Below are 230,686 nucleotides of genomic sequence, written 5' to 3'. Positions count from 1 at the left end.
GCCCTCATTGGCATAACGCAGCCTCCAGTTTTTCCCGTTCAGCTGTGGCGAAATGATCTCGGCCAGCAGGCAGCCCAAACCTACCACCAATGCAAATTGGCCGAAGTACAGGCCCATCAGTAACGTTTCGTGAATCGTTCCATCCCAGCGGTCAAGGATGTATTCTCCGATTACAAATCCGATAATCCCGCTGATTAAGCTGAATAAAGTTAATAGTCCGTTCCATTTACGCATAAAAAATAATCTCCCTCCCAAACCCTCCCAAGGGAGGGCCCCAAAGGGCGCTGCCCTCTGGACTCCCTTACTGTGTGCGAAACTTATGTGTTCTCGGGGCGCTTTCCATCCCTTCGGGACACGCTTGGCTTTGGTGTGTGCTGATGTGCATGACTATGTGTTCTCGGGGCGCTTTGGCCCCTTCGGGACAAGCTCGACTTTTTGGTGTGGTGCTCGTGTGCGTGACTATGTGTTCTCGGGGCGCTTTCGTCCCTTTGGGACACGCTTGGTTTATGGTGTGGTGCTTGTGTGTGTGACTATGTGTTCTCGGGGCGCTTTCGTCCCTTCGGGACAAGCTCAACTTTTGGTGTGGTGCTGCTGGCGAGCTTGACTTATGTGCTCTCGGGGCGCTTTCGTCTCTTCGGGACAAGCTTTGCTTTTGGTGTGGTGCTGGTTTGCAGATGAGTCTATCATACCAAAAGTTGGTGGTTCTTTGAACGTGCGTTTTGTATTTTGTACATGCTATAGGAATTGCCGTCAAACATTGTCCATACTATGGAACACAAAACCATTCTGCAAATACGTATCGTAATAACGTTTGCCATTTCGGTAATACATCAAGTCCTCGATCCGGAAGCCGCCCATAATATTGAGCTTTTCAATTCCGCTGTGCTTCATTTCCTGAACACAACCCAGCTTATAAGCACGGCTGCCCTGATCGATAGCAAATGCATAGCGAATAAATTCACTTTCATAATCACCAAAAAAATATTTTTCGATATGACGGTGTTTATGTGTTGAATGATAAACATCAACGCGTATTGCAGCCTCATTTTCGAGTGTGCTGTATAAATCACGGAACAGGTCTTCTTTGGAGAGCACCTCTCGGTTATCATAGCTGGCAGCTACGTTAGCCCGCTCCAAGAGCTCATCTTCGAAAGTTTTTTGAAACAAAGGCTGCACAAATACTTCCCGGCGCGCCATCCCAATCAACCGCTCCAGCAGATGGTCCTCCCCCTGAACCAGCAGCTGCGAAACGTTGCCCATTTGCCGCTCCTCAAAATAAAACTGCGCACCACGGCGGTTCTCCAACTCCGTTACAATCTGCTCTACCCCATGTCTGTAATACTCATTAATGTTGCGGCTTAGATAGTCACTGGTCATTGAAATACTACCACGGCTTGCATCCTGTAACGTTTTCTCCATTTGATGCAGCCGCGCTACAAAAGGTTTCGCCCGCTCATGTAGGTTCTCAAGCTCATGCAGGTATAGCTTCAATAGCTTCAGCTTCATCTCCTGCAGCAGCAAATCCAGCTTCATCCCATAGATCAATTCGAGCAAAGGACGACTGAGGCTTTTGACTGAGGTTTTGTTCGTAATCCGGCCCCAGAACGACACTTTGGCAAAAGGCTGATCCTCCATACGATCCGCATACAGCTGCTCCAGCTCTTCTTGTCCTTGCTCCAGCAGCTTGGCAGCCTCCTTCACGTATTCCTGAAGCTCATGGATCAAATTGCTGCTCATACCATCCGCAGAAAACAGATAGGCAGCGTAAAATCCGTACAACGGGTGATCAATGATCCGGTTATCCAGTTTTTTCTTCAGCCCTCCGCCAAAATCCCGGTCTACAAAAGCTTTATCCAGCACTCGGACAATGTTGGTATCAAAAAAGAATTGTGCGTTCCCTCCATACAAAGCCGACTCTGCCTGACGAAGCGTCATCGACTGCAGATCAGACAAGGAAACATTATCGTGCAAAAGACCAAACATTCCGGCTACGGCTCGCTCACGATCCGGCAATAACGAGCGAATATCGTGATCCCACCGCTGCGGCTCCAGATCAAGCAGCTCCTGAACAAATCCTGTGCCCAGTTCCGCATTCTCCTTCATCCGCTCCAGCAGGTGTCTGTACATATGATAAAGAACGGTCAGCGCTATTGCCGGATTCGGCCGCTTCACCTTGGAAAAACCAGCAGACGCATAAACTCGTCCGTCTCCATCCGGCGGGGTCGCATTTTGCTTAAAATGCTGATTATTGTACGCACCATGCTTCGGGTCCAGCTCGTTCATGGTTTTGCGGTTTTTCAACAGGTTGAGGTTGCAAATCGTTTCATAGCTGCCCTGCATCCCATGATCAGCGAATATTCCCCGTTCATCCTTATCGCTCAACAAATAGACCACATCGAACAGTGGCGATGGCGAGTGAACAACAGGCAGACGAACACCTTCACCCGTCACCTGCAGCATCCCGTCAAACTGGTAATCCCTGCTCTGATACACATCCAGCTCTCGCAAAAAACTGACTCCCAACGAGGCCTGCAGCGCAAACTGCTCCCCTACCGCTTTTTCTTCAAGCAAGCCATACAGATCAATGGCGACGGAACGGAATTGCTCTCCGAAGATGGTTTGCATCAAAACGGAAATTTCCGGAAGCAGTACATTGGACGGATCGTCCAGACAGGTCACTACGGCAATGTTCAAGCGCTGCAGATGGGTGTACATCCGTCCAAACTCAGAGATTCGGCTATTCATCCTGCGTAAAGTGACGTTCAACTCGAGCAGCTTCGTTTCATCAGCATAAAATTGCTCATGAATCGAAGGACGGAGGCTGCGCTTGTCCTCTGACGAGGTCGGTAAGCTCCAGCCATATACGTTATCCCGCGCCGCGTGAGCCTTCGTGCCTATATGCAGATAAACAACACCTGCGGAGTTATTCCACTTCGTGCTGTTTAAGGCATGAACTGCCTCCAAGGCCTCTACGGACTGATCACCCAGAAATACAAAAACAATTGGATGGTTGATGCTGCGCAGCTCATCATCATCGATACCTGTGTGATCCATTTCCGCGGAATATGCATTCGCGAATGAGAGCAGCTTTTCGCGTAAATTCACTGTACAACATCCTCCTTTTACCTTTTACATAACCCTATCCATAGGGGAAGCTACCCTCCCAAACCCTCCCTATAGGGAGGGCCCCAAAGGGCGCTGCCCTCTGGATTCCCTTTGCCGTATGCTTACGGTTTGTTTCTCGGGCCGCTTATTTTCCCTGCGGGACACGCTTACTTGAGATGGTATGGGAGAATTTGGTAGTGCTAAGGTCAGCTCTGAAGCCCCTGAGCTTAAAGGACCTGGACGCTTAACCCCTGCCCTGCGGGCGGGGTTACAGTCGCCCTTCTACCCTCGCACTAAAGAAGGCTGTTGAGGGGTTGATCAGGTGAATATGGATTCATGGAGGTTATGGAGGGAAAGGGAATGGTATGGAAAGTGTAACGGCCGCCTTTGAAGTTCGAGTTGTAACCTAAAAAAATATAATAAAAACAACTTGAACTTCAACAGCGGTGGAATACCTTCGCTTTCTCGGAATAACCGCACAATGAATCCATATTCACCGATCCCTGACCTACCCTCTCCCCCACTATCCCCACAAAGACTTATCTTAAACTTTTCAAGATATCGTTCACTCTGCTCGACACCTGCTTATAGAACTGGTACATCGCTTCGCCGTTAGCCAGCTCGGCGCGTTCGTAGTCGAGCTCATTTTTCGACTCCTGATACGATTCGGCCATCTGACGCAAGGTTTCGACCAGCAGCTTGATATCATCCGATGCAGTCAGGCTTTGGCTGCGTCGGGACGCTTTGCGCTGCAGCAGATTTTGCCGTTTCTCGTCCAGTTCGCGAAGCTTGCTGTAAATTTCGAAATCAACAAATTTATTAACCTTCATTAAATTAACGAACGGCTCCCATGGATCTTCGTCAGCGTCGTGATCATAGACGTACAACGCACCTTTTTTAGTAATGGTCGAGGTGTAGATGGCTTCAATGAAATTGGTGATCAGCTTTTCCTCGTCCTTATGGGCGTTCAGCAGCTTTTCGAACTCGGCAATTTTCCCGGAAATCCGGTCGTACTTGCTCAGCTCATCCTTAACCAGCTTCAGCAGCTCAGGAGAACGGATCAGGTTTTCCTTGGCCATATCCGAATTTACACTGCCAAAAATATCCTTCGTCCGTTCAACTTCAAGACCGTTTTCAAGCAGCTGCTTCAAATCGCCTACGCAGCGCTGCAGCTCTCCCAGATTCGGTCTGGATGCTGCAAGCTGTAAGGAGTAAGCCTCCAAATAACGGTTCAGGTCAAAAGGCTGCGTAAACATACATTCGTAACGGTTAATCGTCCCGCTGTCGACTCCTTTTTGACGGATAACATGGAGTGTCAGCGCGCGCTCGAAGGAAAACCGCACCTCGGCATTGTAGCTTTTCACTCGTCCATTCTGATATGTGTCACCCCATGATTTTTCCGGAATCGGTGATGGCAGGTAAGTCCAATTGACCTTATCCGTCTGCACCAAATGGCGGCCGACGCCCTCCGGCTCAAGAATGGTACGCTCATAACTTTCCTCGTATACCTTCATAGGCGTATAAAGGAACAACGGAATCCCATTTTGGGTGTTCAACCAGAATATGCGGTTTTTCACCTGACTTTCCTTGATCGTAAAGCGTGAATTGGCAATCGCGTTATCCTGAAAATTACGAATACCTTTGAAAATACTTGGTGCTTTGAAAGGTACTGAAACAAAACCCCACGAAGGGAAATTAAAATGCCCTGAGCTATTGCTCAAATGAAACACCGGCTTCGCTTCTTCATAAAGGCGGCTCGCAATTCGCTGCTCCACAAGCTTCTCAATCGAATCCTCATGTCCATACTTGATGATCAAATAATCTTCCATCGATTTGGTGATCAAATCGCCAAAGTGATCAGTCAAAAACTCGGATATCGAGCTGATTACGTCCACTTCCTGCTCTTTGATCCACTGGTTTGATTTGGCCAGCAGCTCGCTCGTAAAGTCACGGATCAATTCATTGACGTTCTTCTCATTCGTCACTTCACCAACAAGCGAGGCAATATCCGGGATGCTAACAACGTTCCAATAATAGGTACGGTTCCCCTTGTGATCGACTGCTTCTTCACCGTTGGTCAGAATCCGGCCGTTCTTTTCGAATATTTTATTCAGCTCATTCAACAGCTCGGAAAACACCTGATAAATCCGCGAATTTTCATCATTGATCAATTTATATAAATCCTCATAAAACTCGACCATCTGCTCCATCCGCTCGCGGTCTGCGTGCAGCAGATATTCCTGGATTTTGGACTCGATAAAAGCATCTTTCTTCTTGTCCTTGGAGATGAACGCGCTGCGGGCCTCGGTCATTTTCTGAACCGACTGCTCTTCTGCAGATTCTACATCACGCGGGATACGGTAGATGCTTTCACGCAGTGCTTCTATATAGGAGGAGATCAGCTTAAGCAGACAAAAGCCCTTGTCCTGCAAAATAATCCTCGACACGTAAAACGGTCCCTGCTCGGGATTGCCGAAAATTTTCGTCATCTGCTCGGTGAAATTTTCCTTGATCTGACCGGGCAGCTGCTTGCGGCTCTTGATATATTCCTCACGGGCACGCGACAGGAAGCTTTGCTCCAGCTCTGTATCGATATTGACGACCTGCTGCTTGATGACGTTGTTATAGCTTAACCGCTCGCTGTTCTGATAACCGGGAATCGGCTCGGGAACACGCTTGTCGAACTCGCGATGCACAGAGTCAGGATCGATACCCAGCTTGTGCGCCAGCTTTTCCACTTCTTCCTGTGTGGGTCCGGCGTCGAACATCTTTTCCATGCGCTGGAACACCTTGTAGGCCAAGTAAGTCGTCATTTCCTCAATTGGCAGCACCGCAGAGGACGCACCCAAAATATTGTACTGATAGTTGGCGGCATACGTTTTCGGCATCTGGTTAATATTCGTGCGGATGTTGCTGATATAATCATGGATCGCGAATTCCTCGCCGGAGCTTTTGTCCTCGCTGGCCATAAAGTTGGTGATATTCTCCGCCGTTACATTCATACAGTAGTCATAGGCATTTTCCAGCAGCTTGCCTTCGAGATTCGTAGCAGATATGAGATGTGCCAAATTAAATGGAGGCATCGGCGAATTAACGTTCAGGATGCTCGCATATTGCTGCTTGAACCGCTCAGTACGCTCATCGACATTCATCCAGTAGTCGAGTTCCTTCATCGCCGCATAGCCGTTCTTTTTAATATATTCGCGTGAATGCTCAGTCAGGCTTTTGTTCGCCAAATTAACGTCAGGCGTGAACAAGTAACCAAGTATATTGACCTTATCTACCCCTGCGGAACCGTAATCGCGCTCCATGATACCCCGTACGATATAGGCGATATCGAGGAAGCAGCCGCTACCTGTACCTCCGGCGAGGCCCGTCAGCACGAATACCATCAGCTTTTTGTTCGTGCCGACAGATAACGATTTGATTTTCCGTTCGATCGTTTGCACAACCTGTACGATCTTCGTAAACAGCAGCAGACGTCCGGCCTGTCTGACACCTGATGCACCATTAATGCCATCTGTAATTGTCAGCTCGGGTGACAGCCATTCGCGAATGTAAGGCTCAAGAATGCTGCGGTTTTGCAGGACGCTGCCGATTTCGGCATTGGAGAGCAGCACGAACTCGGTTAGCGGATCCAGACCAATGCCTTTATATTTTTTGTTGCGGTCATGCTCATTCGTTTCCAGTGCGAGAAATTCGACGTTGGCCGGCTTCTCCTTTTTCTTCTTCGTGAATGGATCCTCAGGAAGCTTGAATCTGCGGTTGATCTGGTATTTCAGACGCAGCAGCGCGTCAATTCCTGTACCGCCAAGCCCAATAACGAGCATCGGATTGTCTATCGTATCGACACGAATTTTGTCGCTGATAATGCCTCCGCCCAATGACACATCCAGCTGTTGAATATGCTCTCTGACAACTGCTTTCATATTGATGGCCTCCTATATGATGCCTTGTCCAAATCGTGAATGTTCAGGTTAAGGAAGCATGTCTTCGACACCTGTCGAAGGCTAGTCTCCCTGCTGCGACATATTGTCGCATCCTGTTTCATCGTTTGCACATGGATTTTATTTGATAAATTCAACCGTGATCGATTTATTAATATTTTGCAATAAAATTTTGATACGATCGTTATTTTTAAGCTCCTTGCCGTTTACTGCGTCGAATAAACGACCGCCCTTTTCGATAACACAACCCGATTGGTTGTACAGAACGACCGTGTCGCCAGGGCCCGGCTTAAACACGATCTGCTTCGTTTCGGCAAATTCCGGCGCCAGCTGCAGCAATTGGTGAAGCTCCACTTTGCCTTTGAAGGCATTCAGCTTGCGGTACTGCGGGGTTGTTCGCTCTCCGGTGTCCTCATCCTTGATTTCAACGACCATTTGTCCGTAAAAGCCTTTATTCGCCTTTTTCCATCGGGATAATGCGAACAATGCGGCTGCGATCAATACGAGCAAAATCCCCACAATCCATGCTATAGGGCCAACCAGAGCCGAAGTACTTCCCGCAGTCGCCTCATTGCTGCCAGTGGTTGGGGGTGGTACAGGTGTGCTAGCTCCGGCTTTTTTGGCGGAAACGGTCACTGGCTGTGATTCGCGAACGAAGCTCGCATCCTCTGCCTTGACTTTGATTTCATAGTCATGCGCCTCAGGGATCTTGAAGGTTCCTTCTATACCTTGTACCGAAGCCGTTAGTGGTGTTTCCGACGTTTTTTTCGTATCAAGATCGGTTATGACCAGAGCGGCCTTGAGATTTTTGTATAAATCGGCATCCGTTATCTTGGCACCATTCGACTCCAAAAATGCTTTAATCGGCACTGTGTCTCCAGGCTTATAAGAATTAGACGACAAAACCTCCATCGACACCTGCACATCGTAGTTATAAATTAAATTAATGTCGATTTTTTCTTTCGGTACGCCTTTAATTTGCAGCTTCCAATCGCCTTGCACCGGACTTATCAGCTTAATTAGCGTATAAGCGGAGGAAGCAGTATAAATAACTTTGTCGGAAGGGATCGTTTGCTGTTGGCCCGCAGGGTTGATCAGCTTCGCTTCTACCGGCTTGGACGACATCATTGAAATGTTCGCTTCCAGCACGCTCGCATTGGGAATGTTAATTGTCACATCCTGGAATTGACCGTTCGCCGTAATGCCTGTGAGCGGTACAACCTTGAGCTTGAGGTGGCTCGCATAAATTTCACTTAATATTTGCGGCAGCTTGTCGGCCGTCGAGGTAATGAACAGCTTGCCGCCAGTTTCTGTCGAAATCCGCTCCAAAACATCCTTGTTCAAGGTGCCGTCTGCATTCAAGCCAATCGTGTAGATCGGAATGCCTTTGTCCTTGGCTTTCTTCACGGCCTCATTCAGCACCTGATCGGACTGCTGCTGGCTCTTACCGGCATTCAGTGAATTATTGCCATCGGTCATCAGAACGATCAACGGAACATGTCCGGGCTCGCTGCCGCCGGATTCAAGGATTTTTACGGCTTCATTGACTCCAACAGCTATATCGGTATAAGGCCCTCTCGTCAGCTGATCGATGAACGTTTTCAAGCTCTGTTTGTCGGCTGCACTGCCTATCTTCAGCAGCGCCTTTTCCCGTAAAATTTGATCCGTATACGCCACCACACCGATCTTGTCGCCTTGGACAGATGCCATATCAATGAACATTTTCATAGCTTCATTGCTTACCTTGTTCACATCGCTTTCGTTCATGGAGGTACTGACATCCACCGAAAGCACAGCATCGATCTTCGTGTCGCTGCCCGCTGCCAGCGTATAGAGCGGGAAAGCCAGCACCAACGCAAGCATGGCGGCAGCGATCCTTATAAGTGTTCTATTATTCTTCACGTTGTTAATCCTCCAAAACATTCATATACAAATAGACTATCTACTCACCATCTTAATCTTTTAGAGCATAAAATTCCACTGTCCCATTTCTTATGATATTCTTAAGGTTACTTACAGCCCACATATCGAAGAGGAAATGAGCGCAGTCGGACAAGTCCAAATACGCCGAGCGTTTCAACCTGAGCCTTGTGGTCGATACAATGGAGGTGCATTGGATGCTAACCTATACCTTGCTGGCGCTAGCCGTTATTTTCATTCTGTTCAGGTGGACCCAGTTTCATAAAAGCAAACAAAATGAGCTTTCCCTGGACCGCATTGATGCCGATTTCAAAAGTCAATTAAACCAGGGTGATGCTCATGAAAAATAAAATCGCTGCCCATTTTCGACCCAGTCGTCGAACCAGCCATACCTATGAACGTTTGAAGCAATGCAAAGGTTGCGGCAGCTACTCTTCATTGTGGGAAGATACATGTCTGTATTGCGGGGCAGATGGAAAATTCACTCCGTTATTGCCTTTACTGCAGACGATTATGAAACGCCATGCCCAAAGAGACGTATTGATTGTCGGTACAGGAGCCCTTGCAGCTATAGTGCTGAGCAAAAATTTGACGGAAATGCTGATTTCGCTGCTGGCAGGAATAGCGCTTATTGTGCTGTATCTCCTGCTGCGCAAAAAATATACGCCCTATCTGGAGAAAAGCTTGCTCAACGAGCTGCTGCAGAGTGAAAATCGTACGATTCGCGAAGGATTGCTGCTGGATACCGAGGATGCGGCTGCCGATTTGAAGGCCGAGGATTATAAACAAGCTTATGAAAAGCTGCGGGAAATTGGTTATTTATTTACCGGCAATCAAGTGAAAATTCTCAAGATCATCTGTCTGAATCATTTTAATCTGCGTAAGGATATGGACCTCGAGCTCAGCACGCTGCTGCCCGAAGCCTTCGATATTGATTTTGTGCTGTATTTGTTTGAGGTGAGCAAGGTGAACCCTGAGCTGGTCAAACGGGATGCTATTGATTATACCATTCGCTACCGTACAGAAATCGAAGCCCTGCCGGGTGGACATATTGCGCTCGCGCTCGTATTTACAGCCGCGCTGCGGGTAAAGGCTTATGTGCTCCAGTACCAGGATCAAATCGCCGATTTTATCGAGGAGCTGCCGCGTGAACGTTTGATTCGACTGTGTCATTTGGTCGCTGAAGGCCCGGATGATTTTCCACAGCTGTACTCAAAGCTAACAACTCTTCTGAAGCAAAAGTACGAGTCCGATCCTGAGCTCCAGGGAATCATTTAAAAGTATAGTGAATAAACATCGGAGCGACCGTGGTGTTCTGGAGATAGCGTAGCGTAATATTCACCACACTAAAATCATCAAGAAAGGAGGATTGCCCATTGGCATCTTTCATGTACAAACGTTCGAAACGAACTCGCAATGCAGCTGCTATTGTACTGGCGGCAGTGTTGTGCCTGACCGGATACAAAGGCTATATCAGCTGGCAAAAGACAGATCTGTACGCCAAAGGTGTGGAACTGCAAGCTGCAGGAAACGAGCTTGAGGCTCAGCGAGCCTACTCCAAAGCCCAACAAATTCGCATCATTGACTATAAGGAGAAGGAAACCGCCGCGGCGCTGGCTTCCTTGAATCCCGCTACTGCACTTAAGAGCTGGTTCACTTCCCTTTCCACGGACCTGAAGGCGGCCGAAAACGTGAACGATATCACCCTGCTGCTGAAAACCTACAACACGTATCAGACTAAGGCCTCAGAGATCGCGGTGCTGGACGAAGCCTCGCAAAAACGTTTTGCCGAAATGTCGGCCTCCGAGCAAATGGAGGAACGTTTTAACAATGCGTTCGCATACGCCAAGCAGCTGCTGGTCAAAAGTTTGGAGAGCGATATCAGCAAGAAGACTTTTAATGGAGACAACAATATCGCTTATTTGCTGCAGCTGCCTGCCGCTTACTATAAGGATGAAAATACTAAAAAGCTGGAGCTGAATAAGCTGCTAGAGCGCTACGATCAAGCCCGATTGGATACCAGCAGCAAAACCAAATCAATCGGAGAGGTGTTAAAGGAGGTTGCGGGTATCCGCAAATTCTATGACACTAACCACGTTGAGGCCGCCTGGCTGCAGCCGAAGCTCGAGAGCTATGCGCAAGCGACGTTGTCCAAGCTGGAAAAAAATGATTTAAAAGGCTTTATTGCAGCCGCCCTGCTATTCCAGACGTCCAGTGAGCTGGGAGGTCCTTCATCTAAAATAAATACCTACATTCAAACGACGATCCGCAAGCAATTCGAGCGCGCTGAACAGCTCGCTACCACCCAAAAGTTCGCAGATGCCGTAGCTTTATATAAGGTGTTGAACGAATACAAGGACACGAATAAGGAAGTGAGTGAGCTCGATCAGCGCTGGCTCGAAGCCGATCCGCAGCAATTGCTGCGCAAGGCGGCAGGCACTGAGCTTACCTTTACCAATGTAATCAGTAACAAGGGGCAGGCTGGAGCCAAGCTGACCGCTGTAGGTGTGCTCGATAATAAAACCCTTGTGCTGGCCCGCCTGCTTGCCGATCAGAAGATCGAAATGTCACGAACCGCTATCGATCAAGGCATCACAGTAAAATCGATTCAGTGGTCAGACCAGATTGGCAAAAAAAAGGAGATCTCTTCTTTGCTGATCGAAGCCGCCTCCAAAACCCGCAAGGTTCGTTATCTTGCCTATGAGGTCAATACACCTGAGCTTTTTAAAGTTCTCGATGTTGAAGCTGATAAAATAGATTACGATCCCACGGGAGCAATTATTATGGATAACCCGACAGGTGATGGTGCCGGACAGAAGGCTGTTTACGAGTATCGTAATGGCCGCTATGCCTTTGTCAAAACGATGGCCGATACGAAGCTGGGTGGAGCTCCACTGGATATTCCATTGACGGAGATGATAAGCCACAAGAACGAAAAAATCCGTTTTCAGGGCACGATCACCTCGGTTGATGATAACCATGCAATGATTCAGCTTAATAACGGCTATGTGCTGTTGACCGGCAATGTTCGCTTCAAGAAGGGGCCCACGACGATTACTGGCATTTACACAGGCAGTGAGGAAGTGAAGAAGACACCAGCTCCCGTGACCGAATACAGGGTAACCGTGTTGGAGTTAGCCCCTTAGAGGAGCTTGGAAAAACAAACATCCCAAACCACATGAAGGTGGAATGGGATATTTGTTTTTCCATTAGGGCTTTTAAATCTCCATAATGATCGGTAGAATGACGGGTCGCCTTCCCGTCTGCTCATATAAAAAGCGTCCTAGCACGGCCTTCACATTGACTTTAAGCGAATTCCATTGATTCATATGTTGCGCCTGCAATTGGTTTATTGTGTTTTTGACAATAGCACTGGCTTCCTCCATCAAATCCTCAGACTCACGAACATAGACGAAGCCGCGGGAAATGATATCGGGCCCGGATAAAATTTTACCGTCCATTTTGCTAAGTGTAACCACGACAACAAGGATTCCATCCTCCGATAGATGCTTGCGGTCGCGCAATACGATATTTCCCACATCACCGATGCCCCAGCCATCTACAAGGGTATTGCCTGATGGTATTTTTCGAGTTTGGCGGGCCACTTGATTCTCAATGTCCACGACTTCACCGTTATCAATGATAAAGATGTTGTCCTTGTCGACCCCAACCGATTCAGCCAGCCATTTATGCTGATGAAGCATGCGGAATTCGCCGTGAATGGGTATAAAATATTGGGGTTTCATCAAAGTCAGCATTAATTTGAGCTCTTCCTGGCTGGCATGGCCAGATACATGCATCCCCGTTACCGTTCCAGAGCCATAGATCACTTTAGCTCCGATACGAAATAAATTATCTACGATTCGTGCAACATTTCGTTCATTTCCAGGTATGGGTGTTGCGGCTATTATGACAGTGTCTCCGGCTACAATTTCGGCATGTCGATAGTTGGAGCTGGCCAACCGGGATAAAGCAGCCATAGGTTCGCCCTGGCTTCCGGTACACAGGATTGCAATTCGATCAGAAGCCAGTTTATTAATATCTGCCGCTTCGATCAGCATGCCTTCAGGAATATTGATATACCCGAGCTCCGAAGCAATATTGACTACATTGATCATACTTCGACCGAGCAAGGCCAGCTTTCGATTCGTTACCAATGCCGCATCTACCACTTGCTGCAGCCGATGGACGTTGGATGCGAAGGTGGAGAGAAACACTTTTTGCGTAGCCCTTTTGAAGGCTTCTTCGATGTGCTCACCTACAATACGTTCAGACGGAGTAAATCCGGGACGTTCCGCATTGGTGCTTTCGGATAATAAAGCTAATACGCCATTTTTTCCGATTTGTGCCATCTGATGGAAGTCCGGATACTGCTCATTGACTGGCGTCAAATCGAATTTAAAATCTCCTGTATGTACAACTGTGCCTTCAGGTGTATGAAATACTACGCCCAGACAATCAGGAATACTGTGATTGGTTTTAAAAAAGGTTGCAGACATGGAACCCAACTCAACACTGGAATCAGAATGGATTTGTATCAGGTTAGCTTCAGCAAGCAGTCCAGCCTCTTTTAATTTACCCTGAATTAACCCAAGCGTTAGTCGTGTTGCATAAATCGGCATATTCAATTGCTTCAATATATAGGGGACGCCACCTATATGATCTTCGTGTCCATGTGTAATAATCAAAGCCCGAACTTTATCTCTGTTTTCCAACAAATAGGAAATATCTGGAATGATTAAGTCTATCCCTAATAAGCTTTCATCGGGAAACTTGGAGCCGCAGTCGATGACTACGATATCATCTTCGAATTGAATGAGATACATATTTTTGCCAATTTCATTAACGCCACCCAAGGCTGCAATAGCTAGTTTATTACCTACAGTATCCATTTAAGATCCCCCTAACCATAACTTCTTTCACTCAGTGTGCGTAGAGCCGGATTTTTTATACACCAACAACAAAATGAACAGACGCCCCATGGGCCGCCTGTTCTCAATATAGATGTTTATGGACTTGTTGGGGTGGTCCTCGGATGATCCCAGTCCAGCGGAATCCTGACTTCCATCGGCTTCGGCGGCTCCTTAACGTATTCTTCGATCATATTGACAAAGCGGGTTAGGGACCCTGACTCCAGTTTTGGGAACTGCACGCTGTAGGCGTACTTGTCCCTCGCTACACGAACAGCACGCTTGCTTGGCCATATCCTTTTGCCGGCGGAATCCTCCAGCATGAGGGTTGGAAGTTGGTTCACCGCATCACTCGATTCATAATCTACTATCGTTGTATCATTCAGAAACTGAACACCTGTGATCTTAATGGTTCCCCCGTTATTTCCATCGAGGACGATCGGAACTGTGCCTGTATAATCTGCAAGTACGTCTCTGTTAGACCAATCGCCTGGCTCCATTTGAATACCATTAATCATCATCGTTACGAACGGCGGCTTCGGATTAATCTCAGACAGGGGACCAAAGTTCATACGAGCCTCTCCATTACCACCCTGCCCGCCAGCAGAATCAAATTGGGTTTCCAGATCATCTTTGATCCAATAAAACAGTTTGTGATCCAAATCATCGTTTTTGACGACTAATTGTGTAGATACCGGCGTGAAAATAATTTCATCCACAGTAAAATGCTTATCCTGATAGGTGCCTGAAATCTGGGGCCGAAATTTGGAAGTCAAAAGCTCTGTTTTCTCAGTCGATAACGGGATCGTGACGTTCCAATTACCCTGAATGCTGCCAATTCGCTCAACGAGCATCGTCAATTTCGGATGCTCAGGCAGCACTGAGGTATTAATCAATGTCGTTCCCACAAAGGTATGATCTCCTGTAATCGTGAACACGTGGGTCGACATCATCGTAGGTTGAGCATCCTCTATCTTAAGCTTGTAATACACAGCAGCATCGTCAGAGGTCAAGCTTTTCTTGCCTTTAAGGAATTCCACCTCATAATTAACCACAATTTGAACACCGTCATAAAAAGCATTGGCTATCGTCAAACGGATGTCTTTATCTATGATTGCAATATTAGTCTGGGTGCTCAGGTTTTGTTGTTCAATTTGCTCAAGTCCGTTGTCAAAGCTGGCACCTGAGCTCTTATACAGCAGCTCTATAAATTTCGACTTTTGAAGAGCGGCACCTACTGATGGAGAGAGAAGCCACGCTCCGGCAACGATAACCGTACATAAAATCAAGGCGTTGGCAACCAAAAGCCATTTTCTGCGTACATGCTTGAATCCAGGCTGATGACCCTTCGGATCATGGGGAGCGTACTTCTGGTATCGTTGCCACAAAGTCTCAAAAGAGTCGGATAGTCGAAGATGGCTCATGCGGTTCTGAACAGCATCGGCTACTTCAGGCGGTAGATCCATGCCAAGGTTCTGTCTAGATTGGGAATCCAGTGTCATTTCACATTCTCCTTTACCCCGATGAAAAGATGATGTTCCTTGCTGTCCGTTCGCAATTGTTTCAAAGCGGCATGAAGCCTGGATTTGCAAGTCCCTTCCTGGATTCCTAGCACAGCCGCGGTTTCTCGCAGAGACAGTCCGGTATAATAGTGCATAATGATGACCTCTCGTCTTTTCCCGGATAATAAATTAACAGCCATCCACAATTCCTGTTCCCGTTCATTCTGCATGATGAGATCTTCTAGCGATTCAGATGCTGCCGTCTCCGGTACTTGTCCCATCCAGGTAAGCCATCGCTGCTTTCGCAGTGTACCTCTGATCAGATTCAACGTGATTCTGAATAACCACGGTCGCAAAGGTTTCGATAGATCGTACAAATGATATTTGTGAAAGGCACGAAGGAATGCTTCCTGCGCGATATCATCGGCTAGTGCCCTTGATTTCGTCATCATAAGTGCAATTCCATATACATATGGGACATGCTCCTCATACATCTTTTTCGCTTGCTCTTCAGTTATGGGTAATCCCCTCAAAGACTTTTCCTCCCTTCCCTTACACTCGTAGTAAATATGCTATCAACCGTCAAGAAGTTCGATTCAATATCTCTATAACAGGGATTATTTATATAAATTATATTTATTACTTGATCGAGAAGCCTTTTCATGTTCTCTTCAGATTTAATAATCTACTTTAATGGTAAATCATTACGTTCCACATTAGAAACTTTTTCCAAAACCCTCACGTCTAATTATAAAATAGCCTATAAAGGAGAACCCTCATGTCCTTCCTCAATCGTCTTATTAAATGTGTTGTTAGCCTCGTGCTTTTGTTTGTATCAATTATCCATGCAACTGATCAAGCATCAGCAGCTCCCAAACAAGTGAAAGTACATATGCCTGCGTTTAACGTTGAGCTCAATGGAGTCCTGATTGATAACGAGCACCAGAAGTATCCTTTGCTGGTTTATAACGATGTCACTTATTTTCCTATGACCTGGGATTACAGCCGTGCCTTAAGCTTGTCCGTTAACTGGGATCAGGAAAGCGGATTGAGTATATTGCGAAACAACCAGTTCCGGCAAAAGCCACAGCAAAGTCTGGGATTTAACAATGATCCGAGCCATGATTACACGGCAACAGTTGCTGACTATCCGATCAACGTCAACTGGAAAAATATCGATAATGCTAATGAGCCATATCCGATTCTGCAGTTCCGCGATATCACTTATTTCCCTATGACCTGGCGCTTTACCCATGATGAATTTGAATGGGATACGAGCTGGGATAATAAAGCAGGGTTCAAATTAGCGACCATTCAGCATAAAGTGCTTTACCATCTGTTTTATGATGAGGGTGATTTCCTCTATGCGTACGGCAACCAAAATGATATATATCAAATAAATAAATCGCTGGAAGAGACACCGGTCCGACTTGCTAAGGATGCCGCTGATAAGATCGCTAAGCATGAAAAGGACCGCTTTCAACCTTATCAGGCTGCCAATTTTGAAAACATAAACGAAAAAGTTGAATTGAAAGACCAGACGATTATATATAAACAGCTCGAATTGCTGTCATTTTCGTCCAGTACGGAGGATAAACAGAAGGATAAGACAAAATCGAACGTAATGCCTATTGCCTTGCGCAACAAGGTCCATTCGTTTGAAAGTATAGTTCTACCTGTAAACAATGACATCAGTTTTGTGCATCTCACTGTTTATTACGCGGATCGGGATATTTACACCCCACAAGACAGCTTTACGTTCATTGTAAAAGACGGACGAGCGGTACCGGTTCCCGAATTCAATCAAAGACCGAATTATGTGATACCCAATAAGGACGGTTCCAGTTGGTTCATTAGCCAAGCTCCCTCCTCCATGTCTGCTCGTACTGCCAGACTTCGCGGCCAGGTTCTGCATGTTTCTTCTGACGGTACAACGACATCCATGAACAATCAGACTCAGGCCGATAACCTTGATCTACTGTATGTTGATCAGGGCGCTTTAATAGTTAGAGCTTACAGCGACTTATTACCGCCCCAACAAATCAAGGAAACGGACGGCATCTATACGTTAGATGGAAATAAACCTGCAGCCAAGCTGTACCCTTATTTGCCTGGTGATTATTATGTTGACGCAAGCCGTAGCCTATATCTGATGGACGGGATGACAAACCGCCTTACCAACATAACGACGAATTCGTCCAAATATTGGTGGGATTATGAATTGATGACTCAATTATATTAACAATGAAAACAACCACATGTCGCTGAAGCGAGGTGTGGTTGTTTATTTTTATTTGTGTGCCTTTCCACGGTACTGTAATTTTGCCTTAAAATCATGACAACCATTCTCGTTGTAATAGAGAGTAACAGCGTTGATCAACGTATTCTCCATGAAAGGAAGCATATCCACGTAAAATACCATCCTCGTTAAAACCAAGCTTTTTTAATAAAAGCATCGATGGTTCAGCATCCAGGTTGGTAAATGCTTCTATCCGATTGAATTCCATCGTTTCAAAACCAAAAGCAATGACGCTTTTTAAAACTTCCGTCATGTAACCTTGCCGCCAATACTTTTTGCCCAAATCATAACCAATTTCTCCACGGGAACCTCGATGGGTTTCCCAACCGTTGTATCCACAAGTACCTACCAGGGTATTATTCTCTTTTAATATAATTCCCCATCTGAAGGCTTTATTTTGATGAAACAAGTTGTTCATAAATGTTATTAAACCTTCTGCCTGCTGAATACTGGTGAATGGATCCTCCCCCATATCTTTTGTAACATCACCATCCGAAAATATTTCAAATACGGTAGGTGCATCTTCAAGCGTCATTTGACGCAATACAAAGCGTTCAGTCTCCAATAACGGGAACGTCTCCAAATTCAATTGAAATCACAACCTTTCTTTATAACAGGTAAAGGAATCGTCTTAAAAGCGTCATACCTTCTTGAAACCAGTTTATTGTAATCGAAGGGTGAGAACAACGGATTTATTATTTATATCTAAACGTTCTGAAGGCTTTTCTTATTGTATTTAATTGAAAACTCAATTTATTGGAACATATTGACACAACTATTGAATGAGTGTACTATTGTGGTAGTACACTAGTTTTGTATCTTTTGCATTTTTAGGGGGAACTGCAGTTGAAGGTTTGGTGGAGTTTGTTCAAGAAGGAGTTGGCCTTCGGTACAAGATGGTCAGGGCCTATATGGATTTATTTAAGCGTTGTATTAATTTTGGGGGGCTTATCCGTCTTTTTCTCATATCGCTTTCAATCTGGATTGTTTAGTAATTTATGGCTGTTTATTATGTATCTCCATTTTTTTGCTCCCGCCGCATATATGTTGATAAGCTTGAGAAAGGAACGTAAGCTGGACCCCTTTTGGTTGCAATTGCCATTACCTGGCTGGAAGCTGTTAGCGGCGAAGTATGCAGCTGCATTAGTTGAATTCATTTCTGGCTTATTGGTTTCAACCGCTTTTTTCTTATGGGTGCAAGCTGTTGAAAAATCTGGAGTTGTATGGTTAAGCGGGGAAGAGAATCGAATTGAAATTAATGTTGAAGCTCAGAAAATATTGGGCGTATTCAATAGTTTTAATATTTCCCTTGTTATGGAGTTTATCTCCATATCCTTTGCGCTGGCGATTACATTAGTACTGCTGTATCTTACTGCTTCTGCGTTAAGAAACCGATTTGGACGCTGGAACTGGCCTCTGGCTGTATTGTTCCTTCTAGCCGTTTCAACCTTGGAATATTTCTTTGAGCAAACTGCCGTATATCGTTATCTTTTCCACTGGGGTAATCCGTCTGTCGACGGGGCAGGAAGCTTATTCAACTCTTTTGGTGAACAACTGTGGGTATGGTTGAATATGGCGGTATGTTTGTACTTATCGGCATGGCTCTTGGATCGCAAAGTGGAGGTGTAGGGTATGGTTGAACAATTTTCGAACACACAACCGATTTATTTGCAACTGGTGCAGCGTATATGCCGACAAATTGTTCGACGGGAGGTACAACCTGGTGAGAAATTACCCTCTGTACGTGATCTGGCGGTCATATATGGAGTAAATCCAAATACCGTACAACGAGTGAATATGGAGTTAGAACGGATGAAAATTGTTGAAAGTCGAAGGGGACAGGGTATCTACGTGACAGAAGACAGCTCAAGGCTAGCTTTGTTGAGAGAGCAGCTGAAGGAAGAGCAAATTACTCGTTTTGCAGATGAGATGAGGCAATTGGGCTATTCCGAAAAGGAAATAATTGCTGGGGTAAAGGCATTTTTGGAAAGTAAAAACAAGTAGACTTACTAAGTGGAGGAGGGGTTCAGATGGGCATAGAAACTGCGAAGTCAGAGCCTATTATCATTTTTGATCAAGTGGAGAAAAGGTTCTTCGGTAAAATAGCTATAGATAAGGTGAGCTTTACCATTCCAAGAGGTGAAATAATTGGGGTTATAGGGAGAAACGGCAGCGGTAAATCCACCGTTCTTAAATTAATGGCCGGATTGCAAAAACCGAGTGCGGGTCGTGTGCTGCTGAATGGCCGCGCCCCGGAGCGACTAAGCTCTAGAGAGGTTGCTTTTTTGCCGGAGGCTGATGTGTATTATCCGTTCCATACTGTGAAAAAAGCACTGCAATTCTACGATGAGATGTTTGAAGATTTTGATGGGGATAAGGCGTTAGAGGTGGTTCAAACCTTTCAATTGGATATAGAGCAGAAAGCCTCTCAATTATCGAAAGGACAACGCGCCCGATTGAAATTAGCATTGACTCTAGCACGACAGGTGCCTTTAATAGTGATGGATGAGCCGTTATCAGGCCTGGACCCCTTGGTACGAGAGGATATTATCCGCAGCGTTATAGCATTAATCGATCCACAGAAACAGACTTTGGTTATGACTACTCATGAGGTAGATGAGATTGAATCCTTGTTGGATAGAGTAATGCTGATTAACGATGGAAGACTAGTTGGTTATGAAGAGGTCAGTCGAATTCATGGTGAATATAACGTTGGATTAGTTGAATGGATGAAGAGAAAAGTATAAGAGGAACTTATAGCTATAATTAATTTTATATATATATATAGCTCATTTCAATGGGGAGGAAGCATCAATGGGACGAAAGGGATGGGCCTGGTTAATTGTAGGCGTATTATTTGTAAGCTTGGTAGTAATTCTTATTACGAAGTCTGACTCGCTAATGAGTGGGAATGTAATGGGAGGTAAGCAAAAGTGGAATGAAGAAACCGTTCAAGGTAAAGGCAATGATAAAGTAGTCCAGCTGTTTGTAGAAGGTGCTATTACTGAAAAAAGCGGGAGCTTCTCAAGCGGTTTAAATGCAGGCAGCTACATTACCCAGCTGGAGCAGGCTCGCAAGGATAAAGATGTAAAAGCTGTTGTGATCCGGGTAAACAGTCCGGGGGGAGAGGTAGTAGCTTCAGACGAGATTCATTCCAAAATTGTGGAGCTGAAGGAAAGCGGGAAGCCGGTTATTGTGAGTATGGGCTCGATGGCTGCTTCAGGAGGTTATTATATCTCGGCTCCAGCAGATTATATATTTGCTAATCCTGCAACTTTAACAGGCAGTTTGGGCGTTATTTTCTCTATAGCCAATTATGAGAAAGCAGCTGAGTGGCTTGGTTACAAGGAAAATACAATCACAAGTGGCGCATACAAAGATATCGCAAGTCCACTTCGGGAGATGAAACCAGAAGAGAGAGAAATATTTCAAAAGCTGGTAGATGAGAGTTATCAACAGTTCGTTACAGTTATTGAAAAAGGGCGTAAGCTGCCGCGAGAGACGGTACTGAAGCTTGCAGACGGACGTATCTATTCAGGGCAACAAGCTAAAGCCTTAGGTCTGATCGACGCATTCGGAACTATGGAGGTAGCTACTGCCTATGCATCAGAAAAAACAGGAATTGCCAATCCAAAGGTGGTCCGTTATGTAAAGGAGCCCTCTTTATCGGATTTATTCGGCGGTGCGATGAATCAATCGGCATCTCCTGCGGCGCAGGTGTTGCAAGAAGTACTACCAGAAGTATCCATAGGTCCTCGACTTATGTACCTTTTTAAATATTAATTTCTTAGAGGGAGTGAAGAGGGATGGAAAGCGAAACAAGATCAGAACCATTATATTCAGGGGGGAAAACTTCTTATTCAGAAACCATTGGCACTGAAAGAAGATACGCAGGGTTCTGGATTCGATGCGGGGCTACTCTGTTGGATGGAGTTTGTTTACAAACCGTATTCATTATTGTTCATTTATTACTTGGCTACAGTTTACTGGAGCCACCGTCTGCTGTTTCTTTGATCGAGTCGTTACTAGCCGGCGTTTATTATATTGTAATGACTGTGATCTGGGGACAAACCTTAGGCAAGATGGCTACAGGCATCAAAGTCATTCGTAATGATGGAACTCCAAATACTTGGGGAATCATTATTTTAAGAGAGACTATCGGTAAATTTGTATCCAGTATTATTCTATGTGTCGGTTATATGATGGCAGGCTGGGATGGTAAAAAACGTGCACTTCATGATAGGATGTTTGCAACTCGTGTAGTGAAGGTAAATAAATAATTTTATATAGTTGGAAATGAGAAGAGCCTTGGCCGCTGAGTAAAATGGCGGAAAGGCTCTTTTTGGATATAGGTCGCGTCTCCATCCTATGTATAAAAGTCCGTTGAACAAGTTGATGCAAAAGCGGGCGGATCACGCCTCAGAGATTATGCTATTCTAAATCTCTTCCTGCGATTCGTACATTTTAATCAAAAATGCAGTCCCCTGCCCAAGTTCACTTGTGACTTCTATCGAGCCTTGATGCCGATCGATAATTTTTTTGACGGTAGCCATCCCAATTCCGTTGCCTTCATAACCTTTGGCATTATCGAGCCTTTTGAAGGCGGTGAAGATGTGGGGAATATCCTCGCTTCTCATCCCGATACCGTTATCCTCAATCAGCACCGTAAAAGCGCCATCCTCTTCATTGTCTACCAGCGAGATCTGGATAATCGGCGTGACTTCAGTGCGATGGTATTTAATGCCATTACCTATAATATTTTGAAATAACTGATACATTTGTGTCGCATCCGCTTGAATGATCGGCAATGTATGGCTGACAATGATCTGACCCTTGTTCTGTTCAATGGTACTGCTTAAATCCGTGATCACATGGTTGATAACCTCATTAAGATCCACTTCGGTATAAGAGGAGGCATTGGCATTTAATTGTGCGTAAGACAGCAAATCCGTGATCAGATGGTTCATCCTCTCTGCCGTCACCGAAATTTTCGAAATATATCCCTGTCCCTTCATACTCAATTCCGAGCTGTGTCGGGCGAGTAGAAGCTCACTGAGACCCGTAATCACATTCAATGGATTTTTGAGATCGTGGGAAACGACCTGAGCAAATTCCATCAAGCTCTCATTGCTTCGCTTCAGTTCGGTTTGCATCGATTCCAGCTCGATCTTCCTCAGGTTCAATTCCAGGAATACCCGTACTTTGCTTAACAAAATATCCGGATTTACCGGCTTGAACAAATAATCGACGGCGCCACTCTCGTAGCCTTTGAATACACTTTGGTCCTCCGTATCGCTGGCCGTTACAAAAATGATCGGAATCTGGCTCGTCTCGTCGTTACTGCGCAGCAGCTCTGCGAGCTCGAATCCATCCATCTCCGGCATATTGACATCCAATAAAATAAGCGCAAAATCATGCCTGAGCGTAAACGATAACGCTTCATTGCCTGATTCAACGATGAATATCTCACAATCCAGCACGCGTAATATTTTTTGCATCGCAATTAAATTTTCCTTGCGGTCATCGACTACCAATATTTTTAATGTTTGGCTTTTATCATTTCGACTGTTCATAGGCTCCTCCTCATTGTATTCATTATGAATCATCGGTTGGAAGGCTGCAGCTCCAGCAGGTATTTCCCAATTTCGTCCAAGGCTAAAATATGATCGACCTTGACCACACTCATTGCCGCGAGCGGCATAATATTGTACTCCGCTGTTGCCGGGTCCTGTATGATGGCCTGACCTCCGTTCATCTTAATGTTACGCAGCCCCTCACTGCCATCGCGATTAGCTCCCGTTAGAACGATGCCGAGACACTTCTCTTGAAAAACAAATGCAGCACTATCAAATAGCACATCAATCGATGGACGGGAATAATTCACCTTGGGGTCCATCGAAAGACTAAACATGCGTTCATCCTCAATCAGCAGGTGATAGCCGGGTGGGGCCACATAAACATAACCGGGACGGATCGCTTCTTTATCTGCCGCTTCTTTGACACAGATGCTGACCTGTTCATTCAAATAATCGACAAGAAAGCTGTCGCTGCCCTCTAGCAGATGCTGAACAATGATGACGGGGAGGTGATAATCCGCCGGGAGATAAGCCAGTATGGTTACCAAAGCCTTAAGTCCCCCTGCAGATACACCAACAACGACTGCTTCCAATTGATTCATAACCTTGTGACTTCCTTTCCAGGTGTCTGATCAAGCTACTTAGGTAATTGCTTTCGAAAAATTCTCCACTTGCATGAAAGCGTCTCAAAATCTGAATGAATATCTGAAAATTCGATCGATTCCTTGCTGCCGATACACAAAAATCCGCGAGAAACGAGACTGCTGTTAAAAAGACGAAAGACCTGATTTTGCAGCTGCTTATCAAAATAGATCAGCACATTACGGCAAACGATCAAATGCATCTCGCCAAAGGCTTGATCCGTAGCCAAATTGTGCTGGGAGAACACAATATTCCTTTTTAAATCCTCGTTGATTTTACCCATCTGATATTTGGCATGGTAGTAATCTGAAAAGGAGGACTTGCCTCCGCTTTTTTGATAATTTGAAGTAAACTTACGAATGTTCTCCAGAGAATAAATGCCTTCCTGGGCAATGTGCAGTGACTCCTGATTAATATCGGTTGCGTAGATCTGAACACGATCATAGAAGCCTTCTTCTTCAAGCAAGATCGCCATCGAATATACCTCTTCACCAGTCGCACATCCGGCATGCCAGATTTTCACGAAAGGATACGTCATGAGCAGCGGGATAACCTGCTTGCGCAGCTCCGCAAAAAACTCCGGGTCCCTGAACATTTCGGTAACGGTCACCGATAAATCCAACAGCAGTTGGTTGGTAAAAGCTTCATCATACAGCACCTTTGGAATCATATCGGAAATGTACGTCAGGCCATTTTTTTGTTTGATATAGTGCAATCTTCTCATCAAGGAGGAACGGGCATAATTGCGAAAATCATACCCGTGCCGCAGAAAGATCGCATCCAGGAGAAGATCGATCTCGATCTTTTCCGATATTTTGTCGCTCATTGTTATTGAAAGAGCCATACTCTGATTAATGACAATAATTTGTCGGTATCCACAGGCTTGGTCATATAATCGTTGGCTCCCCTTTCTATACATTTTTCCCGATCACCCGTCATCGCCTTGGCGGTCAGCGCAATGATGGGAAGCGATTGAAACTTCGGTATTTCACGTATTCGGCTGATCGCTTCATAGCCGTCCATCACGGGCATCATAATATCCATAATGACGAGCTCTATGCCATTCTCGCTGTCCAGCTTGTCCAAAGCCAGCTTACCGTTATCGGCCATGATCACTTCCAGCCCGTGTTTCTTCAAAATCTTGGACAAGGCAAATGTGTTCCGAAGATCATCATCCACAAGCAGCACTTTACGCCCTTTCAGCGTCTCATCGGAGTCACGCACCATCCGAATCATTTCCTTCTGCTCTGGAGGCAGTAGCTTATGGATGCTATGCAGGAATAACGATACCTCGTCCAATAAACGGTCTGAAGAATTAACGCCTTTAATGACAATGCTGTCCGTAAAGCGATTCAGCTCCTTAAATTCCTCCTGGCTGAGCTCTTTACCCGTGTTGATAATGATTGGAGGCACCGGGTTCTCCATATCCTTGACCAGTTCCTGCAGCATCTCAAATCCCGTCATATCCGGCAGCGTCAGGTCCAGAATCACACAATCAAAAGTCTCAGCCCGCATCCGCTCCAGACCTTCCTTGCCGGTATACACACTATGAATTTCGACCTTCTTATGTTTCAACAGCTCACGGATTGCCTTTTGATTGTTGTAATCATCTTCAACGACCAGCACCTGCTGGATACGTTCGTGCAGCACATTTTCAATTTTGGCAAATACGGTATCAAAGTCGTCCGAATCCAAAGGCTTGGACAGAAAACCGATGGCTCCACGCTGCAAGGAATCCGAGTTTTTATCTCTTCCCGAAATAATGTGAACCGGAATATGGCGGGTTTCATTGTGATATTTCAAATGGTCCAATACCTTTAGTCCATCCATATCGGGAAGGCCTAGATCGAGCAAAATCGCACTTGGGATATACTGTTTGGCAATTTGCAGGGCACTGAAGCCATCACCTGCTGCCAAACATTTGAAACCTTTTTTTCGTGACATATCCATCATGATTTTCGCAAACTGACGATCATCCTCAACGATCAAAATCGTTTTTTCCTGAACCGGAATTTGCAGCAGCTCGCGGTCATCAGGCAAAAACACTTTGATTTGCGGTACAAAATCATCCTCAAGTGCACTGGCTGCCTGCGTCTCACTGCTTGGTAGCTCGGACTCTGGTACCGCACTTCGGATCGCAGGTTGGCTGCGTGCTTCCAAAACCTCCACACTTGGTATAACCGCCCCACTCAGTGGCAGGTACAAGGTGAAGGTGCTTCCCTTACCTTCCTTACTCTGCATATGAATCTCGCCGCCCAGCAGCTTGGCGAGTTCTCTGGATATCGTTAACCCGAGACCTGTTCCCCCATATTTGCGGCTCGTTGTACCATCGGCCTGCTGGAACGCCTCGAATATCGCTTTTTGCTTATTGGCAGGAATTCCGATTCCGGTATCTGTGACCGATAAGGCAAGAACTCCGTTGGCGGACAGATCGCTGTTGTGATAGGAAGCCTGAGTGTCTGCCAGTGCGATCCTTAGCGTAACCGAACCGGAAGAAGTGAATTTGAGCGCATTGGACAGCAGGTTTTTCAAAATTTGCTCGGCTCGCTGCCCGTCCGTAATGATTTTATTCGGAACGTTGTTCTCACGAATCAGCTCAAACTGCAGACCTCTTTCTTTGGCAACAGGATTAAATTGAATCTGCAGCGATTGAAGCACCGTATCGATCGTGACTTCTTCTTGCTGAACGTCTAATTTGCCTGCTTCCACCTTGGACAAATCCAGAATATCATTAATCAGCCTTAGCAGATCCAGACCTCCGCTGTGAATAATCTTAGCTGACTCAATCTGGTCATCGGACAAATTGTTCTCATCGTTGGCAGCTAACGATTTGGCCAAAATGAGCAAGCTGTTCAGCGGCGTGCGCAGCTCATGCGACATATTGGCGAGGAATTCGGATTTATATTTGCTCGCCAGCTCCAGCTCTTTTGCCTTTTCTTCCAATTCCTGCTTGGATAATTGAATGAATTGATTTTGCTTCTCAATTCCGGCTTTCTGCAGCTCCAGGTAATTCGATTTCTCTTCCAATTCCTCGTTAATCGCCTGCAGTTCTTCGCTTTGGATCCTCATCTTGTCCTCGGATTGCTTGAGCATCCGGGTCTGCTCCTCCAGCTCTTCATTCGCAGTTCGCAATTCCTCCTGCTGGGTTTGAAGCTCTTCGGTCAGCAGCTGGGATTCATGCAGCAATTGCTCGGTACGCTGACGGCTGTTCACACTATGAATCACAACTCCCAGTGATGCAGCCAACTGCTCCAGCAGGTCATGCTCAATGGCGGTGAAAGCTCTGAATGAGGCAAGCTCGATTACCGCGAGCACTTCATCCTCGAAGAGGATAGGAAGCACCATAATTTGCAGTGGCTTATGCTCCCCAAGTCCCGAGTTAATCTGGATATAATCAGCGGGCACATCCGTTAGCAATATCGGTTTTTTTTCAAGAATGCTTTGGCCCACTAACCCTTCTCCCGACTGGATCCGGTTCGATATGCTTTTTCTTTCTTTATGCGCATAGCTGCCGAGCAGTACATATTCGCCGTAATACGGGTCGTTTTTATTCGTTTCTTTCACATAAAATACACCCTGACCCGCCTTGACCAGCTTTGATATTTCCGAAATAAGCTCATTGACCAGCTGCTGCAGACTAATCACACCTTGGGCCATACCTGTAATGTGGGCTAGCTGTGTTTTGAGCCAGAATTGCTGTTCATTTTGCTCAGTCGTATGCTTTAAAGAAGCAAGCATCCTGATCAAGGCTACGCTCAGTTGATCGCGGTCTGAACGCGGAACAATCGTTTGCTCATATTCGCCCAAAGAAATCCGATCTGCCTGCGTAATAACCTCACGATAACTAAGTACCATCTGGTTAAAAGCATTCATGAGTTCGCCGAATTCATCTTTGGAGTCTACATGAAGATGTACATCCGTCTCACCCAGTAATATCAGCTCCGTCGAATTCTTGAGAGTGCGAATTTGCCCAACCATCATTCTTGAAATCACGACAATGACCAGAACGGAGACAACAATAATAATAATATTTAAAATAATGGCATTAATTAATGATTTTGTCGTATTTTTTCGAATCGTATCCATCGTTTGCAGCAATTCTTTGGAAAGTCCGTCTTCGACCTGCTTGAGCAGATCAATACGATCCGTGGAAACTGCGTACCATCTCTCAGGATCGATACCAAGCGTCTTACCAGGCTCAAGCTTCAGGATCTGTTGAATATACCGATTGGCTTCGTCAATGGAAGGACCTTTGATCGTGTTCTGATACAAGCTGCGTGCATCAGCGGTCGCAGACGTCGCGGACACCGTATAATAAAGCTTCTGCTCGTTCTCCAGTAGATTGATCTGGGTCACATCACTGAGCTCAAGGCTTCTTTCTGTAAGGGCGCTGTAGATCACCGCCCTCTCCTTGCTGACCGCAGACTTGCTGCGGGAGAATTGAATATAGGAGGACAGCATATTGGAAATTTGTTTGTTCGAGCCTGATTGATTCATATTTTCCATCATTGTAAAAAAACTGCCGACAACATCTATGTAATAGGCCTGCGCCTCGGTATCCTTGATTTTATCCTGATCGATCTGGGTGCGAAGAGCCGTAATTTTATCAAGCTTCGCTACCGTATCCGAGAAGTCCTTATAAAACTTTTCCCCCAGGATATCCGAATCCGTCGCGCGCAGCTGCTGCTGGATCGCGATGATTTTCTCATCCGTCGGCTTGCGCTGTGCTATCAGCATATTGAGGCGGTTAACGGTTTTATCCCCGTAGTATCCGGTGACGAGACCACGTTCCTTCTGAAATTCATGAATTAAATCATTCATGGAAACCTCGGCCGTAACCAACACCTGAAGCTTGTTAATCTCAGACAATTCATTCACTTTTTCATAAATCGTATTGACAGAGAAGTACAACAGCCCAAGCATGGGAAGTACGATCATGAAGAGCAACTTGCTATTTATTCGTGCATTCTTAATCCATTGCATGCGGTTCGTCCTCTCTTATTGGCGATCTGATGTCCACCACTAATAACTACTGAATATTATATTATTGATAGGTAACATAATCCATCCTTTTTCGACAGGTCGATGAAATTAACCAAATTAGGTCACACCATTGGATTAACATCGATTCGATCGATTTCACCAAGAAATCGCTATTATTGTAATAAGCGGTCATATATAATAAAATAAAGTAACCTAACGTTGATTAGGAGAGCTACATGTTAGTTACCTTTATAAGGGGTGGATGTCCGATGACGGCAAGTAAAATAAAAACAGCCGCTCTGCGCTTGTTTGCGCAAAACGGCTATGATGCAGCACCCTTATCCGAGATTGCCAAAGAGGTAGGAATCAAGACACCTTCCCTGTATGCTCATTTCCCCAGCAAAGATGATTTGTTCCGGGCTGTATTCGAAGATGTGCTGAGCGAGCAGCAGCAGCGTATTAAAGCCCTTATTAACGAAATTCGTGACGACTCGGTCCACGATCAGTTGTTTGGTATCTGGCAGGATACATGCCGGACGTATTTGTTAAGTGAAATCAACATGACCTTTATAAAAAGAGCTATGCTCTTTCCGCCCATCACTTTACAGGAGGAGCTGAGAGCCCGGTTTACTGCATCCGAGAACACGCTGTCGACGGCGTTGACCCATATTTTTGCAGAAGGCATGCGGCAAGGCATCATTCGCAGCGAGCAAATCACAGATTTGATTGCCTCCTATTATTGCATGCTGGATGGTGCTTTTATTCAGCAATTTTACTATTTGCCTGATCACTTTGAGCAGCGGATGCATAGCGTCTGGCGGATGTACTGGCAGGGTATTTCAACCATTCAGCCTTAAACTCGTGAGCTGCCAGGCTCGGATTGATGCTAGCTTAATGCTGCCTTTTCGAACTGGGTCCGATACAGTCGCGCATACAAGCCGTCCTGATCCAGCAGCTCGGTATGGCGCCCCGACTCCAGCACACGTCCAGCCTCAAGCACGATGATCCGATCCGCCGCCAAAATCGTTGACAGCCGGTGGGCAATCACGAGCGTCGTGCGTCCGTGCATTAAGGAATCCAGCGCCGTCTGTACATAAGCCTCTGATTCGGAGTCCAGATGCGAGGTAGCTTCATCCAGCACAAGAATGCGCGGATTCTTGAGAATCGCTCTGGCAATAGCCAGACGCTGCCTTTCTCCACCTGACAGCCGATGACCACGTTCTCCAACCATCGTATCATAGCCATTTGGCATTGCCGCAATCGTCTCATGAATATAAGCTTGCCGACAGGCCTTCTCCAATTCTTCATCTGTTGCGTCAAGCTTGGCAAACAACAAATTATCACGAACCGACGCATGGAACAGGAATGATTCCTGTGTAACGAAGGCCACCTGCTCGCGCAGCGATGACAATGTGACGGACGCAGCATTATGACCATCAATCGTCACAATCCCTTCAGTCGGATCGTACAATCTGGCCAGCATGCCGATCAGTGTCGACTTTCCGGCACCACTTGGCCCTACTATAGCTACAACCTCGCCCGGAAGCGCTGTAAAGGTAACCTCCTGCAATGCATATTGACCTGGCTGATAGGCATACGAAACATGGTGAAACCCAACCTGCCCCTGTACGGAAGACAGCGCCTTCGCCCCAGTCAAATCTTTAACATCAGGCTCCATATCCTCGTATTCGAATATCCGCTGAAAAACGCCAAGTGCCGTCTGAACCTCCACCTGAAGATTCAACAGCGTGCCAATCGGACCGTACAATCGTCCCAAATAAGCAGCAAAAGCTACGATACCGCCTATCGTCATCGATCCCTCGACCACATTCCAACCACCGTACAAATATATCAATGCCGTGCCGAGCGGTCCCAATACACCGAGCACCATCCCATACCACCGACCGACCAGATTGAGCTTCAGCTCCAAATCCATAACCCGCTGGTTCAGCACGTCAAAATCCTGCTCCTGCTTGCGTTCCTGCTGGAAAATCCTTGTTAATAATGCACCGGATACACCAAAAATTTCCCCAAGCTGGGATGACATCTCGCCGCGTACCCGCTGCGTTTCGCCCCGCAGCCGCTTGCGAATCTGAGATACCTTACGAACAGGCAATATAAATAAGGGTAAAATAACCGTAGCCAATATCGCCAGGCGCCAATCCAATACGAATAAAATAACGATCGTCGTGATCACAATAACACCCTGTGTGACAGCTGATACAACGAGGGTTGTCACTACATTTTGCACCGCTAGCACATCGCCAGTTAGCCGCTGAATAATCTCCCCTGACTTGGCGTCCGTGAAGAAGCTCATGGACTGCCGTTGTAAATTGGCAAACAACGAGCGTCTTAAATCGCGCATCACGCCCTGACCGACTTTGGTGTTCTGGTGATTTTGCCATACACTGAGTAAGCCGCTGCTCACAGGCAGCAGCACCATCAATCCGATCAATTCGATCAGTTTCCTTTTGTCACCCTGTGGGATCGCTGTATCTATAATTTCCTTCATCACGAGCGGCGGTATAAGTCCAATTAATGCGGCACCTAATGCCAGTAAAATAATAATGACCAGTTGCACACGGTATCCGCGAAACAAGCCGTAAATCCGCCGCAGCGATACTTCCTTCAAGGTGGCTTTACCTCTGCTTTGTAAGGTTTGCTTGCTTCCACCTTCCCAGCCGCCTCCACCTTCTCTCATGCTCATCCTAATTCTCCCTCCGCTGTTAACCCTGCAGCCGACTCCAATGGAAATACGTCCATGATGCTGGCTGTGATTTCCTTGGCCATTGTCATAATCCGATACAACGAGGTACCCTGCAAGATCGCATATTGATTCCCTTCATTATGATTAACAATAGCGGCAATTGAATAATTTCCTACAGGCGGCAGCATCCGCCCCACCGACTTGCCAGGCTCCATCGGCTGATTGGACACCTGATAGCTGGTTATGGAAGAAGACTGCCCGAGACAGGCATCGATAGCGATAAATGATTTACCGGATTTCATCAGCGGCAGGCTGGTCAGTCGATGAATCATATTGCTTGCATCCAGCGGGAATTCCAAGGTACCCAGCACCTGGGTATAGCCCGCCTCCTCCAGCATCGTGCCTACCAGCGGACCGAGCGAATCCCCAGTCGAACGGTCAGTACCGATGCATAGAAACACCAGATCCTCCGTCCTTACCCCGCTCCTCCGTATGGAAAGCATAAATTCGCCAAGCTCGGGTCCCTTGATTCTTTTACGTATGATCGGGAATGCCTCTTTCATCAGACTCCTCCTAGCGGTTGCTCTTATACAATCATGAATGTATTTATTGTAGCACAAAAATTATGAGATGGCTCTGATCCATTTGTTCAATGCGGGCTGCCAATGCTATAATGCTAAAAAAAGCGCTTCGTGGGAGGGATCATCCATGTTCATTTTCAAGCTGCTGGTCATCCTGACGCTCGGTTACTGGATCATGATGCTTGGTGATACGCTGTGGGCACGCAAGCTGATGCGGCAGCTGCCTGCAAGTCCCAAGCCGGGAGGCTCCGCTTCCACGGGATCCTTCGCATCCGCAGGCCTGGCGCAGCCACGCGGTACTACAGCGAAAGAGCTCCCACTCGTATCTGTCATCATAGCTGCCAAGGAAGAAGAGGCCTCGATCACCGAAACCGTTAAGCATTTGCTTAATCAAACGTATCCTAGGTTCGAAATCATAGCGGTTAATGACCGTTCGCAAGACGGCACTGGTCACAAGCTGGAGGAGCTGCGCAAATGGTCACAAGGCAAACGGCAGGTAGAGGTACCGTTGACCATCATCCATGTTACAACACTCCCCGCTGGCTGGCTTGGCAAAAACCACGCGCTGTATCAAGGCTTCCTGCAGGCGCGCGGACAAGTTATTTTATTTACTGATGCGGATGTGCTGTTTCAGCCGCACGCTCTTGCCGATGCGGTGCACTATATGAAGGAAACCGATGCTGACCATCTGACATTGACACCCAAGATCGTTGTTAACAGCTTTTGGCTGAGCGCGTTCGTGCAATATTTCTTCTTTGCCTTATCTTTATATATCCGACCTTGGCGCGCCAACATCGACAGTCAGCACAAGCATGGGATGGGCGTAGGTGCTTTCAATATGATTACCCGGCAGGCGTATGATAGGATCGGCACCCACCAGGCGTTCGCATTTCGCCCTGACGATGATTTGCAGCTTGGCATGCGGGTTAAGCAAGCAGGTCTGCGCCAGCGGTTGGCCTCAGGTCGGACGCAGTTAGCGGTGGAATGGTACAAGAGTCTGCGTGAGGCTGTGCAAGGCCTGGAGAAAAATATTTTTTCCGGTTTTCAATATCGCGTGCTGCCTGCTGCCGCTGGCGTGATTGGACAATTGCTGTTGTTTTTCTTCCCTTTTGTCGCGATCTTCGTGCTGGACGGCTGGGTGTTCTGGAGTTATGTACTTTCCATTGTACTGATGTTATCCGTTTACAGCCTGCTGATTCAATCGTTGATTGGCAAGATCGGCAAGGAGCTGCTCGTGTTCCCCGCTACCGTATGTTTGCTCAGCTATGTCGTCACACGTTCCGTATGGCTAACGCTGCGTCAGGGCGGTATTCATTGGCGAGGTACCTTTTATGTGCTGGAGCAATTGAAAAAAATGAAGCGTTGAGCCGCTTCACACGTCGATATCGGCCTTCACTTCACAAAATTTTAACACTAGAAACAATTATGATATTATAAAATATAAACAGAGGCGTACACGATAGTCATCAACTACCTGTTACTACGCTAACTCATCATAAAGGAGAGAACTAATTATGACGACACTTTCCCACCGACGCTTCACTTATGCCACTGGAGCTACACTCCTCACGTTCGTTCTCATCATTACCTACCAATGTATTCAATCCCTGTAATGTTAAACAAATAATTGGAGATGAATCGTCGATACCAGCAGTCTGGACGATTCATCTTCCCATCATAGTGGAGCTGCTCTGGCTTCATCTTCAAGGATATGGCGCAGCTGCCGTATCCTTTTTACTTGGCTCAGACTTATGAGTTGCCGAACCAGGCTCTTGGATATTCGGGACATTAATGGTACATTTAATGACAGCATATCGACGATATAATGAAAGAGGGCACACGCTTTGACATCAATGGACAATAAACAGGCCGCAAGCCTGATTGAGAAATGGATTCCCTATTATGAGATGGACGAGCCTGAGGCCTGGGAGCGGGATGAATACCCTTCTGTGAAAAACGCCTGCAAATCGATGCGATTGGCCATTCAGGTGCTCAGAGGCAAGCCTGCTGCAGGAGATGCACAGCTTAAAGAAGCTACCAAGCAGCTGGAGCAGTTTCTGGAGGAGCACTATCTTGATGACCCCGATGAATGGGAAAAAGAAAACGTCGCTTTTGTCCAACAGGTGCTGGAAGCGATTCAGTATACGATCGTGTTCCTAAAAAAATAGGGCAATTCTGGTGAATAAGTTCCGCTGCACGACCGAAGTATTCTTCCGATTGCTGTCGTTTCCAGATTTATTTTATAAGACAATTTGCGGTAAAATTCCGGAAACAAAGGCACCGCTCCGCTATCTACAGAACACCACGGTCGCTCCGCTCTTTATTCAACAGAATTCCTAAGGGAATTGCTAACCTAAACAGCCGTTGCACCTGCTGCTCACCGATCATCGATCTGGCTTATCTTACTTGTACTTGTTCTTATCACTTATTTGTATGCAGCCTGTTGAGACTTCCTCAGCAGGCCTTCTTGTTATTTCCGGCTTAAGAAATTGTTAAGATATACCCTGCCATTTAATTAAGAACTACCGATTATAATGAGGCTATACACAGGATAGTCAGGAGGAGGAAGCCCATATCGCAGCTCCCAAAACAATACTTATTGTCGACGATGAGAAGGAAATTATCGATCTGTTGGAAATTTATTTAAAGAACGAAGGCTATCTATTGCTGCGCGCATCCGATGGAGAAGCCGCACTACATATTTTGCAAAAAGAAGAGGTGGATTTGATCGTGCTCGACATTATGATGCCCCGAATGAACGGGATAGAGGCTTGTCTCAAAATCCGTGAACAGCAAAACATGCCCATTATTATGCTCTCTGCCAAAGGAGAGGATATGGACAAAATTATTGGACTCAGCAGCGGCGCTGACGACTATCTCGCGAAACCCTTCAACCCACTGGAGCTGATCGCCCGTATCAAATCACAGCTGCGCCGCTACACTCGGCTCAATATCCCTCTTGTAAACAAAGAGCATGAAATCGAGGTCGATGAGCTGCTTATCAACACACAAACTCACGAAGTGAAGTTGGATGGACGGAGCATTAAGCTGACGCCTCGTGAATTTGCCATATTGGAACTGCTCGCCCGCCATCGCGGCATCGTGTGGAGTATCGAAAAAATTTATGAAGCGGTCTGGCAGGAAGCCTATTTTGATTCCGACAACACGGTCATGGTCCATATCCGCAAAATTCGCGAGAAAATGGAAACCAATCCGCGCAAGCCCAAATATATTAAAACCATCTGGGGGGTTGGCTACAAAGTTGAGTAAATATTCGGATATCCATCCTCAGTCTCGTTTGAACCGCTTTCCCTTTACCTGGTTCCCGTTTAATCTGCTGCGCGGCTTGATCCTGTTCGCTATGGACCTGTTTCGTATGCTGAGTGGACAAGTCGGTCGCAGCCTGCGCCTGCAGTTGATGGTCACCTTTGCCTTCTGTCTGGCTGCTTCGCTGATCTTCTACTCCTTAAGCTCTGCCATATTCGGCGGCATCAAGCAGGAGCCTGTGATTGACTATGAATCCGGGGTGCAGCGTATCGATAATGCTGCCGAGAATATGGCTCACATATTAAGCGATGACTACCACCACTACAATGAGACCGAGAAACAAAGTCCCGAAGCACAGGCCCTGATTGAAAAGCAGCGCGAACAGGAATTTACGGAGCAGGTACAGCGTGAAAGTTCAAGTAATCGTTATAAAATTATGGTTACCGACCTGTCCGGTACGGTCATATATAAAAGCCCGAACACGGCTGAAACCAGCATCGATATTCATAAAACGATCCGCAGCTCGATGGACACTCGCAGACAGCAAAATTTGACGCGGCGGCAGGAGGCTTCAAGCCTGTATCCGGTCACTTATAAGACGAAACCCGCCTATCTGTATGTGAGCGGCATTCCTGAGCCGAATATCAGCTACAAACGAGGAGAAAGTCCTTTTCCCATGGTTGGTGCGTTTATCCTATTTATCGTGCTCTTCTACTTTGTGACCCAGAAAAAAATGCGTTACATTGAGGAGCTCGCCGGAGGGCTCATTACAATTGCAACGGGCAATCTGAACTCCCGGGTGCCGGAGCGAAGTGACGATGAGCTGGGCTCGCTTGCCAAAAATATGAACCTGATGGCTGAGAAGCTGCAGCTGAAAATCGAAGAGGAGCGCCGGGCTGAGCGTTTGAAAAACGAGCTCGTGACGAACGTCTCTCATGACCTGCGCACACCGCTTACGCTTATTATCGGTTATCTCCGACTGTTAAATGACCGTAATTATGAGACGGAGCAGCAAGCTCGGACTTACCTCAGCATCGCTTACAATAAATCGGAGAAGCTCAATTCCCTCATTAACGATCTATTTATGTATACGAAGCTGACCCATCAGGATATCCCGTTAAATAAAGAAGGCATCGCGCTCAATGATCTGCTGGAGCAGCTGCTGGAGGAATTCGTGACACCAGCCGAGGAGCAGCAGGTTATCCTCTCGCGCCATATCCCCAAGGAAAAATTATTCGTCAGCATCGATGTCGATCAGATGATCCGTGTATTCGAAAATCTGCTGGGCAACGCGCTGAAGTATAGTCCCAAGCCCGGGGTCATCACGGTCAGTATGATCAAGGAGCAGCGCTACGGCATCGTTCGGATTGGCAACAAAGCCGACGAACTGACCGAGCAGGAGCTGGAGCAGCTATTCGAACGATTTTTCAGGGTCGATGCCTCGCGCTCCTCGGACACAGGGGGCTCCGGTTTGGGGCTGGCTATAGCCAAAAGCATCGTCGAAGCGCACGATGGTTCCATAGGTGTCGAGCAAAAGGATGGCGAGCTAATCTTTTATATTCGATTAAGGCTGGCTTAAAGCTAACAGAAATCTGGTTACAAAATGCGTTGTATTCATGCAGGGGCTTCCTTAAATGAGGAGTCCCTGTATTTGATTTTTCTCGGAAAGCTGGCGTACTTGCAGCTGGACTTTTTCTTATGCAAAAAAATATTTATTCCCATGACACTTTTGAGCGGCAGCTTCGTTATTTGTTATGGAGAGGGGGAATCGGCGTGCAGGATAAGTTTTTAGAGATGTATGATCACTATTTTGATGATGTATATCGCTTTGTTTTGTTTAAGACGGGTAACCGATGGGACACAGATGATCTGGTAAGTGAGATTTTCCGAAAATCTTTTGAAAAATTTAATACCGTTACACATCCCCATATCAAACCCTGGCTTATGACCATAGCCCGAAATACAGTAATCGATTTTTATCGCAAACGAAAAGAGATTCCCTATGGCCAGGACCCCGAAGTCGCTGGTTATTCACAGACCAAAGCCCTTTTAGATGAAACCGAGCTCCGCCATGATTGCCTGAAGCAATCGATCCTGACGCTATCCCCTGATGAGCAGGAGATCATCAACATGAAGTACATAGCGGGACTGAAATATAAAGAAATCAGTTCGATAATGAGTAAAACCGAACAATGGCTCAAAACCAAGTCGCATCGGATCAAACAAAAAATGGAAGCGTTGATAACGATATGTATGGAGGGTTAGTATGCAGCAATCGCGATCTCAGTTTGATGAAATGATGGATGATATCAGAATGAGCCTGCTCGTTAATCAGGAGCTGAAACAGGAGCTCAGGCAAGCTTTTGTAATCAAGCGAAAGCATAGGGCTTATTCTCGAGCATGGACGTGGGCAGGGGCCGTAGCTGCCGTGTTGTGTATTCTACTGCTCAGTACCGTGCTGCTGCCGGAAAAAGCGGTCCTGCGAACAGAGGCTGCTTCACTTCATATTGCAGATCAGTTTTCCTTAATGGAACAGCTCGGAGCAGAAAATAGTGCGGGCATGGCCGAAAGTAACGGAATACTGTATTTTCCTCTACCGGGAAAAGGGCTTTACGCCTATGGCAATGGACAATTTCATAAGCTCATTGATGGCAATATCAATTATGTCCGAGTATCCCCTGACAGTCGGCAATTGGTGTACACAGAGGATGGTAATGCATTTATTTACGATCTGACAACGCACAAAGGCCAACAGCTGCTGCAAGGCGTAACAGCACACAATCAGGTTGAAACGCCTGCATGGTCGCCTGACGGTAAGCGCATCGCCTTAGTAAATAAAAAGACAGTCCCAAGCGGTCTCAGTGAAATCTGGGAACTCGATTTGGAAAAGGGAACACAGCGAAATCTCGGGGAAGGAACGAGTCCCTCATATGCAGCGGGTCAACATACGTTGTTTGCGGAGAGGAACAATCAGATTGTGCGTATTAATCTTGCAAATGGCGAGGAAACGGTGCTCGATAGCGGAAAGTATCCCAGTGTATCGCAGAATGGAGCTTACGTGGCTTATGTTAAATTGCAAGGTGAGCCTGTTATGGAGGATGTATGGATTGCAGATACGAATTTTAAAACGAAGAAACAGGTGACCGACAATCGTCTTTCTGATGCATGGGATCAACTAACAGGGACAATGGTGGAAGGAAAGCAGCAGGCGCTTAATACCTTTGAACAGCCAACCTGGAGTCAGGATTCGCAAAGCTTGTTTGTGTACAAGGTCTTTCATAGCAATACAATATGGAAAAAGCTAATGCGATTCAATATTACCCAGACCCAACCAACTCCTGAAGACGTCGTTTCCAAGTCCATACAAGCGCTGATTTATCGGGATGAAAACTATGCCCACAGTTTTTTCAATTATGATCCGGGTTATCTCAAGGGAACGAATCCGCGTCAGGTTGGCTACAGGATCACAAGCAGCGGACAGGAAAATGGACAACGATTTGTCGATGCAGAAACCTATTTATCCTATACCGCGGACCCTTATTATCAAATCATAAAAACGCATTATACATTAGCCGATGGACCCCGCGGTTTCAAAATCGCTGCGATGGACGAAAAGGAAAATATCGAGGTCAGTGAGGCAGCCGGGGCTGTAACCCTTACTCATAACGGAAGCAAGCAATCCTTGTTTGCTATAAGTGAGATACCCAATGATGAGCCATGGATACATGATTCTCTGAGCAATATAGCCTATAATGAAGCAGCACAAATGATTTGGTTCACCCTCAAGCAGACTTACAATAAAGATTGGCGGACGCAGGTAATGGGCTTTAATATGAGTACACGACAATTTATTCGTATGGATACGATCCCAGATGTACGATCTGAAAATCTAATTGTAGACCCAGATTCCAAATACATCGCTGTAGACATCATACGGAGGGACAACGAGTATCACACCGATAGCTTCGTCTATAACCTGCAAACCAAAGAAAAAACGGTACTCTCTGAAATCATTCAAGGTACTCAGCCCAGTCAAGTTCATACCCGTTTTTGGAACCATGGAAAGCTGACCTTCTTTGCCAATATCGATGGACGGGATGTATTCTTCAGATTCATTCCCGAGCTGCACAAGCTGGATACTGACAACACGGACTAAAGGAATTAACATCGCCAAACGTGCGAAACATTTGTACACAAGCAAACAGCCTCCAATAATCTTGGAGGCTGTTTTACCGATAAGTAATGGTATCAATATTCTACTTCATTGGCATTCTCATCGCGAATTTGCTTTGTATCTTCGACCATAAACCCTGTTCGTTCATGTGCGTCTGTGTCTTCATAGATGGTTTGGGGATTTCCATCTGTTTCAATCTCGATTTTTTGATTGGGCATATGCCTATCCCTCCTTAAGGTCTCAGGGATATTTTTTCCAATACAGCAAATTATATGCGGACCGTAAGTTACGTACTAAGATCATCGCTAACAATCTCAGCATTAACAAATGATCCCTAAGTTGCTCAGAAAAGCTTGATGAGGATTCTTTTAAATGCAAATATTGCGGTCATATGACCGTTCCATCACCAACACAAGATTATTCCTATCGTCGTCACGCTTAATCTGACAATATTTCTTCAGTACACAACCTGCTTCAATGCTTACTCACCTGTCCGGCCCTCATATGTAGACTTACTGATCGTATTTTTGTCGCTATTTACAGGCGGCTTCGGACTTACAGTCGTACCGCTCGTTGGCTTGCTGCTTTGTGGACTTGTGCTGGTACCACCACTGCCAGTCTTCCCTGTGCCTGCACTCGTACCTGTCCCCTTACCTGATCCCACTGCTCCCTGCGTGCCGGTTCGTTCTTCATTAGTTCTTCCAGGTAATGCCTCACCAGCTCCTGTACTTGTTCCCACGCCCGCACTTTCAGTGTTCTTCCCAAAATCGATAATAGACTCCGAATCCACATCTGACTCCGGCATTACGCCTCCATTCAGCTGCAGCTTCAGTGCAAAACGTGCTTTATTGATCACCTCATCCGACACTACGATATACGGACTGACCCACTCTCCGTCCAATGGGATGTACTCCACCTTTTCAGGTGAAATATCATAATAAGTGCTTAATAAATCACGGAGCTGCGAAGCTGGCACATCCGTTCGAATGTGATCACCCAGCGTGCCAATAATGGAACCCAGCTTGGTGACGCCATCCACACTTTTTAGAGAAGTGAGCAGCTCGTTCAGCACCTGCTGTTGACGTTGATTCCGCTCCAGATCGCTCGATTCCTCTGTATTACGGTTGGACTTGCGGTATCTGACAAAGTCGAGCACCTGCTTGCCATTCAGCAAAGCCGTCCCTTTTTTCAAATTAATATCGGTTCCATCCTCATCATCCACATAACGCATATTCATATCGACGTCAATCGTCAATCCACCCATCAAATCAACTACCTTACGGAAGCCGTCAAAATCAACCGTCACCGCATAATCGATCGGGATGCCCAACAAGTCACTGAAGATTTGCTTCGTATTGGCAAACGCCGTTTCCTTGTCCTTCAGCATAAAATGAGGATAATAATAGTTCGCTTTACGTGCTTCCAGACCCTCCGGGTCCAGCTGAAGATCGCGCGGCAGCGATACGAGGGTCGCCGACTTTTTATCCGGATTCAACGTGACCACCATAATCACATCCGAATTCAGGCTGGCGGATTCAGGTCGGTAGTCAATTCCCATCAGCAGCAGGGTAAGCGGCTTGACCTTGGCTGACTCCTTGATCGGCACGACGACAGGTACAGCTGCGCTCATTTTATCTAATGCTTTTTCCGCCTGACTATAAATAGAATACGTATATAGGCCCGTAACACCCGCTAGCAAAATCACACACAGACAAGCTATAATCCATATTTTCTTTTTCATATGTAAGCTCCGTTCCAATCAGTATACCGGATATCATCATATATATCCTTAAACATATATACCCTTAATTACTGAAAAAGGTTGCATTTTAAGACCATTTTGTTCATTTTATTTGGTTAGCTATTGAAAACCGCAAGCAGCATCCCGCCGCCAATTGACAAAATCACCATGCACCATGATGGCAGCTTCCAGAATAACAGAGCTCCGAACAGAGCAAGTACCATCACAAAGTCACCGGGTGTTCGCACTGTACTCACCCATACCGGATCGTAGAGAGCAGCAAGCAGAATTCCGACAACAGCCGCGTTAATAGCGGTTAGCGCACCTCGGGTTTGAGGCTGTTTTCGCAGCTTGTTCCAGAAGGGCAAAGCCCCTAGCACCAGCAAAAAGGCGGGAAGGAAAATGGCTATCGTCGCAACAACCGCACCGAGCCAGCCGTGGATCATAAAGCCCAAATAGGAAGCGAACGTAAACAAAGGACCTGGGACTGCTTGCGATGCTCCATAACCCGCCAGAAACTGTTCCTTACTCAACCAGCCCGTAGGCATTATCTCCTGCTCCAGCAATGGCAGCACTACATGACCGCCTCCAAAGACAAGTGCACCTGTACGGTAAAAGCTATCGATCATCGCCACCCATATGTTAGGGGTCAAACTTCGCAGCATGGGGAGCAGGAATAACAAGGCGACGAATGCAATCAACGAGCCGATAGCAAGCCTCCGATACGCAGGAGATACAGCCTGCACAGGCTTTTCCATTACCGTGCTGCTCTGCTTGTAGATCATAAGACCAAGTACACCTGCCGCTATAATGACAATTAACTGAGTATAGGTAGATGGAAAAAGTAGTGCTATTGCAGTTGTCAGTATGGCTATCGTTGCTCTTCCGCGGTCCGGCGCCAGACTTTTACCCATTCCCCATACGGCCTGCGCCACAATGGCTACAGCCGCCAGCTTAAGTCCATGGAGCCAGCCTGTACTCGACGCATCCCAGCCCTGAGACCAATAGGCAAAGAGGGCGAGCACCACGGCTGAAGGCAGTGTAAACCCGATCCATGCCATAATAGCCCCTATGACCCCGCCGCGCATAAAGCCGATCCCGATGCCAACCTTGCTGCTTGCCGGACCAGGAAGAAATTGACATAGAGCGACCAAATCGGCATAGCTCTCCTCATCAATCCACTGCTTGCGTTTCACGTATTTCTCATGAAAATAACCAAGATGCGCCGCGGGGCCTCCGAACGAGGTTAACCCTAATTGAAAAGAGACTGCCAATATATGAAGCCATGACACGCGTTTCATCTTTACACTCCACCCAACAACTTTTTTGATTCCAGCTTAACATAAAAAAGAAGCTGTGCTCTGGTCTTTTTTGACTCAAGCACAGCCTATTCTGTTAAAGTTGTGTTAATATAATCGGTCCTTCACTCGTAATCGCAATCGTGTGTTCGTACTGAGCAGATAGACCGCCATCCAACGTTCTCGCAGTCCATCCATCGGGATCAGTCTTCGATTGGTAAGCAAACTCATTAATCATCGGTTCAATCGTAATGACCATACCCTCCGTAAATCGAATCCCTTTGCCCTGATGTCCATAATGAGGAACCTGTGGTTCTTCATGCATGGATTGCCCGATCCCGTGACCGACAAAATCACGCACAACCGAGAAGCCCTCGGCTTCTGCATAGGATTGGATGGCATATCCCACATCACCCATACGGTTGCCGATTCTTGCTTGCTCAATACCTCGCATCAGGCTTTCCTTGGTTACTCTCAGCAGCTTATCCGCTGTTGCGGATACATTGCCTACCTTGTAGCTCCATGCCGAATCGGCTAACCATCCATCGAGATTAACGACCATATCGATGGTGACGATATCGCCATCACGGAGCGGCTCTTTTTTGGGAAATCCGTGGCAAATGACATCATTAACGGATGCGCAGGTAGCGTACTCGTATCCGTGAAAGCCTTTTTGCTCAGGTGTGGCGCCATTCTCCTGAAGGAACTTCTCGACAAACTGATCGATTTCCCAAGATGTCACTCCCGGCTTGATTCGTTTGGCTATCTCCTGATGGCAGCGTGCAAGTATAAGTCCGGCTTCTCTCATTTGAGCTATTTCCTGCTTGCTTTTTATTATTATCATAGCTTCACCTCATCAAGTACAATTCTCGGTGCCCCCTTGTGAGCGGCCCCTTTAGGCATAAAACATCTTCCATACGTATGCAGCAAGTAGTCATAATGTTAACATATAATTTCGGCTGCGACAAAGATTGTCAAACAGCCCGAGAACACCACCAAATTGACGGTGTTCTCGGGCGGATACATAATGAGATGCGGCAGCTGAGGATCAACCGCCGCCCTCCCTGATCAGATTGACAACGTTCTTCTATGCGGATTAACGCATCTGCTTGGGCTGTTCTGAATTCCCAAGGACTACATCCAGACTTTGCTCGGCTTGCGTCAGCTGCTCCTGAACCTGCTTAAGCACCTGCTGGTTAGGCTCAATTTCCTGCATATGGATCTGGCTTTGTGCCTGCTGCACAGTACGCATTGCCGTCTCCAACTGATCGATAGAGCTAGCCAGCTTCTGCGGATTGGAATCAATCTGTGCGTGGCGTACCGCCATTTCTGCATCCTTGGCAACCTGAATTGCCTTCTCCGCATTGTCGATTACATGCCGCAGGGGCATCTGGTGCTGATTGACTTCAGTCATTATGGGCACATCCTTTCAGTGGTTACTTCTCCCATAAGATGCGCCAAAATCGCTGTATTCATTCCTTGGCTTTTGTCAGCATTGGCATTCCTTGCACTTACTTCAGATCCAAGGTAGCGCGATACAGCCCCTGATCCCAGCCAACCTTCGCTCCGAGCGTCTCCCCGACAAAGCGAAGCGGAATATAAATATGTCCGTCCACAATAGTCGGCGCCTGATCGAGCTGGATAGACTTGCCATTCACTGTCGCTTCAGGCACATCCGGCCGGAGCACGAGCTCGATGGAGCCACGTTTGGACGTCAACACCCGTTCTTGCTCATTCCAATGGAAGTCCGCACCAATCCGTTCAAAAATGCCGCGAAACGGTACCATCGTCACATCCTTCTTAATGAAGCCACGAAATTCATGCACGAAGCTTCCGTTCACGGACACCTGAACCTGTGGGTCCTCATAACGCTTCACGATCAGAGCATTACTCAGCAATCTTCCAGGTGTACGCTTCATAGCCCCTTCGACATACAAGCCAGAGCTGGCGCCGCCATCCATGTTCATTGCCTCTCTCAAACCAAGCTGGACAAGTGCCTGTGCCATATCTGCAACCGTCGCCGCTGAGAGTGTCCCCATCAGCAGATGGCCATTCCCGTCTATACCGACAAAGCTGCGAGTATTGGCTGTACTTGTAATTCTCGGATCATCGAAGCCATCTCTCGCATAATCGATATCAACCTGTCCATCGGTCACCAGCTTTGGTCCCACACCCATAGCCGTGTCCCACGATTGTGGCAAGCTTTCCGTGACTCCGCTGTTCCCATCCACGATGAGCGCCTCGACCTCCACCTCATCACCCTCGTGAAGATGCGGCAACAGGTTCTTGTCATTATTGCTGGAATGCCCTACGAAGATCACATAACCCTGCTCAGGAACGTCGGCTGATTGCTCGGTCATCTTCGTAATCCGCCCGTTTTCGATGATAACCTTCATCCCGCCCGTCCGATCAATCCTTTCGGCAAAATGGCGGGTATACGCGACCACCTGATCCAAATCTTCATCACCATAATAAGTGTTCGTTCCCCATGGCGATACGGTATATACACTTTTGTTATGCTTGACTTTGAATGTAAGAGCGGTCTCCAGTCGATGAATCAACGCTGACTTATCTGTGCGGATACCGAGCGATACATTGTCACCCGACCGTACAAAGCTGCCGGACTCCACAAGTAAGCCATTCGGATGCCTTAAACTCTCGTCCTGCTCATACGCATCGAAAAAGGTTCCGTTAATGGCCGCCACAGCGCCACTGTGATCAATCATGGCTGAGAAGCTTTCCACATGACCAATCCCCTCTGCCGCTGTTGCCGGCATCACACGAAGATGCGGGTCCGACAGATCGATTGTCGTCCATTGTATCGTAAAGCTTTTACCGTTTGCCTGAACAACGGTTGATTGCAGCGGTAAAGAACCGCTAGCCGCGGCTGTTGGATCTGGAGCTATCCAGCCCAACATAAGAACAGCGATCGCTGCCGCGGCAGCTTGCTTGCCCCAGAGCTTCTTCATATGATCAACTCCGTTCGCCCGCCGGTTGGATACGCTCATAGATGACATAATCGTGCTTGTACACATTTTTTTCATCTGTGACTCCGGCTTCTCTGGCGACTTCTCGCCACTCGGCTTCATTGATCTCAGGGAAGTACGTATCGACTTCAAAGCGATGAGCAATTTCTGTGATATACATTCGGTCCACATGCGGCATGAATAACTTGAATACCTCAACACCGCCGATGACGAACAGCTCCTTGCCTTCCCAGCTTCCGCCGTGTCCAAAGCGCTCCAACGCTTCTTCGACCGAATGGACAATATCACAGCCCTCTGCAGTGTAGTCCTCGTCTCTGGTCAAAATCACGTTGTGCCGCTTGGGCAAAGGCTTATTGCCAATCGATTCGAACGTTTTGCGTCCCATTAGAATCGTATGCTCCAGAGTCGTTCTTTTGAAATAAGCAAAATCCGCCGGTAAATACCATGGCATCCGGTTATCCTTGCCAAAACCTCTTGCTTCATCCATTGCGAAAATATAGGATATGGTCATGATGATCCCCCTTGTTCGATTGGCAGCTAAGCTTAAACTGCGATAATGGCCTTGATCCCCGGATGTGCCTGATAGCTGACAAATTCAAAATCCTCAAACGTATAGTCGAAGATCGAATCGGGTTTTCTTTTGATATGAAGTGTTGGCAGCGGGAACGGCTCTCGAGTTAACTGCAGCTCAACCTGCTCCAAATGGTTCAAGTAAATATGTGTATCGCCGCCCGTCCAGATTAAATCCCCGACTTCCAGATCACACTGCTGCGCAATCATATGGGTTAGCAGTGCGTACGACGCCAAATTAAAGGGGAGCCCCAAAAACGTGTCGATCGATCTCATCTGAAACATGCACGACAGCTTGCCGTTCGTTACATAAAACTGAAAAGCATAATGGCAGGGCGGCAAAGCCATACCATCGACTTCTGCAGGATTCCATGCGCTCACCAAATGTCTACGCGAATCCGGATTGCTTTTAATTTGCCCAATCACATTCGTAATCTGATCAACAACTTGTCCATTAGGACCAAGCCATGTTCTCCACTGAGCACCATAGACCCGACCGAGATTTCCTTCTTCGTCAGCCCATTCGTCCCAAATCCTCACACCATTGTCACGTAAATACTTGATATTCGTATTGCCGCTTAAAAACCACAACAGTTCATGAACAATGGATTTGATATGAAGCTTCTTTGTCGTTAAGAGCGGGAAACCTTCTTGAAGATTAATTCGCATCTGTCTTCCAAAAACGGAAATCGTCCCTGTACCCGTACGATCCCCCTTCTGTGCACCGTTATCTAAAACATCCCTAAGAAGATCTAAATAAGCTTTCATGATTCACCTCGTATGATTGATTGCTTGCACCTTACTACTTCCTCTTATTATATTCATTATTTCTAAAATTGAAAATCCAACGCTGATTAATAAAGAAAAAGAGCTTCCCTGTGTAAGTACTTCTACTCAGGAATAGCCCCGTGATAAGTTGGTTATTGGGTAAATTTACTATCGATTAAATTGGCCGTTTCCAGCATCCGCTGAATAATTGCCGCCGTTTCCGCTCTTGTCATTTCGTTTTTCGGCATCAATCCGGTTTCGGAGCCTCTGACTAATTGACCCTTCACGGCTGCAGCAACCGCTCGTTTGGACCATTCGCCAATCGCTGCGTTGTCCGCAAATCTGGATAGTATGGTTTCTGTCTCTGCAGCACTTACGCTATCTTCAAGTCCAACGAGCCTCATTGCGCGAGCGATCATAGTCAGTGCTTCTTCACGTGTGATCGTTTTTGTCGGACCGAATGTCCCATCTGCGTATCCATCGATGATTCCGTACTCATGCGCTTTGGTTACCGCACCCACATACCAATCTGTGGACAATAGATCCGTAAAAGCAGTGATTTTTCCGTTCTCGGGTAAACCGAGTCCCCGTATGATAATTGCCGCAAACTCGGCGCGGGAAATGGCTGCATCCGGTCTGTAGTGGATTCCATCTATTCCACTCACGATCAGGCTCGACGCCAAGTTGTTCACTGCCTCTTTCGCCCAATGTCCTTCGAGGTCCGTAATCGTCATCGGATGCCAAATAAGCGAATAGGTACTATTGGTCAGGCTGCTAATAACCGCAACACGGTTCCCGTCGCGAGCCCCAACACGTGTTGGCACGTGACGGAGCGTTCCGTCTGCTTCCAATACCACGGCAGTTGAGATTTCTCTCGCACTCACACTATCCGGCAGTGGAATTTCCCGCTCCACATAGGAACTAAACGTGCCCACTTCGATCGATTTACCGTTATACAAGGCCGTGACCATAAAGTCGATAGGTGGAACAACAACGGTAAATCGCCCTTGATTTGCCGTGTTATTGATGAGTCGGACCTTGTCGTTATCGCTCCTGGCTATATCCACATGGATCTCAATAGCAGCTAGCGATACTTGCTCTCCCAACTTCTTCGATAATTGATCGATTTGGATTTCCATTGCCGGCAGCTTATAATTCCCATTGGGCGTTTGGACTTCCAGTAGAGCCTGCTTCTTCTCCAAAGCTTTCACCAGGTCCCCGGTTAGTACTGCAGCAACCTTGTCGACTATTTGTGTCACTGAAATAACGACAACAGGCTGTTCTCCCTCTTTGTCAAGCTGCGCTCTTAATTTATCCGAATCCACTTTCACAGTCATTACGGTTTGCCCGTTTTCCTTTGTGATCGAGAATTTCGCCATCCGGTCCTGAAGCTGACCACTCACAGTCACCCCCAAACCCGTTTGCGTTTCCTGCATGCTCTGCTCCATTCCATCAGATGGGGTGCTGGATGAACTATCGGACGAATCGCCTGATGATCCACCGTCGGACGAGTCTCCTGGCGAACCTCCAGCCGATGAACCCGCCCGAAATACCGTCACCGTGTACTTCTTTGTCGTGCTATCCTGCGCGGTTACAACCAGTTCGATCCGGTTGCTGCCCACGCTCATTGGTAACGGATCACTTGACTGTCCACTTGTCAGGCTAACCTTATCAAGTACAAGTGCATTGGCGTTGTCGTACACATTTGCCGTCATACTGGCATGACTTTCGTAAACCGCCGCGGCCACAGTAACCGACGACATGTTATTCGTCAAACTCGCTGTATATTCCGTCGTACCTCTTGTTAGCACCGGACTGACTGCTATCTGATTCGTACCTGCATATATATTCAAAGCGATTAAAGTCGCATCACTGCTGGGTGTGGTTGTGTCCGGTCCTACCTCTGTAGTAAAGCTCCAAGCTGCTGCATCGTCAACACCTGCAAAGCGATTACCCGTTATGTCTTTGAACGCACCTTCGTCGATTTGCACGTAATATGCGGTATTAAAGGATAAATTCGCTGTTGGATGGACCGTAACCGTATACCCCGATACGTTAACCTTCGATGTATCGGTTGCTGCAATCGTCTCAACGAGACTATTGTCCAGCACCTTCTTGATCATGATGTTTCTGCCAGCAACCGCCGTTACGTTCTCGCTGAAGGCCAATACGAAACTCGCATCAACCCTCACCCCGACTGCATGATTATTGGGTGCATAGTTGATTACCGTGGGTACGGTCGTATCCGCTGCTTCCGTCCACATAGCGTATAGTATGACATTGGACGTACCCATGCCAAATGTCGCATTAGCAACATAACCCATTCCTCTTCCATCCGCTTGTGTATTCCACCCTGCGAAGATGTACCCCGGTCTGCTTAAGTTTCCCGTGTTGCCATATACGATAACCGTTACTCCCTGCTCATAAGCTTTGCTGTCGGTCAGAACGCTTCCTCCTGTTCCACCGTTGGCACTATAGGACACGGTGTAGGTGTTAATCGGAATGGCCGTCCACTGCGCATACAGCGTAACATTGGATGTACCCATGCCGAATGTCGCGTCAGCAACATAACCTGTTCCACTTCCATCCGCCCGTGTGTTCCACCCTGCGAAGGTGTATCCCGGCCTGCTCAGGTTCCCCGTGTTGCCATATACGGCTACCGTCACTCCTTGCGCATAAGCTTTGCTGTCAGTCGGTACGTTTCCTCCTGTGCCGCCGTTGGCGCTATAGGTCACGGTGTAGGTTGAATTTGTAGTGACCGTCTGCATCGTATAGGCGCTCTTATAACCTACGAGATCTTTGACAATGATGTTGAAGTAGTAGGTCGTGCCGGGCTGCAATCCCGTTACATCCAATCTTCCTATATCCTCAGTATAGGTACCTAGTGCCGTTCCTTTTCTTTCCATATCGCTTACCGTTTGGATGTTGCTGCTCACAGAGCGGTATACCATATATTGCAGAGCATTCTGCTCACTCATGTTATCCGCTGCTTTCGTCCAATTCAAAGCAGCACTCGTGGAAGTCAAGGAGGATGCAGTGATCACTCCGCTGCTTAGGGTTGGAGCTGTCGCATCCATCACTGCCTTATTTTGCACGGGCGACAAGCGAGTCGTTGAAGTATTGTCACCCAGTTCGCCACTGCCGTTAAAGCCCCATGACCAGACCGTACCATCGCTTTTCATCGCGTAGCTGTGAAAGCCCCCTCCGGCAACCGCCTTCATCTTGCTTAGACCGGGCACCTTCACGGGTGAATTACGTTGGGTTGTCGTCCCATCTCCCAGTTGGCCATAGTTATTATACCCCCAGGTCCACACGCTTCCGTCGGTTGTTATGGCGAGACTATGAAAACCACCTCCGGCTATGGTCGTCACGTTGCTTAGACCGGCTATTTGCACTGGAATCGTTCGATTCGTTCTCGTCCCATCGCCTACTGCACCATAAGTATTCTGTCCCCAGACCCAAACCTTCCCATCGGCATCCAGGGCGAGGCTATGATTACCTCCTGCAGCGATTGCCGTCACATGGCTGAGACCTGGTACCTGAATAGGTGAAATCTGCTGAGCTGTCGTACCTATTCCCAATTGGCCCTCACCATTCCATCCCCACGCCCAAACCGTACCGTCATCCTTAAGCGCAAGACTGAAATATCCCCCTGCTGCGATAGCCGTTACATGGTTTATACCGTTTACCTGCACAGGGCTTGTCCGTTGGCTTGTCGTCCCATCACCAAGTTGGCCATTATCATTCTTCCCCCAGGCCCATACCTGACCATCCCCATCCAGAGCAAGAGTGTGATAAGCAACGCCTCCAGAGATCGCCTTAATATGACTTAAACCAGACACCTGTACAGGAATGGTTCGATCTGTTGTCGTGCCATCGCCCAACTGACCGTTGCCGTTTGAACCCCAAGCCACCACGCTCTCGTCGTTTAACACCGCGAAGCTGCTTCGTACCCCTCCGGAAATCGACTTCACGCCGCCTGAGATCGTTGCTTTCCTTGGAACGGCTCGACTCACAGTCTCCCCGTTACCCAGTTGTCCGATGTCGCCCCTTCCCCAGGACCATACTGTCCCATCACTAATCAGCCCTACACTGTGGTAATACCCTGCTGCTATTTGCGGAACGACCGTACCATCTGCATGCGCCACATTCCCTGGGAACAATGGAAACCCGCCCAAAATGAGTATCCAGCAAAGTAAGAACTTCCCTAATTGCTTCATTCTTCTCTCCTCCATATGTCTGCATCCAACCGCCAACCTTTGAATTCCAACTTGGCCCTGGTTCGTGTCTGTTCATTCTCCGAAAAACCTTACACCACAGACCATGTTAGCAAATAGAAATGAGTCCTACTATTAACTAAAGTTAACTCTCGATGCTTTTTCATCTCATAAAATACAGCGATCCCTCCCAGCTACTTCATTCTCTGGAAACAAAAAACCGATCGTACCCAGGGATACTGCCTGGATCTCGATCGGTTATTTATCTGTGACTTGAACTATTTCTTTGTCGTAAGTTCTAAATTTGTGGCATTTCCTTGCCGCCCAGTATTGTATAGTGGATAATTCGTCTTCGCTCAACTACCGGGCAGTTATATTCAATAAGTATGTATTATGGTAAAATAAAGGAAATTTTCAGGTGTGAAGAGGTTTCATTTATTAAAAGAGGACCTATCGAATTATAAGCAGTGGATTCTTTCAGGTTCAGTATGTGGTTGGGGAGATGAATTAAAGTCATATTTTGATTTTAATTTAGTTATTTTTATTTATACCTAGTACGCTAATATATATTGGACGATGAATAAAGAAACTAGGGGGAGAACTTATTATGGGCAATTTTGCAGATGTACTGATAGTTGAAGGCAAAAAGAAGAATAGTGTTTTAGTTGTGGGGTTAGATCCTGATATAAAGTTTTTTCCTGATTTTTTACTGGAAAATGTAAATTCTTCATCTAACGAAAGCATAACTAATGCCATATATGAGTTTAATAAAATTATTATTGATGCTGTTGCTAATCAAGTAGTAGCTGTTAAACCCCAGCTCGCCTATTACGAGGTATATGGCAGCTACGGCATTAGGGCTTTGGAAAAAACAATTACCTATGCACGTTCAAAAGAATTAATCGTCATTAACGATGCAAAAAGAGGGGATATTGGTTCAACCTCTGCAGCTTATGCTCGTGCTTTCTTAGGAAATGGAACGATTTCGGGTGATATGGTCACAGTTAATCCCTTTTTAGGCAGTGACGGATATATGCCTTTTATAGAAGCAGCAAAAGAGAATAATAAGGGGTTGTTTTTATTATTGAAGACATCTAACCCCTCGTCATATGAAATACAAGACCTTAAATTGGAGAATGGAGAATTGCTGTACTTCAAAATGGCTAAAGAAATTGAAAAGTTGGCGTGCGAGACAATAGGAATCAACAAGTATTCATTTATTGGAGCAGTTGTTGGAGCTACATATCCAGAGGAAGCAAAGAAGATACGAAATATGTTACCTCATTCGATATTCCTTGTTCCTGGGTTTGGGATACAAGGGGGAAAAGCAGAGGATACAAGTGTATTTTTTGATGAAAATGGTAATGGTGCAGTTATATCGTCCTCTAGGGGTATCATTTATTCTTATATGAACGATAAAGATGATTGGAGAAAAACAACTGAAACTGAAATGCACAGATACATAACAGAGGCAGCTACAAAAGCAAAAGAACAAATTAATGAGATTAGGTTTACCAAAGTTACGTAGTTTGTTTGTTATTACGCTAAACGAGAAACGAGAAAGCAATAAACAATTAAGCAGTCTTCGCTCATCTAACCAGCAGGTCAATGGAAAAAGTTGGGTAACTTAGGCAGGCGAAAAAATAATTGCGTTTAGGATTAATAATTTTATTACTGTGCCCCACCCCGGCAACAAATCAAGTCTCATACTTCAATCAAAATTGCGATACAGAATAGTAGGTCATCAGGTGGTCGTGATATTCCCCTGTATGACGTTAATTGGTGGGCATTGCTACGGTTTCAGACCCCTCACAATGTCAACCACATGTTGCTTTTGAAACAGCTATGAAATTTGGAGATTCAGGACAGGCAGGTTTTGGATTGCATTTCGAAAATGTTAATAGCTGAAATTGATAGAGAAGGTCAATCAATTGAAACGGGATCTGCGACTACTGCGAATCCCTTTTTCATTGCGATTTTGGAAGCATTTCTTTGCCGCGGGTTCTTTGAAGCATTTCCTTGCAGTTGTGGAAAAATGATGCTTCAAGCCGCATTATCATCCTATTCGTTAACGTTAACGGTCAAAAACACGAATCCATTTAAATCGGTTGACCTTGACAATGGCCACAAAGCACTTCAATATCTGATCACACTTCAGGAACATAAACGTTACCACTGGAGACAAGTTAAAGACAAATGCACAAAGTGCCGAAGCCGGAAGCACAACCAGCCACATGAAAATAAAGTCATTATACAGCACGAATTTGGTGTCTCCACCACTTCTCACAATACCCGTCAAGGATGGCATCTGATAGGCGGTTCCAATTACGGTGATCGACAGCACTGTCATAAATTGCAGAGCAAGAGCTTTGGCATCATAAGAAATAGCATACAAATTAATCACATAATCCTTGGTCACAAACAATATGAAGCCCGTACCCAAACCGATAATAACATAGAGGATTTGCAAGGTTTTGCTGTAAGCTTTCACTTTATCCAGCTGCCCTTCGCCGATTGTCTTGCCGATCAGTATGGCTGAAGCGCTGGCCGAAGCAAAGATGACTACCGATATCAGCTGGAAAATGGTCGTAGCGATGCTGTTGGCTGCAATAGCCGGACCTCCCATATGTCCCAAAATAGCTGTTTGCATAGCCATCGCACCTGCCCATAATGCATTCGAAAGCAATATCGGTGATCCGATTTTGATATATTGCTTGAATAAAACCGGGTCGATAGAAAAGAAATCCTTCAGCTTCAATAAAATTTTGGTATCGATTCGCTTGATATACACGCAAACGACTACAGTTTCAATAATTCGCGCAATTAATGTTGCGATCGCAGAGCCGCTCACTCCCAGAGCAGGAAACCCAAAATGACCGTAGATCAACACATAATTCAAGCACACATTAATAATTAACGTAGATAACGATACCATTAACCCGATCTTGACCGTCTCTACACTCCTCAAGGAGCTAAGTAGAATATTCGTTATTGCGAAAAACACGTAGGAAAAGCAAATAATTTTGAGATACGCCATCCCTTCAGAAATAACACTCTGATCATTAGTAAAAAGCGACAAACAGCCTTGGGGAAAGAAAAAGACGATGGCCAGCATAACCACGCTCAAAAGAACTGCAAGGCGCATTCCGATACTGATCACCTTTTTGATTGATCCTATATCCTTGGCACCCCAATAACGTGATGCCATAATCACCATGCCCTCGCCCGCTCCCATCACCAGCATCTGCAGCAAAAACTGAATCTGATTGGCAAGCGCTACACCCGAAAGCGACGATTCACTGTAGCCGCCCAGCATCAGGTTATCCGATAGGTTAACCCCCAGGGTGATGATGTTTTGTAATCCGATCATTAGCGTTAACAGCACAAATCTTTTGTAAAAAAACGTTTCACGTACAAATAAACTCATTCCAGTTACCTTCTTTATTATTATATATATTGATTATTGCTTAACGAGACTATCATACATTATGTTCAAGAACAATAACGCAATTAATTTCATTTTCATTGATCATAGTTAAAAAGGTTAAGCAGAAATAGCCTCTGCTCAACCCTTTGTCCTACTTTACAACATTTTCAATTCGTAAGCTGTTTCTTTCGCCTTCACTCGGATACCTGAGCAGGATCGCGGTCAGTCCTTGCCCAGACGTTGAACCCAGCTCTCCAGCTGATCTGCTTCCTCCTGGCTTAATGCACCACGCTGAAGCGTATCGAGGTTAGTCGCAACCCATTCGCTCTTACGCATGGATACGATCACGAGATCAACAAGCTCGCTATGCGCTGCCCAGCGAAGAAGAATATCGGCCGCCTTTAATTTTTCCTCACCGATCTCATCAAGTTTCCAGCCGCGAACAAATGGCGACATGGCAATAACCTCGAGCCCCATCGTTTTTGCTTTGCAGAATGTATCCTCAGCATCGCGACGGAATGCATTATAGGGAGCGAGCACGCAAGAAATCGGAGAATCACTTTTTACATACGCGAGGTCCTTCAATCGCAGCATACCCAACGCAGCCCGCTTGATTGTACCCTCTGCTATCCAACGACTTGCCAGCTCCAGCTCCATGTTCAGCTTCACTTCATCATCATGTGTATGAATGACTAATGTATCGATATAATCGGTGCCGAGCTCCTCCAGCATGATATCGATATGATGTTCCTCGTAAGGCGTTGGACCCACCAGATCGTTCTCCTTGCCGAGCTGCTGAAAGAAATTCCAGGCTTGAATATGCGCTTCATTACGGCGTCCGAGCTGCTTCAATACTTTCCCAAGAGCGACACGCTCCTGATAATAGGTCGTATCGATAACATCAATACCATTATCAAGGCAAGCTGCAACGATGCTGCATTGCTCCTCGAAAGATGCCACAGGATCATTGCCCAATGCCTCGATAAATGAATGTCCGCCAAGCCCTAGCTTCGGTTTGTCGTTCATGCTCGTGCTCCTTTTCAAATTCAGCTATATAAAAGATATTTATTTAAACGCCAGCGCCCGCATCGGAGCACCGGAGCCCTGCTTTACTTTTAGTGGAGCAATAACTACATAAGACTCTCCGATGATTTGCTCAAGCTTGGTCAAATTTTCAACAATATTGACGCCATTGCCTAAAAGTATATAGTGAGCTGGCGCATTCTGTGAAACCTTTCCATCAATGGCAATCGCATCGCAACCAACAACCTTGATTCCACGATCCACCAGCAGCTGCGCAGCTTCACCGCTAATACCTGGCCACGCTTTACTGAACTGCAGACTAACCGTCCGTGGTACCCAATACTTATCCCAACCAAAGCGAAAAAACACAATATCCCCCGCTTGAATACGTTCATTGTCCTGTTCCCATTGTTCAATCTCCGCCGCCGACACCAGATCATTTTCTGTATAATGAGAGAAATCAAGCGTCAGCGCTCTCCCGTAAAATTGCGTGACCGGCGTTTCATCCATATACTGATGAGCCGGATGACCCTCCTGAATAAAATGCGCGGTAGCATCCATATGCGTTCCGCAGTGTTCATTCATGATCAATTGGTAAGCTAGTGCAATACTTCCCGTCTCGAACGAATCCCACAGCGTGTGAAAGTAGCGTGAATGCGAGAGAACAACAGGCATATCTTCCTCATATGTATGGGACAGGTCAATCACCTGCATGGACGACAACAGCGCGGATAGCTGCTTCACTTTGGACATGGATGTACCTCCAATTCAATCTATTCTTTATATCTTTTCTATGTATCCCACTTATTCCCTATATTATAGAAGATCATGAATTTAAGCGATACCCAAATCGAGCACTTCCGACTTTCGAGTGTATATTTTAAATCCGCACCTTGCAGCCCTCTTTCAAGCTGCGAATCGCGCCGTGCAGCATAGCCAGGCTTTTGATATTATCTGTGCACACCGTAGAAGGAATATGACCCTTGTTCAATGCGTCAAACATGTCATCCAGACATCCTGCATGCTGCTCCTGACCTGCCCATGTCAGCTCTGGTGTGATGCGTTTGTGTTTATTCTCGTGAACGATTTCCTCCGTCGGTATCACAACCTCCGCATAAGGCGCAGTACGTCCGTCCCAAATCACCGTACCCTTGGAGCCGACGACACGCCAGCTGGATTGCCATGAGGTTGGAGCTCCTTCCGCACTGTAGCACCCACGATACGAATAGCAGGACCCGTCCTCATACTCGAAGGTGCAGATCGCTGCCGCAGCGCCAGTGAACCAGGAACCGGCGGGATTAAACGTTGTACAGTGAACAGCTACCGGATCTTTACCTGTTATAAAACGCGACTGATCGAAGGTGTGAATCGCCATATCGAGCAGTAACGGATTGTCCATCGTTTCACGGTAGCCACCATTGTGCAGCCCCAGGAAAAAATCCGAGGTCACGAAGCCAATTGGACCCACCGTACCGGATTGTACAAGATCGCGGAATGCCATCATTTCCTTCAGGTAACGCCGGTTTTGCATAATCGCGTAGGTCCGACCTGAATCGGCCGCCGCCTTGACCATAATTGCGGCTTCTTCCATGGAGGACGCCATCGGCTTCTCACCGAAAACATTACAGCCTTCCTCGAAAGCAGCTGTTGTTATGGCACAATGCGCTTCGGGGATCGTAAGATCAAACACGAGATTAGCCTCATTTTTCCTTATCGCTTCCCGCACATCTGTATACACAGGACATTCCAGCTTATACTTTGCTTTTGCCGCCTCGGCATGGTCCAGGTGCATATCGACGAGTGCGACGATTGAGGAATCGTCTCGCTTCAACGTGTATGCAATCCAGGCCTTGGATATATTGCCGCAGCCGACAACCACAATACGATGTTTCGACATCCTTTGTTCCTCCCCGGGTTTTATTCAGAGCTTCCCACATCTATATTATTATAGAAGCAGGACATCATCAGATCGTCACAATATACAACCGTTTCCTCATAAAATCCGCTGTGCGCGGGGAGTCGTCGCTACCGGTTAGAAGACAAAAAGAAATAGACGGCCCCATGATGGCAACCGTCTAGTATATAAGCTTTTACATGATATGTCTGCTTAAGTGTGTCCTATCTCTTACAGCAGCCGAATCGTGAAAATCCGGTCCAGCGGTGTTATTACATTCACATGAACATATTGACAGCCAGCTGGATGATCGTCATTGCGAATATCGGGCAGCCAGTGCTCGTAAGCACCCGATGAAATTTCAAGTGCACTTCCTGCAGTCATATACGTAAATGATCCGCTTTTCAGCATAAATCTTCCTTGACCTCGATCTTCAATATCGCTGCCCTCGATGCTGCCTTCCTCTCCAAGAATAAAGGTTAGCTGCATCATCACATCCTCTCGCTCATCGGAGCGAATATGGATTTTCCATTCCGAAGCACCTTGTGTGATGTCTACCGTTAAGGTCTGCTGCTGCATATGCGTGACCGGTCGCTGTTGATGCGGCAGTAAATACCAGGGACTCAGGTGCTCACGATTCGGAAGATCGGGTAATAGAGACTTCGGTATCGGTCCGTAGTAACCCTTTTCCAAGGTTTGGCTTAATTTGTAAGCGTCTGCCGTCTCACTTAACTCGTCAAATTTGACGACTCCAGGTGAAAATGAGGTTGATAGCTTAACACCAAGCAATCGCGCTTTTCCATGACGAAGCGAAAAGAAAGCCGGGGCTTTCGCCATCATCGTCACACTATCTTCAAGCTCCCTGATCCGGATAACCGGAGCACCAAACGCCATATGCATGCTGCTGTGCTCGAGCTGTACATCATTTCCTGCCGCCTTTGCCATATTCAGATGTTCACATAAGGGATGAGACGCATTAAGGATTTTTTTATAAGATACCGGTAATTCCGCTCTAGCCAGCCCTTCCAGATCGGAAGGAAATAACAGAACACCTGTCATCGGATGGTTATTGACGCCTTCTTTGTATCTGGTCAATAGCGATGCCGCGTAATCGGACATAGCCGCAAAAAGCGGATCACGGTCATAATCTGCCATCAAACGGTAGATCAAGAAATAATTGGACATATCGTACACTTGGCCCAGATCCTGCCGACCGGAATATTCCGTAACCACTTCGCCGTCCGGGTGTATCAAATAAACCATCATACGCAAATTTCGCCGGACGTATGCTAATAAGTCTGGACGGTTCAAGACGCGGGCAGTATGATACAGGGAAATATCGCTCACGACATTGTATATACCGTTACTGCGCTCGGTCCATTCCCCATCCTCCGTAATATCCATGCCTTCTGCCAACCATTCTTCCGCACGAGCGATTAACTCGGGTATTGTGAATATTTCGTACAGCTGGGCAAGCGCCGCTGTCATCACCCAACGATGATTAGGTGTATGACAGCCCCCGGTGAGCAGCGCTGGCATGGTGCGCTCAAGAAATAGCTGTATGGGGGTTAACGCAGCCATCGCCTCAGGCCATTCCTGCCTTTGCAGGAGACGATAAATCTGGGTAACCCCGCCCACGACAAATGCTGTATCCGGTGGGGAATTAAAGTTCGTGGAGCCGAGACTTATCGTGCCATCGGCATGCTGACGGTTCAGCATAAATACGGCAGCTCGGCTGAGCGCGCGAAGCAGCCCCGCATCACGAAAATACCGTGAGTCCGGATTGACAAGCGCTGCAGTCCATGCTGCCATCACCGCAGGGGTACCGAGATGGTTAGCCTTTGGAATACCGCTACTTAGATCCATGATCCCGCCATAATATTTGGAATTGGCATCGGTAACCTGCCTGTTAAGCGAAATTCCCGTCCAATCATCATTCAATTGAAAAAGCTTCGTCACTATAGGATCCATATCAATTAACCCTTTGGCTAAGAGCTGCAATTTTGTGAGTGATGAGATTATGGCTTTCATGGATTTCGTCAGGCTGACATATCGCCTTGAGCTCATAGACCTTCACTTGTGCCAGATCGATCACTTCCAGGAAGTGGTCAAAGAAATGCAAATCCTTGCTGTGCACATACGGGCAATAGTGATCGGACAGCTCCAGCGTTTCATGGATATGGACACCATAGATATAGCGCTTAACCTCTTGCAAATCCTGAAGATTATCGTACAGGCCCATCCGGTCCATCATCATCGCGTGTCCAATATCGTACCATAGGGAAACTGGACTTCCCTTGAGATTATCGCATATCGTTTTGGCCTCCAGCAGTGTTGGCATTTGATAACAACGGGCACGCGTTTCGATACCGATAGCCACATTCCATCCTCGCATGGCGGCATGGTTGCTCACTTCCTCCAAGCTGTCTTGGATCCGTCTCAAATAGTGTGTGCTCATGCGTTCGCGTTGGTCGAGCATTTCATTCCACAGCTTTTGGTATTCAGGTGAATCCTTACCATAATCCCGATACAACTTTTTTAATTCCGAATCGATGTTATAGGCAAAAGGTACTTCTCCCGGATGCACCACGACAGCTTTTGCACCATAACGAACTGCATATTCCATAGAACGAATCAACAGCTCTACAGAGCGTTTCCGCTTGACTTCATCATCGTATCCGAGCAGCACAGAATCTGTATCGTAATCTTTGTCATTAATAAATGGAAAGACGTTATGGACGCTGGAAATGCCGATCTTTGCTTTTTCAATCATCGGCTCTATCGTGGTCAGCAGCTCTTCAGTTACGTTATAATTAAGCTCCACATTTCGGAAGCCAAGCTCCTTGATTTCCTCAATCATTTCCCTACCTACGGTATGTCTCTTAATATTCCAGCACGTAGAAAAAGAATATTCCCCTTTATTCAGCATTCGATGACCTCCACTAGTTTTTTACTCAGTAAGGTGACTGAGCGGACATACAGTACCCGATCGAGCCGATATGATGGAAGCTTCCATTAAACGGGTCAAATCAAGCGCAATTTGTATATTGTCCGTTGCTGTCGTACCCTCCCGAATATGCATTACCCATTGTTCGAATGCGGAAGGGGACTCAGCCGGCATATCTGTTACGGCCTGCCACTCGCTGCCCGCATTTCCCTCAAACCTTGAGCCTCGAACAAACAGCTTATTGTCGCTTCTTGAATACGTAATGCTTCCTTCGGTTCCTTGCACCTCGATGACAAATTGAGAATAACTATTAACAAATCCGGCTTCAACAATGGCTAGTGTTCCATTTGGATAATGTAAGATGGATACCGCATGATCCTCCACCTCTTTTCCAGTGATGTACCCGAAGCTTGCGCTAACGCCTGACGGGACACCCAGGAACCAACGGGCCAAGTACATCGGATGGCAGCCAAGGTCGATTAAGGCCCCACCGCCAGACTGCTCCAGATTGAAAAAATGCGCAGGCAGTGCTCCATTAGGAGCTTGTTCGGTTGGCAGCGCACCGTTATGAGCAAGACGCATCCGTATAGAAGTAATGGTCCCTATCGAACCCTCCTGTAAAATGGCTTGAATCTTCTGAGCAAATGCCATATTCAACCGAGGCAGGGAAACCATAAGCTTAACATCGGCGGCAGCTACAGCAGCCAGGATTTCGTGGCATTCCTTTATAGTCGCAGCCAATACTTTTTCCGTGAAAATATGCTTGCCTGCCTGAGCTGCTGCTAGGATCACCTCCGTGTGTTTGGTCGTCGGGGTAACCACAATAACAGCATCAATATCAGACTGAGCCAAAAGCTCATGCAGATTTTCATAAAAGCGGACTCCAAGCTCCTCAGCCTTGCTCCTGCCCCGGGAATGAATCTCATCCCAAACAGCTACGATTTCCGTATCCGGGTGTTCAACAGCCTGACGCACATAATCCTTGGCATGTACGTGCCAGAAGCTTAACATCGCTAATTTCAGCATACCCGATGGCCTCTTTTCAGTTAGACTAGTCAAAATAGACAGCGCGCCCTGTTCGGTTGGATTCATAGATAGCTTCCAGTATCTCAGATACTACACACGCTTGCTCTGGAGTTACAATTAACTCCTTATCATCGATAATCGCTTCGATCCACATACGTATTTCTTTATCCGACATGCTTTCCTTCTTGCCATCATAGAAGTCGGCACCCTTGGCCTCAAACTGAAGCTGATTCACATACAATCGACCATACTTTTCACCGTTGATACGCAAGCCATCCTGCATATCGGCCCCGCCTTCGGTACCGCAAAGCGTGCATTTGGCTTCCTTCGTATCGAGTGTGTTTAACGCCCAGCTCGATTCGACCATAATGGTTGCGCCGTTCTTCATAATGACCATCGCAAACGCCGAATCCTCCACCTTGAACTTGTCCGGGTCCCAGGAGCCCCAGGAATTAGCTGCATTATGCTTGTGGGAAAGCTTATGGTAAGTGACGCCGAGCACCACCTTAGGTTCGTAATTGTTCATTAACCACATTGTCAAATCAAGCGCATGTGTTCCGATATCAATGAGCGGACCCCCACCCTGCTTGTCTTCATCTAGAAATACGCCCCAGGTCGGAACCCCGCGCCTGCGAACCGCATGGGCCTTAGCCATATAAATGTCTCCCAGCTCTCCTTCCTCAACAACCTTCTTTAAATATTGGCTATCCGCACGAAAGCGATTATTGTAACCGATAGTCAGCTTTTTGCCCGTGCGCTTGGCGGCTTCCGCCATTCGTCTTGCATCCGCAGCCGTTTTGGCCATCGGCTTTTCACACATGACATGCTTGCCGGCTTCCAGAGCCGCAATAGAAATTTCGGCATGACTATCATTCGGCGTGCAGATATGAACAACATCAATGGATGGATTCGCCAGCAGCTCGCGATAGTCTTCAAATACCTTTGCCCCCGGATTGCCATACTTATCTGCGGCCTGCTCGGCCCTTTCCACAATAAGATCACAAAAGGCAACTATTTCTACTTGATCTATTTTACTCAGGCTGGGCAAATGCTTACCATTGGCAATACCGCCGCAACCGATGATGGCTACTTGTAGTTTGTTCATTACATTAATCCTCCTCATGATATAGACAACCGATAAGAAGAAGCCGGGCACTCAAGCGAGCACGGCATGTACAGCCAGCCCGCTATTTCATGTCCAGCTCCTGGTGACCCGACTATCTCGCTAATTTACTTCACTTGCTCCATTTGCTGTTTCACAATTTCATTAACATCCTTAGCCATGAACGCTTTGTCTTTATTTTCGGAATACCACTTGTTCATGAATTCCTCAAGCTTTTTACCATCCGCTTTATCCCAGGCAGCCTGTGAATCCTTAATCGCCTGTTCAGGGCTATATTTGCTTCCACTAATAATAGCTTTGACAAAAAGATCGCCTTTTTCTTTAAGAATAGTTGTATTGATCAAGTTGAGATCAGCAGAATACACGGGCATATGATCGCCTAAGGTTATACCTGGGTATTCTCTTTTGGAATCGAAGTACATCTTCTGGATGTCTCTATACATGTCCATACCTGCTTTTTGCTCAGGTACTTCAGGGTTAAAGCCACTCAAGACGAACGTGCATTTATCAACACCTGAGGAGAAGAACATCGTATAGTCACCAGCGTAACCGACTTCATTTTTCGACTTAGCCGGGTCAATAGCTTGAGGACATCCATTTGCAGCCTTTTTCCAGTGGGTGCCTTCATCTCCATTAATGATTTTTAATGCGTTCTCCGGCTTCATCATAAAGTTCAGATATTGTCCAACCGCCTCGGGGTTTTTCGCCTTCGCGTTAATCACGGTTGTCATTTGAATCGGGTTATCGATAGCGCCTGTGAACGTCCCCATTGGTGATTTTGGATAAGCAAGTGGTGCCACTTCCGCTCCGGGTACGTTTTTCTTCAGCGTCGCATAATCATTCATGACAAAATCATACCAACCGCCTGTAAACTTGACGTAAATGCCGATCTTGCCATTCAAAAAGTCCTGCTTCGCCTTGGCCCCGTCTTTATCATTGATATAATCCTTATCGATAAGCCCTTCATCGTAAAGACGCTTCTTGAATGTAAGGGAAGCCAGCTCTTTATCCCAGGCACGGACAACTTTCCCATCCTTGATGTCCCAAGCCAACAAAGTGCTGGATGAGCTCTCCCCGAATATTTCATTAATTGCTTGCTCTGAATATGTGCTCATGTTCAATCCATATGTATCCTTCTTGCCATTACCATCCGGATCTTGATCGGCAAATGCCTTGGCAACGGTCAATAATTCATCTGTTGTGGTTGGCATCGCCAGATTCAGTTTTTTCAGCCAATCGGTACGAATCAATAAAATATGTGCAGGCGTAGCTTCTTTTACCTTGCCAATCTCGTATATCTTGCCATCCGGCTTGGTTCCCGCTTTTTTCAACTGTGGATATTGGGTCAGCAGCTTCTGGTATTCTGGCATAGACGGTAAAATATTATCAATAGGCATCAGCTGCTTTTGATCATACAGGCTGCCACGAAACGGCGTATTATACTCGTTAATAATATCCGGGGCAGAACCGGACGCGAACAGTACGTTTAATTTTTTCGTTGAATCGCTTCTCAGCACGGGAACGAACTTCACATTGGCTGGCCCGTTTTGGTTAATCCATTTGGTCCAGCGATTATCCTCATAATTCCCCTCCGAAGCAGGTACGGCTCCACGATCATACATCGTAACCGTAATATCTCCGCGTTTGGCTGGCGCTGCCGGAGCTGGCGTTGTCGTCGCTGCCGCCGGTTTATTCCCTGCTGCCCCATCTGTGCTGTTGGCTTGTGCCCCTTCTTTATTATCGCTGCTGCAGCCAGCCAGTGCTGTGCCTAATGCTACGACTCCCAGGGTCATTCCCATCCATAGCTTTCTGTTCATACAAACGCCTCCTGAAATTATATTGGTTAGTTTTGTTAAACTGGACAACCCTCGTAATCAACCCTTAACGGAACCGAGCATAACGCCTTTCACAAAATATTTTTGCAAAAATGGGTACACCACCAGCATCGGAACTACCAGCACGACGACGCCTACCGATTTGACCATTTCGGTCGCAACCATCTGCTGCTCATCGGAATTAAGGGAAGGGGAATTCAACAGATCGTTTTTTTGCAGCATCGCTTGAACGACAACCGTCAGATTTTGCAATTGGCTTTTGTTAATGTACATCAATACGCTCATGAACGTGTTCCAATAATTGATTCCATAGAAGAGAGCCAGTGTGGCCAGCATCGGAAGCGACAATGGCAGTATGATTCGGATCAGCAGCGATACATCGTTGCATCCGTCAATACGAGCAGATTCTTCCACCTCATGGGGGATATTTTCAAAATAGCTTCGCATGAGCAGCATATTGTACGTACTGATGAATCCGGTAAGCCAGATCGCCCAGTAGGAATCAATTAAGGACATGTTCTTAACAACAAGATAGGTAGGAATTAATCCTCCAGAGAACAGCATCGTAAATACCATGGCAAGGATGAAATAGCGACGTCCTATCAAATAACCTCTCGACAGGGGATAAGCAGCCAGTACCGTACCCAGCATACTTAGCGTGACGCCGACAACCGTAATAATAATACTATTTTTGAATGCTGTAAAAGCTGGGCTCGTAATGAAAAAAATCTTGTAAGCCGTAAACTGCATACCTACCGGCCAGAAAAAAACATGTCCCGATTCCACCGATGAACGATCACTTAACGATAAGGCTATGATATGGATAAAGGGCAGCAGGCAGGTTAAGGCAATTGCCGCGAGCAGTACATAGTTGACGGCATAAAAAATGGTTTCTCCTTTGGTTGCTTTCATGCAGTACTCCCTTCTAAAATAAAGCCTGGTCAAATTTGCGAGCAATATGGTTGGCGATCAACACAAGCGTACAGCCAATAATCGACTCGAACAGCCCCATGGCGGTCGTCAAGCTAAACTGCGAGCTACCCAAACCAATTTTATAAATATAAGTGCTAATGACCTCGGACACGTCGGCAACCGCTGCGTTCTGCAGGTTGTACACTTGATCAAAGCCAACCTCCATCAGCCGGCCCATAGCAAGAATAAGCAGCAAAATGATGGTTGGGCGAATGCCAGGTAATGTAATATGCCATATTTGCCGCCACTTAGAGGCACCATCCATGCCAGCGGATTCGTACAGGGAAGGATCAATGGTCGTCAGGGCAGCCAAGTAAATAATGGTGCTGAACCCCATCTCCTTCCAAATGCCGGAGCCTACAAATATCGCAATCCAGGAATTAGATTCATACAAAAAGGTGATCGGTTCTATCGACAACAGCTTGAGCACCTTATTGATCGAGCCGTAGTCAGTGGCAAATAACGAAAGTACGATACCGGATACAATGATCCATGAGAAAAAATGCGGTAAATAAATGATCGTTTGCACCCATTTTTTAAACCAGGTTTTTCTGACCTCATTAAGCAGGATCGCCAGAAATATAGGTACGGGAAATCCGATGACCAAATTCAAAAAGCTGAGCCAAAAGGTGTTCCATATAATTTGGAGCGTATTGGAGCTGGAGAACAGGATATTGAAATTTTTCATGCCTACCCATGGACTATGCAGGATGCCATCTGCAAAATTGTAATTTTTGAAAGCGATAACAAGACCGCCCATAGGCCAATATTTGAATAAAATATAAAAGGCAAACACAGGAACCAGCATAATAAACAATGGGATATTTTGCTTCAATCTTCTTCTTCGGTGCAGGGACGAGGCCTTGCGAAGAGCCATTGTTGAATTCCGGGAGTCTCCTTGGGTACTTCCTCTCACGTATGTTTCACTCCTTCATTCATTCATTTCTTATAACCTAATCATAAGAGATTTAACAAAAAAAACCCTTGAAAAATTATAGAAGAATCTATAATTTCATTGGGTATCTGTTTATATTTGTTTAAAACCCATCATTCGGGTACCCGATAATTCCGATATTCTTTAGGTGTCATTTGATACTGCTGCTTGAACACATTCGTAAAATAGTTCGGTTCATCGAATCCAACTGCACAAGCGATCTCAAAAATTTTCATATCGGTGTTACGCAGCAGCAGAGCTGCCTTGTCCATACGGGTTCGTGTGACAAACCGGGTAAAGCTCTCACCTACCGTTTTCTTGAACAATACACTGAAGTAGCTTGCATTGAGGTGCACATAAGCTGCTACATCTGTCAGTCTGCAAGCTTCATTATAATATTCTTCAATATATTTGACGGCTTTCTCGATCAAATTGTCATTTTTAAGTGCCTGCCAGTTATTAAACAGCAGTAAAAAGTTCTTCACTTGCTCGCTCGCCCACAGGGTGACCTCTTCTGGAGTCCAGTTGGCCTCCGGCATGTCACTGGGGATTTTGGGCAGCAGGCTGTTTTCATCAGGATCAAATTGTTTCTGTATCGTACCAAGCAAAGCAATCGAAAGCGATAATGCCCCTATCTTCATCTCTTCCGGTGATTTGCTGGACAGCTCCTTAACCAGTCGATCCAACAGCTGCTGAAGACTATCCTCCTGGCCCATCAATATCGCAGACATCAGTTGAACTTCCAATTCCTTGACTCGGGCCTGGTTGGATGACAGTGTTGTACCATAACCTCCTATGCCCTCGCCTGCAGCGTGCGGGTCTGTTGATTCGTAATCCAACCCTTTGAACCTATTGTATAAGCCAGCCAAATGTTTGGCAGTAGGTGCGGCTCCCATCGAAATCATCTCAATCCGAATTTTTAAATATTGTAACGATGCATCCCGAATCGCTGCTTTCAAGCTCTCTTCCAACATACCCGATTCGGCGATCAGAACAAAGCGGTTGTGCTCAACGAGCAGTAGTCTTGCGTGAATTGCTGCTTCTTTCACCAGCTCCTCGACAATGTTGGAGAAAGCAAACTGAAGCAGACTCATGTCATGTTTCCCGTAATGATGAATGGCCGTGTCCTCATAAATCCACTGCAGCAGCCACAATTCCTGGCCCCTCAGAATTTCGTCCAGACTGCTGGATATAGCCATCGAATAAGGCAAGTCTAATAAAGCCGCACGCAGCTCCTGATCCTGCTGCTGTTTGTGCTGCACATGCTGCTTCTCCAGCAGCGCTACCTTTTCATAAAACCGTTCATACGCTTTGTTCATCACCTGATGCACATCTTGCTCTGTACATGGCTTGATCAAGAGATCCAGCGCTCCATGGCGTACGGCCGCCTGTGCATACTCAAAATTTTTGTAGCCGGTCAAAATGACCACCAGCATATCCGGGTAGCTGCGGCGTAAATGCCCGACGAACTCAATGCCATCCATAATCGGCATGCGAATATCGGTAAGCACCAGATCCGGCTTGACTTGTTCCAGCAGCTCCAGAGCAGCCTGCCCATTCCCGGCTTCACCGACAACCTGCCATCCCAGCTGCCCCTCCTCAAACATCTTGGTCAGTCCCTTGCGAAAATTAGGCTGATCCTCCACAATCAGCACTTTACCTTTCAGCATGCTCCTGTTCTCCCTTCTGAATGTTGATGTTGGGCAATATAAGCCGCATCGTGGTCCCGCTTCCGAGTCCGCTAACAATCTCCAGGCGATAAGGCGGACCGTGTATGAGCTCGATTCTTCTTACGACACTTCTCACCCCAAGGCTCTCCCGCCCGTCCGAGCGTTGTGGCAAGGAAGTACCTTCCCGTCTAAGCAGCAAAGAAATGACCGATTCCTCCATACCGCAGCCATTATCCGTCACTTCGATCTCCAGAAAACCACCAAGGCTGCGTGCTTTGATCAAGAGGATTTTATGTGATACTTTATTACGGAATCCGTGGACAAATACATTTTCGACAAGCGGTTGAATCAGAAAACGCATAATTTCACATTCGAGGATTTGTTCATCTGCTTGGATAATGGTTTCCAAATCCGCTTCAAACAGCTCCGCCTGCAGCTTGACATAATTACGGATCTGCTGCAAATCCTCTCTCACGGTAGTTAAGGTTTTGACGGGCATTAAAGAATACTTTAACATTTCCGATATCGCTGCGATCAAGGACGCCGTCTCTTTCTCGTTCTGCAAATACAGCTTCCAGTAGATCTCGTTAAACATATTATGCAAAAAGTGTGGATTCAACTGTGCCTGCAGCGCTTTAAGCTCAGCATCTCTCTCACTTAACTGGGTCATATACACTTCCTTGATCAACCGCTCCACATGCTCCGCCATATTATTAAAGCTCTCCGCGATATAAGCCAGCTCGTCTTTCGTTCGAATCTGGATTCGCGCCTCAAAATCCCCGGACCGTACCTTGCGCAGCCCTTGTAACAAATCTTTAAGGGGTCTCAGCAAATTTCCCGTGGACAGCACAATTAAACCGCTTGTGAGCAGGATGCTGATCAAACCGGAATATACAATTCTTTGGAAAATGTCGCGGTTCTTTTTCTGAATTTCTGTCAATGAAGTGCCACTCACCAGCTTGAATGAAGTCGTTTTCGATTCTCCTTGAACAAACATATCATTATGGATAACTTCAGTTTCATTAAGGCTTCTCAGCTGCTGAAGTCTTGCCTCCGAGTCCTGCGGTGAGTTGCTGTAAAGCAGCTCCTTATTCGGATTGAACAAGTGGACATCACCTGTTCCTTCCTTCGTCAATTCTTTGAGCGCACTGGAAAAGAAAGATTCGTCTATCGTAATTACCAGCACACCGTACGTATTTAAGTTGCTATTTTTCATCAATCGGGACGTAATAATCGTTTTCCTAAGCCCACTCGGCTCTATCGAGCTTGGCAAGGCCATATTCATCCATATCAGATCTCCATAGGTATCATCAAGCTTTGAGCGAATGACTCTAAACACATCTTGATCTAGAGTGTTGATCGCTGAGGTGGTGTACTTAAAGTACGTAGAGTTTCCGTCCAGATCATACAGATACATTCCAGTAATATAAGGCGCATCGGTTTTAATCTGAAAAATCTGATCCTCAATTTGCTTTTTATCATAATATACGCTGAATGCATCAGAGCCCTCATTGGAGTTGATTTGTCTAATCATCTTTTCAATTTGCGGATTAAACACAACCGTTTGCGAAATTCGCATAATCTCCTGTACTTTAAGATCCATCTTGGCCAGCGCTTCTTGATTCGTGCTCGAAAACTGTTTGCTGATTTCCTCCTCAAACAGCCTCATATTATACTGGTACGTCAAATAACCGGTTACGCCAAAAGCCAGCAAGATAATGACAGATAAGTTGAGAATCAGCTTTACTCTGAAACTTCTGTTGATCCCTAATAATGATCGAATCCAGATCGGCATCGTAAGTACTCCTGTTATTCAAATAGTAAACCGAATTTCGGCTCTACACCAAAGCCAGTGCTTGACGAACTGATCTAAGGTTGAAAATGGAAAAACACCTGCTAATCCTGTATTGTTGGAAGTCCTACCAACTAACAAAAAGGAAATAACAGATGCAGAACCAGTATATCAAGGAAATGCTCGACTTACCAGAGCTGCAGATTAACCAGATTCTGTCGATAGGCGTAGATGAAATTCATATCGAGACCACACCCGTAGCCCACAAACAAAGCTGCCCGCTAATCGTCCTGCCGCTGAACACACCCCATCACGAAATCGGGCATCCAGTACGTATATTTCCGAATACTGCCTTCCTGGATTCCAGGGTAATACATTGCTCATGTTAACAAAAAATGCCCCATAAGTTGGAGGAATGAGCTGGTTTAATTTTCTCTTGTCCCAAGGTGACTTGTCACAATAATGATACAGATCATCTATAACCGCCATATCTCCCTACCCAAGCTTTACTATTAACAAAAATTACCTGTTTGCAATTTGGTCTATTATAGGCTCCCTCTCTTGGAATTGGCAATGAAAAATTAATCTTCATTTGTAATGAGAAGTTAATGGCAGGTATCAATAGTCAAAAGAGCGCTTATTGCCTTTGATGGCAATAAGCGCTCTTTTGACTACTTGTAAGCCTAGCACAAGCGGGTCTTCACTTACTGACCGTTACACGTATCGTATCGCTTGAGGTTACTCCTGAAGCATTTACAAGCTCGGCGCGGTACTCATATGTGCCTATGCTTCTGTTAGCTATAGCTTTCATCGTAGACTGGGCGTTTGGCGATCGATCCGTCAGTGCTTGCGTATCAATAAGCACGCCGTTCTCAAACAAACGATATTGGGTACCGTTAGTACCCCACCACAAGTCCATTTTTACGTTGAAGCTACCCGATCCTCCCCAATTATCATGGGACAAATTCGGTTTCCCTGGATTCGCGTTCGTTACAGTCACAACCATCACATCGCTTCTCGTTGTGCCGAATGCATTGGACAGTTCCGCAACATATCGATACGTACCGTTCTTCTTGCCGTTAATTGCAGTAGTATAAGCCTGGGCTAGCGGTGTATCATCTTTGAGCATTCGCGTATCAATCACTACATCGTTCTCATAAAGCTTATAGGAGTTCCCGTTATCTCCGTACCACATATTCATCGTAACATTATAATTGCCCACATGAAGTCCTGTATGGTAACCATTGTTGTTCGAAAGAGTGGGTTTTCCTGGTCCAGCTTTACTTTTCGGAGGCGATTCTCCAGACGAATTGGGAGTGATATCCCCAGCTTGAAGATGATGATAACTGAAATGACTGATACGGCCACTTAATCCATTTTTTTCGTAGACTCCAATATAATGACCCGGTACCAAATTACGAATTTCGCTTGGCACTCCACTCTCCAATGCAATTGCATCCGCTGGCACACTTCCACTTAGCGTACCGGGTATGGGGATGGCGGTTGGGGATACCTGCAGAAATAACTGGTATACCGATCCAGTCACACTGGACGACGTATATACAGCTGCTGTAACACTCGTCGATCCCGGAACGCTTCCCGGCACTACGACCAAGGGGGCTAATAAGGGAGGCGCTGGCGTATCCTGCGGGGTAACCCCATTCGTATTTCCTTTAAAATAAGCCCAATTGGCCTGAATCCCCTCCAGCAGTGCAATTCCATTCGAGCTTACTTTCAGGCTTCCAGCCTGAGTCCCAATTGAAATCTTGGTTCCCTGAATTACGTTTCCTGAGAATCCATATAATTGACTGCTTTTCATGATCCCTTCTGTCAATACTCTCCCCGACGCCCCCGGTTTAATTCGCTCCAGCGCGATGCCTACAAAGCTTTCAGGAGCATCAGCGGCATTCATGAGCCGCAGGGTAGTATTGTCGGTATCAAATCGCACAGCCGCAAATCGGGGAATCCCAACTTGGGTATAATTGTTTAAAATTAATTGCTTATCCGATACCTGCGGATAATATTCACTACCAGTAACATTATATTCCACGGCTCTGCCTGAAACGCCCAAAGCTTCATTAATTTTGCCCAATACATAGGAGTTGGGCTGATTCGTATAATTTTCATTAAAAATGATCGTTTTAGTGGTTCCATTTTCAAAGGTCACTTGCAGTGTTTTATGAATGGCGCTAACATCACCGAGTCTTCTTCCCAACGTGTTATTGACGTCAATGTTGGAACTCAAGCCCACCTTGATACCCGATATATCCCAGTATCCGTATAGATAGCCATCCAGGCCACCGCCTCCGTCCCGGGTTTCATACGTCCCCAGAATATCCGGCACGGCATCTCCGCTAACCCTTACAGAGGATTGGCTGCCTGTGGAGCTGCTGAACAAGGCCAGCGCCCTTCCCCTATGGCCATCCTCGTAACCGATCGGTGTGCTGTTCGTAAAAGTAACGTTATAATCCGCATGGTTCGCATATTGGTTCTCCGGTTTTTGCGTAATCCAAGGCGAATCATTCTGAACCATATAAGTCCCTATAATTTCAGTGTTATTGAAGATGACCTCATCGTTCGTTCCACTGCCCAAGGATTGGATAACAATAGGCTGCAGGGTCTCCGTGGAAACGATTCGACTGTTGTTGATCACATTGATTTGGGGTTTGGTGAAATCCTCGCGATTATGCACATACCAACCGTCAGCTTTCGAAACAAAAGAACTGCCATAAACAGTCTCCCTTACACCGCTCGCGGAACCATAACCCCAAGCATGTGAACCCACCCCGCTGATCCCGCCCCATACCTTGGTCGGGTCCAAATCTGTCGGTGGAGTAACACCCGGATGAGCCGCCACCCAGCTATTGCGATAATTAACAGCTTCGAGATTGCCATAATGCTCGATATGGGAATTTTTCACGATATGAACCGCATCCTTATTATTGCCGCTGTCCTCACTATGAACCGGATACCTCATATTTCTGGCGGTAATCGTGAGGTTCTCCAGATTGGCCGTGCCCTTCAGCCATATGGTTGATTGGTTGGTGATCTCAAGGTTAGTGGCTGATGGACTATTCTCTCCTTTTAGGATGACCGTTTCCCGGTCAGTTCCCCGAAGGGTCGTATAAGGCTTAACCACCCAGTTTTTCTCCGTATATACACCTGGATAGATCAGAATGATATATTGCTTTTCGGGACTGCTATCCTGAATGCTATCGTTAGCCAGCTTAGGAGAGATGAAATCGCCGGTTCCATCAGGCTTTACTGTCAATGCAACGGTTTCCACATACCCTTCTGTGACTGTAACCGCAGATGAAGCCGTTTTGCCGCCATCCACTGTTGTAACCGTGATAGTAGCCGTTCCCTCTTTTTTTCCATAAACGGCTCCATTCACATCCACAATAGCTACCAGCGGGTTGTCTGAGCTCCATGTGACTGCCCTTTCTACCGCATTTTGAGGCTCTATGGTGGCCATCAATCGCCTTGTCTTGCCTACGTCGATCTCCATAGTTGTATTGTTCAGGCTGACACCAGATACACGAGCTGGGATGGGGTCATTGGAATAGGTCACAGGCCGGATTTCTACGTCATCCAGATAATAGGCATCGGCTAGCGCAGGAGAATCCGTATATAGATACATCGTCAAATTGGAAACAACACCGACTTCATTCATCTTAAAATAGCCCTGTACCTGCTTCCAATTGGTAGCATCCATCGCAGGTCCTATTACCATAACCACCTGCTTGGTAACACCATCTAATTGGTACTGCAAACATATACGAAGCTTCTCTCCAAGAGTTGAGCCTGGCGCCAGCTTCCCCCATGCGGAATAGTAATATTCCTTCCCGTTTTCCACGCCGGGAAAATAGATTTTTGCATACGGATATTCTTTGGTGATTTTGACCGACTGATGACCGGAATGATATTCTGATGTGCTTAATTCCGTACTGATCCTTGATCCGGTATAGGGCAGTATGCTCATTTCCATCCCTGGATCAACTAACACATTATCTCCCAGAATTTTGGGCAGAGAGCTGAAAATATACAAAGTTTCTTCCTGTGCTTTCAACACCGAATGAAAGCCGAACAATGCGTCTAACGCATCGATTGAAACCAGCAAATCACTTTCCGTCCATATAGGCACATGCTCCAGGTTAACGGGTGTATTTCCTTTATAGGCTGTGCTTTGTCCGTATACGACCCGAATGACACTGTTATCCTTTACAGCGAGGATAGAGCCTTCATGATCCCATTCATAAGGTATGTTCGTTTTCTTAAGAATCTCGACCAGAGGCACCCTAACGCTGCCATCGACGATTTCCAAAGGTGTTAAGGTTGTTGCCGGCTTTCCGTCAAGCATCATCTTTATGCCCTCTATGGGAACCGCCACCAGGCCAATCCGGTCAATACTGAAATCACCTGTGGTTGTAATCGGGTCAACACGGATCGCCTTTATAGTTCCCGTCCAGTTACCAATGCTCCACATCGGTACATAGTAGTCCGAATAGTTGCTGTCATAATTATTGACGTAAAAATCGACGGCCATGGCTTCTTTCCAGACTTGATCCTTTTCGGTGATAAAATAAACCTTGCCTGCCATATCAGCAGTACTGTTTTTCATACGGATATGCAGATATGGATTCTCTTCCGCAGAAATCCCCAGTGAATCGGGTGAAAGTATGCCGGGATCATTACCCGTTGATGTACCCGAATAATAACCTCCCGCAATGCTTACAGGGTTGACCTGTTTAGCTATCGTCCAGCCCTCGCTGTCTCCAGCCGTATTGAAATCCCATAATTTGCTGTACTGGATACTGCCATTATTAGTTAGGGGCGGAGGTTCAACCGCTTTGGAAGGGAGGACGGTTCTGCCTTCCGGGTATAAGCCCCGGGCTCTATCCTTTTGCTCGGGTGTAGGCACAACATTCGTGTGCATACCTCCCGCTGTAAATACTTCCCGGATTGCATCCAGATATCCAAATCCGTTTAACCCGGCTGGCAGAATAAAGTGACCCTCCCCGTATTCATTCCAATTATCGAGCAATATGATTTTGCGGCCCGGGCTTTCTTCCGGTAAAGAGGGTATAAAGCTGTCTTTTACCCATTGTGCCGTTGATTGAAATTCCTGGGGTGTTGCATAATACCCCCGCGCTCCGCCCCAAGCGCTATCATCCCTGCCCATGCTGATAACGGGGATCACATCCATTATCCCTACATCCCTTTGCTGCTCCAACTTAGACTTCTGGAGGGCTTCTCTCCCGGCAAGCGCGCCCCAGGAGTAGGCAAACACAGCATCCATACCCGCATTCTGCATATCGCTCATCATGGCAGAATCCGCACCTGAACTGGATATCAGAATAATCACATCATCAAAGCCAGCGTCTTTGCAGGCTTGCCTTAAATAGTCCATTTCCACCCTAAATGACTCTGCCGTGCCGCCCAGACTATTTTTCAAAGGGGTATAGCCATATATACCAATAACCGGCTTGTTGTCGACGACCAGATATCTCGGGTCTTTGAAATAATATTCCATCCAGTAGGGCACCAGGTTATTCCTGAAATCGTCGCTTCCGCTTACCTTGGAGGCAGCAGCCTCCCACATGATCATAAAATCCGTCTGGTTACTATATTTACCATTAAAGTAGCCATCATGAAGCGCCGCTCCCAGACGTGGGTCCTTAATCGGCTTGCCTTCCGATCCCGTTGGCCTGTACCAGCAATACATCTGGAAGTCGACTCCATGCTCTACCATCCACTTCGTTTCCCAGTCCGCTACCTCCGGGTTTCCTTCGTCATAAAAGCCAAGCACCGGAACTCTTTCTGGGTAAGGCTGGATCCGTTCCCATCCCAAATGCTGCCCTTCTCTCCACAAGGAGCAGGCCTGGGCACCAACTAAGGCATCCCCTTCCTTGGCCACCGGCACAGGGGCAGTTACATAATCCGCAGGCTCCTCAGCCTCTTGGTACAAAAGAATATCATCCAAGGACATACTTCCGTGATTGGAGGCGGCAATGGCAAAGCTGACAAGATCAACACTGCTCGCCAGTACATCCAATTGTTCTACCTTCAGCTTGCCGTTCAAATAAAGATCCGCTTTATTTGTAAGCGTATTCATTTTAAGCTTTACATGGTACCAGAGGTTGGGTATATAATCATAAAAATTTATATATTGGCCAGCAGCGTTTTTATAGGAGAATTTTCCGTCTTGTGTCAGCCATTGGAAGGCTGTTGATTCTCCACCTTTTAGTTCCATGGAGAAGCCATCCAATTGCGTTGGCATCAAAACCTTATACTCAATAACCAGGCGTCCTTCTTGGGAAGGAACAGATCGCCCTATTTGCATAGCTCCATTCGCGTTGGCTGCATCCATTTTTAAGCTAAACACATCCGGAGCTTTTGAATTATTCATTTTTTCAACGGCAATCGCACCCCCATTAGGCTGTGTGCTCCAGTCCTGTGGCAGCGGTCCTTCCACGGTAGAAAGGAACCTTTCATTAATGACATAGCCTTTATGAATCTTGACCGGTGAAAAATACATTTCGCCCGTAGTCACATCGCCTGTAATCACAAGAAAGTTGTCAATCGACTCTACACTATGGGTAAAGCCTTTTTCCGTTGCCTTTAACAGGCCGTTGACATAAACCTGCACGTTGTTGGCTTCGAGGTCAGCAATTACTTTAACCCCATATTCCACATCGGCGGTAAGCGTCTGGAGGTCATACCAGGTCACTCCAGTTGCCAGACTCAGCTTGCCATTCTTTACCTCAAGGCTAACCCCTTCCACTTCTCCACTACGAAGCTGCCACTTTACTTCATTTACAATAGCAGGCATTCTAAATCTGTATTCCAAGGTGAGCTTGCCAGAATGCTGCGGACGAATTTTTTTAGTCATGGATACGGGAAGTACATTACTGATATCGCTAATTTTAAACCAGCTGTTATAGCCGTAGGAAATCGCCCCTCCCGCCTTTCTTGTATCCCATCCACTAGCCACGACATCATTGGGATCATATCCAGTAGTCATGACAGAAAAATCCTCATCCAATAGGTACTCCGCTTTGGGCGAAGCTACCATTTCTGCATGAGCGGTAGAAGCTCCCCATTGATTTACCATCCAAATAGACAAGATACATAGAGCCACAAGAATCCCTGACAAGCTGATCTTATTTCCCATACAAATCTCCCCTTTCATTATTGAAATCCGCTAAAGCAGCGTTCATAAAGAATAAGAGCAACTGATGGGCTATGAATTTACGTGCCGTATCTTCATAACCCAACTCGCCTAAGAATTTTTTGCGCATCCTCTTCTTTCAGAAGAGTTTGAACTAGGTTTGTAAACGTGGTAGACTTGTATACTGCTATATTTTGGTTAATCAACTGTCGTGTAAGCCTACTTTACATACTGCTTGTATATTTCTGCTGTTGTGTAAATTTTATCTTTATTCTTGGCGTACCAGTCTTTGTACCATGCCTCGATTTTGTCTCCGCTGCCTTTGCTCCAGGCTATTTTAGCATCGTTTATCGCCTGATCCACGGAATAAGAAGCACCGCTTACAATTGCTTTGTTGAAAATATCGTTGATCGATTGCGTTAATGAAGCCGATAAAGCCGATAAATCTTGTGGAAGGGCCGGATTATAACCCGAAGCTGTGAATCCGTTGAAAGGACGCTCTGGATTTAAATAAGCAGGCTTCGCTTGCTGAAGGAGTAGATCCAGATATTCCTTCTGCAGCGGAATTTTCACATCGTATACTTTTTCCAGTTGCGCGCATTTGGCAATCAAACCTATCCCTATGTTGGCCTGAATTCGGAAATCTCCGTTATAGTCCACCTCAGCTTTTGATTTGGCCGGATCAATCTGCTTCGGACAACCATCCTCTCCCATCTTCCAATGTTCATTTTCGACACCATATGTCAAAGACAATTGCGTCGAATCCTTGGTAAGAAAGTCCATATAGTCCATAACAGCCTGAGGATTCTTGGCTTTCGCATTTACCGCCGCTACCATCTGAATCGGTTCCCAGCCCCAGCTGTATGAACCGTATGCTGTCGTTGGAAATGGAATAAATTTAATTTTGGCATTTGGATTATTTTTACGTAACGTTTCGAAATTTTTGTATCCCACACTGATTGCGTTGATATTATTAATACCGTAAATACCAAGCTTGCCGTTGACAAAATCCTGAAGCGCCTTTTCCCCTTTATCTGTCAGGAAGTCTTTATCTACCGTTCCTGCATCGAACAGCTGCTTCTTCAATTGCAGAGCAGCTTTGGAATTATCCCACTGCCGAACGAGCTCTCCATTATTTAGGAGCATGCCGTCTGGGATTTCACCACTATTGTACATACGATCGATTACTCCCCCGCCGATGAAGCTTAGATGGTAACCGAATGTATCCTTCTTCCCGTTGCCGTCCGGATCCCGTTCAGTAAACGCCTTAGAAACAGCCAATAGCTCTTCAGGGGTTGTCGGAGACCTCAAACCCAGATTTTCCAACCAATCCTCCCGAATCACCAGTCCCACATTCAGCGTAGGACCAACCACACGGCCAAAATAATACATCTTGCCATCTTCATTCATAGCCAATTTCTTGACGCCTGGATTTTGCTCAAGAAATTTTTTATATTCCACACTTTTGCTGACCATATCATCTATTGGCATAAACTGCTTTTGCGCAAGAAACTGATTTTTAATTTTTGCATCAAATTCAAAGATTAAATCAGGAGCCGATCCCGAGGCAAACAAAGTATTCAGCTTCGGCAGCGATTCCCAGCGTGGAATCGGGACAAACCCTACATTTGCCGGTCCGTTAGTATTGATCCATTTGCTCCAGCGGTTGTCGTCTATGGTGCCTTCGGCGGCTGGTACAGTCCCCCGGTCATAGACGGAAACCGATATTTTCGATTTCGGCTTCTTTGTCGCCGGTTCAGTCGACTGTCCGGATGCGCTCGCGTCTGGAGAAGCTGTATCACTTGCTGTGTTATCCTTACTGTTGGAGCAACCGTTCATAATTACAAAAACCAATGCCAATGCCAAAACGATCCTTATTTTTGTACTATATTCGGCTTTTATCCCATTCATATTTAACCCTCCTGATTATGTTTCGTTCATTTCTCCGAGCATTGATACCCTTGCCTATTCCTACTCCATTCCATACACTCTAATCGATTGACATCACCCTAGCAATCCATAACAGCCTCTATCCCTTAACTGCTCCAACTAAGGCACCTTTTACAAAATATTTCTGCAAGAATGGATACACGATCATTAGGGGTAGCAGCAAAATCACAACTGCTCCTGCTTTGATCGCTTCTGGTGTCATAGAAACCGAGTCTTCCGCTTGAAATGTATTGATTTGCTGAAGCAGCTGCTGACTTGCCACCATATTCTGCACAAGTACAGTAAGGTTGTATTTCTTAGCATCATTGATGTACAGGAGCACTGTTAGAAACTGGTTCCAATACCCTACAGAATAGAACAAAGTCAACGTGGCAAGGACTGGTAAGGAGAGCGGGAGAAAAATCTGCAGCAGCATTCTGTATTCTCCGCATCCGTCCATTCGTGCGGCATCTTCTAGTTCAGAGGGAATATTGAGGAAGAATGTTCGCATAATCATCATATTGAATGCGCTAACCAAGGACGGCAGCCAGATCGCAGCGTAAGAGTTAATCAACCCCAATTCTTTGATGACCATAAAGCTTGGGATCAATCCACCGCCGAACAACATCGTGAACACAATCACCAATGTAAAGAAACGTCTGCCATAGAATGTATTTCTAGACAATGGATAAGCAGCCAATATTGTAAATAACATACTCAGGGCAACACCAACCACTGTTATGATGATACTATTTTTCAAAGCGTGAATAATTCTTGTTCCTTCGATAAGCTGCCTATAGGCTTCGATGTTCCAACCGATCGGCCAAATCGACACCTTTCCCGAGATAATGGCAGAACTATCACTCAATGAGACTGCCAAAATATTGATTAAGGGCACCAATGCACTAATCCCGAATAAAGCCAAAAAAACGTAATTAACGGTGAAAAAAACGTGTTCTCCCTTGCTGGTTTTCACTCTGAAGTCCCTCCTACCATAAGCTCTGGTTATAACGTTTCGCGATTTGATTGGCAGTCAGCACCAGAATTAATCCGATACATGATTCAAATAAGCCCAGTGCAGTTGTCAGACTGAATTGTGAATTCTGTACACCAATCCGATATATGTAAGTGCTAATGACGTCCGATAGAGTCGCGACAGGCGTTCGCAATACATACACTTGATCAAATCCAACCTCCATTACACGCCCCAAGGAAATAATCAGAATAAGAATCATGGTCGAAGCCAGTCCAGGAATCGTAATATGCCAAATTTGCTTCCATTTATTAGCACCGTCCAGGTTGGCCGCTTCATATAAGCTGGTATCGATGCTTGTTATTGCTGCCAGATAGATGATCGCTGAAAACCCGGTTTCTTTCCATAACGCCGATCCGATAAATATCGACCACCAGGAGAAATTGTGATAAAGAAACGCATAGGTCTCTCCGGTTAACCGTTCAATTACATGATTAACAATGCCTGTTTCCTGATTAAATATCGTGAAAACAAACCCGCTGATAATGACCCATGAAAAAAAATGAGGTAAATAAATCAATGTTTGGATCGATCGTTTGAACCACATCCTGCGTACTTCGTTTAAGAGAATAGCCAAAATAACTGGCAATGGAAAGCCAAATAAAATGCCCGTTAAACTTAACACAAAGGTATTCTTCACAATTCGAACCGTTTCGGGATTCGAGAAAATATAATGAAAGTGCTTAAGTCCTACCCATGGGCTGTCGAGAAAACCTTGATACAGGTTGTAATCCTTGAAAGCAATAATCAGTCCTAGCATAGGTATATATTTGAAAATAACAAAAAACAATAACACAGGGGTAAACATGATAAACAGTGGGAAATTTTCCTTCAATCGCTTTTTATTGATGGTTACCATTTGATGCTACCCTCCTTTCTTCAATCGCTTTTTATTGATGGTTACCATTTGATGCTTACCCTCCATTCATCTATGGTGTCTGTTATAAACCTAAGTGTAGGGATATTCATATTACGCCTGCAATAGACAAGAATCTGTTGTTAAACAATTTTCTGTATAAGCTGGGATATGCGATTTGCCTTCATTATAATTGCCGCGTGAGGATGCTTGCTCAATAATAGACACGATTCAGTAACAGTCATAATTCCGTCCAGTTGTCGAAACAATTCGTTTATCTGGTTGGGTATACAATTTTGACCACAAAAAAAGCCTCAAACATATGAAAGATTCATACGCAAAGGCTTTATGAACATAACAGTGAAAGAATCTCACTTTACTGATTCACTGCGGAATACAACTGGCGTTTTCCCGGTAAGTCTCTTGAATACCCTGTTAAAAGAGACACTATGCTGATAACCGACCTTTCCGGCAATATCCTGTACAGACATGGTAGTATCACTCAGCAGTTGTTTGGCATGCTCCATCCTTACGAAGGCCAAATAATCAACAAAGTTTTCCCCGAATTCTTCTTTAAATAGTTGACTTACATATTTCGAATTGATTTGGAATTTATCGCTTAAGTGATTTAAGGAAAGATCCGGATCAAAGTAGTTGGCTTCAATATAGCTCCTTACCTCGGCAAGCAGGCTCCTATTGTTCCTGCCTTCACGTATACGCTCCAGATGTTCTGATGTTTCAGTCAGAATCAGACTCGCCTTACCACGGAATTCCCGTAAAGTATCAAACCGCTGCAATAACTCATTGATAGGCAGCAGTCCTTTATTTCGCCATATTTCACCATAGTCCTCCGAAAGCTCCATGAGCTCCCGATTCATTTGATAAATCAGATAATTTAGTATACTCTCTACATCTTCTCTGGATAGCAGTGTTCTCTCCAATTCATCAAAGAATGCCTCAAGCTCCTCCCCCCACGATGGATTGCCCAAGCGAAATTGCTGTGACAGCGTCCGTACAGGCTGGAGATGGCGGAACATATCCCCTTTCGGAGACATTTCGATATCGTTGTAAGCAATGATTCGATTGCTGCCCAAACCAGATTTATAGCCAAGCGCTTGCTTTGCGTCGTCGTATGAACGATAAATCAATGCGGCTTCCTTGATTAAACTGCCTACACCAATCGTAACGGTAAACGTCAGGTTGCTCTGCACCCATTCACGTACTTCCTCCAGCATACTTGCAAGCCGCTCGGAATTCTCCCCCTGCTCATCCTGATACTGATAAAGCACCCCTACGATATGATGCTCCATCCATTCATGCCAAACGATCACACCGTTATTTTGTGCCACTTCCGCAATCACACTGCACAGAATAAATTTTAATAAGTATTGATCCTTCTGGTTGTAGCTCATCTTAAAATCAGTAAATTTATCCATTTCATATAATACGACTTCAAAACCGCTATACTTCACAGGACGATCAAACTTGATCATTTCGTCCGTCCATCGCTCAGGTGTGATCTCTCGCGAACCTTCCAAAGCCTCTTGAAAAAATACTTTCTTGCGGAATACGATATTCTCTTCATGTCTTTGTTGAAATTTATTCGATTCCTCTATTAAATTCTCTACCGCATTCTCAATAAAACTGAGCTGATTTCCTCCTGTATGCGTAGCCAATTTCTGGCTAATCTTGAAGGAGAGCGACTGAATTTGATTAATCATAAGCTCGACCGGACGATAATTGCGACGGGTGATATAAACAATCCAGATGACTCCAAATACAACTATACTCAGACCCATAGTAAGCCATATATAAGAAAAATTAGAAATAAAATAATACACTTTACCCGCCTCGACACCGCTGCGGAGATGCCAATTGGTTATCGGCGAGTGAATATCGGATAAATACATTTCTGTTGGCTTCTGCATGGCTCGCTCTAACTCGGAACCATTTCTTGACAGAATTACATTGCCCTCACCATCCACAAGCTCCGCGTAGCTGATCCCCGAATCAAATAAATCCTGGAGTATCTTCTGTACATCCGTTATTTTGACATTGGTGACAATCTTGCCTTCTTCCCCGGAAAATAAAATCACGCTACGAACAAGGGTTATTACAGATATCGGCTCCGTCTGCGAGGAGAACTCCACATATTGTCTACTTCCGCTCCATGATTGAAGCGACACATCTCCGGTCAGTTGGGCTTGTAGAAATTCCTTATCCCCAAATTCGCTGAGCGGAATAAAACGGTTCTTGCTTAAAATGGCTTGATCCGAGTAACGGTAAAGATAAATCGAATCGATAATGGCATGCTTTAAGACTAGATTTTTCAATTCAAGTGAAGCTTCATAGGTTTGGAATAACGGGTTAATTCCTTGCTGTGGTGTAAAAAAATCACGAATACTGCTGTGGTCTGCTATAATTTCATTGATAATACTTTGATCAATAGCCGAAAGTGATTGGTCAATAAGCTTCATTACTTGTGTGGAATAAATTCGATTAGCTTCCTCGGCTTCCTTCTTTAAAACCTCACTCACACCCAGAAAAAGAAATAAAATGAGCAAAGTAACAACAATCAAAAAAACCGGTACATAAGAAATCAATATCCGTGAAAACCAATGATTCCTAATAGGTTCACCTCATTTTTTAAAACAACCTTATTATAGGTTAATTATAGCGACAGGATATTAGTTCAACAATAGACTTGTTTCTGTGATAGACATAATTCCGTTCAGTTAGTAGCACGGTTATAAAGGTCGGTTATGCGGAACAGTAAAAAAACTTCTCATGTCACTTGCGATTTTTTATAGAAATGCTCCATTAGATAGCATTCTATCACATAAATTGAATACGATTGTACATAAAAATGCACTCCTCCTAAAGATGTGACTTCATCCTTGGAAGAGTGCATGAATGGTTCTGGACAATGTCCAGTCTTAAGCTTATTCGGAAAAAACACTCATTTTGGACCCAGTGCTTTTAATAGAAGTTATATGTTGAGACTCTAACGAAAGAACGACGTCCAGCTTCGCGATATGCTCCAGAGCAATAACCAGATTCTCCTGCTTTTGAATTTTCAAGCTGAACAGGATTTGCATGGAGGGCACTGCTAATGGATCGTCCGGCGTACTTTCGTTCGGTATCATTTTCAAATTAACGATGGCAAGATCGTAATCCCCCAAGATCGTCGCAATCTTGCCGAGCGAGCCTGGATTGTCGATGATATGAATACCCACCTCGTGGTATCTTCGATTGCGAAGCAAATGTTTTTCCCATTTATTCAGCAAAAACAAGCTGATCAATACAAGAAACGTACACAGCAAGGCACCCATATAAAAACCGGCGCCCACACTCAAACCGATTGCAGCAACAACCCACACCGATGCGGCTGTTGTCAGTCCTTTGATCATATTTCCATTACGAAGGATCGCCCCGGCACCCAGAAAACCAATACCGCTAATGACTTGTGCCGCCAAACGAGCGGGATCCATTCTCACATTGTATTCATTGGCAAACTGAGAAAAACCGTAGCTGGATAAAAGCATGATGGTAGCGGACCCCAGACAAACCAAGATATGCGTGCGAAAGCCCGCTGCATGATTACTCCATTCTCTTTCAATACCGATTAAACCACCCAGGACTACTGCCAATATCATTCGAACGACTAGTTCCCAATGACTTATTTCCCAAACACTCATCAAATCCAGTCTCCTCTCTTGGTGAAATGGTTAACGCCACATAGCTAAAAAAGCCTGTGTCCAGTTAATATTTGGATCAGGCTTTTTCGTAATTAAGAGTGATTTTAACATTGTCTACATAATAAGGGCAACGTTTTTGGGGGCCTGTCACAGATTATTAGGTTATTGCGATTCCCTGCCTTGGTATAGCGCACCCAATCGGCCAGGATAGTCTGTAATAATCCCGGAAACCCCGATTTGAGTCAATCTTAGCAGATCACTTTCTGCGTTCGCTGTATAAGGATATACATAAAGTCCACTCTCTGTGGCTTTCTGTACATCCTCTGCATCCAACAGTTGATAATAAGGGTGGAGCGAATATACATCCACATCAAAGCTGCGTGCGTAAGCAGTCGGGTCCAATAAATTGGATTGATACAGCAATCCGATTTTGGCTTTGGGCTCCAACAGCTTAATCCGCCTCACACACTTATGGTCGAAGGATGAAATAACAACGTTATTCAGGCGACTTCTTTGCTTCAGTAAGTCTAACAGTTTATGCTCGATTTGACCTTCGTATGCATACTTAATTTCCACATTGATCATGATCCAATCGGGCACAAGGTCCATAACCTCATTCAAGGTCGGAATGGTCTCTCCCTTATATTCGTCTCCAAACCAGGAGCCCGCGTCCAAGGTTTTGATTTCTGACAGCTTCTTCTCCATAATACGGCCTTTGCCGTTGGTCGTCCTATCTAAGGTCAGGTCGTGGCATACTACGATTTCACCATCAGCGGTCAAATGAATATCCAGTTCGATTCCTTCACATCCTTGATCCAAACCAAGCTGGAAGGCACCCAGAGTATTCTCCGGGGCCATCCCTTTTGCTCCTCTATGTGCAATAATCATAGGTTTATTGTTCGACATACTTTACCCTTTCTGGTAGGGGCCGCAGCCCCCTTTCGTTTTATTTTACCGTTTTGTTGTATTGTTGAATTTTCGAACTGATCTCTTTGGAGGCTCCATCCAAAGCTTCCTTAGGTGACTTCTTGTTGTTCAGCACCTCTTCGATCGCACCTTCGACGATTTGTCTGGCTTCAGGGAATACACCGATGACTGCGCCTTGTGTAGCCGTGTTCAGCTTGGTTTGGTGCAGCTGATCAATAGCGGTCTGGAATTGCGGGAACTTTTTCAGGTTTTCTTTAACCGTATCGTCATCATAAGCCTTTTTAGTGATTGGGAAGTACCCGGTGTTGATATGCCAGTAGGCTTGCTCTTTAGGTGATGTCAGGAATTTAATGAAATCCCAGGTCGCCTTTTGCTCATCATCCGGTCTATTATTCATCATCCATAAGCTCGCTCCACCGACAACGACGCCGCCTTCTTTGGCATCCGCAGGTTTAGGCAGGTATCCGGTTCCGACCTCGAATTTACCGGCCGCACTGTCTACAAGCCCTTTAAGTGCTGCTGTGGATTCCAGAATCATACCCACTTGCCCAGCCGAAAATGCTTTTTTGGAATCATCTGTTTTACGTCCCAGGTTGTTGGCGGCTTTCGTATCGACAAGGTCCTTCCACCAGGTCAATGTCTTCACCCCTGCATCCGAGTTCACCAGCGATTCTGTAGCCGGCGAAGTTCTGCCATTCCCGTTGTTTACATATTCGGCTCCCTGGTTAGCGAAGAACTGCTCGATAAACCAGCCATAAATCGCAAAGTTGGCACCGGTAGCTTTACCGGATTTCGTAATAGCATCGGCCGCTGTTTTCAACTCCTCGTATGTCTTTGGAGGTTTGGCGGGATCAAGACCAGCTGCTTTGAACAAATCTTTATTGTAGTACAGGATAGGATTAGACGTATTGAAAGGCATCGAATACAGCTTGCCACCCAACGTGTAGTAACCAGCAATATTCGGCTCCAGCTGCGAAATGTCCCATTTATCGGCATCAATGAAATTTTGCATCGGCGTAATCGCCTTGGAATCGATCATAAAGCGGCTTCCGATTTCATACATCTGGACAACGGAAGGGCCCTCATTCGTGCCCATCGAAGCTTTCAGCTTACTGAGCAGGTCGTCGTAGCTGCCCTGATACACAGCCTCTACCTGGACTTTATTCTGGGATGAGTTGTAATCGGTCACCAACTGCTCAACAACCTTCGTATTCGATCCGCCCATAGCATGCCAGAATACGACTTTTTTCGGAGCACTACTGGCCTTGCTTTCGCCTGCCTTGGGTGCTTCTGTTGCTTTTTTAGCACCGTCGCCTTCACCCATATTTACGTTACATCCAGCTAGAAAAATCATAATGGAAGCCATTAGTAAGCCCGTAAACCCTTTTTTTCTCATCGTTTTTCCCTCTCCTCAATCAAAATGATTACATATATGATAGGCCTGATGGTAACAGCCGGATCATTAAAGTCTGGATCATCCTTTTACGGCTCCTGCGGTAATTCCGCCTACCAGCTGCTTAACGCCCATACCCAGTAAAAGAAAAGAAGGTAAAAGCACCAAGGTAACACCTGCCAAGATAAGGTTCCACGACATAACCTCAGCATGCTGGAGCATACCGACACCGATTTGCACCGTTCTCATGGAAGGTCGATTCGTAATTAGCAGTGGCCATAAGTAGTGGTTCCAATGCGTCAGAAAAACATAAACCCCAAGGGTTGAAAGAGCCGGTCTCGAAAGCGGAAGAACAATCGAGAAAAAGTTTCTAATGTGTCCGCACCCGTCGATTTTTGATGCATCGAACAGCTCGTTTGGCAGCTGCAGAAAAAATTGGCGAAGTAGAAATACACCGAATGCTCCCGCCATAAAAGGCACAATCAAACCTTGATAGCTGTCCATCCAACCCCAGCTTTTAATCGTCAGGTAATTCGGAATAATCGTGACTTCCCAAGGAATCATCATAGTAGCGAGAAAGATCGCAAACAACGCGTTTTTCCCTTTGAACTTCATGAAGGAAAAGGCATAGGCGGCTAAGCTTGATGTAATGACCTGGCTCACCATGATTGCCGATGACACGATAAAGCTGTTCAAAATGAAACGGATAATGGGAAAGCTTTCGATTGCCTGCTTGAAATTCCCTAAATACAATTGGGATGGGAATAAGGGCGGCGGGAAGTTGGAAACTTCCTTCTCCGTCATGAAGGACGATAATACGCTAAATAACAGCGGATACAAAACCGCGAGAGCCATCAAAAGCAGCAGCAGGTACTGAATAACCGGTGTGATTCTCTTTGCAATCATTGATAATGCACCTTCTTCTCCAAAACTTTAAACTGGAACAAGGTCAAGGCCAGTATGATCAGGAACAAAATCAAAGCCTGTGCGCTCCCTATCCCAAAACGGAAATTAACGAACGCGTCCTGATAAATCGAATACACCACAACATTGGTTGAATTCATAGGGCCGCCTTTAGTTAAAATGTGAATTTGCCCAAATGTCTGGAAAGCACCAATTACTGATACAATTAGGGCAAAAAAGATCGTAGGCGTCAGTAATGGCAAAACAATTTGGAGAAATGTCCGTACAGGTCCGGAGCCGTCAATTTTGGCACTCTCATATATTTCCTCAGGAACACCTTGAAGCCCGCTGGATAATACGATAAACAAGAAGCCCATGTTCATCCATATCGTCATGAGGGAAATCGATACCAGTGCCCAGGAAGGGTCGGTTAACCACGGAATGGGACCGATATGAATAAAGCTTAAAAAGTAATTGAGCATACCAGCAGTTGGGTGGAACAACAAAAACCAGATAATTGAACCGGTACCTACAGAAATAACAATAGGCAGTGAAAAAATAAACTGGAATACCTTCATCCCACGCAATTTGTTATGCGTGATCGCTGCCAAAAAAAGGGACCAAATGATTGAAGTAGGTACTGTTAACAAAATGAACAGTAAACTTACTTTCAAATTCGAATAAAATTGACCTGAGGTTAACAAATCCGCGAAATTATCCAGTCCGACGAACTCAACGACCCTTCCACGAGGATCTGTAATGGTCATACTAAGGTATACAGATTTCAGCATAGGGTAAAATAAAAAGGTTATAAACAGAATCAGGGAAGGGGCCAAAAACAAATAGGCTAACAGGTTTTCTCCTAACTTTTTCTTTCTAAGTAATGCACTATCCGCCTTAATTAAAACGCTTTCATTGGATGACAATTTGCATACCCCTTTCTTAGAAAAGTTACGTTTATCAGTTGTGGGATCGTTCCCATCTCACTCACAGATGGTACCCTCTGCCGAGTTGAAGCTCCCTTCCTTGAGCCCCGATACTCAGATGTTCGCTGACACGGTCACTCAGCTTTTCTGGGTAACGCGGGTACACATTTAGAGAATAAAAAAACACATAAAATGCTTTGTTATAAAACAAGCAGTTTATGTGTATCTCCTATTCTCCTACACAACTATTAACTTGTTTTTATCATACACGGTAGTAGTCAATTTTGTCAATAAAACGTTTACAATTTCTTAATATTAAATTTTTAAACACTTTTATAGTACCCAAATTGGCCGTTTTTATTGACCAATGTCTATTTATTTCATAGAAAGAATGAGCGTTGGTTCATGCTTCCTACCGCATCGTCTGGTTTCCCGATACCCGTAGTGTGTCATTCATAATCAACTGTCAAACCAGTGCGATGTTCCTGTTTCTCATGTATAATAAGAGCCGTAGACAGACAAAGGAGTGGATCCACGATGTACAAAATGCTGGCAATCGATATCGACGATACGCTGATCAACGACCGCAAGGAAATAACCGAAGGAACCAAGGGGGCTTTGGAAAAAGCTTTGGCGCAGGGCGTTACCGTGACATTGGCAACCGGCCGGATGTATGCATCCGCCAAACAAATGGCTGCCCAGCTGGGCTTGAATGTTCCGCTCATCACCTACCAAGGCTCGTTGGTGAAAAATTCCGAGGATGGCGCAACGATTTATGAACGTACAGTTCCCACTGACGCGGCACATCATATTTTTGCATATTGCGAGCGCAATGGGCTTCATCTGCAAACATATTTAGAGGATATTTTGTATGTACAAGCAGATAATGATAAAAGCAGAGATTATGCTGCACTATCGAAGATCCCTTATACGGTCTATCCTGAGTTCCACGAGCTGGCGGATAAGCCATCAACCAAGCTGTTAATTATCGATGATCCCGGACGATTGGATGAAGTAGCGGTAGAGCTTCGCAATGAAATCGGTCATCTCGTACATATTACGAAATCAAAGCCTCACTTCCTTGAAATCGTGAATCGTGAAGGTACAAAGGGGCATGCGATCCGCTTTTTGGCTGAACGGTTTGGTTATGAGATGTCAGAAGTTATGGCGATTGGCGACAGCTGGAACGATCATGAAATGCTGGAAGCCGCTGGTTTTGGTGTGGCGATGGGTAATGCCGTGGAATCGCTTAAAGAAATTGCCGATTATGTGACCTTGTCGAACAATGAGGATGGAGTTAAGCATGTCGTGGAGAAGTTTGTTCTGCAAACAACTTAATAGCTCTAACCGGCAGGCAGGTTACAATGCCGTTTTAATGAAGAGAATCATAACGAAAAGACGGACTCCCGAAGGAATCCGTCTTTTTTTGGGGTGATCTATGGGTTAGCATGGGAGCAGTTGGCGGCTTCTCCCACATCATATCATACGTCAATTTATCTATCTTGGAACGACTTGTTCCTCCCGTACAAACGCACATTTTTCATGAGTCCAATCCATTAGCCTTTTGCCTTCATAACATACATTAGGTGAAATGGAAGGGGGTTGGAACTATGGGATATGTAGGTGGAGTTGGCGCTTCTTGTGGCAGTTGTGGAGGTTACGGTTTGGGAACTACCACAGGTGTTATTCTGGTTCTGTACATTCTGCTTGTTATTATTTTGAGAACATTCTAATATGAGTTAGACAATAAAAAGACAGTGACCGAAAAGGGAGCACGCTCCCTTTATCGATTACTGTCTTTCACACTCTTATTTGGCAAAAATATGATTTCCGATGGTTACGGTCTGGGGTCGAGACCAGATCCACTTGCTCGTAGCGGTTATCGGATTGAAATAATAAAGTGACTGATTCGTAGGATCCCAGCCACGCAAAGCATCCTGCGCCGCCAAATATGCGGTTGCATCAGGGGTCAGCGTATATTGTCCGTCATCGACAGCCGTGAATGCCCCCGGTTGAAATACAACATCATGAATATTATTGGGGAACTGACCGGATTGTATCCGGTTCATGATCACGGCTCCGACAGCAACCTGACCCTCGTAAGGTTCACCACGAGCCTCGCTATAAATAACTTTGGCCATAATATCCAACTCGGCCTGATTTAACGAATAGTTTTTTAGCGATTTCCACGTTTGATCGCCGACAACTCCGTCAGAAGTTAATCCATAATCTTTTTGAAACTGGCGAACGGTTGCTAAGGTTTGTGAACCAAATTGTCCATCCAGTACATGTTGATCATAACCTATTGTTCTTAAACGGAATTGCAGATCCCATACATCTCCGTTTGATATTCCCTTTGTTAGTAGAGCCGCCGCTTGAGCCTGGTCCGTATGCACAGTACCCAGACTCATAAGAAGCAGCGCGATCCCCACAACAAATGCTTTCACTCGCTTCATCCGTTGTTATCTCCCTTCGCTTAGGCAAAAGGGGTTACATGCTTAATTCGCAATAAATTCCTGAACCCACTCGCCATTATAATAAGACACACCAATTTTTGTATAATTAGGATTCATAATATTTTGTCGATGTCCTTCACTGTTCATCCAAGAAGTCATGACTTCCTGCGGAGTCTTTTGACCCATAGCAATGTTTTCACCGGCATACGTATACTTGATCCCATACTGGTTCATCATATCAAATGGAGAACCGTAGGTCGGAGAATTATGATCAAAATAATGATTATTGTACATATCCTTCGCTTTATCCAGTGCCATAGCTGATAATGCATTATCGCTAGTCAGCGGATTCAGCCCTGCCTTCGCGCGCTCCTGATTCACCAGGTTAACTACTTGACTGGCAAAGGTTGATTCAGTTGTCCCTTGCTGAACCGCAGAGTCTGTACCTGAACCTGTTTCCACACCTGTTCCAGTTCCTGTATTTGTACCTGCACCAGTATCTGTATCTACATTTGTGTCTGTATCTACATTAGTACCTGTGTCTGCGTTTGCTCCAGTATCTACATTTGTGTCTGTATCTACGTTTGTACCTGCGCCAGTTCCTGAACCGAAGCCCATTCCTTGGCCTAATCCTTGACCTGTGCCTATGCCAGGAAGATTCAATACCATACCAGGCCAAATGTTATTGCCATTGGTAATCTGTGGATTGGCTTTAAGCAGATCACTTAAATTAATTCCTTGCTGCTTGGCGACCACCGACATCGTATCGTTACCTGTAGTTACCGTGCATGGAGCAGCTGAAACAGCCGTGGCTCCAACCATCGTACCCAGAGCGAGTAAACCAGTTAATACAGATTTCTTCAAAACCATTTCGAACATCCTCTCTTTTTGCGGCCTATGAGGTTAGCTGACGGGTTCGGATCAAAGAGTAAGGACCCTGCCATGAATATGGCTTCACCCCAAATAATAGGTTCCCCCATGCCTCTATTAGAAGCTTCGGCCTGAATTTTGTCTCTTAAAAAAACAAGATGAGCAGCTTGGAAACTCGCTGTCTTTTTAAGAGAGTTTCATCTTAACATGGGAAAACCCGAAGTACACTGATCAAAGTTTTCCAATCTATTGGATATCCGCTGTACAGTTGGATGAGTTCCGAAGAAATTGGCGATGTTTCATTCATCATTATGGATCAAGGAATCCTCAATAAAAGGGCAGGTCGAATGCTATCATTCGTCTGTCCTTTTCATACGTGCGAAATTTAGCATGAAGGACAAACGATCATACATACGATAAAAGATGTAAGTATGGATGTAGATTTTAACCTGACCCTTCAGGAGGATGATATGAAAAATTCTGAATCGTCCGTCCCCTTAAAACCATATCTTCATACCAAGGTGTTGGCGATAGGCTGCGGTCCTTTTTTGGTATCTTTGGCTGACGCATTGCTTGAATCAGGATGGCTCCGTTTCCACATACTAATTACTGAATCCGTACCTACTGATCGTGAACAGCTGAAGGAATTGGTCGAGCATGCTCGTTTAACAGATCCTATGGCAGTCATAGAAGAACTTTGTCTGGATAGCAGCGGGAGAACTGAATGGCACGAGACAGTCGCACCCTTTCATTCGATTTTGTACGTCTCGCAGGAAACTCATATCGAAGAACTTCGGAACTTGAATGCGGTTTGCCAAGTACATCAGAAACTGCTGCTGCCGGCATTCTGTATACAGCAAGTAGGACTGGTTGGGCCGCTCGTCCATCCGGACATGGAGGGCTGCTGGGAGTCTGCGTGGCGTCGGCTCCACCAAGCTGCTCTTGGCAGCACCCACCTCTCGTCTGACTTCTCGTCCACGGCAGGAACCATGCTGGCGAACGTCATGGTGTTTGAGTGGCTAAAAGCGTTGTCGGGAGCGACTGAATTTTCATCGCAGCAGGCTTTCTTTTTACTTAATCTAAATACGCTGGAAGGCGATTGGCATTCATTTGTACCCCATCCGCTCGTTACTGGAGTCCTTACAGCCCCTGATCGTACAGCCTATATACAAGAATTCGAAATTCCCGATGTGCTGACTGAGGAGGAAAGAGAGCCCTATGGATGGTTTTCCTATTTCAGCAGACTAACCTCATCCGCAGCAGGAATTTTCCATACTTGGGAAGAAGGGGATTTGGGGCAGCTGCCGTTGGCACAGTGCCGTGTTCAGGTTGCTGATCCTCTCTCGGAAGGACCTGCCAAGCTGCTACCCGATGTAATTCGCTCAGGTCTGACTCATGAAGAGGCACGACGGGATGCAGGACTAGCCGGGATTGAAGCATATGTAAAGCAATTGTCTACTTTACTCACTCCAGAACTGCCTCCATACCCGTATGCTCATGAAAATGGGGCTGCAATTCAGCCGTTTGTTGGTATCGGAGCGGGTGAAACGGTCGCAGAAGGAGTGTGCCGCGGGCTGCTGATTTGCTTAACTGACACATTGACCAAATCGTTGATCAACCGGAAACCTCTTATCCGTCAAGTGCTGCCAGATAACGTCGAAGACGAACGCTGTAAATACTATTTGCAGGCATTGACCCTTATACAGGGAGCGCCGACGATCGGTCTCGGTATGGAATTGTACGGCTTTCCTGTTGTATGGGTCGGTATAAACGGCCTTTGGTATGGTCATGTAGGCTTGAATACGACATCGGCCTTAAGAAGCGTGCTGCATCAAGCTCTGCTGTTCGCAACAAACACACAACTGATACTCCCGCCGTCAGGAATCGTAGCAGCCTCTGTGATACTGGAAACAAAAGAACCTTCCCACCTGATCATTCCTTCCACACAAGAGAGAACATCATCTGAAATCTTGGCTGCTGCCTTGCAAATTCTGACGCGCAATAGCAAGCGACTCCATGTAATGGATATGGCCAATGAGCCTTTTTTGAAAGAAGGGCTTGTAGGGGTTTGGGGCGTTCTGGTGAGAGAGGAGGATTCCCGATGAAATCTGTCATCGCGATTGTCGGAGAGGGAAGGCTTGCGGACCGCGTGTACCGGAGAATGTCTCATTCCTATTCAATCGTCCTCCTGAATGATTTCAAGGAGAGGGTACCGGAAGCGGCACAATTGGTTGTTGTTCTGCAGAATGAAGCCAGTTCCTTCTTGATTAACGAAATTGAACAATTGTTGCAGCCGACAGGCATCCCCTGGATCAATGTCTGTGTTCTTGGTGATGAAGGCGTGATCGGACCCTTAGTACGACCCGGCTCACCGGGATGCTCGTTATGTGCGGACACGCGTTATCAGATGGCAGGACGCAATTTGGAAATGTCCGAGCAGCAGCTGAAAAAATTAATTTACGGGGACGGCCCCGATAAATCCAGCATCTCGCTTGGTGGCTTGTTGCACATATCCTGCCTAATTGAAGCAGAAGTACTGAGAGTGCTGCAGGGTAAGCTGGCTCTCACGGAAGGGCGAATCTATCTCGTTAACTTGATAACTTTGAAAAGCTCCCTACACTCTTTTTTACCCGACCCCCTATGTCCCGTGTGCGGTCAATTACCCGATGATACTGCTACGATAGCCCAGATTAAGCTCCAGCCAAGTCCTAAGAGCAGTCCCGATAGCTTTCGCTGTCGTTCGGTTAACGAACTGAACGATGTATTGATCAAAGATTATTTCGATTCCCGAACCGGACTTTTTAATGTATATCAGCCAGATCTTGCTTCACCCTTTGCCGCTGTCCATGCCAACCTTCTCTTGTTTGCAGGAGACGAGGTGACAGCAGGCCGCACTCATTCCTATGTGACCAGCACGCTGACCGCGATATTGGAAGGGTTGGAGCGATATTGCAGTCAGGCACCGCGCGGTAAACGAACCGTAATTCGTGACACCTATCACAATCTCGCAGAGCAAGCGCTCAATCCGGTTGATGTAGGTGTGTATACAGATGAGCAGTATACGCAGGAGGATTTTCCATTCCAACCGTTTCATCCGAACCATCCCATCGATTGGGTCTGGGGCTATTCGTTTATGCAGGAACGTTCGATTCTCGTTCCAGAGCTGCTGGCGTATTATAGTGTGACTTATGGTGAAGGCTATGTGAATGAAGCCTCCAACGGATGTGCGCTTGGCAGCAGTATGGAGGAGGCTATTTTGTATGGTATTCTGGAGGTTGTGGAGCGCGATTCGTTCCTGATGACCTGGTATGCACAGCTTCCGGTACCACGTCTTGATCCCTATTCCACTGATAGCAAGGAATTGCGCTTAATGGTCGACCGTTTGCAGGCGGTTGCAGGGTACGAGGTTCAGTTGTTCAACATTACGATGGAGAACGGAATTCCGTCTGTGTGGGCATTAGCGAAGAACACCAGGCCAACAGGAGCGAATCTCGTATGTGCAGCTGGCGCTCATCTGGATCCGATAAGAGCCGCGATAAGCGCTATTCATGAACTCGCTGGCATGATCGGGTCGCTTAGCACGAAGCTTGAAGCCGACCGCGAAACCTACCTGCATATGCTCGAAGATTCCTCCCAGGTTCGCCAAATGGAGGACCACTCCTTATTATACAGCCTGCCGCAGGCGGAATCGCGCCTGAGATTTTTACTCGATAACCCTCAGCCCTTACAAACGTTCGCTGAAGCGTTTAAGCAGGTAACGATCCCACACACAGATTTGACAGAGGATTTAAAGGACATTCTTATGGTGTTCAAAAGATTGAAGCTGGATGTTATTGTCGTCAATCAGACAACACCCGAAACATTACGCAACGATTTGCATGGTGTGAAAGTGATCATTCCGGGCATGCTGCCGATGACATTCGGACATAACCTTACCCGCTTATCAGGACTAGAGAGAGTACTGCGTATACCAGCAGAACTTGGGTATTTGAAGCAGCCTCTTACATTGGAGCAGCTTAATCCATATCCGCATCCATTTCCATAAATTTGTAAATGCTTCTACAAGAAAAAGCCGCTCATCTTTGATGCGGCTTATTAACTATTTATGTGATTAATTTGTATTTATTTCTTTCCTGCGTGCTCGGACATCGGCAAATCTGTCGGGGAATACACGCCGATATTGTTCGTTCCTGCCTTGAAGGCCCAATATAACTCGGTAACCCCTACACCTACAGCAAATATGAACAGCACGAGTACAACTGAATACGTAATCTCCATCATATAATTGTCCCGAACATGCTGAACCTTGTCTTTCCAACCCAGCTCACGAAAAACAACCGGCTGCAGCGGCGCGTACCCGATTAAAAAGCGGTACGCTTCATTTATTTTAGCAAAAATAGGCTCCCCAGGGGATGGCTGCTCATCTGCATCCAGGTATTTGTACCTCTTCATCAGAAAAAAATATCGGTCCTCAATTTCCTTCTCAATTGCGTCCTCGGTAAGGCCAAGTACCGCGCATGCCTGTCTGCGATCCTGCATAATTTTCCCTCCTTTTGATTTAAAGGTTCTGCAATCAGAAGGGAAATTATGCAAGGGAATATGTAAAAATTTACTGTACAGAAAAAATCACCTGCATGCATCATGTCAGGTGATCCTCTATACATATCTGATTAACGATACCAAGGGGTTACCGTTATATTATCAATATGAACACGGGGCGGGAGATTGACCAAATACACAACAATGCTCGCGATATCGTCGGTCTTTAGCATCGTGGATCGCTCTTCCTGTGTGATCGGCTCGGTTTTATGATTCCAGATCGTACTGTCCACGGCTCCGGGGCTAATGGAAGTCACCCTGACTCCGGTACGTCTATTTTCTTCGATGATCGTTTCGGTTAAAGCTCGTGCGCCATATTTGGATGCCACATACAGCCCATTCCCGGAGCCGCTTCGAAATGATGCCGTTGATAAAATATTAATAACGTATCCCATATCCTGTGACTTCATCACAGGGATGACTTCACGACACATCAGGTAAGTACCTGTTAAATTAATATCGATCATCCGGTTCCATTCTGTAACATCCGTATCCTGAAGATTCTGTTTCTCACGCATACTGATCCCGGCCGAATTAATGAGGATATCGATACGCCCATAGGTCGATATGACCTGCTGAACGGCATGGTGTACCTCCGCTTCGCTCCTCACATCCGCTTGAATTCCAGTCACCTGATCCCGATACTGGGGGTCAACTGAATCCAGAGCCTGCTTCAAGTTATTGGCATCCCGGGAGACCGCAGCAACAAAAACCCCTTCGCGTAGCAGAGCGTGCATAATAGCCAGCCCTATTCCTTGACTCCCACCCGTAACCAAAGCTACTTTATCGTGAAACATAGACGTTTCTCCTTTGCTTCATCCTTAGTCACAGTACAGCCTGAACCGAGCTTCTGAGCAGCTCAATCATACTATCGTGAAGCAGCCCCTCTTTGTTATGCGCCGGAGTTATGCAGCAAACCTTTCCTTGACCTGACGTATGCTGCCAGCCCGCAATCGAGCTGCCATCGATGGATTCCGATCTCAGAAAAACGCTCGTATTGGCTTCATCACAGCTAACGAAGTAGTGCTCATCCATAATTTCGAATGAAATTTCCTTCGAGGTCCCCTGAGAGTTGTCTGAAGGAACCTTACCGTGATATTTAACCATTTGATTTTTGGACGGATGGGAAATAAAATAACCGCGCAGCATGTTCACAAATGCCGAATCGGGCGGATAAGAGGCTAGACCCGAATGCCAGTTGAGGAAGCCTCCTCCCTCTTCCACATAACGGACAATAGCTGCCGATATTGGCTCCGTTAACCAATGCTGGACGATTTCATCCTTGGGATTAACCCTGTCTTCCTTGAAGAGAATCACTGCCGCCGGTTTTGTCTGCAGCCGCTCCGTCAGTTCCTCAGCCGATATGTACTCCAAAGTATAGGAGCCGCTGTCCGTAAGAGTCTTTATTGCCAGGTTCAGAGCTTCCCTGATCGGTTCCTCGGCATGGTAGTAATCTCCAACGATTGCATAAATAAGCTTCATTTACTGTTTCCCTCCATCCTTGCCACAAGATAAATGTTAGATCGGCATCGGTTCGCCTTTAAAATTAATGAAATAGTGTTCAGGAGCAATCTCCTTTTTCATTTCTACAATATCGAGTATGCCCATAGCGCTTTCCAACGGATCTCCAGGAGCCTTCTCTCCGCCCATATCTGTTTTGATCCAGCCCGGATGCAGCGCATACACGCGGATCTCTTTGGCTTTCACATACTTCTTCAACTGCTTGGAAAACATATTGATCGCGGCTTTGGAGAGCGCATACGGATAATCTCCACCATAAGCATTGGACAAGCTTCCCGCTTCAGAGGATATGTTCAGGATGATCCGTTGGCCTCCGTCCGGCATCAAGGGCAGCAAATGTTTGACTACCCGCATCGGCCCGTACAAATTGACCTCAAAGCTTTGTGCAACATCATCCAGCGAAAGGGTTTCAAGTGTTCCCCCTCTGCCAAGCAGGATTGCAGCGCTGTTGATGATTACATCTACAGCTTGATTGTCTGCTCGCAGCGTTTCTGCTAACCGGGCAACCGTATCTTCACGGCTGACATCCAGCTCTACAGCCTTGATTTGGCCGGGGTAACGGTTGATCAGCTCAAGCAGCTGACCATCAGGACTTGCAGCGCGAATACCAGCGATAACATTGTGGCCCCGCTGCGCCGCAATCGTCGACAGATGAAAGCCGAGACCGCGGTTTGCACCAGTAATGATTATATTCATGCTGGCTCACCGCCTGCCTGCGGCATAACGGGTGTATTCAGTGGTTTGCCCAGCTCCTGCAGACCCAGGGTTACTCCCAGCTTGGCGATTGTATCAAAATAGCTGTATCGACCACTTCCGTATTCACCTTTATGCGTCAGCGGATAGCCCTTACTTTCTACAAAATCAATATGCTGTTCAAAGCCAGGAACGGTGAATGTTATAAAATGAACCCCTTGGCCTTGCAGCTGTTTGAACTCGTTCCAAGGACCCGGCTCATCATACGCTTCCAACAGCTCCACAGTCACGGGTCCCATTTGCAAGTTGGCCAGCTTCACCTGTCCGCGGATGAACTTACCTCGATACCACGTATATCCGCTTTCCGTGTGCTGAGGCACACGATCCGGATCAGGAACCCGAATCTTTGGCATCTCGATTCCGAATAGCTCTGCATAATGCCTGGCTGCCTCTTCGATGTCGTCTACAACAATTCCGATTTTCATCAGATTATGATTCTCTATATGCTCCATATACCCGTAACCTCCTGTTTATATGATGTATACTGGCTAGTTTTTCTTGTCATTTTCCAGCAGCTCAATAATGATCTTGAGCGGCTCCAGAGAATCGATATAGGCATATCTTCCGCCTGTATATTCGCCTTTTTGTACGAGAGGCATTTGGTTGCGATCCAGCTTTGTGACGATCTCCTTCATGCCCTCGATCCTGAATGCGATATGATGTGGACCTTCTCCATGCTCATCCAAATATTCACGCCAAGTGCTTGGATGCTCATCTGGTTCAATCAGCTCCAGCTGCAGCGAGCCCATTTTGAAAAATGCCAGCTTGGCTCTCGCTTCCGAGCGTTCTCCCCGATATTCCGTTTCAGCTACATCTACAGCTCCGGTTATTGCCCAGCCCGGATTTTCCACTCCAAAAAAGTCGGCATACGCCTGCGAGGTCTTCTCAATGTCATGAACCAATATTCCGATTTGTGCAATGACGTTCGTGCCGAGCAAGTTTTTTTCCATTATGGTTAGCTCCTTTAAGGGTAGGATTAAAAGTATGGTGAATCAGAGTCGCTGCGCGGTCAAGGTGTTCCTTCGATTGCTGTTGTTCCCCTATTTTCAGATTGTATAAACCATTTAGCGGTAAAAAGCGGGGAACAAAGGCACCGCTGCGCTATCTCCGGAACACCCTGACCACTCCGCTCAGTATTCACCCTACTTTTTTGAGTGTAGTAATTTAGGGCACTCTGAATACGTCTTTGGTATTCATCGTACTTTTACATAGTGATCAGGACTCTGTAAGACGGATTAATTGGGGAAATATTTATCCTTACAGATGTAAGGTAAATTCCTAACCTTTGACCGAACCAAGCAGCATTCCTTTGTTAAAATACTTTTGCAGGAAAGGATATACGACCAGCAGCGGGGCCGCTGTGAACACAACCGCAGCCATTCGTACAGCCGGGCTGAATTCCAGACCTTCCACGGACGCGCCCATATTTTCACTCGGTTGAATCAGCATTTGTCGGAGGAACACTTGTATAGGCAATCTATCCGATTGGTTAATATATAAGAGGGCGCTGAAGTACGAATTCCAATAATCAACCGTATAAAATAAGGTAAAGGTTGCGATCACCGGCATCGAGAGTGGAATCACAATTCTCCACAGCATACCGAATTCCGAGCAGCCGTCGATTCGCGCCGACTCCTCAATTTCCATCGGGAAATTTTGGAACGAACTGCGAATCACAATCAGATTAAAGGGTGCAATCGCTCCAGTTAAGAATAAAGCCCAATAGCTGTCAAGTAAGCCCAAGCCTCTTACAAGCAGATAGAGCGGGATCATGCCTCCACTGAACAGCATCGTGAACAGAACGAGGAAATTAAGAATTCTGCGTCCCTTCAACCAGGTTTTGGATAATCCGTACGCCATTAAAGTCGTAAGCACCATGCTAATGGTCGTTCCTGTAGCTGTGATCACAACCGAATTTTGAAAAGACTTGAGAAAATTGCGGTTTTCCATCAAATAGGCATAAGCGTTAGTCGTCCAAACCTTCGGTATCAGAAAAAAACCTCGTGTTAAAATTTCCTGCTTCGTGGCAAAGGAAGCCAGCAGCACATACAGGAATGGAACCACAGCTATCAATACAACGAGAACCAGCAAAGAAAAAACGACAGTTTGGTATACAGGAGCCCTACCTCTGAAATCATGTGCTTTCATCTCAATAGACCCCTTCCTCTCCGACTTTCTTCGCTATCCGATTAGCACCAATAATAAGACACAGCCCGATTACCGATTTGAACAGCCCAACTGCTGTTGTATAGCTAAAGTCTCCCTGCACGATACCGGTACGATAGACAAAGGTATCGAATACATCCGATACTTGCAGGTTCGTTGGATTTTGCATCAGGAGGATGTGTTCAAAGCCGGTATCCATTAAATAGCCGACCCTCAGGATGAATAGAATAATGATGGTAGTTCTTAATCCAGGTAACGTGATATGCCACATTTGCCGCCAACGGCTCGCCCCGTCAACAACGGCTGCTTCATATAAGGTGGGATCGATGGAAGCAAGTGCGGCGAAGAAAATAACCGCACTCCAACCAGCCTCTTTCCATATGCTTTGAAATACATACACATAGCGGAAATATCCACGATCCGTAAGCAGCTGGATCGGGTCGAAGCCCCATTCCATCAATAGCTTGTTGACACCGCCCTCTTGTACTGAGAACAGCAGAATCGTAATACTGACGACGATAACCCACGATAAAAAATGAGGGATGTACACGACTGTCTGCACAATTTTGCGAAACCATGCCTGCCTGACCTCATTTAGCAATAAAGCGAGCAGGATCGGAGCCGGGAAGAACAGGAATAAATTCATCCCACTCAGAATCAGGGTGTTTTTGAGCAGCAGCGTAAAGTCCTGCTCCCCAAACAGCTTGCGAAAGTTCTCAAGGCCTACCCAATCACTGTTAAGAAATCCGTCGAAGGGATCAAACGACTGGAATGCAATCAGGACCCCACCCATGGGGATGTATTTAAAAATGATAAAGTACAACAATCCCGGGAAAATCATCAGATAGAGGGGAATCCCCCGTTTCCAGGCACGGTAGCTCCTTTTGTTCTTAGCCAATGAAAGGGTGCCTTCCAGCTTGCTCTCCGTACTTATCGCTTTCATACATCATTGTCCTTTCCTTAGCATGATGTCAGCTTGATCCTCTTCGGGACAGGCATGCACATTGCTTATTTCGTCAATTTATACTGTTCGTTCATTTCAGATATAATATTGTCTCCGCCATTTTTCTTCCATGCATCTACGGCTGCTTCGATAGCATCCACAGGTTTTTCACCCATAATGATCGCTACCATCTCGCTCATCAGCTTCTGGTCAAGCGTAGCTCCCGATTTGGTAGACGTTTCCGAGAATAACCCTGCTCCTTTGTCGAGCACCGCATACTTCTTATTCACGTCGAACAGAGCAAGCACTTTTTTCGGCTTTTCCTGATCCTCCCATGGTCTAACAGTGTTAAGCGGATCAAGCTTATGGAAGAACCAGAAGTTAATCAACATCGGACGATCTGTTTCGAATGCCGGAAGCACCTCGTATTTCTCACCGGTTTTCTTGTAGTGAATACCTTCTACTCCGTAAGTGATCAGTGAATGTCCTTCAGGTGTGACCATATAATCCATTAACGCCATAATGCGTTCCTGCTTCTTCTGATCGATCTTGGCATTAATAACAACCTTATTGGTTGTGGCATAAGTCGTATTCCCTTGAAGTCCTGTAGGACCCTTCGGCGGTACTAGCTGAACTGCCTGAGCGGTAGGCACCAGCTTTTGCAAATTCGGAAGGCCTGTATCATAAATATTGGTGGCAGGAACATCCGTAAATCCAACCTTATTGGCCTCAAATTTGAAATCCGGATCTTGTCCTTTATTGATAGCAAAATCCTTATCGAGAATTCCATCCTTATACATTCTGCTCATGAAGCCCAGGAAATCTTTCAATTCCTTCGTTTGTGCCTGCCATGGAACAATAGCACCGTTCACTTCTTTCCAGCTATTAGCGAGTCCAAAGGCAAACCGGATCGGATCGGCAGCACGACTGAAGCTTCTGTTATTCTGGATCGCAATGGAGTAACCTATCGTATCGTCTTTGCCGTTACCGTCCGGATCGTTCTTGGCAAAAGCCTTGGCAACCTCATACAGCTCATCGGTCGTTGTCGGAGCTTTTAAATTAAGCTTGGTCAACCAATCCTGACGAATGAATAAGGTTTCCCGGGATTCTGGAGTCCAGTTCGGTAAGGCATAGATTTTACCTTTGGGATTACCGATAGCATACGTTTCCATCGGTATTTCCTTCGTTAGATTCGGATAGTTTTTGAGGATCGGCGCAATGTCGAGAAATACGCCTTTATCGCGCCATTTCAAAAACTCAGCGCTGTTGATTCTGAATACGTCCGGGAACGAATTGGACGCCGCCATAACACCTAATTTTTCTACATAGTTGTCGGATGGAACCCATTGGATTTTCAAATCAATGTTCAGCTTTTTATTTAATTCATCGATGACCGGATGTTTGTCTGACCAAGCGCCGCCTTCATAGGCGATTGACATCATGTTAATGCTGATTTTCTCACTAAATGCGTTAGCCGGCTTGCTATCTGCGGGTTTGTCTACGGCTGCATTCCCACTTGGAGCCCCTTGCGAGCACCCTGTAACGATGCTGGCAGACAGTGTAATTGCGGCGGATATTTTCATCCATTTAACCATTCTACGTTCCCCCTCAGGCAATATGAATCTTACATAACCAACATACTGCATGTTGAAAGCGAATACATTATCTGATCCTATGATTTCCGATTCAATCTTACTTACTCGAGGTGAATCGGTATTCGAATCGATACGACAGCACCTCGTCCTGGGAACGAGCTCAGCTTGATGCCATATTTATTGCCATACTGCAGCACCAGCCTCGCGTGAACATTGGCTAACCCAAGAGAATCCTGCTGCGTGTAATTTTGCTCAACGGTGGTCGAAATCATTTCCAACTGCTCGGTAATTCTTTGTAATTCCGCGTCCGCTATTCCGGGTCCGTTGTCCGCAACCTCGATGATCAGATCGCGCCCTTCATCGTACGCACTAACTATGACGACACCTTCCCCGCCTCTCGGCTCAATCGCATATTTCACGGCATTTTCCACAATGGGCTGAAGAATGAACTTCACAACGCGGCAGCGGATAAACTTTTCATTAATAAAATAGCGGCTCTGGAAATGCTTCGGAAAACGGACATGAATAATATCCAAATATTTGCGAAGCTGCCCCAGCTCCTCCTCCAGATATACTTCCATATCCGTGAATTGAGCTGTATAGCGGTACACATCAGCCAGATTGCGGGCCATTCTCTCGATCACCGGTACCTTCTCCAGATAGGCCATACTCGTAATGATGCCTAACGTATTGTAGAGCAGATGCGGATTGATTTGATTTTGCAGCGCCTTGATCAAGGTTTCCTTTTGCTTCAGCAGCGCCTGCATTTCCTTCAGCTGCAGATTCGAATTGGTTACAATCAGCTCATCCAGCCGTTTGACCATAATATTAAAGCTGTGGAACAACTGCTGCAGCTCATCCTGGCCGGGTACTGATTCCGTTTGCACACTCAGATCCCCCTTGGCTACCTGTCTCATCAAGCCTCTTAAGGTAAGGATCGGATCGACAAAACGATTGGACAATAATGGAACCACCAGGATGACGAGGCAAGTAATAATAGCGAGCACCAGCAGCATCGAAATTCTTGCCGAGCTTAAGCCTACCGCCACTTCTGCAAAAGGGACTAAGGATACGATCCGCCAGCCGGTTACAGGTGAAAGTGAGCTGCCAATCAAATAATCGTCTCCATGAAACCGTTGAATCGCGGTCTCTCCCTTGTCCGGAATCTTCAGGCCTGCAAGCTCAGTCTGTCTCTTTTGAAGCCCGTTCAATTCCTCATTCGGATGGTACACAATAGAATCATCACCCGCCAAAATAAAAAATATCCCCGACTTTGCCAGCTGCGAGCTTTTGAATGCACGATCTATCTCCTGCAAAGAGATGTCTACTGCCAAAGTCCCGATCAGTTCTATCGTTTCCTTATCATAGATCGGCAGCAGTACGGACATGACCGGTCGCCCATAAGCTCCTTCATATTTGGCTGTATGAGTTGGAAGAATAATAATATTCGGGGATACCGGCCTGCCATACCAAGGCTCGTCTTCAAAACGATCCAGCTTGCCAAAATACTGTGCCATCGACACGATCTGATTCGACTTGGAAATAATGAACATGCCCTGAATCTCCGAATAATTCAGAGCCAGATATCTCCTCAGCTCCTTCTCCACATTCTGCTTATCGAGATTGGTATAGCTTTTGCTGATCAGCCATTCCTGAATAGTATCATTCTGGATCAAGTACTGTGTGGACTGCTGAAGCTGCTGATAATAGTAATCGAGATGATAATTCAAACGTGCTGTCGCCTCATTGGATATATTAAAAAATTCTTTTTCAACCGCTTTGCTGTAATAATAATTGGACAGCAGTCCCAGCAGCAGAACCGATAATACACTGACACTGAGAAAGGCGAGCACCATCTTCATTTTGATCGAAAATTTCCGCAGCATCACGAAGGCTCTCATAGGCCCATTCTCTTTCTGTATTCCACTGGGGTAATCGTAACAATTTGTTTGAAAATTCGGTTAAAATAGGGCAGCGAGGAATAACCGACCATATCAGCGATTTCATATATTTTCAAGTCAGGCTCCTGCAGCAGCTCCTTGGCTTTACGAATCCGAATCAGGTTCAAATAGTTTAAACAGGTCTGGCCTGTCGTTTTTTTGAACAGCATACTAAAATGAGAAATGCTCATATGTGACATCTCTGCCAGGCGCGCCAGAGCAAAATTCTCAAAATAATGAACATCCATATATTCGCATACCCGTTTAATCGATGCATTACCGCTTTGATCCGCATATTGGGGATAGATCAGTATCCATGCTTGTATGAGGTCTGTAAAGTGCTTACGAATCGCCTGCTCATCCTCAGTTGCTAAGGACATATGCGTCTGCTGCGTGCCAAATGCTTGCAGCAGCTCGTTCAATTTGGACGATAAAATAGCGAATACGCTCTTGCGATAGCTTGGGGTCGTCAGCTTGAGCTTGAAGATGGCTGTTAACAAATTGTTCAGCTCGGATTGTACGGTGTGCCGGCTCATTTCTGGCAAATGCTCGACAAACTTTTGGATATTAAGTACACCTTCATGGATTTCGGACATGCCCTCCAGCCGTTGGATGGATCGCTTCAGAGCACCGTGCAGTTCCTCCTCATCAAGCGGCTTCAATAAATATTCGGTAACTCCATAACGCATGACTTTCTTGGCATACTGAAAATTATCGTAACCGCTTACAACAATCGTAACGATAGGTAAATGAGCCTGATCGATTTTTTCACATAACCAAAGACCGTTTTTGTGAGGCATCATAATATCTGTGATTACGATACTCGGCCAATGCTCCTGAATAAAGCTCCAGGCCTCATCTCCGTTCCCCACTTCGCCTGCAACATTAAATTGAGGTGCAAGTCGCTCGACCATTTCTGCAACTGCATCACGAATCCATATTTCGTCTTCAGCTATCAGCACCTGAAACATATAACAAAACCTCCTGAGAGCGTTCAAAAGAACGCTGGTATCGTGAGCATTCATCATTCAACGTCACATCGCAACCAACTGGTATTTCTCAACGCCGCTGTGTACAACATGCTGTAATACCCATATCCTACTACCGGAATTGTGACTTGTCGATACATTACATATAGGTAACTGACTTGGGTAAATTAGGTTGAAGATGTACCAATTGGGGTGAAAATAACACAAAAAGCCGTATCCCACACAGCCATCGGCCAAGCAGAATACGGCTTTTTACGACAATAAGCACTATGATATATTTCAATGAGGCTTATATCCAGCCCATACGTTCTTTGAGTGAATCGATTTGTGCGATATGATGCCGCCCATGCCAAGCGTATCTTTGAGCTGCGATATCCAGCGTCATGATACCATGAGTCGGACTTATAAAAGTACGCTGAAATTGTTCCGGTGATAATGAACGAAGCAAGACAACAAATCGCTGATGAAGCGACTCCAGCAGTATCAATGACGTTTCTATTGGCGCTTCTTGATAGTCGCTTAACTCAGCCCATAATTCCTCACGATAAGAACCTGCAACAGGGGCTTCCTCTGTTAAAGCTCTTTTAAAACGAATAAAAGCATTCATATCGTTATCGGCCACATGATGCACGACCTGTTGGGTATTCCAGCCGCCAGGCCGATAAGGTACCAGCAGCTGCTCAGCATTGAGGTTCTGCACCGTCAGTCGAAGCGCTGTGGGAATATGAGCGATGTCCTCCATCCATATGGCACGGTGCTCTGAGGTTGGATGCATCTCCGGTTTAAATGTACCCAAGGGATAAGACCATAAGTCCATACTGTCACCTCTACAATCTATTGATTATGGATCTCATCTTCATTACAGAAATGGTTTCCTACTATTTACACAGTGTACAACTTTTCAGTCACCGAATGCTAGCTACGCGTTTAGGCTGCCCATAAGGAAATAGACGATCCCATAAAGGCAACCGTCTATTTTGGGAGTAATCTATGGGATTGTATGGGAGCCGTTGGCGTTGTCTCCCACACCATAGCTTATGTAAATCTATCAACCATGGAACGACTTGTTACTCCCTACCAAACACACATTTTCCATGAGTCCAATCCGCAAGCCGCTAACCAACATAACATACAGAAGGTTAAATGGAAGGGGGTTGGAACTATGGGATATGGCGCTGGTCTTGGTGTAGGTTGCGGTAGTTGTGCTGGCTTTGGTTTGGGAACTACTACAGGTGTTATTCTTGTTCTCTTCATTCTGCTTGTTATTATTTCGAGAACATTCATCTAACATGAACCTGTAAAATGATATCACTCATCAAGACAGCAACCGTAAAAGGATTTGATTCCTTTATCGGTTGCTGTCTTGATGAGTGATTGGGAACATGATCAATCGTGCTTTCTATCTTCTTAAATATCGTTCAAAAAAAGCATCACTGTCAGCTTCTGCAAGCTGCACAGCGATGCTTCATGGGATGAATCATCAGTGATATTGATATTCAACAACGTATAGAATTAACGTGGTTTAGGCATGAGCCATGCATGATCAGGATCATTATGAAACTTCCAAATCCGGTTGGGTCCAGCCATTACATTCAAGTAATAAACCTCATAGCCCGGAGGCGCAGAAACCGGATGATAGCCTTTAGGCACCAGTACCGTCTGCCCGTCTTGAACAACAAGAGTCTCATCTAGCGAACGGTCGTCTGTATAGACACGCTGGATCGCAAAGCCCTGCTCCGGCTGGACATGGAAATAATAGGTTTCCTCCAGCAGTGACTCATCAGGAAGTGCATCCCGGTCATGCTTATGTGGTGGATAGCTCGACCAATGACCACCTGGCGTAAATACCTCCACGACTAACAAGCTATCGGCCGGCTCCTGCTCTGGCAAAATATTATGAATCTGCCGCTCCATGCTGCCAGAGCCACGGGTTTCTGCGCCTACTTGATCAGGTCCGATTAAACGCGCCGTATGATTGCCATGTCCTGGTGCTGAGCATATCGCCAATTCTACCGCAGTCAATGCACGAACCTCGTAATGATCAGCGTTGGGCACATATACGGAATAAGGTCGTGTCTTTTCAAATACACTCATCCGCTGCCCAATTCCCTGCCATGCCTCATTATGGGTAGCTACATCCGCTTTTCCACTGAGCAGTACCAGGCATACCTCCTGATCTCCGGTTTCGCGTTTCACAACCTGACCCTCCGACAGCTTCAGCACTTCAAAACCAACATATTCCCAACCGGCCGATTGAGGTGTAACCGTTAAAACGGTCCCTTCAGCGTTAGGCGCCTGCTCCGGCTTAACTATCAATTTGGACATGGTGGATCCCTCCTTCAAGTTTTCGTTAGAAAACTACTTCGTAAGCGTTACTAAGCTTCCGTAGGAAGCTGACTTCGTAAGCATAAACTTCAAGTTTTCGTTAGAAAACTACTTCGTAAGCGTTACTAAGCATCATATCAATTTATTCCGATCTCAACGGCTGAATAAGCAGATTTAGCGCTTCACTTACCTTTACGGGACGGCCCAATTGACTGGACAGCTTGGCAGCTAATGCAATTCGCTCCGCCTGCAGGCCATCATTGCCTTCAACCGGCAGCGGCTTGTCGTTGACGATACAATCAATGAACATTTGTGTCTCTTCCACATAAGCGGCGTTATAGCGTTCCAGGAAAAAATGCAGCGGTTTGTCGCGTGTAATACCATCCACCGTACTGATTTCTACTGTAGTGGGATGGTCGTTGGAGGCCGCTGTGCTGCCTTTGGATCCAAATACCTCAACCCGCTGATCATACCCGTATACGGCTTGGCGGCTGTTGTCGATAACGCCGAGTGCTCCATTCGCAAAACGAAGTGTAACAATAGCCGTATCCACATCGCCATGCTCGGCAAACACAGGATTGATTAACACGTTACCTATCGCATGTACTTCCTCAACCTCACTACCCGACAGAAAACGGGCCATATCAAAGTCATGAATCATCATATCCATGAAAATCCCGCCAGACACCTTAATATAGTCCGGATGCGGCGGATTCGGATCGCGCGAAGTAATTTTCACGATATGCGGCTCACCGATCAAACCTCCCTGCACATGCTCACGAACACGCTTGAAATTGTGGTCGAAACGGCGATTAAAGCCGATTTGCAGCTTCACTCCAGCTTTGCGTACAGCTTCGAGCGCTTCCTCCGTTTGTCGAATGTCCATACTCACCGGTTTTTCGCAAAAAATATGCTTGCCAGCCTCGGCTGCCTGCTTAATCAGCGGTACATGCGTATCGGTCGAGGAGCAAATAAATATCGCGTCAATCTCCGGATTAGCAATGACCTCATTGCTATCGGTAGTGACAATAGCGATTCCTCTCTCGCTAGCCCAAGCTTGCAGCTCGGGGCCAGCGAACAAGTCGCTTACAGCTACAATTTCCGTTTCTGGCAGCCTCAGCAAATTATCGGCATGAATTTTGCCAATACGCCCTGCGCCAATGATCCCGATTCTGATTTTCTTCATGATGCACTCCCTCCCGCTTTACCTGAACTTCCGAATAAACGAATCTTTTCTTGTACCTTTGCCTGAATGGCTGCTTTCGCCGGTATCAGGTAATTACGCGGATCATAAGCAGCTGGATTGTCGTTCAGGAAGCTGCGAATCGCCTCTGTGCAGGCCATTTGGTTATCCGTATTCACATTGATTTTACTCGTTCCAAGTGCAATGGCCTGACGAATTTCCTCATCCGGTAAACCGCTTCCCCCATGTAGTACGAGAGGCAATCCGGTCAGCTTTTGTATTTGCCCCATTCGTTCAAAGCCAAGCTTCGGCTGGCCGCGATAAGGACCATGCACAGAGCCAAGTGCTGGCGCCAAACAATCAATTCCCGTAGCGCGAACAAGCTCCACGCAATCCTCAGGTACGGCATACATCCCATCGGCATCATCAACCACAAGATCGTCCTCGCGGCCGGTAATCCGTCCAAGCTCCGCTTCTACCGTAGCACCAAGTGCATGTGCTGCCTGCGTAACCCGCTGAGTAACATCGATATTGTGCTCGAGCGTATGATGTGAGGCATCAATCATGACTGAGGTAAAGCCTGCATGAAGCGCCCGGATGCAAAGATCATAGGTGGAACCGTGATCCAGATGAAGCGCTACAGGAACGGTGATATCATAATGCTCGATCAGCGCTTTGACCATACCTGCAATGCAGGGAAGACCGCCCATATAAGGAATATAAGCCTCGCTGACACCCAGAATAACAGGTGCACGCTCCGCTTGAGCTGCCTGCAGAATGGACTGAGTAAACTCCAAATTATTTAAATTAAACTGCCCCACCGCATATTGTCCTTCCAATGCCTGCAGCAGCATCGTTTTCATGGAAACCAATGTCATATGAATCAACTCCTTCGGTAAAGCTTGCTTCAACTTTTGCTGTCAAACATCTGTGCCATAATAGTTATTATACCGACTTGACGAGGCGAACAGGCTTCTACGCGAGGTTCCACCTGTTCACACCGCTTATCGGATAGCTGTTACCAACGGGCAGTAACCATTTTCTTGCGTGTATAAAACTCCACTCCATCTGTACCGTTGGCGTGAAGATCGCCATAAAACGAATTTTTCCAACCCGAGAACGGGAAGAAAGCCATCGGTGCAGGCACACCCAGATTGATGCCCAGCATACCGGATTCGATCGTTTCACGGAACTGTCTAGCATTGCTGCCGCTTTTCGTAAACAGGCAGGCGCCATTGCCCAGCTCTGAGCGATTAGCCAATTCTACAGCTTCCGCAAGCGTAGCGACTCTGACAATAGACAATACAGGAGCAAAAATTTCATCCTCCCAAATTTTCATCTCGCTCGTCACCTGATCAAAAATCGTCGGCCCGACAAAATAGCCTTTGCCGCTTGCAGCCTCGTCCTTACGGCCATCACGAATGAGCAGCGCGCCTTCATTTTCGCCAGTTTCAATATAGGATAAGGTACGCTCCTTATGAGGTCCGCGAATCACGGGACCGAGGAACACACCGTCGTTCATCCCATTGCCAATCGTAAGCTGATTAGCAGCCTCGACGAGCTTATTCACCAATGTATCACCAATCTCACCGACGGCTACGACGACAGAGCAGGCCATGCAGCGCTCTCCCGCCGAACCAAAAGCAGCATTAATAATTTCTTTAACCGAACCATCCAGATCTGCGTCAGGCATCACAATCGAGTGATTTTTTGCGCCAGCCAACGCTTGTACGCGTTTGCCATGGGCAGAGGCAGTTTTGTACACGTACTCGGCTACCGGCTGTGAGCCTACGAACGAGATCGCGCGAATATCCTTATGCGTCAGCACCCCATTAACTACATCACGTGCGCCGTGAACAATATTGAATACACCATCAGGCAAGCCAGCTTCCTTAAACAGCTCTGCCAATCGATTCGCAAGCAGCGGCGTACGCTCGGATGGCTTCAGGATGAACGTATTACCGCAAGCGATCGCAAGTGGAAACATCCAGCAGGGAACCATCATCGGAAAGTTAAACGGCGTAATTCCGCCAACGACACCTACAGGATAGCGGTACATACCCGATTCCAGGTTGGAGGCAATATCCGGAAGCTGCTTACCCATCATCAGGTTCGGAGCACCGGCTGCAAACTCCACGCATTCAATACCACGCTGTACCTCGCCATAAGCCTCGTTGTAGCTTTTACCGTTTTCCTCTGTGACGAGAGCAGCCAGCTCCTCCCAATGCTCGACCAGCAGCTGCTGGTATTTGAACAGAACGCGTGCCCGGCGAGGAACCGGTGTGCGGCTCCACGTTTTAAAAGCTTCTTTTGCCGTTTGTACCGCTAGGTCCACATCCTCCAAAGTAGAAAGTGGAACATATGCCAATATTTCTTCTGTTGCCGGATTGTAGACGGGCTCGCTTTGTGTGGAAACGGACTCGACCCATGCGCCGCCGATCCAGTTTTTTAAAGTTTGTGCCATGTTAGTTGTTCTCCCCTCTGATATTAAAGCTTAAGATGCCGTAATTTCGCCGCGGTTGCAACGTTCGATATAATCATGCACAGCTTCGGCCGAAGGCATCGCATCCGAGCAGCTGTGGCTGGAAATAACGATACACGCAGCCGCGCTGCCGAATTCCATGCTTTTTTCGAGTGTCCATCCTTGCATAACGCCATATAAAAAGCCTGCCGCATAAGAGTCGCCGGCACCGAACGTTTTGACTACCTTGGCTGGAAAGCTCTGTGCACGGTGTCCTTCGCCGTCCTTCGTATACGCAATCGAACCGTCCTTACCGTGCTTGATGATCACGATCTTGGCTGAGTAATCAAACCATTTGGATGCAGTCACATTATCGCTATGCTCCGGATTGGCCTCAAATCGCTCCATCATATCAAACTCTTCACGAGTACCAAGAATAATGTCGCATTTCTCTGCTGCCAAATTGTAATAAGCGGCTGTTTCTTCAGGCGACACCCATGTGTAAGGGCGATAATCCAGATCGAATACGATGACCGCACCGTGTTTTTTGGCATACTGCAGCGCCTGGAATACAGCCTCTCGCGATGGACTTTGAGCAAGTGCCGTTCCTGAGATCAGCAGCACCTTCGCCTGTGCGATGATATCTTCCTGAACCTCTTCGGCAGTCAACCGCAAATCAGCTGCATTATCGCGATACATCAAAATGCTGCATTCTGTCGGGCTTTTGATTTCTGTAAAAGCAAGCCCCGTCACCGCACCCGTATGGTCCGTCACAACGTTCGTGGTGTCAATATGATTCTTCTGCAAGTAATCCGCAATAAACCGTCCCATTTGATCATCGGCAATTTTTCCGATAAATGCGGTTTTTAACCCGAATCGCGACATCCCAATCGTAATGTTAGCCGGAGAGCCCCCCACATACTTGGTGAAAGTCATTGTTTCTTCCATTGGTCGATTAATTTCGTTAGCATTCAAATCGATACACAGCCGCCCGATTGCTGTAAAATCCAGTGATTTTCCGGTTGGAAACGTAACATAGGTCATAGCTTGATTACCTTCTTTCCTGGTTATTGTTTTCAGCACTAGCTTTCTTATTGGCTTGATTCTAATTCTTTTTATGCTTACTGGCTTTTGGCTTATTATCATTTTTTTATGATCAAGGACTCCATATGCTCCAATGCTTTTTTGGCATACTCATATGCGGGATGTATTGCCGGGTCCTGCTCACCTTCAAGCATCGCCCATCCATCGTAACCACGTGTCAGCAGCTCATTTAAAATCGGTCCAAATTCAAGACATCCGTCACCCGGAACGGTAAACACGCCTTTACGAATACACGTAACAAAATCGACTTGTTCGGCACGCGCCTCATCCAGCACCTCCTGGCGAATATCCTTGAAATGAATATACGCAATACGGTCATAGTGCTTGAGCAGAACCTGCAGGGGATCAGCGCCTCCGTAATAAGCATGACCCGTATCATAGAGCAGATATACCCTAGTAGGATCGGTCAGCTCCAGCAATCGATCGATTTCTTCCGGACTTTCCACTGCGGTTCCGCCGTGATGATGATAGGTCAGCTTTAAACCATACTCCTGAGCAATGGCGCCAGCTGCATTCAAGCCTTCGGCGAGGCTCTGCCAGCCTGCTTCATCCAGCCGCAGCACCTCTTTTTCGTTCGGTGTTCGGCGTGGGTCAAAGTGCAATGAGCCTCCAACCTCGCAGGTGCTGATCACTGTACTGCCCATTCCATGCAAAAATTCCACATGCTTACGGTAAGCGGCCAATTCCGCTTCCCGGTATGCCGGATCAGAAAACAGCACCGATTTCCACTGTGACACGAGCTGAATGCCCCGCTTGGACAGCTCCTCCTGCAAAATCCCCGGATCTGTCGGGTACTTGCGACCCATTTCCGTTCCTGTCAGACCCAGACCCTGAATATCATCCAGAATTTGCTCATAGGTCGTATCGTCACCGTGCTCCTTAACGTCCTCGCCTACCCAATTGATCGGATGGATGCCCAGCTTAAATGGCAGTTCCAGCATGCACAAACTCTCCTTTTATGAATCCGATTAGATGACCATGCATTCCATAAACTTTTAATATTAAATCAGCTTCACCGCCTGAATACGGGATTTCATTTCCTGATGTGCGGCAAGCACTTTATCACTGACCGAAACCTCGGGCACGCCCACATTCCACCACGATTCGTAACCATCCGTATTCGTTCCAGCGACAACCGGAATTTCAATCAATGTCGTAATCGTCTCTTCCTTGGCTTGCAGCAGCGCGGCTTGCAGCTCCTCGGCAGTATTCGCTTTGTACGCTTTTGCTCCCAAGGCACGCGCATGTGCAGCAAAATCGATCGGCATCACATTACCGGTTAAACGACCTGTAGTCTCGGAGCGATAACGGAATTCATTACCGAAGCCGTCGCTTCCATGACCTCTTTGCAAATTATGAATACACTGGAAGCCGTGGTTATCGAACAGCAAAATCGTAATTTTGCGACCTTCCTGCAGGCTAGTAACGAGCTCGGAATGCATCATCAAATAGCTGCCGTCTCCCACAACTGCGTACACCTCACGCTCCGGCTCGGCAAGTGCAGCTCCAAAAGCACCAGCAATCTCATACCCCATGCACGAAAATCCGTATTCCATATGGTAAGTTTTTGGCTCCAGCGTTCTCCACAGCCGATGTAAATCTCCGGGAAGACTGCCCGCCGCACACACAATAACCGACGAGGCATCCAACGTCTCATTAATGACTCCAAGTGCACGAGTTTGGGATAATCCGTCTTCATGCTGGGCTGCATACAATCGATCAACCTCGCTGTCCCAGCGCTCCTTCAAGTCCGCAATTTCAGAAGTGCCATAGCCATTCTCATAATGCACGTCAGCGAGTTTTTCCTGAAGCGCTTTCAACGACTCTCGTGCATCCCCTGTAACTGACGCTCCACCGAGCTTTGCCGAATCGAATCCATTGATGTTGATATTGATAAACTGTACATCAGGATGCGCAAATGCTGATTTGGACGCCGTTGTAAAATCCGAATAGCGAGTTCCTACACCAATGATCAGATCCGCATCCTTGGCAAGCAGATTTGCGGCAAGTGCTCCTGTTACCCCGATCGCTCCAACATTCAAAGGATGATTCCACGGCAGCGAGCTTTTCCCAGCTTGTGTCTCTGCAACCGGAATACCGAAGGCTTCAGCAAATGCAGCCAGCTCCTTTGTAGCGGACGCATACAGCACACCCCCACCTGCAACGATCAACGGTCTCTTTTTGCCCTTCATAAGCTCCAAAGCTCTATTCAATGAATCTGAGGCCGGTGGACGACGGTCAATAAAGTGTACCTTTTTTTCAAAAAACGAAAGTGGATAATCATAAGCTTCTGCCTGGACATCCTGAGGTAGAGCCAGTGTGACTGCACCTGTTTCTGCAGGATCGGTGAGCACGCGAACAGCCTGAACCGCTGCTGTCAACAATTGCTCGGGTCTCACGATACGATCCCAATACTTGCTGACTGTCTTGAATGCATCCGTAGCGGATATGGTATAATCTCCCTGTACCTCAAGCTGTTGAAGCACCGGATCCGGTTGTCTGGTTGCAAAATTATCTCCTGGCAGCAGCAGCACAGGTATGCGATTGACTGTTGCCGTTGCCGCAGCAGTAACCATGTTCAGAGCCCCGGGACCAATCGAGCTCGTGCAAGCAAATATTTGTTTGCGATTCATTTGCTTGGCATAGGCAGCGGCGGCGTGGACCATCCCCTGTTCATTTTTCCCTTGAATAAAGACAAGGTCGCCTGCACTCCGCTCCAGCGCTTCTCCAAGACCCGTCACATTGCCGTGACCAAAAATACCCATAACTCCTTTAAAAAGCTTGGTTTCTTCACCATCCTGCGAAATGTATTGCTTATCCAAAAAACGAAGCAGGGCTTGAGCCATAGTAAGTCGAATCGTACTCATTCACGTGTCTCCCTTCCATCGATTCATTCAATTAACAGTGATTGGGTTCGCCAATAGTAATGGCAATTTGTAGTGATCTGATGTTCATAGCAGCATACATTAGTATTATTTATGAATAACAAGGTTGATTAAGCGCTTAACCTGTAAAAATCTTACGCTTGAACCTGATTAGGTTAAGCGCTTAATTCGATCTTACTATAGATTGCTAGCCTCGACAATACCTTTTACAAAAATAAATGATACAGATCAATACGTTACTTAAACGCAAGTCGAAATGCTTCATACTGCTCATACGGAGAGTATACCTCTCCACCGTGACAAACGCTGAGTACCTTAGGCTTAAGCTGCTCGATAATGGAACTGCTCTCTATCGCTTGCTGCATATCACCTGTGAACATCGCCATTGGCTTTTTGAGCTTGCCTCTGTTCGCAGTAAACAGATCTCCCGCCAGCAATACGTTATCTTCTTGATGATAATAAGCAACATGACCCGGAGAGTGCCCAGGTGTCAGATAGGGTGTGAGTCCTCCTATGATGTCCAAAGCATGCATATCACCTGAACGTGCTTCTTGTCCGGTACCTGAATCTGAAGCTTGCTCAGCATGGAAAGATGCATTACTCTCGCTAGAATCAGCGAGTGGTTGGACCAAGCCGATGTCTACAGATGCCTCTGCTTTGGATCGGCGCGGGTAGGGAAGCTTGCCCTCCATATAAGGAATTTCCTCGGCATGAGCAAATACAGGAACATGAAGCTGCTGTCGGATCTTTTTGATACTGCCAACGTGGTCGGAATGACCATGGGTTAATAAAATTCGCTCCAGTGGCGCATCCATCTGCTGCATTTGCTTAAGCAGGCCGCCGGCCATTAAGGAAATGCCTGTATCAACCAGCGAAAGTCCCTGTTCCGACTTCACGATCCATACTGTGATCGGGATGACTAACCATATTTTGCACGCCCAAATATGCTCGGAAATCCGTACGATTTTCATAGCTATTTTTCCTCCTGCTTTTTCGACTTTTTGTCCTTACGCTTTTTATCCTGTTTTTTGTCCTGCTTTTCTTGTTTCTCCTGTTTTTCTTGCTTCTCCAATTTTTCCCGCTTACCCTGCTTCTTATCCTGCTGCGTTTCCGGCTTCACGGCTGTCACCAACTGACTACTGTCCCTCTTGTGCAGCATACCAGCTAGCAGAACCTCAATTGCTTTATCCATAATGGGTAAAATCCGCTTGAGCAGCGGTTCCAGCGGTTCTTCACTGTTCATATAAGTGAAAACCATTCCGTACAACATGAAAAAATAAATACGTGATTGATCGATTCGTTCCTGTTCATTAGCCGCTGGTATGAAGTGCTCAATGCCTTCAGTTAAATAGCCGAATATCCGATTGCGCAGCTTGTTTACGTCCCCCTCAGGATCCTTCTCATCCACCCTCACGGACTTCACTCCAAGAATAACGGCCACCATGCTTTTGTGTGACAGGCAAAACCGTAAAAACTGACGGCTCTTCTCCTTCAGCTTCTCAGCCTCTGACCATTCCTCATGCGCCTGTATCGATAATAGGAGCGTCTCAAGAGTTTGCAGCGGCGGTATCGCAAGCTGCTCCAGAAGTACTTCCTTATCCTTAAAATATAAATAAATGGTTGTATGGGAGCAGCCCGCATCCTTCGCAATTTCCCGCATAGTGACTGCATCATAGCCTCTTGCTGTAAACAGTTTTGCTGCTGATTCGGCAATATTGCGCTTCGTTTCCTCCGCTCTCTCGCCCTGCTTACGAATGCTTTTATCGCTACTTTCCATATCTACTCATCACCTTTCTACATGTGTAACCATTGGTTATTAACTATATAGTAACCAATGGTTACTAAAAAATCAAGCTATTTATATAACCGAATATTTACTCATCTTTCGAACATTTTCCCTATACAAAATTGGGCAATTACCTTCAAGCGATACTCACGCTGCTCAGGTATTAAATGGAAACTTTTTTGACATAAATAAAGAAATAGCTTCGTTTTTAACGTTTTTCCATGTCTGAGCTGCCCATACTGCTTCTCACCGCACGCAATCGACCTGAAGATATAGAGTTCGGTTTCATTGCAGGTACCAACGATTACGTTACTAAACCAATGGATACGATGGAACTGATGTCCAGAGTGAGAGCTTTAACAGCATTAAAAAAGTCCGTGCGTGATCAGCTGCGCATTGAAGCGGCGTATCTACAGGCACAAATCCAGCCGCATTTCTTATTGAACACGTTAAACTCCATAGCGGCTTTAAGCGATATTGATACTAACCGCATGCGCGCACTACTAGAAACGTTTGGAAATTATTTACGTGCTAGCTTTAATTCACATAATCTGGATCGACTCGTTCCGCTCACCCATGAACTGGATCTCGTTCGTTCTTATTTATATATCGAAAAGGAACGTTTTGAAGAAAGGCTGCAAATTGTGTGGGAGGTGGATAAAAATCTATCCTTGCTTATCCCTCCCCTCTCTATTCAGCCATTGATTGAAAACGCAGTCCGACACGGTGCATTAATGCGCTCCCAAGGCGGAACGGTGCGGCTCCAAATTATCGAGCATGTCAAGCACGTGGAAATATCGATCATCGATAACGGCGTGGGAATGGATGAGAAGACGCGGCTGCAAATACTCGACAGCTCCTCCAACCTTAGGGCTGGAATCGGTGTGCGTAATACAGACTGACGTTTGAAGCAAATATATGGCAAAGGACTGCACATTCAGAGTGAGCCTGGTCAAGGAACTACGGTTACCTTCTTAGCTAATAAAATAAGTTTGTCCTGAACTCAAAAAGTCCTCTTCCAACAGATGGAAGGGGACTGAATAGCTGCCGATCTTATTGAGATTTAAACTTCATGGTTCCGTAGCTGCGAAAAAACACGGTCGCACCAACTACAACTGCCACCGCACAAACGAGCAGCAAGTTACTGTAAAGGTATCCGCCCACCTCGTGCATCAACGGATTAAGCGGGAAATTCATCAGCTTTTTGTCCAACACTCTGGCCACTGCCGCTGCCCCTACAGCTCCCGATATAAATCCGACCAGGTTAAATAAACCCATACCGACACCGGTTTGCTCCATATCAAGCGTCAAAGACACGCTATTGGCCAGCGCCGTCTGAATAAATGAAAACCCAATGTACGTTAATACCATAGCGCCCGATATAAACCAGACATTCATTCCCAATAACGACGATAGCATAATCAGGCTGCAAGCCAGTAAGGTGACTCCAATCGCTATGACGAAGTTATTACCCCTTTTATCCGCCAATCCCCCACCGATCGGACCAAATACAACAGCACTGATCGCACCAGGGAACAAAATCCAGCCGATAGCGCTCGTATTCAATCCTTTAAGATCACTTAGCAGAAGTGGCATCACAAACATAATGCTCATCACGGTACAGTTAAGAATGAAGCTAACAATCAACCCGCTGCGAAATAAGCGGTTGGCAAGCAGCGATGGCTCGATGAACGGATGATCCACCCTTCGGATGTGCACGATGAACCCAACCATTAAAGCTGCACCGATAATAAAGTAATACCACGTAGGATCTGTACAAAATAAGACGAGCGAAGCGATACTAAGACCAATCATAGCCGCACCGGGAATATCCACCTTTCCGCCGTGCAACTCGTCATCCGGCAATACCTTACGAAAAAAGGGAATTGAAATCAACGTAAACAGCGGAATCAAAAACAAAAAGGACCAATGGTACGCTGCAGAGATAAACCCGCCTAGCACCGGACCGATCCCAATCGCAAAAGCTACGGTGGAATTCAAAATTCCGAATACTTTGCCCCGATCAGCAGACGAAAAATATTTGGCGACCACAACCATGATTAGTGCCGGAATTGCAGATGCGCCTGCTCCCTGTATCGCCCTTGCCACAATGACCGCCGGATACCAAGCCTGACACACGATCCCCACAATCGACCCAATATTGTACACGATAATACCGATCACGATGAGCTTCTTAAGACTGTAGACGTCAGAAAGCTTGCCATAGATGACCGAACCAATTCCGAAAAAAATAATAAAGATCGTTACAACCCAGCTAACCCCCGAAGGCGTCAAATGGTACTGTGCAGCAATACTTGGTGTGGAAACATTAAAAACCGTTTCATTGAGGACACCGAAAAAAATAATAAAAATAATCCATGGTGCCGTTTTGCGCAAATCCAGCGCTACGCCTGAAGATGCTGGCGAATGTGATGAAGCTTCCAGCATAGTAACACTCCTTTTCTCTCTATGCCTTATATATAGGGCTGCTTCCAACTTATCACATCAGATCTATAGGCAGCTATGGAAAACTTTATTTCAATCAAATTTGGCAGCAGCAAGTAGAAGAGCGTTCAGGACAAGTAACACATGGGCGTTTGTAGCATATGTTGTGATGAGAGCCAACATAAGGAGCTGCTGAAGATGAGTCGAAAGCAAATAGTTTCAAAAAAATCGAAAAAAAAGATAAGTATTAACAAAATTCCTGTAACGGCGCAGACATCCGGCACCGGTAGCAGTTCGCTTGATTCCAAAGGAATTGGAACAGGCAGCTTTCCACAAGGAACTGGTGGAGGATTGTCCACTCGCTCATTACAAGGGCCTGGCACCGGTTTTCCTGGTTCACCATTTCCCGGTGGTGGCGGTGGCGGATTTGCTCCGTCTTTTCCAGGCGGCGGTGGTGGTGGCTTTCCTCCGTCTTTTCCCGGTGGTGGCGGTGGTGGCTTTCCTCCATCTTTTCCAGGCGGCGGTGGTGGCGGCTTTCCTCCCGGTACACCTCAAGGAGGCCCTGGCGCAACTGGCGGACCACAATCCCCACCTCCTTCCTTCATCCCTCAGCAATCAGGCGTGTCTGCACTAGCGGTTGACCCCGGCAGTATCCGCAGATGTATCAATCGGTATGTGTACATTTGGCAAAGAAACGGTGACGCCTACTGGATGTTCCTTACTCACGTCGGCCGTAATTCCATAGCTGGTTACCGGTGGTACGGTTTTGGACCTGCAGGCTTCTGGTTGTATTTTGGTTTGGATATTCAACGTATTGAGCAGTTTAACTGCTTCTGATCCTGTCAGGAGGCTTCTAATCAGGGAATGGTTCCCCTTGCGGTAGGTTCATTATTTTAAGCTAAAATTCAGCTAATCTTCAGGCTGTTGTCATCATATTTTCACTTTCAGATGAGATGATAACGGCTCAAGATAACAACCAAATATTAGGAGCTGAATTTGAAATCATGGACAATCGCTTAACCATTCCCCTGATTCAAGCCGCTCGGGGTATTGCTGTTGTACTGGTGATGCTGTTTCACACCTCTCAGTTGGCACAGAAATATTTTCATATTAACTTTTTGGCGGTTAGTGGCATGGATCGTTCCGGAGGCTATGCTTATTTTTTTGTGCTGACTGGTTTTTTGATGTTTACTCTCTATCATCGGCATTTCGGAAAAGCACACATGTGGGGCACCTTTATGCTCAAAAGGCTGCTGCGTATTTATCCGCTTTACTGGCTGGTCAATGCCGCAGTCATTCCGATCTATTTTCTCGTTCCTGCGTTTGGTAATGGCTATGAAACCAAGCCCTTGGAGATTATTACCTCCTTGTTACTACTGCCTTACAGTCAAGTACCTATTCTTGGCGTCGCCTGGTCGCTCATCTATGTTGTGTTTTTTTATTTGATCTTTTCACTGCTGTTCGTTCTGAATAAAAAAACGATCCTTGCCCTATTTTCACTGTGGCTGCTGATCGTCGGCTTCATCAATTGTGGTTGGATACATATGAAGGATAACGCATGGCTGCATTTTCTGTTTGATGGGATGCATCTGCAATTTGTGCTGGGGATGCTGATTGCGTGGACCATTCGCCGATTTAACCTTGGCAAGGGAGGCTACTCACTTGCAGCAGGATTGATGGTTTTCCCTGTTGTCTGGGTGCTGCGTTATATCGACCCGACCTTCGCTTATCCGAATGTTCTGTACACCATTGGATCGTCACTCGTTCTACTTGGCATCGGATCTATGCGTTCAGTGGCTCCCCCATGGCTGGGATTCGCTCAATTTCTTGGTAATGCTTCCTATTCGATTTTGCTAACCAGTCTTGGGTTCCTGTCTGTCTCGCTGAAGCTCGCCAAAGCAGCTCACCTTGACGTATGGTGTGGTCCTACCATCACGACTGTGCTCTGCTTTACGATAGCGTTATTATTATGCTGTATTTTTTATTGGTATGTGGAAAGACCGCTCGTTCAGCGTCTTAAATCGATGACAGCTGCACCTGTCTATTCCGCTTCGACGACTCGTTAATATTTATACATTTTACATATATTGGATAATTTATACATACTACATATCATTAATCCATTTCATAGATCGATCCGGATTTACTGGCGAACAGCTCTGCATACACCTTCTCAGCATACGCATCGGTCATCCCCGATATATAATCAGCTACCATACGCGGCCAGCTCCATTTATGCTTATGCTGCTCATAGCTTTGGGTCCAATCCGGGGGAATAATCATTCTTCCGGTTTCATACACCTTGAAGCTGCCCCATAGTCGTTGAAGCATAATTTCGCTGCGCTTTTGCAAACGCTGAACCCGAAAATCCTTGATTAATGTAACCCACGCCAGCTTTTTTAAGATTTCCATCGTTCGCAGCAGATCCAGATCCTCCTGCCCGTCACGCACGAAAGTGACTCTTTTCCAGCCTTTTGCAGGATCATCAATAATCCCTACCTTTTGGGCAAACATGCTCACCCATCTTGCTTTCATTTCACGCCGCGTGCGCGAGGATTCATATTTGCATTCGGAATAAATCATTTCCCATTGTGTCAAATAGTCAGCCAACACCTGCTTGACCATGGCATGCATATCAACCTGATCCCATCCAACCGCTCCATTGCCTTCATCATCGAGGATTTCTTGGATTAGATTTTCAAGCAGTCGGGTATCTGCAAAAAATGTCGGGTTCATCAATATTTTACCGGCCCGAATCCCATCTTCGATATCATGGGTGGAGTAGGCGATATCGTCGCACAGGTCCATCAGCTGCGCCTCTAATGTTGCGCACCCCTTTGGCATCGCCCATGCCTCGCGCAAGTAGTTGATCGCTTCCCACTCCATCGCGTATACGCCTTTAAGTCTGCCCTCCTCTTCCAAAGAGTAAGGGTACTTGTTAATACCGAGCAGCACAGCCGCTGACAAATCCAAACCGCTGCCGCTGCCTGCCCGTTTTTCCAGGAACATCAGAATACGAAAGTTTTGGGCGTTCCCCTCATAAGCGAGACCATGCTCCTCAGCCAGCAGCCGATCCAATACTTCCTCTCCCTTGTGACCAAAGGGCGGGTGCCCCAAATCATGAGCAAGCGCCGCGCATTCCACAACAGCCGGGTCCAGCATCAATCCGGGATGCTCGCGCGCAGCGAGAAAAGGATACTCCTTTTGCATCCGTCTGGCTACTTCACGTGCAATCTGCGAAACCTCGAGTGAATGGGTCAGCCGTGTCCGATAATAATCTCCGGAGCCCGCTCCAAACACTTGCGACTTGCCCTGTAAGCGCCTAAATGCAGGCGATTGTATCAAGCGTGCGTAGTCTTTCTCGTATTCGTCCCGCTCTTCGCTTGAATGTGTATGTTCTGTATCATAAATTCTCATTTTGCGTAAATCCATATCATCGCTTCACTCCTGTCTGTACACAAACGACGTTCCTTAAGGGAACGCCGCCTGAATTCATAGCTATCCAAATCATACCTTAGTTTATGCAAAATGTCATCTGTGTGTCAGCTTAGCTCTTGAAAGTATCGATTTTGGTTTGCAATTCCTCAGCCATGTAAGACAATGCCTGTGCCGAGGCTGTTATTTCCTCCATAGAAGCCATCTGCTGCTGCGCGGCGGCAGAAATTTGCTCTGTGTTTTCCGCTGTTGCATCCGTAATTTCGGAGACGATCTTCATCACAGCTCCGAGCTCCTCTGTCCCCTTGGTCACACTCTCCGAAGATTCAGCGGCTACCTGCATTTGATCCGAAACATCAGTAATTTTATGCTTAATATCCGTAAACAGCTCACCCATCCGACTGACTACTTGCTTGCCTTCATATACCTCTTTCGCAGCAAATTCCATGGACCTCAAAGCTTGAACCGATTGACCTTGGATCTCTCCGACCCATACATTAATCTGCTCCGAGGATAACGAGGTTTGGCTCGCCAGCTTCTTCACCTCTGCAGCAACAACGGCAAATCCCTTTCCATGCTCGCCTGCTCTTGCCGCTTCAATCGAAGCATTCAAGGAAAGCAGATTGATCTGGTTGGCAATCTCGGTGATTTGCGAAATCACGTGGTAAATCTCCTGAGAACGGTATGCCTGCTCACGGACTATGGTCTCCATCTCGCCAACCTTGTCTCCTATGACGTTCATTTGCTGAATGACCGATCCCAACACCATAGAACCTTCATCCGACCAGTTCCGAGCCTCTGAAGCACTCAAAGAAGAACGGCGAACAAGCTCGGAAATTCTGGTCAATTCATTAATCATGGTGCCAGTGACTCTGGCACTATCAGAAATACGTGCAACCAGAGTCACTGTACCATTTGCCATTTCCTGAGCAGAGGAAGCGATCTGCTCCGTAGCCTTATTATTTTGCTCAGAGCTGGCACTCAATTGTTGGGATGAGGCCGCTAATGAAGCCGAGGTTTCCCCAATATCGACAATCATCGTTTTCAGGCAACCGACCATTTTGTTGAAGCTATCCCCAAGTTTCCCAATCTCACATTTGGAATCGACAAGCACATTATTCCGTAAATCCCCCTCACTTAAAGAGATCGCGGTGCCCATCAAGCTTTTCATCGGACGATTAATAGAACGAATAATTCCATATACGAGCAAACTGCCGAACAATAGTGAGGCCAGAACTACTATCGTGGTAATGCCAAAAATTTTCGCAGCTTTTTCTTCCGTTTCCTGCGCATCCATAGTGCCGATTACTTTCCAACCGGCCGAGGTCACAGTACCGTAAGAAGACTCTTTAGACTCACCTTTCAGTATATATTCTACTCTTCCTGACTCATCCTTATAAAATAACGGGTAATGATCCCCTTGTGCTTCCTCACCTGACTTATGATCGCGATGCATCAGAAAACGCTGCGTTCTATCCAATACATAAATATAGCCTTTACTCCCTACTTTGACCTGATTGATAGACTCGGCCAGCTTCGCAAGACTCAAGTTAACTCCTATGACTCCTTTTTTGTCGGGCAAGGTTCTCGCAATGGTCACTACGGTATTACCGGTTGTTGCCGACACATAGGGATTCGATATGACCACCTTACTGGAGTCTTTCAAGGTGTCTTTATACCAGTCCCGCTCTCTCGGATCATATTTTTGGTCACCCGGATCCGGAGATTTCATCCACGCACCATTTTCGTTCCCAAGAGTCAGCAGCTCCAGCTCGGGATGATTTGATGTAAAAGCGTCAATCAGCTCTCGTGTATGTGTATCTTTCTGATCAATGGAGATGCTTGCCAGCAGCCTGGCCAATCCATCGACATTGCTCATCTCCATCCGTACATATTGATCCAAGGAACTGCTCATCATCGCCACATTCTGGTCTGCAGTAAGTCGCAGCTCCTTTTTCAGTTGGTCCTTAGCTGTCATGTAGGCAGCCGCTCCAATCAGCAAGGATGGAATTAATAAAATCATAGCGAACGAGAGAATTAATTTCCTTGTCAAGCTCATATTTTTATAGAATTTCATCGTATAGCACGTCCTGTTCTTCATAGTTATGTAAACATACCCTCTATATAAAAATCTAGCCTGATATGATAAGTAATCTTGGTTAGCAGGTCCTCATCCGTGTGCCCAATCAACCTACCCTGTAATTATGACACAACAATATTAAACCGATTTTAGTAAGGTACGATTTCCATGTTAATTTTCCTAACAATTTCATAATAAGATACGACCGGTATGTACCCAACCGGACAAATCAAAAAGGACCGCTGTCACGATAGACAACGGTCCCAGTTTTCTTACCTATAAATGAAATTACTTTTTTTAATCAAGTTTTCCTGTTTCAGTAATCTTCATAGTCTCGCTACTGTTAGAGCACGCTAAAAATTGTCTTCAGGAAAAGCTTTTCCCTATCGTCTCCCCTCCAACAAAATCGCCCTTCAATCGAATATGCTCATAAGGCTGCTGCGGGTTCGCAATGCGCCAAAGCATTCGGTCGGCAGCACGATACCCCGTTTCCCTGATCAGCAGCGCAGGTCGGTCGACAAGTGGTAGATGATCAATCGGCTCGTTCAAAAACCCGACTAGGGAGCAGTTCTCCGGTACCTTCGTCCAAGTCTGCAACCTATAGTAAACTGGCGCTACCTCTTCATCAATTCCGCAGATCACAGCTGTAGGCTTATAGATTTCGTATTTGACTGCAAAATCATCCAGCCATGGTTGTCCGGCATCTCTGCGCGCAACCGCATGCTCCTCTTCCTTTACGTGCACTCCGATTTCCTTCATTGCTTCCTGGAATGCCTGCCAACGCAAGATAAAGCCGCGCTGCAGATGAATATCTCCCACATACAGAATTCGTCGATGCCCTGCACGGACTAACGTTCGAACTGCGATATACATCGCTTCGTACACATCCCAAACCACACTGTCTACCTTGGTCTCGGGTGGTGGGTAATTAAGCAAAATCCGCGGCAGCTGAAGCTCCAGCAGGCTTTGCTCCATGAATCCCGGCACAATCCGCGGTGCGATAAAGATACCATCGGCGTAGCCTACATTATGCAGCTCAAGCCAATGACGGAATTGCTCGGGTGAGGTGGGCTCGGGAAGCAGCAGCGTGTCGATTCGATGGCCGTACTCAGCAAACCGCTCGTTCAGTCCTTGCAGCAGCAGCCTCAGGAAACCAAGTGACCGCTCACTCTGCACAAGAATAAACCGTCGTGTATACAGAGGAAACGGTGCAATTCTCTCCTGCTCCAGCTGACGCAGCTGCTCCTTTGTACGATATCCAAGAGCGGCGGCAGTTTGGATGACAAGCCCTCGGGTCTCCTCCGACATCCCCGGATGTCCGCGCAGCGCCTTAGAGACGGTTTGTATCGTCAATCCAAGCTCCTGTGCAATGTGCAGTAATGTGATGCTTTTTTTTCTTGCCATTCACCTTCACCCGATCTTTATATAAAATTTGATAAATCGAAAATGATTTAAACGATTGCAATCATTTTTTAAACTAAATTTAAACTCAACTTAAAGTTCTTGTTTCTTTATAATAAGCCCTAGATGAACGATATGAAAACCATTCTACACAAACGGGAGCGATAACCAGCATGGCGAATACCATTCAGAATAACCAGATCGAGGCAGATATTGTTGTATGTGGAGGGGGACCAGCCGGGGTTTGCGCAGCAATTGCAGCGGGACGAAGCGGTAAAAGAACCATTTTGATCGAGCGGTACGGTTTTATTGGAGGCATGTCTACAGCGGCGCTCGTCTATCCGTGGATGACGTTCCATACGGTGGAGGGCAAGCAGGTGATCAAGGGCATCGGACAGGAAATCATTGATCGTTTGATGGCGCAAAATGCTTCACCCGGGCACCTCCGCGACACAGTCGGGTTCGTCAACACCATTACCCCTTACCACCCGGAGGTTTACAAAATTTTGGCTGTTGACATGCTTCAGGACGCCGGGGTAAAGCTGCTGCTGCACAGCTTTGTCGACCACGTACAAGTGAACGGAGATCGAATCGAAGCGGTTCATATCACGACCAAGTCCGGCAAAATAGAAATAAGTGCACAGGTGTTTATCGATACGACAGGAGATGCGGATGTCGCTCACTTATCAGGGGCACCCTGCCTGACGGGTCGGGACGAAGACGGCAAAACACAGCCGATGACGATGAAATTCCGCATGCGCGGTGTCGATTTGCCCAAGGTGAAGCAGTATATGCTGGATCATCCTGATGAATTTTATAAAAAAACACCGTTCAGCGAGCTCGCTGAGCTGCCTTTATCCGGTGTATTGGGTTTTTTCAAACATTGGAAGGAAGCCGATTTGCCGATCAATCGTGATCAGGTGCTGTTTTTTACAGGTCCTAATGACGATGAGGTACTGGTCAATACAACGAGGGTGCAGGGATTAAACGGAACGAATGTCGAGGATTTGACCGAGGCCGAAACACTCGGCCGCAAACAGGTGATGATGGTAGCCGATTTCATGCAGCAAAACCTGCCTGGCTTTGAGCGCGCCTCCATCTCTCAAGTGGGGGCACAGATCGGCGTGCGGGAATCGAGACGAATCGATGGCCAATACGCTTTACAAGCGGAGGACGTTGTTGGGGGACGCAGGTTTGAGGATGTCATCGCCCGCAGCGGCTATCCGATTGATATCCACGACCCCTCCAATAAAAGTGTGACAGCCGCTTGGGTACAAGGAGATGGGGCTTACGATATCCCCTACCGCTGCCTGCTGTCCAAGAAAATCACCAATCTGCTGACCGCCGGACGCTGCATCTCCACAACTCACGAAGCTCTGGCGACAACGCGTTTAACACCCAGCTGCATGGCTACTGGGCAAGCAGCGGGAACTGCGGCGGGCTTAGCTGTAGAGTATGGAGTAAGTCCACAGCATATTAATGTACAGGAGCTCCAGAATAGATTGAGAGCGGCCAATGTGGTATTAGACTAGCACAATCAGGACATGCTCGAGGATCATCGACAGTCGATTATCTATATGATGCAAATAAACACGAGGCAGCCCTTACGGACTGCTTCGTGTTTATTTATTGATTATACTTACATTTCTCAACCTTAATTAAATACTACGCCTCCCGATTTGGCATCAAACACCGATATCCGAGATCGTTGAGCATCAAATATGGATGTCACAGCTGGCTGTAAAGCAAATATCGAGGTTGACCTCGATTGAAAGGAAAACACAGATGTCGATGCGGCTTGGTCTGCAAAAACCGAAGCCGGCTTGGTTCCATTTGCAGGAGCATTTGCAGGTGCTGGTGTTGGTACGGGTGCAGATGACTCACTCCCTGCTTGTGTCGCTGCGCGTACCGGACTGGATGCAGTGTCCTCTGCTTCCATCACAGCTTCATTCTCCTCATCAGCCACACTTACACCATGAGCCTCTGCCAACGGCTGCAGCCCTCCGTTAAACCCTCTGCCAATAGCACGCAGCTTCCACCAGCCTTGATGGCGATACAATTCCATTAAAACCAGCGATGTTTCATCGCCCGCCTCTTTGATTTCATACACGATGTCTGCTTGAGAGGTGTGGCCTGTCACCTTGCAGCCGTTGACACCCTTAAAGGTTCCCGGTCCATCCAATGTTGCGGCGAAAACGCATTTATCAATTTCAGTCGCCAAAAGCTTGTCCAGATTAATTGAAAAAACGACCGCCTTAGCCTCTGTCGCCTTATATTCCACAAGCTGATGCGGATCGGCAGGCTGGTTATAAAATATAAAGAAATCATCCGAAGGTACTTTGCCATTGCCACCTATCATAAAACAGCTCATATCCAGCCCAGCCGGAGCGCTTTCCCAAGAAACCGTGACTTCAAGTATAGGTTCCTTGACCAACGTCGTGTTGGCCCCTGTAAGCAAATTCGTTATGGGATTAGCCATTGGATCTACCCTCCATCTTGGTTCCAAATTACACATTTAACCTCATATCTATCATACTACAATACCATGATCACACTCTACTTTCCTATACCAGACGTTCCACTTGGTAATGATTGCAAAAGATATGAATAACATTAAATAATTTCTAATCTGAACCGTACACTTTCCTAACAATTTACGTTTAAAATGATCCTATACACCAGCTGCCTATGTTAATATGTAGTCAGACAAATCATCTATGTATGAAGGGGACTTCTATTATGCAATGGTACAAAAACTTAAAACTTTCGTTGAAGCTTTCCTTGACACTCGGCTTTTCTCTTCTCATCGTTTTTGCTTGTTTAATCGCCTTGAATCTGAAGCAGCTGTATACCATCAGTCTGGACAAAGGCATGTTAAGCGCTCACCAGGCGGGACAAGACTTTTCCATCTCCCTGGAGGAGGAATTGGTCAGTATCAGCTCGGTTCTCAAGGGCTTATCCGTAGTCGCTCTGGATGCTAACACACAAAAGAAGCAATCCCGTGAGGACATCATCCGAATTTTAGGCAAGGAATTGGAAAAGCAGCCTTCCATTCTCGCTCTTTACACGCTGTGGGAGCCCAATGCTTTTGATGGTAATGATAAAGCTAATGTAAATAAAGCACCTTATGACGATACAACAGGTCGTTTCATCCCCTATATTGTTAGAAGCAACGATAAACAAGTGATAGAACCACTGAAGGACTACGAGAAGGAAGGCGCTGGGGATTATTATTTATTAGCAAAACGCAGCAAGCAGATCACTATTATCGAGCCTTACGCCTATCAGGTTGACGGCAAGCAGGTATTGATGACTTCTGTTATATATCCTATTCTCGATGCCAAAGGAGATTTTATTGGAATATTAGGTGCGGATATCGCATTGGATACGCTGCAAAAGCAGATCGAGAAAGAAAAACCATTAGGTGGCTACATCACCGTAATATCAGGCAAAGGCATGTATATTGCTCATGGTGGAAAGTCTGACTTGGTTGCCAAAAATTATGTAGATAATCCAGATAAGCAGCAAGTATGGGACCAACTACAGAACGGGAAAACCCAGACGTTTTCCAACAACGTAAACGGTGTAGCCTCCATTCGCGACTTTGATTCAATTACCGTTCAGGGCAGCAAGGACAAGTGGTACATAGAAACCGTTGTTCCTCTAACTGCCGTACTTCAGGCCTATTACGACAGCCTTTACATATCCATAGGGATTGCAGTCGCTTCCTTATTATTACTTGGGCTGCTCTTGGCCTTGATTGTATGGAAGGTCATTGTGAATCCACTGAACAGTGTGATCAGAATATTGAAAAACTTGGCAGAGGGCGATTTCACCCATACGGTTCCTGTCAACAGCAAAGACGAATTTGGCGTCATGGCTGAGCATTTTAATGTCATGATCCAGAAGCTTCGCCAACTCCTTCAGCTGGTCAGTGATTTATCCATGTCAGCTGGAGCTACTTCACAGGAACTGGCAGCCAGTGCTGAAGAGACGACACGCGCTACCGAAACGATTGTTGAAGCGATCCAGGAGGTAGCCATGGGCTCCGAGACGCAAGAGCAGCAGGCCTACGATTCTTCCAGAGCTATGGATGAAATGACCCAGGGCATGAATCGAATTGCCAATTCGACCGTCAACGTTGCGGAGGCAGCCAAAGGAATTATGGATCAAACGGAAAAAGGAAACCACAGCATTCATGAAGCGGTTCAGCAAATGGAAGTCATCCGTTCCTCTGTTGACCAATCCGAGGCCTCTATTATCCGTCTGAATGCCAAATCAGAAGAGATCGGTAGTATTATCGGAGTCATCACCAACATCAGCACACAAACCAATTTACTTGCACTGAATGCATCAATTGAGGCTGCACGTGTTGGCGAACAGGGAAAAGGTTTTGCCGTCGTTGCCGCCGAGGTCCGCAAGCTGGCCGAGCAGACCAAGCTCGCTGCGGAAAATGTAGCTCAACTCATTCATGATGTGACTCAGGAAACGAGCCTGGCTATGAGCGCCATGGGTCAAAGCACGCTTGAGGTCGTCAAAGGTGTAGCATCCGTGTCGGAAAGCGGACAGTTATTTGAAGCGATCACCAAGGAAATGAGCGGTGTCAATCAACAAATTGATGAGGTTTCGGCCGCGGTACAGCAAATATCTGCAAGCTCCGAGCAGGTGGCGTCATCAATCGATCGCTCTGCCCGAATTGCCAAGGACTCCTCGGCAAATTCGCAAAGCATCGCAGCCTCCTCTGAGGAGCAGCTGGCGTCAATGGAGGAAATCTCCTCGTCCTCCGAAGCGTTAAGCGCGATGGTACAAGAGCTCCTGGATCAATTATCCAAATTCAAAGTGTAGCCTTCGCTTTGCTCTATGCCTTCTCATATTCAGCTTCTTCATAAGCTGTTTGAATTGTATTTACAAGCCATTTCCTTCGAGGAAATGGCTTGTTTTTATTTCAATTGACAAATAAATACAAGCGTGATAAATTATTCATCAATTATTCCAATAAGAATACTATGTTTTAATTTATTATACATGACTTAGATAAGTACCGCACACGATCAGTTTTTTTATTATTTATAGGAGGTTGATTCCATGACACTGCTCAGTAAGAGCCTACACTTTATCCATTCTTTTAAAGCCTTGGAAAAAGCAGATTCAGTCCAGCCAAACCATCCTGTAGAACAATTTAAAAAGCTCTACCAAACTAGCGGCACCTTATCGGATTCTACAGATTCACTTCTTCATTTTGTAAAGAATACGATAGAAAATATGGAAACCGTCTCGTTGTCCATCCATGAAATTGTTAACGCTGCTGCACTTCAGTCCGAAGAAACCGAGAAAAGTCTGGTCCATTCCGAAGCGTTGGGTGAGGTTCTGAACACAGCCGTCCAACAGATCCAGCACGTGGAGACCGCTACGGTCCAATCGCTGCATGCAGCGGAAGCCGGCAAGTCCACGGTTGATTTACTGGCCCAGCAATCGATACATAATAAGGAAATCTCGAATAAATTACATACGACCATGAAAGATCTGGAGCATAAGACAGAAGCTATTTCCAAAGCGATGGAATCTATTTTTCAAGTCTCGCAAAGCATTCAAATGCTTTCTCTGAATGCTTCTATTGAAGCGGCCCACGCTGGCGAGCAAGGTAAAGGCTTTGCAGTGGTTGCCCAGGAGGTGAGAAAGCTGGCCGTCGAAAGTGCGGTCAACGGACGGACTATTACCGGATTGCTTCAGGGTATGCAGCAGCAAGTGAGAGCCTTCAGCGAAATTGTAGACGAGACACGTAAATCCTCGCAAAATGTCTCTCAAGCGGTTGTAGAAACGAAGCAGCAGTTCGATTCGATCCATCTGAATCTGTCTCATATCACGGAACACTCAGCCGAGGCCAGTCAGTTCCTGCATACGGCCAGCTATCGCAAGGATCTGCTGATCCAGCATCTGCACACCGTAACTTCGTTAGCCCAGCAATCGTTGTCATCCGCTTATGAAGTAGCACGTTTATCTGAAAAACAAGCCTCCTCCGTACTCACCGTTGCCGGATCAACGCAGGACTTACAAAGCATTTCTCAGGATCTCAGAGCGGGTGTCGTTGAAATCATTGGAGATGCCGCTTCGGAAACGAAACAAACCACACAACAAATCCGAATCGGATTTATACCCAATTTAACTCACGCTCCGGCTTTGCTGGCAATCCATCATCAGCTATTCGAACAACAATTTGACGGGCAATTCGAAACACGTGCTTTTTCGGCGGGGCCTGCGGTTGTCGACGCCTTATTAAACAATCAGATTGATATCGGGTATACAGGGCCAGGTCCGGTATTTGAGGCTTTTTCCAAAAAACAAAATATTCAAATCATATCCGGTGTCAATCAAGGAGGAGCCGCACTTCTTGTACGAGCAGACTCAAACCTTCAGCAGGCCGAACAGTTACGAGGAAAAACCATTGCGATTCCGCAATATGGCAATGGCCAGCATATACTGCTCCGGCAGCTGCTGGGACGCCACGGTTTAAAGGACGTCTTTCGTGGAGGCGATATTCGTATTATTCAAGCGAAGCCCTCCGCTCTCATTTCCATGTTTGCAAGCAATCAAGTCGATGCGGCTCTGGTACAGGAGCCATGGGTAACCCTTCTGGAAAATAAAGCGGCAGCACGCGTACTCGTCGATTGGCAGGAGCTGTATAATGGGGGGCAGTACCCGAATACAGTCATTGCCGTTAATCGCGATTTTGTTCACAATCACCCTCAAACCGTCTCCCGATTCCTGCAAGCACACAATGCGTCCATGCTGTCCATCAGCGAGAAGAGACCGGGCACCTATCACACGCTTTCCCAATCCCTTGAGCAGTTAACCGGACAATCACTATCCGTAGATGCAATTGAGCGCGCGCTACAACGAATAATCTGGAATTCCACAACCGATCTATCCACGCTGCGGGGCTTTGCCCAGCTTATTAAACAGGAAGGCTTTCTGAACAAGGACATAGACTTCGATCTCCTGCTGGTCAAATAATCCAGAGACGTTACATCTGAATCTCTACTATTCTTATGTACACAATATGTCACACCGAGTCAATACCGGGAAACGAATCAGCACAAATAATCGCAGCGATCTGATCCGATCAACGCTAGTGCTGATCTAATCGGTAGATACAGCCTGCGGCTCCCAATGAATAAGAGCAACATCATGCACGGCGCCGTTTTTACGTTGTATCGGAAACGATCGATATTGATGCCTGATCCCAAGCTCCGTTAATATATCAGAGATTGCAGCTGCACGCTCCCGCTCCGTTGCTGCCCCATCCAGCTCGACCTGCAGCGGCCCGGCAAAAGGTCTTCCGATCGTTTGCACGAGAAACACATGGCGTGTAGCCGTCTGATTCATCTGGATCAAACATGCCTTCATATCACGAATCCGGTAAACCGCATTTGCGCTGAACAGGATGTCTGCTTGAAGCGGAGGCGCTTCCTCCCACTTCAGCGCGATCGCTTTCGGCAGCGGATAGCTCATGCTTGCCCAGCTGAGACATAACTCCTTATACATGGCGGCTGATGGCTCAACCAATGTAATCGAGGCTACATAAGGAACCAATAGCTGAGTAAATCCGCCTGTACCCGGTCCAACCTCCAGCAGATGATCACTTGGCTTCAAGTCCGCTATTACTTGCTCCATAATAACCTGGGTGTAAGGCGCCAATGGATTGCGCTCGTCATACACAGATGCATGCTCCTGCCAATACTGCTCTTCCTCCTCATCGCTTGCGGTACGCGTGTTGGATAACACGGCTTGTTCCCAGGCCTTTATCCAGTAGGTAGATGGAGCAAGCTCATGTGGTTTATCGTTCATTCGAAATCGCTCCTTTATCTCATATCTCCAAAAGCTTGTACTAGTTGTCTTGTATAAGGATGCTGCGGCTGCTCCATGACTTCCTTACTACACGCCTGCTCTATAATTTCCCCCTGATGCATGATGGCCATATGCTGACAGACATGGGCAACGAGCTCCAGATCATGAGAAATGAACAAATACGCCATCTCGAATTGACTTTGCACCTGCTGCAGCACCTCCATTACTTGCGCTTGCACAGATACATCAAGCATCGAGGTTGGCTCATCCAATACAAGAAACCTCGGATTCAAAGTCAAGGCTCTGGCAATCACGACCCGTTGAATTTGTCCACCACTGATCTGATGCGGATAGCGAATCAGCATATCGCTGCCCAAGCCTACAAGCTCCAGCAGCTCTACAGCTTTATGCAGGGCTTCGTCCTTGCCCATCAAACGATGCAGCAGCAGCGGCTCGATCAAACTTTGCTGCATCGTTTGGCGAGGGTTGAGTGCAGAGTCAGGATGCTGAAATATAATTTGCATCTGCCTTCGCAGCGGAAGCATTTGCGTCATTGTATAATTCGTAATATCTTGATCTTCCATATATATATGGCCTTGATCGGCAGGCAGCAGCTTGATCATTAGCCGTGATAAGGTCGATTTACCGCAGCCGCTCTCCCCAACCAGGCCCAAAGTCTCTCCTTTGGCTATGGAAAAGGAAACGTCCTTTACGGCCTCCACCCTTCTTCGATGCAGCCAGCCGCTAGTGAACGTCTTGCACAAGCCCTCCACTCGGATCATGTAACCAACACCTCACCTTGCCCGATTGTAACGTGACCAGCTCAGGAATTCTGCTGCTGCAAGATGGAACACCTATCGAGCAGCGCGGATAAAATCTGCAGCCCGGCAGTACATCCGAAAGTCCGGGGCTCGACCCTGGAATCGGCACCATCCCATGAACAGGCATCGAACGCAGCAAGCCTTGCGTATACGGATGCTGCGGCTGATGAAACAGCTCCCGCGCAGCACCCATCTCGACCACTTGTCCGGCGTACATGACAGCAACTACATCACATAACGACTTGGCTACCTGCAGATCATGGGTAATGACGAGCATGCCCGCTCCCGTATGCTTGGCAGTCCTCCGCAATAGCTCAACCATCTGATAGCGTACCAAAGCGTCCAGTCCTTTGGTTGGCTCATCGGCAATCAGGAGCGACGGGCTTCCTGCTGCCCCCATTGCTGCCAGAATTCGCTGCTTCATACCGCCGCTCAGTTGAAAAGGATACTGCCGCAGCTTGTCCTCAGGATCTGGCAGCTGCAGCTCCTGCAGCAGACGCAGCGCATGCTCACGCTTGCTTGCCCGTGATCCACGACTCTTGATCGCTTCGATCATTTGTCGGCCTATTCGCATGACCGGGTTCAAGGAAGAAGCAGGATTTTGCGGGATGAAGGCAATTTCCGTTCCACGCAGCTTGCGCATATGCTCAGAATCCAAATCCAGCAAATTACGTCCCTTGTAATGAATCGCTCCCGCTATGGATGCATGATAAGGCAGCAGACCGGGAATCGAGAGCCCCAGTACCGATTTACCGCTGCCCGTTTCCCCGATCAGACCGAGAATTTGCCCCTGCTGCAGCTCCAGGGTAACATTATCCACTGCCCTGACTGTACCGGTCGCTGTCTGAAATCCGACGGATACCTGTTCAATCGATAAAAGCGTACTAATACGTCTCCCTCCTCCTTCTGCTACCCCCGAGCTCCTGTCGCCGCAAGTACCGCTCTCCTGTCCATCAGGAAACCCAGAATTTATCTTTTTCTGACTTAGTGTCGAAAACATCTCTTAATACATCACCCAAACAGTTAATCGCCAAAGAAACTAGCGCAATACAAAGTCCAGGCGCAACAATCAGATGAAAATAACTGCGGAAGTAGGGTCTCGCATCGTTCACCATAACTCCCCAGTCCGGAGATGGCGGCTGCAGCCCCAAGCCGAGGAAGCTTAAGGATGCAATAGACAGAATCACCCGCCCAATCCTCACGGTAAACAGTACAATAATGGGACCTATCATATTCGGTACTACATGCTTAAGCACAATGTAGCCATGCTTTCCACCCATCGCCCGAATGCCCTCGACATACGACTCCTCACGAATCTTCATCACTTCGCCACGCACGACCCGGGAAAAATCTGCCCAGGAGGTGACAACCAACGCAATAAACAAGCTGTTGACACCCGGCCCAAGCGTACCCGCAATCGCGATCATAAAGCTCAGTCCAGGCAAGCCCTGGAATATGCTAATACCGATCTGAATACAATCATCCAACCATCCGCCAAAATATCCCGCTATCGTCCCGATAATAAGCCCGATCAACATTGTGGCAATCGTCACTACAAGAGCCAGCACAATAGAAATTCGCCCGCCATACAAAATACGACTGAACACATCCCTGCCCAGTGTATCCGTACCAAGCCAATGACTGAAGGACAGCGGTGCAAGCCGCTCAGACATCTGGATCTGATTCGGGTCATACGGAGCAATCCACGGTGCAAGAATGCTCGCTGTCAGGATCGTGAATAGAATAAGAATCGCAGCGATACCAAGTGGAGACAGCGTGCTGCCAATGGCAGATAACCGACTTCTCATCACGGAGAAGCTGGATGCAGCTGAAGCATGACTTTGGGATGTTGCGCTGTCAGGTTTTAAGGTCACTTCAGCTTTCCTCCCAGCCTCATCTGCGGATGAATAATCAAATATGAAAAATCCGTAAGCAAATTAAATACGACATAGACAAACCCGGTGAACACGACATACCCTTGAATGACCGGGTAATCCCTGCGCAGAATCCCCTCAATCGCAAATCTGCCGATTCCAGGCAAAGCGAAGATGACCTCCACAATGACAGAACCGCCCATGATCGCACCAAAATACGTACCGATTACGGTAACTAACGGGATTAATGCATTGCGAAGCGCATGCCAGGTGACGATATTTCCTTCACGCAGCCCTTTGGCCCTTGCCGTCAAAATATAGTTGTGGTTCATCGTTTCCAGTAAGGTAGACCGTGTTAACCGCATCAATACGGCGCTCGTTCCTGAAGCAAGCACAATCGCCGGCATGACCAGATGCTTCCATGTACCGTATCCGCTGGTCGGCAGCAGATGGAGCTTTTCCGAAAATAACGTAATCAGCAGGATGGCCATCCAAAAGCCGGGAATCGATACCAGCAGCATAGCAGCGGCACGTCCAGCATGGTCGATCCAGCCATTTTTCTTTAAGGCCATCAGCATGCCTGCCGGAATCCCTGTACCGACCGCTAACACAACAGCAAGCAGAGCTACAGAGAGTGTGACGGGCAGACGGCGAATAATTTCACCGCTTACCGAATCCTTCGTCATGTAGGAGGTGCCCAGATCGCCTTGTACAGCTCTGTTAAGCCACCGTCCATATTGAACGGGGATTGGGTCATTCAACCCAAGCTCCTCCCGCTTCACTGCAACCTCCTGCTCGGTAGGCTCTTTAATTCCGCTTAAGCTCAGCGCCTCTACAGCAGGATCGCCGGGAGAGACCAGGTTCAGCATGAAAGCAATCAGCGATATACCGATCAGCACAGGAATAGCGGCCGTTATTCGGCGGAACACATACAGCATGCTACTTAGCCCATTCCAATTGCGGCAGCGTAGTGCCATAAATCGTCGCTTGATAGCCTTTAATCTTCTTGTTGTAAGCAATCAGGCTGGCATCATTGAACAGCGGAATTGTCGGTAGATCCTGTACAGCCAAAGCTTGCAGCTCATTATAAATCTTGGCTCTCTCATCCATGCCAAGCGCGTCCTTAGCCTCTTTAAGCAATTGATCTACACGGTCATTTTTGTAACCGAGACTATAGCTCTTGTTGCTTGAACCTGTGCTGCCCAAATAATTGGTGAACAGTGTGAACGGATCACCGTTCGGAAGTCCTTGCGTGGCCAAAGCCAGATTATATTCGCCCTTGCTCTGTGCTTCCTTGAATGCAGCGCCATCCAGAATACGGATGTCCACATCAAGAGAAAGCTCCTTGAATACCGCCTGGAGCAGCTCGGCCTGCGCCTTGTAAGGGTAACGGTCCAGCCCATAAGTCGGTACGATCAAATCGACCTTTTCACGTTTGCCGCCAAGCGCTTCAGCAGCTAATTTCTTGGCCTCCGCCAAATTATAGTCCACTTTAAAATCCTTATAGAAAGGAGACGTTACATTTAGGAAATTAACCGTAGCGGTAGGGTAGCCCAAATAAAGCTCCTTCACCAACTGTTGGCGATCGATCGCCAGCGAAATCGCTTGCCGCAGCTTTGGATTGTCAAAAGGCGGCTTTTTGCCGTTCGGGTGCAGGTAGTGGGAAATCGTCGATTTCGCTACTGAAACCTCAAACTGCTTGTCCTTCAACAGCTCCTTGGCCAAGGCAGGAGGAATTGCACCCAAATCCATAACACCCATAATTTCACCTGACTTCAGAGCCGACAGTCTTGTATCCGGGTCGGGAATGACGCGAACGCGAATCGTCTTCGTTTTGGCTTTATCGCCATAATATCCATCATAGGCTTCCAGCAGCGCATATTGATCCTTCTCGTGCTTGATCAGCTTGAAAGGTCCTGTCCCTTGCGGCAATCCGTTAAAATCACCTTTATCGGTAAAGTTTTTGGGACTGTAGATCGGACTGGAGAAGTTAACCATTGAATACAGCAAAGTTGGCTGCGGCGTCTCGAAGCTCAGCTTGAACGACATGTCATCAACCTTGGTTACCTCTTTTAAACCGGGGTACGAGCTTTTAATGTCCAATGTGTAAAAGGGTGAGCTTTTGGGACTGGCAAGCTTATAACGGTTAAAATTGGCGATAACTGCATCGGCATTCAGCTTTTCTCCATCATGAAAAGTTACATCAGGGCGAAGCTGGAACGTCCATTCTTTGCCGTCCTCCGACATTTTCCAGGAAGCAGCGAGCTTAGGCGCAGGCTTACCGTCTTCGCCTGCTGTAATCAGCGGTTCCCATACATAGAGAATGGTGCTCGTGTAATAAGCATCCTGTGGACCCGGAGCCAGGTCGCGTGGAGCCGCCAATACGACCTCAGTTGGCTGTACTTGGCTGGGTGCTGCTGGTGGCTTTTCCGCCATTTGCGGGCTTGGACTGCTGCAACCCCATAAAGCGATTGCCATACCGGCGCTTAACAGTCCTATCTTTGCATATTGTCGTGTTTGCTGGTACAACTTGCTTATCATGTTTCTTAAACCTTCTCTCATTTAGTAGTTACCTATTTTCATTACATACAGATGCAGATACAAAAAAGACATCGTTCACCTCTGCCGTACAAAGGTAAAAGATGCCCGTGATCGTATAGGCTATTGCTAACGATGGCTGTCTTTAACACCTTCCTATCTTCCGTAGGTTAAGCAGTGTCTGTCGAATAGGCAGGTCTCCTGGCTCCAGATTCATAGTCGACAAGCACCTTCCCGATCTTGCGATCAGTGGCATTTACGCTTTGACTCCTCTGTTACAGTGGCGGGACCGCATCGGTTTTTCACCGAACTTCCCTTTTAAGCTCTGAGCGAGATTACGATACAGAGCACCTATTCACATAATATGTAATTGTTACTATTAAGAATATACACTACTATTCTCTATTAATCAATGGAAGGTGTACAAGTATTTAAGAAACAGCAAATAGGCCAGCTATATACGAAGCCGACCTGACCCTTACCATAATCATGTGGGATCGGAGCTGCTGCCTGCTGGCTCCCCGGTTGTTGACAAAAGCTTGTATTGCTGAGGCGTAATCCCCTCCCTTTTCTTAAATTTACGGATAAAATAAGTCTGATCAGCGTAACCAACCTTCTCTGTCACCTCTTTAACCGTCCAGGTGTTGGTTTGCAATAGCTCCTTCGCCTTTTCCATTCGAAGCTCGTCTACATACTCACTGATGCCAATCCCCATCTGGTTCTTGAAGTAACGGGACAAATAGGAGGGCGACAGCGAGAACTGCTCTGCGATTTTACTCAGACTGAGCGTACCGTCCATGTAATTATCATGAATGTACGTAGACAGCTTGTCGCGCAGCTCAAAGTTTTTGCTTTCCTTTTTCATAGAAATGTCATCGGCCAGCCGACCGCAAAACCTCACAAAGGCTCGCTCAAACTCATCCAACGTCTCAAATTCAAAGGCACGCAGTGCAACCTTTTCCCTCTCTCCTTCGTGATTAAGCGGCAGGTTGATCTCCTCCAGCTGCTTGACTACCCCATCGAATAAGCGAAAACAGATGCTTTGCACAAAAGAAACCGCAAGATCATACCTGCGAATTTCAATCATCTCGTCATGAATGGCACGGATGGCCCCTTCTTTACTCCCCTGCTTTAGTGCTTTAACAAGCTGTTCCTCAAATTCATGCATAGGCTGAGACAACGAAGTTGGGGAAGGAAGGTCCTGGTATTGAATCACACAATTGTGTCCCTTCATAAACCGGTATTGGGCCGATTCATACGATTGCCTGAAATATTTAGGAATAGCAAGCGCATCCTCAAAAATATCACTGACCCCTACCGTCACCGTAAAAGGAAAGCTCTGCTCGAAAAATTGTCTCGTTTTCTCGGCTACCTCCGTTATCATGTGCAAGGGATCAACCATCGGCTCCATTCCGACCAGCACCACGACACCGTTATTTTCTGTCATATCGATTCCATATCCGTATCCGGCTTCCAGCGAAATCTCTTCCGCTACATTAATAATGCTGTATTTGAGCAGATTTTGAATAATAGTCGTATTCGTTTCCTCGAACCGCCGATAATCATCAATGATGAACAACAGCACGGCAAAATGATCATCTCCCAGCTTCATACCCGCTGTATCCAACAGCTCTGCGATATCTGCCTTCGACTTCACGTTGCCCTTCAACAGATCGGAGAGCAGCTTCTCCTTAATCATCGCCGACTTCGTCCGCAGCCGTGAACGCAGACCGCTGTTTTCAATGCTCATATCCTCTATCGTTCTGGAAATCCAGCCCAGCTCGTCTTTGCCTTGGTAAGAATCACTTGTACCTTTATTACGGAGAGATTCCAGCAGCCGTTTGATCGGCTTATAGTTATGTGTAGCCAGCATGTAGGATAGCACAATACCGAGCAGCAAGGTCGTAAGAATGGTCACATAGAAAATCATTTGTGTATGGCGTACCCGATTGAGAAATTGTTCCGTCGGCATCACGACATAATACGACCACGGGACAACGCTGGAATCGAGTCGGACCGAGGAATAGCTCCCCTCCGATAAACGAACAGTCTGAACCGAAGCAGAAGGCTGATCGGGAAGGTGGGCCAGAAGCTGTGCCGAATCGAGACTCCCAACGGCTTCACTGGAAACGGATACGATAGGCTGACCCTGCTTATCAATCACAACCGCCATGCCCTCGAATTGCTTCAGTGCACCTCCGACTGTTTTTTTGATCTCCGCACCATTAATCACATAAATAATAACCTCATACGGCTTCGTGCCGTTATTGGGAACAGGATACAAATAGAGTGTTGCATCCGTATTGTTGGTACCGTTGATAACAATCGTTTGTACGGGCATGATGAGCGGACCTTTTAAGTCCGAGACCAGTCTTTCAAATGCACTTTGGTTCATACCTTGAAATGGATAAATCTGCTCTAGGAAGGTATCGAGATCATACACACCGCTGGCAGCATACACTTTGTTCGCTTGTGCCTGCGCATAATACACGCCGATATCGAGCAGGAATGAGCTGGTAGAGCCGTACGATCTCAGCTCCTGATTGGCCTGAGCCGCTTCAAAGCCCCCTTGGGTTATCATATAGGGCAGCAGCTTCGTGTTGCGGGATATCTGCACGGACATCCGCTGCAGCTCCACGAGCCGTTGATCGATCTGATCGCGAATTTGCTGCAGGGAAGCCACATTCGATTGCTCGACAACTCCCTGCAGCGTATGGAAAAAGCTCGTATTCATATACCCGCCAATACCCACCAGCAGAAGCACGACCAGAAGCATATAGGAGAAAAAATAGGTTTTCATCCGTGAATACAGACGTGGGGAGATAACGGATTTTTTCGTGTCTGCCATAGTCGCGCTCCTCTCGGGGGAATCCTTCTGACTGAAACCTAACCTTGCAATCGGTTTATTGTGCCTGACTGATTTATTCTTATTGTTACCCTATTATGCTTTATTAACGATTGCCTGTAATACGGAGTGCGGTGTCACGCATGCGCCTTGAACAATGTCCTCTTCCGTAAAAGCAGCCATCAAAATCTCTTTGGCCTCTTTGCGTTCCCGATCGTAAATGATATAAATGCGGCCATCCTCGGCCTGAACGCCATCTGGATAAGATACGTGCGGACGTTCATCCAGCAGCAGATTCCCTGTCCAGGTCAGTCCGTCGTCCTCAGATAACATCGCCGTCAAGTGGCTTCTGCCCTTGAAGCCATAATGGTTCACCAGCAGCAGCCGTCCTGAGAGCAGCCTACGGATAAAAAATCGCGAGTCGGGCCCGCCAAGCGTTGTCGGTTTCCCGGGAGACCACGTCCTGCCACCGTCAACAGATACACTCTCACCAATCCCGTAAAAGGTGCGTACCAGCATCCACAAGCTGCCGTCCCTGCGCTCGACGACCATGTGCTCGTCGAAGTGGCGATTGGGAATGTCGGCTGAGCCCCATTTGTGAAAGGTTTCTCCTTGATCGTCTGAGCGGTATACATTCGAATACCGTTCCTCCGGCAGATCGTTCATGTCCGATTCGTTGCACGCCCATACTGCAATCGGCAATAGCCAATCACCGCTGCTTAGTACAGTAGGCTTGTTCATCATAATCCCGTCCGCAATGCGGCGCGGCTCGGACCAGACCGGATCAGCCTGGGTGGAGTCACTGCAGATGGAAGCCCAGACGCCGCAGCGTCCGTCGAACCAGCCGAAGCTCTGCGCCCAGAACAGCCACAAGCGTCCGGACGGATCCTGCCACAGGCAGGGATCATAGGCTCTCGCCTGTCCTGGAGGATCAATCACAGATTTCAGATCCGACCAGGTTTGACCTCCGTCCATGCTGGTGACAAGCGTTACATAATTATCAGGTCCCTCATCCTCGCCGCCGCTATAAAAGGTAGCCCATAGCCGTCCATTCGGAGCCATTTCGATTCCCGGAATGCCCTGCCATGCCCTGTTTTGATAAGCTTCATCCCTACTCGACACCGCTTTAACCGGTGAAGAAATCAAGGATACGTCCTTGTCTATCATTGGGTTATCAATCGCTTTGTTATCTATCATTGTATACGATATCCTCCTTCAAGGTATAGATGATGGAAACTAATCAAAATTTTATCGGCTCTTGTATCGATCATAAGCCGCTTTGTTGATTTTCATGTACTCATCCAGCCCCATCTTCTTGATGGTCGTTACGTATTCATCCCACTTTGTAAAAGGAGCCTTGCCCGTAATGAATTGGGTCTGCATTTCAAAAATATAAGTATGGATATCGTTGCCGAGAGCAATCATCCGCTCGTTCTCTTCTTTTGTGTACAGGAATGCCGGCCATATTTCCTTGGGAGCAAATGGTTGTAGATTTTTGGCCGCCTGTATAACCTCGGGTAGTCCTTCTCCTGTATCCCAAGCGAACCTTTCCTCACGTACAATCGGGTGAGTCGTGAAAGGAGCAACCAGATCGCGGGAAATCCCCTGATCCAGCGTGAGACCATTCGGATTATTAACAATATCCTGAACGAAGCGGTATTTGCCGTCCTTCATCTCATACGTTTTACCCTCTACACCCATCCAGTACAAGACAGCGCCTTCACCATCAATGAAATAATCGGCCCAACGCATGGTTGCTTCCGGGTTTTTATCTTTCTTGGTAATGACAAAAGCACCCTGATTTTGAAGAACCGATGTCATTCCCGACCACAGCTGATCCCCATAAGGCCCCTTTAACGCTTGTGGCAGACCCGCATAATCCGTCCGTTTTTGACCTGCAGGTACCGTATTAATCGATGGAAAGCCACCGATGATCCCTTTATTGATTTTGGCGGTCAGGATTGGAACGGTATTCGTGAAAATCTCCGAATCCAGCAAGCCCTCCGCATACAGCTTGCGCACATACTCCAATACTTCCTTATAGTTCGGGTCCGTCGGGAAAAAGCGCAGCTCATTGGTTTTTTCGTTGTAATCCAGGTAAGTATTGGATGACCCGCGGTTTTGCAGCCCCCATGCTCCTGTCAACGTACGGATAATTCCACCGATATCCGTACCGCCGAGCGGAACCCGCGCCGCATCCTTTGCTTTGAATGCTTTGAGCACCTGGTACAGCTCATCCGGGGTCCCAGGCATTTTCAAAGAGCCTTCATCCAGCCACTTCTGATTCAAAAACAGCTTGTTGTTGAGTCTGTGTGTGGGATTAGTCGACATTTTGGGCAGCGCATAAATTTTGCCGTCAGGTGAAGTAATTCCCTTCAGCACCTCGGGGTACTGCTGCGTTATTTTTTTGAAATTGGGCGCATACTTGTCGATCAGATCATTCAACGGCAGGAAGACACCCTGTTGTCCATACGAAATCATATCCTGTGACGTGATGCCGCCCCCGTAAAAGGCGTCGGGTATTTCACCGCTCGCGAGCAGCAAATTCTTTTTCTCCTCCAGATTAGCCTGCGGCACCAACGTCCATTCGATATGAATCCCGGTCCGTTTCTCGGCTTCCTTCCACAACAGCTTATCCTTCCATTCTCCGTGCAGCGGAGACTGTCCAGCCAGCATATTCAAGGTCAATGGCGCTTTGACAATCGGCAGCCCTGACGTGTTCAGCGTACTGTCCCCCTCCTTAACCGGAGCTTTTGCAGCAGGCTGAGTATCCTGCCCATTCGTGCAGGCGGCCAGTAGAACCAGACTTGCACAAAGCACCGTACCCAGCGAAGTGAACCTTCTTTTTGTTGGTTTCATTCTAACCCATCCTCTCTGATTTCCACCGTTAGCCTTTAATAGCGCCGATCATAACACCTTTTACAAAATAACGCTGCAAGAACGGATACAGCAGCAGCACCGGCAAGCTGGAGACGACAATGACCGCATATTTAATCCCTTCGACAAGTAAAATTTGATCCGTCGAGGTTTCTGAAGCGCTGACCATGTCACCCATCTGATTTTGCAGCAGAATTTGCCGAATAATCAGCTGCAGTGGATATTTATGAACATCGGATACATACATAAGCGCATTAAAAAATGCATTCCAGTGACTGACTCCATAAAATAACACCATGACCGCGATCACCGGTAACGACAGCGGCAGTATGATACTGAACAACGTCCGTGTGTTCGAGCAGCCGTCGATTTGCGCCGATTCCTGCAGCTCTATCGGAATGTTTTGAAAAAAAGTTCGCATAATGACAATGTTCCACATCGATACCGCATTTGGCAATATGACGGCCCAAAATGAATTGATAAGGCCCAGATCCTTTACCAGTAAATAGGTCGGTATGATCCCTCCGCTGAAAAACATCGTGAAGGCAAACAGCAGCGTCAGTGTGTAACCACCGGCAAAATCCTTGCGGGACAACGGATAAGCCGCGCATATCGTCAATACAATATTTAACGTAGTACCTACTGCCGTATACATAAACGTATTTAAATACCCCTCCATAATGCCGCGGTCCTGAAACACACGGATATAGGACTGCACGTTCCATCCCTGGGGCAGCAGCCAGACTCTACCTTCGATCACAGCCGCCGGGCTGCTGAATGAAGCACCGACCACGAACAACAGGGGGTACAGGACGATGCAGGTTACGGCGCTCAGAACGATCAAATTGACGATATCGAACAGCGTGTCGCCTTTGGTTTGGGCCAGCTTGGCCATAATAGCTTCCCCTCCCTTCTCACCACAGGCTCGTCTGGGTCAGTTTTTTGGATATCCGGTTGACGCCAAACAGCAGAATCAGATTAATGACTGAATTAAACAAACCGACGGCAGCCGAAAAGCTGTACTGCGCCCCGAGCACGCCCGAACGGTATACATACGTGGAGATCACATCGGATGCGCTGATGTTAGCATTATTTTGCATTAAAAATACTTTTTCAAAGCCTACCGCCATAATTTGTCCGCACTGCAAAATGAACAGGATTGCCATCGTCGGCAGCAGAGCGGGGATATTGATATGCCAGATACGCTGCAGCTTGCTAGCTCCGTCCAGCATAGCCGACTCGTGCTGCTGCGGGTCGATACCGGCTAAGGCAGCTATAAAGATGATCGAATTCCAGCCAGTATTTTGCCATACCCCGGAAAATACATACAAGCTTTTAAACCATCCGGCCTCCGCCAGAAAATCAATCGGTGTTCCCCCCGACCAGGCAATCACCTGATTGACAAGGCCGCTCTTCGGTGCGAGAAAGATCGACAGCATCCCGACCAGCACCACCGTCGAAATAAAATGGGGAGCATAGGTGACGAGCTGGACGGTTTTCTTAAATGCCGCCAGCCGCAGCTCATTCATCAAGAGCGCCAGCAGGACAGACAGCGGGAAGCTGATCAGCAGGTAATAAACGCTCAGTAAAAGCGTATTCAACAGCAGCCTTTCGAAATAATAGCCCTGGAAAAAGCGTTCGAAATGCTTCAGTCCTACCCATGGGCTGCCCCAGATTCCGTTGACTGCGATAAAATCCTTAAAAGCGATCTGTACCCCATACATCGGCAAATATTCAAATACTGCATAATAAATCACTACCGGTAAAATCAGCAGGTATAAGTCCCAGTTCCGTTTGATGATTTTAATGGATGGCTTATTGCCTGTTGCCGCCATGGTCCTCCCCCTCTCTTCATCCATTCATCTATTCGTTTGTTCGCGGCTATTGGACGAGTCTCATCAACATGAGTTTCGTTTCATAGTCAGCCTCTTACCTCCTTTCACCTCTCCTGGCTTTAAGCTTAAGGCGTATCCGCGTGTGCTGTATATCGGACTCTGTTGACCTGGGCAGGGTGATTTTTTACAATGATGCCGCCAAGGAGCTGATTGTGCTGCAGATTTTCTTGTCATACATCGGATTTTACTTACATGACCCTTCTGCTCCCATTTTCAAAACAAGGTTTGTCCACAAATCGTTGCTTTTTGATGTGATTCAAATCACAAGTCTGCACTTTCGCAGTATGTATACTTAGCCCATAACCATCACTCACAAGGAGGACATCCGATATGTTAAGTCAACAAACGATTACTATTATCAAATCTACCGTACCGGTTCTGGAAGTATATGGAGCCGAAATTACAACAACCTTTTACAAGTCGCTGTTCAACGCGCATCCTGAGCTCCTGAATATGTTTAATCATGCTAATCAACAACAAGGCAAGCAGCAGGCCGCTTTGGCGAATGCTGTCTATGCCGCGGCGCTTCATATCGATCGGTTGGAAGCAATCCTGCCCGTCGTCAGGCAAATTGCCCAGAAGCACCGCAGTCTCGGAGTTCAGCCCGAGCATTATCCTATTGTCGGCCAGCATTTGCTGGGTGCTATCAAAACCGTGTTGGGTGATGCGGCAACTGACGAGATTATTGAAGCCTGGAATGAAGCCTATGGGGTGATAGCCAATGCATTCATAGGGATTGAAAGGGATTTGGAGGTACAAGCGGCGGAGCAGTCAGGAGGCTGGAGCGATTTCAGAGCTTTTCGTGTAGAGCGTAAAGTGCGGGAGAGTGAGGTCATTACTTCGTTTTATTTGATGCCGGTGAATGGTCAGCCTATAGCTGATTTTGTGCCTGGACAGTATGTCAGTGTAAAAATCACTATTCCTGGCGAACCGTATACGCATATACGCCAATACAGTCTTTCGGATGCGCCAGGCAAACCTTATTATCGGATTTCGGTCAAAAGGGAGGAAGCACTTGAGAAACGTCCAGCGGGGAAAATCTCCAACCACCTGCACAAACATATTGAGGAAGGCAGTGTGCTGTGGCTGTCCGCACCGGCGGGTGATTTTATCCTGGAATCGGGAGACACCAAGCCAATCGTACTCATCAGTGGCGGCGTAGGGTTGACCCCTATGGTCAGCATGCTGAACACACTGGCTGAAACGGAGCCCGATCGGCAGGTAACGTTTATTCATGCCGCGCACAATGAACAGGTGCATGCCATGCGTGAGCATGTGGAGAAGCTTGTCAGCGATCACACCCAGCTATCAGCCTACTGGTGCTATGCCGCGCCGCTAGGTGACACTGCTACCTATCATAAAACAGGTTACCTGGATTTGCCTTGGCTTAAGAGCGTAATCCCGTCGAAGGAAGCCAGCTTCTACTTCTGCGGTCCCACACCTTTTATGAGAGCAATCAACGGAATGCTCAAGGAGTGGGATGTACCCGATACTGCTATTCATTATGAGTTTTTTGGCCCTGCCGATACTTTGTGAGCTCTCAGCAGACGATTCACGGTTTCGCGGCGGATGCCGAGAAACTGACCGATTTCGTCCTGGGTCAGCACATCCGTGATGGCATCCGAACCAATATACAGTTGAAACCAACGCTGCAGCTTGCTGAGCTTCTCGGCAGGTGCAGCCTCGGTAAGCTGGTCGATACGCTGCTGCATCATTCGCAATTTATTTTGCAGCTGAATGGCTATATGACGAAATTGCTCCGGATTGCGCTCTAACTCCCGGTACCAGTCCGCTGCTGGCAGTACATCAACCTCACAGGAGGACAGAGCGACCGCCGTTCCATGATAAGGATTAGGACTGATCAGGGAATGATGCGGAATCATTTCATCGGGTACGATAATATTAAGCAGAATCGAATTCCCGTCCTCATGAACACGAACGATTTTCAATATCCCGCTTTTCAGATGATACAGCGGACCAGACTCGCCTTGACGAAATAAGGTCTCGCCTTTATGGATAATCATAACAGCCTCCTGAATCCAAAATTGCCATTTTCCTTCATACAATATAATGTAAAAATCGAAAATCAGTCCGAAGCTTGTGTCAGCCGTTCCACAAGCCGATGTACAGGCAGCACCTGATCGGCGCGAATCGAACAATCCCCCGGTTCTTCCAGGCTGCTGAGAAAATGCTGAACCACTCCGGCAAAGCCCCGCCGATGCAGAATCGTATCCCAGCTTCCGAAGCCGACATGCTGTGGCTCATGGGAACGCTCTGAAAGGATGAGCGATTCCATATTGAGCACCTCGGCAGAACGATAGGCCCCATGCAGCTCCAGCTTTTCCAGATCGGCCCCTGCACGGCGTACCATACTGAACTGTCCAAGTCGTTCTGGGCCAGTATGGGCTTGTGCTATTTGTTCTTCTAATGATTTGTCCGCTTGCGCATTGGTGAATAGTAAATTCCCCGCTCCAACCAGCAGCTTACCTGTCTCATCCACACGCTCGTAATAATGCCCGATCTCAGCCAGATCTCCACCGAGCCAGAGCAGCAAATCAAGCATATGAATCAAATCGTCATACAACGTATGCCTGGCACTGTGCGCCTGAAGCTTGGTTCGTTGCTTTTGGACTACAGATAGCTCAAAGCCCCCAGCCTCTTCAAGCCACGTACGTGCTTTCATATACATCGGGGCAAACCTGCGGTTAAAGCCTACCGCGAGCAATACGCCCTGCTCCTGGGCGTAGGCAGCCATGGCCTCCGACTCGTGCAGCTCATAGGAGAGCGGTTTATCGACATAAACGGCTATTCCTCTTTGCAAACAAGTCATTACCACTTCATAATGGGTTTCCGTCGGGCTATGTATAAATACAGCATCAGGTCTGGCCTCCAGCAGTCTTTCCAATGAATAAAACCGTCCGCTAATCCGATATTGATCGGCAATCCGATTCACCGTAGCTTCGGTACGGCTGGTGACGCCTATAAGCTCGACCTGCTCGTGAGCAGCTAACAGCGGCAAATATACTTTTTGGGCAATATCGCCTAAACCGATTAAACCTATTCTTTTTTTCATCTATCGGCCTCCGTACTCTGATATAAAATCATTATTATAATGCTGAACATAAAAGCAGCAACTATGTTAAAAAGCAGTTATGAAGAAACTACTATTTAACTTGTCGCCTGTCTTATGGTAAAATAGGAGTAGTGTGTCGATTTATCAATTTATATTTCATCTGGGGGATTGCTGGTTCCATGTCAAAAAAGCAAAAATGGAGTTTGGTTGGATCTATTTTATTGTTCGTCGCCCTTCTTGGTTTGGCCCTGTTATTTGAATCCGAGCTTTTCATATATGCAGCAAGTGCGATTCCGATTCTCATTGTGATGGTACTGCCCGATATTAGACAGAACCAATATGTTCAACGAACCAAGAGTGAAAAAGGTATTCAGGTATACAAGGTTGCCAATGAAGAGGATCCGCTGCTCGTTATTTCCTTTCAGCCAGGCTTTGTACGCTGGCACTGCCGAAAGCTGTATATCGATTTAAATGAACTGCATGCCGAGCCTATTGATGTGCTGCCTGCAGCCGAAGACGCAGCATCGATACCCGTACTTTCGTTCGATCTGTCCGCGCATCCACGCCGCACCGGCTGGTTCGGTATCGATCTTGCCCAATTATCGCAACGGACGGTGAATCTTTCTTATACTACTCAGGAAGTGAATCGCTTTATCATTCAAATGAAAGATCTTGAAGCGATTGCCCTGCTGATGATGGCTTCAGCCACACCTTTGGTTGCAAGCAAAAGCAGCAGCAAAAGCAACAGCCTGTCAGCTTAAGCCGCTCTGCTTGCTTGAAGGCTACAATCAAGACTTGCACAGCCAATGCGCCAGTGTGCGAACCATCGCGCCGGTCCCTCCCTTGGGTTCCGTCCCGCGCTCGTTCCACAGCCAGGCTGTGCCGCCAGTGTCCAGATGCAGCCAAGGTACATTACCGGCAAAAAATCCAATAAACAGTCCACCTGTTATGCTGCCCGCCCATCTATCGCGCGAGGCAGCATTTTTGATGTCTGCCACATCGCTTTTGAGCATGTCATGGTATTCCGGATAGTTCGGGAATGGCCATACCTTTTCTCCCGCTTGTTTGGCTGCGTTCAAAATTTCCTGCTGCAGCTCCTCATTGTTCGCTATCGCACCGGTTGCCACATCCGCGAAGCTAACCAGCACGGCTCCTGTCAAGGTCGCGATATCCACAATCCGCTTCGCACCAAGCTGCAGCGCGTAATGAACACCATCCCCTAACACGACACGTCCTTCCGCATCGGTATTCAATATTTCCACGGTATGCCCGCTCATCATCTTAATCACATCACCCGGTTTAAAAGCGCTGCTTGAAGGCATATTCTCTGCAGAAGGTATCACAATTTGCAGATTCAGCTTCGGCTTTAATCGGCCGATGACATGCAGCAGCCCAAGCAGCACAGCGGCACCGCCCATATCGCTGATCATTTCTTCCATACCGTCCGGCTTCTTCAGTGAAATGCCTCCGGTGTCGAACGTAATCCCTTTGCCAACCAGTCCAATCACTTCACTTGAAGCATCGGCTCCCTCATAACGAATGGCAATCATTCGCGGCGGATTGGCACTGCCCTTGCCTACGGCATGAAGGCCGCCCATGCCGTGCTCAACGATTTGGGCCTCGTCCAGCACCGTGCAGGACATGCCATAATGGGAGGCCAGCCGTGCGGCCTCCTGGGCCAGTGTATCCGGCACAAGCACATTGCCGGGCAGGTTGGTCAGATCGCGCGCATATTGCGTCGCGATCGCGAAAGCTCGCGCAGCTGCCAGTGGCTGCGCAAACGTCTCGACTGCGCTGCCGCAGCCCGCCGCCTCGAGTGTCGCCTGATCGATGATCAGGGCGACCTCGCGAAGCGCGGTCCGGGGCGGCTGCGCAGTCGCAGCGGCATAGCTCGGCATGCGGTAGCCGCCGAGCAAGAGCCCTTCCGCCAGCGCGTGGACACGCTTGCGCAGGTTTACAGCCGCGTTAGCGCCCGCATCGCTGGCGCTCGCTTCACGCGGCAGCGCCACGGCGAGCCGCTCAAGCCCGCGGTCCAGCGCTGCGCGGACCGCGTATACGCCGGCGTCACGCCAGGCGTCAGCGCCGCCAGCCGCGGCGCCAAGGCCGCTCAGCACCAGCGAGCGGCAAGACAGCAGGCCAAGCGTCGGTATGACCTCCGTCTGGCCAAGACCAGCCGCGAACAGCCCTCGTTCGCGCAATCCCTGAACCTCGGCTGCCAGCGATGCAGGCAGCCTCAAGCTCCACGCCGCGTCGTCCAGCTCCGCCGGCGTTAGCAGCAGCACCAACGCATCAGCTTCCGTGACGGTATCCGGTATCATCAGAGCAGCATCTTCAATTGCATCCTGTACGACCATATGTATATGCGTTTCCAGCTCATTCTTTAACAATTGCTGCACATCCATAAGCGATAGCCCCCATAGGTTCCCATAATTAATCATTCACCACACGAACAGCTTAGGCTCCAAAGTAAGAGGCAGACTCCATGACGACCTTACGCATCGGCAGATGGTAAGGACATTTTTCCTCGCACAGAGGCCGCTCCTTACAGGGCTCATAATCGGCACAGGACATAATATTCCCCTTCTGCCGTTCATAAAATCCATCACCCTTAGGCAGCAAGCCAAATGTGTTACGAATCTGGCTGGATATCATAATATCAGGAATCGTTACGCCTATCGGACAAGAGCAATAGTTACAGCGGCGGCAGTTATGGCTGCCCAGCTCTGTAGCCAGATTTTCCAATTCAACACGCTCGGCATCTCCAACCTCAAGCTCAAAAGCCGCGAGATTCTGCTTCACCTCATCCACACTGATCATACCTGATATAATGACATCTACATTTTGACTGTATGGATAACGCAGAGCCTTTTCAACAGGTTGAATAAATCCACCCGATAATGGCTTCATCGCAACTTTGCCCATGCCCATCTTTGTTGCCATTGGAATCAGCTCGTCAAGAGAAAAAGGTTGTGCCAGATTTAAATGAAACAAGACCTGGGCAAACTGCCCTTTGCTGATCCACTTGGCCAGCAGCTCAGGACGATGCCCGGTAATCCCGATGTGACGTACCTTGCCTTTGGCCTGCATCTCCAAGGCTGCCTCATATGCACCTTCATTTTGCATCGCTGCCTTATATTCACTTACATAATTCACATAATGAATTTGAAGCAGGTCAATCACATCGGTCTTCAGTCTGACAAGGCTTCGCTCGATTTCTTCCTTGGCCTCGGCATAGCTTCTTTTGTTCGTTTTGGTTGCCAAAAAATATTCATCGCGGCGATGCGAAATACTTTCCCCGATAATTTCCTCGCTATTGCGGTAGCCGGCAGCTGTATCGATATAATTAATCCCATGATCAAGCGCATAATTGAGTGTTTCCCTTGCCTGCTCCAATGGAACTCCTGGCAAATTCATCGCTCCGAAACCTAATGCAGACACCTTGAACCCCGTTTGACCGAATGTACTGTATCTCATTGCTCTGTTCCTCCTCCGCTCTCTCCCTATGATTCTCCCATCTGATCTCCTTGATATTATAGAACAACAGACCATAAAAAAACAGCCTATACGGTCTCCCGCACAAGCTGCTCACCTATACCATGTAGAGGTTCTTACCCTTACACTACCTTATCTTTTAGTGGAATCGTCCCGCTTGGAATCATCCGTTTTGGTAGAATCAGTGTCCTTCTTGCTATCACTATCTTTCTTGCTGTCACTGTCTTTCTTACTGTCATCCGTTTTTTTGGTACTGTCTGTCTTCTTATCATCCTCGTTCGTTTTCTTATCCTGTTCTTTCTTCTTCTCTTCCTGCTTTTTGAGGTCATCCTCACGTTTTTTCTGATCCGCCAGACGCTTGGCTTCCTCACGCTTACGATCCTCTTCGGCCAGCCTTTTTTTCTCGTCGGCCTTTTGAAGATCATCGGACTTTTTTACATCATCATCTTTTTTCTTGTCATCATTTTTTTTATCATCGTTCTTTTTGTCATCATCGGCCTTATCGTCATCTTTTTTCTTGTCATCGTCCTTCTTTGGGTCGGACTTGCTGCTGTTGTCACCCGGACGGGCTGCACCTGAATTTGTCCCTGCCGGCTTGGCTCCACCGGTTATTGACGCGGGTATGTTCGGTTTGATCACAGGCGTTGACGGTTTTTTGTCATCCTTGTGATCGTCGTTTTTATCGTCTTTTTTATCCTTCGTGTTGTTCGAATTCGTATTCGTATTCGTATTGTTGTTTTTATTATTATTGTTACTACTGTTGTTGTTATTGTTGTTATTGTTGTTATTACTGCTGTTATTGCTGCTGTTCCCACTACTGCCTATACCGTTGGCATTCGAATTGCCGGACTTCTTGGGATCATTTTTGTTCGTATTATTATTTTTGTCGTTATTTTTGGCGAGCTGCTCTTTCTTTTTATCGTCCAGCTTCTTATCCAATTCTCCCGACTTCTCTTCTTCGACCAGTTTCTTCATTGATTCCTTTGTTGGTACCTTGTTAGGCTGAATAACCGCAGATTGTTTATCTACGTTGTCCTTCGCGTTATCCTTGACGATCTGATGTATCGATTCTTTCTTCAAGTCATCGACCGTCACTGCTACCCCATTATTTTTGGCATTCAAATAAACCGAGTATTTCCCCATTGAAACCCCACTCTTGTTCGCTTCTTCACGAACCTCCTGAGGTGCTGCAAACGCTTCTACCTGATAAGCATTGACTTGCTCAGGATGGGTTTGCTTGATGTGATCGGTTACCTGCTGACGCAGTTTTTCAGCGATTTTCGTGTCATCCACGGTGCTTTTCTCAAGGACGACCGTGCTTGCGATTACAATATCCCCTTCACCCTTGGCTAGCGACTTCTCCTCCGCTTTGTTCAAAAGCGAAGCTGTAACGGTTTCGAGCGTCAGACCCTTAAAATTCATCGCTTCAATCAGTTCCGTCCCATCATTATTTAAGCCGCGAAGCTCGAGCACCTGTTCCTTTTCATCGATGCCCATTTCTATTGAGGGATTAATGTCGAGCGATACATAAGCAACGACCTCGGAGCTGCCAATTTTGCCTGCGAAGCTGGCCATAACAACCAGGCAAAACACAACTGCCGCTACTACTGCTGAGCGGCCGGCTATAGACGGACTTGCCCATTTGAGTCTGGTGTCAGCATAGATAATTTCTTCACCCAGTTGGCAGGAATGCCGTTGACGCGAGATTTTATCGAATCTGCCGTCTTCACGCATCACAATAATGTATTTGTCCGTCAGCTCCATGACGATGCCTTTATTCATGCTACTCTCCCCCTTTGTTGGATTCCTCTTTGATATGCAAATAATCACGGAGGTATGGATAAGGCCCGTTATAAATTAAGGCTACAGCAATAATGAACTTACGATTTCGTTCCAGTGTTTTGCGTGAGACGGTGACGATGCCCATTAACTCCTTGATAGGCAGTACACGCTTGGAGAGCATAGCCCCCATAAATTCAGCGTTCTCCGACAGCTGCTTGCCAATGGCAAACAAAGCTTGTCTGGAATCATCATGCTTCGGAGAGGCATCAACCAAATCCGAAAAATGAACACCAAAATCAGCCAAACACCGATTCAAATCCATAATTTCGCTGCCCCGCTCCTCCATGCCTTTTTGTTTTTCATACTGCTCCATCGCCTGATGGATTTCAACCGGATTGATGATGTTATCCTCTTCATCCTCCACATCAAACGTACTATACGGCAGCTGCTGTGAAAATCGCTGCTCCTTACGCACATAATCAATCAGTCGCCGACGAATGACCTGCTCGGAAAATCCGAGAAACGAACGTCCGGACTCGGTTGAAAACTGATTGATCGCCTCATTAAAGGCACCTAAAGCAATACTGAACTCATCATCTCTTGCAGGATCTACATAACGCTTGCAAAAACGGCTTGTTACCTTAGCAACATACGGTTGATAGTCCGTAATAAATTGGTTGCGAAGCCGTAAATCACCCTCTTGAATTCGAATCACCAATTGTTCAGGCGGTTGTGGTTCCGCAGAATCCGGGTGGGGAGATTGACGTTTTCCAAGAAATTTCTTAAATAAAACGAGCAGCAATCTTTTCCACCTCACACTATATAATTTCGTTATTAGGACGTAGGTTAGGGGGGTCGGGATAGGACTTATTTCACAAAATATTACAGCTATTTTAAAGCCTTATCCTATTCATTTTCCTACTATAATCATCCCTGGTTTTCATGCAAACAAATAAACGTCCCCCTATTAGAGACGTTGGTTTGTGCCAATATGTTGTGCTTGACCCTTCCAAACTTCTCCCGATAGGGAGTGTCCCCGAGGACTAAGCATACGCCTCCTAAGAAAGCTTGATGCTACGCCCTGTATCTGGACTCCAATTATTATACGGATACACTTGTTCTTCCTTGTATACCCGGTTCATTTTCAGGTCACACTTATCTGTTGGATATGGACGGGATGCCATACTACTCCGTTCCGGGGCGCTTCCATCTCTTACGGGGCATACCAATAAGGGTTTAAACGGCTCCTTTGGACGTCTTTTTACCATTCAGCTTGGCTTTGCGCTTGCTTAAGGTATTGAGCCGCTTCTTAAGCTGTTCTTCCCATTCGTTATCCTTCAGCTCCTTGGCTACGATCAGCAGATCCAGAGACATATCAATCTGGCAGCGAACGACATCCATCGGGTCCTCATCTTCATTATTGACACAATTCTCATATAATTCCGCTTGACTGCGGTTATCTACATATTCATGAAAATCCACCTCGGACGCACCATCTCCATGCGCGTATTCGGCCAAAATCCCATATTCGCTTTCAACCAGATGATGTACTTCCACACGATGACAAACCGGGCAAAACAATATCGGTACGTTATGAATTTGCGTTCTGATATACTTAAGTGTTCCTTTAGTTCCAATCATACTGGCGCCGCAGCAAAAACTCATAATTTCACGCCTCCTCATTTAGCCTGCAAAAGCGATACTCTACACTATATTCGACCTTCAGTCCTATAAATCCTCTTTTTTGAGCAGGACAAAACCATTGAAACGTTTTCACAGCAGCCCTACTATCCATTCTAAAGGAGAATGACCATGCATAAACTCAACTATATTAACGAAATTCGGTTGCTCCATGTCATGAACATGCCAATAAACTTTTTATGTGCTTAGAGGGTTCATATTCATTTTGAGGGAGTGGGTTACATGCAGCATATTCCAATCAGCTCCAAGCAAATTGCTTTTATCCGCTACGATGACCAAGCTGCGCAGATGCATATTCAATACCATACCGGAGTAACCAAAGTGTGTGAAGGCATTCATCAGGATCAGGTCCAGCGGCTTCTGCTTTCCGGAAATTCCTACGACTTTATAATGGAGTTAACCCGTATGCCTGATGAACCGGCACAGCAATCATAACTACCAGGAATCTCCGCTTTCGGGCTGGAGATTTCTTTTTGCCCGGGTATTTTACCGTTATTTGGTATCGATCCTTGAAAATTTATGCAAAAAAATGACACGTATCCGCTTTCATTGAGGCCGCGGGATTGACCGTCCATAAAGAAAAAGGTACTCTAGGGAAAGAAGTAAACTCCAGCTAGAGGGAAGGATGTGGGTGGATGCCGCGCCAATTAGTCATCGGGAACGGAAAGTTTTTGATCAACCTGGATAATCATACTTACATGCGAGATTTGTATTATCCCTACGTGGGGCAATTGAACCATGTTGGTGGTTATCAATGCAGAGTAGGCATATGGGTCGATGGTGACTTTGCTTGGCTCAGCGATCCTGAATGGGATTTCAAGCTGTCTTATGTGGAAGAATCCCTGATTACAGAAGTAACAGCCACACACCCCCGCTTGGGTATTACCTTATTGATCAACGATGGTGTCCATCAACGCGAGGATATTTATTTAAAAAGAATCAATATCCACAACAACCGGGATACCGTACGCGAGGTTCGCGTCTTTTTCAATCAGGATTTGGTCATTAACGAAACTGAGGTTGGCGATACCGCTGCCTATTACCCTGCTAACAACACCGTTTTTCATTATAAAAAAGATAAATATTTTATGTTCAGCGGTACTACTGGCCCTGATGGCATCTATCAATACACGACAGGTGTCAAACGGTTCTACAATGCCGAGGGAACCTGGCGGGATGCGGAAGACGGTCATTTGATGGGCAATGCCATTGCGCAGGGCTCTGTCGACAGCACGATAAGCTTCAAGTTGCACGTTCCCCCGAATTCCGATGAAACGATGTATTATTGGATGACTGCCGGCAAAAACCTTGAGGAAGTCAAAAAGCTGGATGGCTACGTAAAAGACAGCCACCCCGGCAAGCTGCTGGATCGCATTAAAGTGTACTGGCAGCGTTGGGTGAACAAATCGGAGCAGGATTACGGTGATTTGCCTGCCGAGGTTATCCGCATGTACAAGCATAGCCTACTGATTGTCCGTACTCAGACGGACGTCAACGGAGCGATTATCGCAGCTAATGATTCTGACATCATGCACAGCAATCGTGATCATTACAGCTACATGTGGCCAAGAGACGGCGCATTGATCGCTTACGCCATGTCGATGGCCGGCTATCAGGGTATGATCACACCGTTTTTCCATTTCTGTGCCAACGTGCTGTCGCCGGAAGGTTACCTGCACCATAAATACAACCCCGATGGAACCGTAGGCTCCAGTTGGCATCCTTATATTCATGCCGGTAATGAGCAGCTTCCTATTCAGGAGGATGAAACCGCGCTTGTTCTGTTCGCGCTCTGGAAAGATTTTGAGAAGCATGGCGTGCTTGAGCTGCCGCAGTCATTGTATCGGACTTTGATCCGCCGCGCGGCACGGTTTATGTCCAGCTACATTGATCAGGATTTGAATCTGCCTAAGCCCAGCTACGATTTATGGGAGGAAAGGTACGGTATATTTACATTTACGACCTCGGCAGTTTATGGCGGTTTAATCGCTGCTGCCAACTTCTGCAGCCTGTTCGGTGACGAGGAGCGCAGCAGCCGCTACCGACACACGGCTGAACGGATCAAATCAGGCATAATCAAGCATTTGTGGGATGAAGAAGAGCAGCGTTTCGTCCGCGGCATGCATCAGGAAAACGAACAATGGGTCAAGGACTTGACTTACGAGAGCAGTGTCTACGGTATTTTCGAATTTGGAGTGCTGCCGGCTGATGATGAACGTGTCGTCAAAACGATGCAAGCCAACAAAGAAAAGCTGACGATCAAAACCGATATCGGCGGCGTAGCCCGTTACTATCACGATTACTATTTCCAACGCTCCTCCGATATCGAAAAGGTACCCGGTAATCCGTGGATTATCTGTACGCTGTGGATTGCCGAATGGGAGATCGAATGTGCGAAGTCGTTAGCCGAGCTGGAAGCTCCGCGCCGCACACTCGAATGGGTTGTCAAGCATGCGATTGAGAGCGGAATTTTACCTGAACAGCTGGATCCATTCGATGGAGGCCCGGTTTCGGTAGCACCGCTTACCTGGTCACATGCAACCTATGTACTGACTGTCGTGAAATACAGAGAGAAATTTAAAAAGCTATCCGAAAAATAAAAACAAGGAACTCAGGGATCTTGCCCTCGGTTCCTTGTTTTTATTTGGTTCGATAGTTTGCAATCATGCCTGCGGATGTTCCTTCAATCGATTAATCAGATGCTCGTCAATATTGATGTCTGCCAACCCCATAGCTATCAACACCGCACCCATAGTCGGTGATAGTGCTGGTTCCTTGACATGATAACGCCGGATTGTCTCGCTCCGCAGCTCCTTATTTATCCTGGCGGCTATGTAGTCGCTTTGTGCAACGCTGCCGATTAATGTTACAGGTATGGTCTCTGCGGAAAAGCTGGTGCCAATCAAACGAATTCCGATGCTGATATCACGAGCCGCATTATCGCATACCGAGCAAGCTAGCGGTATTCCTTGCAGCGCTGCTTCTGTGATGAGAGGTGCCATTCCGCCGAAGCGGTGGTTCCTCACTTTGGAATCGGTAATGAAACCGTTCTTGGCGAGCTTTGCCAAATCCATGATTTGTCCCACTTGCCAATACATTAAGATCTGATCAATCAGCACCTGATCCTCTTTCAACACATCTCCGGCAATCATCCTGAACATGGTATTATAGGCTAAATGCCGAGCGGCTGTAGCTGCATAATGATGATATTCATAATTACGTACATGCTCCCCAGCTTCATTAATCCCGAACACTACAGAGCCCGTTCCGCATATCACTATAATCCCAGTTTGATTACGCAAAGCGCCTATGTGTGCTATAACGGCATCATTAACTGCCTTCCGAGGACAGACCAAACCGTTCTGATTTATGTATTGCTCTGCCCATATTGCATCCTCTGGCCTGTCATATCCCGCAAATCCTGCGGTCAGACCGACTACATCCTGCGGTGAGCAACCCGCCTCCGCTATGACAGCTGCTATTGCACCTTGAACGTTCTCTCTAGCATCCGGATTGTGATTAGGATTAGCGCCTCCGCGTTCAACATAAGCAACCACCCGTCCAGTCACATCTACAGCTATGGCTCTGGTGTGACTGCCTCCTCCGTCCAAGCCGACAATAATTTTCATTTGAACCTCCTAAGAGCTTCCGCAGGAAGCTTACTTCGTAAGCAAACTCACCTTTTTATGATCGTATGTAAGTATCCTGATACTTGTCATAATCCCATAGCTGCTCAAGCTCTGCCTCATCAGCAACTTCGATAACAATCATCCAGCCACCTTCATAGGGCGCGATGTTGATCGCTCCGGGATCCTTTTGAAGCTTACGGTTAATGTCCACGACTTTGCCCGATAGAGGCGCATACATTTCCGATACGGTTTTGATGGATTCCATACTGCCAAACGGTTCGCCTGCTTTCAACAGATCGCCGACCTCTGGAAGCTCCACGAATACGATCGTACCCAACTCCTCCTGGGCAAAATCCGTCATGCCAATCACAGCCAAATTCCGCTCGACACGAACCCACTCGTGATTCTCGCTGTATTTCAAGGTTTGTTCGATTTCCACTATGTTGTTCCTCCTAAAAGTATTGCGAAGCAAAAATGACTTCGTAAGCGTAAGCCGCTTCCTATAAGAAAACCTTTATCGAGGCCTTTCAAAGATGAGCGACCGCGGTTCAGAGGTATGTTTTCTTGAAACATAAGAATCCTTCAGCTTCGCTGAAAACGTATACATTCTTATCTCTTAACAAAAATCCCTTTAGCTGCAGTATAGCAGACTAAAGGGATTTTTTGAATGATGAGGAAGTAAGTCCGAATCGTAAGCTTACTTGGCAACCAGATGCTTGTCGCCTTTTTTCCAGTTCATCGGGCACAAACCACCGGATTGAAGAGCTTCCAGTACACGGAAAGTTTCTTCAACGCTACGGCCTACATCATTATGGTTAACTACTTGATATTTCAATTCGCCTTCTGGGTTGATGATGAATAGACCACGAAGCGCGATACCTTCTTCTTCGATCAAAACGCCATAATCGCGTGCAACCTTTTTCGTAATATCCGCACCCAATGGGAAATTCAACTTGCCAAGACCATTGCTGTCCACTGGTGTGTTGATCCAAGCGCGGTGGGAATGAATGCTGTCAATGGATACACCTAATACATCAGTATCCAATTTTTTGAAGTCTTCATAAGCATGGCTCAGAGCTGTAATTTCCGTTGGGCATACAAATGTGAAATCGAGTGGATAGAAGAACAATACCAACCATTTGCCTTTGTAATCGGATAAAGAAGCTTTACCGAACTCAGCACCATCACCTGATACGGTTTCTAGCGTAAAATCAGGAGCTTGCTTACCTACTAAACGTTCTGCCATCTTCTTATTACCTCCCGGAATTGTATGATTTTTTCACTTAAAATCGTAACATTTGACCTGTTCAAAGTCAATATTAAAACGATTATTATTTTATAATTATTACAATCTGTGACATAAATTATTTTCTGATTGCGTTGATGATCAAATCACCCATTGCTGTTGTACCAATCGCTTTGCTCTTATCGACTGCAATATCACCTGTACGGTGTCCTGCATCCAGAACTTCTTTAACTGCGCGTTCGATAGCTTCAGCAGCATCATGGTAGCCAAACGTCAAACGGAACATCAAGGCAACGGAAAGCACGGTTGCGATCGGATTGGAAATGCCTTGACCTGCGATATCAGGAGCGGAGCCATGTACCGGCTCGTACAAACCGAACGCACCCTCACCCAACGAAGCGGAAGACAACATACCGATTGAACCCGTCAGCATAGCTGCTTCATCACTCAAAATATCGCCAAACATATTTTCCGTCACGATAACATCAAAGCTTGAAGGACGACGCAGCAGCTGCATGGCACAGTTATCAACCAGGATGTGCTCCAGCTCTACATCTGGATAGTCAGCGGAAATACGATTAACGGTCTCTCTCCATAGACGGGATGTTTCAAGAACATTCGCTTTATCAACCGAAGCCAGTCTTTTGCTGCGGGTTTGGGCGATTTCGAACGCTTGACGGGCAATACGCTCAATTTCCATTACGTTATATGCACAAGTATCTACTGCTTCCTCACCGTTTGCACTTTCGCGACGGAATTTCTCACCAAAATAAATCCCACCTGTTAATTCACGAACTACGATCAGGTCCGTTCCTTCCAGAACCTCCGGCTTCAAAGTGGAAGCATCCTTCAAACAGTCGAAAATAACTGCAGGACGAATGTTCGAGAACAAGCCAAGCTCCTTACGAATACCCAAAAGTCCTGTTTCCGGACGCAATTCCTTCGAGTTATTATCCCATTTTGGACCGCCTACGGCACCCAAAAGCACAGCGTCCGCTTTTTTACAAAGCTCCAAGGTTTCCTGCGGAAGCGGAGTTCCCTTTTCATCGATTGCGATACCACCGAATAAACCATGCTCCGTTTCAAAACGGTAGCCAAATACTTCCTCGGTTTTTTTCAATACTTTTAATGCTTCGGCAACAACCTCAGGTCCGATACCGTCTCCAGCGATTACTGCGATTTTTTTAACATCTGCCATTGTAGGTTCACTCCCATATTTCATGTATTATACTCTTCTTTGTACCATATTCAGCCCTCTATTACAAAGATATAAAAGCTATGATCTTCATAGGTAAAAACAATGAGTCTGTAAATGACCAAAATAAAAAACCAAACAGCGCAATGATGTTTGGTTTTCCTTAACAATCTATGTTCCTGCGTATCCGCCTTGCTTCTCAACCCAAATTCCAAGCCTCATGAATTTTGGGAACATCCGAGATCAGCTGTTGGGTATACTTATGCTGGGGATTCAGAATCACCTTCTCCGCATTGCCGCTTTCCACGATTTTACCTTTCTCCATAATATAGATAGTGTCACTTACGTAATAAGCCAGTCCGACGTCGTGGGTAATGAAAATGATCGTCATATTGTTTTCATTACGCAGCTTCATCAGCATGTCGAGAATCGTGGAGCGGGAACAAGCGTCCACCATCGATGTGGGTTCGTCGGCGATTAACACTTTGGGATGCATCATGAAAATCCTGGCGATCATGAGACGCTGCATTTGACCCCCTGAGAGCTCAAACGGATATTTATTATACAATTCCTCAAATTTCAGATTGACGAAGGAACAAGCCTCTTTCATTTTCAAAAATTGCTCATCCTTCGATAGCTTTAACCCTTGCAATTTGATACAGTCCATTAATAATTTATCGACCTTATGAAAAATATTGAAGGAAGAGAACGGATCCTGGAAAATCGCCTGGATGTCTTTCCAATACTCTTTCCTGTCCCTATGGCTTTTAAGCTTTCTTGGCTTGCCTTTGTATTCGATTTCACCGCTGGTTTCCTTCAATAGACCCATAATCACCTTGGCCAATGTCGTTTTCCCGCTGCCGCTTTCCCCAACGATGGAAATAATTTCACCTTCATGGAATTTAAAGCTGACGTCATTGACGGCCGTTGTCTTGTTTAATCCATAGCCAAACACCTTGCTCATATGGGTGCCACTGATCAGGACCTTATTCCGAATCATTATGCGATCACTCCCTTGACTTCCTGCTCGTCTTCATACCACTTGCGCAAAGTCTTGGCATCGTAAATACAGCGATAAATACGCTCATCCACGATTTTATTATCAATCTTGCCTTCTTTGCATTCTCTTGTTGCGTAAGTGCAGCGTTCAGCGAACCGGCAGCCTGGAGGCACATTTTTCAGATTCGGCGGTGCTCCTGGAATCGCTTCAAGCTTATGGCCCTTCATCCCCTCTTCAGGAACGATGATCGAGCCCATCAGCTTTTTCGTATAGGGATGCAAAGGATCGAATACCATTTGCTTGGCAGTGCCTCTCTCAACGATTTCTCCAGCGTACATCACAACAATATCGTCCGTCACATGATACAACAAGGGCAATTCATGGGTGATGAACACGAGAGATCGAATAAACTTTTTGTCCAACAAGTCCTTCATCAGCTTGATGACGGCCTTCTGTGACGTTACATCAAGCGCTGAGGTCGGTTCGTCGGCAATGAGCACCTTTGGATTGAGAATCGATGAAATAGCGATGACAGTTCTTTGCTTCATGCCGCCGGACAATTCATTGGGATACGAATTCAACACCTTGGACGTCAGATTCAAGGTTTCGAATCGTTCAGCAGCCATGTCCCAAACCTGCTTCTTGGATAATTCCGGCCGATGCACCTTCATCATATCTTCAATGAAACGAATAATCTTAAGTGTAGGATTCAACGCATTCATAGCAGCTTGGGGGATATAAGCGATTTCTCTTCCCAATACCTGTGTCCGCAGCTGGCTTGTGTTCAGCTTTGTAATGTCGGTTCCATCAATAATAATCGAGCCGCTGTTATAGTTAAGCGGTGGCAAATACATACCCATCAAGCTTAAGGCCAAGGTCGATTTACCGCACCCTGACTCCCCAGCGATTCCCAGTGTTTTACCATCCTCCAGCACAAAGTCAACTCCGTCAACAGCATACACATTTTCTTTAAGCCGGGTTTTATAATAGGTTTTGAGACCCTTTACTTCCAGAATATTGTTATTCATGGCCCGTCAGCTCCTTATCTTGGGATTGAAAATTTCGTCCATCCCTGTATTCATCATAAAAAGCGAAAAGGTAATGATCGCAATGGAAAAAGCAGCCGGGATGAACGCCCACCACGCTCCAGCCACCGGAGCTTCAAAGGTCAATGCCCAGTTCATGATGATGCCAAGCGAAATCGTATTGTAGGGTCCAAGTCCCAGCATGGAGATGGAAGCCTCCGACAAAATCCCGGATGCCGTCTGCAGGACGAAAGCCATCACCACATAAGACGCGATATAAGGAAGAATTTCAAAAATGATAATCCGCGGTGTGCTATGACCGGAAATTTTGGCTATATTCACATGATCCCTATTTCTTAATGAGCTGGTTTGCGCACGAACTGCTCTAGCTGTCCAGGGCCAGCTCGTAATCCCGATAATGATTGCGGTGACCAGCGAGCTTCGTGAATTGATGCTTACGGAAATCAGAATCAATATAATAAAAGAAGGAATAACGATAAAAATATTGGTGACAGCCGTGAGGATATTATCGACCAAACCACCGATATACCCCGCTAGCAATCCCATAATCAGCCCAATTACCGTAGCGCAGATACCGGCGATCAGACCTACACGCACAGAGGTCCGAATACCGTACATGAGCTCCAGAAATAAATCTCGCCCAAAATTATCCGAGCCAAGGAGCAGCTTGGAATCAGGAGGCTGGAAAGCCATAGCCATCATTTCCAACGGATCGTTTCTGTTGATTAATGGATAGATGAGGACAAGGGCAAGCATCAACAGCAAGGCACTGGTGCCAAAAACAAACTTAGGCGACTTCAACAATATTTTCACAGAATGATTCATCTTAATTTTCCTCCATTTGAGCCGCCTTGATTCTGGGGTCAACAATACCATACACGATCTCTATCAGGAAGTTCGCCACCAGGACCGTAAAGGCAATAATTAAGGTACAGCCGGAAATTAACGGATAATCCAATTGCCGGATCGCAGTAAACAGCCAGGTTCCAATGCCCGGATAGCTGAACACAATTTCACAAATCAATGATCCGCCGACCATCGTTCCTATCGACAGAGCCAATCCGGTTATTTGGGGCAGCATCGCATTCTTGAATACATATTGGGCGATTTTGGAATCGCGAATGCCTAATAATTTGCTATAAAGGACATAATCAGCATTCAACTCATAAATGGACATTTCTCTCATACCTATTGCTTGACCGCCAATGGTAACCAATACAATCGACAGAAAAGGAAGCGTGTGATGTCGAATCACGGAGCCGATAAAATCCCAGCTTAACCGAGGGATCATCTGGAAATCATATCCTCCCGATAAAGGAAACCATTTGAGATTAAGTGCAAAAACATAGAGCATAATGATGGCCAGCGTAAAGAAAGGAATCGAGTTGACAAACAGCGCGATCGGAAAGAGTGCTTTGTCGAAAACGCCTTTTTTATAAGCTGCAACAGCTCCAAGAATATTGCCGATAATCCATCCAGTCAGGATCGCCGGAAGCTGCAGTGCCAAGGTCCATGGAATGGCGGATGCCAAAATATCGGTTACTTTTTTCGGATAAAGCCCAAACGAGGTGCCCAAATTACCGGTAAGCAGATTTTTAACGTAGATCAGAAACTGTGTACCCAGAGGCTTATCGATGCCGAATTCAATCGTAAAGGTTTCATATACCTTTTTGATGCTGTCACTGTCCGTCATGCCCTGCGTCATTTGTGAGGCGATGCTGCTGATCGGGTTTCCCTGTACCAGTCTTGGCAAAACAAAGTTCAACGTAACCGCGATAACTAGGGTAAGAAAATACCAGAAAAACTTATTGATAAAATACTTGGTGTAAGCGTTCACATTTTACACGCTCCTCAGCAGATGTTATTCATATAGGGACCGGTTAGAAAGAAGCCTATATTCGGGTTGTTCAACCAAATATAGGCCCCCAGCTTTATGATGTTGCCACAAACCTATTCAACGATTAGTTGTGAATTTGATACAGCGCTTTGATACCGGCCCCGTCGATCGCGATTTGCGGAGGAATGTTAGAACCATCCCCTTGGGAAGGGAATCCTTTCCATATCGATTCGTTAACGGTATGGAACACCCACGGTCTGTACATCAAAGGAATCGATGGAATGTCTTTGAGCCAGATCTTGGTAAGCTCCGTATACAGAGCCTTGACTTGAGCCTCATCCGAGATCGTTGGGATTTTGTCGATAATTTGATCCGCCTGTTCGTTTTTATAACGTCCCCAGTTCCAGAACGCCATTTCGCCAGCTGCTGCTACACCTTTGGAATACATAATCGTTCTTGCACGGTTCCACGGTTGGCTCGGGCTGATTCCCCCCGCTGGTGTATTCATGATAATATCGAATTTACCCGTTTGCAGATCGTTATTCCACACAGGCTGTTCCGGGAATTTGGTTCTAATTTCAATACCAATCGCTTTCGCATTTTGCGCGACAATCTCGAGCGATGCGTTCCAGTCCGACCAGCCGTAAGGACACTCCACATCGTACGGTCCAAGTCGGGTTCCGTCCAGTACACGAATGCCATCCGCACCTTTTTTGGCGCCGATTTTATCCAGCAGCGCATTCGCCCCAGCTACATCCGTTGTCCATTGGAGTGACTTGATCGCGTCCTGATCGACATATTTCTTCTCGGCATCCGAATCCAATGTGATCGATGGCTTCATGGCAGAAGAATAACCACTCATCGCCAGATCGGATACCTTTTTATAGTCGATTGCCATCGCAATGGCTTTTCTTACATCCACATTGTCGAGACCTTTTTTCGACATATTGAAGAAAATCGAAGGTATCGAGCCCGGCAAATAATAAGGAGCATCCTTCATGTAGGTTTTGACGGGAGCCCCATCCTTCCACATGTTCCAAACCTGAGGAATGAACTGCTGGGATACGTCAACCTGACCGCTTTTGAAAGCCAGATCGCCTGCAGCATTATCCTTGTAAATCACGTGAGTGATATACTTCGGTGCAGCCAGCTTTCCGCCGAACAGCGCCTTACCCCAGTAATTATCGTCTCTGGCAACAGTGATCTTCTGGTCGTTGTAGAAATACATTTTATAAGGTCCGGTACCTACAGGGCTTGCATTGAATTCTTTCCGGATCGTTGCCAGATCATTATTCGATTTCTTTTCAATCTCCTCCCAGATATGCTTAGGAAGCATCGGGATCAGATCAATACTGTCCAGTACCGTAAGCTTGTTAGGATTGTCTTTCTTTAGCTTAATATTGAAAGCATTCGGACCGTCGGCAGTAACGTCCTCCAGGAATGTCCAAAAGCTGCTCCAGTTCACCTGATACTTCTTGCCAAGCATATACGTATAGACAGCGTCATCGGAGGTAAATGGCTTCCCGTCGCTCCACTTGGCATCCTTATTCAACTCGACCTTCATCGTAAAATCATCTGTCCAGGTATATTTGGTTCCAAGCAAGGGCTCGAGCTTGCCATCAAGCATGTTGATCATAAACAAGGTTTCGTAGATCAGTTCCCGGGAGTTGCCGTAGTTGATCGGAAAGGCAGGATTACCGCTCAATAAATTGAAGTTGGTTGGCGCCCCCCATTGCAGACCATTAATGTACAAAGTCTCATTTCTTGGCGTTTCCTTGGCATCCCCGCTTGGAGCTGCTGCTGCAGGCGCAGGTGGTGTGACCGCCGGTGTTGCGGGTTTAGCGGGTTCCTGCTTGACAGGCTGGTTCATAGCCGCTGGTGGTGGTGTGGCCGAACTACAGCCTACCAATAGAGCTGGCGTGAGTACGAATGCACAGATCAAGCTGGACATTTTGTTGAGCCTCATTGTTTTCCCCTCCGTACCTAAGTTTTGAAAGCGCTGTTAATTCCAAATATGATTTTTAATGTCATATTATTGCTTTCTCTGTTATTGTACGTGACCCCTCCAGCCTGGTATAGGACACAAACTAAAGGAGTTTGGTTTGTTTTTTCAATGAAATTGTTCATTAATTTGAGCGGGCTTGAATGGATATTTCCCCTCATGTAAGCTCGTTTCGATATTCGGTTGGCGTACAATGATAATTTTTGCGGAATACTTGTGTAAAATGACGAAGATCGTCGTAGCCAACGAGTCTGGCGACATCCGTGACTCTTAGACCCCGATTAGCCAGCAGCTCCTTGGCTCTTTCCATTCGCAGCTGTGTCACGTAATCCTTGTAGCCGATCCCTGTCTTTTGTTTGAACAGCTGGCTAAAATAAATCGGATTTAAATAGACAATAGAGGCTACTTTTTCAAGTGATAATGTATCCTGAAAGTGCCCACGAATATATTGAAGGGCAATAGTGATGGTCTCATCGTTTTTGCTTGCTGGCACATCCTTCTTCAAGGCTGAGAATCCGGTTAGCTGCAGGTTTTTAATTTCGTCGGGAATGGAATGAAAATCGGTCAGCAACCGACTAACAACCATCTGATAGGGGACCTTTAAGCATTGATCAAGATGCTTTCTTGCACCCTCTTCAAATGAGCAGATTCCCGTATCCTCCCGGAGCGTCACGACTCCCACCAGGATATTGCCTTCCAGGCTGACGATAAAGCCGTTACCATTCATTTCAAACCATTCGGACAATACATTTTCGATCACAAAATGCTTTAAAGATATATCCTGATTCGTTTCCAATTGAACAAATACAAGATGAAATCGAGGATGGCTTTCAACAAATCGCGATACGTCAAATCTGCCGATATCCAGCCCTCGTACCCAGCGGCGAAATACGGCCTCCCTCAAATAGTTCAAATTTAAATGAATCAAATCCTTTTCCGATAAATCTCTCATTTCTTCTATCCATTCGTTTTCCAGCATAGAGATAATCTTGATCAACGGCTCCTTGCCAACCGGTTTCACCACATAATCCTTGACCCCTAAGCGCAGTGCTTCCTGGGCATACGCAAACTTGGAATGGGCCGATATAATGACCACTTTGGTGCTTAGGTGTGATTCCCGCAGGGCAGCCAGCAGCTCCAACCCATCCATAGCCGGCATCATAATATCAAGCAGCAGGATATGAATACGTTCACTCAGCAGCACAATGATCGCTTCCTGGCAGGACTCTGCAGTCATAACATTCATATGAGGGTACGCCTTGTCGAGCGTCCTCTTAAAGCCATCACGAATCGACCTTTCATCATCCACAACAAGTATATTCATAATGCCCCTCCACTCCTAACAGGATCATGAACCATCGAAGAAACAGGAATATCTCTCGGGAGAGTAATCGTAATGGTAGTACCGCTGCCTTGTTCGCTTGTGATTTGCAGACCGTATAAGGCTCCGAATTTCAGCACAAGCCTGCGATGCACGTTCACCAAGCCGATGCCGGCACTAGCCGTTCCGACCGGATTGGCTTGTTCCATAACCCGATAGTTTTTCTCTTCCTCCTCGAAGTGATGCAATTCAAGCAGCATGACTTTTTCTAGTGTTTTTTGAAGATCGACGAGCTTGGGATAGGATATGCCGCTCCCGTTGTCTTGTATACGTATTTGTAAGTCTTGTTCGCCAATTTCCATATGGACAGATATCAAACCCGATCGATCTAATTTCGAAAGGCCGTGGACTACGGCATTTTCAATCAACGGCTGGAGCGTCATTTTCGGAATTTGAACCTGCAGCCACTCATCAGGAATATTCAGATCAATTTGCAAACGTCCGCCAGAGCGGGCTTGAATGATGTGCAAATAATTGTGGGTTTGGTCCAATTCTTCTTGCAAAGTGACGTCTGAATGATGCCATTCGCTGCTGTAACGAAACATTTTCGAAAGCGCCAATATGACATCCCCTAATTTATCATTTTTCCTATCATCCAGCTCCCAATAAATCATATCCAACGTGTTATATAAAAAATGGGGATTTACCTGAGACTGCAGCGCATAGAGCTGAGCATTTTTTTCACTGGCTGTCACAATACGCACCCTGTCAACGAGCTGCTTGATTCGACTGACCATTTGATTAAAATTCGCTACCAAATAATTCATTTCTTCAAAGGAACGTATTTCGACAATTGTATTTAATTGGCCCCGCTCCAGCGCCTTCATCTCACGAACCAGTCGAATAATAGGAGCTGAAATGGACCGCGACATGATCGTTGCCAAGATGACCGCGGCCAATAGCAAAAAGCAGAGAACGATAAGAAAATAACGATTCGCCTCCTGCAGCTGCACCTGAAAATTAGATTTGGGTGTGACACTGACAATCGACCATTTCAAATTGGACTGCTCCTCCATGACGATCAAATGCTCCGGGTCTGTATCGACCTGCTTGGACATTCGCACTGCTTCCCTGTCATTGAGCAAAAGATCGATTTCGGGAAATTGCTCACTGCTTCGCCCGGACTCAGCCAATATTTCGTTTTTATTCGGCATCCCTGGATAGCGCGTATCGGCCGGCTTCATGATGAAGGCCAGACTGCCTGCTCCCATATGAAGATTGCTCAAGGTCGAAAGTATAGGACGAGGACTGGCTTCAATAAGCAGAACTCCGATAGGCTCGCGTGAATACAGGTCATAAATCAGTCTACCAAACGAAAAGACCGGTTGGTCTTGCACGGTCAATGTTGGTTGCTTCATACCAAACCACAGCAGCTCGCCCTGAGAATGCCGGATTTCATCATACCAGGTACTTTCCAAGGGATTTGTCACATAAGGGTGAGTTGCCGCTTCGTAGCTATACACCTTTCCCCAATTGGTAATGATATGAATGCCAACAAGATCATTCCTGCTGTAAAATGCCGCTTCCAGCAAATTAATAATCGTTCGGTTGTTGATGAGCTGCAGGGCTGGGGTCGTTTCGTCCTCTGCAAGAACCCGCTGCACATCAGAGCTCGCTGTTATTGATTTGGACAAGCTGTTGTAGCCCTGTGCCAGCAAATTGAAATTATCAGCAGCTTGAGAAACATTTTTCCTAGCGATCTCAGCAATTCTCAAGCTCATTTGATTCGTGCTATATGTATAAAAAATGCTAGCCAATAATAGGACAAGAAACAGCGTAGAGAAGAGGAACCAAATGAACAATCTTACGCTGATGGTGTTCCAGCGAAATTTTTTCAATGAAAGTCCCTCCTTAGAGTTTTCGAAGAAAACCTACTTCACAATCGCAAGCTCTGTGTCATTTTCGTTTCGTATTGAGCTCCCATGAAACCTGATGTTCTTTGGCCACATCTTCAGGCTTCACATGCTGCACAAAAAGATTTTGCAGCTGATCCAAATGGGTTTGAGCAACAGCTGGAGCAATCACATTGTCAAAATTCATTTCCCCGCCTTTGATATCCTTAAACATATTCAAGGTTTCTATCTGCAATTGAGAGTAGCTGGCTGCTTTAAAGTCACCCTTCACCTTTTGACTGAGGCCTACTGCCGCGTTCATCTTGAAAGCTACTGTCGGATAATTCAACATGAGATATTTCAAAAATTGTTTACTTTCCTCCAAATGTTTGCTTTTGGCAGATAATGTATACGCGGTTCCAGGTGCAATCATGAAATCATTCGGATCGCCCTGCCCCTCAACAGTAGGAAACTTCATGAATCCTACTTTTTCCTTATCTGGCCAGGTTTCAATCTTGGGAACCTCCCAGGTTCCTATGTAATACATCGCAGCCCTGCCGGTTCGAAATAAATTGGAGGCCGTTAAAGAATCGACGGACGTTGCTCCTTCATCAAATGCACCTGCCTGAATCAAATTTTGCAGCTTCAGAACGGCATGGACAAAGACCGGATCATTAAAATTCCTTTTGTTATTAATGATATCCTGCAGAAAGCCGGGACCACCATTAAGCCGCTGAAGAATATTCATAAACAAAAAGGAAGTTGTCCAACGATCCTTGGCACCGATGGCTATCGGAGTGACGCCTTTGGCTCTAAGCTGCTTGGTGACCTCGATTAATTCTTCGAAGGTTTTGGGAAAGCTCAATCCTGCTTTGGCAAATATATCCTTATTATAAAAGATTCCAGCAATGTTCAGATTATATGGTAGCGCATACACTTTTCCATCAAACGTATAATAGTTGAGCACACCGCCTTGGAATGTCGCTTTTAATTCACCCTCCAGGATATCGTCTAAAGGGGCGAGCACACCGCTGTCAACAAACGGTTTCATTTGGGCTCCTGGATTTACCATCGTAATATCGGCTACTTCACCGGATGCGGCTTGTGCTTTAAGCTTGTTTTTCTGTTGTTCGGTATTCAGACGATCAAATTCAATTGTAATATTGGGGTGAATTTGCATATAATCATTGACAATTTTTTCTTCAATTAAATAGGAAGGGGAATTTTTATCTGACTGAAGGGTTTGGAGTGACAGGGTAATTCCACCGTGGTCAGACCTACGGTCGGCTCCAAATCCTTGACCGATTGAAGAAGCATCATATTTATTTGCGCAAGCAGCAACTATGCTTATCAGGGATACCGCCAGAAACACACCCAAATATTTAGTGCTGTACATTCTTCAACTCCCCCTGTAAGTTTAGTTTGATTTCATTCTAAGCTCCTATCAGCAGCATGGTATAGACATAAAAATAAAGAATTTATGTTTGATTTTTCAAGGTTATACTACAATGAGAGAAGCATTCCACTCATCCTCATTATACAAGATCTATCTCTAAAAAATATGCTATTTTTTTCCTGTATTTTACATACAGATGTATACAAAAAAGCCCCCAGTGTCCCCAGAGGCTTGTACATTGCATATATGATTATAAACAACTGCGAGTAATGATGACCAATAGAATGAATAATACCAATATTGCGCCTGTGCTCGTGCGAATACCGCCAACAACCGGACCAACTCCACAACCTGCTCCTGCTACCAAGCCCATTGATTTCATCCTCCCCTCATACAGTTCTTAGATATGGTATGTAGTTGGGAGTTGTAAAGATTGGGCGTACAAGCAGAATAGGTATATGGATGGGAAAGAGCAGTGTTAATATGTGATTTTTACCGTTCGTGTCGCATCCAAATAATCGACTTTTGCACCCAGCACCTCCGCCAGCAGGCGAACCGGTACCATGGTGCTTTCCCCGATCAGCTTTGCCGGAGTGTCTGTTTTCCAGGTTACCCCGTTAATCTCATACTCATTGATAGTCGTATACAAGGTGACTTTCAAACCCTTCTTTGTATAAACAACTGCACGCAGCTGTTCATTCCACTCTACGGATGCCCCAAGAGCTGCAGCCAGATCACGAATATATAAATAAGACGAGCCTTCTACAATAGCAGGAGACAGATTCATCGGAAAATCAATACCATCGACCTGATAGCTATTGGCATTCAGCCCAAAGCTTGCTGTGTGAGAAATAGGGTTCAGCGTGAGATAGCTCTGCCTGTATACGGTCGCGTTCTGGTGCAGCTTCTTCTTGCCGATCTGGTCGGCAGGCTCCGTTGAAAAATCCCATTCCTTGACTTCCGTCTTCATGCTGCCATCACGATGAGTCACTTGAAGGTTAAGCTTCACGTGATAGGCCGTATCGAACTGAAGCGGTTGGCGAGGTAAAACAATCACTCCGTTTGTCAAATCACTATCGTTATCTGGTGTATTTGTTAGCAGATCAAACGGTTTTTTGCTACTGTCCAGCAGCTCCGCGCTTAGAAGCTTAACCTTCTTCACCTCTGAGCCGTAATATTGTGCCATGATCGGATAGCCAACAGGATACGTTTGGGCAGTATGAACTCGCAATGGATCGGGCTGTTCATCACCTTTAAACGAGGTCGGCACATACCGATCCCCTTCAACCGGTGATACGACAAGCTTGTCAGGTGTATCCGATTCCGAACTAAATTCTATAATCGTATAATCGCCTACCTTGCCAACCCCCACCTCTTTGATATACGGGTTCAAAAACGGGTCCCGATGGTAAGGAGCGTCAAATAAGACATCGATGACTTGACTGATAGTCCCTGAATAAAAGGCAGCATCTTCTCCTACTCCTGATGTGTAACCAAAGTAAGCGCCGCGCTCTAATGGAGATTTACCAAAAAATCCTTTTTTGTTCGGGTTCTCCTCATGCAGGCTTTCCATGCTATCCGGGCTTTGCTGAATTTTATTGGCATCCAAATACTTGGCATGCGCCGTAGCACTGGCATTCAGACGACCGTTCATCTTGACGGTGGGTAATCCATAAAGCAGCCTGTAATCATTAAGCGCAGCAAATCCGTCCAGCTGCTCCGGGTTGGCGGCAGTAAAGTCGCTAATCGCGTCCTGAGCCACTGTAAAGGTCCATGATGCCTCAACAGGCTCATACCCTCTATAAGTAATGGACATACGCACATTTTGCAAACCCGGCTTCAAACTATAGTCTGGTGTATAAGTGAACGTACCTTTCTCTTTATCATAAGAGGCAGTCACAGGTTCACCATTCAGATACATGGTGTAAGCGGGAATGGCAGTCATGGTCGTTTTAAAATAAAAGGTAATCGTAGGCTTGGTCACTCCTACAATCTCCTGGGGAGCCACCTCATAGCCGTAAGAAGCAGCAGCAGCAACCTGTCGCGGTGGAAACACCAGACTGGTACAGCCAATGAACAGAACCAGAGAGAGCAGCAGCATATATTTGACAAGACTCGTTTGCGATTTCAAGGGACAACTCCTCCTTCAGTGTGTCTATATGGATTCGACATGTTATCCGTTATTCTAATCCAATTCGGCAGGCACAAAAAGATTCCTTCATTTAAATATTCCCAGTGCAGTGGACGTTGTGATTTATCTTGCTGCATAACAAATAAACATTCCACTGCAAGCCATAAAGCGCTGCAGCAGAATGTTATTGGATGTAAGGACCGTAAAGCCACAATTGCTTGCTTTAATGCTTTGATCTTAAATCAAGGTTACGTTATCACGGCTGTTCCGTGTGCGGGCAGGTGTTTTGCGTTTTTCGATCAATCGGTTAATGGCATCGATATACGCTCTTGCACTAGCTTCAAGAATATCTGTACTGACCCCGCGGCCCTGAACCGAGTAATCTCCCTGACGCATCAGTACGTGAACCTCGCCCAGTGCATCCTTACCTTGAGTAACCGATTTGATTGAATAATCTTCCAATTCAACCTCTTCCTTGGTTACCTTATCAATAGCCTTGTAGATCGCATCAACCGATCCATTGCCAACAGCTGCCTCTTCCACAGCGCCACCATCCAAGGTAGTGACACGGATAGTTGCCGTAGGCACGGATTGATTGCCATAGGATAGCTGCAGGTTATCCAGAGCGAATACCTCCGGTGTTTCGATCAGCTTTTCTTCGATCAACGCACGGATATCTTCGTCTGAAACTTCCTTTTTCTTGTCGGCTAAATCTTTGAATTTGGAAAATGCAGTATTCACTTGTTCATCCGACAGCTCATACCCGATATCGATCAGTTTTTCACGGAAGGCATGACGACCGGAATGTTTGCCCAACACGAGTGTGCTTTCTTTCAGACCGATCATTTCCGGAGACATAATCTCGTAGGTTGTCTTTTCCTTCAACATGCCATCCTGATGAATACCCGATTCGTGAGCAAAGGCATTAGCCCCTACTATCGCTTTGTTGCCAGGTACAACCATACCTGTCAGCTTGCTGACCAGACGGCTCGTACGGGCAATTTCACCAAGCACCAATGAAGTTTTGGCTTGAAAGAAGTCCTGGCGTGTTTCCAGTGCCATAGCCACTTCCTCCAGCGAGGTATTACCGGCACGTTCTCCGATACCATTGATCGTTCCTTCAATTTGATCGGCACCATTCAGTACGGCTGCGAGCGCATTGGCGGTAGCCATCCCCAAATCGTCATGGCAATGTGCACTCAATTGAATCTTTTCAATATCCTGCACATTTTCCTTTAACACTTTAAAAATGTTGCCGAACTCACTCGGATTCAAATAGCCTACCGTGTCTGGAATATTAACGACCGTTGCACCCGCACGAATGGCCATTGCTGTGACTTCACACAGGAAGTCAAGCTCTGTACGACCCGCATCCTCAGGTGAGAACTCAATTTTGTCAAAATACTTCTTGGCATAACGGATGGCCTTATCTGCCGTCTCCAGCATTTGCTCCTTGCTCATCTTCAGCTTATACTTACGATGGATGGGGGACGAAGCCAAAAACAAGTGAAGACAAGGGTCCTGAGCACCCTTAAGCGCCTCACGCACGGCATCTATGTCCTGCTCACGGGAACGGGCCAGACCGATAACTGATGCATTCTTGATCGCACGAGCTACCGCGTTCACACCCGCCAAGTCACCGGGAGATGCCGCAGGAAATCCAGCTTCAATCCGGTCGACACCCAGCCTTTCCAGCTGCAATGCGATCTCCAGCTTCTCCTGCATGTTCAGGTTCACGCCTGGGGATTGCTCTCCATCTCTCAGCGTCGTATCGAATATATAAATTTTTCTCATGGGTGGTCACCTCCTAAAAGTTTTCGTAGAAAACTAACTTCGTAAGCATCTACCGAATTTTGCTTCAGCAAAATTTACTTCGCCTTTAAGCAGAAAAAGGTACGGCTCGAAGCTGAGAAAACCGGTGGAGTTACCGCCGCGAGCATTCCCATTATCTTCAAGCCGACCTCAGTTATCTGTATATGCCAATCAACGAACGAGACTTACTTTTTAATCCAGTGCATCAATTCACGCAATTGTGAACCAACTTTTTCAATCGGATGTTCGGACTCGATACGACGAGTTGCTGTCAGGAACGAACGACCGGATTGATTTTCCAAGATGAAATCGCGAGCGAATTTACCTTGTTGGATGTCAGTCAGTACACGCTTCATTTCTTTTTTGGTTTCATCTGTCACAATACGAGGTCCGGAAACATAGTCACCATACTCAGCTGTGTTGGAGATGGAATGTCTCATTGTAGCCATTCCGCCTTCATACATCAAGTCAACGATCAGCTTCAACTCGTGCAAGCACTCGAAGTAAGCAATCTCAGGCTCGTAGCCAGCTTCCACCAGCGTTTCAAAACCAGCTTTAACCAATGCAGTAGTACCACCACAAAGCACAACTTGCTCACCGAACAGATCCGTTTCAGTTTCTTCACGGAATGTAGTTTCGATCAATCCTGCGCGTGTGCAGCCAATACCTTTTGCGTAAGCCAAACCAAGATCTTTGGCTTTACCGGAAGCATCTTGATAAACTGCGATTAATCCAGGTACGCCAAAGCCCTCTACGTATACACGGCGAACCATGTGACCCGGGGATTTAGGTGCAACCATAAATACATCTTTATCAGCTGAAGGAACAATTTGTCCAAAATGAATGTTGAAACCGTGTGAAAACACGAGTGCTGCGCCTTTTTTCAGGTTAGGCTCAATTTCATTGTTGTAAGTGCTAGCTTGTGTTTCATCCGGCAAAAGGATTTGTACAACATCTGCCAATTTAGTAGCTTCGGCAACTGTAAATACTTCAAAGCCGTCGTTTTTCGCTTGATCAAACGATTTACCTGGACGAAGTCCGATAACAACTTTCAGACCGCTGTCACGCAGGTTTTGCGCTTGCGCGTGGCCTTGGCTTCCGTAACCGATGATTGCGATTGTTTTACCTTTTAGTGCGCCTAGATCAGCGTCTTTTTCATAATACATTGTAACTGCCATGGATATGATTGCCTCCTTTAATTTAAAACCCTGTGAGTGGGCGATCAAACGGACAACACGCTGCGAAGTTCACATTGTCCATAATCAAGTCATCCACTTGATCCCCCACTCACAAAGCTGTTTTCCTTGTTTTGTTTGCTTGAACTACTTTTTGCTTGACTACTTAACGATGCCGCGAACCATAGCCGTAACACCTGTTCTTGAAAGCTCACGAATACCGTAAGGCTTCAAGAGCTCAGCCATAGCTTCAATCTTAAGGGCATCACCTACTACCTGAATAATCAATGACGACGGGCTAATATCGACAACCGATGCACGGAACGTTTCGACTAATCCGAAAATTTCCGGACGCAAGCTTGGGTCTGCACTGACTTTGATCAAGGCCAGCTCGCGCGCAACCATCGGGTTGGAGCTCAAATCAATAACTTTAATGACATCAATCAGCTTATACAGTTGCTTGGATACTTGCTCTAAGGTTTTATCGTCTCCGGTTGTCACAATAACCATGCGCGACAAGCCCTGTTCCTCGGCTTCTCCTACGGAGATGCTCTCAATGTTAAAGCCTCTGCGTCCGAACAAGCCGGACACCCGCTGCAGAACGCCAGGTTGGTTATTCACTAAAACGGATATCGTATGTTTGTGATTCATTCCGAATCCCCCATTATCATTTGATCTATCGTCGAGCCTTGTGTAACCATTGGATACACGTTCTCATCCCTGCGGACGAAAAATTCGACGAGTACCGGACCTGGGGTGTCCAGTGCTTCCTGCCACATGCGGCGGGCTTCTTCTTTATTCGTTGCTCTTAAGCCCTTAACGCCGTAAGCTTCAGCAAGCTTAACAAAATCAGGACTGCCCGCCAGATCAATATGGCTGAAACGATTGCCATGAATGATTTCCTGCCACTGGCGTACCATACCCAGCACCTGATTATTGATAACTACAATTTTAACAGGTATTTGGTTAATCGCACAAATCGCAAGCTCCTGCGAGCACATCTGCATACCGCCATCCCCATTAATGGAAACAACCATTCGATCCGGGTTAGCTACCTGAGCGCCAATCGCGGAAGGGAATCCGAAGCCCATCGTGCCCAAACCGCCGGAAGTGATCCATGAGCGCGGCTTGTTGAACTTATAATATTGGGCTGTCCACATTTGGTGCTGCCCTACATCTGTCGTAACAATCGCGTCACCGTTGGTTGTTTCATGAATCATTTCAATGACATACTGCGGCTTAAGCTCCGTGTCCGAATCAATATAGCGCAGTGGATGGTTAGCTTTGTCCGCCTGAACGTGCTCGATCCACGCAGTCGATTGTGATTTCTTCGCCTTCAGAAGCGCAAGCTGAAGTACCGCTTTGATATCACCGACTACAGGGATATGGGTCTCCACAATTTTACCGATCTCTGCAGGATCAACATCGATATGAACGATCTTCGCTTTTGGCGCAAATCCGTTAACCTTCATCGTTACCCGGTCATCGAATCTTGCACCGATTCCGATGAGCAAATCGCAATTTTGCAGCGCATGGTTAGCCGCGTATGTTCCGTGCATGCCCGGCATCCCCAACCATAATGGATTTGCGCTTGGAAAACCACCTAATCCGAGCAGTGTGGTTGTTACCGGAATTTGCGTTTTCTCGACAAACTCCAGCAATTCCTTGGACGCATCCGCGTACACAACACCACCGCCTGCAAGAATCATAGGGCGCTCAGCTTCAGCAATCGCCTCCAGCATCCGATCCACCTGCAGCTTGTTCGGCTGAACAGTTGGATGATAGCCGCGAATCTCTACTTTTTCCGGGTAGTAAAACGGCGCTTCTGCGTTGGATACATCTTTGGGTATATCAATCAATACTGGACCTCTACGACCTGTAGAAGCAATATGGAAAGCTTCTTTAATGACGCGAGGTAAATCCTTTACATCACGCACCAAATAGCTGTGTTTTGTAATCGGCAAGGTAATTCCTGTGATATCCGCTTCCTGGAAAGCATCCGTTCCAATCACAGCTGTAGATACATTGCCTGTAATGACTACAAGCGGCACCGAGTCCATGTAGGCTGTGGCAATTCCCGTAACCAAGTTCGTTGCTCCAGGTCCGGAAGTCGCGATACAGACCCCCACCTTGCCGGTAGAACGCGCATAGCCGTCAGCTGCATGTATAGCTCCTTGCTCATGACGAGTTAATAAATGCTTGAAATCAGGATTGCCGTGCATAGCATCATAAATATATAATACAGCTCCGCCGGGGTAACCAAAGACGCAATCCACTTCCTCCAGTAGCAGGCTGCGAAGCAGCATTTCCGATCCTGTAATTACATCCGGTTGAAGCAGTTCCTTGTGCAGCTGTTCTTTTGACTTTTTTGTTGTTTGAACGATCATGATTTGTCCTCCTCTCGTAAATTGAGAATACCTAAAAACCCCTTTCATCCCAAACGCCAAATAGAGCGCCTGAAGGGACGAAAGGGGTTCTAATCTTCCGTGGTACCACCCAGAGTTTGTTAAATGCCTCACAGCAAATAACCTTAGCAGGTACGCAGCAAATACATATAGCTGTTATACCTTCAGCACGATAACGTGTGCGATTCCGTTTTCCCCTAATAGCTATGTTCTTGAATCCAGTGAACATACTTTTCAGGAAAACAGCTCCGAGGTGAGCTCGTACATAAGGGATTAATGGCATTGGTTTCAGCAAATCCGCTGCTCTCTGGATCATAAGGGCCCTTATAACTTCGTCCTCATCATTGCAGTTACATCTGTTGTACTTTTACAATATTATATGCCGAATCGTTGGCAGAGTCAAGAACTTATCAAACTTATCTCGGAAGTACGGTTATCAGGGGTTCATCCTTTACTATTTGGACTAACGGTCTCTTGGCGAAAGGTCCAGTAATAGTTAAAAATAAAATTGGAGAGAGGAACCGCCAGAACAACCATACATTGACCGAACAAATAATTCCAGTGCAGCCAGTCGACAACCGTGTACATAATACCGCTATTGAGCAGCAATCCTGTCAAGGACACAACCACGTATTTCATGAACGGCTTCCAGCCCGATGGGGCATCCTGAAAGGTCCACCATTTGTTCAGTACATACGAAATGATCAGAACGAGTAAAAAACCAAGTGTGGAGCCCACTACCGGATTAAAATGGAACGCTTCAACCAGTACAAACAAAGCAGCAAAATGGATAAGTGTCCCCAACAAACCAACGACTCCATACTTCAACATCAATCGTTTCATAAAGCTTCGCTAACCTTGAAGCCTAATTCTGCCGGGGCAGCTTCGCTGTTAATTTTTTGACTGACCAAATATCGAGGCCTTCCTTTTACCTCATTATAGATAGATGCGATATACTCGCCGATGATACCAAGTGAGATCATAATGACACTGCCCACAACCAGCAGCAGTAAGATAACGGTTGTAAATCCGGTTACAGCGTCGCCGACAAATTTTTGATACAAGGTTTGAACACCTAAAATAATAGCTCCAAGCAGAAAAACCAATCCAATCAAGCTGACAAAGCGTAATGGAATCGACGAAAAGGAAACAACGGCATTAACCGCCAGCTTCAGCAAGCTATGAAACGGCCATTGGGTTTTGCCACCTGCTCGTTCTGCCACCTCGAAAGGAATCTGTACCTTATCATATCCCAGCCAAGCCGTCATACCGCGAAAGAACATGTTACGCTCTGGCATCTCCCGCCATGCTTGAATCACTTTTTGATCCAGAAGCTTGAAATCGGACGCACCACGCAGATCGAATCCGGACAAGCGATTAAGCACACTATAAAATATCGCAGAGCTGAGGGATTTGTTCAGTGATTCTCTCCCACGATCTACTTTGACACATTCCACGATATCCTTACCGTCTTCACGCCACAATCGTATCATTTCGGCTAACAAGGCCGGAGGATGCTGCAAATCGGAATCCATCACAATCACAGCCTGTCCTCTGGCATGCTCCAAGCCCGCGCACAAGGCAAGCTCCTTACCGAAATTACGACTAAGACGCAGGCCCGTAAAATGCTCTGAATGCTCACCCACCCAAGTTAACTGCTGCCAGGTAGCATCTTTGGAACCATCATCAACAACAATAATTTCATACGAATACGTAAGCTTCTTTAGTTCTTCTTCAATCAATAGCAAAGAATGAGCAATATGAACCGCTTCATTATAAACCGGGATCACCATAGATATTTCCGGAATAGGCTGATTCATCTTTTCCACCTCCTTCAACTGGTCGAATAATTTTGTACAATCTCCACTTGCCTCCGAACTCCTTGTATAGCTGCGTCCATGAGGTGCCCTTCTCATAAAAATTAAGGTAGGTTGCATTGTCTGCACTTAACGCTGAGCTTTTATCAGGCTTTGGACTCAGTATGAAATCGACTCCGTTTTCTATAGGATGCTGCAGGGAATCTTTAAACATTAAATCACTCGTAATTAGAAATTTACTCGGCGCCTTGCTGTTCAGAATGATTGCATATGCGGAATAAGAATCCATCAGTATATTGTAGCCATCTAGTTCGGTATCCAAATAATTAGCAATTTCTTTCTCAATCTGCTGACCCGCAGCATATTCCTTCGCATGCAGAAATTTATTCTCATCAGGCGCAATCACAGGGCTCATTAAAGCTTGTGTCAAAATATAGCCACTTGCGATCATGCCGGCCAGGACGATACTATAATTGACCATCGATCGTTTAACGCGAGACAGCTCATAGGGCAGCCAGGCTACCGTAATCGGTAAAACGTACATAAAATAACGGAACCAGCCGTATGAGGTTCCCTTCATCAGCAGCAGAAATTGCAGCGCAAGAATCGAGGCAAACAAACAAGCGAGTACCAGGAAGTCCCACACCATCCACCTTCGATTCCATATTCTAAGCACCACAATACTCAATAATGGAAGGGAATAGTACATCGTCTTCTTCGCTACGAAAATCAGACCGAGCAGCGGATTGCCCTGCATATCAAGGAACTGCTGGTCCGTTCCAAGTCCCTGAGCCTGCGCAACGTTGGAGTATTCTGAATTCAGAAAATAAAGCGCGTTGTCCATAATCAAGTAGTTCAGCCAAATCCAAATCAAGCCAGAATAAACCACAGGAGCAAGTATTAACGCCCAGGTTCCCTCAATCTGAAACAGTTTAAACTTGAGATTACGCTCAATCTGCGGCTCGACTCTCGGATCACTGGGCGGAATCCAGAATACGATTAAGATAACGGCCAAAGCCAAAGCAGCTCCAAGCGGCACAGCTTCATAACGGGTCCAAAAAGCAAGAGCCAACATGAAGCTGAGTCTAAACAAGCTGCCCACCCTTCGTCCGTGCATCCAATGACATAAGTGAATAACCGATGACATGATAAAATATATAAAGGGGGCATCGCTGAGCCCGTTAGCACCGAATAAAAATATAAATGGATTACAACTGAAGCTTATACTCAATATAACGGCAAACCTGCGAGACAAACCAAACTCGACAGCGGCACGAGCCAGCAATACAGCTGTCATTCCGGCAAATACGCTGCTCATGATCACACCTGCCAATGCCGAAGAGGCAAGCTCAGGAAACCAGTGATAAGGCAGCAGCAGAAACAGTTCAATAACACTAGGCAACGGATTCCATACAAATCCAATCGCACCCAAATGGGGGTCACGGCTGTACAATACATAAAAAGCATTGGCCACACGGCTCATGGAATCGGAATGCACATAACCGATAACGTGGCTAACATAGAAACCAGCCGAAAACTCTAACGTGAATAACAAGAGAAATAATACCCAATAAACACTTCGATGCATGACAGGCATTCTTCTATCCCCCATCCTGACTAGCGCTATTGGCTGAGAATGAACCAGGGGCAACTTTTGACAAGCCATGGGTTGTTTTCTCCCAATAGAATGGCTTTGTAATCAACTGCCATGCAGCCTTAACCGCAGCTAAACTCATGAGCACCCAATAAGCAGGTGTTAACAGTGCATATTTGACGAGACTGTAGGAGAAAATATTTTCCTTTCGCTTCTCTAAATCATGGATAACCCAATAAATACCAGCCACATTACCAAATACGAATAAAAAGTTTCCAATTAAAAACTCAACAGAAGCCAGATAATAGATCGGCCCCGGGAAAAACTGCGGAATCCATTGTACCTTCCAAGCGTACCACATGATGATCATTACCCAGTAAAACGGATTTAAAAGTGGCAGCATCGGCGTTGCCAATACCATCACCTGAAAGCCCATAAACCCTTTAAGGCCCAGCTCTTTATACAGCCTAAACGGATTACGCATGTGAACAAGCCAAGTCTGCATGTAGCCTTTGATCCAGCGCGAACGCTGCCGAATCCAGTTTCCAACGCGGCTGTTGGCTTCCTCCCAGGTTCGGGAATCTACGATAGCCGTCGTGTAACCTGATTTATAAAGTCGAATACCCAAATCAGCATCCTCTGTTACATTATAAGGGTCCCATGCATTAATTTCCTTTAGAACCTTCATTTTAAAATGATTGGAAGTCCCCCCCAATGGAATCGGGATATCCAATTGCATAACACCAGGCAGCAGAAGCTCGAACCACATGCTGTATTCGTGAGTAAACCATCGGGTCAGCAAATTCTGATCGCTATTGAAATAGTTAAGTTTTGCTTGAATACAGGCACAATTATCTTCATTTTTGACAAAGGCAGCGTGCACCTTTTTAAGCTGATCGGGGTCTGGACGATCCTCTGCATCATAAATAACAACATACTCGCCACGTGCACGAATTAATCCATAATTGCAGGCTTTCGGCTTCGTTTTGGGCAAGCTGTGTGGCACTACAATCGTTGTATAATAAGGAGGCAGGTCCATTTCCTTCAAAAGCTCCTGGGCTTCCACATCGTCCTGCTCAATTAATAAACGAACGTCAAGCTTGGCTTTCGGGTAATCGATTTGCTCAATATTGCTCAATAAGTGCGGAATCACTTGACTTTCCTTATACATGGGAACAAGGATGGTATAGACTGGAAGTGATCTTTCATCAATAGCATCAATTTCTTCCTTCGTGAACCTCATCTGAGCATTCTCGCGAGTACCAAACATAATAATCATAAATTTAAAAAGTGTCATGGAGAAATAAAAAATTTGCACAGCTATATTCATAACAATTAAAGTGTGAAACCAATCGATAACAAGACTTACAAGGAAGACAAAGACACAAATAACAGCAGTCGATATTTGAGCTTTCGTAAACGTGACATGCGCCGAATTTTGTGGCTGTTCATTAACCAGCTTTTGCGTGCTCTCGACCATCAATTCCGATTGATAGACTTCCTTCCAGAAAAACTCCATTTCATCTCGTGTTGCGAGCACCTGTTCAATAGGCAGACCAAGCAGTCCCTCAATCTCTGCACTCGCCTCATCGGACAAAGGTCCGCCTACAGCAACCAAAAATCGATTTAAATCTTTATTAATAACTACAGCATCATATTGTCTAGCCAAAGCCTCAGGCAGCTTGTACAACATATCTTCAAAAGCATATTCTGTACCGATGCGTCCGAGATTATTTTGCGTTGCGATATGTCGATACAGCTTCTCAGGATCAATCGAGCGCAGGGACATCAGAATATCACCCAGCATGCCGCCACTTTTCCGCTGAATACCCAATGCTTCATTAAGCTGATGCTGGGTAATCGCACCCGTTTCGACCAACATATCCCCCAGACGGCCTTTTTGCGATTGCTGATTGATAATGGCAGTAACCAAATCCTTTTTGGTGAAGCCCATTTCCACAACAAGATCACCCAAACGGCCACCAAATGATTTCTGACGCTCCATCGCCTGATTCAATTGTATTTGTGAAATCAAACCTTCTGCGACCAGTAGATCACCGAGACGAAGCTTCTGTTTGACCCGATCATCAAAAGAAGGCTCAAAGCCTTTCCGGTCCATAATGTTCAGCTTTTGTGTTATCAGCTGATCGATGAATCGTTCCCGATCCTCGATTTCTTTTTGCAAATACTCTTTCTGCCGACCCAATTCTTCCAAACGAAGCCTTCTTCGCTTTTCATCCTGCTCATGGTGTTTTTTTTGCTTGGATAGCTGCTCATCCAGTTCTTTAATTCGTTCGTTGGTCCAGCTTTTGCGGAGCCCAAGCCAAGCTAAACCAAACGTTTTTACTGGTTTCGTTGGATCCATTGCTTTAAATTGTTTTCCATTTGATCAAGTTCATGGGCTTTCTGTTTCAATTGATCGATTTCACCAAGCAGCTCCGCGCTTTGATTCATAAATACTTGATGATCTTCCCGACGTCGTCTCTCAAGAGCTCTAATTTCCAATTGCAGAGAATGGATATACGATTTTACTTTTTCGTCATCATACCCGATCAGCGATCTCTTTTCCCTGACAACAGTTCTTTCTCTCACAGTAGCCATCCTCCAGTTCAAGCCTATTTATAGATTAGTGATGGTTGTTATTTCCAGAAGATCAACAGGACCTAATGCTTGTATCACTGCCTCATCACGATTTTCCAATGTCACATTCCAGCCGCTTGATACGACGATACCTTCTTTATTTTTAACCACTCTGGAGCTTCCGTGCATCACAGTCCAGGAAACAATTTGCCTTCTTCCATCCATCAGGGGTTCAAATATCCGTTCCATCCCTGCCTTCAAATGAATCCTTTGGGTCGTTACGATCGTACCATCCGCAAATACGGAGCGATCTACCAAACGGCTGTGAGTTTCGATGGAGTCACTCTTTGGCAGCAAGCTTTCTTTCATAAGCTGTACGGCTTCTTTTAGCTGCGCATCCGATCCTCTGTGGCTTACCAGAATCCCTTCTTTACTCGCGGCAATAACAATATCGGAAAGTCCCACTGCGATAATAGGAATATCCAATTCATTCACAATTTGTACCTGATTGTTGTCTTTGCCAAGGAAGCCTTTACCGACAACCGGATCATTTAGCTCCTCTGCCACTGTGCACCATGTTCCCATATCCTTCCATGAACCGGTATACATCAGCGCAGCAATTCGTCGTTCCCGCTCTACAACCGCATAATCAAAGCTTCGAATCTCCAGTTGACTGTATACAAGCAGCAGCTCCTCATAGGTTTGCGGAAGCCCCATGCTGGCCAGCAAGTCCAATAGAAAACCCACCTTGAAGCAAAAGACACCACAGTTCCACAAAGCGCCGCGTTCTATATATAGAGCAGCATCCTGCGCATTTGGTTTTTCATAAAATCGCTCTATCGTCATAATCGGCAACTTCTCTGTATCTGGCTCCGGGACAATATAACCATATTTCCGAGAAGGAAATGTCGGTTTCACACCCATTAAAGCTACATTAGCCCCCGTACTTTCCAATGCTTCCGGCAGGTTGATGAGCGCATCATAAAATGAATCTTCGACTCGGCTATCCACCGACATCACCGCAACAGGCTCATCTCTGGAAACACCCCGATGCGAGTATAAATAAGCAACAGATAACAGAATGGCAGGAAACGTATCACGTTTTTCCGGTTCAAGCACCAAATCCACTTCCCGACCAATCTGATCATGGATCAACGCCTGCTGTCCCACCGAGGTTGCGATAACCGTAGAGTTATGTAGATTCCGATGTTTCAATTGACTCCACACATGCTGAAGCATGGATTTCGGCTGGCCGCTGTGATCTTTAATTAGAGGAATGAATTGCTTGGGACGCTGCTCATTAGATAAAGGCCATAGTCTTACCCCAGAACCACCGGAAAGCAATATGATGTTCATAACCACTCACCTAATCTCTCTATAATCAAATATGCTTTAACTTCATATACGTAAAATTCACGAAAAAGATCAATTCCAGCATTTAGGTAATAAGTCCTATGGATTAGATTTATATTTATGATACCATATATTGTTTTCAAAACAATTAAGCAAATATTAGAATATAGTTAAGTTACGTTCAATTCAAGGACATTTGTTAGAAAAGCATGAATTCATTACCTTAGTACCGTTAACTAAAGTAACATCAACTTCTGAAAAAAATCTGAAAAACAAAAAAACGCGTTTCCCTCAATCAAGATTCAGGAAAATGCGTTTTTTATTATTGATGATAACAATTAAGCATTCGCTTTTTGTTTAGCTGCAGTAGCTAGATCGTTAAATGCGTTCAGATCGTTAACAGCCAGGTCAGCCAGCATTTTACGGTTAACTTCGATACCGGAAAGCTTCAAACCATGCATGAACTTGCTGTAAGACAAGCCATTGATACGAGCTGCAGCATTGATACGAGTAATCCACAGTCTGCGGAAATCACGTTTTTTCGTACGACGGTCACGGTAAGCATACAGCAAGGATTTCATTACTTGTTGATTTGCTGTTCTAAATAAACGATGCTTGGAACCAAAATAACCTCTTGCCAGCTTCAAAATCTTTTTATGACGACGACGAGTTACGAACCCGCCCTTTACTCTTGCCATATTTCATTACCTCCAGAAATTTAAGTGGGATAAAGATGCAGAACTAGCCTTTGATGTTGCCCAATTGTTGTTTCAAACGTTTAACGTCACCAGCAGCCATAACTGGATTAGTACCCAATACGCGTTTTTGACGATTGGATTTTGCGGACAGTAAGTGGTTTTTGTGAGCTTTGTATCTCATAACTTTACCTGTACCTGTGATCTTAAAGCGGCCTTTAAGGCTGCTGTGTGTTTTCATTTTCGGCATGATGTGTGGAGTCCTCCTTCAAATTTATGCTTGCTGCTTAGGTGCCAAAATCAGAATCATACTGCGACCTTCAAGCTTAGCTCTACGCTCGACGATAGATAGTTCCTCAACTTCGGCAGCCATCCGCTCCAGTACCTTTTGCCCTATGCTTGCATGAGCAATTTCACGGCCACGGAAACGAACACTCAATTTCACTTTATCGCCTTCATTTAAAAACTTCACAACATTGCGCTGCTTCGTTTGAAAGTCATGCTCATCGATAGTTGCACTCAAGCGAACTTCTTTAAGTTCAACAATTTTTTGATTTTTACGGGCTTCCTTTTCTTTCTTTTGTGTTTCATAGCGGAATTTCCCGTAATCCATAATCCGGCAAACCGGCGGTTTAGCCGTTGGAGCAACATTAACTAAATCCAAATTGGCATCCTGTGCGATCTGAAGTGCTTCGCGAATAGGTTTGATTCCGAGTTGTTCTCCGTCCCCACCGATCAAGCGTACTTCCTTCACTCGAATATCCTCGTTAATTAAATGCTCTGTACTAATAACTTGCCACCTCCATGGATTAAATTAAAAAAGACGCGGGCAGCGAACGCCCACGTCTGTTAAAGTTTAAGTGATCAATTACCAAATTCACATTCACTCTAGCTTTATAACCAGCCAACTCAAGGTCAGTCAGGTGAGAAGCGGGCGCCTCTTCTTTTTCAACTAGGTCATCATATCATAATATGCTTTACAAAGTCAATTGCTTATTTAGCTAACCTGCTTGCTTTGTACTTCCTCCAACCGAATGACACGCGTGTGCTCAGTATGGCTCCACTGCTTGTTATTTTGCGTGAAAAACGCATAGACGGTTATTGGCCACCAGGATAACATAAACAGCGGAAACGGGATTAAATACAAATAGGTTTTCCAATTTGCCTTTTCAATAATAAGCGCAAGTGGGAATTGAATAAAGCTTAATATTCCAATCGTCATGAAAACCGGCGGTGAGTAATCAAATAAAGATTGAAGGTAGGGCAGACCTGGTGTAATCCTATCTGTCCACAAAACAATCGTAACTAACGAACCGATCAGCACATTGTATACGTTAAGTGCATATAGGCCTGTGTCGAGCTTCGACCAGCTGCCTTCCTTCAGACCCTGCCACAGCAAAGGAAAGGAATAACGGCGTGCTACATCAAAATGTCCTTGCATCCAGCGAAGACGCTGTTTGGCGGAAGCTTTGAAGGTCAGAGGCTTTTCATCGTATACCTTGGCATCATAATTAAATGTCGGGTTAATGCCACGCTGTACACAACGCATGGTGAACTCCAGATCCTCAACCAGACTGGTTGCGCCCCAGCCGATTTCCTTCAGCAGGTTCGTATCGAAGCACATGCCCGTGCCTCCAAGGAAGTTAGCCAAGCCAAGGTTTTGGCGCGGAAGCTGCCATAGACGGTTGCAATACCAATAGGTTACGGCATAAGCCGCAGTAATCCATGAATCGTTCGGGTTCTTGGTATCCAGATAAGCCTGAATAACCTTGGAGCCGTTACACAAGTCATTGTTCATAAGTGTCAAATAATCCGGGTTCACCAGATTGTCCGCATCAAACATCACGATGGCATCATAGCTGCGTGGCTTCTTCCAAAGCTCCTTCAGCATCCATTCAATGGCATAGCCTTTACCACGAAGCTTGAGATTGTGACGTTCACATGCATAGGCTCCCTTGCTGCGGGTAATATCGGCTGTACGGTCTGTGCAGTTGTCGCAAATTACGAATACATCATATAATTCTTTCGGATAATCGAGTTTTTTCAAATTATCGATCAGCGCACCGACCACTTGTTCCTCGTTATGAGCAGCGACCAGAATAGCGAATGATTTTTGTGGTGCAAATTGCGGCTTTGCCTTGACCCGATACCAGCCAAAGCACGTCAAAAAGAGCTGATAAACCCCAATCAGCGCCAAGACAACCTGAATAACCAGTATGACATTGTCCAGCATTTAAAATCCCCCTTTTTTGTTATGTACCCCAAAGTTTTCTCTGTCTATCATGCTTAGGCATGTATAAGCTTCGTTGGTTTATATTTTTTTTCCAAACAACCGAATATGATTTTCCTCTCTTTCCTATACTTTGTCAAAAGCGCCTTATAGCCGGAATAAGCCGGATCTTATGAATAATCAGTGTTTTATAAGGAATTAGGGTCGTGTTCTTTGCCATCCATGCTTTATTCCGTCTTTTCATCAATTCTCAGCGATTTTCATTAGTACTAATTGACCGATAGCAGCTTTTCTCAAGTTTTTGCAGGGCGCCAGCCTGTATTTTGGGGTCGATACACAGCTTTTATGATACAATAATTCTACTGCTTGCACAAATTTTGCGTAAGCTCCCTGTTCCTGCTGCCGCTGCCTAGATGTTTAAACGGTATTTATATGCGGTTAATACTCCAATAACAAACGAAGTATATAATATGGAGTAGGTATGTATATGCTGGTTATAAAAGATGATCAAAAAAGTCACCTTATATTCACATCATTACTGATCGGTTTGTGCACCTTATATACTTTTAAACAGGAGGTGACTGGAATGAAACGCTTCGTGTCCTGGCTGCAGCAGCAAGAGAACCGTATGTTTCTATGGATTAACAAAAGGATGCGCCGTACTTACCTGGATCGCTTCTTCAATATGATTACCCACCTTGGAGGTGCAACCTTCACGGTGACAGCCGCATTGTGCTTGAGCTTATTCGGGCATGACAGCTGGCGTCTGGCAGGCATGCAGAGCTGTATTGCGTTAGCCGTCAGTCATGTGCCAGTCGCCTTGTTCAAAAAAAACTATCCGCGGCTTCGACCTTATCTTGTTCTCAAGGATACGAATACATACAAAAATCCGTTAACGGATCATTCGTTTCCTTCAGGACACACTACAGCCATCTTTTCCATTACGATTCCGCTTTTCTATGCAAACGCTTGGTTAGGCACAGTTTTGCTGCCAGTCGCATCCTTAGTGGGCATATCGCGCATGTATCTGGGACTGCACTACCCGTCGGACTGTCTGGTTGGCTGTATCATCGGCACCGCTGCCGCATTCGGAGCTGTCGTATTATTCACATAGTTGCTTTTTGGATTCAAAATGATTAATGTTAAATTTGTGTAAATCCAATTGTAACAAGGTATGGTGAAACGCATATGCGTAAAAAAAGGGTCTTGTTATTATCCGAAGGCTTTGGAGCCGGGCATACACAAGCTGCTCAGGCACTGTCAGTCAGTCTTCGTATGCTCTCGCCCGATATTCAGACACGTGTACTGGAGCTCGGCTCCTTTCTCAATCCAACTTTGGCTCCTTGGATACTTACTGCTTACCGCAAAACCGTCACCACACAGCCCAAGCTGTATGGGATCATGTATCGTTCCCAGTATAAAAAGTCTTTAAACCGTTTTGCTCAATTAGCTCTGCACCGAATTTTTTATGCACAGACAGCCGCTGTTGTTCATCAGCTTCGACCCGATGCGATCGTTTGCACGCATCCGATTCCCAATGCGGTGATCTCAAGATTAAAGCGAGCTGGCTTAAATGTTCCTTTGTGTACGGTGATTACGGATTATGATGCGCACGGCACCTGGGTAAGCTCTGAGGTTAACAAATATTTGGTATCCAGCTCTAACGTTAAGGATCAGCTTTTGAAGCGCGGTGTGCAGCCCGAAGCTATCGAGGTGACGGGGATACCTGTTCATCCGAATTTTTGGGAGCCCCATAATCGTGAAGAACTGCGCTCACAATTTGGCTTGAAGGCCATGCCGACGGTTCTCGTTATGGGTGGCGGCTGGGGGTTAATGAACACGAAGGAATCGTTGAACCACTTCACAGACTGGCGGGAAAAGATACAGTTGATTATTTGTCTCGGCAGTAACGATAAGGCACTAGCTGAATTATCGCACGATGAACGGTTTCAGCATGAAAATATTCGATTGATGGGATTTACGCGCGAAGTCGATAAATGGATGGAAGTGTCCGATTTACTGATTACAAAACCCGGTGGAATGACCTGTACCGAGGGCTTATCCAAAGGGATTCCGATGTTATTCTACCAACCGATTCCCGGCCAAGAGGAAGAGAATATGGATTACTTCACCCAGCACGGGTATGGAGAGCCCATTAAATCGGACGCAACCATCGACCGATGGTTTCAACAGTTGATTGATCGGTATTCCGAACTGTCCAAAGCACGGTCGAACCCAACCTCACATAACCATGCCTATCATCCAGCCGATTGCTCACAAGCGATTATGGAGATGCTGCGGGTTAACGTGAGTTCTTCATGAGAATGCTCCCTCAGCTACAAAAAGCATGCAGGTTCTCTACGATAGAGAGCCTGCATGCTTTTTTTTGTATTTCGAACGTCCACTACTCCTCCGAACGCTCCAGATCAGCCAGCTGTTGTAGATGCTGATCCATCGCCTGCTTGCCAATCACCACTTCCAACCGATGAATAGGAACACCCTGCTCCGAAAATTTGGTTTCATATTCAGTTAAAACCAAATCGGTACGAACGCCTTCTCCATGCAAATTGAGTGAAATGTTACGCATACGCAGACCCATGTCTGCAAATGAATTCAACGAAAACTCGAAAAGAGAACGTGAATCAGTTTTAAAATGAATTTCGCCCTTTTCATTCAAAATTTCGATATATTTGCGCACAAATCCGGCATGCGTCAATCGACGGCGGGCGTGTCGTTTTTTGGGCCACGGGTCGCTAAAATTCAAATAAATCCGTTCCAGCTCGCTGTTATCGAAGATCTCCTCGATTTTTTCAATATTAAATAATGCCAGCTTGAGGTTATCCAGACTTCCTCCATCCGCGGCACGTGCCAGTTCTGCTTTTTCACCAGCCCTACGCAGCAGCTCATCGTACATATCAACGCCTATGTAATTAATATTAGGGTTCTGATAGCTAAGCTCACTAATAAATTTGCCTTTCCCCATTCCAAGCTCGACATGAATTGGATTATTATTGCCAAATAACGAGCTCCATTTTCCTTTATAAGTGGCAGGCTCCAATATAATAAGCTCTGGTTGTGCTATGAGTGCTTCTCGAATTCCTTTTCTTCCTCGTAAACGCATAATCATCCTCCGGCTGTAAACTTACGATTATCTTACACACGAACTAACCGCTCAGGAATGATTATACTCTAAATAGGTAGTTTATGAAAAGACGGCCGCCATCAGCTTGAAGGCAGCCGCCGTTCTTATCTCAAAAATTATTTAATGTCCGATTCGTTACGGTTCCCGCCACGCATCCCGACCAGACCTAACAAACCAAGTAATCCCAACCAACCCCAGTTTGTACCTTTTGTCGTTGTATCCGCATTGGCACGATAGCTATAAGTATCATAATTGCCGCCATACCCTTTTGTGTTCGCATTTGTATTGCTATAAGTGTTCATTCGGTCAAGCAGGTGATGGGTCTTGTTGCTAACGGTGTTGCCTAATGTGGTGCCATAATTGGTAGTACCTGTACCTGTTCCATCTGTGCCATAAGTTCCATAGGCACCGGGTGTTGTGCTACTTGTAGTACCATATCCAGTTGTACCCGTTCCCGTTGTGCCAGTTCCATAAGTTCCGGTTGTGTCAGTTGTTGTTCCTGTACCATAGGTACCTGTGCCTGTTGTTGTACCCGTTGTTCCCATACCATCCGTACCCGTCGTCGTAGTCCCCGTTCCATAAGCATTTAGCGTACCCGTACCGCTGCTGCCTGTAGTCGAGCTATTGACCCCCATCTCTGCAAAAGCCTGAGTACCGAACCCCATAGTTGAAGTCAGGGCCAACACAATCACCAGCTTGCTAAACTTGTTCATTGAATGATTCTCCCTTCGAATTGTTTTGTTTGGTACAAATGTAGCATGGTCGATTAGAGCATGAAGTATTCTTTGAACATGCAGGGGGCTTTTGCTATGGGAAATGTTCGCAAACCGCTTCAATATACGTTAAAATGGAGCTGATTGCATTTATGGATTTGCCACAAGAAGGAGTTTTGTAACATGAATCAAATTCAAGAAACAGCGTTCCCCGTTCAATGGGGTGACAAGCGATTTCATACATGGAATACCGAAATGCGCCGCGTGTTTGGCAGCAAGGTTTTTAAGGTAATGCTTGACGCCGGATTTACTTGTCCAAACCGGGATGGTGCGATTGCCACAGGCGGCTGTACCTTTTGCAGTGCGCGCGGCTCCGGAGATTTTGCAGGCAGCCGCCGTGATGATCTGGTTACACAATTCAACAAAATTCGCGATCTGCAGCATAAAAAATGGCCTGATGCGCAGTATATCGGTTATTTCCAAGCCTATACCAACACCTATGCGCCTGTAGACGAGCTGCGTGAGTATTATGAAGTCATTTTGCAGCAGCCAGGGGTCGTTGGCTTATCTATCGCCACAAGACCGGATTGCTTGCCGGATGATGTTGTCGAATATTTGGCCGAGTTGAATGAAAGGACCTATTTGTGGGTTGAAATGGGCCTGCAAACTGTTCATGAATCAACTTCCAAGCTGATTAATCGCGCTCATGATACGCAGTGCTATACCGATGCGGTAGCCAAGCTTAAAAAGCACAATATTCGGACCTGCGCCCACATTATTCATGGTCTTCCTGGTGAAACCCATGAAATGATGCTTGAAACTGGTCGCGTTGTAGCCAATATGGGCGTGGAAGGTATTAAAATCCATCTGCTGCATCTAATGCGTAAAACGCCGATGGTAAAGCAGTATGAGGCAGGACTGCTGCGCTTTTTGGAAATGGACGAGTATGTCAAGCTTGTGGTTGACACCCTTGAACTGCTGCCTCAGGAAATGATTGTCCACCGACTTACCGGTGATGCACCTCGCGACTTACTGATCGGCCCGATGTGGAGCCTAAAAAAATGGGAAGTGCTTAACGCTATCGACGCGGAGCTGCGAAATCGGGATACGTATCAAGGTAAGAAATTCATCTGCTCCTGACATTATTTTCATGATAGGTTGAACCGAATAACATCTGCTATACGTTACCTGAGTAGGCGTTATGATCCAGGCATCAACCTGAGCATGAATTTAATTACTTGTGAGGAGCTGTGACTATTTAATGAAGAAACGTAACCTGTTTGTATGGACCTGTATGTTAACCGTATTGGCTATTGCCGGATGCAGCAGTGACAAGCCTGCTGCACAGCAAGCAAGCTCTACACCGAGCCCGGCGAGCCCAAGCGCGGCTGTCACTCCGCCAAAGTCTGAGACTGAGGCTAAACCGCCAGCTAACACACCAAGCGGTACCAGCTCTGGCAGTACAGCGGCTAGCAGCGCAGCCGAACCAGCGAAACCTGCTGCGACGCCTACGCCAGAGCCAGCGAAGCCAACAGGTGCCGCCGAGGTCAAGCCCGCACCTGCAGCGGTGCAAGAGCAGCCGAAGGCAGCGACACCTGAGGTCGTCAAGCCGACTGCACCGCAGACGCAAGAGCCTAAGGTGGCCGTGTCAGAGCCGGCCAAGACGGAGGCTGTGAAGCCGGAAGCACAGCCCGTGCAAGAGCAGCCCAAAGCGGCACCTGCTCCCAGTCCTGCCCCGGCACCTGTAGCACCCGTGGATGCGCCCAAGCCAGCCGCAGAAACCAAAGCACCGGTCACCACCGCGGCTGCTGCAAAAGCAGAAGTGCTGTTCAAGGACAACTGTATGGCTTGTCATGGAGATCAACTGCAAGGCGGTATGGGTCCCAATATATCGGCTGTAGGTTCCAAAAGAAATAAAGATGAATTAATTGCCAAAATAAATGGTGGCGGAAAGGTGATGCCAGCATTCAAAGATATGCTTAAGACCGATGAGGTTGAATCATTGGCAAGCTGGCTGGCCAGCAAAAAATAATCGATGGAGGCGGGTTCGGTTTGTTATCTATTCTTAACTATGCCCACAAGCTGGTCCAGCAGCTTGTGGGACCCGGAGACACGGTAGTCGATGCTACTGCTGGCAATGGGGGCGACACGCTTTTCCTCGCAAGGCTTGTAGGTCATGAAGGCACTGTACATGCCTTTGATATTCAACAGCAAGCGATTACCGCAACTAAACAACGCTTGGCCCAAGAGCAGCCGGACTATTCCCATGTCCGGCTGCATTTGTGCAGTCATGCAGAGCTGGAATCCCATGTCCCGGAAGCCGCGCAGCGACGGATTGGAGCGGTTATGTTCAACCTGGGCTACCTGCCTGGAGGCGATCATCAAGCTGTTACAACCCCATCCGCTACCATTCCCGCGCTGCAGGCTGCCGCAGCCAGCTTAAGAAAAGGCGGTATACTGACTATCGTGTTGTATACAGGACACCAAGGTGGCGAAGATGAGGCCGCAGCCGTTCGAGCCTGGGCCGAACAGCTACCGCAAAAACAGTTTCAGGTGCTGGAATACCGTTTCATGAATCAAAGAAATCATCCTCCCTATTTGATCGCGGTAGAAAAGCTGAAGCTCGATTGATATAATGTAAGGTAGGCTACATATGCATAAAGAAGCAGAACTCATGCGAGAAAGCAGGGAATCGAATGAAACCATATCCTTTATTATTTCAACCGGAACTGAAAGAACGTGTTTGGGGAGGTCGGGCACTTGAGCAATTCGGGCTAGAATTACCGGAGGGCCCTATCGGGGAGGCTTGGGCCATTGGCGATCATCCTAACGGTACGACCAAAGTTATTAATGGTTCACTTAAAGGCCTTGGTCTGGACGAAGTCCGTGAACAATACGGTCAGACGTTTTTTGGCAGCAAAGGATTTTCCGAGAAGAATGGCCGGTTCCCTTTATTGATCAAATTGCTGGATTGTCAAGACGACTTGTCCGTTCAGGTTCATCCTAACGACACTTATCAAGGGCTGCCGTCAGGTGAGCTGGGCAAAACAGAAATGTGGTATATTCTTGACGCCAAGCCAGGAGCCAAAATTATTTATGGCATGAACGATGGGGTCACCCGTGAGCAATTGGCTCAGGCAATTAGCGAAAATCGGATTATGGATACGCTGAATGAGATTACAGTTGAAACCGGCGACTCCTTCTACATTCCTTCAGGTACTGTACATGCTTTGGGTGCAGGTGTACTTGTTGCCGAAATTCAGCAAAATTCCGACAGTACATACCGCTTGTATGATTACAATCGATTAGGTCTGGACGGCAAGCCTCGGGACTTGCATATTGAAGACTCGTTAAATGTAATTGCTTACTCCAATTCCGGAGCTACTTTTATGAAAACCAATTTGGAATCATCCAATCAATGGTTGACCTTAGCTCAATCACCATTTTTCATTACTGAAAAGGGCAAGGTTGAACAGTCATGGAAGCTGCAAACAACGCCGGAAAGCTTTATCGTTCATGTGATCTGTGACGGATCTGGGACGATTGAATGGGGCGATGGAGAGCAGCAGTCTGTCAAACCGGGTGAGTGTTATCTGATTCCTGCCAATTTAGGCGAGTATACGCTCACGGGATCGATGACGGTTCTAAGAAGCTATCTGCCTTAATTCTTACTTGTATGATACAAAATAAACTAAGCATCTGAATGGCCCCCTGATACATGGCTCTCAGATGCTTTTTCAATGAGGTGTGTTCGTAATGAGCTTGCAATGGCTGGATTGGGCAAAAAGGATACAATTTTTATCGCAAGCGGGGTTAACCTTTTCCAAAGATCCCTTTGATATTGAACGGTTCACCGAGCTGCGTACCATTAGTGCGGAAATTATGCAGACCTACACGGGATTAGAGATGGACAAGATCAATGACTTATTTACGAATGAAACCGGTTTTCAAACGCCTAAAGCGGATGTTCGCGGAGTCGTATTTAAAGACGATCAAATTTTAATGGTAAGAGAAAGCAATAACAATAGATGGTCTTTACCTGGCGGTTTTTGCGATATCGGCCTATCCCCCTCTGAAAATGTAATCAAGGAATTGAAGGAGGAGTCTGGATATGAGGTAAAGGTCACGAAACTGCTCGCTATTTTTGACAGCACTAAACATCCACACCCGCCTCAGCCTTACCATTATTACAAAATCTTTATTCGCTGTGAGATTATCGGGGGAGCTCCAATAACAGGAATAGAAACAACGGATATTCAGTTTTTTTCCGAAAATCAATTACCGAACCTTTCCACCGATAGAAATACCGAATCCCAAATTAAACTGATTTTTGAATTTTTAAGAAATCCGGATCAACCAACCATAATTGATTAACAACGCAAAAAGCAGTCCAAAAACTATATTTTCTAGTTAAGACTGCTTTTTTTACTATCCTTTCCTTTATATACAATTTTAGAGTCATCTAGTATTAAAAACCAGAAAAAATTGATACATACAATACCATTACAAAATAAGATGTTCATTTCTAGTCTTCTCTACTGCCTCATTGCGGTCTGCCACCTGTAACTTCAAGTAGATTGAAGAAATGTAGTTTCTAATCGTACCTTCGGACAAATGTAGTTTCTGTGCGATTGCTTTATTTCGAAGTCCCTCTATTAATCCTTGTAGAACGTCCAGTTCCCGTTCCGTTAAATCATAGGGATTAAGGGCTACATCCACATTCTGATATTGAAACAACTGATGGGCCACATCCTGTGAAATCATCGTACCACCGCTATTGACAATCCGTATGGTCGCTGCTAATTCTTTAGGATGAATGGATTTCAGCAAGTAACCCTCCGCCCCTAAGCGAAGAGCCTCCGCTGCATAAGAAACACCTTCTAGGGTTGTAATCATCATGATTCGTATATTCGGCCATGTTTCTTTAATTATTTTGGTGGCTTCCAAACCATCCATTTCCGGCATGTTGATATCCATCAATACGATATCAGGTTTATCCTGCTCGCAGAGATCAATCGCTTGTTTTCCGTTTCCGGCAACCCGTACTTGAAAATCCTTTTCCTCCCCTAAAAGTAGCCCCAGACTTTCACGAATCAACGGCTGATCATCAGTGATTAAGATTTTAATCTGCTGGCTACCCTCATTCGCCTGATTTGGAATGGTACAAGTGACCATTGTGCCCTCATCTATCTGTGAATCAATATAGAGTTTACCTTGCAGTGCAGCGAGACGGTCACTCATACCTGTGAGGCCAAATCCATATTGAATGTGTTCCTTACCCATTCCATTATCATGTACCTGAAGCATCACCTGGGCAGGATCATACTGTAGGATAACCTGAATAGAACTCGCCTGACCATGTCGACTCGCATTGGTCAGAGATTCCTGCAAACAACGGTACAAGACAAGCTTGGCTTGCTTCATTACATGATAAGGTTCACCCCTCGTGCGGAAGAAAACGCGGACGCCCGTATTGATTTTAAATTCATCTATCATTTGCATTAAGGCCTGTACGAGAGGCATCGTTTCTTCTACAGGGTCTATTTGGTGTACTTGAAGGCGGATATCCTGTAACCCGGTTCTTGCCAGTTCCAGCATACCCAGGAGCTTGGTTTTGCCTACATTAGTATGAATATGAGGCGTTAATGTTTCCATGCCCAGAATCAGAGATGTAAAGTTATGTCCAATCGAATCATGTAGTTCTCGAGCCATACGATATCTTTCTTCCAGTAGCGTCATTCTTTCAATCTGCAAAGAATGCTGCTCTAGAATGCTATATTGCTCCTTTATCAAGGCAAGCTTTTGTTGAATGGTATTGATGGCTGCCGCACCTTTGTGAAGAGCGAAGCTAGCACCATATACTATGAGCCCATCGGTTAAGCTTTGCCAAATGAAAGGATGGGAGAACGACGACACACCATCATTTGCACGCGAACTTAACATAAACAGAATTACTGTAACAGGCAATGTGAGCCAGTGCGTTTTGCCTCTGCTATAGAATGCTATCGTAAAAAGAGCAGGAAGAAACAAACGTAGTAATTCGTAGCTGTAAGCAAGAATAAGCGATACACCACCAGCAAGTAAACATTCTGCAATCAGATAAAGGTAATAGTTATTTCTCACAAACAAAAAAGGGACCAGGTTGCAAACCAGAAGAGCAGCCAACACGAACCCAAAAGGGAAATCAGGTTTGTCCAGATACATAAGAATAATCACAGCTACTACCCATAATAGGCGAAGGGTGAGCATGGTCCAATCTTGCCAAGACCATTGTTTTAAATGCATGTATGCACCTCCGATCATCATTAAAGTTGTTGGGACAGATACCCTATACAACCATTTATTCTCTGTCATATCAAGATTATGACGCTTTGTAGCTATGCAATATGACAGCTATTTTGGTAGTTTGATGTCGAAGCTGATGAACTCAAATGAATATGGAAATTATATCTTATTCCAATCTTTAGTTAAAGGGGGTAAGGAACAGTCTATACCTACAACAAATGAAATGGGGAGAGAACATGAAAAGGTTTCAATGTGTAATCATTTTATCATTGCTGTTTCTTCTTGCAGCATGCGGTTTAAAAGAGGAACCATGGGGTGAGAAAAACCTTGTATTGCAAGCAAGTGAACTCAAGAGATTGGTCATTGATAACAAAAATGGGGAAATTGAGATTGTTGGAACTACGGACTCTGATAGCATTCAAGTTACGGCTGATGTCACTTCTAAAAATATTAACAAGGATAATCTAAAACTTGATCTGAACGATGAGAAAGACACTGCATATTTGAATGCTTCCTTTAAAAGCCAATTTCTTTCAATGGGCTCAGGAACTGTTAATCTTCAAATTAAGGCTCCGAAGCACCTTCAAATAGAGATCCTATCCCATAAGGACGGCAATATTCGGATATTGGATATGTCATCCGGAGTGAAAGTCGATAATATAAATGGAAATATCAATGTAGCTAATACGAAGGGACCCCTTACTATAACGAGCAGAGATGGGAATTTGAAGCTATATGAAATCACTTCAGATATTGAGATTAAGAATGTCAATGGACAGATCGATGTAGATCAGGTAGAGGGATCGGCTATCATTGATGTCGGAGACGGGACACTGGATTTAAATCATGTGGGTCAGAACGCCACGATTACACAATCCGGTAACGGGCAAATCAAGATTGGTGATGTGAAAGGTACCGTAGTTCAAAAGAAAAAATAATAGCAGGTATCATGACTTTATTTCCGAAAATCAATTACCGAACCTTTCCACCGATAGAAATACCGAATCCCAAATTAAACTGATTTTTGAATTTTTAAGAAACCCGGAACAACCAACCATAATCGATTAACAACGCAAAAAGCAGTCTAAAAACTATACTTTCTAGTTAAGACTGCTTTTTGTTGAATATATGGACGATAAAGCTCAGACCTACATCGCCTGCGCCGATGTTAGCGACAATGTAAAGTGCATTGCACGAGTCGAAGTGTCGGGCGGGAAATAAATGATAAGCAACTGCTCTGCATCAGCGATAAGCTCCCCTGTTTCCAGATACGTATCCAGTCGGAACGGAAGCACCTCGATCATCACGTGCTTGTGGATATCCTTCTCCCCGATACCAAGTTCAGCATAAGCTGTGGAAACGGCCTCCGGGTTATGGACAAGCCTGCGTAAGTAATCGTTCTGCGCCGCTTTGTTCAGAGTAAATTCCCACCATATTTTACGAGGCTTGTACTTATGGTTGAGGAAGTAATCCAGTTTCATCAAGCCCTCAATAACATCCATCCGCTGTGTTCCCCGATGAATCAGAAACGCACGCAGTCGGGTAAACAAATCCTCGAGCTGATGGCCGATTTTTTGCCAGCCCTGGGTTTCCCAATAGTCGCCAAACTGCTGGAAGAAATCAAAAGCCGAAGGGAACTGCTCCCGAATTAAATAATTCACGGTATGATCCAGACGATGTGAATTCCAGTATTTTTCCAGTACATCCTCAACCCGTTTGATCCTTACCAGATCGGAGAATGGCAAAATATCGTTGCCCAGAATTTCGTAGGGCGCATTGTCCATATACATGTAACCATACTTTTCGGCGTCAGCGCGCATGCCTGTACCCCGCAGCATTTTCAAAAATCCGAGCTGCAGCTCCTCAGGCCCCAATTCAAACACATCGTTGAACGTTTTGCGGAATGAATTATAATTCTCCTCAGGCAAACCGGCAATCAAATCCAAATGCTGATCAATCTTGCCACTTTCCTTGACCATGGTCACGGTTCGCGACAGCTTGGCAAAATTTTGCCGACGCTTCACAAGTCCATTCGTCAAATCATTCGTGGACTGTACGCCAATTTCAAAACGGAACACACCCGGCGGCGCATTTTCCGCCAAATACTCCAATACCTCGGGTCGCATAATGTCCGCTGTAATCTCAAATTGGAACACACAGCCCTGATGGTTGTTAATGAGAAATTCAAATATGTCCATCGCATAATCGCGCTTGATATTAAAGGTTCTGTCCACAAACTTGATCAGCTTCGCACCGGATGCGATCAAATACAGAATGTCGTTTTTTGTCCGATCGATGTCAAAATAACGAACACCCACTTCAATTGAAGACAAACAGAACTGACAGCTAAACGGGCAGCCACGGCTCGTTTCAAAATAAACGACACGGTTCGCCAGGCTCGGAACATCTTCGGCAAATCGGTGTGGTGACGGGATATCGTCGAGCTTCAGCTTTGGCCGCGGCGGATTGATCAGAACTCTGCCCTCTTTGCGATAAGCAGTCCCGAATACACTGTAGAACGCACGATCCCCACTAATTTCCTTCAGCAAATGATGGAAGGTTTCTTCTCCCTCACCCATCACGATATAATCGACCTGCGGCAGTCTCTCCATCCAATAATCGGTATCATAAGAGACCTCAGGACCACCTAAAATAATAATAAGCTGAGGATTAATTTTCTTCAGCATGCTGATCACGGTAATCGTTTCTTCGATATTCCAGATGTAACAGGAGAAACCGATCACATCAGGTTGACGTTGAAATAAATCCGAAACAATGTTCATCGCCGGATCTTTTATCGTATATTCCGTAATGTCTATGTTAAAGTCGTCGCCACAGAAGGCTTTCAAATAACGGAGGGCAAGCGATGTATGGATAAATTTGGCGTTAAGCGTCGATAATACGATTTTCATGCGAAATAACCTCTTTTACTTTACAGGATTCATGCAACCCTATTTTACACGGAAAAGATGCCGAATACAAAAAAAAGAAATGGAACACCTCGTAAGGTAAATTCCATTTCCAGCTACAAGCCTGCTGTATTTGTTTGAATACCGCCGACCTCAGGAACCATTGCACTTAACATGAAATCGTCATTGCCTTCTTCTGCCCAGTAATTCGCCTGCGTCATAAGCTGTGCTTCAACCTGTTCTTTTTGCGTGACAAGCTGCTGTGCCATAATACCCTCGGATTGCTCAATCGTATGCTGAAGCTTCTTTCTTTGCTCCATCCGTTTGGCCATTTGATATAAAATCATTAATTTCCCTCCTCTTTCATTCACTACGGACTAAGTGTAAGCCACCAACATGAACGCAGTATTAACTTAGTGTGAACACTCTGTTAACTTAGGATGATTTACCACTATTTACCGAATTATTACCGTTTACCTTCTATTTGTAGGATTCCCGGTAAAGTTTATTCTATGCATGGAAAGCGTTCATTATGTCAAATAAAGCAAGATTATGCTGATGTCCATACAGAGTAGTCACGAAGTCGTTACTATGGGGTCCTCATACCCACCTTCGAGTATATGATTTAGCATTCACTGCGCATGACCTTCTCCCGTCCTGCCGAACATGGTATAGTAAAGAAATAAACTGAATAAACCAATGAATCGGAGCGACAACTACCTAATGAGTAAACCACCCAAAGCCAATCGAGGCGCAAATCGAAATCCACGCCCAGCTAGCAAAGCGAATATTTCTAATAAGCCGACTACTTCACATAAGGGTCCTTCCAAGCCTATCGTCTTCAAGGTAGCCGAGCCCGCGGAGCTGCTGACTTTTTTATTGGAGCATCTCTCCAATATGGGACGTAATTCAGTTAAATCCATTCTGGCCCGCGGGCAGGTTTCAGTGAATGATCGGACTATAACCACCTATAATTTTGCGCTCAAGCCCGGGCATATCGTCAGTATTAGCAAGGATAAATCCGCACAGGCATCACCTATATTGGGTCTCACTATTTTGCATGAGGATGAGGATCTCATCGTCATTAACAAGGATTCCGGTATTCTCTCAGTTTCAGCGACACACAAGGAAGACGAGGTCACAGCCTATCGTCAGCTTACGATGCATGTTCGTGAAGAAAATCCGCGCAACCGTATTTTCATCGTTCACCGACTGGACCGCGACACCTCCGGAGTGATGGTATTCGCCAAAAGCGAGAAGGTTCAGCAAACCTTGCAAAACGCATGGCAGGACATGGTCAAGGAGCGTTCCTACACAGCTCTGGTTGAAGGCAAGGTGCGAAAAATTGAAGGTACGATCACCTCATGGCTCAAAGAAAGCAGCACACTTAAGATGTACTCCAGTCAGTACCCCAATGATGGACAACAAGCGATAACCCATTACCGATTGGTCCAAACGAACGGAAATTTCTCTTTGTTGGATATTCATCTGGAAACAGGCCGCAAAAATCAGATTCGTGTTCATATGGAGGACATCGGTCATCCTGTGGTCGGTGACAAGAAGTATGGCTCCAAGTCGAAAATCATTAACAGACTCGGTCTGCACGCGCGCGTTCTAGCCTTTATACATCCGACCAAGGGGGAGCTGCTGCGCTTCGAAACGGCGATTCCCAAAATGTTTTTGCACCCGTTTCGCCCATCCCCTCATGCCAGCCTATAGCCTTAACCTAAGGAGCCCATACCTATGGGTTCTTTTTTTATTCATTAGTCGGGACAAAATAATCCAGCCAATCAGGCAAATTAAGATATGTACAATCACCAAAATCATCTTTATGATGGATAAGGATTAATGATAATCATTATCAATTATATAGAGCTATAAAAGGAGGTTACCCATTCATGGAATCATTACATACTCAAAGTACAGGTGCAATGGCTAATTTGATAAAATCGCGACGTTCGATTCGTCAGTTCAAAAGCGATCCTGTTTCAAAAGAACTACTGATCGAGCTGCTGAATGTTGCTGCCTGGGCACCGACTCATGGAGTCCGGGAGCCATGGAGATTCATTCTTTATATGGAAGAAGCACGTGACACACTGGCCAAAGCTATGGTCGATACCTATAGTGCTGAAGATCGGGTTAAGTATGCTCAAAAGAAAATGGATTATTTTCTGCATGTGCCCATGCACTTGATTGTGGTAATGAACGAGGATTCCCGTCAAAAGCAGTGGGATGAGGATTATGCAGCCGCTAGCGCCTGGATACAGACCTTTCAGCTTGCCGCATGGGAACAAGGACTTGGCGTCGTCTGGAAGACGAATAACTTTAATTACCACCCTGGCTTCAGGGAGACTGTAGGGGTGCAGCCAGGTGAGAAAATAGTCGGCTTGCTGCACATTGGCTATCCGGAGCTCATTCCTCCGCCGCGTCCGCGCAAGGATGCCCAGCAAATTCTGACCATACATGACAAGCTGTAAGCTTGCAACAAAAGTTTAACAAGGGGGAACACCAATGAAACAGCTGCACTTATTATTAGCATTCGTTGTATTATTGTTTGCCGCTGGTTGCGGATCGAGTCCAGTTGCCTCTACAGGCGCAGCCACTGGCACTACGCCTGGAAAGGATGCAGCGTCGTCCAAGCCAGCCGTTGCTTATGACAAAACCATTACCCACACCATGGGGACCACTACCTTGAAAAAGGTACCTGAACGCGTTGTTGTCCTATTCAGCGGCATGGTAGACATCACTACTGCTTTAAACGTGAAGCCAGTAGGCGCGGTAGAATCGTGGGATGAAAAACCGTGGTACAAGTATTTGGGTTCGAAAATGGATGGGGTTAAGAACCTCGGTGATGAATTGCAGCCGAATATCGAAGCTATTATCGCTCTTAAGCCTGACCTGATCATCGGGCAAAAAACCAGGAATGAGAAAGTATATCCACAGCTTAATTCCATAGCTCCGACCATCATTGTGGGTGATTTATTTTCCTGGAAGGAAAATCTGAACATTGCTGCGGAAGCATTAAATAAGCAGGATGAAGCAGCAAAAATCATCAAGGAATGGGATACAGGAGTCGCTACATTTAAGCAAAAAATGGGAGATCGAATCGGCAAATCCGAAGTATCGATTATTCGCTTCGAGCGGGATGGCAGTGCTCGGATTTACTCAACCGGCTTTGCAGGCACCATCTTCAAGGAGCTCGGATTGCCAAGACCAAAGGCACAGCAGGTTGAGGGTAAAACCGTGATCAATCTGACCTCCAAGGAGCAAATGCCACAGCTGGACGGCGACTATATCTTTGATATTACGTCTCAGGTGGATGATGGATCAAATGCAAGAAAAACTCAATCTGAATGGACCTCACATCCTCTCTGGAAAGACCTTAAGGGCGTCAAAAACGGTAAATACTTTAAAGTCGATGTTGTGACATGGAATCTGGGTGCAGGCAGTACGGCAGCCAAATCGCTGTTGGATGATCTTTATAAATATTTTGAGATCAAATAGACTGTTCAGCTCCATTTCATATTTATTAATGGAATAGAAGTAACGCATAGGAGAATGAGCCGTGGGCTCATTCTCTCTTATGCATCATCAGGACATTTCTGGAGGATATCCATGACTGCTAATCTTTGGAGAGTATCGGGATTGATCGCAGCCGCTTTAATATTGCTGGTTTGCCTAATCTCAAGCATTATGTTTGGAGCTACCAATTTCCGTTTCGCCACCGCTTGGCAAACGCTCATGCATTACGATGAAGCCGTTCGTGAACAGGTGATTATACATACGACACGCATGCCACGGGCATTCATCGCAGCAGCCATCGGGGCCAGTCTGGCTATTGCCGGAGCCCTGATGCAGGCATTAACCCGCAATCCGCTTGCAGCGCCAAGTGTGCTTGGTGTGAATGCAGGGGCTACTTTTTTCATCGTATTCGCAGCAACAGTACTATCCGTCTCCTCGCTTTCCGTTTTGATGTGGATCTCATTCCTGGGAGCTGCTGCCGCTGCAGCAGCTGTGTATGTGCTCGGCTCCATGGGAAGAGACGGTTTAACGCCTATCAAAATTATTTTGGCGGGTTCGGCGATGACAGCTTTATTCTCTTCATTGACACAAGCGATGCTGGTCGTCAACAAACAAGTACTGAGCAGTGTATTATTCTGGTTAACCGGGTCCATCGCCGGACGCTCGCCGGACATGCTGCTTGCTGTGCTTCCTTATATGATCGTATGCTGGCTGGCTGCTTGTGTCATTGCACGCGATGTCAATTTACTGTTGATGGGTGAGGATACTGCCAAGAGCCTTGGACAGCGTACAGTTGTGATCAAGACGGTGGCAGCGATCATCATTGTCGTGCTCGCTGGCAGCTCAGTTTCTGTCGCCGGACCCATCGGTTTTATCGGCATTGTCATTCCGCATATATCCCGGTTTTTCGTTGGAATGGATTATCGCTGGGTCATTCCCTATTGTGCGCTGCTCGGTGCGATTCTGCTGATTTTGGCCGATCTGGTCGCCCGCTTTATTATGATTCCTGAAGAAATGCCGGTTGGTGTTATGACCGCCATGATCGGAGCTCCGTTCTTTATCTATATGGCTCGAAAGGGGATTGCCAAAACATGAAACCGTATGTCCCCATCCGCTCTGTCCGCGGGCGTATATCCTTTTTAATTCATAAGAGAACCGTGCTCGTCATTGCAGCGCTGCTCATTGTATGCACGACCGCATTTGTGGTCAGTACAGGACTTGGAGAAATGTATATCCAGCCCCTTGATGTCATTCGCAGTGTATTAGGTATAGGCGCTGAGGATCAAACCATGATTATTCAAAAGCTGCGTCTTCCTCGCATATTGCTGGCACTGCTGATCGGTGCTTCATTAGCATCCTCAGGTGCGATCCTGCAAGGGATGATCCGTAACCCCATGGCGTCACCAGACATATTGGGCGTGACGGGTGGTGCTGCCGTAGCGGCTGTTGTCTTTCTGACGTACTTGGCCAAAACGATGAGTATACGACTGCTTCCGGTATCCGCCATGCTCGGAGCAGCCGTTGTGGCCGTTGTCCTCTATGCGCTTGCCTGGAAAAAAGGAGTCACCCCATTTCGTCTTATTCTGGTTGGCGTAGGAGTCTCCACCCTGATGTCGGCCATGACCACGATGATGATCATTTTCAGTCCCAAAAATGATGCGGGCCAAGCCTATCTATGGCTGACGGGATCTGTATACGGAACAAATTGGGAAAATGTATTTACGCTGCTGCCGTGGACTGTCATTCTGATTCCACTAGCCTTCCTGCTGGCTCGGCACGTCAATATTCAGCAGCTCGGGGACGATGTCGCTGCCAGCGCTGGAAGCCATGTAGAGCGCAATCGATTGGTGCTGCTGCTGTTAAGCGTTGCCTTGGCCGGATCAGCCGTTTCCGTGGGCGGTGGTATCGGGTTTGTCGGACTGCTGGCCCCACATATGGCTCGCAAGCTGGTCGGCACCAGCTTCGGCAGTATACTGCCAGTCTCTGCGCTGCTTGGAGCGATCATCGTCGTCGTTGCCGATCTCGTTGGCCGCACCTTTTTTCTCCCTTTGGACATCCCTGTAGGTGTGTTTACTTCTGCAGTAGGGGCCCCGTTCTTTATTTATTTGTTGTACACAAATCGTAATGCCGTATAACAGGAGCCAGACGAACCTTACGCACAAGGAAGGGTTCGTCTGGCTATCCTTGATTATTATCGATTCATGCGATGGATTGGAGACCTGCTCATGAATAACCAGCCGCGATACCCAGCTCCGTATTCGATTTACTTTCTGCACTCGATACACAAACGTCGTTACTGTAAGGAGCTGATGCGATATCGTCATTTTCCGGTCACAATGATTTGCTTCATTATCAAGGGCACGGGGACACTATTGATCGATAGTAAGCTTATTGAAATCAAACCTCTGCAGCTCTATATATTCAAGCCCAACATGGATATCGAAATCGCTTTACAGTCCGAGTCGATCGAGTATTACACAGTTATGTTCAGACATTTCACAAGTGCTGCTGTGGGTAAAAACCATCAAAGCATTCAACTACTCCGTGCGCCTCTGCCTGCATTTCCTGCGGGTTATATTCCTATGGAAGATCCCGCAAATGTTCAAGCACTACTTCACTCCCTCTATGAGAAAAGAAATGAGCCTGCGGATCCTTTCCAGTCTCATATTCAATTTCAGGAGCTGCTGCAGCAAATTCTTCAGGCTCCTGCCCATGATTCGGTGAAACCTTTAATTCGGCACAGCATACAGCAGATCACAGCGTATATGCAATCGAACTTTGCAGGCAAGCTCGACATGGTCAAGCTTGCGACAATGGCCGGGATGACGACCAGCTCCTTTTCCCGATTATTCAAGAAAACCATAGGGGTATCCCCCATTGAATATTTGACTCAACTGCGTATGGAAAGTGCCAAACACCTGTTGTCCAAACCCGGATACAAGATTAAGCAGGTATCCGCAGCAGTCGGCTATGAAAATGAGTTTTATTTTAGCCGAATGTTCCAGCAAAAGGTCGGCGTATCCCCTACTTTTTTCATGACGAGGTATAGGTTGAAGATCGCCGTTGTCTCTTGCTTGAAATTCCAGGACAGCCTGCGTTCACTTGGCATTGAACCTATCGTTCATGTGAACTGCTTCAAATATCCCGGTATGGGAGACAGCGAGCACGCTCATGTTTTGTCCTGCCGTTTGCAGGAGCTTGAGCACGCTCAGCCCGACGTCATCATCGCCGACATGTTCCATCAAGAGTTTCAAGAGGAATTAATCAGGATTACACCTACCGTGATGTTTGCCGTAGATCCAGATTGGAGCGTCAACTATCGAAATATAGCCGAGCTGCTTGGACGAGAGGAAAAGGCGGAGCAGGAACTTAACCAGTTGGCTTTACATACGACTGCAGCACGGAGACTGCTTGCACGCAGTATGGATAATCAGACGGTTACGCTCATGCAGGTCAACCACCTTTTTGTCAGGATTCAGGGAACGATCGATCATCCTCTCAATGAATTGATCTACCAGGAGCTTGGTTTAAAACCCGGCAGCAATATGCCAATGCAAACCAAAAGCATTGAGTTGGCTCCCCAATGGCTTCCTCCACTGGAGACCGACCATTTGTTTATTCAAAAAAACCATCTGCGTGCGGGCAGTGAAAACATGTACGAGCAAATGTGCGGTACGCATGCATGGAAGGCGATCAAAGCCGTTCAACAAGGTAATGTTATGTTAATTCCCAATTGGTTTAGTATGAGTTGGACGTCTGGTGGCAGAAGGGCAATTATTGACCAACTAGTAGAGTATCAAAAAAATACAAAATAACAGACAAATTACGATATGGACTTCCAACGCCCAGAAGGTTAGCATCAATAATGAAAATCATTATCAATAGATGCTAACTTAACAGGGGGAAGAGAAGTATGAAGCACATATCTATTTTAATCGGACTCATCCTGCTGCTGGTCCTGGCAGGCTGCGGCATTACTCACACCAATCTTGGCGGCAGTCCCGGTGATTCAGCACCCGCCGCTACTGAAGCGGTTCAACCGAAGGAAGCAGTACCCGTCAAAGAGAACAGCAGCACCGCTATAGTCAATAAAACGATAACCCATGAAATGGGCACATTCACTCTCAACAAAACACCGGAGCGTGTTGTTTATTTATTTGCCGGCGCCGTCGACATTGGAGTCGCACTTGGAGTCAAGCCAGTCGGTGCGGTAGAATCTGTCGATCAGAAACCATGGTTCCGCTATTTGGGCAGCACCATGAATGGGGTAAAGAGCCTCGGTGAGGAATCGCAGCCGAATATCGAAGCCATTATTGCTCTCAAGCCAGACCTTATTATCGCAACCAAAGTTCGTCACGAAAAAATATATCCGCAGCTTTCTTCCATCGCGCCCACCATTGTAACCAAAGATTTGGCTGATTGGAAGGTAAATATCAAACTGATGGCAGACGCTTTGAATAAACAAGAGGCCGAAGCGACAATCATAGCGGACTGGAATACTCGTATAGCCGGGTTCAAACAAAAGATGGGCGACAAGCTGTCTACAACCGAGGTTTCGATCATCCGTTTCGAAAAAGATAACAGCGCCAAATTTTATGTGACCGGCTTTCCCGGTTTAATTATTAAAGAGCTCGGCCTGCCAATTCCCAAGGCACAACAGATTGAAGGCCTTACCGGCTCTGGGGTCAATCTCATCTCCAAAGAGCATATTCCTCAGTTAGACGGTGATTATATATTCGATATCACCACGCAGCTTCCCGATCAAAAAAACACTCTTCAATATCAGCAGGAGTGGATCACCCACCCGATTTGGAAAGATTTAAAGGGAGTTAAAAATGGAAAATATTTCAAGGTTGATCCCATCACTTGGAATCTCGGTGGAGGTGCCTTGGCCGCCAAGCTGATTCTGGATGATCTCTACACCCACTTTGGTATCCAATAAGTCTACTCAAAAGTTATTCGCTCTTCATTTTCACTTCATTTGTGAGAATGAGGGGTTTTTGCTATCCAAAAAGATTGACAAAGCACAATATCCTTGTTTTAATCATGTTATTGAGAATCATTATCGTTGCTACAGGATTGAATCGAACTTCTGGATCGGAGACTCGTTTTTATGACAAATAAACCCAGCTCCCCAACGCCCCATTCTGTATGTTTTCTTACCTCCATCCGCAGCCGTCGGCATCATAAGCGGTACAAACTGCAGTACAGCCATTTTCCGGTTTCGATGCTCTGCTTGATTACCCAAGGCAAAGGTACTGTGCTCATAGATCAGAAGCGTTATGAATTTGAACCTCAACAATTATATTATTTAACTCCAGGCATGAACATAGAGTTATCTGTGGAGTCCGAGAACCTGGCCTACTACTCCCTGGAGCTTGAGCACTATGTCGGTTCGCAAGCATCGCCCCCAGTCGCAGGCAGTCACAAAAGGTTGAATTTACACGGCACAGACACACCTTTGTTTCCCCTTGGCCTTATCCCTATTCGCAAATCGAATACCCTTCTTCATAAAGTTCAGCAGCTGTATGAGGACAGCCTCCAGCCCAATGATCCATTCAAGCACCATTTACAATTTCAGGAGTTGCTCCTTACCATTATGGAGCATTCCACGGAACAACAACCGACTGAATTTCCTGCTGCCCAAGGTATCGAGCAGGCACTTGCTTATATGCAAACACACCTTGATGAACAGCTGGAGATGAAAACTTTGTCGAAAATGGCAGGACTGACAGCGAGCTCCTTTTCCCGCTTGTTTAAAAAAACGGTTGGAGAAACACCTGTTGCTTATTTAAGTCGTCTGCGCATGGACAATGCAAAGGAGCTGCTGGGCCAGCAGGATTGTAGGATCAAGGAGGTATCCAAGGCTGTCGGCTACGAAGACGAATTTTATTTTAGCCGTGTGTTCCATCGCACAGTAGGTGTATCTCCTACACTGTATATGAAGCGAAACCGGATGAGGATTGCTGTCGCTTCCTGCACCCGGTTTCATGATAACCTGCTATCGCTTGGTATCGAGCCTGTCGCCTCGATTAATTGCTGCCGCTATCCGGGTATGTCTGATGCTGAATATGAGCACCTGCTAGCTGCCCAATGGGAAGAGCTCGCTCATGCGCAGCCAGACCTGATCATAGGAGATCGATACCATCAGGGCTTCCATCATCAATTCAACAAGTTGGCCGCGTCATCGATACTGCTGACTAGTCCGGATTGGCTTGTCAATTATCGCAAGCTGAGCTCCATGCTAGGCAGGCATCAGGAAGCTGAAGCTACGCTCAACCAACTGGCTCTGCGTGTTACGTCCGCGCGGCGTATGCTGCACCATAGCATGGAGAACAAGACGGTCAGTGTCATGCAAGTTACCCACGCTTGTGTACGAATCCATGGTACCGTCAACCATCCTTTGAATGAATTGATCTATCATGACCTTGGTTTAAAGCCGGGAAGAAATGTGCCCTTGAATTCTCTATCGTTGGAGGTACAGCCTGAATGGCTGCCTCCACTGGAGGCTGACTATGTATTTGTGCTGCAAAAAAACGTTCGTGCTGGCAGCGAGGCTATCTATGAACGCATGCGCAGGACGCATGCATGGAACTCCATTCAGGCCGTCCAAAGCAATCAAGTGAGGCCCATCCCGCAATGGGTCCGCATGAGCTGGACACCTAATGGAAGAGCTGCGATTATCGACGAAATTTTGAGTATAACAGGCACGGAGCACACTTCGAGCTAAGCCGCAATGCCGTTCATTATCTGTATCAAATAAAAAAAGCCTGACTGCTTCCTCAGGGAAGCAGTCAGACCTATTTAATGATGTTAAAAGAAAAAAGGACTTCCGTAACCATAACCGCCGTAACCACCATATCCTCCATACCCACCATAACCGGCAAAAGGGGCCGTACCCACTGCCAACAGATCGAATAATACGAGTGGTATTAATGCCGACACTCTCGCTTTACCTTTTGGGGGAGCCACGATCAAACGGTTTCCACTGATGCGAACCAGCTTACCGCTTACAGCTGTACCGTCTTTTTTGATTGCATAAATGTTCTTGCCGAGCAGCTTCTGAACATCCTTCTTGAGAATCGTTGGACGCATGTCATCAACCTCCATTCTTAAGCCATACCCGAGTTGCACGGCTTACCGTGTCTCAGGCTACGCTATAGAGTATGGAAGTCAAAACCCAGTTGCTTGTACAGTTGTACCGTTACACTTTACGCAATCGGCCTAATTCGACGGTTATCGCTTCAATCTCGCTAATGCTGAATTTCGATTTAGCAGCTACCATTTCGTACAGGTCTTTCAAATCCTCATATTGATTATCGTTCAATGAAGATGCCTTGAGTGCAGCTCCACTTGCCATCCGTAGCTTTTTTTTAATTTCTTCCATCATGATTTCCGTGTTGGCCAACGTATTTTCTGTTAAATCCATGGCTCTTGTCATCCTTTCCCGACCCAGCTCGCCAATAGGCTAACCTGTCCTCTTGTAGTCATTCGTTTATTATACCACGTTTTGTGATGACACCGAGGATAGTTTATAATAGGCTGACAAGGAGGCGATTTCCATGATTCACACCCTACATCTTCAAACCAACCACCGCGATGAAATGATCGATATCACTCAACACATAACCAGGCTCTTAAAGCAGGATGCAATCGAGGATGGTACCGCTGTCATTTATTGCCCACATACGACTGCAGGCATAACCATTAATGAGAATGCAGATCCTGATGTAAAAAGAGATGTACTTATGCGTCTCAATGAAGTCTATCCATGGGAGCATCCCCAATACCAACACGCCGAAGGCAATACGGCTGCCCATCTCAAGGCGATCACTGTCGGCTCCTCACAAACTGTACTCGTAGCAGGCGGGCGCCTGATTCTCGGTCGTTGGCAAGGTATTTACTTTTGTGAATTTGATGGACCTCGCCAGCGACATGCTCTGGTTCAATTCACATCTAGCTGAGCAAGCCTTCACTCAAAAACTTCACATGCTGCTCGGCCAGCTTTTTGACATCGTCATACGACTGCTGGTAATGAATATTATAAGATATAAATCCATGCATTGACATGAACAGACTCCAGGGCAGGCTGTACATTTTCGACTCATTATTCGGTTGACGGGCAATAACGGAACGCACTACTGTCGCGAATAAATCGAGACATTCAGCCTGCTCGGTACGTGAGTATTTTTGCAGCTCCGGATCGTTAATCATAAACATAATTTCATAATGATAAGGATTCTCAAGACCAAACCTGATAAACTCCTGCATCAGCTTCTGCAATTGTCCAACATCGCCCATACGGGTACGGGCCAGCATCTCGCGTTGACGATTCAGCAGCATATTGAAATCCTCATTAACCAAAGTATAAAATAAATCCGCTTTTTCTTTAAAATGATAATACAGCGCTCCGTGACTGTATCCCATGGCTTGGGCGATACTGCGCATCGTTAAAGTTTGATACCCGTGTTCAGCGAAAAGCTGTCGTGCTCCCTCCAGAATCCTTTCGCGACTAAGCTCTTGCGCTACTGCTTTTCTGGCCAACACCATTCACTCACTCTCTGTGGATACTCTCAGGAAAATCTTCACAACTCATAGTTTATCATTTAATCATGGTATAGCAAGAGGAAATATCGGCAATATGATCTGATAATGATCTTATATGCCTGTGGTGCCCGCCCCATCCTGATTCCCTACTGCATGCTCTATGTAGCGTTCATCACCCTGTATAATCACGCCTTGACCTTGTGTAACATCCTGTACCCACCCAGTAAACGCATCCGCTTCACCTGCAGTCGGCAAACAGATCAGGGTTACCTTGTCCGTAAAATGGGTGTCTTCAACCAGCACTTTGCGACCACGCAGCTCGTTCTCCATTTTGCCATGCCACGTATAATCGATCTCCACATGTATTTCCTTGTGCAGCACCTGATACACCGGGACGGCTGCGGCGATACCAATAACAGCTCCATCGGTGTAAGCACGAATCAGTCCGCCAGCCCCCAGCATAATTCCGCCAAAATAACGCGTAACCACAACGGCGACGTTTTTCAAGCCCTGATTCTTGATAACCTCCAAAATCGGACGTCCTCCAGTCCCACTTGGTTCGCCATCGTCAGATTGCTTCTGGATCTCGTCCCGCTGCCCGATCATGTAAGCCGAACAGTTGTGATTAGCCAGCTTATGCTGCTGCTTGATGCTTTCGATAAAACGTACAGCCTCATCCTCTGTAGCCACTGGCCTCGCATGTCCGATAAACCGGGATTTCTTGATCACCATCTCATCGATTCCCGGCCCTTTGACTGTTTTATACTGAGCCAGCATTGGCAAGCTCCCTCCTTATCCTCACTACAGTACCTGATTTGCAAAAAAGCAGCACACCCATCAATAAGCTAAGGGTGCGCCGCTCGATCCAGCATCATACATTACTTGGTAAGTCTAGCTTCCAGTTCTGCTTTTTCTTTCTCGTATCCAGGCTTGCCCAACAGAGCAAACATATTCTTCTTGTAAGCCTCAACACCCGGCTGGTCGAATGGATTGACACCCATCAAATAACCGCTGATTCCGCAAGCTTTCTCGAAGAAATAAACCATGTATCCAAATGTGTACGCACTTGTGTCCGGAATGGTGACGATCAGATTCGGTACACCACCATCTGTGTGCGCCAGCATCGTGCCTTCGAACGCTTTTTTGTTAACAAAATCCATCGTTTTACCGCTCAGGAAATTAAGCCCGTCCAAGTCATTCTCGTCCGTACCGATCGTAATTTGCTCTGCGGCTTCCGCAACCTGGATCACGGTTTCAAACAACGTACGATTTCCCTCCTGGATGAATTGCCCCATGGAGTGCAGATCTGTTGAGAAATCAACAGCAGCCGGGAAAATCCCCTTGTAGTCCTTGCCTTCACTTTCTCCAAACAGCTGCTTCCACCATTCCGATACAAAGTGCAAAGAAGGCTCATAATTAACTAAAATTTCTGTTGTTTTACCTTTACGGTACAAGGCATTACGAACAGCTGCATATTGATAGCTTTCATTTTCTTCCAGCTTTGGATTGCTGTATACTTCCTTCGCATCCGCCGCGCCTTTCATGATTGCTTCGATATCGACACCGGCAGCAGCAATAGGCAGTAAGCCAACAGCCGTCAGCACGGAATAACGTCCACCTACATCATCAGGAATAACAAAGGATTCATATCCCTCAGCTGTTGCCAGCTTCTTCAGGGCTCCCTTGGAATGGTCCGTCGTTGCATAGATCCGCTTACGCGCCTCTTCAACACCGTATTTCTTCTCCAACAGCTCACGGAATATGCGGAAAGCAATAGCCGGTTCTGTAGTTGTGCCTGATTTGGAAATAACATTGACGGAGACATCCTTGCCTTCAAGCAGCTGCAGCAAGTGAGTCACATACGTCGAACTGATGTTATTACCTACAAAATAAATTTCAGGCGTCTTGCGCTTGCCCTTGGGCAGCAGGTTATAGAAGGAGTGGGACAGCATTTCAATCGCTGCTCTGGCTCCAAGGTATGAACCCCCGATACCAATAACAACAAGCGCATCCGAATCGGACTGGATCTTCTTGGCCGCTTGTTGAATACGAGCGAATTCTTCCTTATCATAATCAACTGGCAGGTCGATCCAACCCAGATAGTCGGAACCCGCTCCTGTTTTGTTATGTAACTGATCATGGGCCAATCGAATCGGATCGGCTAAATAGTCAATCTCGTGCTGCTGGATAAAAGAAAGAGCTTTGCTGTAATCAAATTTTAGCTTGTTACTCATTTGTCATCCTCCTGATAATCATTATCATGGGTACATAAAGATAGGATACTGTAATTGGGAACTGAATTGCAAGTCCATCATTCCCTCAGTCAGCTTGAAATGCTACAATAAGAGCAGAGGTGATTAGCTAATGAGGGTAGGATTTATTGGTCTTGGCACTATGGGTAAGCCCATGGTAATCAATTTATTGAGCAAGGGTTATTCTGTAAAGGTTTACAATCGCACAGCGGATAAGACCGCAGAGGTCGTCGCTCTTGGTGCCGTTGCTGTAAGTTCAGCCGTTGAAGTTGCTCAGGAAACGGACGTCATTATGACCATGCTCAAGGACGATGCTGCTGTATTGGAGGTCATTCTCGGTACTACAGGAATCATTCACGGTTTGTCTGCTGGCCAGACAGTAATTGATTGCAGCACCATCTCGCCCGATACAAGCCGGCAGATTCACGAAGCTTTGCTGGAGCGCGCTGTTGACTTTCTGGATGCCCCTGTTACCGGCAGCAAACCGGCAGCTGAGAACGGCACACTCGCCTTTATGGCTGGTGGCAGATTCGCGGCACTCGACAAACAGCGTTCACTATTTGAAGCTATTGGAACGAAGGTCATCTATATGGGCCCTTCAGGCTCCGGTTCCTCAGCGAAGCTCGCTCACAACACGATAGCCGCAGTCAATTTGCTTGGCTTTATCGAGGGTCTGGCGATAGCAACCAAAGCAGGTCTCGATCCTGAACGTTTTATTGAAGCTGTACTCGCAGGTGGAGCTTCCAGCAAACAGGCTGAATCCAAAGGCAGCAAGATCATCAACCGTGACTTCAGCTCACAATTTTCACTGCAATTAATGCTCAAGGATCTACTGCTGGCAGGTGAACTATCCAACAGCTATCAACTGCCTTTGCCGCTGCAGAAAGCAGCAACCAACTTGTTCCAGATCGGTTTATCCAAAGGTTTCGGTGACCAGGATATGAGCGCAATCGTTCAATGCTATGAAGAATGGATGCAGACGCTGGTCGTCAAGCAAGCTTCCGGCTACGAGCGCCGCAAAAACACGCGTTTACACATCGATATCCCGCTTATTTTATCTGTCCATCAATGGGAGCAGGAAGGCTCATTCACCGGACAAACGATAGAGGGCAAGCTCTATGATTTATCAGAAAGCGGTATGCAGATCGTATCCTCTTTCCCGCTATCGATGGATATGTTCGTCGTCATCCATTTCCCGAAGGAAGCGGATCTCCCTCCTATCACCGCCCGGGTCATCCGAATTGATAATGACAACGGAAGCTTCCGCTATGGATGTATGTTATCCGGACTGGCACCTTATGTACGTCTGAAAATCGAAGATTATATCGCTATTTATCCTTACATATCTGGAGATTACGAATCCACGACACAATAAATTTTTCGCCATACCCGTATTCCCAAAAAATACCCTGTCCAACCGCCATTCATGCGGGCGACAGGGTATTGTTTTTCATCTTTAAAGCTATTATTCGGCAATGTATGAACAAATATAATCGGTAGCTGTTTTGACTTCCAGCTTGAATTTGGCATTAGCCGGAACCGTGAATTCACCTGTACCATTAATTTGCAGCCATTCCGTCGTACCTGGCAGCAGCACGCTCAGCTCTCCGGCTTGAATCTCCATAATTTCCTTGGTATCCGTTCCGAATTCATATTCACCAGGCAGCATAATACCAAGCGTTTTTTTAGTGCCATCGGCGAATACGATTGTACGGCTTGTTACTTTTCCGTCGAAGTATATATTCGCTTTTTTAATAACGCTCACTTGCTCAAATTGTGACATGGTTGGTTTCTCCTTTCACTATTCTTTCTTATTTCAGCAGCTGCTTCACACGTGCTACTACATTTTCAACCGAGAAGCCGTACTCTTTAATAACAACAGGGCCCGGAGCTGAAGCACCAAAGCGGTTAATACCCAATACATCGCCTTGATCACCCACATAACGATCCCAACCGAATGAATGTCCCATCTCAATGGCAAGACGCGCTTTAACGCCAGGAAGAATAACGGAATCTCTGTATTCCTGGGATTGCTTGTCGAACAGCTCCCAGCTTGGCATACTGATGACACGAACAGCAATTCCTTCTGCAGCCAGTTCCTTCTGTGCAGCGATAGCCAGTTGTACTTCTGTACCGGTAGCGATCAGCTGTGCTTGTGGTTGACCATTGTCCGCATCGGACACTACATAGGCACCGCGTTTAAGTGAATCCTTCGCTTGCACAGTACCATCTAGTTTTGCTGCTGCTTGACGGGAGAAGATCAAGGCTACAGGGCCTTTTTTGTTCTCAACCGCATAACGCCAAGCTGCCGCTGTCTCGTCGCCATCTGCCGGACGGATCACGGTAACACCCGGAATCACGCGAAGTGCAGCCAATTGCTCGATAGGCTCATGCGTAGGACCATCTTCACCGACACCGATGCTGTCATGTGTAAATACGTAGATAGCCGGTACACCCATGATGGAAGCCAGACGAATTGCCGGACGCAGGTAATCCGAGAATACGAAGAACGTACCGCCGAATACTTTCAAGCCTCCATGCAGCAGCATTCCGTTAACCGCAGCACCCATACCGAATTCACGAACACCATAATAAATATTTTGGCCGTTATAATTTTTGGCTGTTGCTACGCCAAGATCCTTCAAATGCGTCATTGTGGAAGACTCCAGGTCAGCAGATCCACCCACAAGCCAAGGTACATTTTTGGCAATAGCATTCAATACGATACCGGAAGCCGTACGTGTTCCTTTATCAGCAGGTGCGCCTTCTGGAATATCCTTATCCCAGCCTTCAGGAAGGTCGCCGCTAATAGCTGCTTCGAACTGCTTAGCCAGCTCTGGATAAGCTTTAGCATATTCAGCAAACATTTTTTCCCAAGCTGCGTTGGTTTGGATACCTTTTTTCTTCACTTCAGCAAAATGCTCAGTTACAGCCGCAGGAACGAAGAAATCTTCTTCTGCTTCCCAAGCATATGCCTTTTTGGTTAACACTACTTCTTCAAGACCAAGCGGGGAACCATGCGGTCCCAAATGTCCGCCCTTGCCACCTTTGTTCGGGCTGCCGTATCCAATTACCGTTTTCACTTCAATTAAAGTAGGACGATAATCCGTATGAGCCTGATTCACAGCTTCATGAATGGCATTCAGGTCGTTACCGTCGTCTACACGAAGCACCTGCCAGCCATAACCTTCAAAACGCTGCATGACATTTTCGGAGAATGACAGGTTCAGCTCGCCGTCGAGCGAAATATCATTGGAATCGTACAAAACAACCAGCTTGCTCAGCTTTAAATGTCCAGCCAGTGAAGCTGCCTCGGAGGAAAGACCTTCCATCAGGTCGCCATCGCCGCAGATCACATATGTATAATGATCCACTACACGGAATTTATCTTTATTATAAACAGCACCCATTTGTGCTTCTGCAAGCGCCATACCAACAGCCATACCCAAGCCTTGTCCCAAAGGACCCGTAGTTGCGTCTACACCCGCTGTATGTCCAACCTCAGGGTGACCCGGAGTTTTACTTCCCCATTGACGGAATTGCTTAAGCTCTTCCAGTGGCAGGTCATAACCGCTTAAGTGAAGCAAGCTGTATAGCAGCATAGATCCGTGGCCCGCGGATAATACGAAGCGGTCGCGGTTAATCCAAGTCGGATTTTCTGGGTTATGATTCATAAATTTCGCAAACAGCTCGTACCCCATAGGTGCAGCACCCATTGGCATACCGGGATGTCCGGATTTCGCTTTTTCAATTGCATCGATCGACAACGTACGAATCGTATCGATGGATAATTGTTCGATCGCTTTATTAATTACCGTCATAAATAGAACCTCCTAAATTTGTTGGCGCAATTTGGACTCCACACAGCTAATTATTGATCATGTTAACGTGTGCATAAAAGCCTTTAGCACAAAAAAGCTCACTCGCACCATTTTACCATTGTCCGTTTCGGTTTGCCAGCCAAAACCTGCGGACAACCAAAAAAAAATCATTTTTTAAAAGTAAACTGCATACGAAGGAATTCTCCTTGCGTTGACGAATATGTAGTATTCGGATTTAGAATATAGGGTAATTTGAACGATGGGAGTCGATCATGAATCATTTATTATTGGAGTTGGCTAATAAAAGTCAAACCTATCGAAAGATGCTCAACTTATATTGGATAACGATTATATTGACCATCCTGCTGGAATTTCTGATCCATCGTATGGAAACGTTCTCAGCTCCCTATACCTATTTCTACATATTGGTCATGCAGACCTTGGTGCTGTCAAGCATTACCGGGGTCGTCGAAATGCTGTACCGCTATCGCAAGATCCATAACGACGATCTTTTAATCGTGACCGGTATTATTTACGCGTCCAGCATTATTTATATGAACCCGACGATTGGCATCGTACCCGCGATTTATATATTCCCGATACTCACGTCCGTACTCTCCTTTAACAAAAACCGTATCCTGCTTGCTTATTGCCTGGTCATTGTCAGCTTTACGGCTTTATACGCTTTCTCCCCAATTCTTCGTGTCAGCATGCAAACTAATGAATTGATTGGCATCCTGTTTCTCTATATCGGGGTGACTGTTATCGCTATGACCATTTCAAGCAACGGCATTGAACTACTTAACAATCTGAAGCACACCACGCAGACCAAACAGGAGCTGCTGGTCAAAACGATTATAATGGACAAGCTTTCCAAGATGGATGCTTTGACGGATCTATACAACCATAAAACCTTTCATGAATATTTGGAAAAGCTGATTGATCAAAATGAACGCAACCATCTCCCACTGCAGCTAGCTATTCTCGATATCGATAATTTCAAGCATATTAATGATACCTACGGCCATTGGGTAGGAGATATTATTTTACAGCGGGTTGCCTTGATCATCAAAGAAACCGTAACCTCTAACGACTTTGTCGCTCGTTATGGAGGTGAGGAATTTGCCATTATTTTTGCCGATAAGTCGATGGATCAATCGTATCTCATTGCTGAGCAGATCCGCCAAAAGCTCAATTTAACGCTGCACCCCGAATTGGATTCCAAAGCTGCCACGATCAGTATAGGTCTGCAAAATTATGCCACAGGCGAAGGCAAGGAGGCTCTGTTCAGAGGAGCAGATGCTTCACTCTATATCGCCAAACGATCCGGCAAAAACAAAACGGTCGTTCAAATGCCTGCTTCTCAACAATCGGCTGGAGGTTGATTCCAGACTGAATATAGGCCAAAAAGACTGCCCTTAAGAAAAAGGTACAGTCTTTTTTTGTGTGTTCTGCTATTTAATTAAATACGACAGTTTTATTCCCATGCACGATAACCCGATCTTCTACATGCCACGAAACGGCGCGTGCCAGCACAATTCGCTCGATATGGCGGCCAATTCGTTTTAGATCGTCAACGTTGTCACGATGACTGACGCGCTGGACGTCCTGCTCGATAATCGGACCTCCGTCAAGCTCCTCGGTTACGTAGTGTGCAGTGGCCCCGATAATTTTCACACCACGATTATGAGCCTGTGCATAAGGCTTGCCGCCAACAAAGGCGGGTAGAAATGAATGATGAATATTAATAATCCGATTGGCAAAATGTTCAATAAATTTAGGTGAAATAATCTGCATGTATCTTGCCAGCACAACAGCGTCAACTTGACCCATGACCAATTCAAGCTGTCTGCGTTCGGCATCAGCCTTCGTGTCGGCAGTGACCGGAATATGGTGATAAGCGATCCCGAACGATTCTACCAAACCGCGGAGATCATTGTGATTGCTAATAACCATCGCGATCTCTGCTTCCAGATCTCCAGCCTGCCACTGCCACAGCAGCTCAAGCAAAGCATGATCCTCCTTGGAAACAAAGATGGCCAGACGCTTCTTGCGACCTGCACGGTTAATTGACCAATCCATGCTAAAACGATCTGCTACTTTGGCAAACTCACTCTTCAGCTGTTCCCGACGTCCATCCAGATTATCCAGATCAAATTCGATTCGAATATAGAACATTCCCCCTTGCGGGTCAATCGTGTATTGATCAGACTGGACAATGTTAGCTCCATGCTCAAATAAAAACCGTGAAACCGCCGCAACGATCCCCGGCTGATCCGGGCAGGCTACAAGCATCCTGGCCCGGTTTTTCAAATCATCTCTAATATTCTTTGGTGCTATATTCGGTGTCATAATACGACTGGCTCCTTATAGATTCATTTTATAGATTGGGCGGTTTACTTGCCCTTGGCGAACCAACCGGTTATCCGTTGATTGATCTGTTCTTCGCTTAGCTCAGGGAACAAACGTTCTTCACTTACGGTATCAAACAACCGTTCCATGGGCTCGCGTCCATCGTCCTTCTTGGCTTTGGCATCGGTTTTCAAGACATCCCAGGTCTGAAGCACGAAATCCCGGTGCTCGATATCCCGTTTCGTAAAGAAATGGGACAAGCGTTCTACATCTTCCATAAATTCACCGCCAAAGCGCTGTTCCACATTACCGTTAAGCAAAGCAATTTCCACTTCGTACATCGGCCGCTGTGTTTTATCGTTTTTGCCGATCCAGGGTGTTTCCAGAATAAGCGGTAGATGCTTCAGCTTGTCGTGGTGAACGATACGGTTCATCGCTTCAAAGCCGATCCATCCAGCCCCTACCGGAGCATGGCGATCTTTACCTGCGCCCTTCGGATTTTTGCTGTCATTCAGATGCACCACACCAATGCGATCCAACCCGACTACCTTGTCAAAATGCTCCAGTACCCCGTCGAGGTTGTTAATAATATCATAGCCAGCATCATGAATGTGGCACGTATCCATACAGACCGACAGCTTTCCGTTATCCCCTACCATGCCAATGATCGCCGCAAGCTCTTCAAAGCTCCGTCCAAGCTCCGAACCTTTACCTGCCATCGTCTCCAAAGCAATGTTCACATTCGTGTCCTTAACGCCTTCGAGCACTTCATTCAGTCCTTGCGCAATCCGTTTCAGACCAAATTCCGCATCCATATCCGTATAAGCGCCAGGGTGGAGTACAATTTGCCTCACACCCAAATAATCCGTACGCCGAATTTCTTCCTGTAAGAAACGAACCGCAAGCTCGAACGTATCTTCCTTATAAGACCCCAAATTAATAATATAGGGCGCATGTACAATAATCTCACTCATGTTATGCTTGTCCATCACCGCCTTGCCTTCTTCGACAAACTGCTCTTCGATCGGCTTACGGCGTGTATTTTGCGGGGCACCTGTATAAATCATAAACGTCGAAGAGCCGTAGGATACAGCCTCTGTCGCAGCATTCAACAATCCTTTATCTGAAAACGATACATGGGAACCTATTCTGGGCATCGCAGGATTCATCTCCTTTATTTTTCACACCTCTCCATTTTACTAGGATTGGAGCAATAAATCTAGAAATATCAAGTGAAATGTCGGGGCGTAAGCGCCAAGAACACTTTTGATGATCGATAAAATAAGTTATACTAAGCATGAGGTGACAATTACGATGAACTCTTGGTTTATGTGGTTTATATTATTTTGGGTTTTCGTGCTCATTACGTTTATGTCAATTGGCGGCTTTTTTATGTTCCGCAAATTTATGAAGGTGCTGCCGAAGGCCGATGGAAAGTCCAAGCTTGATTGGCAAAATCATTATGTAGAAACGTCGCGGCATCTATGGACCGATGAGTCCAAGGCGCTGCTGGATGTGTTGGTCGATCCTGTGCCATCGCCATTCCGGGATATTGCGCGCCACTCGATTGCCGCCCGGATCGCACAACTCGCATTGGAAGGCAACGCCTCCTCGATCACTCGGGAGCATTGCATCGAAGGTTATATTTTGGCCACTCCCAAACGCGATTACAATAGCTTGACCTCCTACCTGGACAAAAAGCAGATCGATTACAGCGCGTATCGACATCTGCTGAATTAATGCGATCTTCGGGTATGAGCAAATAAGGGCGTCCCCTCACAGCCACTTTGGATGAGGGACAGCCCTTATTTGTTTTGCCAGAACGAAATTTCTCTTGAGAAAAATCGAATTGATTAAGATTTACGCTCCGTAGTCTCTCTTAACGGGTGTCTCGCAATGCCTTCAATCTTCCCGGATAGTCCGTAATGATACCAGAAACTCCTGCATCCAGTGCCTTGCGCAGATCCTCTTCCTCATTAATCGTGTAGGGATACACATATAAGCCGTTTTGTATCGCATCCTGTACGTCCTCTGCATCGATCAGGCGGTGATAAGGATGCAGGGAGAACACCTCAACTCCCACCGATTCTGCCATCCTCCGATGACTTTGAAAATTAGCCGTATATAGCAAGCCGATTTTGAGCTCAGGCTCCGCCTGCTTCAGACGAACCAATATTTTATGATCAAAGGAAGATATGATAACGTTGTGCAAACGGTCAAACTGCTGAAGGAGCTCAAGCAAACGCTGCTCCAGTCGGCTGCTATAGGCGCACTTCACTTCTATATTAATGAGGATATTTTGTGGTATAAGCGCGAACACCTCTTCTAATACAGGAAGCTTCTCTCCAGCAAAATGGGGGGAAAACCAGCTGCCCGCGTCCAGCTTCTGAAGCTCTTCCTGTGTCATTCGGCTAATCAAGCCTTGGCCATTGGTTGTACGGTCCACACTGGCATCATGGCATACGATAAGTGCTCCATCCGCAGATTCGTGGATATCGAGCTCTAACGCCTCTGCTCCCTGCTCCACAGCGAGCGCAAATGAACCCAGTGTATTTTCAGGAGCTTCTCCCGCCGCCCCGCGATGGCCGATGATGATCGTTGTATTACCGTTTGTTTTCATAATGTGATCCTCCTACAGATATAATAAGCTTGCCTGGCAAGCCTCTCTTTCAGATGCCAATCCTCGTTTACGGTAACCATTCAAATAATGAACAGGGTCAAGTTCCGCTAATCGCAGACACTCAACCCTGTTCCCAATAGATTGTGGGCAATCAAATCCGAATATCCAAGGTTTTGCCTAGATTCGGATGCTGAGCCGCAGCAAAGTCCTGCAGCATCACAGCTGCCTGGGCAGCTTGTGTATCCTGTACTTTCCCTAACAAGGTAATTCCAACGGCTTGCTTCAAAGCATCTCCAGTACTGACAGCAGCTAATGCACTACTAATTTCCATGTTATCACCTGCTTCCCTGGTTCAATAATAAAGCCCACCTCATACCTATCGGCTAATCCGCATGCATTTTTTAGCTGCAATACTCCCAATTGTTCCCTTTTGGCGGTTACTCCCTAAGTGCATCACGCAGCTTGCTGGACATACTGCCTTCGTCTTTGCTGTGTAGTATATCCCTAAGTCTAACGATCTCCTGCTTTAATCTCCTGTTTTCCTGGCTGAGCTTCTCCATATTATCCAGCATGATCGGCTCCCGCTCAAGAGCATCCAAAGCACTCATCACACCTTGAACGAAGTCGTCGCTGCCCTGTACATGCTGATGAAGCTGGTCCCGCAATTCATTGCATTTATTCTTATGAAGATCGCTCATGTTTATCCACCTATACATTTATTTTCTTTCCAGCAGCAACTGCTTGATTTCCGCCAGTTCTGACCTGATTTCATTTTTAAACTCTAACAAATTCACTTCGCTCATTTTACTTTCAAGCTGATGCAAATGATTGCGAATTTGGTGAATCTCTTGCTCTGCTTTATAGTTGATGGCATAGTCAATCACAGATTCCTGCTTATCCCGAGCCGCTTGCCTATTTTGCGACATCATAATGATAGGTGCCTGAAAGCCTGCCAGGAAAGATAATACCAGGTTTAACAAAATAAAAGGCGATTCGTCAAAATGAATGACTTTAGTAAAAGTTAAACTATTAACAACAATCCACAAGATCAAAACGGCAAAGAACACATTAATAAATTTCCAGCTGCCGCCAAACTCAGCTATTCGATCAGCAAGCCTGTCCGACCACTTGGTAGAATGAAAATAATCATCATTCAGTCTGGATGTGACTTTTTTTTCGAAATCTTCCACCAATCGCTCAATTCTGCGTTGCTTGTCCATTACTCATTTCCTTCCCTGTCAGAAGCATACCCGGCAATGGCCAGCAGTTCTCCATTATGCTCGACCTTCAGCGCATAGGCAAGGGCTATCACATTATCTCTGGATGGATGAATCCTGCCGTTCTCGATTGAATTCAGGATGGAGTAGCTGATGCCCGATTTCTCACCAAGCTTGCGTAAGGAAAGGTCCCTCTGCTGTCGTAACTCCTTCAGCTTACTTGCAAATTCCATTGGTCTTTCTCCTCGCCTGGGTCCCCTTATAAAGCTCAATTATGGGGATTGATTAAATGGTATTATACCATCAACGAAGACAATACCCCAACAAAATACAGCCAATTCTCAGGAAACAATGTTTATTTTGTGTAAAGAAAAACACTTGGCGTGATATGCCAAGATTGAATATATTACACAGTAACCTACGCAAGAAAATGATATCAATAAGATAGACTTAAAATGAACAAGAAGACCCTTAAACATCAAGGGTCTTCTCGTTTGCAACTGGTATGCGGTCGGCGGGATTTGAACCCGCACGTCCATGGGACACTACCCCCTCAAGATAGCGTGTCTGCCGTTCCACCACGACCGCGTATAAGAA

The 230,686-nt window shown here is 46.4% G+C and carries 192 protein-coding genes, 1 tRNA gene, 1 pseudogene and 2 riboswitches (1 of these 196 cut by a window edge); of the genes and pseudogenes, 54 read left to right on the top strand and 140 right to left on the bottom strand.

Annotated features, from left to right (window positions below; translation table 11 throughout):
- The 4 genes from BK127_RS09650 to BK127_RS09635 form a co-directional block, all read right to left on the bottom strand.
- Positions 1-234: the 5' end (the start) of a vWA domain-containing protein gene (locus BK127_RS09650; RefSeq protein WP_076229822.1), read on the bottom strand. The gene continues 1,044 nt to the left of window position 1, outside the view; the window shows 234 of its 1,278 coding nt (coding positions 1-234); its start codon is at positions 232-234; its stop codon lies beyond the left edge, outside the window.
- Positions 235-750: 516 nt separating this feature from the next.
- On the bottom strand, positions 751-3,105 hold the full coding sequence (locus BK127_RS09645; protein WP_256711241.1) for a hypothetical protein: 2,355 nt from the start codon (positions 3,103-3,105) through the stop codon (positions 751-753).
- Positions 3,106-3,644: 539 nt separating this feature from the next.
- Positions 3,645-7,034 (bottom strand): tubulin-like doman-containing protein, encoded by a 3,390-nt coding sequence (locus BK127_RS09640; RefSeq protein ID WP_076229821.1) that lies wholly within the window; start codon positions 7,032-7,034, stop codon positions 3,645-3,647.
- A 138-nt stretch (positions 7,035-7,172) separates the two neighbouring features.
- Positions 7,173-8,915 carry a VWA domain-containing protein gene (locus BK127_RS09635; protein WP_179097437.1) on the bottom strand — a complete coding sequence of 581 codons (1,743 nt, stop codon included), beginning with the start codon at positions 8,913-8,915 and terminating at the stop codon, positions 7,173-7,175.
- A 254-nt stretch (positions 8,916-9,169) separates the two neighbouring features.
- Between BK127_RS09635 and BK127_RS43635 the strand changes: the two genes are divergently transcribed.
- The 3 genes from BK127_RS43635 to BK127_RS09625 all read left to right on the top strand — a co-directional run bounded on the left by BK127_RS43635 (position 9,170) and on the right by BK127_RS09625 (position 12,118).
- On the top strand, positions 9,170-9,322 hold the full coding sequence (locus BK127_RS43635; protein ID WP_179097430.1) for a hypothetical protein: 153 nt from the start codon (positions 9,170-9,172) through the stop codon (positions 9,320-9,322).
- A complete protein-coding gene (locus BK127_RS09630) occupies positions 9,312-10,250 on the top strand; it encodes a hypothetical protein (protein ID WP_076229819.1) in 939 nt (312 codons plus the stop codon). The genes BK127_RS43635 and BK127_RS09630 overlap by 11 nt, the downstream gene beginning before the upstream one ends.
- A gap of 98 nt (positions 10,251-10,348) precedes the next feature.
- Positions 10,349-12,118, top strand: a complete 1,770-nt coding sequence (locus BK127_RS09625; protein WP_083689210.1) for a hypothetical protein — start codon at positions 10,349-10,351, stop codon at positions 12,116-12,118.
- A gap of 72 nt (positions 12,119-12,190) precedes the next feature.
- Here BK127_RS09625 and BK127_RS09620 read toward each other — a convergent pair whose 3' ends face one another.
- The 3 genes from BK127_RS09620 to BK127_RS09610 all read right to left on the bottom strand — a co-directional run bounded on the left by BK127_RS09620 (position 12,191) and on the right by BK127_RS09610 (position 15,917).
- Positions 12,191-13,864, bottom strand: a complete 1,674-nt coding sequence (locus BK127_RS09620; protein WP_076229818.1) for a ribonuclease J — start codon at positions 13,862-13,864, stop codon at positions 12,191-12,193.
- A 116-nt stretch (positions 13,865-13,980) separates the two neighbouring features.
- Positions 13,981-15,384 (bottom strand): DUF4179 domain-containing protein, encoded by a 1,404-nt coding sequence (locus BK127_RS09615; RefSeq protein ID WP_076229817.1) that lies wholly within the window; start codon positions 15,382-15,384, stop codon positions 13,981-13,983.
- The gene (locus BK127_RS09610; RefSeq protein ID WP_144026416.1) at positions 15,381-15,917 is read right to left on the bottom strand and encodes an RNA polymerase sigma factor; all 537 of its coding nucleotides are present in this window, start codon (positions 15,915-15,917) and stop codon (positions 15,381-15,383) included. Before BK127_RS09610 ends, BK127_RS09615 begins: the two co-directional genes overlap by 4 nt.
- A 347-nt stretch (positions 15,918-16,264) precedes the next feature.
- Here BK127_RS09610 and BK127_RS09605 point away from each other — a divergent pair, with 347 nt between their 5' ends.
- Complete coding sequence (locus tag BK127_RS09605) at positions 16,265-17,626, top strand: hypothetical protein (RefSeq protein WP_179097429.1); 1,362 nt, start codon at positions 16,265-16,267, stop codon at positions 17,624-17,626.
- Between the two features lie 91 nt (positions 17,627-17,717).
- Here BK127_RS09605 and BK127_RS09600 read toward each other — a convergent pair whose 3' ends face one another.
- On the bottom strand, positions 17,718-18,248 hold the full coding sequence (locus tag BK127_RS09600; protein WP_256711240.1) for a GNAT family N-acetyltransferase: 531 nt from the start codon (positions 18,246-18,248) through the stop codon (positions 17,718-17,720).
- A 281-nt stretch (positions 18,249-18,529) separates the two neighbouring features.
- Here BK127_RS09600 and BK127_RS09595 point away from each other — a divergent pair, with 281 nt between their 5' ends.
- The 5 genes from BK127_RS09595 (at position 18,530) to BK127_RS09575 (ending at position 21,963) form a co-directional block, all read left to right on the top strand.
- A complete protein-coding gene (locus tag BK127_RS09595) occupies positions 18,530-19,312 on the top strand; it encodes a hypothetical protein (RefSeq protein WP_076229814.1) in 783 nt (260 codons plus the stop codon).
- A 3-nt stretch (positions 19,313-19,315) separates the two neighbouring features.
- Positions 19,316-19,687 carry a GntR family transcriptional regulator gene (locus BK127_RS09590; protein ID WP_076229813.1) on the top strand — a complete coding sequence of 124 codons (372 nt, stop codon included), beginning with the start codon at positions 19,316-19,318 and terminating at the stop codon, positions 19,685-19,687.
- A gap of 26 nt (positions 19,688-19,713) precedes the next feature.
- Positions 19,714-20,430, top strand: coding sequence for an ABC transporter ATP-binding protein (locus tag BK127_RS09585; RefSeq protein ID WP_076229812.1), 717 nt, complete (start codon positions 19,714-19,716; stop codon positions 20,428-20,430).
- 67 nt (positions 20,431-20,497) lie between these two features.
- Complete coding sequence (sppA, locus tag BK127_RS09580; protein ID WP_076229811.1) at positions 20,498-21,466, top strand: signal peptide peptidase SppA; 969 nt, start codon at positions 20,498-20,500, stop codon at positions 21,464-21,466.
- A 23-nt stretch (positions 21,467-21,489) separates the two neighbouring features.
- Entirely contained in the window at positions 21,490-21,963 is a 474-nt protein-coding gene (locus BK127_RS09575; protein ID WP_076229810.1) for an RDD family protein, read from the top strand.
- Between the two features lie 156 nt (positions 21,964-22,119).
- Here the strand turns inward: BK127_RS09575 and BK127_RS09570 are convergent, their stop codons facing one another.
- From BK127_RS09570 to BK127_RS09555, 4 genes are read right to left on the bottom strand one after another with little or no spacing between them, the layout of a single operon-like run.
- Entirely contained in the window at positions 22,120-23,256 is a 1,137-nt protein-coding gene (locus BK127_RS09570; protein WP_076229949.1) for a sensor histidine kinase, read from the bottom strand.
- Between the two features lie 29 nt (positions 23,257-23,285).
- On the bottom strand, positions 23,286-23,861 hold the full coding sequence (locus BK127_RS09565; RefSeq protein ID WP_076229809.1) for a chemotaxis protein CheB: 576 nt from the start codon (positions 23,859-23,861) through the stop codon (positions 23,286-23,288).
- A gap of 35 nt (positions 23,862-23,896) precedes the next feature.
- Entirely contained in the window at positions 23,897-24,727 is an 831-nt protein-coding gene (locus BK127_RS09560) for a CheR family methyltransferase (RefSeq protein ID WP_076229808.1), read from the bottom strand.
- A gap of 2 nt (positions 24,728-24,729) precedes the next feature.
- Positions 24,730-28,884 (bottom strand): response regulator, encoded by a 4,155-nt coding sequence (locus tag BK127_RS09555; RefSeq protein WP_076229807.1) that lies wholly within the window; start codon positions 28,882-28,884, stop codon positions 24,730-24,732.
- 269 nt (positions 28,885-29,153) lie between these two features.
- Here BK127_RS09555 and BK127_RS09550 point away from each other — a divergent pair, with 269 nt between their 5' ends.
- A complete protein-coding gene (locus tag BK127_RS09550) occupies positions 29,154-29,741 on the top strand; it encodes a TetR/AcrR family transcriptional regulator (RefSeq protein ID WP_076229806.1) in 588 nt (195 codons plus the stop codon).
- A 29-nt stretch (positions 29,742-29,770) separates the two neighbouring features.
- Here the strand turns inward: BK127_RS09550 and BK127_RS09545 are convergent, their stop codons facing one another.
- Positions 29,771-31,591, bottom strand: coding sequence for an ABC transporter ATP-binding protein (locus BK127_RS09545; RefSeq protein WP_256711239.1), 1,821 nt, complete (start codon positions 31,589-31,591; stop codon positions 29,771-29,773).
- The gene (gene yyaC, locus BK127_RS09540; RefSeq protein WP_076229805.1) at positions 31,588-32,154 is read right to left on the bottom strand and encodes a spore protease YyaC; all 567 of its coding nucleotides are present in this window, start codon (positions 32,152-32,154) and stop codon (positions 31,588-31,590) included. The genes BK127_RS09545 and yyaC overlap by 4 nt, the downstream gene beginning before the upstream one ends.
- Positions 32,155-32,299: 145 nt before the next feature.
- On the opposite strand from yyaC, the gene BK127_RS09535 reads away from it, so the two are divergent.
- The 6 genes from BK127_RS09535 (at position 32,300) to BK127_RS09510 (ending at position 39,595) form a co-directional block, all read left to right on the top strand.
- Positions 32,300-33,538: a glycosyltransferase family 2 protein gene (locus BK127_RS09535; protein WP_076229804.1), complete on the top strand. Its 1,239-nt coding sequence runs from the start codon at positions 32,300-32,302 to the stop codon at positions 33,536-33,538.
- A gap of 487 nt (positions 33,539-34,025) precedes the next feature.
- Complete coding sequence (locus BK127_RS09530; RefSeq protein ID WP_179097428.1) at positions 34,026-34,340, top strand: hypothetical protein; 315 nt, start codon at positions 34,026-34,028, stop codon at positions 34,338-34,340.
- A gap of 406 nt (positions 34,341-34,746) precedes the next feature.
- Positions 34,747-35,442 (top strand): response regulator transcription factor, encoded by a 696-nt coding sequence (locus BK127_RS09525; protein ID WP_076229802.1) that lies wholly within the window; start codon positions 34,747-34,749, stop codon positions 35,440-35,442.
- Positions 35,435-37,018 (top strand): sensor histidine kinase, encoded by a 1,584-nt coding sequence (locus tag BK127_RS09520; protein WP_256711238.1) that lies wholly within the window; start codon positions 35,435-35,437, stop codon positions 37,016-37,018. The genes BK127_RS09525 and BK127_RS09520 overlap by 8 nt, the downstream gene beginning before the upstream one ends.
- Positions 37,019-37,137: 119 nt before the next feature.
- Entirely contained in the window at positions 37,138-37,704 is a 567-nt protein-coding gene (locus BK127_RS09515) for an RNA polymerase sigma factor (protein ID WP_218639007.1), read from the top strand.
- 1 nt (position 37,705) lies between these two features.
- Positions 37,706-39,595, top strand: a complete 1,890-nt coding sequence (locus BK127_RS09510; protein ID WP_076229801.1) for a TolB family protein — start codon at positions 37,706-37,708, stop codon at positions 39,593-39,595.
- 92 nt (positions 39,596-39,687) lie between these two features.
- On the opposite strand, the gene BK127_RS43630 is transcribed toward BK127_RS09510, so the two are convergent.
- From BK127_RS43630 to BK127_RS09470, 9 genes are all read right to left on the bottom strand, one after another.
- Entirely contained in the window at positions 39,688-39,831 is a 144-nt protein-coding gene (locus tag BK127_RS43630; protein WP_179097427.1) for a hypothetical protein, read from the bottom strand.
- Between the two features lie 263 nt (positions 39,832-40,094).
- A complete protein-coding gene (locus BK127_RS09505; protein WP_076229800.1) occupies positions 40,095-41,354 on the bottom strand; it encodes an LCP family protein in 1,260 nt (419 codons plus the stop codon).
- Between the two features lie 116 nt (positions 41,355-41,470).
- On the bottom strand, positions 41,471-42,655 hold the full coding sequence (locus tag BK127_RS09500; protein ID WP_076229799.1) for a chromate transporter: 1,185 nt from the start codon (positions 42,653-42,655) through the stop codon (positions 41,471-41,473).
- Between the two features lie 94 nt (positions 42,656-42,749).
- A complete protein-coding gene (map, locus tag BK127_RS09495; protein ID WP_076229798.1) occupies positions 42,750-43,496 on the bottom strand; it encodes a type I methionyl aminopeptidase in 747 nt (248 codons plus the stop codon).
- A 252-nt stretch (positions 43,497-43,748) separates the two neighbouring features.
- Complete coding sequence (locus tag BK127_RS09490; RefSeq protein ID WP_076229797.1) at positions 43,749-44,066, bottom strand: hypothetical protein; 318 nt, start codon at positions 44,064-44,066, stop codon at positions 43,749-43,751.
- A gap of 97 nt (positions 44,067-44,163) precedes the next feature.
- A complete protein-coding gene (locus tag BK127_RS09485; protein ID WP_076229796.1) occupies positions 44,164-45,621 on the bottom strand; it encodes a stalk domain-containing protein in 1,458 nt (485 codons plus the stop codon).
- Positions 45,622-45,625: 4 nt separating this feature from the next.
- Positions 45,626-46,150, bottom strand: coding sequence for a dihydrofolate reductase (locus tag BK127_RS09480; RefSeq protein ID WP_076229795.1), 525 nt, complete (start codon positions 46,148-46,150; stop codon positions 45,626-45,628).
- A 32-nt stretch (positions 46,151-46,182) separates the two neighbouring features.
- On the bottom strand, positions 46,183-46,977 hold the full coding sequence (gene thyA / locus BK127_RS09475; protein ID WP_076229794.1) for a thymidylate synthase: 795 nt from the start codon (positions 46,975-46,977) through the stop codon (positions 46,183-46,185).
- Between the two features lie 152 nt (positions 46,978-47,129).
- Entirely contained in the window at positions 47,130-51,197 is a 4,068-nt protein-coding gene (locus BK127_RS09470) for an RCC1 domain-containing protein (protein ID WP_076229793.1), read from the bottom strand.
- 420 nt (positions 51,198-51,617) lie between these two features.
- On the opposite strand from BK127_RS09470, the pseudogene BK127_RS44705 reads away from it, so the two are divergent.
- Both BK127_RS44705 and pyrF read left to right on the top strand, forming a co-directional pair.
- A pseudogene (locus BK127_RS44705) lies at positions 51,618-51,743 on the top strand (hypothetical protein); the annotation flags it as partial.
- 58 nt (positions 51,744-51,801) lie between these two features.
- Positions 51,802-52,722 (top strand): orotidine-5'-phosphate decarboxylase, encoded by a 921-nt coding sequence (gene pyrF / locus BK127_RS09465; RefSeq protein WP_076229792.1) that lies wholly within the window; start codon positions 51,802-51,804, stop codon positions 52,720-52,722.
- Positions 52,723-53,268: 546 nt separating this feature from the next.
- Here the strand turns inward: pyrF and BK127_RS09460 are convergent.
- From BK127_RS09460 to BK127_RS09400, 13 genes are all read right to left on the bottom strand, one after another.
- Positions 53,269-54,621 carry an MATE family efflux transporter gene (locus BK127_RS09460; RefSeq protein ID WP_076229791.1) on the bottom strand — a complete coding sequence of 451 codons (1,353 nt, stop codon included), beginning with the start codon at positions 54,619-54,621 and terminating at the stop codon, positions 53,269-53,271.
- 222 nt (positions 54,622-54,843) lie between these two features.
- Positions 54,844-55,647 carry an aldo/keto reductase gene (locus tag BK127_RS09455; protein ID WP_076229790.1) on the bottom strand — a complete coding sequence of 268 codons (804 nt, stop codon included), beginning with the start codon at positions 55,645-55,647 and terminating at the stop codon, positions 54,844-54,846.
- A 39-nt stretch (positions 55,648-55,686) separates the two neighbouring features.
- Positions 55,687-56,397 carry a cyclase family protein gene (locus BK127_RS09450; RefSeq protein WP_076229789.1) on the bottom strand — a complete coding sequence of 237 codons (711 nt, stop codon included), beginning with the start codon at positions 56,395-56,397 and terminating at the stop codon, positions 55,687-55,689.
- Positions 56,398-56,524: 127 nt separating this feature from the next.
- The gene (locus BK127_RS09445) at positions 56,525-57,541 is read right to left on the bottom strand and encodes a Gfo/Idh/MocA family protein (RefSeq protein ID WP_076229788.1); all 1,017 of its coding nucleotides are present in this window, start codon (positions 57,539-57,541) and stop codon (positions 56,525-56,527) included.
- 228 nt (positions 57,542-57,769) lie between these two features.
- Positions 57,770-59,509 carry a hypothetical protein gene (locus BK127_RS09440; RefSeq protein WP_076229787.1) on the bottom strand — a complete coding sequence of 580 codons (1,740 nt, stop codon included), beginning with the start codon at positions 59,507-59,509 and terminating at the stop codon, positions 57,770-57,772.
- Position 59,510: 1 nt separating this feature from the next.
- Positions 59,511-60,467: a sugar phosphate isomerase/epimerase family protein gene (locus BK127_RS09435; protein WP_076229786.1), complete on the bottom strand. Its 957-nt coding sequence runs from the start codon at positions 60,465-60,467 to the stop codon at positions 59,511-59,513.
- A gap of 21 nt (positions 60,468-60,488) precedes the next feature.
- A complete protein-coding gene (locus BK127_RS09430; RefSeq protein WP_076229785.1) occupies positions 60,489-61,511 on the bottom strand; it encodes a Gfo/Idh/MocA family protein in 1,023 nt (340 codons plus the stop codon).
- Positions 61,512-61,536: 25 nt separating this feature from the next.
- Positions 61,537-62,616: a Gfo/Idh/MocA family protein gene (locus BK127_RS09425; protein WP_076229784.1), complete on the bottom strand. Its 1,080-nt coding sequence runs from the start codon at positions 62,614-62,616 to the stop codon at positions 61,537-61,539.
- A gap of 125 nt (positions 62,617-62,741) precedes the next feature.
- Positions 62,742-64,451, bottom strand: a complete 1,710-nt coding sequence (locus BK127_RS09420) for an extracellular solute-binding protein (protein WP_076229783.1) — start codon at positions 64,449-64,451, stop codon at positions 62,742-62,744.
- Between the two features lie 57 nt (positions 64,452-64,508).
- Positions 64,509-65,381, bottom strand: a complete 873-nt coding sequence (locus BK127_RS09415; protein WP_076229782.1) for a carbohydrate ABC transporter permease — start codon at positions 65,379-65,381, stop codon at positions 64,509-64,511.
- Positions 65,382-65,394: 13 nt separating this feature from the next.
- The gene (locus BK127_RS09410) at positions 65,395-66,318 is read right to left on the bottom strand and encodes an ABC transporter permease (protein WP_076229781.1); all 924 of its coding nucleotides are present in this window, start codon (positions 66,316-66,318) and stop codon (positions 65,395-65,397) included.
- Positions 66,319-66,488: 170 nt separating this feature from the next.
- Positions 66,489-68,045 (bottom strand): response regulator transcription factor, encoded by a 1,557-nt coding sequence (locus BK127_RS09405; protein WP_076229780.1) that lies wholly within the window; start codon positions 68,043-68,045, stop codon positions 66,489-66,491.
- Positions 68,032-69,840 (bottom strand): sensor histidine kinase, encoded by a 1,809-nt coding sequence (locus BK127_RS09400; protein WP_076229779.1) that lies wholly within the window; start codon positions 69,838-69,840, stop codon positions 68,032-68,034. Before BK127_RS09400 ends, BK127_RS09405 begins: the two co-directional genes overlap by 14 nt.
- A 152-nt stretch (positions 69,841-69,992) precedes the next feature.
- Between BK127_RS09400 and BK127_RS09395 the strand changes: the two genes are divergently transcribed.
- On the top strand, positions 69,993-70,226 hold the full coding sequence (locus BK127_RS09395; RefSeq protein ID WP_076229778.1) for a hypothetical protein: 234 nt from the start codon (positions 69,993-69,995) through the stop codon (positions 70,224-70,226).
- A 311-nt stretch (positions 70,227-70,537) separates the two neighbouring features.
- On the opposite strand, the gene BK127_RS09390 is transcribed toward BK127_RS09395, so the two are convergent.
- The 10 genes from BK127_RS09390 to BK127_RS09345 all read right to left on the bottom strand — a co-directional run bounded on the left by BK127_RS09390 (position 70,538) and on the right by BK127_RS09345 (position 88,673).
- On the bottom strand, positions 70,538-77,011 hold the full coding sequence (locus BK127_RS09390; protein ID WP_076229777.1) for a glycoside hydrolase family 99-like domain-containing protein: 6,474 nt from the start codon (positions 77,009-77,011) through the stop codon (positions 70,538-70,540).
- 216 nt (positions 77,012-77,227) lie between these two features.
- Positions 77,228-78,919 (bottom strand): type 2 periplasmic-binding domain-containing protein, encoded by a 1,692-nt coding sequence (locus tag BK127_RS09385; protein WP_076229776.1) that lies wholly within the window; start codon positions 78,917-78,919, stop codon positions 77,228-77,230.
- Between the two features lie 118 nt (positions 78,920-79,037).
- On the bottom strand, positions 79,038-79,913 hold the full coding sequence (locus BK127_RS09380; RefSeq protein WP_076229775.1) for a carbohydrate ABC transporter permease: 876 nt from the start codon (positions 79,911-79,913) through the stop codon (positions 79,038-79,040).
- A gap of 13 nt (positions 79,914-79,926) precedes the next feature.
- Positions 79,927-80,829, bottom strand: coding sequence for an ABC transporter permease (locus tag BK127_RS09375; protein WP_076229774.1), 903 nt, complete (start codon positions 80,827-80,829; stop codon positions 79,927-79,929).
- Between the two features lie 368 nt (positions 80,830-81,197).
- The gene (locus BK127_RS09370; protein ID WP_179097426.1) at positions 81,198-83,303 is read right to left on the bottom strand and encodes a helix-turn-helix domain-containing protein; all 2,106 of its coding nucleotides are present in this window, start codon (positions 83,301-83,303) and stop codon (positions 81,198-81,200) included.
- Between the two features lie 465 nt (positions 83,304-83,768).
- Complete coding sequence (locus BK127_RS09365; protein ID WP_076229772.1) at positions 83,769-84,524, bottom strand: MgtC/SapB family protein; 756 nt, start codon at positions 84,522-84,524, stop codon at positions 83,769-83,771.
- 162 nt (positions 84,525-84,686) lie between these two features.
- Positions 84,687-85,430 carry a glycerophosphodiester phosphodiesterase gene (locus BK127_RS09360; RefSeq protein WP_076229771.1) on the bottom strand — a complete coding sequence of 248 codons (744 nt, stop codon included), beginning with the start codon at positions 85,428-85,430 and terminating at the stop codon, positions 84,687-84,689.
- Between the two features lie 40 nt (positions 85,431-85,470).
- Entirely contained in the window at positions 85,471-86,847 is a 1,377-nt protein-coding gene (locus tag BK127_RS09355; RefSeq protein WP_076229770.1) for an ABC transporter substrate-binding protein, read from the bottom strand.
- 78 nt (positions 86,848-86,925) lie between these two features.
- Positions 86,926-87,750 (bottom strand): carbohydrate ABC transporter permease, encoded by an 825-nt coding sequence (locus BK127_RS09350; protein ID WP_076229769.1) that lies wholly within the window; start codon positions 87,748-87,750, stop codon positions 86,926-86,928.
- Complete coding sequence (locus BK127_RS09345) at positions 87,747-88,673, bottom strand: carbohydrate ABC transporter permease (protein WP_076229768.1); 927 nt, start codon at positions 88,671-88,673, stop codon at positions 87,747-87,749. The genes BK127_RS09350 and BK127_RS09345 overlap by 4 nt, the downstream gene beginning before the upstream one ends.
- A gap of 537 nt (positions 88,674-89,210) precedes the next feature.
- Here BK127_RS09345 and BK127_RS09340 point away from each other — a divergent pair.
- On the top strand, positions 89,211-90,011 hold the full coding sequence (locus tag BK127_RS09340) for a Cof-type HAD-IIB family hydrolase (protein WP_076229767.1): 801 nt from the start codon (positions 89,211-89,213) through the stop codon (positions 90,009-90,011).
- 272 nt (positions 90,012-90,283) lie between these two features.
- On the top strand, positions 90,284-90,406 hold the full coding sequence (locus BK127_RS44700; RefSeq protein WP_256711237.1) for a hypothetical protein: 123 nt from the start codon (positions 90,284-90,286) through the stop codon (positions 90,404-90,406).
- A gap of 75 nt (positions 90,407-90,481) precedes the next feature.
- On the opposite strand, the gene BK127_RS09335 is transcribed toward BK127_RS44700, so the two are convergent.
- Both BK127_RS09335 and BK127_RS09330 read right to left on the bottom strand, forming a co-directional pair.
- Positions 90,482-91,129, bottom strand: a complete 648-nt coding sequence (locus BK127_RS09335) for a cell wall hydrolase (protein WP_076229766.1) — start codon at positions 91,127-91,129, stop codon at positions 90,482-90,484.
- A gap of 42 nt (positions 91,130-91,171) precedes the next feature.
- A complete protein-coding gene (locus BK127_RS09330) occupies positions 91,172-91,999 on the bottom strand; it encodes a CAP domain-containing protein (RefSeq protein ID WP_076229765.1) in 828 nt (275 codons plus the stop codon).
- 7 nt (positions 92,000-92,006) lie between these two features.
- Positions 92,007-92,141: riboswitch (cyclic di-AMP (ydaO/yuaA leader) on the bottom strand.
- A 328-nt stretch (positions 92,142-92,469) separates the two neighbouring features.
- On the opposite strand from BK127_RS09330, the gene BK127_RS09325 reads away from it, so the two are divergent.
- Positions 92,470-94,104, top strand: coding sequence for a hypothetical protein (locus BK127_RS09325; protein ID WP_076229764.1), 1,635 nt, complete (start codon positions 92,470-92,472; stop codon positions 94,102-94,104).
- Positions 94,101-96,044, top strand: coding sequence for a TOMM precursor leader peptide-binding protein (locus BK127_RS09320; protein WP_076229763.1), 1,944 nt, complete (start codon positions 94,101-94,103; stop codon positions 96,042-96,044). The genes BK127_RS09325 and BK127_RS09320 overlap by 4 nt, the downstream gene beginning before the upstream one ends.
- A 77-nt stretch (positions 96,045-96,121) precedes the next feature.
- On the opposite strand, the gene BK127_RS09315 is transcribed toward BK127_RS09320, so the two are convergent.
- From BK127_RS09315 to BK127_RS09260, 12 genes are all read right to left on the bottom strand, one after another.
- The gene (locus tag BK127_RS09315) at positions 96,122-96,538 is read right to left on the bottom strand and encodes a J domain-containing protein (RefSeq protein ID WP_076229762.1); all 417 of its coding nucleotides are present in this window, start codon (positions 96,536-96,538) and stop codon (positions 96,122-96,124) included.
- A gap of 131 nt (positions 96,539-96,669) precedes the next feature.
- The gene (locus BK127_RS09310) at positions 96,670-97,395 is read right to left on the bottom strand and encodes an SDR family oxidoreductase (protein ID WP_076229761.1); all 726 of its coding nucleotides are present in this window, start codon (positions 97,393-97,395) and stop codon (positions 96,670-96,672) included.
- A 28-nt stretch (positions 97,396-97,423) separates the two neighbouring features.
- On the bottom strand, positions 97,424-98,080 hold the full coding sequence (locus BK127_RS09305; protein WP_076229760.1) for a ThuA domain-containing protein: 657 nt from the start codon (positions 98,078-98,080) through the stop codon (positions 97,424-97,426).
- Between the two features lie 36 nt (positions 98,081-98,116).
- The gene (locus BK127_RS09300; RefSeq protein ID WP_076229759.1) at positions 98,117-98,815 is read right to left on the bottom strand and encodes an SDR family oxidoreductase; all 699 of its coding nucleotides are present in this window, start codon (positions 98,813-98,815) and stop codon (positions 98,117-98,119) included.
- On the bottom strand, positions 98,812-99,324 hold the full coding sequence (locus BK127_RS09295; protein ID WP_076229758.1) for a VOC family protein: 513 nt from the start codon (positions 99,322-99,324) through the stop codon (positions 98,812-98,814). The genes BK127_RS09300 and BK127_RS09295 overlap by 4 nt, the downstream gene beginning before the upstream one ends.
- A gap of 36 nt (positions 99,325-99,360) precedes the next feature.
- Positions 99,361-99,822, bottom strand: a complete 462-nt coding sequence (locus BK127_RS09290; protein WP_076229757.1) for a VOC family protein — start codon at positions 99,820-99,822, stop codon at positions 99,361-99,363.
- A 328-nt stretch (positions 99,823-100,150) separates the two neighbouring features.
- A complete protein-coding gene (locus BK127_RS09285; protein WP_076229756.1) occupies positions 100,151-101,020 on the bottom strand; it encodes a carbohydrate ABC transporter permease in 870 nt (289 codons plus the stop codon).
- Position 101,021: 1 nt separating this feature from the next.
- Positions 101,022-101,981: an ABC transporter permease gene (locus BK127_RS09280; RefSeq protein ID WP_076229755.1), complete on the bottom strand. Its 960-nt coding sequence runs from the start codon at positions 101,979-101,981 to the stop codon at positions 101,022-101,024.
- Between the two features lie 65 nt (positions 101,982-102,046).
- Positions 102,047-103,576: an extracellular solute-binding protein gene (locus tag BK127_RS09275; protein WP_076229754.1), complete on the bottom strand. Its 1,530-nt coding sequence runs from the start codon at positions 103,574-103,576 to the stop codon at positions 102,047-102,049.
- 101 nt (positions 103,577-103,677) lie between these two features.
- Positions 103,678-105,477 (bottom strand): sensor histidine kinase, encoded by a 1,800-nt coding sequence (locus BK127_RS09270; protein ID WP_083689203.1) that lies wholly within the window; start codon positions 105,475-105,477, stop codon positions 103,678-103,680.
- Positions 105,474-106,487 (bottom strand): response regulator transcription factor, encoded by a 1,014-nt coding sequence (locus BK127_RS09265; RefSeq protein ID WP_076229753.1) that lies wholly within the window; start codon positions 106,485-106,487, stop codon positions 105,474-105,476. Before BK127_RS09265 ends, BK127_RS09270 begins: the two co-directional genes overlap by 4 nt.
- A gap of 307 nt (positions 106,488-106,794) precedes the next feature.
- Positions 106,795-107,322, bottom strand: a complete 528-nt coding sequence (locus BK127_RS09260) for a YfiT family bacillithiol transferase (protein ID WP_076229752.1) — start codon at positions 107,320-107,322, stop codon at positions 106,795-106,797.
- Positions 107,323-107,667: 345 nt separating this feature from the next.
- Between BK127_RS09260 and BK127_RS44485 the strand changes: the two genes are divergently transcribed.
- Positions 107,668-107,793, top strand: coding sequence for a YjcZ family sporulation protein (locus BK127_RS44485; protein WP_218639008.1), 126 nt, complete (start codon positions 107,668-107,670; stop codon positions 107,791-107,793).
- Between the two features lie 224 nt (positions 107,794-108,017).
- Here BK127_RS44485 and iolB read toward each other — a convergent pair whose 3' ends face one another.
- The 9 genes from iolB to BK127_RS09210 form a co-directional block, all read right to left on the bottom strand.
- Positions 108,018-108,830, bottom strand: a complete 813-nt coding sequence (iolB, locus tag BK127_RS09250) for a 5-deoxy-glucuronate isomerase (RefSeq protein WP_076229750.1) — start codon at positions 108,828-108,830, stop codon at positions 108,018-108,020.
- A gap of 142 nt (positions 108,831-108,972) precedes the next feature.
- Positions 108,973-110,016 (bottom strand): inositol 2-dehydrogenase, encoded by a 1,044-nt coding sequence (gene iolG, locus BK127_RS09245; RefSeq protein WP_076229749.1) that lies wholly within the window; start codon positions 110,014-110,016, stop codon positions 108,973-108,975.
- Complete coding sequence (gene fba, locus BK127_RS09240; protein ID WP_076229748.1) at positions 110,013-110,891, bottom strand: class II fructose-1,6-bisphosphate aldolase; 879 nt, start codon at positions 110,889-110,891, stop codon at positions 110,013-110,015. Before fba ends, iolG begins: the two co-directional genes overlap by 4 nt.
- A 140-nt stretch (positions 110,892-111,031) precedes the next feature.
- On the bottom strand, positions 111,032-112,477 hold the full coding sequence (locus BK127_RS09235) for a CoA-acylating methylmalonate-semialdehyde dehydrogenase (protein ID WP_076229747.1): 1,446 nt from the start codon (positions 112,475-112,477) through the stop codon (positions 111,032-111,034).
- Positions 112,478-112,507: 30 nt separating this feature from the next.
- Positions 112,508-113,518: a 5-dehydro-2-deoxygluconokinase gene (gene iolC, locus BK127_RS09230; RefSeq protein ID WP_076229746.1), complete on the bottom strand. Its 1,011-nt coding sequence runs from the start codon at positions 113,516-113,518 to the stop codon at positions 112,508-112,510.
- Positions 113,519-113,616: 98 nt separating this feature from the next.
- Positions 113,617-114,519 carry a myo-inosose-2 dehydratase gene (gene iolE, locus BK127_RS09225; protein WP_076229745.1) on the bottom strand — a complete coding sequence of 301 codons (903 nt, stop codon included), beginning with the start codon at positions 114,517-114,519 and terminating at the stop codon, positions 113,617-113,619.
- 60 nt (positions 114,520-114,579) lie between these two features.
- On the bottom strand, positions 114,580-116,445 hold the full coding sequence (gene iolD, locus BK127_RS09220; protein ID WP_076229744.1) for a 3D-(3,5/4)-trihydroxycyclohexane-1,2-dione acylhydrolase (decyclizing): 1,866 nt from the start codon (positions 116,443-116,445) through the stop codon (positions 114,580-114,582).
- Positions 116,446-116,699: 254 nt separating this feature from the next.
- Entirely contained in the window at positions 116,700-117,434 is a 735-nt protein-coding gene (locus BK127_RS09215) for an MBL fold metallo-hydrolase (protein WP_076229743.1), read from the bottom strand.
- Positions 117,435-117,436: 2 nt separating this feature from the next.
- Positions 117,437-118,240, bottom strand: a complete 804-nt coding sequence (locus tag BK127_RS09210; protein ID WP_076229742.1) for a TetR/AcrR family transcriptional regulator — start codon at positions 118,238-118,240, stop codon at positions 117,437-117,439.
- A gap of 230 nt (positions 118,241-118,470) precedes the next feature.
- Here BK127_RS09210 and BK127_RS09205 point away from each other — a divergent pair, with 230 nt between their 5' ends.
- A complete protein-coding gene (locus BK127_RS09205; protein WP_076229741.1) occupies positions 118,471-119,151 on the top strand; it encodes a histidine kinase in 681 nt (226 codons plus the stop codon).
- A 151-nt stretch (positions 119,152-119,302) separates the two neighbouring features.
- Here the strand turns inward: BK127_RS09205 and BK127_RS09200 are convergent, their stop codons facing one another.
- Entirely contained in the window at positions 119,303-120,697 is a 1,395-nt protein-coding gene (locus BK127_RS09200) for an MFS transporter (protein ID WP_256711236.1), read from the bottom strand.
- Positions 120,698-120,892: 195 nt separating this feature from the next.
- On the opposite strand from BK127_RS09200, the gene BK127_RS09195 reads away from it, so the two are divergent.
- Together BK127_RS09195 and BK127_RS09190 are read left to right on the top strand one after the other, a co-directional pair.
- Positions 120,893-121,531 carry a hypothetical protein gene (locus BK127_RS09195; protein WP_144026414.1) on the top strand — a complete coding sequence of 213 codons (639 nt, stop codon included), beginning with the start codon at positions 120,893-120,895 and terminating at the stop codon, positions 121,529-121,531.
- Positions 121,532-121,647: 116 nt separating this feature from the next.
- On the top strand, positions 121,648-122,760 hold the full coding sequence (locus tag BK127_RS09190; RefSeq protein ID WP_083689201.1) for an acyltransferase family protein: 1,113 nt from the start codon (positions 121,648-121,650) through the stop codon (positions 122,758-122,760).
- 49 nt (positions 122,761-122,809) lie between these two features.
- On the opposite strand, the gene BK127_RS09185 is transcribed toward BK127_RS09190, so the two are convergent.
- From BK127_RS09185 to BK127_RS09175, 3 genes are all read right to left on the bottom strand, one after another.
- On the bottom strand, positions 122,810-124,126 hold the full coding sequence (locus BK127_RS09185; protein ID WP_076229739.1) for a deoxyguanosinetriphosphate triphosphohydrolase family protein: 1,317 nt from the start codon (positions 124,124-124,126) through the stop codon (positions 122,810-122,812).
- A 115-nt stretch (positions 124,127-124,241) separates the two neighbouring features.
- On the bottom strand, positions 124,242-126,206 hold the full coding sequence (locus BK127_RS09180; protein WP_076229738.1) for a methyl-accepting chemotaxis protein: 1,965 nt from the start codon (positions 126,204-126,206) through the stop codon (positions 124,242-124,244).
- Between the two features lie 369 nt (positions 126,207-126,575).
- Positions 126,576-127,613, bottom strand: a complete 1,038-nt coding sequence (locus BK127_RS09175) for a LacI family DNA-binding transcriptional regulator (RefSeq protein ID WP_076229737.1) — start codon at positions 127,611-127,613, stop codon at positions 126,576-126,578.
- 170 nt (positions 127,614-127,783) lie between these two features.
- Between BK127_RS09175 and BK127_RS09170 the strand changes: the two genes are divergently transcribed.
- The gene (locus BK127_RS09170) at positions 127,784-129,142 is read left to right on the top strand and encodes an FAD-dependent oxidoreductase (RefSeq protein WP_076229736.1); all 1,359 of its coding nucleotides are present in this window, start codon (positions 127,784-127,786) and stop codon (positions 129,140-129,142) included.
- A 122-nt stretch (positions 129,143-129,264) separates the two neighbouring features.
- Here BK127_RS09170 and BK127_RS09165 read toward each other — a convergent pair whose 3' ends face one another.
- A complete protein-coding gene (locus BK127_RS09165) occupies positions 129,265-130,089 on the bottom strand; it encodes a TerD family protein (protein WP_076229735.1) in 825 nt (274 codons plus the stop codon).
- A 260-nt stretch (positions 130,090-130,349) separates the two neighbouring features.
- Between BK127_RS09165 and BK127_RS09160 the strand changes: the two genes are divergently transcribed.
- Positions 130,350-132,455, top strand: a complete 2,106-nt coding sequence (locus BK127_RS09160; RefSeq protein ID WP_076229734.1) for a methyl-accepting chemotaxis protein — start codon at positions 130,350-130,352, stop codon at positions 132,453-132,455.
- A gap of 240 nt (positions 132,456-132,695) precedes the next feature.
- Positions 132,696-134,621 (top strand): aliphatic sulfonate ABC transporter substrate-binding protein, encoded by a 1,926-nt coding sequence (locus BK127_RS09155; protein ID WP_076229733.1) that lies wholly within the window; start codon positions 132,696-132,698, stop codon positions 134,619-134,621.
- Positions 134,622-134,747: 126 nt separating this feature from the next.
- Here the strand turns inward: BK127_RS09155 and BK127_RS09150 are convergent, their stop codons facing one another.
- From BK127_RS09150 to BK127_RS09100, 11 genes are all read right to left on the bottom strand, one after another.
- Entirely contained in the window at positions 134,748-135,455 is a 708-nt protein-coding gene (locus BK127_RS09150; protein ID WP_076229732.1) for a class I SAM-dependent methyltransferase, read from the bottom strand.
- A gap of 14 nt (positions 135,456-135,469) precedes the next feature.
- Positions 135,470-136,237, bottom strand: a complete 768-nt coding sequence (locus BK127_RS09145) for an ABC transporter ATP-binding protein (protein ID WP_076229731.1) — start codon at positions 136,235-136,237, stop codon at positions 135,470-135,472.
- A complete protein-coding gene (locus BK127_RS09140) occupies positions 136,200-137,276 on the bottom strand; it encodes an ABC transporter ATP-binding protein (RefSeq protein ID WP_218639006.1) in 1,077 nt (358 codons plus the stop codon). Before BK127_RS09140 ends, BK127_RS09145 begins: the two co-directional genes overlap by 38 nt.
- Positions 137,230-138,150: an ABC transporter permease gene (locus BK127_RS09135; RefSeq protein ID WP_256711235.1), complete on the bottom strand. Its 921-nt coding sequence runs from the start codon at positions 138,148-138,150 to the stop codon at positions 137,230-137,232. Before BK127_RS09135 ends, BK127_RS09140 begins: the two co-directional genes overlap by 47 nt.
- Complete coding sequence (nikB, locus tag BK127_RS09130; RefSeq protein ID WP_076229730.1) at positions 138,147-139,127, bottom strand: nickel ABC transporter permease; 981 nt, start codon at positions 139,125-139,127, stop codon at positions 138,147-138,149. Before nikB ends, BK127_RS09135 begins: the two co-directional genes overlap by 4 nt.
- Complete coding sequence (locus BK127_RS09125; protein WP_076229729.1) at positions 139,090-140,691, bottom strand: ABC transporter substrate-binding protein; 1,602 nt, start codon at positions 140,689-140,691, stop codon at positions 139,090-139,092. Before BK127_RS09125 ends, nikB begins: the two co-directional genes overlap by 38 nt.
- Positions 140,692-140,862: 171 nt before the next feature.
- Positions 140,863-141,058: riboswitch (cobalamin riboswitch) on the bottom strand.
- Positions 141,059-141,175: 117 nt separating this feature from the next.
- A complete protein-coding gene (locus BK127_RS09120) occupies positions 141,176-143,536 on the bottom strand; it encodes a helix-turn-helix domain-containing protein (RefSeq protein WP_076229728.1) in 2,361 nt (786 codons plus the stop codon).
- Positions 143,537-143,629: 93 nt separating this feature from the next.
- A complete protein-coding gene (locus BK127_RS09115) occupies positions 143,630-144,730 on the bottom strand; it encodes a sialidase family protein (protein ID WP_218639005.1) in 1,101 nt (366 codons plus the stop codon).
- Positions 144,731-144,781: 51 nt separating this feature from the next.
- Positions 144,782-146,392, bottom strand: a complete 1,611-nt coding sequence (locus tag BK127_RS09110) for an extracellular solute-binding protein (RefSeq protein ID WP_076229727.1) — start codon at positions 146,390-146,392, stop codon at positions 144,782-144,784.
- Positions 146,393-146,420: 28 nt separating this feature from the next.
- The gene (locus BK127_RS09105) at positions 146,421-147,305 is read right to left on the bottom strand and encodes a carbohydrate ABC transporter permease (protein WP_076229726.1); all 885 of its coding nucleotides are present in this window, start codon (positions 147,303-147,305) and stop codon (positions 146,421-146,423) included.
- Between the two features lie 19 nt (positions 147,306-147,324).
- A complete protein-coding gene (locus BK127_RS09100) occupies positions 147,325-148,245 on the bottom strand; it encodes an ABC transporter permease (protein ID WP_256711234.1) in 921 nt (306 codons plus the stop codon).
- Between the two features lie 390 nt (positions 148,246-148,635).
- On the opposite strand from BK127_RS09100, the gene hmpA reads away from it, so the two are divergent.
- Positions 148,636-149,841 carry an NO-inducible flavohemoprotein gene (gene hmpA, locus BK127_RS09090; protein WP_076229723.1) on the top strand — a complete coding sequence of 402 codons (1,206 nt, stop codon included), beginning with the start codon at positions 148,636-148,638 and terminating at the stop codon, positions 149,839-149,841.
- Here the strand turns inward: hmpA and BK127_RS09085 are convergent.
- Positions 149,808-150,329 (bottom strand): Crp/Fnr family transcriptional regulator, encoded by a 522-nt coding sequence (locus BK127_RS09085; RefSeq protein ID WP_076229722.1) that lies wholly within the window; start codon positions 150,327-150,329, stop codon positions 149,808-149,810. The genes hmpA and BK127_RS09085 overlap by 34 nt on opposite strands.
- A gap of 62 nt (positions 150,330-150,391) precedes the next feature.
- Positions 150,392-151,378, bottom strand: a complete 987-nt coding sequence (locus BK127_RS09080) for a Gfo/Idh/MocA family protein (protein ID WP_076229721.1) — start codon at positions 151,376-151,378, stop codon at positions 150,392-150,394.
- Between the two features lie 179 nt (positions 151,379-151,557).
- Here BK127_RS09080 and BK127_RS09075 point away from each other — a divergent pair, with 179 nt between their 5' ends.
- The gene (locus BK127_RS09075; RefSeq protein WP_076229720.1) at positions 151,558-152,139 is read left to right on the top strand and encodes a hypothetical protein; all 582 of its coding nucleotides are present in this window, start codon (positions 151,558-151,560) and stop codon (positions 152,137-152,139) included.
- 27 nt (positions 152,140-152,166) lie between these two features.
- Here the strand turns inward: BK127_RS09075 and BK127_RS09070 are convergent, their stop codons facing one another.
- From BK127_RS09070 to BK127_RS09050, 5 genes are all read right to left on the bottom strand, one after another.
- A complete protein-coding gene (locus tag BK127_RS09070; protein WP_076229939.1) occupies positions 152,167-153,696 on the bottom strand; it encodes a leucyl aminopeptidase in 1,530 nt (509 codons plus the stop codon).
- 136 nt (positions 153,697-153,832) lie between these two features.
- Complete coding sequence (locus BK127_RS09065) at positions 153,833-154,852, bottom strand: aldo/keto reductase (RefSeq protein WP_076229719.1); 1,020 nt, start codon at positions 154,850-154,852, stop codon at positions 153,833-153,835.
- 150 nt (positions 154,853-155,002) lie between these two features.
- A complete protein-coding gene (locus tag BK127_RS42965; protein WP_076229718.1) occupies positions 155,003-156,652 on the bottom strand; it encodes an anti-sigma-I factor RsgI family protein in 1,650 nt (549 codons plus the stop codon).
- A gap of 1 nt (position 156,653) precedes the next feature.
- A complete protein-coding gene (gene sigI, locus BK127_RS09055) occupies positions 156,654-157,454 on the bottom strand; it encodes an RNA polymerase sigma factor SigI (RefSeq protein ID WP_076229717.1) in 801 nt (266 codons plus the stop codon).
- A 434-nt stretch (positions 157,455-157,888) separates the two neighbouring features.
- Positions 157,889-158,317 (bottom strand): hypothetical protein, encoded by a 429-nt coding sequence (locus tag BK127_RS09050; protein WP_076229716.1) that lies wholly within the window; start codon positions 158,315-158,317, stop codon positions 157,889-157,891.
- Between the two features lie 258 nt (positions 158,318-158,575).
- Here BK127_RS09050 and BK127_RS09045 point away from each other — a divergent pair, with 258 nt between their 5' ends.
- Complete coding sequence (locus BK127_RS09045) at positions 158,576-158,788, top strand: hypothetical protein (RefSeq protein ID WP_076229715.1); 213 nt, start codon at positions 158,576-158,578, stop codon at positions 158,786-158,788.
- Between the two features lie 200 nt (positions 158,789-158,988).
- Positions 158,989-160,953: a glycoside hydrolase family 15 protein gene (locus BK127_RS09040; protein WP_076229714.1), complete on the top strand. Its 1,965-nt coding sequence runs from the start codon at positions 158,989-158,991 to the stop codon at positions 160,951-160,953.
- Between the two features lie 63 nt (positions 160,954-161,016).
- Here BK127_RS09040 and BK127_RS09035 read toward each other — a convergent pair whose 3' ends face one another.
- The 28 genes from BK127_RS09035 to BK127_RS08905 form a co-directional block, all read right to left on the bottom strand.
- Complete coding sequence (locus BK127_RS09035) at positions 161,017-161,982, bottom strand: N-acetylglucosamine kinase (RefSeq protein WP_076229713.1); 966 nt, start codon at positions 161,980-161,982, stop codon at positions 161,017-161,019.
- A gap of 55 nt (positions 161,983-162,037) precedes the next feature.
- On the bottom strand, positions 162,038-162,421 hold the full coding sequence (gene gcvH, locus BK127_RS09030; protein WP_076229712.1) for a glycine cleavage system protein GcvH: 384 nt from the start codon (positions 162,419-162,421) through the stop codon (positions 162,038-162,040).
- A 258-nt stretch (positions 162,422-162,679) separates the two neighbouring features.
- Entirely contained in the window at positions 162,680-163,228 is a 549-nt protein-coding gene (locus tag BK127_RS09025; protein ID WP_076229711.1) for a peroxiredoxin, read from the bottom strand.
- 118 nt (positions 163,229-163,346) lie between these two features.
- Positions 163,347-164,426, bottom strand: a complete 1,080-nt coding sequence (gene leuB, locus BK127_RS09020; protein ID WP_076229710.1) for a 3-isopropylmalate dehydrogenase — start codon at positions 164,424-164,426, stop codon at positions 163,347-163,349.
- A gap of 196 nt (positions 164,427-164,622) precedes the next feature.
- Positions 164,623-165,423: an ABC transporter ATP-binding protein gene (locus BK127_RS09015; protein WP_076229709.1), complete on the bottom strand. Its 801-nt coding sequence runs from the start codon at positions 165,421-165,423 to the stop codon at positions 164,623-164,625.
- Positions 165,423-166,451, bottom strand: a complete 1,029-nt coding sequence (locus tag BK127_RS09010; RefSeq protein ID WP_076229708.1) for an ABC transporter ATP-binding protein — start codon at positions 166,449-166,451, stop codon at positions 165,423-165,425. The genes BK127_RS09015 and BK127_RS09010 overlap by 1 nt, the downstream gene beginning before the upstream one ends.
- Positions 166,452-166,457: 6 nt before the next feature.
- Positions 166,458-167,294, bottom strand: a complete 837-nt coding sequence (locus BK127_RS09005; RefSeq protein WP_076229707.1) for an ABC transporter permease — start codon at positions 167,292-167,294, stop codon at positions 166,458-166,460.
- Between the two features lies 1 nt (position 167,295).
- Positions 167,296-168,306 carry an ABC transporter permease gene (locus BK127_RS09000; protein ID WP_076229706.1) on the bottom strand — a complete coding sequence of 337 codons (1,011 nt, stop codon included), beginning with the start codon at positions 168,304-168,306 and terminating at the stop codon, positions 167,296-167,298.
- A gap of 124 nt (positions 168,307-168,430) precedes the next feature.
- Entirely contained in the window at positions 168,431-170,272 is a 1,842-nt protein-coding gene (locus BK127_RS08995) for an ABC transporter substrate-binding protein (RefSeq protein ID WP_076229705.1), read from the bottom strand.
- A gap of 193 nt (positions 170,273-170,465) precedes the next feature.
- Positions 170,466-171,632 (bottom strand): response regulator transcription factor, encoded by a 1,167-nt coding sequence (locus tag BK127_RS08990; protein WP_076229704.1) that lies wholly within the window; start codon positions 171,630-171,632, stop codon positions 170,466-170,468.
- Positions 171,629-173,527, bottom strand: coding sequence for a cache domain-containing sensor histidine kinase (locus BK127_RS08985; RefSeq protein WP_076229703.1), 1,899 nt, complete (start codon positions 173,525-173,527; stop codon positions 171,629-171,631). Before BK127_RS08985 ends, BK127_RS08990 begins: the two co-directional genes overlap by 4 nt.
- A gap of 58 nt (positions 173,528-173,585) precedes the next feature.
- Positions 173,586-174,917, bottom strand: coding sequence for an extracellular solute-binding protein (locus tag BK127_RS08980; protein WP_076229702.1), 1,332 nt, complete (start codon positions 174,915-174,917; stop codon positions 173,586-173,588).
- Positions 174,918-175,167: 250 nt separating this feature from the next.
- On the bottom strand, positions 175,168-175,290 hold the full coding sequence (locus BK127_RS44480) for a YjcZ family sporulation protein (RefSeq protein WP_218639004.1): 123 nt from the start codon (positions 175,288-175,290) through the stop codon (positions 175,168-175,170).
- Between the two features lie 105 nt (positions 175,291-175,395).
- On the bottom strand, positions 175,396-177,048 hold the full coding sequence (locus BK127_RS08975; RefSeq protein ID WP_083689195.1) for a stalk domain-containing protein: 1,653 nt from the start codon (positions 177,046-177,048) through the stop codon (positions 175,396-175,398).
- Positions 177,049-177,285: 237 nt separating this feature from the next.
- Positions 177,286-178,842 carry a 2-isopropylmalate synthase gene (locus BK127_RS08970; RefSeq protein WP_076229701.1) on the bottom strand — a complete coding sequence of 519 codons (1,557 nt, stop codon included), beginning with the start codon at positions 178,840-178,842 and terminating at the stop codon, positions 177,286-177,288.
- Positions 178,843-179,045: 203 nt separating this feature from the next.
- Positions 179,046-180,038 (bottom strand): ketol-acid reductoisomerase, encoded by a 993-nt coding sequence (gene ilvC, locus BK127_RS08965; RefSeq protein WP_076229700.1) that lies wholly within the window; start codon positions 180,036-180,038, stop codon positions 179,046-179,048.
- Positions 180,039-180,197: 159 nt separating this feature from the next.
- Complete coding sequence (ilvN, locus tag BK127_RS08960; RefSeq protein WP_076229699.1) at positions 180,198-180,686, bottom strand: acetolactate synthase small subunit; 489 nt, start codon at positions 180,684-180,686, stop codon at positions 180,198-180,200.
- Positions 180,683-182,422, bottom strand: coding sequence for a biosynthetic-type acetolactate synthase large subunit (ilvB, locus tag BK127_RS08955; protein WP_076229698.1), 1,740 nt, complete (start codon positions 182,420-182,422; stop codon positions 180,683-180,685). Before ilvB ends, ilvN begins: the two co-directional genes overlap by 4 nt.
- Positions 182,423-182,884: 462 nt before the next feature.
- Positions 182,885-183,283 (bottom strand): GtrA family protein, encoded by a 399-nt coding sequence (locus tag BK127_RS08950; protein ID WP_076229697.1) that lies wholly within the window; start codon positions 183,281-183,283, stop codon positions 182,885-182,887.
- A complete protein-coding gene (locus BK127_RS08945) occupies positions 183,280-184,260 on the bottom strand; it encodes a glycosyltransferase family 2 protein (protein WP_076229696.1) in 981 nt (326 codons plus the stop codon). Before BK127_RS08945 ends, BK127_RS08950 begins: the two co-directional genes overlap by 4 nt.
- Positions 184,214-185,854 (bottom strand): ArnT family glycosyltransferase, encoded by a 1,641-nt coding sequence (locus tag BK127_RS08940; RefSeq protein ID WP_144026413.1) that lies wholly within the window; start codon positions 185,852-185,854, stop codon positions 184,214-184,216. The genes BK127_RS08945 and BK127_RS08940 overlap by 47 nt, the downstream gene beginning before the upstream one ends.
- Before the next feature lie 4 nt (positions 185,855-185,858).
- Positions 185,859-188,216, bottom strand: coding sequence for a cyclic di-GMP-binding domain-containing protein, MshE-related (locus BK127_RS08935; protein ID WP_083689194.1), 2,358 nt, complete (start codon positions 188,214-188,216; stop codon positions 185,859-185,861).
- Positions 188,195-188,443 (bottom strand): hypothetical protein, encoded by a 249-nt coding sequence (locus tag BK127_RS08930; protein ID WP_076229695.1) that lies wholly within the window; start codon positions 188,441-188,443, stop codon positions 188,195-188,197. Before BK127_RS08930 ends, BK127_RS08935 begins: the two co-directional genes overlap by 22 nt.
- Positions 188,444-188,470: 27 nt before the next feature.
- Positions 188,471-189,787, bottom strand: a complete 1,317-nt coding sequence (locus tag BK127_RS08925) for a sugar phosphate nucleotidyltransferase (RefSeq protein WP_076229694.1) — start codon at positions 189,785-189,787, stop codon at positions 188,471-188,473.
- Positions 189,788-190,122: 335 nt separating this feature from the next.
- Positions 190,123-190,482, bottom strand: a complete 360-nt coding sequence (gene rplT, locus BK127_RS08920) for a 50S ribosomal protein L20 (protein ID WP_076229693.1) — start codon at positions 190,480-190,482, stop codon at positions 190,123-190,125.
- Positions 190,483-190,525: 43 nt separating this feature from the next.
- A complete protein-coding gene (rpmI, locus tag BK127_RS08915) occupies positions 190,526-190,729 on the bottom strand; it encodes a 50S ribosomal protein L35 (protein ID WP_076229692.1) in 204 nt (67 codons plus the stop codon).
- 24 nt (positions 190,730-190,753) lie between these two features.
- Positions 190,754-191,269, bottom strand: a complete 516-nt coding sequence (gene infC / locus BK127_RS08910; RefSeq protein ID WP_076229691.1) for a translation initiation factor IF-3 — start codon at positions 191,267-191,269, stop codon at positions 190,754-190,756.
- Between the two features lie 207 nt (positions 191,270-191,476).
- A complete protein-coding gene (locus BK127_RS08905) occupies positions 191,477-192,712 on the bottom strand; it encodes a glycosyltransferase family 2 protein (protein ID WP_076229690.1) in 1,236 nt (411 codons plus the stop codon).
- Positions 192,713-193,295: 583 nt separating this feature from the next.
- On the opposite strand from BK127_RS08905, the gene BK127_RS08900 reads away from it, so the two are divergent.
- Together BK127_RS08900 and BK127_RS08895 are read left to right on the top strand one after the other, a co-directional pair.
- A complete protein-coding gene (locus tag BK127_RS08900; RefSeq protein WP_076229689.1) occupies positions 193,296-193,823 on the top strand; it encodes a phosphatase PAP2 family protein in 528 nt (175 codons plus the stop codon).
- A gap of 74 nt (positions 193,824-193,897) precedes the next feature.
- Entirely contained in the window at positions 193,898-195,031 is a 1,134-nt protein-coding gene (locus BK127_RS08895) for an MGDG synthase family glycosyltransferase (protein ID WP_076229688.1), read from the top strand.
- A gap of 82 nt (positions 195,032-195,113) precedes the next feature.
- Here BK127_RS08895 and trmB read toward each other — a convergent pair whose 3' ends face one another.
- A complete protein-coding gene (gene trmB, locus BK127_RS08890) occupies positions 195,114-195,830 on the bottom strand; it encodes a tRNA (guanosine(46)-N7)-methyltransferase TrmB (RefSeq protein ID WP_076229687.1) in 717 nt (238 codons plus the stop codon).
- Between the two features lie 137 nt (positions 195,831-195,967).
- Positions 195,968-196,564: a hypothetical protein gene (locus tag BK127_RS08885; protein ID WP_076229686.1), complete on the bottom strand. Its 597-nt coding sequence runs from the start codon at positions 196,562-196,564 to the stop codon at positions 195,968-195,970.
- Between the two features lie 183 nt (positions 196,565-196,747).
- On the opposite strand from BK127_RS08885, the gene mnmL reads away from it, so the two are divergent.
- The 5 genes from mnmL (at position 196,748) to BK127_RS08860 (ending at position 200,938) form a co-directional block, all read left to right on the top strand.
- On the top strand, positions 196,748-197,704 hold the full coding sequence (gene mnmL / locus BK127_RS08880) for a tRNA modification radical SAM protein MnmL/YtqA (protein ID WP_076229685.1): 957 nt from the start codon (positions 196,748-196,750) through the stop codon (positions 197,702-197,704).
- 121 nt (positions 197,705-197,825) lie between these two features.
- On the top strand, positions 197,826-198,596 hold the full coding sequence (locus BK127_RS08875; RefSeq protein ID WP_076229684.1) for a c-type cytochrome: 771 nt from the start codon (positions 197,826-197,828) through the stop codon (positions 198,594-198,596).
- A 20-nt stretch (positions 198,597-198,616) separates the two neighbouring features.
- Positions 198,617-199,195: a tRNA 5-(aminomethyl)-2-thiouridylate-methyltransferase MnmM gene (mnmM, locus tag BK127_RS08870; protein ID WP_256711233.1), complete on the top strand. Its 579-nt coding sequence runs from the start codon at positions 198,617-198,619 to the stop codon at positions 199,193-199,195.
- 65 nt (positions 199,196-199,260) lie between these two features.
- A complete protein-coding gene (locus tag BK127_RS08865) occupies positions 199,261-200,229 on the top strand; it encodes a type I phosphomannose isomerase catalytic subunit (RefSeq protein WP_076229682.1) in 969 nt (322 codons plus the stop codon).
- Positions 200,230-200,320: 91 nt separating this feature from the next.
- Positions 200,321-200,938, top strand: a complete 618-nt coding sequence (locus BK127_RS08860) for an NUDIX hydrolase (protein WP_076229681.1) — start codon at positions 200,321-200,323, stop codon at positions 200,936-200,938.
- Positions 200,939-201,067: 129 nt separating this feature from the next.
- Here the strand turns inward: BK127_RS08860 and BK127_RS08855 are convergent, their stop codons facing one another.
- On the bottom strand, positions 201,068-202,849 hold the full coding sequence (locus tag BK127_RS08855; RefSeq protein WP_076229680.1) for a helix-turn-helix transcriptional regulator: 1,782 nt from the start codon (positions 202,847-202,849) through the stop codon (positions 201,068-201,070).
- A gap of 236 nt (positions 202,850-203,085) precedes the next feature.
- Here BK127_RS08855 and BK127_RS08850 point away from each other — a divergent pair, with 236 nt between their 5' ends.
- Positions 203,086-203,787 carry a hypothetical protein gene (locus tag BK127_RS08850; protein ID WP_076229936.1) on the top strand — a complete coding sequence of 234 codons (702 nt, stop codon included), beginning with the start codon at positions 203,086-203,088 and terminating at the stop codon, positions 203,785-203,787.
- A 210-nt stretch (positions 203,788-203,997) separates the two neighbouring features.
- Here the strand turns inward: BK127_RS08850 and BK127_RS08845 are convergent, their stop codons facing one another.
- Entirely contained in the window at positions 203,998-205,761 is a 1,764-nt protein-coding gene (locus BK127_RS08845; RefSeq protein ID WP_076229679.1) for a B12-binding domain-containing radical SAM protein, read from the bottom strand.
- 113 nt (positions 205,762-205,874) lie between these two features.
- Positions 205,875-206,105 carry a hypothetical protein gene (locus tag BK127_RS08840; RefSeq protein ID WP_076229678.1) on the bottom strand — a complete coding sequence of 77 codons (231 nt, stop codon included), beginning with the start codon at positions 206,103-206,105 and terminating at the stop codon, positions 205,875-205,877.
- 376 nt (positions 206,106-206,481) lie between these two features.
- Between BK127_RS08840 and BK127_RS08835 the strand changes: the two genes are divergently transcribed.
- The 8 genes from BK127_RS08835 to BK127_RS08800 all read left to right on the top strand — a co-directional run bounded on the left by BK127_RS08835 (position 206,482) and on the right by BK127_RS08800 (position 216,010).
- Entirely contained in the window at positions 206,482-207,477 is a 996-nt protein-coding gene (locus BK127_RS08835) for an RluA family pseudouridine synthase (RefSeq protein WP_256711232.1), read from the top strand.
- Positions 207,478-207,656: 179 nt separating this feature from the next.
- Positions 207,657-208,235, top strand: coding sequence for a nitroreductase family protein (locus tag BK127_RS08830; RefSeq protein WP_076229677.1), 579 nt, complete (start codon positions 207,657-207,659; stop codon positions 208,233-208,235).
- A gap of 34 nt (positions 208,236-208,269) precedes the next feature.
- Positions 208,270-209,262, top strand: coding sequence for an ABC transporter substrate-binding protein (locus tag BK127_RS08825; protein WP_076229676.1), 993 nt, complete (start codon positions 208,270-208,272; stop codon positions 209,260-209,262).
- Between the two features lie 111 nt (positions 209,263-209,373).
- Entirely contained in the window at positions 209,374-210,375 is a 1,002-nt protein-coding gene (locus BK127_RS08820; protein ID WP_076229675.1) for a FecCD family ABC transporter permease, read from the top strand.
- Positions 210,372-211,415 (top strand): FecCD family ABC transporter permease, encoded by a 1,044-nt coding sequence (locus tag BK127_RS08815; protein WP_076229674.1) that lies wholly within the window; start codon positions 210,372-210,374, stop codon positions 211,413-211,415. Before BK127_RS08820 ends, BK127_RS08815 begins: the two co-directional genes overlap by 4 nt.
- Positions 211,416-211,505: 90 nt before the next feature.
- Complete coding sequence (locus tag BK127_RS08810) at positions 211,506-213,095, top strand: AraC family transcriptional regulator (RefSeq protein ID WP_076229673.1); 1,590 nt, start codon at positions 211,506-211,508, stop codon at positions 213,093-213,095.
- A 98-nt stretch (positions 213,096-213,193) separates the two neighbouring features.
- Complete coding sequence (locus tag BK127_RS08805; protein WP_076229672.1) at positions 213,194-214,222, top strand: ABC transporter substrate-binding protein; 1,029 nt, start codon at positions 213,194-213,196, stop codon at positions 214,220-214,222.
- Between the two features lie 171 nt (positions 214,223-214,393).
- Positions 214,394-216,010 carry a helix-turn-helix domain-containing protein gene (locus BK127_RS08800; RefSeq protein ID WP_076229671.1) on the top strand — a complete coding sequence of 539 codons (1,617 nt, stop codon included), beginning with the start codon at positions 214,394-214,396 and terminating at the stop codon, positions 216,008-216,010.
- Between the two features lie 83 nt (positions 216,011-216,093).
- Here BK127_RS08800 and BK127_RS08795 read toward each other — a convergent pair whose 3' ends face one another.
- A complete protein-coding gene (locus BK127_RS08795) occupies positions 216,094-216,375 on the bottom strand; it encodes a 50S ribosomal protein L33 (RefSeq protein WP_076229670.1) in 282 nt (93 codons plus the stop codon).
- A 109-nt stretch (positions 216,376-216,484) separates the two neighbouring features.
- The gene (locus BK127_RS08790; protein WP_076229669.1) at positions 216,485-216,709 is read right to left on the bottom strand and encodes a DUF1128 domain-containing protein; all 225 of its coding nucleotides are present in this window, start codon (positions 216,707-216,709) and stop codon (positions 216,485-216,487) included.
- Positions 216,710-216,842: 133 nt separating this feature from the next.
- Between BK127_RS08790 and BK127_RS08785 the strand changes: the two genes are divergently transcribed.
- A complete protein-coding gene (locus BK127_RS08785; protein WP_076229668.1) occupies positions 216,843-217,244 on the top strand; it encodes a secondary thiamine-phosphate synthase enzyme YjbQ in 402 nt (133 codons plus the stop codon).
- Here BK127_RS08785 and BK127_RS08780 read toward each other — a convergent pair.
- The 3 genes from BK127_RS08780 to BK127_RS08770 form a co-directional block, all read right to left on the bottom strand.
- A complete protein-coding gene (locus tag BK127_RS08780) occupies positions 217,237-217,824 on the bottom strand; it encodes a TetR/AcrR family transcriptional regulator (protein WP_076229934.1) in 588 nt (195 codons plus the stop codon). The genes BK127_RS08785 and BK127_RS08780 overlap by 8 nt on opposite strands.
- Before the next feature lie 114 nt (positions 217,825-217,938).
- On the bottom strand, positions 217,939-218,604 hold the full coding sequence (locus BK127_RS08775) for a YigZ family protein (protein WP_076229667.1): 666 nt from the start codon (positions 218,602-218,604) through the stop codon (positions 217,939-217,941).
- Between the two features lie 101 nt (positions 218,605-218,705).
- Positions 218,706-220,061: a glucose-6-phosphate isomerase gene (locus tag BK127_RS08770; protein ID WP_076229666.1), complete on the bottom strand. Its 1,356-nt coding sequence runs from the start codon at positions 220,059-220,061 to the stop codon at positions 218,706-218,708.
- A gap of 130 nt (positions 220,062-220,191) precedes the next feature.
- Here BK127_RS08770 and BK127_RS08765 point away from each other — a divergent pair, with 130 nt between their 5' ends.
- A complete protein-coding gene (locus BK127_RS08765) occupies positions 220,192-221,454 on the top strand; it encodes an NAD(P)-binding domain-containing protein (protein ID WP_076229665.1) in 1,263 nt (420 codons plus the stop codon).
- Between the two features lie 90 nt (positions 221,455-221,544).
- Here the strand turns inward: BK127_RS08765 and ppnP are convergent, their stop codons facing one another.
- Both ppnP and tkt read right to left on the bottom strand, forming a co-directional pair.
- Positions 221,545-221,862: a pyrimidine/purine nucleoside phosphorylase gene (gene ppnP / locus BK127_RS08760; protein ID WP_076229664.1), complete on the bottom strand. Its 318-nt coding sequence runs from the start codon at positions 221,860-221,862 to the stop codon at positions 221,545-221,547.
- 28 nt (positions 221,863-221,890) lie between these two features.
- A complete protein-coding gene (tkt, locus tag BK127_RS08755; RefSeq protein ID WP_076229663.1) occupies positions 221,891-223,900 on the bottom strand; it encodes a transketolase in 2,010 nt (669 codons plus the stop codon).
- Between the two features lie 272 nt (positions 223,901-224,172).
- Between tkt and BK127_RS08750 the strand changes: the two genes are divergently transcribed.
- Positions 224,173-225,285: a GGDEF domain-containing protein gene (locus BK127_RS08750; protein ID WP_076229662.1), complete on the top strand. Its 1,113-nt coding sequence runs from the start codon at positions 224,173-224,175 to the stop codon at positions 225,283-225,285.
- 73 nt (positions 225,286-225,358) lie between these two features.
- Here the strand turns inward: BK127_RS08750 and purU are convergent, their stop codons facing one another.
- Both purU and BK127_RS08740 read right to left on the bottom strand, forming a co-directional pair.
- Entirely contained in the window at positions 225,359-226,252 is an 894-nt protein-coding gene (purU, locus tag BK127_RS08745) for a formyltetrahydrofolate deformylase (protein ID WP_076229661.1), read from the bottom strand.
- A 44-nt stretch (positions 226,253-226,296) separates the two neighbouring features.
- A complete protein-coding gene (locus tag BK127_RS08740) occupies positions 226,297-227,409 on the bottom strand; it encodes a deoxyribonuclease IV (RefSeq protein WP_076229660.1) in 1,113 nt (370 codons plus the stop codon).
- 157 nt (positions 227,410-227,566) lie between these two features.
- On the opposite strand from BK127_RS08740, the gene BK127_RS08735 reads away from it, so the two are divergent.
- Complete coding sequence (locus tag BK127_RS08735; RefSeq protein ID WP_076229659.1) at positions 227,567-227,992, top strand: DUF2621 domain-containing protein; 426 nt, start codon at positions 227,567-227,569, stop codon at positions 227,990-227,992.
- A gap of 139 nt (positions 227,993-228,131) precedes the next feature.
- Here BK127_RS08735 and BK127_RS08730 read toward each other — a convergent pair whose 3' ends face one another.
- The 6 genes from BK127_RS08730 to BK127_RS08705 form a co-directional block, all read right to left on the bottom strand.
- On the bottom strand, positions 228,132-228,872 hold the full coding sequence (locus BK127_RS08730; RefSeq protein WP_076229658.1) for a glycerophosphodiester phosphodiesterase: 741 nt from the start codon (positions 228,870-228,872) through the stop codon (positions 228,132-228,134).
- A gap of 151 nt (positions 228,873-229,023) precedes the next feature.
- Positions 229,024-229,203 carry a putative motility protein gene (locus BK127_RS08725; RefSeq protein WP_076229657.1) on the bottom strand — a complete coding sequence of 60 codons (180 nt, stop codon included), beginning with the start codon at positions 229,201-229,203 and terminating at the stop codon, positions 229,024-229,026.
- A 106-nt stretch (positions 229,204-229,309) separates the two neighbouring features.
- Positions 229,310-229,570, bottom strand: coding sequence for a type III secretion system effector protein (locus BK127_RS08720; RefSeq protein WP_076229656.1), 261 nt, complete (start codon positions 229,568-229,570; stop codon positions 229,310-229,312).
- 18 nt (positions 229,571-229,588) lie between these two features.
- Positions 229,589-230,092, bottom strand: coding sequence for a DUF1003 domain-containing protein (locus tag BK127_RS08715; RefSeq protein ID WP_076229655.1), 504 nt, complete (start codon positions 230,090-230,092; stop codon positions 229,589-229,591).
- Complete coding sequence (locus BK127_RS08710) at positions 230,092-230,322, bottom strand: helix-turn-helix domain-containing protein (RefSeq protein ID WP_076229654.1); 231 nt, start codon at positions 230,320-230,322, stop codon at positions 230,092-230,094. The genes BK127_RS08715 and BK127_RS08710 overlap by 1 nt, the downstream gene beginning before the upstream one ends.
- Before the next feature lie 273 nt (positions 230,323-230,595).
- Positions 230,596-230,677, bottom strand: a tRNA-Leu gene (locus BK127_RS08705).
- Positions 230,678-230,686: the final 9 nt, after the last annotated feature.

This window comes from Paenibacillus sp. FSL H7-0331 (assembly GCF_001956045.1).
This window is presented reverse-complemented; position numbering and strand designations above follow the sequence as displayed.

What these genes read in the sequence shown, in the direction of transcription:
- BK127_RS09405 (WP_076229780.1), bottom strand. Translation starts at nt 68,045, where the DNA reads ATGCTGAAAGGTAAAGTGCTGATTGTGGAGGATCAGCCTAATTTTCGC.
- map (WP_076229798.1), bottom strand. Translation starts at nt 43,496, where the DNA reads ATGATAATAATAAAAAGCAAGCAGGAAATAGCTCAAATGAGAGAAGCC.
- BK127_RS09100 (WP_256711234.1), bottom strand. Translation starts at nt 148,245, where the DNA reads ATGGCGGCAACAGGCAATAAGCCATCCATTAAAATCATCAAACGGAAC.
- BK127_RS09410 (WP_076229781.1), bottom strand. Translation starts at nt 66,318, where the DNA reads ATGGCTCTTCGCAAGGCCTCGTCCCTGCACCGAAGAAGAAGATTGAAG.
- BK127_RS09120 (WP_076229728.1), bottom strand. Translation starts at nt 143,536, where the DNA reads ATGGCAGACACGAAAAAATCCGTTATCTCCCCACGTCTGTATTCACGG.
- BK127_RS09490 (WP_076229797.1), bottom strand. Translation starts at nt 44,066, where the DNA reads ATGACTGAAGTCAATCAGCACCAGATGCCCCTGCGGCATGTAATCGAC.
- BK127_RS08935 (WP_083689194.1), bottom strand. Translation starts at nt 188,216, where the DNA reads ATGGATCCAACGAAACCAGTAAAAACGTTTGGTTTAGCTTGGCTTGGG.
- BK127_RS09390 (WP_076229777.1), bottom strand. Translation starts at nt 77,011, where the DNA reads ATGGGAAATAAGATCAGCTTGTCAGGGATTCTTGTGGCTCTATGTATC.
- BK127_RS09350 (WP_076229769.1), bottom strand. Translation starts at nt 87,750, where the DNA reads ATGATTGCAAAGAGAATCACACCGGTTATTCAGTACCTGCTGCTGCTT.
- BK127_RS09635 (WP_179097437.1), bottom strand. Translation starts at nt 8,915, where the DNA reads ATGCTTGCGTTGGTGCTGGCTTTCCCGCTCTATACGCTGGCAGCGGGC.
- BK127_RS08800 (WP_076229671.1), top strand. Translation starts at nt 214,394, where the DNA reads ATGACAAATAAACCCAGCTCCCCAACGCCCCATTCTGTATGTTTTCTT.
- BK127_RS09040 (WP_076229714.1), top strand. Translation starts at nt 158,989, where the DNA reads ATGCCGCGCCAATTAGTCATCGGGAACGGAAAGTTTTTGATCAACCTG.
- BK127_RS08715 (WP_076229655.1), bottom strand. Translation starts at nt 230,092, where the DNA reads ATGGACAAGCAACGCAGAATTGAGCGATTGGTGGAAGATTTCGAAAAA.
- BK127_RS08770 (WP_076229666.1), bottom strand. Translation starts at nt 220,061, where the DNA reads ATGAGTAACAAGCTAAAATTTGATTACAGCAAAGCTCTTTCTTTTATC.
- BK127_RS08730 (WP_076229658.1), bottom strand. Translation starts at nt 228,872, where the DNA reads ATGAAAACAAACGGTAATACAACGATCATCATCGGCCATCGCGGGGCG.
- BK127_RS08790 (WP_076229669.1), bottom strand. Translation starts at nt 216,709, where the DNA reads ATGGATTTAACAGAAAATACGTTGGCCAACACGGAAATCATGATGGAA.
- BK127_RS09590 (WP_076229813.1), top strand. Translation starts at nt 19,316, where the DNA reads ATGGTTGAACAATTTTCGAACACACAACCGATTTATTTGCAACTGGTG.
- BK127_RS09325 (WP_076229764.1), top strand. Translation starts at nt 92,470, where the DNA reads ATGAAAAATTCTGAATCGTCCGTCCCCTTAAAACCATATCTTCATACC.
- BK127_RS08850 (WP_076229936.1), top strand. Translation starts at nt 203,086, where the DNA reads ATGAAAAGGTTTCAATGTGTAATCATTTTATCATTGCTGTTTCTTCTT.
- iolD (WP_076229744.1), bottom strand. Translation starts at nt 116,445, where the DNA reads ATGAGTACGATTCGACTTACTATGGCTCAAGCCCTGCTTCGTTTTTTG.
- BK127_RS09570 (WP_076229949.1), bottom strand. Translation starts at nt 23,256, where the DNA reads ATGAACAGTCGAAATGATAAAAGCCAAACATTAAAAATATTGGTAGTC.
- BK127_RS09395 (WP_076229778.1), top strand. Translation starts at nt 69,993, where the DNA reads ATGCAGAACCAGTATATCAAGGAAATGCTCGACTTACCAGAGCTGCAG.
- BK127_RS09575 (WP_076229810.1), top strand. Translation starts at nt 21,490, where the DNA reads ATGGAAAGCGAAACAAGATCAGAACCATTATATTCAGGGGGGAAAACT.
- yyaC (WP_076229805.1), bottom strand. Translation starts at nt 32,154, where the DNA reads ATGAAAGAGGCATTCCCGATCATACGTAAAAGAATCAAGGGACCCGAG.
- ilvB (WP_076229698.1), bottom strand. Translation starts at nt 182,422, where the DNA reads ATGATCGTTCAAACAACAAAAAAGTCAAAAGAACAGCTGCACAAGGAA.
- BK127_RS09440 (WP_076229787.1), bottom strand. Translation starts at nt 59,509, where the DNA reads ATGGATCCTATAGTGACGAAGCTTTTTCAATTGAATGATGATTGGACG.
- rpmI (WP_076229692.1), bottom strand. Translation starts at nt 190,729, where the DNA reads ATGCCGAAAATGAAAACACACAGCAGCCTTAAAGGCCGCTTTAAGATC.
- BK127_RS09175 (WP_076229737.1), bottom strand. Translation starts at nt 127,613, where the DNA reads ATGGCAAGAAAAAAAAGCATCACATTACTGCACATTGCACAGGAGCTT.
- purU (WP_076229661.1), bottom strand. Translation starts at nt 226,252, where the DNA reads ATGACACCGAATATAGCACCAAAGAATATTAGAGATGATTTGAAAAAC.
- BK127_RS09025 (WP_076229711.1), bottom strand. Translation starts at nt 163,228, where the DNA reads ATGGCAGAACGTTTAGTAGGTAAGCAAGCTCCTGATTTTACGCTAGAA.
- sppA (WP_076229811.1), top strand. Translation starts at nt 20,498, where the DNA reads ATGGGACGAAAGGGATGGGCCTGGTTAATTGTAGGCGTATTATTTGTA.
- BK127_RS09400 (WP_076229779.1), bottom strand. Translation starts at nt 69,840, where the DNA reads ATGCCGATCTGGATTCGATCATTATTAGGGATCAACAGAAGTTTCAGA.
- BK127_RS09460 (WP_076229791.1), bottom strand. Translation starts at nt 54,621, where the DNA reads ATGAGTTTATTTGTACGTGAAACGTTTTTTTACAAAAGATTTGTGCTG.
- BK127_RS08835 (WP_256711232.1), top strand. Translation starts at nt 206,482, where the DNA reads ATGAGTAAACCACCCAAAGCCAATCGAGGCGCAAATCGAAATCCACGC.
- BK127_RS09075 (WP_076229720.1), top strand. Translation starts at nt 151,558, where the DNA reads ATGTCAAAAAAGCAAAAATGGAGTTTGGTTGGATCTATTTTATTGTTC.
- BK127_RS08720 (WP_076229656.1), bottom strand. Translation starts at nt 229,570, where the DNA reads ATGAGCGATCTTCATAAGAATAAATGCAATGAATTGCGGGACCAGCTT.
- BK127_RS08945 (WP_076229696.1), bottom strand. Translation starts at nt 184,260, where the DNA reads ATGAATCAGCCTATTCCGGAAATATCTATGGTGATCCCGGTTTATAAT.
- BK127_RS09285 (WP_076229756.1), bottom strand. Translation starts at nt 101,020, where the DNA reads ATGAAAGCACATGATTTCAGAGGTAGGGCTCCTGTATACCAAACTGTC.
- BK127_RS09165 (WP_076229735.1), bottom strand. Translation starts at nt 130,089, where the DNA reads ATGGCTAATCCCATAACGAATTTGCTTACAGGGGCCAACACGACGTTG.
- BK127_RS09265 (WP_076229753.1), bottom strand. Translation starts at nt 106,487, where the DNA reads ATGTTTCAGGTGCTGATAGCTGAAGACGAAATATGGATTCGTGATGCA.
- BK127_RS09355 (WP_076229770.1), bottom strand. Translation starts at nt 86,847, where the DNA reads ATGAGAAAAAAAGGGTTTACGGGCTTACTAATGGCTTCCATTATGATT.
- trmB (WP_076229687.1), bottom strand. Translation starts at nt 195,830, where the DNA reads ATGCGTTTACGAGGAAGAAAAGGAATTCGAGAAGCACTCATAGCACAA.
- BK127_RS09125 (WP_076229729.1), bottom strand. Translation starts at nt 140,691, where the DNA reads ATGATAAGCAAGTTGTACCAGCAAACACGACAATATGCAAAGATAGGA.
- BK127_RS09535 (WP_076229804.1), top strand. Translation starts at nt 32,300, where the DNA reads ATGTTCATTTTCAAGCTGCTGGTCATCCTGACGCTCGGTTACTGGATC.
- BK127_RS08990 (WP_076229704.1), bottom strand. Translation starts at nt 171,632, where the DNA reads ATGAATATACTTGTTGTGGATGATGAAAGGTCGATTCGTGATGGCTTT.
- BK127_RS09170 (WP_076229736.1), top strand. Translation starts at nt 127,784, where the DNA reads ATGGCGAATACCATTCAGAATAACCAGATCGAGGCAGATATTGTTGTA.
- BK127_RS09455 (WP_076229790.1), bottom strand. Translation starts at nt 55,647, where the DNA reads ATGAACGACAAACCGAAGCTAGGGCTTGGCGGACATTCATTTATCGAG.
- BK127_RS08765 (WP_076229665.1), top strand. Translation starts at nt 220,192, where the DNA reads ATGAGGGTAGGATTTATTGGTCTTGGCACTATGGGTAAGCCCATGGTA.
- BK127_RS09375 (WP_076229774.1), bottom strand. Translation starts at nt 80,829, where the DNA reads ATGGTAACCATCAATAAAAAGCGATTGAAGGAAAATTTCCCACTGTTT.
- BK127_RS09215 (WP_076229743.1), bottom strand. Translation starts at nt 117,434, where the DNA reads ATGAAAATCGTACGGATTTCCGAGCATATTTGGGCGTGCAAAATATGG.
- BK127_RS08820 (WP_076229675.1), top strand. Translation starts at nt 209,374, where the DNA reads ATGACTGCTAATCTTTGGAGAGTATCGGGATTGATCGCAGCCGCTTTA.
- BK127_RS08905 (WP_076229690.1), bottom strand. Translation starts at nt 192,712, where the DNA reads ATGCTGGACAATGTCATACTGGTTATTCAGGTTGTCTTGGCGCTGATT.
- BK127_RS09105 (WP_076229726.1), bottom strand. Translation starts at nt 147,305, where the DNA reads ATGGCCAAGCTGGCCCAAACCAAAGGCGACACGCTGTTCGATATCGTC.
- iolC (WP_076229746.1), bottom strand. Translation starts at nt 113,518, where the DNA reads ATGACCTATGTTACGTTTCCAACCGGAAAATCACTGGATTTTACAGCA.
- BK127_RS42965 (WP_076229718.1), bottom strand. Translation starts at nt 156,652, where the DNA reads ATGAATAAAGGCATCGTCATGGAGCTGACGGACAAATACATTATTGTG.
- BK127_RS44480 (WP_218639004.1), bottom strand. Translation starts at nt 175,290, where the DNA reads ATGGGCTTGGTAGCAGGAGCAGGTTGTGGAGTTGGTCCGGTTGTTGGC.
- BK127_RS08855 (WP_076229680.1), bottom strand. Translation starts at nt 202,849, where the DNA reads ATGCATTTAAAACAATGGTCTTGGCAAGATTGGACCATGCTCACCCTT.
- BK127_RS44700 (WP_256711237.1), top strand. Translation starts at nt 90,284, where the DNA reads ATGGGATATGTAGGTGGAGTTGGCGCTTCTTGTGGCAGTTGTGGAGGT.
- BK127_RS09425 (WP_076229784.1), bottom strand. Translation starts at nt 62,616, where the DNA reads ATGAACAAACTACAAGTAGCCATCATCGGTTGCGGCGGTATTGCCAAT.
- BK127_RS09320 (WP_076229763.1), top strand. Translation starts at nt 94,101, where the DNA reads ATGAAATCTGTCATCGCGATTGTCGGAGAGGGAAGGCTTGCGGACCGC.
- BK127_RS09300 (WP_076229759.1), bottom strand. Translation starts at nt 98,815, where the DNA reads ATGAATATAATCATTACTGGTGCAAACCGCGGTCTCGGCTTTCATCTG.
- BK127_RS08860 (WP_076229681.1), top strand. Translation starts at nt 200,321, where the DNA reads ATGAGCTTGCAATGGCTGGATTGGGCAAAAAGGATACAATTTTTATCG.
- BK127_RS08885 (WP_076229686.1), bottom strand. Translation starts at nt 196,564, where the DNA reads ATGAACAAGTTTAGCAAGCTGGTGATTGTGTTGGCCCTGACTTCAACT.
- BK127_RS09340 (WP_076229767.1), top strand. Translation starts at nt 89,211, where the DNA reads ATGTACAAAATGCTGGCAATCGATATCGACGATACGCTGATCAACGAC.
- BK127_RS09275 (WP_076229754.1), bottom strand. Translation starts at nt 103,576, where the DNA reads ATGGTTAAATGGATGAAAATATCCGCCGCAATTACACTGTCTGCCAGC.
- ilvN (WP_076229699.1), bottom strand. Translation starts at nt 180,686, where the DNA reads ATGAATCACAAACATACGATATCCGTTTTAGTGAATAACCAACCTGGC.
- BK127_RS09140 (WP_218639006.1), bottom strand. Translation starts at nt 137,276, where the DNA reads ATGTTTTCGACACTAAGTCAGAAAAAGATAAATTCTGGGTTTCCTGAT.
- BK127_RS08970 (WP_076229701.1), bottom strand. Translation starts at nt 178,842, where the DNA reads ATGAGAAAAATTTATATATTCGATACGACGCTGAGAGATGGAGAGCAA.
- tkt (WP_076229663.1), bottom strand. Translation starts at nt 223,900, where the DNA reads ATGACGGTAATTAATAAAGCGATCGAACAATTATCCATCGATACGATT.
- leuB (WP_076229710.1), bottom strand. Translation starts at nt 164,426, where the DNA reads ATGGCAGATGTTAAAAAAATCGCAGTAATCGCTGGAGACGGTATCGGA.
- BK127_RS09015 (WP_076229709.1), bottom strand. Translation starts at nt 165,423, where the DNA reads ATGATTCGGAATAAGGTCCTGATCAGTGGCACCCATATGAGCAAGGTG.
- BK127_RS09530 (WP_179097428.1), top strand. Translation starts at nt 34,026, where the DNA reads ATGGACAATAAACAGGCCGCAAGCCTGATTGAGAAATGGATTCCCTAT.
- BK127_RS08740 (WP_076229660.1), bottom strand. Translation starts at nt 227,409, where the DNA reads ATGCCCAGAATAGGTTCCCATGTATCGTTTTCAGATAAAGGATTGTTG.
- BK127_RS08995 (WP_076229705.1), bottom strand. Translation starts at nt 170,272, where the DNA reads ATGAGGCTCAACAAAATGTCCAGCTTGATCTGTGCATTCGTACTCACG.
- rplT (WP_076229693.1), bottom strand. Translation starts at nt 190,482, where the DNA reads ATGGCAAGAGTAAAGGGCGGGTTCGTAACTCGTCGTCGTCATAAAAAG.
- BK127_RS09145 (WP_076229731.1), bottom strand. Translation starts at nt 136,237, where the DNA reads ATGATCCGAGTGGAGGGCTTGTGCAAGACGTTCACTAGCGGCTGGCTG.
- iolB (WP_076229750.1), bottom strand. Translation starts at nt 108,830, where the DNA reads ATGTCCAAATTGATAGTTAAGCCGGAGCAGGCGCCTAACGCTGAAGGG.
- BK127_RS09050 (WP_076229716.1), bottom strand. Translation starts at nt 158,317, where the DNA reads ATGAGTTTTTGCTGCGGCGCCAGTATGATTGGAACTAAAGGAACACTT.
- BK127_RS08940 (WP_144026413.1), bottom strand. Translation starts at nt 185,854, where the DNA reads ATGCCTGTCATGCATCGAAGTGTTTATTGGGTATTATTTCTCTTGTTA.
- BK127_RS09470 (WP_076229793.1), bottom strand. Translation starts at nt 51,197, where the DNA reads ATGAAGCAATTAGGGAAGTTCTTACTTTGCTGGATACTCATTTTGGGC.
- BK127_RS09500 (WP_076229799.1), bottom strand. Translation starts at nt 42,655, where the DNA reads ATGAAACGCGTGTCATGGCTTCATATATTGGCAGTCTCTTTTCAATTA.
- iolE (WP_076229745.1), bottom strand. Translation starts at nt 114,519, where the DNA reads ATGCTGGAACTGCCATTTAAGCTGGGCATCCATCCGATCAATTGGGTA.
- BK127_RS09190 (WP_083689201.1), top strand. Translation starts at nt 121,648, where the DNA reads ATGATAACGGCTCAAGATAACAACCAAATATTAGGAGCTGAATTTGAA.
- BK127_RS09385 (WP_076229776.1), bottom strand. Translation starts at nt 78,919, where the DNA reads ATGAATGGGATAAAAGCCGAATATAGTACAAAAATAAGGATCGTTTTG.
- BK127_RS09150 (WP_076229732.1), bottom strand. Translation starts at nt 135,455, where the DNA reads ATGAACGATAAACCACATGAGCTTGCTCCATCTACCTACTGGATAAAG.
- BK127_RS09180 (WP_076229738.1), bottom strand. Translation starts at nt 126,206, where the DNA reads ATGAAATTCTATAAAAATATGAGCTTGACAAGGAAATTAATTCTCTCG.
- BK127_RS44485 (WP_218639008.1), top strand. Translation starts at nt 107,668, where the DNA reads ATGGGATATGGCGCTGGTCTTGGTGTAGGTTGCGGTAGTTGTGCTGGC.
- BK127_RS08775 (WP_076229667.1), bottom strand. Translation starts at nt 218,604, where the DNA reads ATGCTGGCTCAGTATAAAACAGTCAAAGGGCCGGGAATCGATGAGATG.
- BK127_RS09330 (WP_076229765.1), bottom strand. Translation starts at nt 91,999, where the DNA reads ATGGTTTTGAAGAAATCTGTATTAACTGGTTTACTCGCTCTGGGTACG.
- BK127_RS08710 (WP_076229654.1), bottom strand. Translation starts at nt 230,322, where the DNA reads ATGGAATTTGCAAGTAAGCTGAAGGAGTTACGACAGCAGAGGGACCTT.
- BK127_RS09065 (WP_076229719.1), bottom strand. Translation starts at nt 154,852, where the DNA reads ATGAGATACAGTACATTCGGTCAAACGGGGTTCAAGGTGTCTGCATTA.
- BK127_RS08785 (WP_076229668.1), top strand. Translation starts at nt 216,843, where the DNA reads ATGATTCACACCCTACATCTTCAAACCAACCACCGCGATGAAATGATC.
- BK127_RS09370 (WP_179097426.1), bottom strand. Translation starts at nt 83,303, where the DNA reads ATGAAGCTTATTGACCAATCACTTTCGGCTATTGATCAAAGTATTATC.
- BK127_RS09550 (WP_076229806.1), top strand. Translation starts at nt 29,154, where the DNA reads ATGACGGCAAGTAAAATAAAAACAGCCGCTCTGCGCTTGTTTGCGCAA.
- BK127_RS08830 (WP_076229677.1), top strand. Translation starts at nt 207,657, where the DNA reads ATGGAATCATTACATACTCAAAGTACAGGTGCAATGGCTAATTTGATA.
- BK127_RS09290 (WP_076229757.1), bottom strand. Translation starts at nt 99,822, where the DNA reads ATGGAAAAAAACTTGCTCGGCACGAACGTCATTGCACAAATCGGAATA.
- BK127_RS09295 (WP_076229758.1), bottom strand. Translation starts at nt 99,324, where the DNA reads ATGGAGCATATAGAGAATCATAATCTGATGAAAATCGGAATTGTTGTA.
- BK127_RS08925 (WP_076229694.1), bottom strand. Translation starts at nt 189,787, where the DNA reads ATGAACATCATATTGCTTTCCGGTGGTTCTGGGGTAAGACTATGGCCT.
- BK127_RS09630 (WP_076229819.1), top strand. Translation starts at nt 9,312, where the DNA reads ATGAAAAATAAAATCGCTGCCCATTTTCGACCCAGTCGTCGAACCAGC.
- BK127_RS43635 (WP_179097430.1), top strand. Translation starts at nt 9,170, where the DNA reads ATGCTAACCTATACCTTGCTGGCGCTAGCCGTTATTTTCATTCTGTTC.
- BK127_RS09080 (WP_076229721.1), bottom strand. Translation starts at nt 151,378, where the DNA reads ATGAAAAAAAGAATAGGTTTAATCGGTTTAGGCGATATTGCCCAAAAA.
- BK127_RS09560 (WP_076229808.1), bottom strand. Translation starts at nt 24,727, where the DNA reads ATGAGCGACAAAATATCGGAAAAGATCGAGATCGATCTTCTCCTGGAT.
- BK127_RS09545 (WP_256711239.1), bottom strand. Translation starts at nt 31,591, where the DNA reads ATGAGCATGAGAGAAGGTGGAGGCGGCTGGGAAGGTGGAAGCAAGCAA.
- BK127_RS09310 (WP_076229761.1), bottom strand. Translation starts at nt 97,395, where the DNA reads ATGTTTCACGATAAAGTAGCTTTGGTTACGGGTGGGAGTCAAGGAATA.
- ppnP (WP_076229664.1), bottom strand. Translation starts at nt 221,862, where the DNA reads ATGTCACAATTTGAGCAAGTGAGCGTTATTAAAAAAGCGAATATATAC.
- fba (WP_076229748.1), bottom strand. Translation starts at nt 110,891, where the DNA reads ATGACATTGGTTTCCATGAAAACGATGCTGCTGCAGGCATTGGAAGGA.
- BK127_RS09085 (WP_076229722.1), bottom strand. Translation starts at nt 150,329, where the DNA reads ATGATTATCCATAAAGGCGAGACCTTATTTCGTCAAGGCGAGTCTGGT.
- BK127_RS09035 (WP_076229713.1), bottom strand. Translation starts at nt 161,982, where the DNA reads ATGAAAATTATTGTCGGCTTGGACGGAGGAGGCAGTCACACCAGAGCC.
- BK127_RS09430 (WP_076229785.1), bottom strand. Translation starts at nt 61,511, where the DNA reads ATGCTGAAATTAGCGATGTTAAGCTTCTGGCACGTACATGCCAAGGAT.
- BK127_RS09420 (WP_076229783.1), bottom strand. Translation starts at nt 64,451, where the DNA reads ATGAACAGAAAGCTATGGATGGGAATGACCCTGGGAGTCGTAGCATTA.
- BK127_RS09260 (WP_076229752.1), bottom strand. Translation starts at nt 107,322, where the DNA reads ATGGACTTATGGTCTTATCCCTTGGGTACATTTAAACCGGAGATGCAT.
- BK127_RS09005 (WP_076229707.1), bottom strand. Translation starts at nt 167,294, where the DNA reads ATGAATCATTCTGTGAAAATATTGTTGAAGTCGCCTAAGTTTGTTTTT.
- BK127_RS09565 (WP_076229809.1), bottom strand. Translation starts at nt 23,861, where the DNA reads ATGAATCAATTGGAAGCAGTCGTTGTTGGTGTATCTGCAGGGGGACTT.
- BK127_RS08795 (WP_076229670.1), bottom strand. Translation starts at nt 216,375, where the DNA reads ATGCGTCCAACGATTCTCAAGAAGGATGTTCAGAAGCTGCTCGGCAAG.
- BK127_RS09045 (WP_076229715.1), top strand. Translation starts at nt 158,576, where the DNA reads ATGCAGCATATTCCAATCAGCTCCAAGCAAATTGCTTTTATCCGCTAC.
- hmpA (WP_076229723.1), top strand. Translation starts at nt 148,636, where the DNA reads ATGTTAAGTCAACAAACGATTACTATTATCAAATCTACCGTACCGGTT.
- BK127_RS09270 (WP_083689203.1), bottom strand. Translation starts at nt 105,477, where the DNA reads ATGAGAGCCTTCGTGATGCTGCGGAAATTTTCGATCAAAATGAAGATG.
- BK127_RS09445 (WP_076229788.1), bottom strand. Translation starts at nt 57,541, where the DNA reads ATGTCGAAACATCGTATTGTGGTTGTCGGCTGCGGCAATATATCCAAG.
- BK127_RS09515 (WP_218639007.1), top strand. Translation starts at nt 37,138, where the DNA reads ATGCAAAAAAATATTTATTCCCATGACACTTTTGAGCGGCAGCTTCGT.
- mnmL (WP_076229685.1), top strand. Translation starts at nt 196,748, where the DNA reads ATGAATCAAATTCAAGAAACAGCGTTCCCCGTTCAATGGGGTGACAAG.
- BK127_RS09480 (WP_076229795.1), bottom strand. Translation starts at nt 46,150, where the DNA reads ATGACCATATCCTATATTTTCGCAATGGATGAAGCAAGAGGTTTTGGC.
- BK127_RS08875 (WP_076229684.1), top strand. Translation starts at nt 197,826, where the DNA reads ATGAAGAAACGTAACCTGTTTGTATGGACCTGTATGTTAACCGTATTG.
- BK127_RS08865 (WP_076229682.1), top strand. Translation starts at nt 199,261, where the DNA reads ATGAAACCATATCCTTTATTATTTCAACCGGAACTGAAAGAACGTGTT.
- BK127_RS09155 (WP_076229733.1), top strand. Translation starts at nt 132,696, where the DNA reads ATGACACTGCTCAGTAAGAGCCTACACTTTATCCATTCTTTTAAAGCC.
- BK127_RS09365 (WP_076229772.1), bottom strand. Translation starts at nt 84,524, where the DNA reads ATGAGTGTTTGGGAAATAAGTCATTGGGAACTAGTCGTTCGAATGATA.
- BK127_RS09585 (WP_076229812.1), top strand. Translation starts at nt 19,714, where the DNA reads ATGGGCATAGAAACTGCGAAGTCAGAGCCTATTATCATTTTTGATCAA.
- BK127_RS08815 (WP_076229674.1), top strand. Translation starts at nt 210,372, where the DNA reads ATGAAACCGTATGTCCCCATCCGCTCTGTCCGCGGGCGTATATCCTTT.
- BK127_RS09205 (WP_076229741.1), top strand. Translation starts at nt 118,471, where the DNA reads ATGTCTGAGCTGCCCATACTGCTTCTCACCGCACGCAATCGACCTGAA.
- BK127_RS08735 (WP_076229659.1), top strand. Translation starts at nt 227,567, where the DNA reads ATGAACTCTTGGTTTATGTGGTTTATATTATTTTGGGTTTTCGTGCTC.
- BK127_RS08900 (WP_076229689.1), top strand. Translation starts at nt 193,296, where the DNA reads ATGAAACGCTTCGTGTCCTGGCTGCAGCAGCAAGAGAACCGTATGTTT.
- BK127_RS09185 (WP_076229739.1), bottom strand. Translation starts at nt 124,126, where the DNA reads ATGGATTTACGCAAAATGAGAATTTATGATACAGAACATACACATTCA.
- BK127_RS09280 (WP_076229755.1), bottom strand. Translation starts at nt 101,981, where the DNA reads ATGAAAGCGATAAGTACGGAGAGCAAGCTGGAAGGCACCCTTTCATTG.
- BK127_RS09195 (WP_144026414.1), top strand. Translation starts at nt 120,893, where the DNA reads ATGAGTCGAAAGCAAATAGTTTCAAAAAAATCGAAAAAAAAGATAAGT.
- BK127_RS08895 (WP_076229688.1), top strand. Translation starts at nt 193,898, where the DNA reads ATGCGTAAAAAAAGGGTCTTGTTATTATCCGAAGGCTTTGGAGCCGGG.
- BK127_RS08810 (WP_076229673.1), top strand. Translation starts at nt 211,506, where the DNA reads ATGAATAACCAGCCGCGATACCCAGCTCCGTATTCGATTTACTTTCTG.
- BK127_RS09505 (WP_076229800.1), bottom strand. Translation starts at nt 41,354, where the DNA reads ATGAAAAAGAAAATATGGATTATAGCTTGTCTGTGTGTGATTTTGCTA.
- BK127_RS09450 (WP_076229789.1), bottom strand. Translation starts at nt 56,397, where the DNA reads ATGTCCAAAGTGAAGCAGCTATCCGCGCTGTTGTCGTCCATGCAGGTG.
- BK127_RS09160 (WP_076229734.1), top strand. Translation starts at nt 130,350, where the DNA reads ATGCAATGGTACAAAAACTTAAAACTTTCGTTGAAGCTTTCCTTGACA.
- nikB (WP_076229730.1), bottom strand. Translation starts at nt 139,127, where the DNA reads ATGGCACTACGCTGCCGCAATTGGAATGGGCTAAGTAGCATGCTGTAT.
- BK127_RS09115 (WP_218639005.1), bottom strand. Translation starts at nt 144,730, where the DNA reads ATGATAGATAACAAAGCGATTGATAACCCAATGATAGACAAGGACGTA.
- BK127_RS09210 (WP_076229742.1), bottom strand. Translation starts at nt 118,240, where the DNA reads ATGGAAAGTAGCGATAAAAGCATTCGTAAGCAGGGCGAGAGAGCGGAG.
- pyrF (WP_076229792.1), top strand. Translation starts at nt 51,802, where the DNA reads ATGGGCAATTTTGCAGATGTACTGATAGTTGAAGGCAAAAAGAAGAAT.
- ilvC (WP_076229700.1), bottom strand. Translation starts at nt 180,038, where the DNA reads ATGGCAGTTACAATGTATTATGAAAAAGACGCTGATCTAGGCGCACTA.
- BK127_RS08805 (WP_076229672.1), top strand. Translation starts at nt 213,194, where the DNA reads ATGAAGCACATATCTATTTTAATCGGACTCATCCTGCTGCTGGTCCTG.
- BK127_RS09305 (WP_076229760.1), bottom strand. Translation starts at nt 98,080, where the DNA reads ATGAAGCTTATTTATGCAATCGTTGGAGATTACTACCATGCCGAGGAA.
- BK127_RS08825 (WP_076229676.1), top strand. Translation starts at nt 208,270, where the DNA reads ATGAAACAGCTGCACTTATTATTAGCATTCGTTGTATTATTGTTTGCC.
- BK127_RS09615 (WP_076229817.1), bottom strand. Translation starts at nt 15,384, where the DNA reads ATGACACTGGATTCCCAATCTAGACAGAACCTTGGCATGGATCTACCG.
- BK127_RS09415 (WP_076229782.1), bottom strand. Translation starts at nt 65,381, where the DNA reads ATGAAAGCAACCAAAGGAGAAACCATTTTTTATGCCGTCAACTATGTA.
- BK127_RS09555 (WP_076229807.1), bottom strand. Translation starts at nt 28,884, where the DNA reads ATGCAATGGATTAAGAATGCACGAATAAATAGCAAGTTGCTCTTCATG.
- BK127_RS08980 (WP_076229702.1), bottom strand. Translation starts at nt 174,917, where the DNA reads ATGTACAGCACTAAATATTTGGGTGTGTTTCTGGCGGTATCCCTGATA.
- BK127_RS09640 (WP_076229821.1), bottom strand. Translation starts at nt 7,034, where the DNA reads ATGAAAGCAGTTGTCAGAGAGCATATTCAACAGCTGGATGTGTCATTG.
- BK127_RS09010 (WP_076229708.1), bottom strand. Translation starts at nt 166,451, where the DNA reads ATGAATAACAATATTCTGGAAGTAAAGGGTCTCAAAACCTATTATAAA.
- BK127_RS09335 (WP_076229766.1), bottom strand. Translation starts at nt 91,129, where the DNA reads ATGAAGCGAGTGAAAGCATTTGTTGTGGGGATCGCGCTGCTTCTTATG.
- BK127_RS09110 (WP_076229727.1), bottom strand. Translation starts at nt 146,392, where the DNA reads ATGAAACCAACAAAAAGAAGGTTCACTTCGCTGGGTACGGTGCTTTGT.
- BK127_RS08845 (WP_076229679.1), bottom strand. Translation starts at nt 205,761, where the DNA reads ATGAAAATCGTATTATCGACGCTTAACGCCAAATTTATCCATACATCG.
- BK127_RS08840 (WP_076229678.1), bottom strand. Translation starts at nt 206,105, where the DNA reads ATGATTTTATATCAAATGGCCAAACGGATGGAGCAAAGAAAGAAGCTT.
- BK127_RS43630 (WP_179097427.1), bottom strand. Translation starts at nt 39,831, where the DNA reads ATGCCCAATCAAAAAATCGAGATTGAAACAGATGGAAATCCCCAAACC.
- BK127_RS09200 (WP_256711236.1), bottom strand. Translation starts at nt 120,697, where the DNA reads ATGCTGGAAGCTTCATCACATTCGCCAGCATCTTCAGGCGTAGCGCTG.
- BK127_RS09620 (WP_076229818.1), bottom strand. Translation starts at nt 13,864, where the DNA reads ATGGATACTGTAGGTAATAAACTAGCTATTGCAGCCTTGGGTGGCGTT.
- iolG (WP_076229749.1), bottom strand. Translation starts at nt 110,016, where the DNA reads ATGAAGAAAATCAGAATCGGGATCATTGGCGCAGGGCGTATTGGCAAA.
- BK127_RS09070 (WP_076229939.1), bottom strand. Translation starts at nt 153,696, where the DNA reads ATGATACCGGATACCGTCACGGAAGCTGATGCGTTGGTGCTGCTGCTA.
- BK127_RS09360 (WP_076229771.1), bottom strand. Translation starts at nt 85,430, where the DNA reads ATGTCGAACAATAAACCTATGATTATTGCACATAGAGGAGCAAAAGGG.
- thyA (WP_076229794.1), bottom strand. Translation starts at nt 46,977, where the DNA reads ATGAAAGCTTATTTAGATCTTCTTAGGGATGTTTTAGATAACGGTGCA.
- BK127_RS09315 (WP_076229762.1), bottom strand. Translation starts at nt 96,538, where the DNA reads ATGCAGGATCGCAGACAGGCATGCGCGGTACTTGGCCTTACCGAGGAC.
- BK127_RS08950 (WP_076229697.1), bottom strand. Translation starts at nt 183,283, where the DNA reads ATGAAACGATTGATGTTGAAGTATGGAGTCGTTGGTTTGTTGGGGACA.
- BK127_RS09485 (WP_076229796.1), bottom strand. Translation starts at nt 45,621, where the DNA reads ATGAAGAAGCTCTGGGGCAAGCAAGCTGCCGCGGCAGCGATCGCTGTT.
- BK127_RS09510 (WP_076229801.1), top strand. Translation starts at nt 37,706, where the DNA reads ATGCAGCAATCGCGATCTCAGTTTGATGAAATGATGGATGATATCAGA.
- BK127_RS09235 (WP_076229747.1), bottom strand. Translation starts at nt 112,477, where the DNA reads ATGGCACAAACTTTAAAAAACTGGATCGGCGGCGCATGGGTCGAGTCC.
- BK127_RS09435 (WP_076229786.1), bottom strand. Translation starts at nt 60,467, where the DNA reads ATGCTGAATAAAGGGGAATATTCTTTTTCTACGTGCTGGAATATTAAG.
- BK127_RS08750 (WP_076229662.1), top strand. Translation starts at nt 224,173, where the DNA reads ATGAATCATTTATTATTGGAGTTGGCTAATAAAAGTCAAACCTATCGA.
- BK127_RS08725 (WP_076229657.1), bottom strand. Translation starts at nt 229,203, where the DNA reads ATGGAAATTAGTAGTGCATTAGCTGCTGTCAGTACTGGAGATGCTTTG.